217 protein-coding genes, 2 tRNA genes, 1 other RNA gene and 25 pseudogenes (1 of these 245 cut by a window edge) are annotated in these 225139 nt (G+C 65.9%); 141 read left to right on the top strand and 104 right to left on the bottom strand.

Annotated elements, in window-relative coordinates; genetic code table 11:
• The 4 genes in view from LRS08_RS01230 to LRS08_RS01215 are tightly spaced (at most 30 nt apart) and all read left to right on the top strand, a layout consistent with a single transcriptional unit that may run on beyond the window.
• Positions 1 to 799: the 3' portion of a DUF1080 domain-containing protein gene (locus LRS08_RS01230; RefSeq protein WP_257845251.1), read on the top strand. Its footprint begins 26 nt before the window's first position; 799 of the gene's 825 nt are visible here — the last part of the coding sequence; its start codon lies off the left edge, out of view; it ends in the stop codon at positions 797 to 799.
• Positions 796 to 1356: a gluconate 2-dehydrogenase subunit 3 family protein gene (locus LRS08_RS01225; protein WP_257845252.1), complete on the top strand. Its 561-nt coding sequence runs from the start codon at positions 796 to 798 to the stop codon at positions 1354 to 1356. Before LRS08_RS01230 ends, LRS08_RS01225 begins: the two co-directional genes overlap by 4 nt.
• A gap of 30 nt (positions 1357 to 1386) precedes the next feature.
• Positions 1387 to 2196 carry a sugar phosphate isomerase/epimerase gene (locus LRS08_RS01220; protein ID WP_260481233.1) on the top strand — a complete coding sequence of 270 codons (810 nt, stop codon included), beginning with the start codon at positions 1387 to 1389 and terminating at the stop codon, positions 2194 to 2196.
• A 22-nt stretch (positions 2197 to 2218) separates the two neighbouring features.
• Positions 2219 to 3895, top strand: coding sequence for a GMC family oxidoreductase (locus LRS08_RS01215; protein ID WP_409456270.1), 1677 nt, complete (start codon positions 2219 to 2221; stop codon positions 3893 to 3895).
• Positions 3896 to 4004: 109 nt separating this feature from the next.
• Here the strand turns inward: LRS08_RS01215 and LRS08_RS01210 are convergent.
• Positions 4005 to 4079: transfer RNA gene (locus LRS08_RS01210), tRNA-Glu, on the bottom strand.
• 111 nt (positions 4080 to 4190) lie between these two features.
• Here LRS08_RS01210 and LRS08_RS01205 point away from each other — a divergent pair.
• The 5 genes and pseudogenes from LRS08_RS01205 (at position 4191) to LRS08_RS01185 (ending at position 7004) form a co-directional block, all read left to right on the top strand.
• Positions 4191 to 4728, top strand: a pseudogene (locus LRS08_RS01205) (J domain-containing protein).
• Positions 4725 to 5024, top strand: a complete 300-nt coding sequence (locus LRS08_RS01200; RefSeq protein ID WP_257845256.1) for a (2Fe-2S) ferredoxin domain-containing protein — start codon at positions 4725 to 4727, stop codon at positions 5022 to 5024. The pseudogene LRS08_RS01205 and the gene LRS08_RS01200 overlap by 4 nt, the downstream one beginning before the upstream one ends.
• Positions 5025 to 5069: 45 nt before the next feature.
• Positions 5070 to 5642, top strand: coding sequence for a sigma-70 family RNA polymerase sigma factor (locus tag LRS08_RS01195; protein ID WP_257845257.1), 573 nt, complete (start codon positions 5070 to 5072; stop codon positions 5640 to 5642).
• Complete coding sequence (locus LRS08_RS01190; RefSeq protein ID WP_257845258.1) at positions 5635 to 6363, top strand: anti-sigma factor domain-containing protein; 729 nt, start codon at positions 5635 to 5637, stop codon at positions 6361 to 6363. Before LRS08_RS01195 ends, LRS08_RS01190 begins: the two co-directional genes overlap by 8 nt.
• A gap of 83 nt (positions 6364 to 6446) precedes the next feature.
• On the top strand, positions 6447 to 7004 hold the full coding sequence (locus LRS08_RS01185) for a fasciclin domain-containing protein (RefSeq protein ID WP_374581144.1): 558 nt from the start codon (positions 6447 to 6449) through the stop codon (positions 7002 to 7004).
• A gap of 108 nt (positions 7005 to 7112) precedes the next feature.
• Here the strand turns inward: LRS08_RS01185 and LRS08_RS20165 are convergent.
• Positions 7113 to 8385 (bottom strand): annotated as a pseudogene (locus LRS08_RS20165) (PepSY-associated TM helix domain-containing protein).
• Positions 8386 to 8450: 65 nt separating this feature from the next.
• On the bottom strand, positions 8451 to 8858 hold the full coding sequence (locus tag LRS08_RS01170) for a SufE family protein (protein ID WP_257845261.1): 408 nt from the start codon (positions 8856 to 8858) through the stop codon (positions 8451 to 8453).
• A 79-nt stretch (positions 8859 to 8937) separates the two neighbouring features.
• Here LRS08_RS01170 and LRS08_RS01165 point away from each other — a divergent pair, with 79 nt between their 5' ends.
• Entirely contained in the window at positions 8938 to 9801 is an 864-nt protein-coding gene (locus LRS08_RS01165) for an alpha/beta hydrolase (RefSeq protein ID WP_257845262.1), read from the top strand.
• A 92-nt stretch (positions 9802 to 9893) separates the two neighbouring features.
• Here the strand turns inward: LRS08_RS01165 and LRS08_RS01160 are convergent, their stop codons facing one another.
• The 10 genes from LRS08_RS01160 to LRS08_RS01115 form a co-directional block, all read right to left on the bottom strand.
• A complete protein-coding gene (locus tag LRS08_RS01160; RefSeq protein ID WP_257845263.1) occupies positions 9894 to 10139 on the bottom strand; it encodes a hypothetical protein in 246 nt (81 codons plus the stop codon).
• Between the two features lie 28 nt (positions 10140 to 10167).
• Positions 10168 to 10434, bottom strand: a complete 267-nt coding sequence (locus LRS08_RS01155) for a hypothetical protein (protein WP_257845264.1) — start codon at positions 10432 to 10434, stop codon at positions 10168 to 10170.
• A 42-nt stretch (positions 10435 to 10476) separates the two neighbouring features.
• Positions 10477 to 10608, bottom strand: a complete 132-nt coding sequence (locus LRS08_RS01150; protein ID WP_257845265.1) for a hypothetical protein — start codon at positions 10606 to 10608, stop codon at positions 10477 to 10479.
• A 30-nt stretch (positions 10609 to 10638) separates the two neighbouring features.
• The gene (locus LRS08_RS01145; protein ID WP_257845528.1) at positions 10639 to 10839 is read right to left on the bottom strand and encodes a hypothetical protein; all 201 of its coding nucleotides are present in this window, start codon (positions 10837 to 10839) and stop codon (positions 10639 to 10641) included.
• Between the two features lie 88 nt (positions 10840 to 10927).
• Entirely contained in the window at positions 10928 to 11239 is a 312-nt protein-coding gene (locus LRS08_RS01140) for a hypothetical protein (RefSeq protein ID WP_257845529.1), read from the bottom strand.
• A 23-nt stretch (positions 11240 to 11262) separates the two neighbouring features.
• Positions 11263 to 11553 (bottom strand): hypothetical protein, encoded by a 291-nt coding sequence (locus LRS08_RS01135; RefSeq protein WP_257845266.1) that lies wholly within the window; start codon positions 11551 to 11553, stop codon positions 11263 to 11265.
• 27 nt (positions 11554 to 11580) lie between these two features.
• Positions 11581 to 11958: an envelope stress response membrane protein PspC gene (pspC, locus tag LRS08_RS01130; RefSeq protein WP_257845267.1), complete on the bottom strand. Its 378-nt coding sequence runs from the start codon at positions 11956 to 11958 to the stop codon at positions 11581 to 11583.
• 1 nt (position 11959) lies between these two features.
• Entirely contained in the window at positions 11960 to 12241 is a 282-nt protein-coding gene (gene pspB / locus LRS08_RS01125) for an envelope stress response membrane protein PspB (RefSeq protein WP_257845268.1), read from the bottom strand.
• A 3-nt stretch (positions 12242 to 12244) separates the two neighbouring features.
• Positions 12245 to 12913 (bottom strand): phage shock protein PspA, encoded by a 669-nt coding sequence (gene pspA, locus LRS08_RS01120; protein ID WP_257845270.1) that lies wholly within the window; start codon positions 12911 to 12913, stop codon positions 12245 to 12247.
• A 68-nt stretch (positions 12914 to 12981) separates the two neighbouring features.
• On the bottom strand, positions 12982 to 13128 hold the full coding sequence (locus tag LRS08_RS01115; RefSeq protein ID WP_257845271.1) for a hypothetical protein: 147 nt from the start codon (positions 13126 to 13128) through the stop codon (positions 12982 to 12984).
• Between the two features lie 176 nt (positions 13129 to 13304).
• On the opposite strand from LRS08_RS01115, the gene pspF reads away from it, so the two are divergent.
• Positions 13305 to 14339, top strand: a complete 1035-nt coding sequence (pspF, locus tag LRS08_RS01110) for a phage shock protein operon transcriptional activator (protein ID WP_257845272.1) — start codon at positions 13305 to 13307, stop codon at positions 14337 to 14339.
• 21 nt (positions 14340 to 14360) lie between these two features.
• Here the strand turns inward: pspF and LRS08_RS01105 are convergent, their stop codons facing one another.
• Positions 14361 to 14921, bottom strand: coding sequence for a urate hydroxylase PuuD (locus LRS08_RS01105; protein WP_257845273.1), 561 nt, complete (start codon positions 14919 to 14921; stop codon positions 14361 to 14363).
• 200 nt (positions 14922 to 15121) lie between these two features.
• Between LRS08_RS01105 and LRS08_RS01100 the strand changes: the two genes are divergently transcribed.
• On the top strand, positions 15122 to 15739 hold the full coding sequence (locus LRS08_RS01100) for a superoxide dismutase (protein ID WP_257845274.1): 618 nt from the start codon (positions 15122 to 15124) through the stop codon (positions 15737 to 15739).
• 57 nt (positions 15740 to 15796) lie between these two features.
• Here the strand turns inward: LRS08_RS01100 and LRS08_RS01095 are convergent, their stop codons facing one another.
• From LRS08_RS01095 to mtaB, 3 genes are all read right to left on the bottom strand, one after another.
• A complete protein-coding gene (locus tag LRS08_RS01095) occupies positions 15797 to 16378 on the bottom strand; it encodes a septation protein A (RefSeq protein ID WP_257845275.1) in 582 nt (193 codons plus the stop codon).
• Between the two features lie 104 nt (positions 16379 to 16482).
• A complete protein-coding gene (gene ftsY / locus LRS08_RS01090; protein WP_257845276.1) occupies positions 16483 to 17415 on the bottom strand; it encodes a signal recognition particle-docking protein FtsY in 933 nt (310 codons plus the stop codon).
• Positions 17412 to 18650 (bottom strand): tRNA (N(6)-L-threonylcarbamoyladenosine(37)-C(2))-methylthiotransferase MtaB, encoded by a 1239-nt coding sequence (gene mtaB, locus LRS08_RS01085; protein ID WP_257845277.1) that lies wholly within the window; start codon positions 18648 to 18650, stop codon positions 17412 to 17414. Before mtaB ends, ftsY begins: the two co-directional genes overlap by 4 nt.
• On the opposite strand from mtaB, the gene LRS08_RS01080 reads away from it, so the two are divergent.
• The gene (locus tag LRS08_RS01080) at positions 18649 to 19227 is read left to right on the top strand and encodes a DUF924 family protein (protein WP_260481232.1); all 579 of its coding nucleotides are present in this window, start codon (positions 18649 to 18651) and stop codon (positions 19225 to 19227) included. The two genes, mtaB and LRS08_RS01080, sit on opposite strands and share 2 nt — an antisense overlap.
• Positions 19228 to 19229: 2 nt before the next feature.
• Here the strand turns inward: LRS08_RS01080 and LRS08_RS01075 are convergent, their stop codons facing one another.
• On the bottom strand, positions 19230 to 20867 hold the full coding sequence (locus LRS08_RS01075; RefSeq protein ID WP_257845278.1) for a putative bifunctional diguanylate cyclase/phosphodiesterase: 1638 nt from the start codon (positions 20865 to 20867) through the stop codon (positions 19230 to 19232).
• A gap of 242 nt (positions 20868 to 21109) precedes the next feature.
• Here LRS08_RS01075 and ffh point away from each other — a divergent pair, with 242 nt between their 5' ends.
• The 6 genes and pseudogenes from ffh (at position 21110) to LRS08_RS01045 (ending at position 26602) form a co-directional block, all read left to right on the top strand.
• Entirely contained in the window at positions 21110 to 22594 is a 1485-nt protein-coding gene (gene ffh / locus LRS08_RS01070) for a signal recognition particle protein (RefSeq protein ID WP_257845279.1), read from the top strand.
• A 39-nt stretch (positions 22595 to 22633) separates the two neighbouring features.
• The gene (gene rpsP, locus LRS08_RS01065) at positions 22634 to 23155 is read left to right on the top strand and encodes a 30S ribosomal protein S16 (RefSeq protein WP_257845280.1); all 522 of its coding nucleotides are present in this window, start codon (positions 22634 to 22636) and stop codon (positions 23153 to 23155) included.
• Positions 23156 to 23220: 65 nt separating this feature from the next.
• A pseudogene (rimM, locus tag LRS08_RS01060) lies at positions 23221 to 23733 on the top strand (ribosome maturation factor RimM).
• Positions 23734 to 23743: 10 nt separating this feature from the next.
• Entirely contained in the window at positions 23744 to 24466 is a 723-nt protein-coding gene (locus tag LRS08_RS01055; protein WP_257845281.1) for a metallophosphoesterase, read from the top strand.
• Positions 24467 to 24504: 38 nt separating this feature from the next.
• A complete protein-coding gene (locus tag LRS08_RS01050; RefSeq protein ID WP_257845282.1) occupies positions 24505 to 26001 on the top strand; it encodes a serine hydrolase in 1497 nt (498 codons plus the stop codon).
• Between the two features lie 73 nt (positions 26002 to 26074).
• On the top strand, positions 26075 to 26602 hold the full coding sequence (locus LRS08_RS01045) for a DUF2059 domain-containing protein (RefSeq protein WP_257845283.1): 528 nt from the start codon (positions 26075 to 26077) through the stop codon (positions 26600 to 26602).
• Between the two features lie 210 nt (positions 26603 to 26812).
• Here the strand turns inward: LRS08_RS01045 and LRS08_RS01040 are convergent, their stop codons facing one another.
• Positions 26813 to 27721 carry an NAD(P)/FAD-dependent oxidoreductase gene (locus LRS08_RS01040; RefSeq protein ID WP_257845284.1) on the bottom strand — a complete coding sequence of 303 codons (909 nt, stop codon included), beginning with the start codon at positions 27719 to 27721 and terminating at the stop codon, positions 26813 to 26815.
• 44 nt (positions 27722 to 27765) lie between these two features.
• Here LRS08_RS01040 and trmD point away from each other — a divergent pair, with 44 nt between their 5' ends.
• The 4 genes from trmD to ybaL all read left to right on the top strand — a co-directional run bounded on the left by trmD (position 27766) and on the right by ybaL (position 31224).
• Positions 27766 to 28494, top strand: coding sequence for a tRNA (guanosine(37)-N1)-methyltransferase TrmD (trmD, locus tag LRS08_RS01035; RefSeq protein ID WP_257845285.1), 729 nt, complete (start codon positions 27766 to 27768; stop codon positions 28492 to 28494).
• A 2-nt stretch (positions 28495 to 28496) separates the two neighbouring features.
• The gene (rplS, locus tag LRS08_RS01030) at positions 28497 to 28889 is read left to right on the top strand and encodes a 50S ribosomal protein L19 (protein WP_257845286.1); all 393 of its coding nucleotides are present in this window, start codon (positions 28497 to 28499) and stop codon (positions 28887 to 28889) included.
• Positions 28890 to 29034: 145 nt separating this feature from the next.
• Complete coding sequence (locus LRS08_RS01025; protein ID WP_257845287.1) at positions 29035 to 29370, top strand: hypothetical protein; 336 nt, start codon at positions 29035 to 29037, stop codon at positions 29368 to 29370.
• 213 nt (positions 29371 to 29583) lie between these two features.
• Positions 29584 to 31224, top strand: a complete 1641-nt coding sequence (ybaL, locus tag LRS08_RS01020) for a YbaL family putative K(+) efflux transporter (RefSeq protein WP_257845288.1) — start codon at positions 29584 to 29586, stop codon at positions 31222 to 31224.
• Between the two features lie 36 nt (positions 31225 to 31260).
• Here ybaL and LRS08_RS01015 read toward each other — a convergent pair whose 3' ends face one another.
• Positions 31261 to 31635: a VOC family protein gene (locus tag LRS08_RS01015; RefSeq protein WP_257845289.1), complete on the bottom strand. Its 375-nt coding sequence runs from the start codon at positions 31633 to 31635 to the stop codon at positions 31261 to 31263.
• A 73-nt stretch (positions 31636 to 31708) separates the two neighbouring features.
• Between LRS08_RS01015 and soxR the strand changes: the two genes are divergently transcribed.
• The 3 genes and pseudogenes from soxR (at position 31709) to LRS08_RS01000 (ending at position 35167) form a co-directional block, all read left to right on the top strand.
• Positions 31709 to 32164 (top strand): redox-sensitive transcriptional activator SoxR, encoded by a 456-nt coding sequence (soxR, locus tag LRS08_RS01010; protein ID WP_260481231.1) that lies wholly within the window; start codon positions 31709 to 31711, stop codon positions 32162 to 32164.
• Complete coding sequence (locus tag LRS08_RS01005) at positions 32161 to 32892, top strand: polysaccharide deacetylase family protein (RefSeq protein WP_260481230.1); 732 nt, start codon at positions 32161 to 32163, stop codon at positions 32890 to 32892. Before soxR ends, LRS08_RS01005 begins: the two co-directional genes overlap by 4 nt.
• Before the next feature lie 36 nt (positions 32893 to 32928).
• Positions 32929 to 35167 (top strand): annotated as a pseudogene (locus tag LRS08_RS01000) (DPP IV N-terminal domain-containing protein).
• Between the two features lie 23 nt (positions 35168 to 35190).
• Here the strand turns inward: LRS08_RS01000 and LRS08_RS00995 are convergent.
• The gene (locus LRS08_RS00995) at positions 35191 to 35817 is read right to left on the bottom strand and encodes a hypothetical protein (RefSeq protein WP_260481229.1); all 627 of its coding nucleotides are present in this window, start codon (positions 35815 to 35817) and stop codon (positions 35191 to 35193) included.
• 232 nt (positions 35818 to 36049) lie between these two features.
• Here LRS08_RS00995 and LRS08_RS00990 point away from each other — a divergent pair, with 232 nt between their 5' ends.
• The 6 genes from LRS08_RS00990 (at position 36050) to rplQ (ending at position 39909) form a co-directional block, all read left to right on the top strand.
• Entirely contained in the window at positions 36050 to 36559 is a 510-nt protein-coding gene (locus LRS08_RS00990; RefSeq protein WP_260481228.1) for a DUF418 domain-containing protein, read from the top strand.
• Positions 36556 to 37068: an SRPBCC domain-containing protein gene (locus LRS08_RS00985; RefSeq protein WP_257845292.1), complete on the top strand. Its 513-nt coding sequence runs from the start codon at positions 36556 to 36558 to the stop codon at positions 37066 to 37068. The genes LRS08_RS00990 and LRS08_RS00985 overlap by 4 nt, the downstream gene beginning before the upstream one ends.
• 255 nt (positions 37069 to 37323) lie before the next feature.
• Entirely contained in the window at positions 37324 to 37692 is a 369-nt protein-coding gene (gene rpsM, locus LRS08_RS00980) for a 30S ribosomal protein S13 (protein ID WP_224920749.1), read from the top strand.
• Between the two features lie 58 nt (positions 37693 to 37750).
• A complete protein-coding gene (rpsK, locus tag LRS08_RS00975; RefSeq protein ID WP_257845293.1) occupies positions 37751 to 38140 on the top strand; it encodes a 30S ribosomal protein S11 in 390 nt (129 codons plus the stop codon).
• Between the two features lie 107 nt (positions 38141 to 38247).
• The gene (locus LRS08_RS00970; protein WP_257845294.1) at positions 38248 to 39309 is read left to right on the top strand and encodes a DNA-directed RNA polymerase subunit alpha; all 1062 of its coding nucleotides are present in this window, start codon (positions 38248 to 38250) and stop codon (positions 39307 to 39309) included.
• Between the two features lie 177 nt (positions 39310 to 39486).
• Positions 39487 to 39909 carry a 50S ribosomal protein L17 gene (rplQ, locus tag LRS08_RS00965; protein WP_257845295.1) on the top strand — a complete coding sequence of 141 codons (423 nt, stop codon included), beginning with the start codon at positions 39487 to 39489 and terminating at the stop codon, positions 39907 to 39909.
• Positions 39910 to 40061: 152 nt separating this feature from the next.
• Here rplQ and LRS08_RS00960 read toward each other — a convergent pair whose 3' ends face one another.
• Complete coding sequence (locus LRS08_RS00960; RefSeq protein WP_257845296.1) at positions 40062 to 40421, bottom strand: hypothetical protein; 360 nt, start codon at positions 40419 to 40421, stop codon at positions 40062 to 40064.
• 582 nt (positions 40422 to 41003) lie between these two features.
• Here LRS08_RS00960 and LRS08_RS00955 point away from each other — a divergent pair.
• Positions 41004 to 43154: a prolyl oligopeptidase family protein gene (locus LRS08_RS00955; RefSeq protein ID WP_257845297.1), complete on the top strand. Its 2151-nt coding sequence runs from the start codon at positions 41004 to 41006 to the stop codon at positions 43152 to 43154.
• 136 nt (positions 43155 to 43290) lie between these two features.
• Entirely contained in the window at positions 43291 to 43449 is a 159-nt protein-coding gene (locus tag LRS08_RS00950) for a hypothetical protein (protein ID WP_257845298.1), read from the top strand.
• Here LRS08_RS00950 and LRS08_RS00945 read toward each other — a convergent pair.
• A complete protein-coding gene (locus tag LRS08_RS00945; protein WP_257845299.1) occupies positions 43446 to 44081 on the bottom strand; it encodes a peptidylprolyl isomerase in 636 nt (211 codons plus the stop codon). The genes LRS08_RS00950 and LRS08_RS00945 overlap by 4 nt on opposite strands.
• A 164-nt stretch (positions 44082 to 44245) precedes the next feature.
• Between LRS08_RS00945 and trxB the strand changes: the two genes are divergently transcribed.
• Positions 44246 to 45217: a thioredoxin-disulfide reductase gene (gene trxB / locus LRS08_RS00940; protein WP_257845300.1), complete on the top strand. Its 972-nt coding sequence runs from the start codon at positions 44246 to 44248 to the stop codon at positions 45215 to 45217.
• A gap of 304 nt (positions 45218 to 45521) precedes the next feature.
• Here trxB and LRS08_RS00935 read toward each other — a convergent pair whose 3' ends face one another.
• Positions 45522 to 46556, bottom strand: coding sequence for a sensor histidine kinase (locus LRS08_RS00935; protein WP_260481227.1), 1035 nt, complete (start codon positions 46554 to 46556; stop codon positions 45522 to 45524).
• A 123-nt stretch (positions 46557 to 46679) separates the two neighbouring features.
• Entirely contained in the window at positions 46680 to 46958 is a 279-nt protein-coding gene (locus LRS08_RS19970; RefSeq protein ID WP_312026640.1) for a hypothetical protein, read from the bottom strand.
• 83 nt (positions 46959 to 47041) lie between these two features.
• On the opposite strand from LRS08_RS19970, the gene LRS08_RS19965 reads away from it, so the two are divergent.
• The gene (locus tag LRS08_RS19965) at positions 47042 to 47284 is read left to right on the top strand and encodes a hypothetical protein (protein ID WP_312026639.1); all 243 of its coding nucleotides are present in this window, start codon (positions 47042 to 47044) and stop codon (positions 47282 to 47284) included.
• Positions 47285 to 47475: 191 nt separating this feature from the next.
• On the opposite strand, the gene LRS08_RS00925 is transcribed toward LRS08_RS19965, so the two are convergent.
• On the bottom strand, positions 47476 to 48132 hold the full coding sequence (locus tag LRS08_RS00925) for a hypothetical protein (RefSeq protein ID WP_257845302.1): 657 nt from the start codon (positions 48130 to 48132) through the stop codon (positions 47476 to 47478).
• 41 nt (positions 48133 to 48173) lie between these two features.
• The gene (locus LRS08_RS00920) at positions 48174 to 48446 is read right to left on the bottom strand and encodes an acyl carrier protein (protein WP_260481226.1); all 273 of its coding nucleotides are present in this window, start codon (positions 48444 to 48446) and stop codon (positions 48174 to 48176) included.
• 110 nt (positions 48447 to 48556) lie between these two features.
• Here LRS08_RS00920 and LRS08_RS00915 point away from each other — a divergent pair.
• The 12 genes and pseudogenes from LRS08_RS00915 (at position 48557) to LRS08_RS00860 (ending at position 63981) form a co-directional block, all read left to right on the top strand.
• Positions 48557 to 50067, top strand: a pseudogene (locus tag LRS08_RS00915) (acyl-CoA ligase (AMP-forming), exosortase A system-associated).
• Entirely contained in the window at positions 50064 to 51266 is a 1203-nt protein-coding gene (locus LRS08_RS00910; RefSeq protein ID WP_257845305.1) for a pyridoxal-dependent decarboxylase, exosortase A system-associated, read from the top strand. Before LRS08_RS00915 ends, LRS08_RS00910 begins: the two are co-directional and overlap by 4 nt.
• A gap of 131 nt (positions 51267 to 51397) precedes the next feature.
• Complete coding sequence (locus tag LRS08_RS00905; protein ID WP_257845306.1) at positions 51398 to 52042, top strand: XrtA/PEP-CTERM system exopolysaccharide export protein; 645 nt, start codon at positions 51398 to 51400, stop codon at positions 52040 to 52042.
• Between the two features lie 18 nt (positions 52043 to 52060).
• Positions 52061 to 53581 (top strand): XrtA system polysaccharide chain length determinant, encoded by a 1521-nt coding sequence (locus tag LRS08_RS00900; protein ID WP_260481225.1) that lies wholly within the window; start codon positions 52061 to 52063, stop codon positions 53579 to 53581.
• Between the two features lie 10 nt (positions 53582 to 53591).
• Positions 53592 to 54575: an AAA family ATPase gene (locus LRS08_RS00895; RefSeq protein WP_257845307.1), complete on the top strand. Its 984-nt coding sequence runs from the start codon at positions 53592 to 53594 to the stop codon at positions 54573 to 54575.
• Positions 54576 to 54610: 35 nt separating this feature from the next.
• On the top strand, positions 54611 to 56167 hold the full coding sequence (locus LRS08_RS00890) for a hypothetical protein (protein ID WP_257845308.1): 1557 nt from the start codon (positions 54611 to 54613) through the stop codon (positions 56165 to 56167).
• Positions 56168 to 56192: 25 nt separating this feature from the next.
• Positions 56193 to 57311 carry an AAA family ATPase gene (locus LRS08_RS00885; protein ID WP_260481630.1) on the top strand — a complete coding sequence of 373 codons (1119 nt, stop codon included), beginning with the start codon at positions 56193 to 56195 and terminating at the stop codon, positions 57309 to 57311.
• A 2-nt stretch (positions 57312 to 57313) separates the two neighbouring features.
• A complete protein-coding gene (locus LRS08_RS00880; protein ID WP_260481224.1) occupies positions 57314 to 58183 on the top strand; it encodes an XrtA system polysaccharide deacetylase in 870 nt (289 codons plus the stop codon).
• A pseudogene (locus LRS08_RS00875) lies at positions 58180 to 59244 on the top strand (FemAB family XrtA/PEP-CTERM system-associated protein); the annotation flags it as partial. The gene LRS08_RS00880 and the pseudogene LRS08_RS00875, both read left to right, overlap by 4 nt.
• 9 nt (positions 59245 to 59253) lie before the next feature.
• Positions 59254 to 60474 (top strand): TIGR03087 family PEP-CTERM/XrtA system glycosyltransferase, encoded by a 1221-nt coding sequence (locus LRS08_RS00870; protein WP_257845310.1) that lies wholly within the window; start codon positions 59254 to 59256, stop codon positions 60472 to 60474.
• Positions 60475 to 60491: 17 nt separating this feature from the next.
• The gene (xrtA, locus tag LRS08_RS00865) at positions 60492 to 62006 is read left to right on the top strand and encodes an exosortase A (protein WP_257845531.1); all 1515 of its coding nucleotides are present in this window, start codon (positions 60492 to 60494) and stop codon (positions 62004 to 62006) included.
• A gap of 85 nt (positions 62007 to 62091) precedes the next feature.
• Positions 62092 to 63981 carry an XrtA/PEP-CTERM system amidotransferase gene (locus LRS08_RS00860; protein WP_260481223.1) on the top strand — a complete coding sequence of 630 codons (1890 nt, stop codon included), beginning with the start codon at positions 62092 to 62094 and terminating at the stop codon, positions 63979 to 63981.
• A gap of 93 nt (positions 63982 to 64074) precedes the next feature.
• Here the strand turns inward: LRS08_RS00860 and LRS08_RS00855 are convergent, their stop codons facing one another.
• The 3 genes from LRS08_RS00855 to LRS08_RS00845 form a co-directional block, all read right to left on the bottom strand.
• On the bottom strand, positions 64075 to 64515 hold the full coding sequence (locus LRS08_RS00855; protein ID WP_257845311.1) for an MAPEG family protein: 441 nt from the start codon (positions 64513 to 64515) through the stop codon (positions 64075 to 64077).
• A gap of 83 nt (positions 64516 to 64598) precedes the next feature.
• Positions 64599 to 65336: an alpha/beta hydrolase gene (locus LRS08_RS00850; protein ID WP_260481222.1), complete on the bottom strand. Its 738-nt coding sequence runs from the start codon at positions 65334 to 65336 to the stop codon at positions 64599 to 64601.
• Positions 65314 to 65592 carry a hypothetical protein gene (locus LRS08_RS00845; RefSeq protein ID WP_260481221.1) on the bottom strand — a complete coding sequence of 93 codons (279 nt, stop codon included), beginning with the start codon at positions 65590 to 65592 and terminating at the stop codon, positions 65314 to 65316. The genes LRS08_RS00850 and LRS08_RS00845 overlap by 23 nt, the downstream gene beginning before the upstream one ends.
• A 120-nt stretch (positions 65593 to 65712) precedes the next feature.
• Here LRS08_RS00845 and LRS08_RS00840 point away from each other — a divergent pair, with 120 nt between their 5' ends.
• The 12 genes and pseudogenes from LRS08_RS00840 (at position 65713) to LRS08_RS00785 (ending at position 79377) form a co-directional block, all read left to right on the top strand.
• Positions 65713 to 66918 (top strand): saccharopine dehydrogenase family protein, encoded by a 1206-nt coding sequence (locus tag LRS08_RS00840; protein ID WP_257845313.1) that lies wholly within the window; start codon positions 65713 to 65715, stop codon positions 66916 to 66918.
• Positions 66919 to 67111: 193 nt separating this feature from the next.
• Positions 67112 to 68281 carry a carboxynorspermidine decarboxylase gene (locus LRS08_RS00835; RefSeq protein WP_257845532.1) on the top strand — a complete coding sequence of 390 codons (1170 nt, stop codon included), beginning with the start codon at positions 67112 to 67114 and terminating at the stop codon, positions 68279 to 68281.
• Between the two features lie 28 nt (positions 68282 to 68309).
• Positions 68310 to 70179 (top strand): annotated as a pseudogene (locus tag LRS08_RS00830) (ABC-F family ATP-binding cassette domain-containing protein).
• Complete coding sequence (locus LRS08_RS00825; RefSeq protein ID WP_257845315.1) at positions 70176 to 71093, top strand: histone deacetylase; 918 nt, start codon at positions 70176 to 70178, stop codon at positions 71091 to 71093. The pseudogene LRS08_RS00830 and the gene LRS08_RS00825 overlap by 4 nt, the downstream one beginning before the upstream one ends.
• 92 nt (positions 71094 to 71185) lie before the next feature.
• Positions 71186 to 73063 (top strand): 2-oxoacid:acceptor oxidoreductase subunit alpha, encoded by a 1878-nt coding sequence (locus LRS08_RS00820; protein WP_257845316.1) that lies wholly within the window; start codon positions 71186 to 71188, stop codon positions 73061 to 73063.
• An 82-nt stretch (positions 73064 to 73145) separates the two neighbouring features.
• The gene (locus LRS08_RS00815) at positions 73146 to 73520 is read left to right on the top strand and encodes a hypothetical protein (protein ID WP_257845317.1); all 375 of its coding nucleotides are present in this window, start codon (positions 73146 to 73148) and stop codon (positions 73518 to 73520) included.
• Positions 73517 to 74542: a 2-oxoacid:ferredoxin oxidoreductase subunit beta gene (locus tag LRS08_RS00810; RefSeq protein WP_257845318.1), complete on the top strand. Its 1026-nt coding sequence runs from the start codon at positions 73517 to 73519 to the stop codon at positions 74540 to 74542. Before LRS08_RS00815 ends, LRS08_RS00810 begins: the two co-directional genes overlap by 4 nt.
• An 18-nt stretch (positions 74543 to 74560) precedes the next feature.
• The gene (locus LRS08_RS00805; RefSeq protein ID WP_260481220.1) at positions 74561 to 75526 is read left to right on the top strand and encodes a metal-dependent hydrolase; all 966 of its coding nucleotides are present in this window, start codon (positions 74561 to 74563) and stop codon (positions 75524 to 75526) included.
• Positions 75523 to 76890 (top strand): cryptochrome/photolyase family protein, encoded by a 1368-nt coding sequence (locus tag LRS08_RS00800; protein WP_257845321.1) that lies wholly within the window; start codon positions 75523 to 75525, stop codon positions 76888 to 76890. Before LRS08_RS00805 ends, LRS08_RS00800 begins: the two co-directional genes overlap by 4 nt.
• Before the next feature lie 51 nt (positions 76891 to 76941).
• Entirely contained in the window at positions 76942 to 78198 is a 1257-nt protein-coding gene (locus LRS08_RS00795) for a class I SAM-dependent methyltransferase (protein WP_374581177.1), read from the top strand.
• A gap of 11 nt (positions 78199 to 78209) precedes the next feature.
• The gene (locus LRS08_RS00790; protein WP_260481219.1) at positions 78210 to 78713 is read left to right on the top strand and encodes a hypothetical protein; all 504 of its coding nucleotides are present in this window, start codon (positions 78210 to 78212) and stop codon (positions 78711 to 78713) included.
• Positions 78622 to 79377, top strand: coding sequence for a serine hydrolase domain-containing protein (locus LRS08_RS00785; protein ID WP_260481629.1), 756 nt, complete (start codon positions 78622 to 78624; stop codon positions 79375 to 79377). Before LRS08_RS00790 ends, LRS08_RS00785 begins: the two co-directional genes overlap by 92 nt.
• 4 nt (positions 79378 to 79381) lie before the next feature.
• Here LRS08_RS00785 and LRS08_RS00780 read toward each other — a convergent pair whose 3' ends face one another.
• Both LRS08_RS00780 and LRS08_RS00775 read right to left on the bottom strand, forming a co-directional pair.
• Entirely contained in the window at positions 79382 to 81490 is a 2109-nt protein-coding gene (locus LRS08_RS00780; RefSeq protein ID WP_257845323.1) for a hypothetical protein, read from the bottom strand.
• Positions 81415 to 81681 (bottom strand): hypothetical protein, encoded by a 267-nt coding sequence (locus LRS08_RS00775; protein ID WP_257845324.1) that lies wholly within the window; start codon positions 81679 to 81681, stop codon positions 81415 to 81417. The genes LRS08_RS00780 and LRS08_RS00775 overlap by 76 nt, the downstream gene beginning before the upstream one ends.
• Positions 81682 to 81763: 82 nt before the next feature.
• Between LRS08_RS00775 and LRS08_RS00770 the strand changes: the two genes are divergently transcribed.
• Positions 81764 to 82057, top strand: coding sequence for an Hpt domain-containing protein (locus LRS08_RS00770; protein ID WP_257845325.1), 294 nt, complete (start codon positions 81764 to 81766; stop codon positions 82055 to 82057).
• Positions 82058 to 82288: 231 nt separating this feature from the next.
• Here the strand turns inward: LRS08_RS00770 and LRS08_RS00765 are convergent, their stop codons facing one another.
• Positions 82289 to 82531 carry a hypothetical protein gene (locus tag LRS08_RS00765; RefSeq protein ID WP_260481218.1) on the bottom strand — a complete coding sequence of 81 codons (243 nt, stop codon included), beginning with the start codon at positions 82529 to 82531 and terminating at the stop codon, positions 82289 to 82291.
• Between the two features lie 110 nt (positions 82532 to 82641).
• On the opposite strand from LRS08_RS00765, the gene LRS08_RS00760 reads away from it, so the two are divergent.
• The 3 genes from LRS08_RS00760 to LRS08_RS00750 all read left to right on the top strand — a co-directional run bounded on the left by LRS08_RS00760 (position 82642) and on the right by LRS08_RS00750 (position 86169).
• Positions 82642 to 83895, top strand: coding sequence for a dipeptidase (locus LRS08_RS00760; RefSeq protein WP_260481217.1), 1254 nt, complete (start codon positions 82642 to 82644; stop codon positions 83893 to 83895).
• A gap of 485 nt (positions 83896 to 84380) precedes the next feature.
• On the top strand, positions 84381 to 85436 hold the full coding sequence (locus tag LRS08_RS00755; protein ID WP_260481216.1) for a sensor histidine kinase: 1056 nt from the start codon (positions 84381 to 84383) through the stop codon (positions 85434 to 85436).
• The gene (locus tag LRS08_RS00750) at positions 85426 to 86169 is read left to right on the top strand and encodes a LytR/AlgR family response regulator transcription factor (protein ID WP_257845329.1); all 744 of its coding nucleotides are present in this window, start codon (positions 85426 to 85428) and stop codon (positions 86167 to 86169) included. Before LRS08_RS00755 ends, LRS08_RS00750 begins: the two co-directional genes overlap by 11 nt.
• 56 nt (positions 86170 to 86225) lie before the next feature.
• Here LRS08_RS00750 and LRS08_RS00745 read toward each other — a convergent pair whose 3' ends face one another.
• The 3 genes from LRS08_RS00745 to LRS08_RS00735 form a co-directional block, all read right to left on the bottom strand.
• On the bottom strand, positions 86226 to 86561 hold the full coding sequence (locus LRS08_RS00745) for a UrcA family protein (protein ID WP_257845330.1): 336 nt from the start codon (positions 86559 to 86561) through the stop codon (positions 86226 to 86228).
• Between the two features lie 243 nt (positions 86562 to 86804).
• On the bottom strand, positions 86805 to 87029 hold the full coding sequence (locus LRS08_RS00740) for a hypothetical protein (protein WP_257845331.1): 225 nt from the start codon (positions 87027 to 87029) through the stop codon (positions 86805 to 86807).
• A gap of 142 nt (positions 87030 to 87171) precedes the next feature.
• A complete protein-coding gene (locus tag LRS08_RS00735) occupies positions 87172 to 88542 on the bottom strand; it encodes a M28 family peptidase (protein ID WP_260481215.1) in 1371 nt (456 codons plus the stop codon).
• A 143-nt stretch (positions 88543 to 88685) separates the two neighbouring features.
• On the opposite strand from LRS08_RS00735, the pseudogene ettA reads away from it, so the two are divergent.
• Positions 88686 to 90366, top strand: a pseudogene (gene ettA / locus LRS08_RS00730) (energy-dependent translational throttle protein EttA).
• A 45-nt stretch (positions 90367 to 90411) separates the two neighbouring features.
• On the opposite strand, the gene LRS08_RS00725 reads toward ettA, so the two are convergent.
• The 12 genes from LRS08_RS00725 to LRS08_RS00670 form a co-directional block, all read right to left on the bottom strand.
• Positions 90412 to 90792 carry a DoxX family protein gene (locus tag LRS08_RS00725; RefSeq protein WP_257845334.1) on the bottom strand — a complete coding sequence of 127 codons (381 nt, stop codon included), beginning with the start codon at positions 90790 to 90792 and terminating at the stop codon, positions 90412 to 90414.
• A 69-nt stretch (positions 90793 to 90861) separates the two neighbouring features.
• Positions 90862 to 91860: a quinolinate synthase NadA gene (gene nadA / locus LRS08_RS00720; RefSeq protein WP_257845335.1), complete on the bottom strand. Its 999-nt coding sequence runs from the start codon at positions 91858 to 91860 to the stop codon at positions 90862 to 90864.
• A 49-nt stretch (positions 91861 to 91909) separates the two neighbouring features.
• Positions 91910 to 92683: a hypothetical protein gene (locus LRS08_RS00715; RefSeq protein WP_257845336.1), complete on the bottom strand. Its 774-nt coding sequence runs from the start codon at positions 92681 to 92683 to the stop codon at positions 91910 to 91912.
• A 60-nt stretch (positions 92684 to 92743) separates the two neighbouring features.
• Positions 92744 to 93493, bottom strand: a complete 750-nt coding sequence (locus LRS08_RS00710) for a DUF4230 domain-containing protein (protein WP_312026638.1) — start codon at positions 93491 to 93493, stop codon at positions 92744 to 92746.
• Positions 93475 to 94332, bottom strand: a complete 858-nt coding sequence (locus tag LRS08_RS00705) for an MBL fold metallo-hydrolase (protein ID WP_257845337.1) — start codon at positions 94330 to 94332, stop codon at positions 93475 to 93477. Before LRS08_RS00705 ends, LRS08_RS00710 begins: the two co-directional genes overlap by 19 nt.
• Positions 94333 to 94335: 3 nt before the next feature.
• Positions 94336 to 96069 (bottom strand): M56 family metallopeptidase, encoded by a 1734-nt coding sequence (locus tag LRS08_RS00700; RefSeq protein WP_257845338.1) that lies wholly within the window; start codon positions 96067 to 96069, stop codon positions 94336 to 94338.
• Entirely contained in the window at positions 96066 to 96434 is a 369-nt protein-coding gene (locus tag LRS08_RS00695) for a BlaI/MecI/CopY family transcriptional regulator (protein WP_257845339.1), read from the bottom strand. Before LRS08_RS00695 ends, LRS08_RS00700 begins: the two co-directional genes overlap by 4 nt.
• 262 nt (positions 96435 to 96696) lie before the next feature.
• Positions 96697 to 96948 (bottom strand): hypothetical protein, encoded by a 252-nt coding sequence (locus tag LRS08_RS00690; RefSeq protein WP_257845340.1) that lies wholly within the window; start codon positions 96946 to 96948, stop codon positions 96697 to 96699.
• Positions 96948 to 98018 (bottom strand): glycosyltransferase, encoded by a 1071-nt coding sequence (locus LRS08_RS00685; RefSeq protein ID WP_257845341.1) that lies wholly within the window; start codon positions 98016 to 98018, stop codon positions 96948 to 96950. The genes LRS08_RS00690 and LRS08_RS00685 overlap by 1 nt, the downstream gene beginning before the upstream one ends.
• A 29-nt stretch (positions 98019 to 98047) precedes the next feature.
• The gene (grxD, locus tag LRS08_RS00680; RefSeq protein WP_260481214.1) at positions 98048 to 98377 is read right to left on the bottom strand and encodes a Grx4 family monothiol glutaredoxin; all 330 of its coding nucleotides are present in this window, start codon (positions 98375 to 98377) and stop codon (positions 98048 to 98050) included.
• A 2-nt stretch (positions 98378 to 98379) separates the two neighbouring features.
• Entirely contained in the window at positions 98380 to 98622 is a 243-nt protein-coding gene (locus LRS08_RS00675) for a BolA family transcriptional regulator (RefSeq protein WP_260481213.1), read from the bottom strand.
• Positions 98623 to 98624: 2 nt separating this feature from the next.
• Positions 98625 to 98948, bottom strand: a complete 324-nt coding sequence (locus tag LRS08_RS00670; protein ID WP_257845342.1) for a DUF1476 domain-containing protein — start codon at positions 98946 to 98948, stop codon at positions 98625 to 98627.
• 139 nt (positions 98949 to 99087) lie between these two features.
• Here LRS08_RS00670 and nadC point away from each other — a divergent pair.
• Together nadC and LRS08_RS00660 are read left to right on the top strand one after the other, a co-directional pair.
• Positions 99088 to 99934 (top strand): annotated as a pseudogene (gene nadC / locus LRS08_RS00665) (carboxylating nicotinate-nucleotide diphosphorylase).
• A 37-nt stretch (positions 99935 to 99971) separates the two neighbouring features.
• Entirely contained in the window at positions 99972 to 100445 is a 474-nt protein-coding gene (locus LRS08_RS00660) for a hypothetical protein (protein WP_260481212.1), read from the top strand.
• A 4-nt stretch (positions 100446 to 100449) separates the two neighbouring features.
• On the opposite strand, the gene LRS08_RS00655 is transcribed toward LRS08_RS00660, so the two are convergent.
• The 6 genes from LRS08_RS00655 to miaA all read right to left on the bottom strand — a co-directional run bounded on the left by LRS08_RS00655 (position 100450) and on the right by miaA (position 106857).
• Positions 100450 to 100848, bottom strand: a complete 399-nt coding sequence (locus tag LRS08_RS00655; protein WP_257845534.1) for a DUF4112 domain-containing protein — start codon at positions 100846 to 100848, stop codon at positions 100450 to 100452.
• A gap of 28 nt (positions 100849 to 100876) precedes the next feature.
• Positions 100877 to 102337 carry an ABC transporter substrate-binding protein gene (locus LRS08_RS00650; RefSeq protein ID WP_260481211.1) on the bottom strand — a complete coding sequence of 487 codons (1461 nt, stop codon included), beginning with the start codon at positions 102335 to 102337 and terminating at the stop codon, positions 100877 to 100879.
• A 55-nt stretch (positions 102338 to 102392) separates the two neighbouring features.
• On the bottom strand, positions 102393 to 103412 hold the full coding sequence (ilvC, locus tag LRS08_RS00645; RefSeq protein WP_257845347.1) for a ketol-acid reductoisomerase: 1020 nt from the start codon (positions 103410 to 103412) through the stop codon (positions 102393 to 102395).
• Positions 103413 to 103567: 155 nt separating this feature from the next.
• Positions 103568 to 104083: an acetolactate synthase small subunit gene (gene ilvN / locus LRS08_RS00640; RefSeq protein ID WP_257845348.1), complete on the bottom strand. Its 516-nt coding sequence runs from the start codon at positions 104081 to 104083 to the stop codon at positions 103568 to 103570.
• A 4-nt stretch (positions 104084 to 104087) separates the two neighbouring features.
• Positions 104088 to 105848, bottom strand: coding sequence for an acetolactate synthase 3 large subunit (locus tag LRS08_RS00635; RefSeq protein ID WP_257845349.1), 1761 nt, complete (start codon positions 105846 to 105848; stop codon positions 104088 to 104090).
• An 85-nt stretch (positions 105849 to 105933) separates the two neighbouring features.
• Positions 105934 to 106857, bottom strand: a complete 924-nt coding sequence (gene miaA, locus LRS08_RS00630; protein ID WP_260481210.1) for a tRNA (adenosine(37)-N6)-dimethylallyltransferase MiaA — start codon at positions 106855 to 106857, stop codon at positions 105934 to 105936.
• Here miaA and serB point away from each other — a divergent pair.
• Positions 106856 to 107797, top strand: coding sequence for a phosphoserine phosphatase SerB (gene serB / locus LRS08_RS00625; protein ID WP_257845351.1), 942 nt, complete (start codon positions 106856 to 106858; stop codon positions 107795 to 107797). The genes miaA and serB overlap by 2 nt on opposite strands.
• A gap of 103 nt (positions 107798 to 107900) precedes the next feature.
• Here serB and LRS08_RS00620 read toward each other — a convergent pair whose 3' ends face one another.
• The gene (locus LRS08_RS00620; RefSeq protein ID WP_257845352.1) at positions 107901 to 108917 is read right to left on the bottom strand and encodes an SPOR domain-containing protein; all 1017 of its coding nucleotides are present in this window, start codon (positions 108915 to 108917) and stop codon (positions 107901 to 107903) included.
• Between the two features lie 197 nt (positions 108918 to 109114).
• On the opposite strand from LRS08_RS00620, the gene LRS08_RS00615 reads away from it, so the two are divergent.
• Genes LRS08_RS00615 through LRS08_RS00605 form a run of 3 tightly spaced genes read left to right on the top strand, consistent with a single transcriptional unit; the run spans position 109115 to position 111742 of the window.
• Positions 109115 to 109837: a ParA family protein gene (locus LRS08_RS00615; protein WP_257845353.1), complete on the top strand. Its 723-nt coding sequence runs from the start codon at positions 109115 to 109117 to the stop codon at positions 109835 to 109837.
• Positions 109837 to 110388, top strand: coding sequence for a hypothetical protein (locus tag LRS08_RS00610; protein ID WP_257845354.1), 552 nt, complete (start codon positions 109837 to 109839; stop codon positions 110386 to 110388). Before LRS08_RS00615 ends, LRS08_RS00610 begins: the two co-directional genes overlap by 1 nt.
• A 19-nt stretch (positions 110389 to 110407) precedes the next feature.
• Complete coding sequence (locus tag LRS08_RS00605; protein WP_257845355.1) at positions 110408 to 111742, top strand: SPOR domain-containing protein; 1335 nt, start codon at positions 110408 to 110410, stop codon at positions 111740 to 111742.
• A 56-nt stretch (positions 111743 to 111798) separates the two neighbouring features.
• Here LRS08_RS00605 and LRS08_RS00600 read toward each other — a convergent pair whose 3' ends face one another.
• The 5 genes and pseudogenes from LRS08_RS00600 to LRS08_RS00580 form a co-directional block, all read right to left on the bottom strand.
• Positions 111799 to 113013, bottom strand: coding sequence for a dihydroorotase family protein (locus LRS08_RS00600; protein ID WP_257845356.1), 1215 nt, complete (start codon positions 113011 to 113013; stop codon positions 111799 to 111801).
• Positions 113010 to 114002 (bottom strand): aspartate carbamoyltransferase catalytic subunit, encoded by a 993-nt coding sequence (locus tag LRS08_RS00595; protein ID WP_260481209.1) that lies wholly within the window; start codon positions 114000 to 114002, stop codon positions 113010 to 113012. Before LRS08_RS00595 ends, LRS08_RS00600 begins: the two co-directional genes overlap by 4 nt.
• A 56-nt stretch (positions 114003 to 114058) precedes the next feature.
• Positions 114059 to 115616, bottom strand: a pseudogene (locus LRS08_RS00590) (S10 family peptidase).
• A gap of 59 nt (positions 115617 to 115675) precedes the next feature.
• On the bottom strand, positions 115676 to 116137 hold the full coding sequence (gene ruvX / locus LRS08_RS00585) for a Holliday junction resolvase RuvX (RefSeq protein WP_260481208.1): 462 nt from the start codon (positions 116135 to 116137) through the stop codon (positions 115676 to 115678).
• Positions 116134 to 117285, bottom strand: a complete 1152-nt coding sequence (locus tag LRS08_RS00580; protein ID WP_260481207.1) for a DUF3089 domain-containing protein — start codon at positions 117283 to 117285, stop codon at positions 116134 to 116136. The genes ruvX and LRS08_RS00580 overlap by 4 nt, the downstream gene beginning before the upstream one ends.
• A 112-nt stretch (positions 117286 to 117397) precedes the next feature.
• Here LRS08_RS00580 and LRS08_RS00575 point away from each other — a divergent pair, with 112 nt between their 5' ends.
• From LRS08_RS00575 to gatB, 6 genes are read left to right on the top strand one after another with little or no spacing between them, the layout of a single operon-like run.
• Positions 117398 to 118948: a DUF4153 domain-containing protein gene (locus LRS08_RS00575; protein ID WP_257845359.1), complete on the top strand. Its 1551-nt coding sequence runs from the start codon at positions 117398 to 117400 to the stop codon at positions 118946 to 118948.
• On the top strand, positions 118882 to 119130 hold the full coding sequence (locus LRS08_RS00570; protein ID WP_260481206.1) for a hypothetical protein: 249 nt from the start codon (positions 118882 to 118884) through the stop codon (positions 119128 to 119130). The genes LRS08_RS00575 and LRS08_RS00570 overlap by 67 nt, the downstream gene beginning before the upstream one ends.
• Positions 119131 to 119172: 42 nt before the next feature.
• Positions 119173 to 119460 (top strand): Asp-tRNA(Asn)/Glu-tRNA(Gln) amidotransferase subunit GatC, encoded by a 288-nt coding sequence (gatC, locus tag LRS08_RS00565; RefSeq protein ID WP_145845652.1) that lies wholly within the window; start codon positions 119173 to 119175, stop codon positions 119458 to 119460.
• On the top strand, positions 119460 to 120944 hold the full coding sequence (gatA, locus tag LRS08_RS00560; protein ID WP_260481205.1) for an Asp-tRNA(Asn)/Glu-tRNA(Gln) amidotransferase subunit GatA: 1485 nt from the start codon (positions 119460 to 119462) through the stop codon (positions 120942 to 120944). The genes gatC and gatA overlap by 1 nt, the downstream gene beginning before the upstream one ends.
• Positions 120941 to 121093, top strand: a complete 153-nt coding sequence (locus LRS08_RS00555) for a hypothetical protein (RefSeq protein ID WP_257845360.1) — start codon at positions 120941 to 120943, stop codon at positions 121091 to 121093. The genes gatA and LRS08_RS00555 overlap by 4 nt, the downstream gene beginning before the upstream one ends.
• Positions 121090 to 122550, top strand: coding sequence for an Asp-tRNA(Asn)/Glu-tRNA(Gln) amidotransferase subunit GatB (gene gatB / locus LRS08_RS00550; RefSeq protein WP_257845362.1), 1461 nt, complete (start codon positions 121090 to 121092; stop codon positions 122548 to 122550). Before LRS08_RS00555 ends, gatB begins: the two co-directional genes overlap by 4 nt.
• A gap of 121 nt (positions 122551 to 122671) precedes the next feature.
• Here the strand turns inward: gatB and LRS08_RS00545 are convergent, their stop codons facing one another.
• Positions 122672 to 122866 (bottom strand): hypothetical protein, encoded by a 195-nt coding sequence (locus tag LRS08_RS00545; RefSeq protein WP_257845363.1) that lies wholly within the window; start codon positions 122864 to 122866, stop codon positions 122672 to 122674.
• Between the two features lie 150 nt (positions 122867 to 123016).
• Between LRS08_RS00545 and LRS08_RS00540 the strand changes: the two genes are divergently transcribed.
• Together LRS08_RS00540 and LRS08_RS00535 are read left to right on the top strand one after the other, a co-directional pair.
• The gene (locus LRS08_RS00540; RefSeq protein ID WP_260481204.1) at positions 123017 to 123646 is read left to right on the top strand and encodes a hypothetical protein; all 630 of its coding nucleotides are present in this window, start codon (positions 123017 to 123019) and stop codon (positions 123644 to 123646) included.
• Complete coding sequence (locus tag LRS08_RS00535) at positions 123643 to 124515, top strand: hypothetical protein (RefSeq protein ID WP_260481203.1); 873 nt, start codon at positions 123643 to 123645, stop codon at positions 124513 to 124515. The genes LRS08_RS00540 and LRS08_RS00535 overlap by 4 nt, the downstream gene beginning before the upstream one ends.
• Positions 124516 to 124533: 18 nt before the next feature.
• Here the strand turns inward: LRS08_RS00535 and LRS08_RS00530 are convergent, their stop codons facing one another.
• Positions 124534 to 124719, bottom strand: a complete 186-nt coding sequence (locus LRS08_RS00530) for a hypothetical protein (protein WP_260481202.1) — start codon at positions 124717 to 124719, stop codon at positions 124534 to 124536.
• A gap of 114 nt (positions 124720 to 124833) precedes the next feature.
• Here LRS08_RS00530 and LRS08_RS00525 point away from each other — a divergent pair, with 114 nt between their 5' ends.
• From LRS08_RS00525 to LRS08_RS00480, 10 genes and pseudogenes are all read left to right on the top strand, one after another.
• Complete coding sequence (locus LRS08_RS00525) at positions 124834 to 125415, top strand: ANTAR domain-containing response regulator (protein WP_260481201.1); 582 nt, start codon at positions 124834 to 124836, stop codon at positions 125413 to 125415.
• A gap of 11 nt (positions 125416 to 125426) precedes the next feature.
• Positions 125427 to 126609 (top strand): annotated as a pseudogene (locus tag LRS08_RS00520) (CmpA/NrtA family ABC transporter substrate-binding protein).
• Positions 126610 to 126861: 252 nt separating this feature from the next.
• Positions 126862 to 128101, top strand: a pseudogene (locus LRS08_RS00515) (nitrate/nitrite transporter).
• A gap of 4 nt (positions 128102 to 128105) precedes the next feature.
• Positions 128106 to 129305: an alginate export family protein gene (locus LRS08_RS00510; protein ID WP_257845368.1), complete on the top strand. Its 1200-nt coding sequence runs from the start codon at positions 128106 to 128108 to the stop codon at positions 129303 to 129305.
• Positions 129305 to 131786 (top strand): annotated as a pseudogene (nirB, locus tag LRS08_RS00505) (nitrite reductase large subunit NirB). The gene LRS08_RS00510 and the pseudogene nirB overlap by 1 nt, the downstream one beginning before the upstream one ends.
• A complete protein-coding gene (nirD, locus tag LRS08_RS00500; protein ID WP_257845370.1) occupies positions 131783 to 132124 on the top strand; it encodes a nitrite reductase small subunit NirD in 342 nt (113 codons plus the stop codon). The pseudogene nirB and the gene nirD overlap by 4 nt, the downstream one beginning before the upstream one ends.
• Positions 132124 to 134718 carry a nitrate reductase gene (locus tag LRS08_RS00495; RefSeq protein WP_260481200.1) on the top strand — a complete coding sequence of 865 codons (2595 nt, stop codon included), beginning with the start codon at positions 132124 to 132126 and terminating at the stop codon, positions 134716 to 134718. Before nirD ends, LRS08_RS00495 begins: the two co-directional genes overlap by 1 nt.
• Entirely contained in the window at positions 134708 to 135490 is a 783-nt protein-coding gene (gene cobA, locus LRS08_RS00490) for a uroporphyrinogen-III C-methyltransferase (RefSeq protein WP_260481199.1), read from the top strand. The genes LRS08_RS00495 and cobA overlap by 11 nt, the downstream gene beginning before the upstream one ends.
• The gene (locus tag LRS08_RS00485) at positions 135474 to 136694 is read left to right on the top strand and encodes a molybdopterin molybdotransferase MoeA (RefSeq protein ID WP_260481198.1); all 1221 of its coding nucleotides are present in this window, start codon (positions 135474 to 135476) and stop codon (positions 136692 to 136694) included. Before cobA ends, LRS08_RS00485 begins: the two co-directional genes overlap by 17 nt.
• A 1-nt stretch (position 136695) precedes the next feature.
• Positions 136696 to 137223, top strand: coding sequence for a molybdenum cofactor guanylyltransferase (locus LRS08_RS00480; RefSeq protein WP_260481197.1), 528 nt, complete (start codon positions 136696 to 136698; stop codon positions 137221 to 137223).
• A 288-nt stretch (positions 137224 to 137511) separates the two neighbouring features.
• On the opposite strand, the gene LRS08_RS00475 is transcribed toward LRS08_RS00480, so the two are convergent.
• The 3 genes from LRS08_RS00475 to LRS08_RS00465 form a co-directional block, all read right to left on the bottom strand.
• On the bottom strand, positions 137512 to 138417 hold the full coding sequence (locus tag LRS08_RS00475) for an ankyrin repeat domain-containing protein (RefSeq protein WP_257845373.1): 906 nt from the start codon (positions 138415 to 138417) through the stop codon (positions 137512 to 137514).
• An 88-nt stretch (positions 138418 to 138505) separates the two neighbouring features.
• Positions 138506 to 138991, bottom strand: a complete 486-nt coding sequence (locus LRS08_RS00470; protein ID WP_257845374.1) for a DUF3592 domain-containing protein — start codon at positions 138989 to 138991, stop codon at positions 138506 to 138508.
• A 14-nt stretch (positions 138992 to 139005) separates the two neighbouring features.
• Positions 139006 to 139914, bottom strand: coding sequence for a hypothetical protein (locus tag LRS08_RS00465; RefSeq protein WP_260481196.1), 909 nt, complete (start codon positions 139912 to 139914; stop codon positions 139006 to 139008).
• Positions 139915 to 140129: 215 nt separating this feature from the next.
• On the opposite strand from LRS08_RS00465, the gene LRS08_RS00460 reads away from it, so the two are divergent.
• The 3 genes from LRS08_RS00460 to LRS08_RS00450 are packed head-to-tail and all read left to right on the top strand — an operon-like array spanning position 140130 to position 142893.
• Positions 140130 to 141197 (top strand): sensor histidine kinase, encoded by a 1068-nt coding sequence (locus tag LRS08_RS00460; RefSeq protein WP_260481195.1) that lies wholly within the window; start codon positions 140130 to 140132, stop codon positions 141195 to 141197.
• On the top strand, positions 141194 to 141937 hold the full coding sequence (locus tag LRS08_RS00455; protein ID WP_257845377.1) for a LytTR family DNA-binding domain-containing protein: 744 nt from the start codon (positions 141194 to 141196) through the stop codon (positions 141935 to 141937). The genes LRS08_RS00460 and LRS08_RS00455 overlap by 4 nt, the downstream gene beginning before the upstream one ends.
• Positions 141934 to 142893: an alpha/beta fold hydrolase gene (locus LRS08_RS00450; RefSeq protein WP_257845378.1), complete on the top strand. Its 960-nt coding sequence runs from the start codon at positions 141934 to 141936 to the stop codon at positions 142891 to 142893. The genes LRS08_RS00455 and LRS08_RS00450 overlap by 4 nt, the downstream gene beginning before the upstream one ends.
• Before the next feature lie 16 nt (positions 142894 to 142909).
• On the opposite strand, the gene LRS08_RS00445 is transcribed toward LRS08_RS00450, so the two are convergent.
• The 8 genes and pseudogenes from LRS08_RS00445 to LRS08_RS00410 all read right to left on the bottom strand — a co-directional run bounded on the left by LRS08_RS00445 (position 142910) and on the right by LRS08_RS00410 (position 150177).
• The gene (locus tag LRS08_RS00445) at positions 142910 to 143263 is read right to left on the bottom strand and encodes a hypothetical protein (RefSeq protein WP_260481194.1); all 354 of its coding nucleotides are present in this window, start codon (positions 143261 to 143263) and stop codon (positions 142910 to 142912) included.
• An 85-nt stretch (positions 143264 to 143348) separates the two neighbouring features.
• Entirely contained in the window at positions 143349 to 143654 is a 306-nt protein-coding gene (locus LRS08_RS00440; RefSeq protein WP_260481193.1) for a hypothetical protein, read from the bottom strand.
• Between the two features lie 705 nt (positions 143655 to 144359).
• Positions 144360 to 144435, bottom strand: a tRNA-Lys gene (locus LRS08_RS00435).
• Positions 144436 to 144543: 108 nt separating this feature from the next.
• Entirely contained in the window at positions 144544 to 145671 is a 1128-nt protein-coding gene (gene rodA, locus LRS08_RS00430; protein ID WP_257845381.1) for a rod shape-determining protein RodA, read from the bottom strand.
• Positions 145668 to 147733 (bottom strand): annotated as a pseudogene (gene mrdA, locus LRS08_RS00425) (penicillin-binding protein 2). The gene rodA and the pseudogene mrdA overlap by 4 nt, the downstream one beginning before the upstream one ends.
• Positions 147730 to 148242, bottom strand: a complete 513-nt coding sequence (gene mreD, locus LRS08_RS00420; RefSeq protein WP_257845382.1) for a rod shape-determining protein MreD — start codon at positions 148240 to 148242, stop codon at positions 147730 to 147732. The pseudogene mrdA and the gene mreD overlap by 4 nt, the downstream one beginning before the upstream one ends.
• Positions 148239 to 149120 carry a rod shape-determining protein MreC gene (gene mreC, locus LRS08_RS00415; RefSeq protein WP_257845383.1) on the bottom strand — a complete coding sequence of 294 codons (882 nt, stop codon included), beginning with the start codon at positions 149118 to 149120 and terminating at the stop codon, positions 148239 to 148241. Before mreC ends, mreD begins: the two co-directional genes overlap by 4 nt.
• A gap of 13 nt (positions 149121 to 149133) precedes the next feature.
• Entirely contained in the window at positions 149134 to 150177 is a 1044-nt protein-coding gene (locus tag LRS08_RS00410) for a rod shape-determining protein (RefSeq protein ID WP_260481192.1), read from the bottom strand.
• A 300-nt stretch (positions 150178 to 150477) separates the two neighbouring features.
• On the opposite strand from LRS08_RS00410, the gene mutL reads away from it, so the two are divergent.
• Complete coding sequence (mutL, locus tag LRS08_RS00405) at positions 150478 to 152136, top strand: DNA mismatch repair endonuclease MutL (protein ID WP_409456269.1); 1659 nt, start codon at positions 150478 to 150480, stop codon at positions 152134 to 152136.
• Positions 152137 to 152396: 260 nt separating this feature from the next.
• On the opposite strand, the pseudogene rplI reads toward mutL, so the two are convergent.
• The 4 genes and pseudogenes from rplI to LRS08_RS00385 form a co-directional block, all read right to left on the bottom strand.
• Positions 152397 to 152995, bottom strand: a pseudogene (gene rplI, locus LRS08_RS00400) (50S ribosomal protein L9).
• An 11-nt stretch (positions 152996 to 153006) separates the two neighbouring features.
• Complete coding sequence (gene rpsR, locus LRS08_RS00395) at positions 153007 to 153231, bottom strand: 30S ribosomal protein S18 (RefSeq protein WP_066575653.1); 225 nt, start codon at positions 153229 to 153231, stop codon at positions 153007 to 153009.
• Positions 153232 to 153234: 3 nt separating this feature from the next.
• Complete coding sequence (gene rpsF, locus LRS08_RS00390) at positions 153235 to 153612, bottom strand: 30S ribosomal protein S6 (RefSeq protein ID WP_257845385.1); 378 nt, start codon at positions 153610 to 153612, stop codon at positions 153235 to 153237.
• Positions 153613 to 153794: 182 nt separating this feature from the next.
• Positions 153795 to 154175, bottom strand: coding sequence for an RcnB family protein (locus tag LRS08_RS00385; protein ID WP_257845386.1), 381 nt, complete (start codon positions 154173 to 154175; stop codon positions 153795 to 153797).
• A 189-nt stretch (positions 154176 to 154364) separates the two neighbouring features.
• On the opposite strand from LRS08_RS00385, the gene fabD reads away from it, so the two are divergent.
• The 5 genes from fabD to mltG all read left to right on the top strand — a co-directional run bounded on the left by fabD (position 154365) and on the right by mltG (position 158804).
• On the top strand, positions 154365 to 155300 hold the full coding sequence (gene fabD / locus LRS08_RS00380) for an ACP S-malonyltransferase (RefSeq protein WP_257845387.1): 936 nt from the start codon (positions 154365 to 154367) through the stop codon (positions 155298 to 155300).
• Between the two features lie 11 nt (positions 155301 to 155311).
• Complete coding sequence (gene fabG, locus LRS08_RS00375) at positions 155312 to 156049, top strand: 3-oxoacyl-[acyl-carrier-protein] reductase (protein ID WP_257845388.1); 738 nt, start codon at positions 155312 to 155314, stop codon at positions 156047 to 156049.
• A 98-nt stretch (positions 156050 to 156147) separates the two neighbouring features.
• Positions 156148 to 156384 carry an acyl carrier protein gene (locus tag LRS08_RS00370; RefSeq protein WP_066575645.1) on the top strand — a complete coding sequence of 79 codons (237 nt, stop codon included), beginning with the start codon at positions 156148 to 156150 and terminating at the stop codon, positions 156382 to 156384.
• A gap of 169 nt (positions 156385 to 156553) precedes the next feature.
• A complete protein-coding gene (gene fabF, locus LRS08_RS00365; protein ID WP_257845389.1) occupies positions 156554 to 157813 on the top strand; it encodes a beta-ketoacyl-ACP synthase II in 1260 nt (419 codons plus the stop codon).
• Between the two features lie 22 nt (positions 157814 to 157835).
• Positions 157836 to 158804 carry an endolytic transglycosylase MltG gene (gene mltG / locus LRS08_RS00360; protein ID WP_260481191.1) on the top strand — a complete coding sequence of 323 codons (969 nt, stop codon included), beginning with the start codon at positions 157836 to 157838 and terminating at the stop codon, positions 158802 to 158804.
• 3 nt (positions 158805 to 158807) lie between these two features.
• On the opposite strand, the gene LRS08_RS00355 is transcribed toward mltG, so the two are convergent.
• From LRS08_RS00355 to LRS08_RS00310, 10 genes and pseudogenes are all read right to left on the bottom strand, one after another.
• Positions 158808 to 160088: an MFS transporter gene (locus tag LRS08_RS00355; RefSeq protein ID WP_260481190.1), complete on the bottom strand. Its 1281-nt coding sequence runs from the start codon at positions 160086 to 160088 to the stop codon at positions 158808 to 158810.
• 74 nt (positions 160089 to 160162) lie between these two features.
• Positions 160163 to 160675, bottom strand: coding sequence for a CbrC family protein (locus LRS08_RS00350; protein ID WP_260481189.1), 513 nt, complete (start codon positions 160673 to 160675; stop codon positions 160163 to 160165).
• Positions 160675 to 161286 carry a bifunctional 4-hydroxy-2-oxoglutarate aldolase/2-dehydro-3-deoxy-phosphogluconate aldolase gene (eda, locus tag LRS08_RS00345; protein ID WP_260481188.1) on the bottom strand — a complete coding sequence of 204 codons (612 nt, stop codon included), beginning with the start codon at positions 161284 to 161286 and terminating at the stop codon, positions 160675 to 160677. Before eda ends, LRS08_RS00350 begins: the two co-directional genes overlap by 1 nt.
• Positions 161283 to 162253: pseudogene (gene glk / locus LRS08_RS00340) on the bottom strand (glucokinase). Before glk ends, eda begins: the two are co-directional and overlap by 4 nt.
• A gap of 20 nt (positions 162254 to 162273) precedes the next feature.
• Positions 162274 to 164098, bottom strand: a pseudogene (gene edd / locus LRS08_RS00335) (phosphogluconate dehydratase).
• A gap of 5 nt (positions 164099 to 164103) precedes the next feature.
• The gene (gene pgl, locus LRS08_RS00330) at positions 164104 to 164811 is read right to left on the bottom strand and encodes a 6-phosphogluconolactonase (protein ID WP_260481187.1); all 708 of its coding nucleotides are present in this window, start codon (positions 164809 to 164811) and stop codon (positions 164104 to 164106) included.
• 40 nt (positions 164812 to 164851) lie between these two features.
• Entirely contained in the window at positions 164852 to 166309 is a 1458-nt protein-coding gene (gene zwf, locus LRS08_RS00325) for a glucose-6-phosphate dehydrogenase (RefSeq protein WP_260481186.1), read from the bottom strand.
• A gap of 78 nt (positions 166310 to 166387) precedes the next feature.
• Positions 166388 to 167320, bottom strand: a complete 933-nt coding sequence (gene argC / locus LRS08_RS00320) for an N-acetyl-gamma-glutamyl-phosphate reductase (protein WP_260481185.1) — start codon at positions 167318 to 167320, stop codon at positions 166388 to 166390.
• Positions 167317 to 167697 (bottom strand): SH3 domain-containing protein, encoded by a 381-nt coding sequence (locus LRS08_RS00315; RefSeq protein WP_312026637.1) that lies wholly within the window; start codon positions 167695 to 167697, stop codon positions 167317 to 167319. The genes argC and LRS08_RS00315 overlap by 4 nt, the downstream gene beginning before the upstream one ends.
• The gene (locus tag LRS08_RS00310; RefSeq protein ID WP_260481184.1) at positions 167627 to 167989 is read right to left on the bottom strand and encodes a MarR family transcriptional regulator; all 363 of its coding nucleotides are present in this window, start codon (positions 167987 to 167989) and stop codon (positions 167627 to 167629) included. The genes LRS08_RS00315 and LRS08_RS00310 overlap by 71 nt, the downstream gene beginning before the upstream one ends.
• Before the next feature lie 202 nt (positions 167990 to 168191).
• On the opposite strand from LRS08_RS00310, the gene secG reads away from it, so the two are divergent.
• The 3 genes from secG (at position 168192) to LRS08_RS00295 (ending at position 170880) form a co-directional block, all read left to right on the top strand.
• Positions 168192 to 168530 carry a preprotein translocase subunit SecG gene (gene secG / locus LRS08_RS00305; protein WP_260481183.1) on the top strand — a complete coding sequence of 113 codons (339 nt, stop codon included), beginning with the start codon at positions 168192 to 168194 and terminating at the stop codon, positions 168528 to 168530.
• A gap of 83 nt (positions 168531 to 168613) precedes the next feature.
• Positions 168614 to 170251, top strand: a complete 1638-nt coding sequence (locus tag LRS08_RS00300; protein ID WP_260481182.1) for a CTP synthase — start codon at positions 168614 to 168616, stop codon at positions 170249 to 170251.
• 62 nt (positions 170252 to 170313) lie between these two features.
• Positions 170314 to 170880, top strand: a complete 567-nt coding sequence (locus LRS08_RS00295) for a DUF1579 domain-containing protein (RefSeq protein ID WP_260481181.1) — start codon at positions 170314 to 170316, stop codon at positions 170878 to 170880.
• Positions 170881 to 170968: 88 nt separating this feature from the next.
• On the opposite strand, the pseudogene LRS08_RS00290 reads toward LRS08_RS00295, so the two are convergent.
• Positions 170969 to 171435: pseudogene (locus LRS08_RS00290) on the bottom strand (Hsp20 family protein).
• A 250-nt stretch (positions 171436 to 171685) separates the two neighbouring features.
• On the opposite strand from LRS08_RS00290, the gene LRS08_RS00285 reads away from it, so the two are divergent.
• The 8 genes and pseudogenes from LRS08_RS00285 to LRS08_RS00250 all read left to right on the top strand — a co-directional run bounded on the left by LRS08_RS00285 (position 171686) and on the right by LRS08_RS00250 (position 184917).
• Complete coding sequence (locus LRS08_RS00285; protein WP_260481180.1) at positions 171686 to 174211, top strand: TonB-dependent receptor; 2526 nt, start codon at positions 171686 to 171688, stop codon at positions 174209 to 174211.
• 485 nt (positions 174212 to 174696) lie between these two features.
• A complete protein-coding gene (locus tag LRS08_RS00280; protein ID WP_257845547.1) occupies positions 174697 to 175947 on the top strand; it encodes a lipoprotein-releasing ABC transporter permease subunit in 1251 nt (416 codons plus the stop codon).
• Positions 175940 to 176614, top strand: coding sequence for an ABC transporter ATP-binding protein (locus LRS08_RS00275; protein ID WP_257845548.1), 675 nt, complete (start codon positions 175940 to 175942; stop codon positions 176612 to 176614). The genes LRS08_RS00280 and LRS08_RS00275 overlap by 8 nt, the downstream gene beginning before the upstream one ends.
• Positions 176611 to 177213 carry a signal peptidase I gene (gene lepB, locus LRS08_RS00270; RefSeq protein WP_257845549.1) on the top strand — a complete coding sequence of 201 codons (603 nt, stop codon included), beginning with the start codon at positions 176611 to 176613 and terminating at the stop codon, positions 177211 to 177213. The genes LRS08_RS00275 and lepB overlap by 4 nt, the downstream gene beginning before the upstream one ends.
• A gap of 9 nt (positions 177214 to 177222) precedes the next feature.
• Positions 177223 to 177703 (top strand): annotated as a pseudogene (locus LRS08_RS00265) (glutathione peroxidase).
• Between the two features lie 199 nt (positions 177704 to 177902).
• Positions 177903 to 181385 (top strand): DNA polymerase III subunit alpha, encoded by a 3483-nt coding sequence (dnaE, locus tag LRS08_RS00260; protein WP_257845550.1) that lies wholly within the window; start codon positions 177903 to 177905, stop codon positions 181383 to 181385.
• Between the two features lie 131 nt (positions 181386 to 181516).
• Positions 181517 to 183112, top strand: coding sequence for a long-chain fatty acid--CoA ligase (locus LRS08_RS00255; protein ID WP_257845551.1), 1596 nt, complete (start codon positions 181517 to 181519; stop codon positions 183110 to 183112).
• Between the two features lie 59 nt (positions 183113 to 183171).
• The gene (locus LRS08_RS00250; protein ID WP_257845552.1) at positions 183172 to 184917 is read left to right on the top strand and encodes a caspase family protein; all 1746 of its coding nucleotides are present in this window, start codon (positions 183172 to 183174) and stop codon (positions 184915 to 184917) included.
• A gap of 6 nt (positions 184918 to 184923) precedes the next feature.
• On the opposite strand, the gene LRS08_RS00245 is transcribed toward LRS08_RS00250, so the two are convergent.
• Entirely contained in the window at positions 184924 to 185994 is a 1071-nt protein-coding gene (locus tag LRS08_RS00245) for a PA0069 family radical SAM protein (protein WP_260481179.1), read from the bottom strand.
• Between the two features lie 129 nt (positions 185995 to 186123).
• Here LRS08_RS00245 and LRS08_RS00240 point away from each other — a divergent pair, with 129 nt between their 5' ends.
• Positions 186124 to 186651, top strand: coding sequence for a YbjN domain-containing protein (locus LRS08_RS00240; protein WP_257845554.1), 528 nt, complete (start codon positions 186124 to 186126; stop codon positions 186649 to 186651).
• 87 nt (positions 186652 to 186738) lie between these two features.
• Positions 186739 to 187941, top strand: coding sequence for an MFS transporter (locus LRS08_RS00235; RefSeq protein ID WP_257845555.1), 1203 nt, complete (start codon positions 186739 to 186741; stop codon positions 187939 to 187941).
• 113 nt (positions 187942 to 188054) lie between these two features.
• Here the strand turns inward: LRS08_RS00235 and moaB are convergent, their stop codons facing one another.
• The 3 genes from moaB to LRS08_RS00220 are packed head-to-tail and all read right to left on the bottom strand — an operon-like array spanning position 188055 to position 191078.
• Positions 188055 to 188582 carry a molybdenum cofactor biosynthesis protein B gene (gene moaB, locus LRS08_RS00230; RefSeq protein WP_257845556.1) on the bottom strand — a complete coding sequence of 176 codons (528 nt, stop codon included), beginning with the start codon at positions 188580 to 188582 and terminating at the stop codon, positions 188055 to 188057.
• Positions 188572 to 190302 (bottom strand): lytic transglycosylase domain-containing protein, encoded by a 1731-nt coding sequence (locus tag LRS08_RS00225; protein ID WP_257845557.1) that lies wholly within the window; start codon positions 190300 to 190302, stop codon positions 188572 to 188574. The genes moaB and LRS08_RS00225 overlap by 11 nt, the downstream gene beginning before the upstream one ends.
• 41 nt (positions 190303 to 190343) lie before the next feature.
• Positions 190344 to 191078, bottom strand: a complete 735-nt coding sequence (locus tag LRS08_RS00220; RefSeq protein ID WP_260481178.1) for a uracil-DNA glycosylase family protein — start codon at positions 191076 to 191078, stop codon at positions 190344 to 190346.
• A gap of 116 nt (positions 191079 to 191194) precedes the next feature.
• On the opposite strand from LRS08_RS00220, the gene LRS08_RS00215 reads away from it, so the two are divergent.
• The 15 genes from LRS08_RS00215 (at position 191195) to LRS08_RS00145 (ending at position 204697) form a co-directional block, all read left to right on the top strand.
• Positions 191195 to 192856 (top strand): electron transfer flavoprotein-ubiquinone oxidoreductase, encoded by a 1662-nt coding sequence (locus LRS08_RS00215; RefSeq protein WP_257845559.1) that lies wholly within the window; start codon positions 191195 to 191197, stop codon positions 192854 to 192856.
• A gap of 37 nt (positions 192857 to 192893) precedes the next feature.
• A complete protein-coding gene (locus LRS08_RS00210) occupies positions 192894 to 193871 on the top strand; it encodes a hypothetical protein (RefSeq protein WP_260481177.1) in 978 nt (325 codons plus the stop codon).
• Positions 193872 to 193950: 79 nt separating this feature from the next.
• Positions 193951 to 194451 carry a tetratricopeptide repeat protein gene (locus LRS08_RS00205; protein WP_260481626.1) on the top strand — a complete coding sequence of 167 codons (501 nt, stop codon included), beginning with the start codon at positions 193951 to 193953 and terminating at the stop codon, positions 194449 to 194451.
• Positions 194451 to 195281 carry a 4-(cytidine 5'-diphospho)-2-C-methyl-D-erythritol kinase gene (locus tag LRS08_RS00200; protein WP_257846165.1) on the top strand — a complete coding sequence of 277 codons (831 nt, stop codon included), beginning with the start codon at positions 194451 to 194453 and terminating at the stop codon, positions 195279 to 195281. Before LRS08_RS00205 ends, LRS08_RS00200 begins: the two co-directional genes overlap by 1 nt.
• 175 nt (positions 195282 to 195456) lie before the next feature.
• Positions 195457 to 196185: an enoyl-CoA hydratase/isomerase family protein gene (locus tag LRS08_RS00195; protein WP_260481164.1), complete on the top strand. Its 729-nt coding sequence runs from the start codon at positions 195457 to 195459 to the stop codon at positions 196183 to 196185.
• Complete coding sequence (locus tag LRS08_RS00190; protein WP_257846166.1) at positions 196182 to 196913, top strand: N-formylglutamate amidohydrolase; 732 nt, start codon at positions 196182 to 196184, stop codon at positions 196911 to 196913. The genes LRS08_RS00195 and LRS08_RS00190 overlap by 4 nt, the downstream gene beginning before the upstream one ends.
• A 7-nt stretch (positions 196914 to 196920) precedes the next feature.
• Positions 196921 to 198642: a dihydroxy-acid dehydratase gene (ilvD, locus tag LRS08_RS00185; protein ID WP_257845561.1), complete on the top strand. Its 1722-nt coding sequence runs from the start codon at positions 196921 to 196923 to the stop codon at positions 198640 to 198642.
• A 19-nt stretch (positions 198643 to 198661) separates the two neighbouring features.
• Entirely contained in the window at positions 198662 to 199033 is a 372-nt protein-coding gene (locus tag LRS08_RS00180) for a hypothetical protein (protein WP_257845562.1), read from the top strand.
• Positions 199030 to 199665, top strand: a complete 636-nt coding sequence (locus LRS08_RS00175; protein WP_260481163.1) for a DUF2306 domain-containing protein — start codon at positions 199030 to 199032, stop codon at positions 199663 to 199665. The genes LRS08_RS00180 and LRS08_RS00175 overlap by 4 nt, the downstream gene beginning before the upstream one ends.
• A gap of 17 nt (positions 199666 to 199682) precedes the next feature.
• Positions 199683 to 200079, top strand: an RNA gene (gene rnpB / locus LRS08_RS00170) — RNase P RNA component class A.
• A gap of 70 nt (positions 200080 to 200149) precedes the next feature.
• Positions 200150 to 200677, top strand: coding sequence for a tetratricopeptide repeat protein (locus tag LRS08_RS00165; RefSeq protein WP_260481162.1), 528 nt, complete (start codon positions 200150 to 200152; stop codon positions 200675 to 200677).
• Complete coding sequence (locus LRS08_RS00160; RefSeq protein ID WP_260481176.1) at positions 200586 to 201851, top strand: tetratricopeptide repeat protein; 1266 nt, start codon at positions 200586 to 200588, stop codon at positions 201849 to 201851. Before LRS08_RS00165 ends, LRS08_RS00160 begins: the two co-directional genes overlap by 92 nt.
• A complete protein-coding gene (locus LRS08_RS00155) occupies positions 201802 to 202047 on the top strand; it encodes a hypothetical protein (RefSeq protein WP_260481175.1) in 246 nt (81 codons plus the stop codon). Before LRS08_RS00160 ends, LRS08_RS00155 begins: the two co-directional genes overlap by 50 nt.
• Complete coding sequence (locus tag LRS08_RS00150) at positions 202044 to 202202, top strand: hypothetical protein (protein WP_260481174.1); 159 nt, start codon at positions 202044 to 202046, stop codon at positions 202200 to 202202. The genes LRS08_RS00155 and LRS08_RS00150 overlap by 4 nt, the downstream gene beginning before the upstream one ends.
• Entirely contained in the window at positions 202160 to 204697 is a 2538-nt protein-coding gene (locus LRS08_RS00145; protein WP_260481160.1) for a CHAT domain-containing protein, read from the top strand. Before LRS08_RS00150 ends, LRS08_RS00145 begins: the two co-directional genes overlap by 43 nt.
• Before the next feature lie 9 nt (positions 204698 to 204706).
• Here the strand turns inward: LRS08_RS00145 and LRS08_RS00140 are convergent, their stop codons facing one another.
• Positions 204707 to 206290: a class II 3-deoxy-7-phosphoheptulonate synthase gene (locus tag LRS08_RS00140; protein ID WP_257845566.1), complete on the bottom strand. Its 1584-nt coding sequence runs from the start codon at positions 206288 to 206290 to the stop codon at positions 204707 to 204709.
• A 145-nt stretch (positions 206291 to 206435) separates the two neighbouring features.
• Here LRS08_RS00140 and LRS08_RS00135 point away from each other — a divergent pair, with 145 nt between their 5' ends.
• On the top strand, positions 206436 to 206852 hold the full coding sequence (locus tag LRS08_RS00135; RefSeq protein ID WP_257845567.1) for a hypothetical protein: 417 nt from the start codon (positions 206436 to 206438) through the stop codon (positions 206850 to 206852).
• 3 nt (positions 206853 to 206855) lie between these two features.
• Here LRS08_RS00135 and LRS08_RS00130 read toward each other — a convergent pair whose 3' ends face one another.
• From LRS08_RS00130 to LRS08_RS00115, 4 genes and pseudogenes are all read right to left on the bottom strand, one after another.
• Entirely contained in the window at positions 206856 to 208364 is a 1509-nt protein-coding gene (locus tag LRS08_RS00130; protein WP_257845568.1) for an anthranilate synthase component I family protein, read from the bottom strand.
• Positions 208365 to 208368: 4 nt separating this feature from the next.
• The gene (locus LRS08_RS00125; protein ID WP_260481159.1) at positions 208369 to 208635 is read right to left on the bottom strand and encodes a hypothetical protein; all 267 of its coding nucleotides are present in this window, start codon (positions 208633 to 208635) and stop codon (positions 208369 to 208371) included.
• Between the two features lie 8 nt (positions 208636 to 208643).
• Positions 208644 to 209747: a peptidyl-prolyl cis-trans isomerase gene (locus tag LRS08_RS00120; protein ID WP_260481707.1), complete on the bottom strand. Its 1104-nt coding sequence runs from the start codon at positions 209745 to 209747 to the stop codon at positions 208644 to 208646.
• 78 nt (positions 209748 to 209825) lie between these two features.
• Positions 209826 to 210188 (bottom strand): annotated as a pseudogene (locus LRS08_RS00115) (SurA N-terminal domain-containing protein); the annotation flags it as partial.
• A 281-nt stretch (positions 210189 to 210469) separates the two neighbouring features.
• On the opposite strand from LRS08_RS00115, the gene tpiA reads away from it, so the two are divergent.
• Positions 210470 to 211216, top strand: coding sequence for a triose-phosphate isomerase (gene tpiA / locus LRS08_RS00110; RefSeq protein ID WP_257845571.1), 747 nt, complete (start codon positions 210470 to 210472; stop codon positions 211214 to 211216).
• Positions 211217 to 211219: 3 nt separating this feature from the next.
• The gene (locus LRS08_RS00105) at positions 211220 to 211654 is read left to right on the top strand and encodes a hypothetical protein (protein ID WP_257845572.1); all 435 of its coding nucleotides are present in this window, start codon (positions 211220 to 211222) and stop codon (positions 211652 to 211654) included.
• Positions 211655 to 211683: 29 nt separating this feature from the next.
• Here the strand turns inward: LRS08_RS00105 and LRS08_RS00100 are convergent, their stop codons facing one another.
• Positions 211684 to 212109, bottom strand: coding sequence for a hypothetical protein (locus LRS08_RS00100; protein WP_257845573.1), 426 nt, complete (start codon positions 212107 to 212109; stop codon positions 211684 to 211686).
• 88 nt (positions 212110 to 212197) lie between these two features.
• Here LRS08_RS00100 and LRS08_RS00095 point away from each other — a divergent pair, with 88 nt between their 5' ends.
• On the top strand, positions 212198 to 213085 hold the full coding sequence (locus tag LRS08_RS00095; protein WP_257845574.1) for an IS1595 family transposase: 888 nt from the start codon (positions 212198 to 212200) through the stop codon (positions 213083 to 213085).
• A 59-nt stretch (positions 213086 to 213144) separates the two neighbouring features.
• On the opposite strand, the gene LRS08_RS00090 is transcribed toward LRS08_RS00095, so the two are convergent.
• Positions 213145 to 213846, bottom strand: coding sequence for a hypothetical protein (locus LRS08_RS00090; protein WP_257845575.1), 702 nt, complete (start codon positions 213844 to 213846; stop codon positions 213145 to 213147).
• Between the two features lie 215 nt (positions 213847 to 214061).
• Between LRS08_RS00090 and LRS08_RS00085 the strand changes: the two genes are divergently transcribed.
• The 5 genes from LRS08_RS00085 (at position 214062) to LRS08_RS00065 (ending at position 217911) form a co-directional block, all read left to right on the top strand.
• Positions 214062 to 214472: a hypothetical protein gene (locus LRS08_RS00085; protein WP_257845576.1), complete on the top strand. Its 411-nt coding sequence runs from the start codon at positions 214062 to 214064 to the stop codon at positions 214470 to 214472.
• Between the two features lie 3 nt (positions 214473 to 214475).
• A protein-coding gene (locus LRS08_RS00080; protein WP_374579991.1) for an IS5 family transposase occupies positions 214476 to 215253 on the top strand; the annotation gives its coding sequence in 2 pieces (ribosomal slippage) (positions 214476 to 214837 and positions 214836 to 215253; 780 coding nt in all).
• 266 nt (positions 215254 to 215519) lie between these two features.
• The gene (locus tag LRS08_RS00075) at positions 215520 to 216296 is read left to right on the top strand and encodes an IS5 family transposase (protein ID WP_409456268.1); all 777 of its coding nucleotides are present in this window, start codon (positions 215520 to 215522) and stop codon (positions 216294 to 216296) included.
• A 60-nt stretch (positions 216297 to 216356) separates the two neighbouring features.
• Positions 216357 to 217134, top strand: a protein-coding gene (locus tag LRS08_RS00070) for an IS5 family transposase (protein ID WP_374579991.1) whose coding sequence is annotated in 2 segments (ribosomal slippage) — positions 216357 to 216718 and positions 216717 to 217134 — 780 coding nt in all. Because the reading frame shifts where the segments join, the coding sequence is not laid out codon by codon here.
• Between the two features lie 21 nt (positions 217135 to 217155).
• On the top strand, positions 217156 to 217911 hold the full coding sequence (locus LRS08_RS00065) for a transglycosylase domain-containing protein (protein WP_260481172.1): 756 nt from the start codon (positions 217156 to 217158) through the stop codon (positions 217909 to 217911).
• A gap of 42 nt (positions 217912 to 217953) precedes the next feature.
• Here LRS08_RS00065 and LRS08_RS00055 read toward each other — a convergent pair.
• From LRS08_RS00055 to LRS08_RS00045, 3 genes and pseudogenes are all read right to left on the bottom strand, one after another.
• Positions 217954 to 219280: pseudogene (locus LRS08_RS00055) on the bottom strand (3'-5' exonuclease); the annotation flags it as partial.
• Between the two features lie 63 nt (positions 219281 to 219343).
• Positions 219344 to 219812, bottom strand: a pseudogene (locus LRS08_RS00050) (UvrD-helicase domain-containing protein).
• Positions 219812 to 220198: a UvrD-helicase domain-containing protein gene (locus LRS08_RS00045; RefSeq protein ID WP_260481170.1), complete on the bottom strand. Its 387-nt coding sequence runs from the start codon at positions 220196 to 220198 to the stop codon at positions 219812 to 219814. The pseudogene LRS08_RS00050 and the gene LRS08_RS00045 overlap by 1 nt, the downstream one beginning before the upstream one ends.
• 160 nt (positions 220199 to 220358) lie before the next feature.
• Here LRS08_RS00045 and LRS08_RS00040 point away from each other — a divergent pair, with 160 nt between their 5' ends.
• Entirely contained in the window at positions 220359 to 220595 is a 237-nt protein-coding gene (locus LRS08_RS00040; RefSeq protein ID WP_260481169.1) for a hypothetical protein, read from the top strand.
• A 16-nt stretch (positions 220596 to 220611) separates the two neighbouring features.
• Positions 220612 to 221871, top strand: a pseudogene (locus LRS08_RS00035) (MFS transporter).
• Here the strand turns inward: LRS08_RS00035 and LRS08_RS00030 are convergent.
• Both LRS08_RS00030 and LRS08_RS19960 read right to left on the bottom strand, forming a co-directional pair.
• Positions 221868 to 222404, bottom strand: a pseudogene (locus tag LRS08_RS00030) (RsmD family RNA methyltransferase). The pseudogenes LRS08_RS00035 and LRS08_RS00030 sit on opposite strands and share 4 nt — an antisense overlap.
• A 1179-nt stretch (positions 222405 to 223583) precedes the next feature.
• Complete coding sequence (locus LRS08_RS19960) at positions 223584 to 223772, bottom strand: S4 domain-containing protein (RefSeq protein ID WP_312026635.1); 189 nt, start codon at positions 223770 to 223772, stop codon at positions 223584 to 223586.
• A 108-nt stretch (positions 223773 to 223880) separates the two neighbouring features.
• On the opposite strand from LRS08_RS19960, the gene LRS08_RS00020 reads away from it, so the two are divergent.
• The 4 genes and pseudogenes from LRS08_RS00020 to LRS08_RS00005 all read left to right on the top strand — a co-directional run.
• Positions 223881 to 224009: a hypothetical protein gene (locus tag LRS08_RS00020; protein WP_260481168.1), complete on the top strand. Its 129-nt coding sequence runs from the start codon at positions 223881 to 223883 to the stop codon at positions 224007 to 224009.
• A gap of 44 nt (positions 224010 to 224053) precedes the next feature.
• Entirely contained in the window at positions 224054 to 224527 is a 474-nt protein-coding gene (locus tag LRS08_RS00015) for a hypothetical protein (RefSeq protein ID WP_260481167.1), read from the top strand.
• Positions 224506 to 224628 (top strand): hypothetical protein, encoded by a 123-nt coding sequence (locus LRS08_RS00010; protein WP_260481166.1) that lies wholly within the window; start codon positions 224506 to 224508, stop codon positions 224626 to 224628. Before LRS08_RS00015 ends, LRS08_RS00010 begins: the two co-directional genes overlap by 22 nt.
• A 230-nt stretch (positions 224629 to 224858) precedes the next feature.
• A pseudogene (locus tag LRS08_RS00005) lies at positions 224859 to 225139 on the top strand (hypothetical protein); the annotation flags it as partial.

Here is a 225139-nt window from a genome sequence, read left to right as displayed (position 1 = left end):
ATTGGTACTGGCTGCTGCGAGCGGCTCCGCCCCGGCGCAGGACAAGCCGGGCTTTCGCGATACGCCAACCATCCCAGGGACCAGCTGGAAGGTACACGACGCCGACAGGCCCCATCCGATCGTGGTGACGCCGTCCGCACTGCCCGGCGGTGCCCCGTCGGACGCGGTCGTCCTGTTCGACGGCACCTCGCTCGACGCCTGGCAGGCGCAGCATACACCCTGGACGATCGCCGATGGCGCAGTCACCTCGCGCCCGCGCGCAGGCGGCGGGGGCGAGAATGCGCTGATCAGCAAGGCGAGCTTCGGCGACGTCCAGCTCCATCTCGAATTCCGCTCACCCAATCCGCCGGAGAGAAGCTCGCAGGATCGCGGCAACAGCGGCATCTGGTTCATGCAGCGCTACGAGATCCAGATCCTCGACGGCTACAACAACCCGACCTATGCCGACGGCACGGTCGGCGCGATCTATGGCAACACGCCGCCGCTGGTAAACCCGTCGCGCCCGCCCGGCGAATGGCAGAGCTACGACATTATCTTCGAGCGCCCGCGCTTTGCCGCCGACGGCAAGCTGCTGCGCCCCGCCTATATCACCGCCTTCCTCAACGGCGTGCTGGTGCAGAACCGTCAGCCCTGGCGCGGCACCACCGTGTGGCGACAGGTCGCCAAATATCAGGCGCATGGCGACGCCGCGCCGATTCAGCTTCAGGATCACAATTCGCCGGTGTCGTTCCGCAACATCTGGGTGCGTCCGCTCCCCGAGGCGGCGGCGAGCCACGACCATCAGGGTGAGGGAAAATGAGATTAGACCGACGCGACGCGCTGGCCGGAATGGCGGCGATGTTCGGCACCGCGCTGTTCGCCCCGATCGCCCGCGCGGCATCGGCGCAGATGACGGTGATCAGCGATGGCCCGCCCAGCGCCCCGGTGTTCAGCGCGGACCAGCGCGCGCTGATGACCGCGCTCAGCGAGCGCATCATGCCGACCACCGATACGCCGGGCGCGATTGCCGCAGGGGTTCCGGAGTTCATCGAAAAGATGCTGGCGGACTGGGCGGTTCCCGAAGAGCGCAAGCCGATCCTCGCCGGGCTCGACGCGATCGAGGCGCGCAGCCAGGCCGACTTCCAGATCGCTGCGGTCAAGGCGACGCCCGAGCAGCAGGATGCGCTGATCACGCTGGCGATGGAGGACAAGATCCCCGATGGCCTGAGCTTCTTCACCAAGTTCCGACAGCTCGTCATTACCGGCTATTTCACCTCCGAAATCGGCATCACGCAGGAGCGCGACTATTTGCCCGTGCCGGGACGCTATGACGGCGCGCACCCCTATTCCCCCGGCACGAAGGTGTTCTCCTCATGATGATCGACCGACGCCAATGGCTGGCCGGCGGTGCTGCGCTCGCAAGCGCCCTCGCCGCCGCACCGCTCATGGCGCGCGGGAAGAAGGCGCGCGCGATCGGTCTCCAGCTCTATACCGTGCGCGAGTTGTTCGCCCCCCGACCCGATCGGCACGCTCGAGAAGGTCGCGGCGATCGGCTATCGCGAAGTCGAATATGGCGGTGGCGGCTATGACAAGATGGACCACGCCGCGCTGCGCAAGGCGATGGACCGGCTGGGCCTCAAATGTCCGTCGATCCATGTCGGCTATGAGGCGTTGGCCGCCGATTTGGGTGCCGTGGTCAGAATGGCGAAGACGCTGGGTGCCGACACGATCGTGCTCCCCTGGCTCACTCCCGCGATGCGCGACCCAGAGGGCTTCAAGCGCTTAATCGGTGATTTCAACCGCTGGGCGGGGCAGCTCAAACAGGCGGGGCTTGGCTTCGCCTATCACAACCACGATTTCGAATTCACCGTGAAGGCCCCCGACGGCCGCAGCCTGTTCGACATGCTGGTCGCGGACGGCGATCCCGCTTTGGTCAAGATCGAGCTCGACCTGTTCTGGACCATCGCTGCTGGCGAGGACGCCAAGGCGGTGATCAAGCGCCTGCCCGGCCGCATCTACGCCTATCACGTCAAGGATCGCACGGCCGATGGGAAGATGGTCAGCGTCGGGGCGGGCGTGGTCGATTTCGCCGACATCTTCGCGCTCAACAAACAGGCGGGCGTCAAACATCTCTATGTCGAGAATGATCAGGCGCCCGCGCCCTATCTGCCCGACATCAAGGCCAGTTTCGACCATTTGCGCCGGATCGGCGCGTAACCGGATTTAGTGGGGGATCGGCATGGCCGACAAGTTCGACGCGATCGTCATCGGCTCAGGAGTGAGCGGCGGATGGGCGGCAAAGGAACTGACCGAAAAGGGACTGCGCGTCCTCATGCTCGACCGCGGCGTGATGGTCGAGCATGGCGAGAATTACGATTACGATGGCAAGGCGCCGTTCGAAATCCCCGCGCGCGACATCATGCCCAAACCGTTGATCGACAGCGATTATTTCATCGCAAAGTATGGCTATATCGCTCCCGCATCGCAGAAATTCTACAATAACGACCGGCTCAACCCCTATGCCTATGGCGAGGGCGACAAATTCTACTGGATCCGTCCCGGCGCGGTCGGCGGCAAGTCGCTGATCTGGGGCCGCTGGAGTTTTCGCTGGTCGCCGGAGGATTTCGAGGCGAACAAGCGCGAAGGCATCGATGGCGAATGGCCGATCGGCTATGACGACATCGCGCCCTGGTATGACTATGTCGAAAAGGTGGTCGGCGTCTCGGGATCGCGCGAAAACCTGCCGCAGCTCCCCGACAGCCTGTTCCAGCCGCCGATGCAGATGAACGTCGCGGAGAAATGGCTGAAGGAAAAGCTCGAAGCGAGTTCGCCCGGGCGGAAGTTGATCCCGTCGCGTCTGTCCAACATGACCGAGGACAAGCCCGAACAGGGGCGCAGCAAATGCCAGTTTCGCAACCAGTGCGGGCGCGGTTGTTCGTTCGGCTCCTATTTCTCGACCCAGGCGGTGACCTTGCCCGCCGCGCGCGCCACCGGGCGGCTGACGCTGCGCCCGGATTCGGTAGTCACCAGCCTAGAGTATGATGCGCCGCACCGCCGCGTGACCGGCGTGCGCGTGGTCGATGCCAAGACCAAGAAGGTCGAGATCATTCCAGCGCGGATGGTGTTCCTCTGCGCCTCGGCCATGGCATCGACCCAGATCCTGATGAACTCGCGCGCGCCCGGCAGCGGGAAGAGCCATTTCGACAGCAGCGGCACGCTCGGCCGTTATGTCATGGACCATATCTTCCGCGTCGGCGTCGGCGGGGATATCCCTGGCTTCAGCGAGTTCATCGAATATGGTCGTCGACCCGGCGGCGTCTACATCCCGCGCTTCCGCAATGTCGGCGGCGACGAAGGCATCGGCTTCCGTCGCGGCTATGGCTATCAGGGAAGCGCGCGGCGCGAGCCAGTTCCGCCCAAGGGCTTTGGCGCGTCGATGAAGCAGGGCATGCGTGACTATGGCCCGTGGAAGTTCGCGATGGGCGCGTTCGGCGAATGCCTGCCCTATGAGGATAATCGCGTCAGCCTGCATGCCGACAAGGTCGACCGGTTCGGCGTGCCGCTGATGCGGTTCGATGTCCGCTTCCGCGACAATGAGATCCGCATGATGGACGATGCGCGGACCGAGGGCGAGAAGATGCTCAAGGCGGCGGGTATGCTCAACGTGCACAGCTGGCGCGGCGAGCATGTGCCGGGCGATGCGATTCACGAAATGGGCGGCGCGCGCATGGGCCATGACCCGCGTCATGCGGTGCTCAACAAATGGAGCCAGGCGCACGATGCCGCCAACCTGTTCGTCACCGACGGCGCGCAGATGGCCTCCGTCTCCTGCGTCAATCCGTCATTGACCTTCATGGCGCTGACGGCTCGCGCCGCAGATCATGCGGTCAAGCAACTCAAGGCCGGGGTAATCTAGCCGCCGGGGGGAGCCGGAAAGGGCCGCGCAATCACCCTTGATCGGGCAGAAAATGGCGAGCGCCCCTGCGACGCTCAGTCCGTCTCGTAATCGCCTCGGGAAGCCGGCTTGGTGACCCCTACGAGAATCGAACTCGTGTTTTCGCCGTGAGAGGGCGACGTCCTGACCGCTAGACGAAGGGGCCGTGCGAGCGGAAGCGGGGCGTTTATCGGGGGGCAGCCTGTGCGTCAACCCGCGCGTGTGAAAACAAATGCCGGGGTGGCTTTCGTCGCATTCGCGCCCTATCTGGCGTCACATGGCGCGTTCTTCACGATCGATGGACTGGGGCTTCCCCCGCTGGCGAGCCTATGGCGCCGAGCGTGAGGCGGTAAAGGTGCGTCTGTGCGACCGGCATGGCTGCGAATTGCCGGGGGGATCGCCCTGCGCCCAAGTCGCCCAACAGCCCTGAGCGCTGGTATTTCTGCGAGACTCACGCCGGTGAGTACAACCGCAACTGGAATTACTTCGAGGGGCTGACTGCGGAGGAAGCGGCAGAGCGCGAGGCGCAGGAGCGGCGCGATGCGGGCGACTTCTCGGAAAGCCGCCACAATGCATGGGCCGGGCCGGGCGACGGCAGCCGATCGCGCGACGAGATGCGCGCGCTTGAGGTGTTGGACCTCGCACCCGATGCGTCGTTCGAAGCGGTGCGCGGGGCGTGGCGTAAGCTCGCCAAGGAAAATCACCCGGATGTTCGCCCGGGCGACGCTGACGCCGCCAAGCGCTTTCAGGCGATTCAGACCGCCTATGAAGTGCTGCGCGCTGCGGAAGAACGGCGGCAATGGCGGCCTGATTGAAGACCCGCGTTCGTTCCAACTGGGCGAATGCGGTGCTGGTGTGCGCCAAATGCGCGAAGCGGATCGATGGCGGGTTCGGGCCAAAGGGCAAGCAGCCGCTGGGCAAGGCGCTGCGCAAGCATCTCCATTTGAAGAAAGGGCGTAAGGCTGCGGCGGGGATCGTCGACGTCAAATGCCTGGGCGTCTGCCCGCGCGGCGCGGTGACCGTGGTCAACGGCGCGGCCAGCCGCGAGTGGCTGATCGTGCCCCAGGGCGCCGATCTGGACGCGGTCGCCGCTGAATTGGGCCTCGCCTGATCGCAACCGCTTGCGCGTCGCCGCAAGCCCGCTACGTTCCGCTCCGTGACACCGTCTCCACCCTCCGCCACCCTAGCGCGCAAGCGGCTGGCGGAGGCGTTGATCGCGGTGGGGCGGGGGGATCGTTCCGCATTGTCTGAAGTCTATGGCCTTACGTGCGCGAAGCTTTTTGGGATTTGCCTGCGTATCTGCGGGAACCGGGAGGAAGCGGAGGAGGTCGTGCAGGAAGTCTATGTGAAGGTGTGGCAGCGGGCGGGGCGGTTCGACCCTGAACGCGCCAGCCCGATCACCTGGCTTGCGGCGATCGCGCGGAACAGTGCGATCGACCGGCTGCGCGCACGTCCAGCGGCCCCAACTGCGCCGATCGAAGCGGCGGCGGCGATTGCCGACGACACGCCCGGTGCGGATGCCGCGATCGAGGATGCCGAACAGCAGCTGCGGATGCGCGCCTGCCTCGATGCGCTAGAGGGGCGCACGGCCTCGGCGATCCGCGCCGCCTTTTTCGGCGGGCTGACCTATGCGCAGCTGGCAGAGCGCGACGCCGTCCCGCTGGGCACGATGAAGACCTGGATCCGCCGTGGCCTGCTTCAGTTGAGGAGCTGTCTCGGCGATGGCTGACCCGATCGACATGCCCGACGATCCCGCGCTGCTCGCCGCCGAACTCGCGCTCGGCGTGCTGGAAGGCGAGGCGCTGGTCGCGGCCAAGCGGCGCATGCTGACCGATCCCGCCTTTGCCGCAGGGGTCGAGGACTGGCGTGCTCGGCTCGCCGCGATCGGGCTCGACGCGCCGGACGCGATCCCGTCTGAGGATCTGTGGGCGCGGATCGAGCGGTCGATCGATTCCGGCACCGGCGCGTCGGTCGCCGACCTCGTCCCGCGCCGCGCGCTGCGCCGTTGGCAATGGGGGACTGCGGCCGCAGGGTCGGTCGCGGCGGCGCTGGCTGTGCTGCTGGCGATCCCACGGTCGGAGCCCATCGCCCCCGCGCCGCAACAGGTCGTGACCCAGCCCGCGATCGTCGCGCAGTTGCGCGGTGAGGGGGAAGGGCCATTGGTCGCCGCGCGCTACGATCCCGCCACCGCGCAGCTGCGGCTGGTCGCGCAGGACATGGGCCCCGACGCGCGCGTGCCCGAACTGTGGATCATCCCCGCCGACGGCATTCCGCGCTCGCTCGGCGTCATTCAACCGGCGGGCGACACCCAGCTGGTCGTGGCGGAGGGGCATCGGTCGATGCTGCACGACGGCGCGACACTGGCGATCACGATGGAGCCGCGCGATACGGCTCCGCACCCCGCGCCGACCGGCCCGCGCGTCGCGGCAGGAAAAATTTTCGGCATCTGACATCCGGCGCGCATCCGCGTCCGTATCTCCTGTGCAACCCGGCCTCGAAACAGCCGGGCACTGCCACGAAAGCAGGAGGATGTATGAAGTTTCGTACCCCGCATTTCGCACTTGCGCTCGCCGGTGCCGCGCTGGCCACCGGTTCGGTCGCGCTCGCCGGACAGACCAAGATGGTTGGCGGCGCGGCAATGTATCCGACCAAGGATATCGTCGATAACGCCGTCAATTCAAAGGATCACACGACCCTGGTCGCCGCGGTGAAGGCCGCGGGGCTTGTCGACACGCTCAAGTCGCCCGGGCCATTCACGGTCTTCGCCCCGACCAACGCCGCCTTCTCCAAGCTGCCCGCCGGCACCGTCGACACGCTGTTGAAACCGGAGAACAAGGGCACGCTCACCGCCGTGCTCACCTATCACGTCGTTCCGGGTCGGATGATGGCCGCCGACATCGCGGCCAAGGCCAAGGCGAATGGCGGCAAGCTCGATCTGACCACGGTTCAGGGCGCCAAGATCACCCTGTCGAAGCGCGGCAACGGCTGGATCGTCACCGATGCAAAGGGTGGCACGTCGAACATCACCATTGCTGATGTCGGGCAGAAGAACGGCGTGATCCACGTCGTCGACGCGGTGCTGTTGCCCTGACCGGCCCCCCGTCGCGCGGGTTTTCTTACCCGGTCCCGCGCGGCACCCGCCGGTGTGATTTCCCTCTTTGACCATCGGCGGGACTACCGCCCGCCCGGCCACTGTCTCTCAGGCCGGGCGGGTACGGTCGAGCCAGCGTGCCGCCGCCGGCCACAGCGGCAGGAATAGCCGGTCGATCGCGAACAGCAGCACCAGCGACAGCGCGAGCATCGGCAACAGCGCGGCAGCGACCAGCGTGATCGCCGCCACCACCCGCAGCTTTGCATCGCTCGGACGCGGCGGAGCGCCGAGCGAACCGCCCGGTCGTCGCCGCCACCACATCACCGCGCCGCTCACCGCCAGCAGCATGAGCCCAAACGCGGTCAGCACCCCGACCAACTCGTTGACCCAGCCGAACAACTGTCCCTCATGCCAGGCGATGCCGTATCCGATCGCGCGGTCGATCGGATGCTTGTCGGCAAAGCCGCTGCGCGCGACGACATGGCCGGTCATCGGTTCGTAGCTGACGCTGCGCGCGATCGGGCGATTCTGGGTCTGGCTGGTCAGCTTCCACAGGTTGCCATTGGGCGGGCCGAACTGCGCGGGGGCACCGGGCGGGGAGAGGATCGCGGGGGGCGGGGACGCCCTCCGCCTGCGCGCGCGCGACCATCTGGGTCAGCGTCATGCCCGCCGGAGCTGTCTTCGCGGCGGCGGCAGCGCGCAGCATCGCTTCATGGTCATGCTCCGCATGCAGGTCGATGCCGCCCTTCCATTGCTGCGGCCCCTGCACCAGCCCCAGCTCGGCGCGCACGGTGCGGAATGCAGTCGCCCAGCCATCGGTCCAGGGAAGGCCGGAGACGAGCAGGACGAGCGCGAGCCCCGAAACCCAGAATCCGGTCACCGCATGCAGGTCGCGCCACACGACCCGCCCACGCGCGCCCAGTCGCGGCCACAACACGCCGCCCAGCCCACGCCCGCGCGGCCACCACAGATACAGGCCCGACAGGATCAGCAGGATCGCCCAGCACGCGGCAGTCTCGACCAGCAGCCCGCCCCATTGGCCGAGCAGCAGCGATCCGTGGATGCGCGACACTGTCGCGGCGATCCGCGTATCGGGATCGTCAATCGCGATCACCTTGCCCTGCGGCGACACCGCGATGTCGCGCATGGCACCATCGGGCAGGCCGACATGGATCACGGCCGCGTCGCCGGGGGAGACCGGCAGGCGGTAGCTGTGGAAGCTCGCCTCCGGGACTTTGGTCAGTGCCGCCGCCAGCTGCGCATCGGGCGTCACTGCTCCGGCCACCGGCAGGCTGCGCCAGTCGCGCTCCTCCCACGCATCCAGCTGCGGCTTGAACAGATAGATCGCGCCGGTCAGCGACAGCAGCAGGATGAACGGCACGACGAACAATCCGGCATAGAAATGCCAACGCCAGATCGCGCGATAGAGCCGACCGGATTCGGGGTTCACGCGGCGTAGCGTTCTGCCGTCGCGCGGATCAGCGCGATCATGTTGGGGATGCCCTGCGTCCGGTTGGAACTCAGCTGATTGCGCAGATCGAACGGAGCAAGCGCGCCTTCGATATCCGTCGCCAGAATGTCCGCCGGGCTGCGGTCCTGCACCGTCAGCAGGACGAGCGCGATGATCCCCTTGGTAATCGCGGCGTTGCTGTCGGCCAGGAAATGCAGCGTTCCATCGTCGAGCACGGTCGGATAGACCCACACCGCCGCCGAACATCCGCGCACCAGGGTCGCATCGGTCTTGAGCGCATCGGGCATCGGCTCCAGCGCCTTGCCGAGGTCGATCAGCAACCTGTAACGGTCGTCGGCGTCGAGGAACTCATACTCGTCGGTGAGGTCGGACAGGCTGGTCATGGCCGCGCCCTTAGCGGGGCCGGGCTTCCGCGTCACCCATGCTTGTCCTAGGCTGGCGAGAACAGAGCGAGGGCTGAAGATGCGAGCGATCGGATTTGGTTTGGCGATGGCGGTGTTGACGATCCCGGCTTCCGCGCAGGAAGCCGCGCCCGCTGTTCAGAGCAAGCGCGACATCGTCTATCGCACCACCACAACCGGCCCGCTCCATCTCGATCTCCACCGCCCGCAAAGCGCCAAGGGCAAGCGCGCGCCTGTGCTGGTCGTCATCCATGGCGGCGCATGGGCGCGCGGCGAGCGGCCCAAGGGCTGGACCGGACATCGTCGCTTCGTCGAAGCCGGGTTCGCGATAATCAGCATGCAATATCGCCTGTCGGGTCAGGCACAGGCGCCGGCAGCGGTCGAGGATGTCCGGTGTGTCATGGGCTGGATCGCGGAACGGGCTGCCCTAGAGGGGCTGGACCCGAAGCGCATCGTCCTGATGGGGACATCGGCGGGCGCGCATCTGGCGCTGATGGGGGCCTATATTGATGCGAGCGAGGGTCTCGATCCCAAGGAATGCGGAGCTGTGCCGCGCGCTGCGGCGGTGATCGATTTCTACGGCCCGACCGATCTGCGCCCGGAGTCGCTCGGCGCGTGGTCCAGTCCGTCGATCGGCAAATGGGTCGGAGAGGGGGCGGCGGGCGCCGCGATGGCCGCCCGCATGTCGCCGATTGCCCGCGTCCGGGCGGGGCGACCCCCGGTATTCATCGTCCATGGCGACGCGGACCCGGTGGTCCCACTCGCCGCATCGACCGCGCTCAAGGCCGCGCTCGATCGGGCGAAGGTGCCGGCCGAGCTGCATATCGTGCCCGGCGGGGTGCATGGAAAATTCGATCCCGTGCTTCAGGATCGCCTGCTCGCCGATGCCGTGACCTTTCTGAAGCGTCACCGCGTGATCGACTGAGCGGGCAGGTGTGGGAGCGGCGTCTGCAGCTGCCGCTCCCGTGGTGCAGTGGCGGGGGCCTCCCAACCCGTCCGCCGCTGCTCCGGGGGGGGTTAGAGGTCCACGCCCGCGGCGATCGCTTCGAGTTTGCGGATCCGTTCCTTGAGGTCCGCGATCTCGATGCGGGCACCGGCGTTGGTCGGGGCCGCCTGGGCGGTGTCGACCTGATGCGTCAGCGCCAGTTCCTGCCGCTTGAACGCCAGCCAGCCGCGCCATCCGGCCAGGCCCGCTCCGGTCACCATGCCCAGCCCCGCAAGGGTCGCCAGCGCCATGGCCATGTAGAAATTGGGGTCGGTCATCACATCCTCCTCCGGTTCGCGCCGGACTTCAGTTGCGGTCTTCGCGCAGCTTCTCGATCTCGCGGTCGAGGCTCACGCTCGAATGATTGTCGGTGATCACCCGCTCCAGCACCGCGATGCGGTCCTTCAGCGTGCGCACCTCCTGCTCAAGGCGGCGGGCTTCGGCGCTCGCCGCGGGGTCATGGGCGACATAGTCGTTGCCGCGGCCATCCTTCTGGATGCCCATCTTGGCGCGGACGATGTTGCCGACGGTCACGATCGCCACGATCATCACCACCATGAACGCCCAATCCATACCCTGCCTCCTGTTCGTCTGATCTCGTGCGCCCGTCGGGGCTTACTCGGCCGGTTGGGCCGCCGCTTCGCGTGCCAGCCGCTCTGCGCGGCGGATTGGACGGTCGCGCATCTCGGCCATCGTGACGCCGATTGCGCCGATGACGCCCAGCACCGCGAAAAATCCGATCAACATGGTAGATACTCCCTCACAAAATTCGTTCGTTCAGTTTACCGGCCGGTCGTCGCGCAGCCGTTCGATCTCGTCAGCCAGATCGACACCCTTGTCGGTGACGATCCGTTCCAGCACCCGCACCCGCTGCTCCAGCCGCTCGGTATGCGCCGCATATTGCGCGGCGCGTTCGGCGGTCTGGGCGGTGAGCACTTCGGCCATCTTTTCCTTGTGCTTCAGCCAGCGTTTGAACATCTCGCTGCCGACGCCCAGGATCACCGGGATGCCCACGACGATGAAGAAGAAGGCGATTACGAAAGGCGCTTTTTCCACCGTCTGACCCTCAATTCTTGCCCAGCCGCAACGCTTCGATCTCGCGATCCAGCGTGTGGCTGCTGTCGGTGACGATCCGCTCGACATTGGCCAGCCGGTCCTTGACCGAACCCAGTTCCGCACGGAGCTGGGCATTTTCCTGGCTGATCAGCTTGATCCGCTCGATCATCTCTTCGTTCTTCTGCGGATAGACCGCCTGGCCCCAGGCCCCGTCGAGCGGGTAGCCATTCTTGATGCGGAGCCAGGTGGTGAACATCCACCCGATCATGCCTGCCACACCGACGATCGCGATTACGGGGGCGAGGTTGGCGAAAAATTCCATCTTTTCCATGTCTCTCGTCCTATTCAGCGCAGGCCGTCGATTTCGCGGGCGGTTCGCTCGGCGGGGTCGGTGGCGATGCGCTCAAGCACCGCGATCCGCTCCTCCAGCCGGCTGATCTGGCCGGTCAGCCGCTCATTCTCGCTGGTCAACAGCTCGATCTTGCGGGTCGCACCGGCATCGCCCTTGTCGGTCATGCCCATCCATTCATTCTCGATCGGATATCCGTGCTTGGCGCGGATCCAGGTCGAAGCGAGCCATCCGAAGGTCGAGATCGCGATGATCGCGATGACGAAACCCGGTCCACCCCAGCTCATAACTATTCCCTCCTGTTGAGCGCCCGCTTAGCGGAGGCGCTCGATCTCGTCGGCGAGCTGCGTGTTGCGGCTCGTGTAGAAGGTCTCGATGTCGGCCATGCGGCGATCGATGTCGCGCAGCTTGGAGCGGACTTCCTGGGTCGAGCGGCGCGGATTGGCGCGCACCCCCTGCCAGAATTTCGCGTCCTCGGCGTTCTCGTAGAGACCGACCGGCTTCTGGGAGGTGACCATGGCGAGGCCGATGTAGACGAAGAACATCAGCGGGAAGGTGGCGACCAGCAGGGCCAGAAAGCCCAGGCGGATCCACAGCGGGTCGACCCCGGTATAGTCGCCCAGTCCTTCACAGACGCCGAGCCATTTTCCGTTGACCTTGTCGCGATACAGCTGAGTGCGGCTAGCGGACATTTCAGTTCCTCCGTGCGCGTTCGAAGTCGGGGAGTTCGCGGACTGGCGGCGTGTCATTGCCGCGCAGGCGGAACTCGGGATTATCGGCGGCGATGATCCGCTCGATGGTGTGGAGGCGATCCTCCAGGCGGCGAGCCGTGTAGTGCAGCTCGTCGAGCAGGCTTTCATCCTCGCCGGTCAGCGTCTTGGCCTGCTTCCACTTGGTCACATAGTGGAGGATGACCCACGGCATGCCGATGAACAGCATCCCGACGATAATGATGGGAAGAAACACGTCTTCCATGGCTTATTCCCCCTTGTTCAGGCGCGCCTTGAGCGCGGCCAGCTCGGCATCGACCTTCTCGGCCGACTGAAGCTCGGAGATTTCCTCCTCCAGCGTCTTCTTCGGCGCGCCCAGGCTCAGCGCATCGGCGCGGCCCTCGGCAAAGTCGACGCGGCGCTCGAGCAGGTCGAAGCGGCTGAATGCATCGCTGACCTTCGACCCATGGGTCATCTCGCGCAGCTTGACGCGGTTGTTGGCGCTTTCCAGACGGGTCATGATCGCATTCTGCCGGGCACGCGCGTCGCGCAGCTTCGTCTGAAGCTTGGCGATGTCCTCTTCCGACGCGCGCAGCGCATCGTCGAGCACCGCGATCTCCGCGTTCAGCTGGTCGCACATGTCATACGCTTTCTGGCGCTCGACCAGTGCCGCCTTGGCCAGGTCCTCGCGGTCCTTGCTCAGCGCCAGCTCGGCCTTTTCGGTCCAGCTCATCTGGAGATTCTCCAGCTTGGCGATGTGGCGGCGCATTTCCTTCTGGTCGGCGATCGTGCGGGCCGCGCTGGCGCGCACTTCGACCAGCGTCTCCTCCATTTCGAGGATGATCATGCGGATCATCTTCGCCGGATCTTCCGCCTTGTCGAGCAAGTCGGTGAAGTTCGCGGCGATGATGTCGCGGGTGCGAGAGAAAATGCCCATCTGAAACTTGCTCCTTGAAACTCGTGCCGCCGGGCGGGTGATAGGGGGCACCCGCCCGGCGGGATCGCTTACGCGATGGCTCGGGCGGAAACCGTGGTGCCGTCCGTTGCCGTGACGGCCGGGCCGACCACGGTTGCCAGACTGGTCGTGCTCACGATCAGGGTGCAGACCAGCGCCGCCAGCGTCGTGCGAAAGCTGTTGTTGCCCTTGTACATTGTTTCCGTCCCTCGATTTCTTCGTTTGATTGCCGCCCTTCGCGGCATGCCAGCAACATTGCAGGGGGCGTGCCAATTCGATTTTGCGGCGGTTTTCCGCCATTTTTCGCACGAATTGCCCAAATCGGCAAACTTACCACTTGCCAAAACTTGGGAAAATATCCCAAGAATTCGGCATGGAGCGGACCACCCATGTCGTCGGCCAGTCGGGAGCCTTTCTCGACGCGCTCGAGCTTGCCTCGCGGGCGGCTGCGCTCGACCGTCCGGTGCTGGTGATCGGCGAGCGCGGGACCGGCAAGGAACTGGTCGCCGAGCGCCTCCACCGCCTGTCGCCCCGCTGGGACCAGCCGCTCGTGGTGATGAACTGCGCCGCCTTGCCCGAGACGCTGATCGAGGCGGAGCTGTTTGGTCATGAGGCCGGATCGTTCACCGGCGCGACCAAGGGGCGTGCGGGGCGGTTTGAAGAGGCCGATGGCGGTACGCTGTTCCTCGACGAACTCGGCACGCTCAGCATGGCGGCGCAGGACCGGCTGCTGCGCGCGGTGGAATATGGCGAGATCACCCGGATCGGTGCATCGCGTCCAATTCGTGTCGATGTGCGCATCGTCGCGGCGACCAACGAACATCTGCCCGACCGGGTGGAACGGGGAACGTTCCGCGCCGATCTGCTCGACCGGCTCAGCTTTGAGGTGGTGACGCTGCCCCCGCTGCGCTCGCGTGCGGGCGACGTGCTGGTGCTCGCCGAATTTTTCGGACGACGCATGGCCGCCGAACTTGGGCGCGACTGGGAGGGATTCGGACCGACCGCGCTGGACGGGCTCACCAATCACGACTGGCCCGGTAATGTCCGGGAACTGCGCAACGTGGTCGAGCGCGCGGTCTATCGCTGGGATCGATCCGGGCCGGTGGACGAAATCCAGATCGATCCCTTCGCCTCGCCCCACCGTCCGCGCCCGATGCCGCACGGTATTCCCGGCAACGCCGCGCCGGTGCAGCTGACGACCGAAGAGCCGGGCCCGCTGCCTCGCCGCGACGACGATCTGTCGGGTGATTTCAAGAGCCGCGTCAACCGCTTCGAGCGCGAGCTATTGAGCCGCGCGCTGTCGGAAAACCGCTTCAACCAGCGTGCCACCGCAGAAGCGCTCGGCCTCAGCTACGACCAGCTCCGCCACGCGCTCAAGCGGCATGATCTGCTGAACGCGGGAGGATAACCCTCCCGCGTTCAGCAGCGATCAGCGCGCCGCGACCATGCACAGCAGCATGGGCAGCGACAGCATCGTGTTGATCCGCGACGTAATCATCGCGGTCTTGGCCGCCTTGGCCTTGGTGGCGTCGTCCGCCGGGACCATGCCCAGCGCCTTTTGCTGGTTCGGCCAGATGATGAACCACACGTTGAACGCCATGATGATCGCCAGATACATGCCGATGCCGATCAGGCGGAACGGCTCCTGGAAGGTGAAGGCTGCGTGCAATGCGCCGTAGAGGTGCGCGAGGATCAGGCCGGTGAGCACCGTGAACGCCGCCGCCCAGCGGAAATAGAACAGCGCGGCCGGCGCGATATGCTTCGACACCGCCGGCTTCAGCTCGGCCGGGATTGTCGGCATGGTCGGGATCTGGACGAAATTGAAATAATAAAGCAGCCCGATCCACACGATGCCAAAGAACACGTGCGCCCATTGCGCCAGCCCCAGCGCCACGGTCGGCGGCGCATAATAGGGCGCGAACATCAGCCCGACCGCGAGCAGCACGCCGACCGCCAGCACCGCATTCAGATTGCCGAAAAACTTGTCCATTGCACCATCCCCTGCTGTAGGCGGCACGCCCCCGCGCCGTCTCCTCGCATCAGCTTAGGACGGCAATTTTCGTTTGTCACACGCAACGATTTTTTGGCGGAATTGCGTTGAGTTTCGTTGGCTTGCACCCCAGATGGCCGGGACCGTTACGCGCGCCCGCGCGTTTCGCCAGCAACACATCATCACCGGAGGGACTCCCCATGGCCTTTGAACTGCCGACGCTGCCCTATGCCAAGGACGCGCTCGCCCCGACCATCTCGGCCGAGACGCTCGATTTCCACTATGGCAAGCACCACAAGGCCTATGTCGACAAGACCAACGGCTTCGTCGCGGACAAGGGGCTTGAGGGCAAGTCGCTGGTCGAGGTGATCCGCCACGCCAAGGAAACCGGCGACAAGGGCCTGTTCAACAACGCTGCCCAGATCTGGAACCACAGCTTCTACTGGTTCGGCCTGACGCCGGAGCACAAGGAGCCGACCGGCAAGCTCGCCGAGCTGATCGAGGCAAAGTTCGGGTCGAAGGAAGAGCTGGTCAAGCAGCTGATCGCCGAGTCCACCGCGCATTTCTCCAACGGCTGGGGCTGGCTGGTGCTCGACGGCGACGAGATCAAGGTGACCTCGCTCCACGATGCCGACACGCCGGTGGTCTATGACTACAAGCCGCTGCTGACGATCGACGTGTGGGAGCACGCCTATTACATCGATTATCGCAACGCGCGCCCGGGTTATCTGGAGGCGATCACCAAGATCATCGACTGGGACTTCGTCGCTGCCAATCTCGACGGCGAAGGCGTCAGCCGCGCCGACCAGGCCGGCTGATCGGGCTGATCATCGATGGAAGAAGCGGGCCGGGGGAAACTCCGGCCCGTTTTGGTTTCAACCCTCCGGCGGCAGCGCCTTGTCGACGATCTCGCCGTCGGTCTTGAGGCCATGGCGGAGCAGCAGCGGCACATTGCCGATCGCGAACAACAGGGTGAGCGGCACCACGCCCCACAGCTTGAACGCGACCCAGAAATCCCAGCTCTGGGTGCGCCACACGATCTCGTTCAGCACCGCCATCGCGACGAAGAACACCGCCCAGTTGATCGTCAGCAGCCGCCACCCGCGCGCGGTCAGCCCCGGATAGGCGCTTTCGAGCAGCATCTGGAGCAAGGGCTTGTTGGTCAGCAAGCCATAGCTCAGCACGATCGCAAACATCGAATAGACCAAGGTCGGCTTGACCTTGATGAACGTCTCGTCGTGGAACCACAGGGTCAGCCCGCCGAATACCAGCACCAGCACGCCGGAGATCCACAGCATCGGCGAGATGTGCTTCGTCTTCCACAGCGACAGCCCCATGGCGAGGAAGATCGCGACCATGAACGCCGCGGTCGCCGCGAGCATCCGCGTCAGCTGCGGCCCGCCCATGAAGCTGTTGACGGCAAAGAACACCGCCAGCGGACCGAAATCGATCAGCATGCGCAGGCCGGGGGGAGGGGGTGGCTTTGGTCGGAGCAGATTCGGTCATGGGGTCACTCTACAAAAGGCGTCGGTCTTGTCGAAGAAAAGCGGCGAAGAGAGGTTCACCCCTTGGTCAACGCCTCCACCCCGGCGATGATCCGCGACACTTCACGCGGATCGAAGCCGCGCAGATCGTCGACCTTCTCGCCGACACCGATCGCGTGGATCGGCAGGCCGTATTTCTCCGCCGCCGCGACCAGCACGCCGCCGCGGGCGGTGCCGTCGAGCTTGGTCATCACCATGCCGGTGACGCCGGCGACTTCCTGAAAAACGGCGATCTGGTTGAGCGCATTCTGCCCGGTGGTCGCGTCGAGCACCAGCAACACGTCGTGCGGTGCCTCTGGATCGAGCTTGCCAAGCACGCGGCGGATCTTCGCCAGCTCGTCCATCAGCTCGCGCTTGTTCTGCAACCGACCGGCGGTATCGACGATCAGCAGGTCGATCCCCTCGGCGGTCGCGCGGCGCAGCGCCTCATGCGCCAGCCCCGCCGCGTCGCCGCCCTCGGCCCCTGCGACGATCGGCACGCCGATCCGCTCGGCCCAGGTGCGCAGCTGGCCGATCGCCGCCGCGCGGAACGTATCGCCCGCCGCGACCATCACCTTCAGCCCCTGATCCTTCAGGATGGCGGCCAGCTTGGCGATGGTGGTGGTCTTGCCCGACCCGTTGACGCCGATCACCAGCATCACCTGCGGTCGCGCCTTGTCGGTGATCAGCGGCTTGGCGACCTTGGTCAGCACCTTCTCGATCTCGTCGGCGACGACGAGGCGGATGCCCAGCTCCTCCATCCCGCGCTCGACCTGTTCGTCGGCCAGCCGGTCGCGAATCCGCGCCGCCGTCGCCGGACCCAGGTCGGACGCGATCAGCGCCTCCTCGATCTCGTCGAGCGTCGCATCGTCGAGCCGCCCGGTGCCCAGGCCCGCCAGATTGCCGACCAGCCGGTCCGACGTCTTCTTGAACCCGCCGAGCAACCGCTCGCGCCAGCTGGGGCCGCTCATGCGCGCGCTCCGATCAATTTGCCGTCCTGCACGTTCGTGATCTTCACCTGTTGCACCGATCCAATGTCACTTTGCGGAAGCATGACTTCCGCGAAATTCTCCGCATGGCCGCGGTCGCCCGGTCGCTCGACCAGGACGCGCTGCACGGTCCCGACCATCGCGCGCTGCCAGCTCGCCCGTCGCATCGCCGCCCGCTCGCGCAGTGCCGCCGCGCGCGCCTTGGCAACGCCCGGCGCGACCTGCGGCATCCGTGCTGCGGGCGTGCCCTCGCGCGGGCTATAGGGAAAGATATGCGCGTGGACGATGTCGCAATCGTCGATCAGCGCCAGCGTATTGGCGGCCATGCCTTCATCCTCGGTCGGAAACCCCGCGATCAGGTCCGCGCCGATCGCGATCTCCGGCCGCGCCGCCTTGAGCCGCGCGACCAGCTCCACCGATTGCGCACGGGAATGCCGCCGCTTCATCCGCTTGAGGATCATGTCGTCGCCGGCCTGAAGCGACAGGTGGACATGCGGCAACACCCGACGTTCCTGCGTCAATAGCGCGAACAGCCGCTCATCGATCTCGATTCCGTCGAGCGAGGACAGCCGCAGCCGCTCGACCGAGCTATGTGCCAGCACCCGTTCGACCAATTGCCCCAGCGTCGGCGCACCCGGCAGATCGGGGCCATAGCTCGTCAAATCCACGCCGGTCAGCACGATCTCGCGATGCCCGGCATCGACCAAAGCCTGCACCCGATCGATCACCGCGCCCGCCGGCACCGACCGGCTGTTACCGCGCCCATAGGGAATCGCGCAGAAGGTGCAGCGATGGTCGCACCCATTCTGCACTTCCACGAACGCACGGACATGCGCGGAAAAGCTCGCCGCAAGGTGCGGCGCGGTCTGGCGCACGGCCATAATGTCCTGCACCAGTGCCGCGTCATCACTGGCCCAGGATGCCGGGACCAGCTTTTCGGCATTGCCGATCACCCGGTCTACCTCCGGCATCGCGCCGAACGCCGCCGGATCGATCTGCGCCGCGCATCCGGTCACCACCAGTTGCGCAGAGGGGCGCGCGCGTCGGGCGCGGCGGATCGCCTGTCGCGTCTGGCGCACCGCTTCGTTGGTCACCGCACAGCTGTTGACCACCACAACGTCGTTGGACCCCAACAACGCGCGGATCGTTTCGCTTTCGGCAAGGTTGAGCCGACAGCCGAGGCTGATTACCTCTGGAGCGGCGACGGAGGACGACATGGCAGGCGATCTAGAGACGCACGGGGTCGAAGTCCATGCATGCGCGAAGGCGGTGCTGGACTATTGGTTCGACGAACTGAAGCCCGAACAGCAATTCGCGAAGGACGATGCGGTCGATGCCGAGATCAAACGGCGGTTCGGCCATGCGCATGACGTGGTGCTGGCGAGCGGCGCGGCGGGATGGCGCGACCATCCCGATGCGTTGCTCGCGGCGGTGATCCTGCTCGATCAGTTCAGTCGCAATATTCATCGCGGCAGTCCGCAGGCCTATGCCGCCGACCCGCTCGCGCTCGCGCTGACGCTGGAGGCGATCGGCAAGGGCTGGGATCACGACATGCCTCCGGAGCGCGCTGCGTTTCTCTACATGCCGCTGATGCACGCCGAGAATGTCGAGGCGCAGCGGATGAGTCTCGAGAAATTCACCGCGCTGGGGCGCGACGAGAATCTCCGCTTCGCGATGGAGCATGCGGTGGTGATCGAACAGTTCGGTCGCTACCCGTCGCGCAACGCCGCGCTCGGGCGCGAATCGACGGCGGAGGAACGCGAATATCTGAAGCGCCCCGACGCGGGATGGTAGGGTTAGCCCGCCATCCGTCCCGGACGTTCGACCGGCAGTTCGGTCTCGACCGTCTGCTCGACTGGTGGCTGGACCAGCAACCGGCGCTCGGCGAGCAAACGGCGGGCGCCGCTGATCGACAGCGGCTTGCCATAATGCCAGCCCTGCGCCTTGGCACAGCCCAGCGCCTTGAGCCGCGCGGCAATCGCCTCATCCTCGACCCCCTCGGCAGTGATCGGCAGGTTGAGGCTCTCGCCCAGCGAAACGATCGCGTTGACGATTGCGGCGGAATCCGCGCTCTCGTTCAATGAGATGACAAAGCTCTTGTCGATCTTGATCCGGTCGAACGGCAGCGCGCGAAGGTGCGCCAGCGACGAATAGCCGGTGCCGAAATCGTCGAGCGCCAGCCGCACGCCCTGATTCTTCAGGCTGCCGACGATCGATTGGGCGAGCGAGAGATTGTCGAACAACGAACTTTCGGTGATCTCGATCTCCAGCCGGCTCGCGGGAAAGCGCGTCTCGGTCAGCACCTTGATGATCTTCTGCGCCAGCCATGCGTCGCGCAGCTGGACCGGCGAGATGTTGACCGACAGGGTGATCGAGGCGTCCCAGTCGCGCGCGGCGGTGAACGCCTGGCTCATCAGCGCCAGCGACATGTCTGCGATCAGTCCGGTTTCCTCGGCGATCGGGATGAACAGCTCGGGGCTGATCAGGCCGCGCGTTGGATGGTCCCAGCGTGCCAGCACCTCGAACCCGATCAGATTGCCGGTCTGCAGGTCGATCTGCTGTTCGAAATAGGGGACGATCTCACCGCGCGGAATCGCGGTGCGCAGGCCGTTTTCCAGTTCGTTGCGCGTCTGAAGCTCGCGCTCCATCGAATGGTCGAACCAGGCATAGCGGTTGCGACCCGACTTCTTCGCGACATACATCGCGATGTCCGCCGATCGCATCAGCGCGTCGATCGACTGGCAGTCGAAGTCCGATCGCGCGATGCCGACCGAACAGCTGACATGGAGCCGCAGCCCCTCCGCCTCGAATGGCTGCGCCATCTGCGCGAGCAGCTTCTCGGCGATCCGTTCGATCATGTCGGGCTGGGCCGGGTCGAACAGGAAGGCGCAGGCGAATTCGTCGCCGCCCAGGCGCGCGGTCAGGGCGATCGGCGGCATCGCGCCGGCAATCTCGCCCGCCGCCGCGCGCAGCAGTGCATCGCCCACCGCATGGCCGTGCATGTCGTTGATTGTCTTGAAATGGTCGAGGTCGATGATGAGCATCGCCATCGCCTTGCGGCGCTTCTGGCCCCGCACGAACATCGCCGCGCCTTCCTCGGCCAGGCTGCGGCGGTTGAGAAATCCCGTCAGCGGATCGCGACTCGCGAGCATCTGCGCCCGCTCCTCCGCCGCGGTGCGGATGCGGACTTCGTTGCTAAGCCCCTGATGGCGGCGCCAGCCGAACAGGATCAATGCGACGTTCAGCAGCAGCGCGATCACCAGCGTGCGATCGGCCGGGGCCGCGCCCTCCAGATAATGGCGCAGCGTCTTGGACAGCACCGAGCTGCCGGTGCCCACGAACATCAGGATCGCGGCGACGCTGATCGCGCCGGTGATCAGGTCGGACCCGTTGCTGCTGCGCGCAGGCTGATCGTCTTCAAGATCCAGCGACATGCCGGAGTGGCTCCCCATAATGCTTGGGGCAAATATCCCATGCGGACTGTGTAGAAGGGGTTAAAGCCGCGGCACGCCGGGATGAAACCCGGGACAGTTGCACTTATCTGCGAATGCAGCTAAGCGCCCGTCCGACCGTTCCCAGGAACGCGACGACATATGCCTCCGGGCAACGCTGGCTGACGAGGTTTCGTCCGCCGGCGTTTTATGCGTTTCGGACCTGAGAACTAGAGGAGAATGGCGTGTTTGACAGTCTGAGCGAACGGCTTGGCGGCGTATTCGACCGTCTCAAGGGCCGTGGCGCGCTGACCGAAGCGGATGTGCGGACCGCGATGCGCGAAGTGCGGATCGCGCTGCTCGAGGCCGACGTCGCGCTGCCCGTCGCGCGCCAGTTCGTCGAGTCGGTCACCGAACAGGCGGTCGGCCATCAGGTGCTGCGCTCGGTCACCCCGGGGCAGCAGGTCGTCAAGATCGTCAACGACGCGCTCGTCGCGATGCTCGGCCCGGACACCGCTGAACTCCATCTCGACGTTACCCCGCCCGCCGTGGTGATGATGGTCGGCCTTCAGGGCTCGGGTAAGACCACCACCACTGCCAAGCTGTCCAAGCTGCTGAAAAAGCAGGGCAAGAAGGTGATGATGGCGTCGCTCGACGTCAATCGCCCGGCCGCGCAGGAACAGCTTGCGGTGCTCGGCACCCAGATCGAGGTCGCGACCCTGCCGATCGTGGCGGGGCAGCAGCCGGTCGACATCGCCCGGCGCGCGATGCAGGCCGCGAAGCTGCAGGGCTTCGACGTGCTGATGCTCGACACGGCGGGCCGCCTGCACGTCGACCAGCAGCTGATGGACGAGATGAAGGCGGTTGCCGACATCTCGAAGCCTCAGGAAATTCTGCTCGTCGTCGACTCGCTGACCGGTCAGGACGCGGTCAACGTCGCGCAGAATTTCAGCGACCAGGTGCCGCTCACCGGTGTCGTGCTGACCCGCATGGACGGCGATGCGCGCGGCGGCGCGGCGCTGTCGATGCGCGCGGTCACCGGCAAGCCGATCAAGTTCGCGGGCGTCGGTGAAAAGCTCGACGCGATCGAGCCGTTCCACCCGTCGCGCGTCGCGGGCCGCATCCTCGGCATGGGCGACGTCGTCTCGCTGGTCGAAAAGGCCGCGCAGGCGATCGAGCAGGAAGACGCCGAGAAGATGGCGGCGCGGCTCGCCAAGGGTCAGTTCGACATGAACGACCTGCGCGGCCAGCTCGCCCAGATGCGCCGCATGGGCGGTCTCGGCGCGCTCGCCGGCATGATCCCGGGCATGAAGAAGGCGCAGGGCGCGGTCGAACAGGCCGGCGGCGACAAGATCCTGCTGCGCATGGACGCGATCATCACCTCGATGACGCCGAAGGAGCGCGCCAAGCCCGAGCTGATCAACGCCAAGCGCAAGATCCGCATCGCCAAGGGTAGCGGCACGACCGTTCAGGACGTGAACAAGCTGCTCAAGATGCACCAGGAAATGTCCACCGCGATGAAGCGGCTCAAGAAGATGGGCGGCCTCAAGGGGATGCTGGGCATGCTCGGCAAGGGCGGCATGGGCGGCCTCGGCAACGCGCTGGGCGGCCCGGCGATGGGCGACATGATGGGCAAGCTCGGCGGTCCCGGTGGCGGGCTTCCCGGCCTGCCCGGCGGGGGCGGCGACATCCCGCCCGAGCTCGCGAAGTTTTTGAACAAGAAGAAGTAATCGTTTCAACCGTTTGAATTTTAAGAAGGAAGTACGAAAATGGCACTCAGCATGCGTCTGTCGCGTGGCGGTTCGAAGAAGCGCCCTTATTACCGCATCGTCGTTGCCGATGCGCGCAGCCCGCGTGACGGCAAGTTCATCGAGAAGATCGGCACCTACAACCCGCTGCTCGCCAAGGACGACGAGAAGCGCATCGTGCTCGACACCGATCGCGCGAAGCACTGGCTGAGCGTCGGCGCGCAGCCGACCGACCGCGTCGCCCGTTTCCTCGACGTCACCGGCGTCAAGGAGCGCACCGCGAAGAACAACCCGAACAAGGGCAAGCCGGGCGAAAAGGCCGTCGAGCGCGCCGAGGAGAAGGCCGAGAAGCTGAAGGCCGCCGAGGAAGCCGCCGCCGAAGCCAAGGCCGCTGCCGAAGCCGCCGCCGCTGCCCCGGCCGAAGAGCCCGCCGCTGAAGAAGCTGCTGCCGAGGAAGCCCCGGCCGCCGAGGAAGCTGCTGCCGAAGCACCCGCCGAGGAAGCTCCGGCTGCCGACGCTGGCGAAGAAAAGGCCGAGGGCTGATCCATCAAGTCCCCCTCCCGCTTGCGGGAGGGGCTAGGGGAGGGCATGTCCACTAGCGATGCCGCCTGAGACAAGCCCTTCGCCGACCCCTCCCGCAAGCGGGAGGGGGAGACCTGCCCGTCACGCTCGCCGTCATTATCGGCGCGCACGGCGTGACGGGGGGAGGTCCGCCTCAAGGTCTTTGCCGAAGACCTGTCGGTACACCGCCGCTTCAATGGCGGCGCGCTGACGCTCAAATCGGTACGCCCCGGCAATAACGGCGCGATCGCCCGCTTTGCCGAGGTGACCGACCGCAACGCCGCCGAAGCGCTGCGCGGCACCGAACTCACCGTCGCGCGCGACGAACTCCCCCGCTGGGCGAGGGCGAATATTACCACGCCGACCTGCTCGGGCTGTCCGCCGTGTCCGAGAGCGGCGCACCGATCGGCACCGTTGCGACAGTCGAGAATTTCGGCGCGGGCGATCTCATCGAAATCGAAAAGCCCGACGGCAAGCGCTTCATGGTCCCGATGCGCGCGCAAGCCGTGCCCGCCTGGGACGCGACCACGCTGACCATCGCCGACGGCTGGGCGGAGTGAGCGCGGCGACATGATCGCCGTCCTGTCCGACATCCATGGCAATCTCCCCGCGCTCGAAGCGGTCATCGCCGATGCGCAGGCCGCCGGCGCGACCCGCTTCGTCAATCTCGGCGACAGCTTGTCCGGCCCGCTCTGGCCCGCCGAGACCGCTGCGCTGCTGATGCGGCTCGACTGGCCGACGATCGCGGGCAATCATGAGCGCCAACTGCTGGCCGATCCGCCAGAGCGGATGAACGGGTCCGACCGCTTCGCCCGCGCCGCGCTCGACGATGCGCAACTGGCGTGGCTCGCCGCCCAGCCCGCGACGCTGAGCATCGACGGCATTCATCTGGTCCACGGCACCGCGCGCAGCGATGTCGAGCAACTGCTCGAAACCGTCGAGCCAGCCGGCCTGCGTCCTGCCACCGATGCCGAGATCGCGGAGCGGCTGGGCAACCACCCGGCGTCGCTCACGCTGTGCGGCCACTCGCATCTCCCGGGTATCCGGACCCTGGCCGACGGCCGCACCGCCGCCAATCCGGGCAGCGTGGGGCTCCAGGCCTATCGCGATGACCTACCCTTTCCCCATGCCGCGCAAACCGGCGATCCGCACGCGCGCTACGCCCTGGTCAGCGGCGCTACGGTTGACCTCCGCTCGGTCGCCTATGATCACGCAAGTGCCGCGGCCAAGGCCGAGCGGGAAGGGCGGGGCGATTGGGCGCTGGCACTGCGCACCGGGCTTGCGCCAGATTAGGCTTTCCATTGCCGCGCATCTCTGATTGCTTGGCGCGCATGAAACTCAGCCTTGCCGCCGCCCTCGCGCTCGCCCCGCTGCCCGCACTCGCCCAGACCCCTGCCGGGCAGATCCCGCCCGCTCAGGTGACGGAGATCGGTGACCATTTCGCCAAGTATCGCGACCAGAATCCGACCCCCGGCATGGTCTATATGGTCATCAAGGACGGCAAGCCTGCGCTCTCCTCCATGGTCGGCACCCAGACTCCCGGCGGCGCGCCGGTCACGCTGGACACCCGCTTCCGCATCGCGTCGATGAGCAAGGCGTTCACCGCGCTCGCCATCCTGAAATTGCGCGATGAGGGCAGGCTGGTCCTCGACGACCTCGCCGAAAAGCACATCCCCGAAATGCGCGGCTGGAAATACCCCACGACCGACAGCCCGCGCATCCGCATCCGCGACCTGCTCGCCCATGTCGGCGGCATGGTCACCGACGATCCCTGGGGCGACCGGCAGCAGGTGCTGAGCGAGGCGCAGTTCAGCGCGATGATCGCGCAGGGCGTGCCGTGGAGCCGCACCGGCGGCATGGCGCACGAATATTCCAACTATGGCTATGCGCTGCTCGGCCGCATCATCACCAACGCCTCGGGCGAGCCCTATCAGGCCTATATCGGCCGCACGATCCTCAAGCCGCTCGGCATGACCGCGACCACCTACGACATCGCACAGGTACCGCGCGACAAGTTCGCGCTCGGCTATCGCTGGGAGGACGAAAAGTGGGTCGCCGAGCCGGAAATGCGCGACGGTGCGTTCGGGGCGATGGGCGGAATGATCACCACCGCCAACGACTATGCGAAGTGGGTCGGCTTCCTCCTCGCCGCCTGGCCCCCGCGCGACGGTGCCGAGGCCGGCCCGGTCAAGCGCGCGACGGTGCGGGAAATGGTGCAGGGCCTCAACTTCGTCCGCGTCGGCCCGCGTCGCGGCGCTCCCGAGGGCGACAGCTGCCGCCACGCCACCGCCTACGGCATGGGGCTGCGCATCACCAGCGACTGCGATCTCGGTGTCGCGCTGGAGCATGGCGGCGGCTATCCCGGCTATGGCAGTTATGTCGTGCTGGCGCCTGAGCGCGGCATCGCCGCCTTCGCCTTCACCAACCGCACCTATACCGCGCCCGCCGTGGCCGTGTGGCAGTCGCTATGGTCGCTGGCACGGGCAGGGGCCGCCAGCCCGCGCGCGACTGCCCTCAATCCATTGCTCGCCCAGATGCAGGACGCCGCCCGCGCGGCCTATGCGGCGGGCGATCTCAAGCCGCTCGACGGCAAGCTGGCGATGAACTTCCTGCTAGACCGCGACGCCGCGCACTGGCGGACCGAATTCGCGCGGATCAAGGGCGTGGTCGGCGACTGCCCCACCGCCGAACCGCTGGCCCCGACCGGAAACCTCTCCACCGCCTTCCGCTGGAACTGCACCAAGGGCAAACTCGACGGCCAGATCCTGCTCGCCCCGACCAACCCGCCGACCATTCAGGCGCTACGGTTCGCGCCGCGACCGGATTGAGTGCCGGCGACAAGAGGACTGTCGGCTAACGACCCCATTGCGGACGTTTCCGGTTCCAGTCCACAGTCCCGGAATGAGCGCACTTCTTTTCGGCTTGGCATCCCTATTGAGCATAGCAGCGACTGACGAACCGGGGCGGCAGTCGGCTCCTTCGCAAACGGCTCCTGCCGTACAAATCGAAACTCCCCCAAGCGCGACCAAGCTCGCCCTGATCAAGCGGTTTCTGAAGGCCATAGGTCGCCAACACCAACTCGATAGCGGGAGCTTTCTTGAGCGTTACGCCATACCGGGCGGAGTGATGTGGCCCGTGAAGGCAGGTGCCCTGCCAGCAGAAGACTTACTGGGTGGCTTTGAGCGCCGAATGTCAGCGCTCAAGAAAGCCTATGAAAGGCATCGTTCGACCTATCAAAAGGCCTACGAGGACCATGTGAACTGGGAGTTTACAGAGGACGAGTTAGTCAAGATCGTTGACTTCTTGGAAAGCCCGGTCGGGCAACATTACCTTGACGGTCGTTGGCGGATGGAAGCGTATACGGACACAAATACCGAGGACCTTGAGCAAGAGATTGTAGCAGAAGCCCAAGCCAGCTTGGCAAATTAGCGATGGCAGCTTCCCACCCATTTCTCGCCCTAACACCGGCTCGGTCGGTTTCCACAATAGCGCTTTCCTACAAGTCCCGATCCGGCATATCTAAACGGTCCGATGCCGAATCTGGACACTTCTCCCAGCTTTCAGTCCCGCCGCGCCACCCCGCCCAAAGCTGACAGAATCGCGCGCGTTGCCCGTAACTTTGTCAGCTTTCGCCGCGCGCTACCGCCAAATCGCCCGCTGTTCACTCAGCATATTCCGGATCGTCGTCGACGCGACCCCGGCCTGACCCATCGCGTTGCTGATCTGGTCCAGCCCCTTCACCACATCGCCCGCCGCGAACAGGCCGGGGATGCTGGTGCGCTGGTGGTCGTCCACCTCGAGGCATCCGTCCTCGGTCGCTGCCGCGCCCGCCGCGACGGCAAGGTCGGAGCGGATGCGCGATCCCAGCGCAGGGTAAATGCTGTCGAACGTCATACGCCCCGCCGCCGTATCGAGTGCGATCCGCTCACCCTCGATCGCATAGCCGCCGCACGGACCGTCGATCCGGCCGATCCCTGCCTCCTCCAGCGCCGCGACACACGGATCGTCCAGCCGATGCTCCACATCCGGCGCGATCAGCGTGACGTCGCGGGTAAAGCCGCGCAGGAACAGCGCCTCGCGCATCCCATGGTCCCCGGTACCGATCACGCCCACGCGCTTGTCGGTCACCTCGTAACCGTCGCACACCGGGCAATAGCGCAGCAGCCCGCGCGCCAGCGCCGGATCATGCACCGCATCCGCCATCCCCTCTGGCCGGTGATTGACCACCCCGGTCGCCAGCAGCACCGACCGCGCCTCGAACCGCCGTTGGCCCGCATGAACGACAAAGCCGTCCGCGACGGGCTCGACCCGCGTCACCTTGGCCGGCTCGCGCACCGCGCCGAACCGCTCGGCCTGCGCCAGCATCGCCCGCAACAGCTCGACCCCCTCGATCCCCTCGGGGTAGCCGGCATGGTTGTGCGTGCGCGGGATCAGCGCTGCGCGGCTCGACCCGCAATCGAACAGCCGGATCGACAGGTGATAGCGCGCCAGATAGATCGCGGCCGTCAGTCCGGCCGGCCCCGCGCCGACGATGATGCAATCTTCCATGCCCGCTCCCTTGCCAATTGGCGTTCAAGCGGCGAACAGGCGCGATGACCTTTGCCGCTACCGTCCTAACGCTTTACCCGGATATGTTTCCCGGCCCGCTCGGTGCGTCGATCGCCGGACGCGCGCTGAACGAGGGGAAGTGGAGCCTCGACACTGTCCAGATCCGCGACTTCGCGACCGACAAGCACCGCACGGTGGACGATACGCCGGCCGGGGGCGGGGCGGGGATGGTGCTCAAGCCCGATATCCTCGCCGCAGCATGTGACAGCGTCGGTTACGACCGCCCGATGCTGGCGATGACCCCGCGCGGCGCGCCGCTGACGCAGGACCGCGTGCGCGCGCTCGCTGCTGGTCCCGGCGTGTCGATCCTGTGCGGACGGTTCGAGGGGTTCGACGAGCGGCTGTTCGACGCGCGCCCGATCGAGCAGGTGTCGATCGGCGACTATGTGCTGTCGGGCGGAGAGATGGGCGCGCTGGTCCTTCTCGATGCTTGCATTCGGCTGCTTCCCGGCGTAATGGGCGCGCCTTCCAGCGGAGTCGAGGAAAGCTTCGAAAGCGGCCTCCTCGAATATCCGCAATTTACCCGACCCGTCGAATGGGAAGGGCGCACGATCCCGCAAGTGCTGCGATCGGGGGATCATGCGCGGATCAACGCCTGGCGAAAGCAACAGGCCGAGACCGATACACGGCTAAGGAGGCCGGATCTTTGGGAGCGCCATGAGGGCGCTCGGGTCCATCCTCCCTCTGGCGCGCGGCAACAGAAGGACGAATGAGCATGAACCTCATCCAGCAGATCGAGGCCGAGAACGTCGCGAAGTTCCTGGCCGACAAGAAGATCCCCGAATTCCGTCCCGGCGACACGCTGAAGGTCGGCGTGAAGGTCGTCGAAGGCGAGCGCACCCGCGTTCAGAACTATGAAGGCGTCTGCATCGCCCGCGCCAACAAGGGCATGGGCAGCAACTTCACCGTTCGCAAGATTTCGTTCGGTGAGGGCGTCGAGCGCGTTTTCCCGCTCTATTCGCCGAATATCGACAGCATCGAAGTCGTCCGTCGCGGCGTGGTGCGTCGTGCGAAGCTCTATTATCTGCGCGGCCGCACCGGCAAGTCGGCGCGTATCGCCGAGCGCCGCGACCCGCGTCCGTCGAAGGACGTTGCCGCCGCCGAGTAATCGGCTTCCGGCAGGAACAAGCGCGGGGCGCGGAGGCAAAAGCTTCCGCGCCCCGTTTGATTCTGCGGCACGCCACACTAAGTTGAAGCTGTGACAGCCCGCATGATCCCCCCTCGGCTCCCATGACGCCCGACCGGTTCGGGCCATGGCGCTGTGGATCGCGCTGCTCGTCGCGCTGGCCTCCTCGCTGCTCAGCAGCGGTCTGCCCCGCACCATTGCTTACGGCTCGGCCTTCAACCCCGCGACGACCTCGGTCGCGCTCAAACCGATCCGCCCCGCGTCGCGTATCATGGCGGAGACGCCGCGCCGCGACGATGGACCCGCCGCCGGGGCGAGCGATCTTGCAACCCCCGCGCTGGCGACCGCACCGATCCCGCCGATCAAGACCGATCGCGCGCCGATCGTCACCGTGCTTGCCACGCTTTCGCTTCACCCGCACCCCGTCCTCGACGGTAGCCCGCGCGGCCCCCCACAGGTCTGACACGCCACCCTTTCGCCGGCCACGGCGTCATCGGGAGTTTTGTCATGGACCAGAAGAAGAAGCGGCCACCCTGGTGGTTCGCGCCGGTCGTCTGGGGTGGAGTCGCGGCGAGTGCCGCCGCCGCCGCCCTGGTGATCGGCGGGACACAGGGATAGCCGCACCGCCCGGACCGCTCGCTGCGGTCCGGGTAATAACAGGGACGACCGCCAGCCTATGCACCACACCCCCCTCATCGCCACGATCGTCGCGGGCCTCGTCATTGCCTTCATCATGGGGTCGATCGCCCACAAGCTGAAGGTTTCGCCGATCGCGGGCTATCTGCTCGCCGGGATCATGGTCGGGCCTTTTACGCCCGGCTTCGTCGCCGATGGAAACCTCGCCGCCGAACTCGCCGAGATCGGCGTCATCCTGCTGATGTTCGGCGTCGGGTTGCACTTCTCGCTGCGTGACTTGCTCGCTGTGCGCAAGATCGCGGTTCCGGGAGCGATCGTGCAGATCGCTTCGGCGGTGCTGATGGGGATGGGCCTTGCCTGGGCATTGGGCTGGGACCCGCTGGCGGGTTTCGTGTTCGGCCTGGCGCTGTCCGTCGCCAGCACCGTGGTGCTGCTGCGCGGGCTTCAGGGGTTCGGCATCGTCGACACCGAACGCGGGCGGATCGCCGTCGGCTGGCTGATCGTGGAGGATCTGGTGATGGTCCTCGCGCTCGTCCTGCTCCCTGTGCTGGCGGAGATCATGAAGAGCGACGGTCCGATGACGTGGAGTTCGGTGCTCGTCCCGCTCGCGCAGATCTCGTTCAAGGTGACCGGCTTCCTCGTCGTCATGCTGCTCGTCGCGCGCCGCCTCATCCCGATGGCGCTGCACTGGGTGGTGCATACCGGGTCGCGGGAGCTGTTCCGCCTTGCCGTGCTGGCGATCGCGCTGGGTGTCGCGTTCGGCGCGGCGGTAGTGTTCGACGTGTCGTTTGCGCTGGGCGCCTTTTTCGCGGGCATGATCCTGGGCGAAACTCCGCTCAGCCGACAGGCGACCGAAGAGACGCTGCCGCTGCGCGATGCGTTCGCGGTGCTGTTCTTCGTCTCTGTCGGCATGTTGTTCAACCCGGCGGTGATCGTCGAGCAGCCGCTGCCGCTGATCGCCACCGTGCTGATCATCGTGATCGGCAAGTCGCTCGCCGCATATGGCATCGTCCGTATGCTCGGCCGATCGCACCGCATCGCGATCACTGCGGCGGCCAGCCTGGCGCAGATCGGCGAATTCTCGTTCATCCTCGCCAGTCTCGGCACCAATCTTGAAATCCTGCCGCCCGCTGGCCGCGACCTGATCCTGGCCGGGGCGCTGCTCTCGATCCTCGCCAATCCGTTCATCTTCAACTGGTTCGTGCCGCGTCGGCAGGAAAAGACCGACCCGATCGAGCCGCCCGCAGACACCGGCGACCGCACCGACCATGTCGTGCTGGTCGGCTATGGCCGGGTGGGCAAGCTGATCGCGCGCGACCTGCTGGCGAAGCGGCGCCCGTTCATCCTGATCGAGGATCAGGCCGACATGGCCAATGCGGCGAAGGAGGCTGGACTGGACGTGGTGCGCGGCAACGCGGTCGATCCGGAAGCGCTGAAGGCCGCAGGCGTCGATCGCGCGAACGCGCTGCTGATCGCGATTCCCGAGGGGTTCGAGGGGGGCGCCGTGGTCGAAGCGGTGCTCGCCCTCAATCCGACCATCGCCATCGTCGCCCGCGCCCATTCGGATGCGGAACTCGCGCATCTCGAAGCCAAGGGCGCGGGTGACGTGGTGGTCGGCGAGCGCGAGATCGCCACCCGCATGCTGAGCCTGTGCGCGCGGCCGCTGAAGCGCCCGGCATAGGCAACCGATCCTCCTCCTTCCGGGTGGGAGAATCGGTCAGCCATAGGAGACGATCTCGAACTCGATTCCGTCGAAATCGAGGAAGTAGAAGCGCCGCCCCGGATCATAGTCGTCGTGCCCGAACGGCTTGAGTCCGGCGGCGGCGACCTTGGTCTCTACCGCGTCCAGGTCGTCGACTACGAAGCCGACATGGTTGAGCGGTTGGCCCTTGGGGTAGCGGCGCTCGGCATCGACCGGCGGTGCGTAGAGCGCAAGGTAGAAGCGGTCGTCGCCGACATGGATCGACGTGCCGCCGTCGCGTGCGGCGCCCTGCCAGCGGATGTGCCAGCCGAACAGATGCTGGATCAGCTTCGCAGTGCGCTGCGGGCTGGTGACGGTGAGGTTGGCGTGTTCGATAAAGGTCGTGGGCATCGCGATTCCTTTGCGGTTTGCGTGAGTGCCCGACCCCGCTACAACCTCAACTTAAGTTGAGGTCAAACGGAAAATGCGCGGCAACGAACTGCTCACCATCGGCGAACTGGCAACCCGCACCGGGCTCAGTGTCTCCGCCATCCGCTTCTATGAGGCAAAGGGGCTGGTCGCGCCGATCCGCACCAGCGGCAATCAGCGCCGCTTCCTCCGCTCCGACATCCGCCGCCTGTCCTTCGCGTTGATCGCCCAGAGACTGGGGCTGACGATTGAGGAGATCGGCGCGGAACTCAGCCGCCTTCCGCATGGCCGCACCCCGACGCTCGCCGACTGGAACCGCATCAGCCGTCATTTCCGCGCCGAGATCGACCGCCGCATCGCGCTGCTCGAACGGACGCGCGACAAGCTCGATACGTGCATCGGCTGCGGCTGCCTGTCGCTGCGCAAATGCGGGCTGTACAACCCCGCCGACAAGGCGGGGGCGGAGGGGGCGGGGCCGCGCTATGTACTGAGCGGGGAGGCCGTGGAATGAAGCGTCGAAGGCTGATCATCGCAGGCGCGACCGTCGCGCTGCTGCTCGTCGCCGCCTGGGGGCTCAGGGCGGCGATGCAGGCGCGGTGCTGGGCGTTCGGCGCACCGGTCACCTGTCGCGTCGCCACGCAGGACAAGATCGTCGCGCTCAGCTTTGACGACGGGCCGACCCGCGCTGGGCTCGATGCGGTCCTCCCGGTGCTCGCCGCGCACGGCGCACGCGCGACCTTCTTCGTCATCGGTGCGGAAGCGGAAGCCTATCCCGAGGGGCTGCGGCGGATCGCGGCGGCGGGGCATGAGATCGGCAACCACAGCCTGCATCACCGCCGCATGATCTCGCCTTTTTCCGCCACCTATCGCGACGAGATCGCCCGCACCGACCGCGTGGTGGAGTCCGCCGGGGCGCCGCGCCCGAAGCTGTTCCGCCCGCCCTATGGCGTCAAGTTCACCGGTCTGGCCGGAGCGCTCGACGGCAAGACGATCGCGATGTGGGATTTCGAGGAGCCGGTCGCGCGTCCCGGTGGCGCGCGCGCCTATGCCGATGCGGTGATCGCGGCGGCGCGGCCGGGGTCGATCATCCTGATCCACCCGATGTATGCCAGCCGCAGCGTCGAGCGCGAAGCGCTCCCGCTGGTGCTGGCCGGGCTCAAGGCACGCGGCTTCCGCATCGTCGGCGTGAGCGAACTGGTTGCGCGCGACACTTTACCTGCCCGCACGGAAGCCCGATAGGCGTGCGGACAATCGAAACAATGGACGGGTTGCAGGATGTGGAAAGCGGCGTTGGGTGCGATGGCATTGTTGTCGGCGGGGGTGGCTATGCCCGTTGAGGCGCAGCACGTGGCGAGCGGCGACCTGACGCTCGAACGGGTCTTCGCCAGCCCCGATCTCGCCGGTACGACGCCGCGCGCGCTGCGCCTCTCGCCCGACGGCACGCTGGTGACCGTGCTGCGCAACCGCCCCGACGACAATCAGCGCTTCGACCTGTGGGCGATGGACACCGCGACCGGCGAATGGCGGATGCTGGTCGACAGCCTCAAGCTCGGCACCGGCGCGGAACTGTCCGAAGCCGAAAAGATGCAGCGCGAACGCGCGCGGATCGGCGGGAGCAAGGGCATCGTCGCCTATGACTGGGCGCCCGATGGCAAGGCGATCCTCGTGCCCCTCGACGGCGACCTCTATCTCGCCACGCTCGACGGCAATGTTCGCCGCCTGACCGCGACCGAGGGCGGCGAACTGAACCCGGTGATCAGCCCGCGCGGTGGCTTTGCGAGCTTCGTCCGCGACCAGAACCTCGTCGTCCTCGACCTCGCGACCGGCAAGGAGGCCAAGGCGACCACCGAGGGGAAGGGGACCGTCTATTTCGGCGAGGCCGAGTTCGTCGCGCAGGAGGAAATGGGCCGCCGCACCGGTTACTGGTGGTCGCCAGACGACAGGCGCATCGCGGTCCAGCGCTTCGACGAAAGCCCGGTCGGCATCGTCAGCCGCGCCGCGATCGGTGCGGAGGGCACCAAGATCTACGACCAGCGCTACCCCAAGGCGGGCACCGCGAATGTGCTGGTCGACCTCTATGTCATGAACCCTAACGGCTCCGGCCGGGTCAAGGTCGATCTCGGCACCGAAACCGACATCTACCTCGCCCGCGTCGACTGGACGCCCGATGGCAAGACGTTGCTGGTCCAGCGCCAGAACCGCGCCCAGACCGTGCTCGACATGCTCGCGGTCGATCCCGCCACCGGCGCGTCGCGCGTGCTGTTCAGCGAGAAGTCGGGCGAACGCAGCTGGGTCAACCTTTCCGACGCCTATCACCCGATGAAGGACGGCAGCCTGATCTGGTGGTCCGAACGCGACGGCCACGGCCATCTCTACCGCTTCAAATCAGGCAAGTGGACGCAGCTGACCAAAGGCGATTGGGAAGTCGCCGATATCGTCGGGATCGACGAGAAGAGCGGGCGCATCACCTTCACCGGCAACAAGGACGGCGTGCTCGAACGCCACCTTTACACGGTGAACCTGAACAAGCCTGGCACGGTCACCCGCATCACCGAACCCGGCTGGTGGCATGGTGCCAGCGCCGATGGCAGCGCCAGCCGGATCATCCTCACCCGTTCCAAGAGCGACCAGCCCGCGCAGGTGATGCTGACCGACGCTGCGGGCAAGCGCCTCGCCTGGGTCAACGAGAACAAGGTCGCCGGGGATCACCCCCTACGCCCCCTATCTCGCCAGCCATCAGCAAAAGCAGTTCGGCACGATCAAGGCGGCGGACGGCACCGTCCTGCACTGGGAAATGATCACGCCGAAGCTGGAGCCGGGCAAGAAATACCCCGTCTTCTTCCATCACTATGGCGGCCCGCATTCGCAACAGGTGAGCCGCGCCTGGGGCGGCGCGCTCCAGCAGTATCTCGTCGATCGCGGCTATATCTGGTTCGTCCTCGACAATCGCGGCGCGGCCAATCGCGGCAAGGCGTTCGAGGATCACCTGTTCCAGGCGATGGGCGGGGTCGAGGTCGAGGACCAGCTTGCCGGCGCGGCCTATCTCAGGGGCCTCGATTTCGTCGATGCCAACCGCATAGCCACCTATGGCTGGTCCTATGGCGGATACATGACGCTCAAGATGCTCCAGGCCGCGCCCGGCACCTTCGCCGCAGGCATCTCCGGCGCCCCGGTCAGCAAATGGGAGCTGTACGACACCCATTATACCGAGCGCTACATGGGCGATCCGCGTCAGGTTCAGGCCGCCTATGACAAGGCCAACACCGTCGCCGACGCCACGAAGATCACCGATCCCCTGCTGCTGATTCACGGCATGGCCGACGACAATGTCGTGCTGGAGCATTCGACGGTGATGATGGCGAAGATGCAGGGCGCGGCGGTGCCGTTCGAAACGATGCTCTATCCCGGCCAGACCCACCGCGTCGCCGGTCCCGGCATCAGCGTGCATCTGTGGACCACCATCCTCAACTTCCTCGACCGCCACATGGGCAAGGATGCGCCGCCCGCGAAATGATTTGACCGGCCATCGCCCCCGCATCACCCTCGCGCCTCGACGGGGAGCGGGGGCGAGTCGTGTCGGATAATGCAACGGTAGCACCGGTCGCGGGCCGCGCGCGGATCGAGATTCTCGACGTGCTGCGCGGGCTCGCGATCCTGCTGATCTTCTACATGAACATCAGTTTTCAGGCGTCGTCGGTCAGCGCGCTGTTCGGGGACTTCCGCACGATTGGCTGGACCCCCGCCGATCGCACCACCTGGATCGGCCTCCAGACCTTTCTGGAGGGAACGCAGCGCGGCGTGCTCGAACTGTTGTTCGGCGCGGGGTTCATGGTGCTGACGGCCAAGGCGATGACCCCGGACGGACCGGTCGCGGTCGCCGACCTGTTCATGCGCCGCACCCTGTGGCTGCTGGTGTTCGGCCTGCTCAACATCTTCGTCGTGCTGTGGGTGGGGGACATACTCCTGACCTATGCGCTCGCCTCGCTGTTCCTCTTCCCCTTCCGCCTGCTCGGCCCCCGGCTGCTGCTCGCGCTCGGCTGCCTGTTCGCGCTGTTCACTGCAGTGACGGGCGCAATCGAGTATAGCGGGCGCACCTCGCTGGTCGCACGGGTCGAGGCGGCACAGGCGCAACAGGCAACCGGTGCGCAGCTGTCCGCCGACCACAAGGCCGCGCTTGGCGAGTGGCAGAAGAAGCTCGACCGCTTCAAGCCGACGGCCGAGACGAAGAAGGAGCTGGAGAAGGAGCGGACCGCCTATTCGGGCGGCTGGCTGCCCTATGCTCAATATATGTGGAACAGCTGGACCAGCTTCTTCATCGGCAAGGGGCTGCTCTACGTCATGGTGGTCGAGGCGTTCTGCGTGATGCTGATCGGCATCGCGCTGTGGAAATGGGGGGGTGATCCAGGGGCAGCGGAGCACCCGCTTCTACGCGGTCCTGCTCGCGCTCACTTACAGCTTCGGCCTCACCGCGCGCTATGTCGGCGCGCTCGAAATCAGCAGCTTCGCGCCCTATCCCAAGACGATCTGGATCACGACGGAGTTCGCCCGGATCGCGACCAGCATCGGCCATGTCGCGTTGATCAACCTGCTGTTCAAAACAGGCATCGGCCAGCGCATCCTGTCGCCGTTCAAGGCGTGCGGACGCACGGCCTTTTCGCTCTACTTCCTGCAACAGATCATCGGGCTGCACATCCTGTTCGCGCCCTATGGCCTTGGCCTATGGGGCAAGTACGGCTGGGCGACGCAATTCTGGATCGCGACCGGGGTGATCGCCTTGTGCGTAGTGGTCGCCAATCTATGGGTGCTGCGCTTCGCCAACGGCCCGCTCGAATGGGCGTGGCGCAGCCTGGCTTATGTGAAACGGCAGCCGTTCCTGCGGCGGCCGGATGAAGGAGTGGTGGCATGAAACCGATCATTGCGGCAGCGCTGATGCTGGGTGCGGCCCCGGCCGTGGCAGAGGTGACCAAGACCGACCCCGCCGGCTTCGTCTCGACCCACAAGCTCGTCATCGCCGCCCCGCCAGAAAAAGTGTGGGACACGATCGCCAAACCGTCGCTGTGGTGGAGCAAGGACCACAGCTACACCGGCGACGCCGCCAATTTGTCGATCGACCCCCGGCCCGGCGGCTGTTGGTGCGAAAGGATGCCGGGCGGCGCGGTCGAGCATGCCCGCACCCTCTATGCCGATCGCGGCAAGGTGTTCCGTTTCTCCGGCGCGTTCGGCCCGTTGCAATCGGGCGCGGTCAACGCGACGATGACCTTTGCGCTCAAGGCGGAGGGGCAGGGGACGGCGCTGACCGTCACCTATGTCGCGGGCGGCTATCACCCCAATGGGATCGAGAGTTTCGCGAAGGTGGTCGATCAGGTGATCGGCGCGCAGATGCCGGGGCTGAAGGCTGCGGCCGAGCGCAACTGACCGGTCCGACAATGAGACGGTCGGGGGATGCGCGCGCTTGGCCGGGTCGCGAAATTGGTGTATGCCATTCCAACCAGAAATTCCCCGGACCCGGCGCTTGACAGTGCGGGCTGCGGTGAATATGTCGCGCATCTTCCGAAACACCGGTGAACGGCAGCGTGCTTGCATGTCTGTCGCGCGCTTGCGTTCCGGGTCAACGCTACGAGATGGGGCATGCTGCCATGCACGCCCTGTGGAGCTGGGAGAACCTATTTCATGGCACGTATTGCGGGCGTTAACTTGCCCACCAACAAGCGCGTTCTGATCGCGCTTCAGTATATCCACGGCATCGGCCCGGCAAAGGCGAAGCAGATCACCGAAAAGCTCGGCATCACGCTTGAGCGCCGCGTGCAGGACCTGACCGATCAGGAAGTGCTGCAGATCCGCGAAACCATCGACGCCGACCACACGGTCGAGGGTGACCTGCGTCGCGAAACCGCGATGAACATCAAGCGCCTGATGGACCTTGCCTGCTATCGCGGCCTGCGTCATCGCAAGGGGCTGCCGGTTCGCGGCCAGCGCACGCACACCAACGCCCGCACCCGCAAGGGCAAGGCGAAGCCGATCGCTGGCAAGAAGAAGTAAGCCGCTGGGCCGCCTCACCGCGGCCCGCCTGCTTCGATTTTCGAAGGATTACTGAATAATGGCACAAGCACCGCAGCGTCTTCGCCGTCGCGAACGCAAGAACATCACCGCCGGCGTCGCCCATGTGAACGCCAGCTTCAACAACACCATGATCACGATCACGGACGCCCAGGGCAACGCGATCAGCTGGTCGTCGGCCGGCATGATGGGCTTCAAGGGCTCGCGCAAGTCGACGCCTTACGCCGCGCAGGTCGCTGCCGAGGACGCGGGCCGCAAGGCCGCCGAGCACGGCGTCCGCACGCTCGAGGTCGAGGTGAAGGGTCCGGGTTCGGGCCGCGAGAGCGCCCTTCGCGCCCTTCAGTCGGTTGGTTTCCAGATCACGTCGATCCGCGACGTGACCTCGATCCCGCATAACGGCGTTCGCCCCAGCAAGCGCCGCCGCGTCTGATTTACCTTTCCGCTTCGCCTGCGGGTCCGGGGTGCCGGATCCGGGGCGGGGCGGCTCTCTCTACTGGCAGGATGCACCCCCCATCCTGCCCAACCTTGGGGAAGCCTGTGTCTGTCAATGCAAAGAACTGGCAGGAACTTAAGAAGCCGAACGGCCTTGAGAAAAAGGGCGGTGACGGCAAGCGGAAGGCGACCTTCGTCGCCGAACCGCTGGAGCGCGGCTTCGGCCTGACGCTCGGCAACGCGCTGCGCCGCGTGCTGCTCTCGTCGCTCCAGGGCGCTGCGGTGACCTCGATCAAGATCGAGAATGTTCTGCACGAGTTCAGCTCGCTCGCCGGCGTGCGTGAGGACGTGACCGATCTCGTTCTCAACGTGAAGCAGATCGCGCTGCGCATGCAGGGCGAAGGTGCCAAGCGCCTTCAGCTGAGCGCCACCGGCCCGGCCGAAGTCAAGGCTGGCGACATCGCCGTGTCGGGCGACATCGAAGTGATGAACCCCGAACTGGTGCTGTGCCATCTCGACGACGGCGCGACGCTGAACATGGAACTGATCGCCGACACCGGTAAGGGCTATGTTCCCGCCAGTGCCAACCGCCCGGCGGATGCGCCGATCGGTCTGATCCCGGTCGACGCGCTCTACTCGCCCGTCCGTCAGGTCAGCTACAAGGTCGAGAACACCCGCGTCGGCCAGGAACTCGACTATGACAAGCTGAGCCTGTCGATCGAGACCGACGGCACCGTGACCCCGGAAGACGCGCTCGCCTATGCCGCGCGCATCCTTCAGGACCAGCTGGCGCTGTTCGTCCACTTCGACGATTCGGCCATCACCCGCAGCGCACCGGTCGGCGTCGCCGCACAGTCGTCTGCGTCGGAAAGCGGCAGCGACACCGCGACGATCAACCGCTACCTGCTCAAGAAGGTGGACGAGCTCGAGCTGTCGGTCCGTTCGGCCAACTGCCTCAAGAACGACAACATCATCTATATCGGCGATCTGGTCCAGAAGACCGAAGCCGAGATGCTGCGCACCCCGAATTTCGGCCGCAAGTCGCTGAACGAAATCAAGGAAGTGCTGTCGTCCATGGGCCTGCGCCTCGGCATGGAAATCCCGGGCTGGCCGCCTGAGAATATCGAAGAGATGGCCAAGAAGCTCGAGCAGGAGATCATGGGGTAAGGAGCTTCGGCTCCTCACCCAGCCGTCACCCCGGCGAAAGCCGGGGTCTCGTGCGGCAGGGGACAACCTCATGGAGATCCCGGCTTTCGCCGGGATGACGGATTGATTGGTGGCTCACCGTCCCACCGGGTCCGGGGTACCTGATACGGCCCCCGAACGAACCGAAAGGAAATACCCATGCGCCATAAGTACGGCGGTCGTAAGCTTCAGCGTACCTCGGCTCATCGTCTTGCGCTGTTCCGCAACATGTCGGCTGCGCTGATCAAGCACGAGCAGATCACCACCACCGTCGCCAAGGCGAAGGAACTGCGTCCCTACGTCGAAAAGCTGGTCACGCTGGCGAAGAAGGGTGGTCTTTCGAACCGCCGTCTCGCCCATGCCCGTCTGCTCGACGATGCGCAGCTGGTGAAGCTGTTCGACGTGCTCGCGTCGCGCTACGCCGACCGCAACGGCGGCTACACCCGCATCATCAAGACCGGCCCGCGCGCTTCGGACGCGGCGCCGATGGCGATCATCGAATTCGTCGACCGCGACGTCTCGGCCAAGGGCCAGGACTCGGGTCCGGTGATGACCGACGAGGATTACGAAGACGCCGCCTGATCGGCGTTTTTCGTCAAGAGCTGGGGCGGTCGCACGACGGTGCGGCCGCCCCTTCTCTTTGTTAGCGCCTGCCTTCTTCTTAGCCCCTCCCGCTTGCGGGAGGGGTTGGGGAGGGTCTTCTTCTTCTTCTTCTTCTTGCACGTTGCCGAGGGCTACCGACACGTCCCCCGCAGCCCCCGCCCGTGAAAATACCGCACATCGCGCGGCAGAAACTGCGGAAACCGGCACGCGAACATGTGCAACCGCCGCGCCCCGGCAAAGATCGCGGGCGCGCTGCCCAGGGCCTTCACATCATAGCTGCCGACCTGTCCCTTGGCGCAGTCGAAATAGGTCGCGCGCTCCCGCGATGGCGGCCCGGTCACGCACATGAACACCACCAGCCGGTCGGTGCAGCGATTTTCGAGCGTTCCGATCGTCCCGCTGGCGGGCGGGACCGCGTGGATACACGCGCTGGCATCGGCGGCAGGATCGGCTTGCGGCGTCGTCGCGAGGATCAGGGCAGATAGGATCATCCCCGCCATCCTGCCATGCTCCGCCGCCCCAAGCTAATGTTGCGCCACCGTAAGAATCACTGAACTTTGGCGTGGCGTCCGACTTCCCATCTACCGCTTAACGGCAGAACCGACGGAAATCCGCCGATCGCCGGATTGGCACGCGCCCTGCAAACAATGTGGCGCAGGAGGTTCAGATGAAACGGACGAGCGGACATGGAGCAAGCAGCGCGGTGGCGATCGCCTTCGCGACCATCCCGCTGATGGTGATGAGCTGGGTCAGCTATGAAAGCGCGCTGATCGCCTTTGCCTGACGCGCGGGCTTCAAATGTTGGATTTCTTCTGATCTACGCTGGTCGATGATCCGATTCCCCACCTGGTCCGCTCTGTAAGGTTGTCGCGTAACTGTCGCGTCTTCGTCGCGCGACTGTCGCCCCAGTGTCGCGTCCGCGTTGTCAGTCTGGCGCGTCACGGTCGCAAACCCGTCGCGTCGCGGTGCAGTTGGTCGAAAACCCCCTCTTTTATGTCAGCATCGTCGGAACGCCCGCTTGACCCGGCACGGTGTAGCAATAGGGTAAGGCGCTTCCGTTTCAGGAGATACCAATGCGCCGCGCGTCGATTCTCGCCCTGCCGCTGTTGTTCGTTACCCCCATCGCCGCCGCCAGCCCGGAGTCCGCGCCGACCATGACCGCCCCGATCGCCTATCCCGACACCCGCCGCGTCGATGTCGTCGACGAGAGCTTCGGGGAGAAGGTCGCCGACCCATATCGCTGGCTCGAAAACGACGTCCGCAACGACAAGGAAGTGGCGGATTGGGTCGCGGCACAGAATAAGGTGACCGACGCCTATCTCGACACCTTGCCCGGCCGCGATGTGTTCAAGGCGCGGATCAAGCAGCTGTTCGATTACGAACGCTTCGGCGTCCCGACCCGCAAGGGCAATCGCTATTTCTACAGCCACAATAGCGGGCTTCAGAACCAGTCGGTGCTGTGGGTCCGCGATAGCCTCGACGCTCCGGGCCGCGTGCTGATCGACCCCAATGGCTGGGCCAAGGACGGCGCGACGGCGCTGTCCGAATGGGTGCCGTCGGAGGATGGCAAGCTGCTGGTCTATGGCATTCAGGACGGTGGGTCGGACTGGCGCACCGTCAAGGTGCTCGACGTCGCCACCGGCAAGACGCTGGACGACGAGGTCAAGTGGATCAAGTTCAGCAACCTTGCCTGGGCAAAGGACAATAGCGGCTTCTATTATTCGCGCTTCCCGGCGGTGAAGGAGGGCGAGACCTTCCAGGCGCTGAACGAGAATCAGGCGGTCTATTTCCACAAGCTCGGTACGTCGCAGGACGCCGACAAGCTGATCTACGCGACCCCCGAAACGCCCAAGCGCGGCCATTTCGCGCAGGTTACCGATGACGGCGGCTGGCTGGTCATCACCACGACCGAGGGGACCGACAACCGCTACGAGATCACGATCCTGAACCTCAAGGACCCTGCCGCCAGGCCGCGGACGATCGTCAAGGGGCTGGAGAATGAGTGGAGCCTCGCCGGCAATATCGGCAGCAAGTTCTTCTGGACCACCGACAAGGGCGCGTCGCGCAAGAAGGTGGTGACGATGGACGTCGCCGCGGCCAATCCGGTCGCGACCGACCTGATCCCCGAGGATGCGGCGACGATGGAGGGAGCCGGGATCGTCGGCGGCCAGCTGTTCGTCAGCTATCTGGTCGATGCCAAGGACGAGATGCGCCGCTATTCGCTCGACGGGAAATTGCTGGGCAAGGTCGCGACGCCCGGCATCGGCAGCGTCGCGGGCTTCACCGGCGATCCGGACGAGAACGAAGCCTTCTACGCCTTCACCAGCTTCAACATGCCGACCACCGTCTATCGCTACGACGTCAAGACCGGCAAGGCGACCGAATGGGCCAAGCCCAAGGTCGCGTTCGACCCGAGCAAATATGGCGTCGAGCAGCGCTTCTTCACCTCGAAGGACGGGACCAAGGTCCCGATGTTCGTGGTCAAGCGCAAGGACGTGACCGGTCCCGCACCGACGCTGCTCTGGGCCTATGGCGGGTTCAACATCAGTTATGGCCCGGCGTTCAGCGCCGCGCGGCTGGCGTGGATGGAGCAGGGCGGGGTGTTCGTCCTCGCCAACATCCGTGGCGGCGGCGAATATGGTAAGGCGTGGCACGACGGCGGGCGCCTCAAGAACAAGCAGAATGTGTTCGACGACTTCATCGCGGCGGGCGAGTATCTGATCGCTCAGGGGATCACCAAGAAGGACGGCCTTGCAATTCAGGGCGGATCGAACGGCGGCCTTCTGGTCGGCGCGGTGGTCAATCAGCGCCCGGATCTGTTCGCGGCGGCGATGCCGGCGGTCGGCGTGATGGACATGCTCCGCTTCGACCGCTGGACTGCCGGGCGGTACTGGGTCGACGACTATGGCTATCCGTCGAAGGAAGCCGACTGGAAGATCCTGCGCAGCTATTCTCCCTATCACAACATCGCGTCGGGCAAGACCTATCCCGCGATCCTCGCCACCACCGCCGATACCGACGACCGCGTGGTGCCGGGGCACACCTTCAAATACACCGCCGCGCTGCAGGCGGCGGATATCGGCCCCAAGCCGCACCTCGTCCGCATCGAGACCCGCGCCGGCCACGGTTCGGGCAAGCCGACCGACAAGGTGATCGAGGAAACCTCCGACCTCTGGGCCTTTGCGGCCAAGTGGACTGGGCTTGAGGTCAAGCCGGCCCAGTGATCGGGCACCCCGAAGCGCGGCCCAGGTCGCGCTTCGGGGTTAATGCCGACCCCCGTAGAGATCCCCATCGCACTTTCCCGATATGGCCGCTGCGGTCCCAACAAGGCAGTGTGGCAACATCCAGTGGAGAGTTGCCATGCCCTCTTATCGCGAGATCGCCGCCGCGGATGACCGCGAACTGATCGGGGTCGATCAAGTGGACGACGCCATGCCCGCCGGCGCGGGCTTCCTGATGGTCGTGTGCGGTTCACTCCTCTTCTGGCTGTTCGTCCTGATCCTGTTCAGCGCGTTCTAAGGCACGCGCGACACCTTCAAAATCTTGATCCTGGGGCTGAGCATCTGCCCCTTCATCACGCCTTCGCCCGCAGTGGGTGAGGTCGGGGCGTCGAGAATCTTCCACACCACATCCATCCCCTCGACCACCTTGCCGAACGCGGCATAGCCGAGATTGTCGCCGGGTTTCGACGGATCGGCATCGAGCGAGGGCTGATCCCCGACGCTGATCGTGAACTCGCCCCGCGCGGTGCCGGGAGCGAGGCGGGCGGTGCTGATCGCGCCATTTACGTGCTTCACCCCGGTCACCGTGGTCGGCTCATGCTTGATCGGCGGCAGTATGCGCTTGGGATCGTTGTCGATCCCGAACTGAATGAACCCGAATTTGTCGGCGACCTTGACCGTCCGATAAAAGGCGATGCCGTCGAGCCGCTTCTGATCGGCATAGCGCAGGAAATTGCGGGCGGTGATCGGCGCACGCTCGGTCTCCAGTTCCAGCACGATGCGCCCGAAGCTGGTGTCCAGCGCCACTTTCTGCGTTGCCGGTTTCGGCGCGGGCGTCGGTGTGGGAGTCGGTGCAGGCGCGGCGGTCTGCGCCAGTGCGGGGAACGGGAGCAGCAGGGCTGCGGCGAGCAGGGTGCGGCGGAGTGTCATGCCGCCAGTCTGCCCAGCCCGACGCGCGGCTTCAACCGGCTTTCGTCCACAACAGAATCGCTTTGCTGGCGGCGCGGCGTACACCACCCATGTTGCCATCGGCGGTGCCGACCCCCTAGATGCGGCACCGCCACCCCGTTCAGGGGCTGCAACAGGATTTGAGAATGACCGCCACCCACTCGACCCGCATGCTGATCCTCGGTTCCGGCCCCGCCGGCCTGTCCGCCGCCATCTATGGCGCGCGCGCCGGCCTTGCGCCGATCGTGGTGCAGGGCATCCAGCCCGGCGGACAGCTGATGACCACCACCGATGTCGAGAATTATCCCGGCTTTCGCGAGGTGATCCAGGGGCCGTGGCTGATGCAGGAGATGCAGGCCCAGGCCGAGCATGTCGGCGCGCAGATGATGTACGACACGATCGTCGAGGTCGATCTGACCAGCCGTCCGTTCCGCCTGATCGGCGACGGCGGCACCGTCTATTCGGGCGATACGTTGGTGATCGCGACGGGCGCGCAGGCCAAGTGGCTGGGCCTCGACAGCGAAGAGGCGATGAAGGGCAAGGGCGCGTCGGCCTGTGCGACCTGCGACGGATTTTTCTATCGCGGCAAGAAGGTCGCGGTGATCGGCGGCGGCAATACTGCGGTCGAAGAGGCGCTGTACCTGACCAACCACAGCCATGACGTCACGCTGATCCACCGCCGCGACACGCTGCGCGCCGAGAAGATCCTGCAGGAGCGGTTGTTCGCCAACCCCAAGGTCAAGACACTGTGGAACAAGGAAGTGGTGGAGTTCGTCGGCGGCGGCGACCCCGAGGGGCTGGTGGCGCTGAAGCTGCGCGACACCGTCACCGGCGAAGAGTCGAGCATAGATGTCGAGGGCGGCTTTGTCGCGATCGGCCATCACCCGGCGACCGAGCTGTTCCGTGGGCATCTGGAGCTGGACGCCGACAGCTATATCACCGTCGAAACGGGGACGACGCGCACCAGCGTGCCCGGCGTGTTCGCGTGCGGCGACGTGATGGACAAGGTCTATCGCCAGGCGATCACCGCGGCGGGCACCGGTTGTATGGCGGCGCTGGATGCTGAGCGCTTTCTGGCCGAGGCGGACTTCGAGGCGGTTGCGCACGTCGCGGCGTGACCCGGGGAAACTGACGAAGTTCAGGGCAACGCGGGCGATTCTGTCAGCATTGGGTGACGAAGCTGACAGAATAGGCGGGTTGTCACGCGCGAGCGCGCGCCTTCCTCGGCGATCCATGCAGGCTAGGGCGAGTCGGTGGCGCATCGATCAGTCTATGCGCGTTTCGACATGTTGTAGGAAAGCCCCACCATTCACCTCGTCGCCCCGGGCCTGACCTGGGGCCGGGCTGTCTCGTGCGGTTCACTGGGAAGCCCAGCTCCGGCTCAAGGCCGGGGCGACGATCGAGTTGGGGCAGCCTGCGCGGCTAGACCTTCCCCAGATGCGTGATCGCCACCCGCGTGCCGGGGGCGGTGTCCGTCACGATGACGGTGGCGTCGAGCTGGTTTGACAGCGCGTCGACGATGCCGGTGCCAAGGCCCGATTTCTTTGCTTCGCTGCCGGTGGGCATGCCGATGCCGTCGTCGGACACGGTGAGTTTCCACCCCGTCGGGCGACTCCAATATTCGACGGTGATGCAGCCGGGTGTGGTGCGGTCTGGGAAGGCGTGTTTGAGCGCGTTGATGACCAGTTCGGTGACGATCAGGCCGAGGCTGACCGATATGTCGGCGCTGGTGCTGCTGTCATCGACGATGACGTCGATTCGCGTCAGATTGTGGTCGAAGATCATCGATGCGCCGATGCTCTCGCACAGATCGTTGAGATAGGATCGCAGCTTGACGTCGCCCGGTGTGCCCACCGCCAACTGGCGCTGGAGTGTGGCGATCGACATGACGCGGTGGTGGGCGTCGTGGAGGTGCAGCCGCGCCTCGTCAGACTGGACGCGCCGGGCGCTCTGCATCAGCACGCTGGCGATGATCTGGAGGCTGTTCGCGACGCGGTGCTGTAACTCGCGGAGCAAGATGTCCTTTTCGCGCTCGGCATCCGCCTTTGCCTTCTTCGCCTGACGGATCGCGGTGACATCGAGCACCGCCAGCGCCATCTGGCGTTTGTCAGCACCATCATGTTCGAGCAGGTGTGCGTTCAGGATCAGGCATAAGGTCGGTCGGCCGATGCGGACCAGATCCATCTCATAGGCGTCGATCGCGGCACTGCCGGTCATCGTCGCACAGAGCAGCGAGCGAAGCTGTGGCGCGGCCCATTCACCATGGCCGAGCGCGGACAATTCCAGGCCCACGACCTGTGCCGGGTCGAGTTCGAAGGCGCTGCAGAAGGATCGGCTCGCGGCCTCGACGACCAAATCCTTGCCCAGCAAGAGCAGCGGCGTGGCGGACGAGATGACCAGCGCGATCCCCAGGCTGTTGGGGGTCGATGACGGTGACGGCGCGGAATCCATTGGCATGGCCCAAAAAGGCCGGAGGTTCGCGGTGAGCGATCCATCCCCGGGTAGCGACGTCCAGGCAATTGAAGAATGGGTAAAAGCTGCCCGCTGGCAGCATAGCACCCTTGGGAGAGGCACCCTAACTTATTCGGGCCGGAGTGCGGCGCGTACCTGATCGGTCAGCCATGCCTTGTCCTGCGGTCGCGCGAAGCTGTGGCTGTCGGTGGGGCAGGTGGTGAGGGTGTGGCGGGCGCGGGCGGGGGTGAAGGCTGCGCTCTTCCAGTGATCGGCGAAGGCGAGGGCGGTGTTGTCGCGTTCGGCGAGGAGGATCGTGACCGGGGCTTTTGCGACCGCCAGCGATGCCGCGAGGCGCGCGGGGAGGCTGGTCGGCGGCTGAGACTGTTTGGCGGATGCCTTGGCCAAGCCACTGAAAAGTTTACGGATATTGACGCCTCCGGTGAGCAGGCGAAGCAGTTCGCGGGGGTTTTTGAGCTTTTCGATATAGCGTGATCGGATTGCGGCGGCGGGGGGAGGTCGTTGCCGTCCGCGCCGGGTTCGATCGTCCAGGGGTTGGTGAGGATCAGCGCGTCGATGGGTGCACCGGCGTGGAAGAGGATCAGCGCGCTGGCGGCGTCGCAATTGCCGAAGGCGACGATGCGGGTGAGCTGGGGCACTTCACGTCGGAAGGCGGCGGCGGCTTCACAAATATCCTGCGCGGTGGATTCGAAGCTGTTGTTTTCGCCGGATGAATCGCCGATCCCGCGACGGTCGTAGCGGAATACCGGATGCCCCGATGCGGCGATGATGGCACCGAGTTCGGCCATGCCGCGATGTGCGCCGATGCGGATTTCATTGCCGCCCGAGACGATCAGCAGGCCGGTGGTGCCCGCGGCTTCGTCGAGCGTGGCGGCGAGGGTTTCGCCGGCGCATTGGAAGTGTGTCAGGCGACGCATGTGGCGATCCACTCTGCGATGTCGTCGGCGACGGCTTTCGCGAAGGCGGGGTCGTTATCGGGCTCGGCGCGGCGCCAGAGCGGGCTGCCGGGGAGCTTGGCGTCGGCGGGCTTGGCTTCGGTGGCGAGGCGGACCGTGCGGGTTTGCTCGAGTGACGGCGTGGCGTTGGTGAGCTGGGCGAGCAGCGCGGGATTGATGAGGTTGCCCGCGAGTTCGACCGGGTCGGTTGCGGTGTCGAGGCTGGTCGGGTCGAAGTTCTCGCCGGATTCGCGGGCCGAGGCCTGGCGGGCGCGGACGAGTTCGCGGCGCAGGTCTGCGCCGGTCATCGGGGAGAGGTGGTAGCGGGAGGTAACCTGCGCGTCGGCGTCGAGCAGGGCGCCGCTGCGGATGGCGAGGGTGAAGATGGGCGTGGCGAGGCTGGCGACTGCGGCGGCGAAGCCTGCGCCCAATTTGGCGAGATCGGTTTGGTGCGTTGGCGTCAGGCTCTCGCCTTGCCCTGGCAAGTCGGGCAGCGCCCCGGCAATGCCGCGCTCCGCCAGCGCGCGCAGGATGCTCACCGCAAAGGCGCGGGTGCGGTTGGCTTCTTCGAACAGGGGGAGCGCGACGACGACGACCGGGCCGGTGTCGGGGCCGAAGCGGAGCATCGCTTCGCGGCCCCCGGCCCAATCGTAGCTGGTCGCGCGGATCAGGTCAGCGCCTTGGACGCGGCGAACTGGACCAGCGCGCCGAAGGTTTCGAGCATGTCGCCATCGACTTCGTCGTCGTCGATGATGATGCCGAGGCGGTCTTCGATCTCGGTCAGCACGCCGGCGACCGCCATCGGATCGAGTTCGGGGAGCGCGCCGAACAAGGGCGTCGCCTCCGTAAAGGTCGCGGCGCGGGCGGCGTCGATGCCCAGCACGTCGCGCAATACGCCGCGCACAGCTTCTTCGACCTCATGATATCCGTCAGGCTGCACGGCCCCAAATCCCCGGTTGTTTTCGCGCCCGTTACCGGCTGGACGCCGCTATGCCAAGTAGGGTGGGAATAGACACTGTATCGTTAACCGATGCGGGATATGCAGACGCGATGGTTGAACTGGACCCGACGCCCTATCCGATCGACGCGCTGACGACGCGCGGTGCTCCCGACGCGGTTGCGCTGGAGGATCGCGCGGGGACGTTGAGCTATGCAGAGCTCGAGGCTGCTGTGGCGGCGCTGGCGCTGTGGTTACGGGCGCGGGGGCTGAACGCCGGGGATCGCGTCGCGACCTGGCTGCCCAAGACGCGCCATGCGTGCGTGATGCCGCTGGCGGCGGCGCGGGCGGGACTGGTGCATGTGCCGGTCAATCCGGTGCTCAAGCGCGCGCAGGTGGCGCATATCCTGGCCGATAGCGGGGCGCGGCTGTTGCTGACGCAAAGCGCGCGGGCGGGGACGCTGGAGGACGGCGATGTGCCCGAGGGGTGCCGCGTCGTGTTCGACGCCGATGCGCCGCTGGCGGGCGCGGGGCTGGACTACTCGAAGCGTGATCCGAATGCCTTGGCGGCGATCCTGTATACGTCGGGATCGACGGGGCGGCCCAAGGGGGTGATGCTGAGCCATGCGAACATGTGGCTCGGTGCGATCACCGTGGCGCATTATCTGAAGGTGACGCCTGAGGATCGCGTGCTGGGCGTGCTGCCGCTGAGCTTCGATTATGGGCAGAACCAGCTGCTGTCGACCTGGGCCGCGGGGGGCGGGTGATCCCGCTCGATTATCTGACCGCGCGCGACGTGATCAAGGCGGTGGACCGGCATGACGCCACCACGATTGCAGGGGTGCCGCCGCTGTGGACGCAGTTGCTGGAGGCGGAGTGGCCGGAGGCGGTGGCGGCGAAGCTGAAGCGGCTGACCAATTCGGGCGGGGCGCTGACCATTGGCATGGTGCGCGGGTTGCGGGCGCGGTTTCCTGGGGCAGCGCTGTTCCCGATGTATGGGCTGACCGAGGCGTTTCGGTCGACTTATCTCGACCCTTCGTTGGTCGATGCGCACCCGGAGTCGATGGGGCGGGCAATTCCGTTCGCGGAGATTCTGGTGGTGCGCCCCGATGGGACGCGCGCGGCACCGGGCGAGGCGGGGGAGCTAGTCCATGCCGGACCGCTGGTCGCTCAAGGCTATTGGCAGGATGCGGAGCGGACTGCGTTGCGGTTCAAGCCTGCGCCGGCGGGGTCCAGTTATGGCGGGATGGCGGTCTTTTCGGGGGATACGGTGGTCGAGGGCGCAGACGGGCTGCTGCGCTTTGTCGGGCGCGATGACGAGATGATCAAATCCTCGGGTAACCGGATCAGCCCGACCGAGGTCGAAGAGGCGGTGCTGGCCGGGGGCGAGGCGCGGGAGGCGGTAGCTTTGGGCGTTCCTGACGCGCGGCTGGGGCAGGCGGTGGTGGTGATCGCGGTGGCGCGGGGCGAGGCGGACGCGGCGGAGGCGGCGTTGCGCGAGCGGTTGCGGCGTGAATTGCCCGCCTTCATGCAGCCCACGCGCTATGTGTGGCGCGACGAACTGCCGCGCAATGCGAATGGGAAGCTCGACCGGAGCGGGTTGAAGGCGGAGATGCTGGCATGAAGCCGATGGGACCGATCCCGCCCTATTTTGCGGGGCAGAGCGGGGAGTTGCGGATCGCTGGGCGGTCGGCGGGCGACTGGGTGGCGCAGGCGGGGACGCCGCTGTTCGTCTATGACGCGTCAATCGTGCGCGAGCGGGTCGGGCAGCTGCGGGCGGCGTTGCCGGGTGCGGTCGAAATTCATTTTGCGATCAAGGCCAATCCGTTACCAGCGTTTCTGCAAGCAGTTTCTCCGCTGGTCGGCGGGCTGGATGTAGCGTCGGGAGGCGAGCTGGCCAAGGCGCTGGCGGTCAAGGATGCGAGTCACATCAGCTTCGCCGGACCGGGCAAGCGCGATGCGGAGCTGGAGGCTGCGATCGTTGCTGGGGCGACGCTGAACCTTGAGTCCGAGGGCGAGGCGGATCGCGCGCTGGCGATAGGTGACCGGTTGGGTGTGACGCCCAAGCTGGCGGTGCGGGTCAATCCGTCGTTCGAGCTCAAGGGTTCGGGCATGAAGATGGGCGGGCGACCGTCGCCGTTCGGGATCGACGCAGACCGCGTGCCGACGCTGGTGAAGCGATTGATCGCGGCGGGCGCGGACTGGCGCGGGTTCCATATCTTTGCCGGGTCGCAGGCGCTGGACAGCGACGCGATCTGCGAGACGCAGGCGGCGACGGCGGGGCTGGCGCGGGAACTGGCGGAGGCGGCGGGAGCGAAAGCACCGTTGGTCAATCTCGGCGGCGGGTTCGGCATCCCATATTTTTCGGGCGATACTGCCGTCGATATCGCGCTGGTCGGCGAACGGCTGGCGGATGTGCTGGAGCCGGATCAAGCCTATGCGATCGAGCTGGGGCGGTGGATCGCGGGCGAGTGCGGCGTGTATCTGACCCGGATAGTCGACCGAAAGGTCAGCGGGGACGAGATTTTCCTGATCTGTGACGGCGGACTCAATCACCAGCTCGCGGCGTCGGGGAATTTCGGCACAGTAGTGCGGCGCAATTACCCGATTGCGATTGCAGGGCGGATGGGCGCGGAGACAACCGAAACGGTTTCGGTGGTTGGCCCGCTCTGCACCCCGCTCGATCGACTTGGGGACAAGGTGGCGCTGCCGCCGGCGCAAGTGGGGGATGTGGTCGCGCTGTTCCTGGCCGGGGCCTATGGCGCGAGCGCCAGTCCCTCAGGGTTCCTGGGGCACGGCCCGGCGGCGGAAATCGTCGCCTGACGGTGACGCCACGCCGCCAGCGGCGTCGTTCCTAACAATATCTTTACCTCCCGCCGCCATAGCAAAGCGGTTGTTCGTGCACGTTGTCCCGGGACGCCGGGGCTGCACGGGCGTCAGGAGGTTCGAGAGTGATGCGTTTGGGGAACTCCGGAAAGAGCGTGGCGCTTCCGCTGATGATGGCGGCGGCGCTTTCGGGCTGTATGGGCGGTGGGAACCGTCCGGAGCTGCCCACGACAACCTTCGTCGCCAGCCGTGAGGGTCCGGGCGAGGAATATGTCATTGGCCCGCTCGATACGCTGCAGATCTTCGTGTGGCGCAACCAGGAATTGTCGGCTGAGGTGCAGGTCCGCCCGGATGGCCGCATCACCACGCCACTGGTGAGCGACATGCCGGCGGTCGGCAAGACCCCGGCGATGCTGGCCGACGACCTCAAATATGCGCTGGGCGAATATATCAAGGATCCGATCGTGTCGGTCGTGGTCAAGAGTTTCTCGGGCACGTTCAGCCAGCAGATCCGAATCGTGGGTGCGACCGAAAAGCCCGCGTCGCTGCCCTACCGCGCCAACATGACCCTGCTCGACGCGATGATCGCGGTCGGAGGGCTCAGCGAATTCGCCGCAGGCAATCGTGCGCGGCTGGTCCGTTACGACAAGGCAAGCGGGCGTCAGCGCGAATACAAGGTGCGCCTGTCCGACCTTCTCAAGAATGGCGACACCAGCGCGAATGTCCGGCTGGAGCCGGGCGACGTGATCATCATTCCCGAGAGCATGTTCTAACCAGACGGAGACCGCCCGGTGGGGGGATTGTGGGACGAGATCAGGACGGCACTTCACGGCGTGTGGCAACGCCGCTGGATTGCCATGGCCGTCGCCTGGGCAGTCTGCCTGGCGGGCTGGCTCGTCGTGTCGCAGATCCCGAACCAGTATGAGAGCCGCGCGCGCGTCTTCGTTCAGCTGCGTTCGATCCTGCCCGGTGAGGGCATCGCAACCCAGCAGGAACAGCAGAAGGATATCGACCGCGTCCGCACCACGCTGGCGAGTGCGACCAATCTGGAAAAGGTCGTGCGCGGCACCGACCTCGCCAACACCGTCGCAACCGACCGCGATGTCGCGGACCGGGTCGCGGGTTTGCAGAAGAAGATCAAGATTACTGCGCAGCAGGATAATCTGTTCGAGATCACCGCGACGGCGGACAGCGGCAAGTTGTCGCGCACGATCGTCCAGAAGCTGATCGACATCTTTGTCGAGGACAATCTGGGCACGATCCGCGACGAGGCGAGCCAGTCGCTCCAGTTTCTCGACCAACAGCTCGCCCAGCGTCAGAAGGCATTGCAGGAGGCGGAGGCCAAGAAGGCGGATTTCCAGACCCGCTATCTTGGCTCGCTGCCCGGGACCGGCACGCTTGCCGAGCGGCTGGCGGCGGCGCGTGCGCAACTGGCGCAGGTCAATCAGGAACTGGCGGCGGCGCAGAGCGGTCTAGCAGCAGTCAACGGTCAGATGGCGGGCACGTCAGCGACGGTCGCGGGCGTTGGCGGCGGCGGTGCCGTGGCCGGGCCGGCGCGGGCGCGGCTGTCTGCGATCCAGGGGCAGCTCGCCGAAGCGCGCGCGCGGCTTTACCGACAATCACCCCGACGTCATCGCGCTCAAGAGCCAGTTGTCGGCGGCGCAGAGCGCGGCGCGACGCGAGCCGGTCTATTCGGGCGGCGGCGGGGGGCGAGCGCCAACCCGCTCTACCTGAGCCTGCGCGCGATGCAGGCCGACAAGTCGGCGCAGGTTGCCGCGCTGACCAATCGCAAGGCGCAGATCGAGGCGGACATGGCCGCGATCGACCAAAAGATCGCTGGCGACCCCGCCGCAGCGCAAGAACAGGCCGAGATCGACCGCAACTATCAGGTGATGAAGGCCGCCTATGACAAGCTGCTCGCCGATCGCGAGCAGGTGAAATTGCGCAGCCAGGCTGCAGGCCAGGCCGATGCGGTCAAGTTCAACGTGATCGATCCGCCGACTGCGCCGCGTTCGCCGACCGCGCCCAACCGGCCGCTGTTGCTGACCGGCGTGCTGATCGTCGGACTAGGCGCCGGCGTTGCCGTCGCGTTCGGCCTCAGCCAGTTGGCGGGCACGTTCCCGACCACCGCGCGGCTCGAGAAGATGAGCGGGATGCCGGTGATCGGTTCGATCGGCGAAGTCGTGACCGGGGCGCAGACCGCATTGCGCCGGAAGCGATTCCAGATGTTTGCAGCGGCGTCCGCAGGATTGGTCGTCGCATGGGTAGCGCTGCTGGGGCTTGAAATGCTCCAGCGCGGCATGAGCGCGTGAGGGGCAGGCCATGAACGACCAGACCCCAAAACGCCTTGGCGGATCGCTGGTGGAACGGGCCGCGGCGCACCAGGCGCACGTCCAGCGCCAGGCGGCGCAGCAGGTCGCTCCTGTGCATGCGCCCGCGACGAAGCCGCGCCACGACATTCCCGTATTCGGTGCGGTCGAGGCGCCGCGTGCGCCGCTGGTGCGTCCTGCGGTGGCACCCGTCGCTCAGCCCGATCAGCAGGCTGGCGCGCGGCGTCGCGTCGCGATCGACCGGCGGAAGTTGGCCGACCACGGGATGCTGGTGCCGGGTGCGACGGTGACCGCGCTGGCCGAGGAATTCCGGCTGGCGAAGCGCCAGTTGCTGACCACCGCGCGCCAGATCCGTGCGACGGGCGGCGAGGGTGCCGACGACCGGTCGCGGATGATCCTGGTCTGCTCGGCCAAGCCGAACGACGGCAAGACGTTTTGCGCGATCAACCTGGCGCTTTCGATGGCCGCAGAGAAGGATGTCGAAATCCTGCTGGTCGATGCGGATTTCGCCAAGCCCGACGTGCTCCAGCGACTCGGCGCACCCGACGGCCCCGGCCTGCTCGACGCGCTGTCAGGTGCGGTGTCGAACGTCGAGGACTGCATCATCGACACCGATGTGCCGCAGCTGTCGGTGCTACCGGCCGGTACGCGCAGCGTCGCCGATACCGAATTGCTCGCCAGTGCGCGGGCGCATGCAATCCTCGACGGGCTGGCGGCGGCCAATCCGCGCCGGATCGTGATCTTCGATTCGCCCCCGATTCTTGCCGCATCGCCGGCCAGCGCGCTCGCCAGCCATGTCGGGCAGGTGATGCTGGTGGTCCGCGCCGACCGCACGCGCGAGAGCGAGCTGCGCGACGCGGTCGGGCTGCTCGACGGGTGCGACCATATCCAGTTGTTGCTCAACAGTGTTTCCATCCAGCCCAATGGCCGCCGCTTCGGGAGTTACGGCGCCTATTACGGGGAAGCCGACCAATGAGGTTGTTCGCTGCGGCCATTGCCGTCACCGCCCTGATGTCCGCGCCCGCAATGGCGAAGGACAAGCGCAAGCAGATCACCCCCTATGTCGATGCGGGGCAGGTGCTGGTCGCTGACCTGTCGGGCGGGGGCGAGGTGCTGACCTATTCCACCATCGGCGCGGGGGTCGATGCGTCGATCCAGACTCGCCGGGTCGAGGTGCAGCTTTCGTACAAATATGAGCGCCGCTTAGATTACCAGAAGAATCTTGCGGATCAGGACACCCATAGCGGCCTTGCGCGCGCCGCGGTGAAGGTCGCGCCGGGCTTTACCGTTGAGGGCGGTGCGCTGGCGACGCGCGCGCGCAGCGACATGCGCGGCGATGCGCCGACCAATCTGGCGGGCAATGTCCGCAACACGGCCCAGGTCTATTCGGTCTATGGGGGGCCGACGTTCCACACCGGCAACGGCCCGGCGAGCCTCAGCGCTGCCTATCGTTTCGGCTATACCAAGGTCGAGGCGCCCTCGATCTCGTCGATCGATCCCGCCGCGCCGCCGGTCGACGTGTTCGACAGCGCCACCAACCATCTGGCGCAGGTGCGCGCCGGGGTGAAGGCGGGGACGATCCTGCCCGTGGGCCTGAGCGTTGCCGGCGCGTGGCAGCGCGAGGGGATGAGCCAACTCGACCAGAAGTTCGACGGCAAATATGGCCGCGCCGACGCGGTGCTGCCGATCGGTCGGGGACTCGCGGTCGTCGGTGGCGTCGGTTACGAGAAAATCGAGATCACCCAGAAGGACGCGCTGCGCGACGGGACCGGCGCGATCGTGCGCGACGGCGCAGGGCGATTCGTCACCGATCCGGCATCGCCGCCGCGCATCGCTTATGAGATCGAAGGGATCTTCTGGGACGCGGGCGTGATCTACAAGCCCAACGCCCGGCTGATGCTGGAGGCGCGGGCGGGCCGTCGGTACGATTCGATGAGCTATACCGGATCGCTCCAGTGGCAAATTTCGCGGCGCTCCGGGTTGCAGGTCGGCGTGTATGATTCGGTCCAGAGCTTTGGCCGCCAGCTGGCGAGCGACCTTGCGGCGCTGCCGACCAGCTTCAACATTCCGACCGACGCGTTCGGCGACCAGTTTGACGGCTGCATCTTTGGCGACAGCGGCACCGCGGCGGGCGGATGCCTGACCAACACGCTCGGCTCGGTCGCCAGCGCCAACTATCGCGCACGCGGCGTGACGGGCGTGCTGGCGATGAACGCCGGTCGCACGACGCTGGGCTTCGGCGCGGGCTATGCCAACCGGACCTATCTGGTCCCTGCGGGTAGTTCGGTGCTGGCCGGCAGCAGCGACGACACCTATTATGCCCAGCTGTTCGCCGCACGCGCGTTGAGCGCCAGGTCCGGGGTCAACGGCAACATGTTCATCAACTATTACAAGAGCGGCATCGCCGGCGCGCCGGGCGTGATGGGCGGAGGCGCGGCCGGCTCCTACTATCATAATTTCGGCCCGCTGAGCGCGGTCGCCTCGCTCGGGATCTCCACCTTCGAAGTCGAAGGGGAGGGAAGCAACACCCAGGCGCAGGCGCAGCTCGGCCTTCGCTACGGTTTCTGAAGGTTTTTGGTCCAGGGATGGCATGATGTACGACGACCATTATGGACTGAGCGGGAGGCCGTTCCAGCTGACGCCGGATCCGGCCTTCTGGTTCGATACCGTCACGCATAAAAAGGCGATGGCCTATCTCGGCTATGGCCTGAGCCAGGGCGAAGGATTCATCGTCATCACCGGTGCGCCCGGTGCAGGCAAGACGACGTTGGTCGGTCACCTGATGGAGACGATCGACCCCGAGCGGCTGCACGTCATCAAGATCGTCACGACCCAGATCGAGGCCGAAGACCTGTTGCAGATGGTTGCGGCAGGGCTGAACATCGATGCGACCCACCTGACCAAGGCGCAGATGCTCGCGGGAATCGAGAAGCAGCTTCACGCCGTGGCGCGGCAGGGGCGGCGGACGCTGCTGATCGTCGACGAGGCACAGGCGCTGCCGCTGGAGAGCCTGGAAGAGCTGCGCATGCTCTCCAATTTCCAGGCGGGCGGCTATCCGCTGCTGCAGATCTTCCTGCTCGGCCAGCCCGAGTTTCGCGGGCGACTGTCGGATCCGCGGCTCGACCAGCTGCGCCAGCGCGTGATCGCGATGCACCAGCTCGACCCGATGGGCGCGGACGAGCTCGAGCCCTATCTGATCCACCGCCTGTCCTGCGTCGGGTGGCGGGGCAAGCCGCGCTTCACCAACGATGCGGTCGCGGCGATGTATCGCTGGTCGGGCGGGATTCCGCGCAAGGTCAATCTGCTCGCAGGCCGGGTGCTGCTGCTCGGCGCGATCGAGGAAATTACCAGCTTTACCGGCGCCGATGTCGAGGCGGTGATCGCCGATCTGGAGGGCGATCTGTCCGGGGCGCTGCCACCTTCGGCTCCGGCGCGCCCGGCACCGCCACCGGCACCCGCTCCGGTTCCGGCACCGCCCGAAGCCGCACAGGCCGCGCGGGAGGCGTTGCGGCGCGAGGTTTCCGCTCCGGCGGCTCCTGCGGCTGCACCGGCGTCAGCTCCTGTGGTCGACCCCGAGATGGCGGCGCAGCTCGCGCGGCTCGAGGCACGGCTTGAGGAACAGGATGCGGCGCTGCGTCGCGTGCTGACGCTGATGGTCGATTTCATCGAGGTCGAGGATGCTCGACCGACGCGGCGGGGAGCCGCTGCCTGACGATGGTCGCCAACGCCCTTTCGGTCGATGTCGAGGACTGGTTCCAGGTCGGCGCGTTCGAGACGGTGATCGCGCGCGACGACTGGGCGTCGCTGGAGCATCGTGTCGAGGCGAATACCGACAAGGTGTTGGCGCTGTTCGGCGAGGGCGGGGTCAAGGCGACATTCTTTACGCTCGGCTGGGTGGCCGAGCGCTATCCCGCGCTGATGCGGCGGATCGCCGATGCGGGGCATGAGGTCGCCAGCCATGGCTGGGACCATCAACGCGTCTTCACCATGGGGCCGGAACAGTTTCGCGCCGATATCAACCGCGCGCGCGCGGTGCTGGAGGATGCGACCGGACAGAAGGTGAGCGGATATCGCGCGCCGAGCTTCTCTATCGATGTCCGCACCCCCTGGGCGCATCAGGTGCTGGCAGAGGAAGGCTATGCCTATTCGTCGAGCGTCGCGCCGATCGGCCATGACCATTATGGCTGGGCCGATGCGCCGCGCCGGGCATATCGTCCGGTGGCGGGGAGCGAGCTGGTCGAGCTGCCGGTGACCACCGCGCGGTTCTTGGGGCGGGAGGTGACGACCGGGGGCGGGTTTTTCCGACTGTTGCCCAGCAGCGTCGTGCAGGGCGCGATCCGCGCGATGAATGCGCAGGGGCAGCCGGCGATCTTCTACTTCCATCCCTGGGAGGTCGATCCGGGCCAGCCGCGTGTGGAGAACGCGCCGCTCAAGTCGAAGCTGCGGCACTACAGCCGGCTGGGGGCGATGGCGGGGAAATTGCAGGCGCTGTTCGCGGCGCATCGCTGGGACCGCACCGATCGGGTGGCGGCGGCGGAGGCGGCATTGCTGGATAGCGTGCCGGTGCTGGAGGCGGCGGCGTGAACGCGCCGATCCAGCTGCGCCCGCTGACGCTGCGCGTTGCCGACCTGAGCGACACGATCGATCGTGCGCGGATCGGTGCCTATGTCCATGAGCATCCCGATGCGACGCCCTTTCACCTGCCCGCATGGAGCGCGGCGGTGGCCAAGGGGTGCGGGCAGCGCAACCATTATCTGATTGCCGAGCGCGGCGAGTTCGGGATCGTCGGGGTAATGCCGCTGACCGAGCTCCATTCACCCTTGTTCGGGCGAGTGCTGGCGTCGGCGGGATTCGGCGTGGGCGGGGGTATCCTTGCCGACAAGCCTGCAGTTGCGGAGGCGCTGGCGGGCGAATGCTGGGCGTTGGCGCAGCAGTTGAGCTGCCCGAGCGTCGAGGTCCGCGGCGGGCCGCGGCCTGGGCCGGAATGGACCGTCGACGACAGCCACTATCTGGGGTTCGTCCGCCCGCTCGCCGAGGATGACGATGCCGAACTGCTCGCCATCCCGCGCAAGCAGCGCGCCGAGGTGCGCAAGGCACTCGACACCGAGCTCGACGTCACGATCGGCAGCAATCCCGTCGATGTAGCCGCGCACTATGCAGTCTATGCCGAAAGCGTGCGCAATCTGGGTACCCCCGTTTTTCCGCGTGCGCTGTTCACGGAAGTGTTGCAGGAATTTGGTAGCGCCGCCGACGTGCTGGTGGTGCGGCGTGGGGGTAAGGCAGTGTCCGCTGTGTTGAGTCTATACTGGCGGCGGACGGTGTTTCCCTATTGGGGCGGCGGCACGGCGGAGGCGCGTCGGTTGCGCGCCAATGATCGCATGTATTTCGAGCTGATGCGCCATGCGCGTGAGCGCGGTTGTACCCGGTTCGATTTCGGCCGGTCGAAGGTCGGCACGGGCGCGGCGGCGTTCAAGAAGAATTGGGGATTCGAGCCGCAGCCGCTGACCTATTATGACCGCGTGGCGGAGGGTGCGGTGATCCGCGACGCCAATCCGCTGAATCCCAAATACCGGCTGCAGGTCGCAGTCTGGAGCAAGCTGCCGCTCGCCATCGCCAACCGCGTCGGGCCGTGGATTTCGCGGGGGGCTCGGCTGATGGGCGATATTCTGTTCCTGGCGCATCGCGTGCCGTTCCCGCCCGACCGCGGCGACAAGATTCGCGCGTTCAACATCATCCGCTATCTGAGCGAGCGCAAGCGCGTGCATCTGGTGGCGTTCGCCGATGACCCTGCGGACCTCAAGCGCAAGTCGGGCCTCGCCAAGCTTACGGGCAACCGCCAGATCGTGTGGCGCAGCAAGCCGCAGGCGCTGGCGGGGATGCAGTCGCTGCTCTCGCACCGCCCGGTATCGCTGACCGCGTTCGACAATGCGGAGGTGCATCGCGCGGTGGAGTCGATGCTCGCGCGGCACGCGATCGACACGATCTACGTCTTCTCCAGCCAGATGGCGCAATATGTCCCGCTGCGTCCGCGCCAGAAGGTCATCATGGATTTCGTCGACATGGATTCGGCGAAGTTCGCAAGTTACGGCGAGACCAGCCGCGGCTTTACCGGATGGATGATGCGGCGCGAGGCGCGGCTGCTCGGCGCGCATGAACGGGCAATTGCCGCGCGCGCCGACGCCAGTCTGTTCGTCAGCGCCGAAGAAGCACAATTGTTCGAGCAACGCACGGGTGCCGACCGTGTCCATGCGGTGGGCAACGGCATCGACACCGGCATTTTCGACCCCGGCGCGCAGTTCAAGCGCATCGACACGATGGGCGAGCTGATCGTGTTTACCGGCCAGATGGATTACCGCCCGAATATCGAAGGCGTGACCTGGTTCGTCGAGACGATCCTGCCGCATATCCGTCTGCGCCACCCCAATGCGCGTTTTGCCATTGTCGGGCGCAAGCCGACCGATGCGGTCAAGGCGCTGACCAAGCACAAGGGCGTGATGGTGACCGGCGAGGTCGCCGATGTCCGCCCCTGGCTACACGCGGCATCGGTGGTGGTCGCGCCGCTCAAGCTGGCGCGCGGCATCCAGAACAAGGTGCTGGAGGCGATGGCGATGGCGCGGCCGGTGGTCGCTTCGGGTGCCGCCGCGACCGGCATCGACCATGGCGGCACGATCGAGGTCGGTGAGACGGTGGGCGAGATCGCCGACGCGGTGACCCGCATCCTGTCCGATCCGGCGACGGGCACGGCATTCGGCGCGCTCGCGCGGCAGCGGGTGATCGACCATTATAGCTGGGACGCGCGGCTGGCGGTGCTCGACGAGATCATGGGGCTGCGCGGCCGCAATGACAGGCGGCTGGAACGCCCGGCGGCGGCGTGACCGTGGCGAGCGCGGCGATGTCAGTGGCGGCGACGCACCTGTTGGATGCCCGTTGGCAGCGTCATGGCGCGATGCTGGCGGGCGTCTGGGCGGTGCTGCTGCTGCTGTTCCGGGGCGATGTCAGTGACCTGACTGCGATCTACTGGACCAACACGACGTTCGGTCATTGCCTGTTCGTCGCGCCAGTCGTGGCGTGGCTGGTGTGGCAGCGGCGGGTCGATCTGACCAAGGTGCCGCCTGTAGCCTGGTGGCCGGGGCTGGTTGTCGTCGCTGGTGGCGCGGGCGCGTGGCTGCTGGGCGATGCGGCGGGAGTCGCGCTGTTCCGGCATCTCGGGCTGGTGGCGATGATGCAGGGCGCGGTGGTCGCGTTGCTTGGCCCGAATGTGGTGCGCGCGCTGGCGTTTCCGCTGGCATATATGATTTTTCTGGTGCCGTTCGGCGAGGGGCTGGAAAAGCCGCTCCAGGATCTGACCGTTGCGATCCTGGTGCCGCTGCTCGACCTGTTCGGTGTGCCGGCGCATGTCGATGGTGTGCTGATTACCACCCCCAATGGCTATTTCGAGGTGGCCGAGGCGTGTTCGGGCGCGAAGTTCGTGATCGCGATGATCGCGTACGGGGCGCTGGTGGCGAATGTTTGCTACACGCGCTGGACCCGGCGCGTGGCGTTCATGGCCGTGGCCCTGATCGTGCCGATCATCGCCAACGGATTTCGCGCGTTCGGAACGGTCTATGCCGCCTATCTGACGTCGGTCGAGGCGGCGACGGGGTTCGACCACATCCTCTATGGCTGGGTGTTCTTCGGCGCGGTGATGGCCGGCGTGCTGGCGATCGGGTGGAAATGGTTCGACCGCGACCCCGATGCGCCGTGGTTCGATCCCGCCAAGTTGCAGGCGCGCTGGCCGGGGACGGCGCAGATGCCGGCGGTGGTGGCGCTGGTGGCGCTCACAGTGGTGAGCCTGTTCATGGCGTGGGCGGCGGTGATCGCGGCGCGGGCCGATACGCTGCCTGCCAAGGTTGCCGCCCCACAGGTCGCAGGGTGGACGCAAGTACCGCTGAGCAGCCGCGCGGTGTGGAAGCCCAATTTCCCCGGCGCCGATCATTTCGTGATGACGCGCTATTCGGACGGGATGGGCGCGCAGGTCGATCTGGTGCTGGCGGTCTATGCCAGCCAGCGCGAGGGGAAGGAACTGGTCGGATTTGGCCAGGGCGCAATCCGCGAGAATGACAGCTGGGTGCGGATCGAGGATCTGCCGACGCTGGAGGGTGGGAGCGCGCTGCGGATGACCGCACCCGGGCCGGTCGAGCGTGAGGTCGTGACCTGGTATCGCGTCGGCGATGCTGTGACAGGCAGCCCGTCGCGGGTGAAGGCCGAGACGCTGAAGGCCAAGCTGCTCGGCGGGCGGCACCGTGCGGTCGCGGTGATGGTGTCGGCGGAGAAGGGCGAACTGCCGACACGCGCGGCGATCAAGCGGTTTCTGGGCGCGATGCCGCCGGTGGACGTGCTGGCGGATCGGGCGGCGGGAGTCGATTGAGCGGCGAATTGCGCGCGTGAGGCTTGCGCCCCATCGTCATCCCCGCGAAAGCCGTGCAACAAATCGGGCGGGGAACGACTGACTGATGTGCGGCATAGCTGGCCTTTATTATCCGGGAACCCCGAAGCCGGTGGAGCCCGCGCGGGTGCGGGCAATGACCGATGCGCTGGTGCATCGCGGGCCGGACGGCGCAGGGGTGTGGACGGCGCCGGGCGTCGGGCTGGGACATCGGCGACTGTCGATCATCGACCTGTCGGGTGGCGGACAGCCGATGGCGACGCCCGAGGGTGACGTGATCGTCAGCTTCAACGGCGAAATCTACAATTTTCAGGAAGTCCGGGCCGATCTGGAGGCGAAGGGAGCGGCGTTCGTCAGCCAGAGCGATACCGAAGTGCTGCTGCACGGCTGGCGCGCATGGGGCGTGGGGCTGCTGGACAAGCTCAACGGCATGTTCGCCTTTGCGCTCTATGACGCGCGCAAGCAATCGCTGCTGCTCGCCCGCGATCGGATGGGGGTGAAGCCGCTCCACTATGCCGAATTGTCGGACGGGGCGGTGGCGTTTGCGTCGGAGATCAAGGGTCTGCTCGCCCATCCGCTGTTCCGCCGCGCGCCCGACTTTACGGCGGTCGAGGATTTTCTGGGGCTGGGCTACGTCCCCGACGATGCGAGCGTGCTGGCGGGGGTGAAGAAGCTGCCCGCCGGCCATTATCTGCTGCTCGAACGCGGCAAGCCCGTGCCTGCGCCGGTCAAATGGTGGGACATCGACTTTTCGCAGCGGGCCAAGGGATCGGCGCGCGATCTGGAGGCGGAGCTGATCCACCATCTGCGCAGCGCGGTGCGGTCGCGGATGATCGCCGATGTGCCGCTGGGCGCGTTCCTGTCGGGCGGGGTGGATTCGAGCGCGGTGGTCGCGCTGATGGCCGAGGCGAGCCGTGCGGCGGTCAAGACCTGCACCATCGGCTTCGACGAGGCAGGCTATGACGAGACAGCGCACGCCGCGCTGATCGCCGAGCGCTTCGCGACGCAGCACCGGGTGAAGACTGTCGCGGCGGATGATTTCAGCCTGATCGACACGCTGGTACATCATTTCGACGAGCCGTTCGCGGATGCCTCAGCGCTGGCGACGTACCGGGTGTGCGAGCTGGCGCGCGAGAGCGTGACGGTGGCGCTGTCGGGGGACGGGGCGGATGAGGCGCTCGCGGGCTATCGGCGGTACAAGTTCCACGCGGCGGAGGAGCGGGTGCGCTCGGTGCTGCCGTCTTCCGTGCGCGGCGTGTTCGGGGCGCTGGGGCGGGTCTACCCCAAGGCGGACTGGGCCCCGCGACCGCTGCGCGCGAAGACGACGCTGCTGGCGTTGGCCGACGAGGGCGGGGCGGCCTATGCCACGGCGGTGGGGGTGACGACGCCGGGGGTGCGGTTCGGACTCTATACCGACGCGGCGCGCGCGACGCTGGGGGAGCATCGCGCCGAACAGCGTTACGTCGACACGATGCGCGCGGCCCCTGCGCGCGACGGGCTGGACCGCGCGCAATATGCCGATTTCAAGCACTGGTTGCCCGGCGACATCCTGACCAAGATGGACCGGACCAGCATGGCGGTGAGCCTGGAGGCGCGCGAGCCGTTGCTGGACTATCGCTTCGTCGAGTTCGCCGCGACCTTGCCGGCGTCGATGCGGATCCGGGGCGGGCAGGGCAAATGGCTGATGAAGAAGGCGCTGGAGCCGTATCTGCCGAAGGACATATTGTACCGCCCGAAAATGGGGTTCGTGACCCCGGTGTCGGCGTGGTTCCGCAAGGCGCTGGCGGATGATGCAGCGGGGCTGGCGCGCTCGCGGGTGCTGGCCGGGAGCGGGTGGTTCGAGCCCAAGGCGATCGCGCGGCTGGCGGAGGAGCATCGGTCAGGGCGCGCCGAGCATGGGCGGACCTTGTGGCAGCTGATGATGCTGGAGCGGAGTCTCGCCCGCCTGTTTCCCTAACCCGTCGCCCCGGCCTTGAGCGGGGGCTGGGCTGCCATTGTCCGCGATGAAAGAGAAGCCCTGTCCCGGGTCAAGCCCGGGACGACCATAGGGTTAGTGGAAACTCACGCCCCAAAACGCCATCGCCGCGTGGACCGTCAGCATCAGCAGCGCGATCGTGGCCAGCGAGAATAGCGAGAAGCGCACAATGACGCGGTTCGTCGTCACCTGAACGAGACTATGGGCGATGCGCAGGGCGACATAGGCCCAGGCGATCGTCGCGTTGAGGTTGTCGCCCTGATCCATCAACGCGAGGACGATCGCGACCGCGTAGAACAGCACCGGCTGTTCGAGCAGATGGTTGTAATTGTCGGCGGGCCATTGCGCCTTGGTTTCGATCTTTGCGCGCAGGTCCGCGCCGGTGCCGCCGGTGAGGTTCGCGACGTCGATCCTGGCACGCTTCATCGCCGGGATGCGGGTCGCGTACATCCAGAGCCACATGATGAGGGTCCAGCCGATCAGTGCGATGACCGGGCCGAAAATGGCGCTGTGCATGGTGTGTCCTCCCCCTGGTTGGGTGGGAGGGTGGCGGATTTGTTGCGGGGGTGCAACCGATCCTCCCCCGTGCCGGGGAGGATTTACTTGGTGTGCATTGCCGTCCACACCGCGAACCAGTCGAGCCATTTGTGGCCGGGGTTGGTCGGCGGCAGCGACAACGCGCCGAAGCCGTGGCCACCGCGTTCCAGCAGATGCGCCTCGACCGGCACCTTGTGGCGGCGGGCGGCTTCGAGCAGCGCGATGCTCTGGCCGACCGCGACGGTGCCGTCGTCGACCGCGTGGCACAGGAACAGTGGCGGCATCGCGGGACTGGCGCGGGTGAGGACGTCGAAGCGGGCGGAGGCGGCACCGGCGGGCGGCGGGCCGCCGAACAGGTTCGGGCCGGAGCGGCTGTTGGGGCCGGCGCTGGCAAACTGGGTGACGGGGTAGATCAGGCCGGAAAAGGCCGGGCGCGCGGACAGGCTGTCGGCGGTGTCGCGCGGCTTGTACACCGGGTCGGCATGGCCGACGGTCACCGTGCCGCCGAGATGACCGCCCGCGGAAAAGCCGAGAATTCCGAGCTTTGCCGGATCGATGCGGTAATGGGCGGCATTGGCGCGGATCAGGCGCATCGCGCGCTGAGCATCCTGCAGCGGTACGTCGGTACGGTTGAACCAGCCTTCTCCAGGCAGGCGATAGGCCAGCACGAAGACGGTGATGCCGAGCGGATTCAGCACGCGCGCGACGTTCACGCCTTCGTTGATCAGGCTGACGAATACATACCCACCTCCAGGCATCACCAGCACCGCGCGCCCGTCAGGCCGCTGCGGGCGGAACACGCCGAGATAGGGGTGGCGAATGCCCTTTTCCCAGCGTTGTGGCGTGCCGAGCGGCAGGGGGGACCGGCTCCTTCGACGGCGCGATGCCGGGGGGCGTTCCGGGGGGCAGGCTGGGCCACAGCATCATCGTCTCGCGCGGGGGCCAGGGCGGGGCGGGGGTGAAGACCTTCTGCGTCGATTGCGCGGCGGCCTGTCCCGCGAACCCCAGCGCCGCCGCGCCGCCGATGAATGTCCTGCGTCCGATCGTCATGCTCATGTCGCAGTCATAGGGGAATTCAGAGGCTTGGGGCCAGCCCGCGCTTCGCCCTTTGCATCCGGGGCGTTGGTCCCATATGGGGGCCGCATTCCCCCGGGACATATGAGGAAGGACAAAGGCGTGAAGGACGTTCTCGTAATCGGCGCAGGCGGCGTTTCGTCGGTCGCGGTGCACAAGATGGCGAAGAATCCCGAGCTGTTCGGCAAGATCACGCTCGCCAGCCGCCGTCAGTTCAAGTGCGACGCGATCGCCGAATCGGTCAAGGAGCGTTTCGGCGTGACGATCGACACCGCGCAGGTCGATGCCGATGACGTCGCCGCGACCAGCGCGCTGATCGAGAAGGTGAAGCCGAACCTGCTGGTCAACCTGGCGCTGCCCTATCAGGACCTGAACCTGATGGACGCGTGCCTCAACACCGGCACCGACTATCTCGACACCGCGAACTATGAGCCGCGCGACGAGGCGCGGTTCCACTATGGCTGGCAGTGGGATTATCAGGATCGCTTCAAGAATGCGGGGCTGATGGCGCTGCTCGGTTCGGGCTTCGATCCGGGCGTGACTAGCGTGTTCGCGATGTACATAAAGAAGCACCTGCTCGACACGATCCGCACGCTCGACATTCTCGACTGCAATGGCGGCGATCACGGCCAGCATTTCGCGACCAACTTCAATCCCGAGATCAACATCCGCGAGATCACCGCGCCCGCGCGGCACTGGGAGAATGGCCAGTGGGTCGAGACCCCGGCGCTTTCGACCCGGCAGGTGTTCGAGTTCGATCAGGTCGGCGCGAAGAACATGTACCTCATGTACCATGAGGAGCTGGAGAGCCTGGCCAAGTTCATCCCGGAGATGGAGCGTGCGCGCTTCTGGATGACGTTCGGCGAACAGTATCTGACGCATCTGCGCGTGCTGCAGAATGTCGGCCTGACCTCGATCGAGCCGATCATGTACGAAGGCCGCGAGATCGTGCCGCTGCAGTTCCTGAAGGCGGTGCTGCCCGAGCCCTCGACGCTGGGCACCACGACCAAGGGCAAGACCAATATCGGCGACATCGCGACGGGCATGAAGGACGGGGTGGAAAAGACCTTCTACGTCTATAATGTCTGCGATCACGAGGATGCGTTCGAGGAGACGGGCAACCAGGCGGTGAGCTATACCACCGGCGTTCCGGCCATGATCGGCGCGGCGTTGATGCTGAACGGCGTTTGGCGCGGCGAGGGCGTGTTCAACATGGAGCAGTTCGATCCCGATCCCTTCATGGACATGCTGAACAAGCATGGCCTGCCGTGGCAGGTGAAGGAACTGGCCGAGCCGCTCAAATTCTGACGTAACGCGCGCGGCGCGTCCCAAATCCTCCCCGGAACGGGGAGGGGGACCGCCGCCGAAGGCGGGGGTGGAGGGGGCCCGAGGCACCCGATCCGCTTGCCTCGGGCCCCCTCCACCAGCTTCGCTGGTCCCCTCCCCGTGCCGGGGAGGAATTTTGGAGTCGTTTATGGAAACCCGCGCCGCGTCGCCCGTGATGTCCACCAAGGCCGGTGATCCGGGCGCATTTGCCGGATTCGACCTGTCGCGCGTGCCGTCGCCCTGCTTCGTCGTCGATGCGGCGGCGGTGGAGCGCAACCTCCAGACCATCGCCGATGTGCGGGATCGCGCAGGGGTGAAGATCCTGCTGGCGCTCAAGGCGTTTTCGATGTGGTCGCTGGGCGATCTGGTCGGGAAATATCTCGACGGCGTCGCGACGTCGGGCCTGTGGGAGGCGAAGCTCGCCAAGGACCATTATCACGGCGAGATCGCGACCTATTGCTCGGGCTACAAGCAGTCCGACATGGCCGAGATCTGCGCGATTTCCGATCATGTGATCTTCAACACGCCGTTCCAGCATGCCGCGATGAAGAGCGAGCTGGCGGCGGCGCGGGCGCGCGGCGAGCATTTCGAGGTCGGGCTGCGCCTGAACCCGATGCACAGCGAGGGCGAGGTCCAGAAATACGACCCCGCGCAACCGCACTCGCGCCTGGGCTTCCCCGCCGACCAGCTCCATGCCGAGCATCTCGACGGCGTCGACGGCATCCATGTCCATTCGCTGTGCGAGCAGGACTTCCCGCCGCTGCGCCGGACCTGGGAAGCATTGAAACCGCGCCTCGCGCCCTATTTCGGGCAGCTGAAATGGCTCAATTTCGGCGGTGGGCATCACATCACGCGCGCCGATTATCAGCGCGACGATCTGGTCGAGTTTCTGCGTCAGGTGCGCGAGGAGGCGGGACTCGAGGTGATCCTTGAGCCGGGCGAGGCGATCGCGCTCGATACCGGTATCCTAGTCGGCGAGTTCGTCGATGTGTTCACCAACGGCATGCCGATCGGCGTGGTCGACATCTCCGCCACCTGCCACATGCCCGATGTGATCGAGGCGCCCTACCGGCCCGCGATGCTGGGCGAGGAGGGGGATGTGCTGGTGCGGCTGGGCGGGCCTTCATGTCTGGCAGGCGATATCCTCGGCGATTTCCGTTTTCCGGAATGGCCGGTGCCGGGGCAGCGCTTCGCGTTCCTTGATCAGGCGCATTATTCGATGGTCAAGACGACGACGTTCAACGGCGTCCCGCTGCCCAGCATCGCGCTGTGGGACAGCCGGACCGACGATCTGCGGATCGTGAAGTCGTTCGGCTATTCGGATTTCGAGGGGCGGCTTTCCTGAACCGGGCGGGGGTGCTAGGCGCGCCGCCATGCTGAACATTTCCGCCATCACCGTCCGCCTTGGCGGGCGCACGATCATCGACCGCGCCAGTGCCGCATTGCCGCCGCGTGGACGGATCGGGCTGGTCGGGCGCAACGGCGCGGGCAAGTCCACGCTGGTCAAGGTGATCGCGGGGCAGATCGACCCCGATGAGGGCAGCGCCGACATGCCGCGCGGCGCGCGGATCGGCTATGTCGCGCAGGAGGCTCCCGCCGGGAAGACCACCCCGTTCGAGACGGTGCTGGCCGCCGATACCGAGCGCGCGGCGCTCATGGCCGAGGCCGAGGGGCTGGAGGATCCGCACCGGCTGGGCGAGATTCACGAGCGGCTGGGGGCGATCGACGCCTATTCGGCGCCGTCGCGGGCGGCGCGGATTCTGGTGGGGCTGGGGTTCGACGAGGAGGCGCAGCACCGCCCGCTCGACAGTTTTTCCGGCGGATGGCGGATGCGCGTTGCGCTCGCGGCGTTGCTGTTCAGCCAGCCGGACCTGCTGCTGCTCGACGAGCCGTCGAACCACCTCGATCTGGAAGCGGTGCTGTGGCTGGAGGATTTCCTGATCTCCTACCCGGCGACGATCGTGATCGTCAGTCACGAGCGCGATTTCCTCAACAATGTCGTCGACCACATCCTGCACCTCGATAAGGGCAAGCTGACGCTCTATCCGGGCGGGTACGACCAGTTCGAGCGGCAAAAGGCCGAGCGGCAGGCGCAGCAGGCGGCGGCGCGCGAGAAGCAGCTGGCCGAGCGCGAGAAGCTGCAGGACTATGTCGCGCGCAACTCGGCGCGTGCATCGACCGCGAAGCAGGCCCAGTCGCGCGCGAAGGCGCTGGCGCGGATGCAGCCGATCGCGGCGGTAGTAGACGATCCGACTTTGGCGTTCGGCTTTCCCGATCCCGAGCAGCTGCGCCCGCCGCTGATCACGCTCGACCATGCCAGTGTCGGCTATGACGGGACGCCGATCCTATCGCGGCTCAACCTGCGGATCGACCCGGACGACCGCATCGCGCTGCTGGGTCGCAACGGCAATGGCAAGACGACGCTGGCGCGGCTGCTGGCGGCGCAGCTGACCCCGATCGACGGCGAAAAGGCCGCGTCGGCGAAGATGCGGGTGGGATATTTCACCCAGTATCAGGTCGAGGAACTGCACAGCGACGAGACGCCGTTCGACCATATGCAGCGGTTGATGGATGGCGAGAAGCCGAGCTTCGTTCGCGCGCAGCTCGGGCGGTTCGGCTTTGCCGGCGAAAAGGCGATGACCAAGGTCGGCAAGCTGTCGGGCGGCGAGCGCGCGCGGCTGGCGCTGGCGCTGATCACCCGCGACGCGCCGCACATGCTGATCCTCGACGAACCGACCAACCACCTCGACGTCGATTCTGCGTGAGGCGCTGATCCAGGCGCTGACCGCCTATCAGGGCTGCGTCGTGATCGTCAGCCATGACCGGCACATGATCGAGATGACCGCCGACCGGCTGGTGCTGGTCGATGGCGGCACTGCGAAGCCGTTCGACGGGAGCATCGAGGATTACATCGCCTTCGTCCTCGCCAAGGAGCCCAAGGCGGAGGGCGCGAAGGGCGGCGTCAACCGCAAGGATGCGCGGCGCGAGGCGGCCGAGGCGCGCGAAAGGGGCAATGCGATGCGCAAGGCCGCCAAGGCGGCGGAGGCGGAGCTGGCGAAGCTTCAGGAAAAGCTGAGCGCGATCGACCGCGCGATGTTCGATCCGTCGAGCGCTGCGCCCGAGTTCACCAAGCTGACGATGACCGAGCTGATGAAGCAGCGCGGCGCGGTGGTGAAGTCGATCGAGGCGGCGGAAGTGACGTGGATAGAGGCGCAGGAGGCGCTGGAGACGCTGGCGGCGTGAGTGGCCGGGCGACCATCCCCGTCGTCCACCATCCGCTTTACGTCGCGCCAGCCCCGGCGCGCAGCCAGTATCAGTGGAACAAGAACGGCCTCGTCCGCGATCTGTTGCGCGATCTGGGGGATGCGCTGGATTGGCATGAGCCCGAGCCGATGCCGCGCGGCTGGATCGAGGCGGTGCATGATCCCGACTATGTCGCCGAGGTGATTGAGAGCCGCGTGCCGCGCGAAAAGGAGCGGCGGATCGGCTTTCCGGTGACGCCGGAGGTCGCGGCGCGGGCGTTCGCGGTGCCGGGCGGCACCTATACGGCGGCGAAGATCGCGCAGGAGCGGGGCTTTGCCGCGAATACCGCCGGGGGCAGCCACCATGCGCTGCACGCGACGGGGGCGGGGTTCTGCGTGTTCAATGACCTCGCCATAGCCGCGCACCGGCTGGCGGAGGAGGGGGAGCGGGTGCTGATCGTCGATTGCGACGTGCACCAGGGCGACGGCACCGCGGCGCTGACGGTGGGGCGAACCGATATCGCGACCTATTCGATCCATGCCGAAAAGAATTTCCCGGTGCGCAAGGCGCGATCTACGCTGGATGTCGGCCTGCCCGATGGGGTGGACGATGCGGGCTATATGGAAGCGCTGACCGCAAGCCTGCCGGGGATGGTCGACGCATTTGATCCGACGATCCTGCTCTATCAGGCCGGGGTCGATCCGTGGGAGGGCGACCGGTTGGGTCGGTTAAAGCTCAGCCATGACGGGTTGGCCCAGCGCGACGCGTGGATTGCGACCCTGGCCGCGCGGCACGGTCTCCCGCTCGCGAGTGCATTAGGCGGTGGCTATGGATTGGACGCGATGGAGGTATCGGCGCGGCATGTCGCGTCGATCCTGACGCTCGGCGGGACGTACCAACGCCACGGCGCATGAAAGAACCGGTTGCAACCGCCCGGCATCGTTCTACCTTCTGTCCAACCACCCCGCGCTGTAGAGGGTGGAACGACATTGCAGGAAGAGACTGAATGGCCACTGCCGCCCATCAGGTCACGCCCGAAGAGGCTTCCGCCAATCCGCCGCCCGAAGCGGTCGTCGTCCGATTTGCCGGGGACTCCGGCGACGGGATGCAGCTGACCGGGGGGCAATTCACCCTGTCGACCGCGCTGGCGGGTAATGATCTCGCCACCTTCCCCGACTTCCCCGCCGAAATCCGCGCGCCGCAGGGGACGTTGTTCGGGGTCTCCGCCTTCCAGATCAATTTCGGGTCGGCGGCGATCGAGACGGCGGGCGATGCGCCCGATGTGCTGGTCGCGATGAACCCGGCGGCGCTCAAGACCAATGTCGGCGATTTGAAGCCCGGCGGGCTGATCATCGCGGACGAGGGCGAGTTCAACAAGCGCAACCTGGACAAGGCGAAATACACAGCGAACCCGCTGGAGGACGACACCCTCGCCAAATGGCAGCTGCTCAAGCTCAATATCTCGCAGCTGACGCTGGATGCCGTGAAGCCGTTTGGCCTCGGCAACAAGGAAGCGCTGCGCTGCAAGAATATGTGGACGCTCGGCCTGGCGCTGTGGATGTTCGACCGTGAGCGCGGGCCGCTGATCGACTGGCTGAAGACCAAATTCGCCAAGGCGCCGGAGCTGGCCGAGGCGAATATCGCCGCGCTCAATGCTGGGCATGCCTATGGCGAGACGGCGGAGCTGGGTGCGCTGGGCATTGCGCAGGTCCATGTTCCCGCAGCGCCGGTCGAGCCGGGGCTGTACCGCACGGTGACGGGGGCCGAGGCGATTTCGATGGGGCTGGTCGCGGGCGCGCAGCTCGCTGGGCTGCCGATGTTTTTCGGCGGCTATCCGATCACGCCGGCGTCGGCGATCCTGCACTATCTCAGCCGATTGAAGGAGTTCGGGGTCACCACCTTCCAGGCGGAGGACGAGATTGCGGCGATCGCATCGGCGCTGGGCGCGTCCTATGCCGGGCAGCTTGGGGTCACGTCATCGTCGGGGCCGGGCATCGCGCTGAAGGGCGAGGCGATGGGCCTCGCGATCATGACCGAGCTGCCGCTGATCATCGTCAATTCGCAACGCGGTGGGCCTTCGACGGGCTTGCCGACCAAGACCGAGCAGTCGGACCTGTATCAGGCGGTCTATGGCCGCAATGGCGATGCGCCGATGCCGGTGATCGCGACGCGCTCCGCCGCCGATTGCTTCGACGTGGCGATCGAGGCGGTGCGGATCGCGACGCAATATATGACCCCGGTAATGATCCTGACCGACGGCTATATCGCCAACGCCGCCGAGCCTTGGAAAGTGCCGGACATGGGCGGCTACACGCCGTTCCCGGTGACGTTCAAGACCGATGCGCCGGGCGAGGGCGAGAAGTTCATGCCCTATGCTCGCGACGAAAAGCTGGCGCGGCCATGGGTCAAGCCGGGGACGCCGGGCCTGCTCCACCGCATTGGCGGGATTGAGAAGCAGGTCGGCACCGGCAACCTCGATTATTCGGCCGACAATCATCAGGCGATGACCAATATCCGCCGCGACAAGGTGGCGGGGATTTCGGTGCCGGACCAGATCGTCGAGCAGGGCGCGCCGGGCGGGAAGCTGGTCGTGGTCGGCTGGGGCTCGACCTATGGCCCGATCACTCAGGCGGTGCGGCGGGCGCGGCGCAAGGGGCTGGACGTCAGCCACATCCATATCCGCCATATCTGGCCGATGCCGGGGAATTTGGGTGATTTGCTCAAGGGTTACGAAAAGGTGCTCGTGCCCGAGATGAACACCGGGCAGCTCAAGACGGTGCTGCGCGATCAGTTTCTGGTGGATGCGCGACCTTTGAACAAGGTCTCAGGGCAGCCTTTTCGGATCCACGAGATTGAGGCGGCGATCGAAGGGACTTTGGGATGAGCGTTAGAGCTGTTCGCTCCGAGGCTCGATGATGTCGGGGCCTGATAATTCAGCAGAGGGAACGCCTCTTCTGTGGCCATTTGTGGCAGTTATCGTCGGTGGCGTGTTCAGCTATCTGGTGCTGGAACGGGACGACGTCTCCACTCTTTTGGGGTTCGCTATCGGTGCCGTTGCGGTCCGCGCGAACATTCCGAATTTTCAGGCGAAGTGGACGCTTTCGTCACGCCACAAAGCGCCTTTCATGCTCGTCATCAAGGCACTGGTCGCTGTGGCAGGTTGCGCGCTGGTGGCCATGGCGCAACTCGCGCCCGATCTGATCGCTGCGCGTTGGTCGCCTATCAGCGGCTGGCGCACTTTGAGCGGCGGCGCAAATTCGCATATTCTAGTGACCTATTTGGGAGGCGTCGCGCTGGGCATTGCGCTGGCGCTTCCGATCCGCGTGAAGGCAAAAGCATGAACGAGATCACCACCATCCGCCCGTCGACGCCCAAGGATTGGGAGACCGATCAGGAGGTCCGCTGGTGCCCTGGCTGTGGCGACTATGCGATCCTGAAGGCGGTCCAGCGGACGATGCCGGAGATCGGGGCGACACCCGAAAACACCGTGTTCGTCAGCGGCATCGGCTGCTCGTCGCGCTTCCCCTATTATATGGAAACCTATGGCTTCCACACCATCCATGGCCGCGCGCCGGCGGTGGCGACGGGGGTGAAGCTGGCCAATCCTGACCTCGACGTCTGGATTATTACCGGGGATGGCGACGGCCTGAGCATCGGCGGCAACCACACGATGCACTTGCTGCGCCGTAACCTCGATTGCCAGATCCTGTTGTTCAACAACGAGATTTACGGCCTGACCAAGGGCCAGTACTCGCCGACGAGCCGGGAGGGGACGCGGTCGCCCTCGACCCCGTTCGGGTCGGTCGATCATCCGGCCAAGCCGTGTGCGTTCGCGCTGGGCAGCGGCGCGCGGTTCATCGCGCGCGGGATCGACGTCCACAAGAATTTGCCGAGCGTGCTCAAGGCGGCGCACGCGCACAAGGGCGCGGCATTCGTCGAGATTTTCCAGAACTGCATCGTCTACAACGCCGATGTCTTCGCGCCCTTCACCGAAAAGGCGAATGCCGGGCACCAGCTGTGGCTGGAGGATGGCAAGCCGATGGTCTTCGCGGGCGGGACCAAGGGGATCGCGCTGGATGTCGAGCGGCTGGCGCTGAAGGTCGTGGACGTGGTGGATGGCGACACCTCGGGCGTGATCGTCCACAACGTCGCCAACCGCGCGATTGCGCACATGCTGGTCGAGATGGAGTTCGGACCCTTCCCGATGGCGCTGGGCGTGCTGTACGACGATCCCGCCCCGACCTTCGAGAGCGCGGTCGTCGCGCAGAATGCGGCGGTCAGCGAGGGCAAGGTCGCTGACTTGCAAAAGCTGGTCAGCAAGGGCCAGACCTGGCAGGTCGAAAAGGAGCCGCGCGAGGCTTAACCGTAGGGCGGCTCTTCCATGGATAATCTGACGCACAGCCTGATCGGGGCTGCGCTGGGCCAGACGGGGCTGAAAAAGCTGTCGGGCCTGGGTATGCCGACGCTGATCATCGCGGCCAACATCCCCGATATCGACGCGGCGTGCAGCGTCTATGGCATTCAGTCGCTCGAGATGCGGCGCGGGCTGACGCATGGGCCGATCGCGATGCTCGTTCTGCCGGTGCTGTTGACCGGCCTGATGATCGCGTTCGACCGGTGGCAGGCGCGACGGGGCAAGCGGCCCGAGGCGCGCGCGCCGGTGCGGCCGTGGCAGCTCTTGCTGCTCGCGGTGATCGGCACGCTCAGTCACCCGGCGTTCGATTGGCTCAACAGCTATGGCATCCGGCTGCTCGAACCCTTTTCGTCGCACTGGTTCTATGGCGACAGCATCTTTATCATCGATGTCTGGATGTGGGCGATGCTGATCGGTGGCATTTTCTGGTCACGGAGGGCGGAGCGGCGCGGGGGTGATTGGCGACGGCGCGGCGGGATCGTGGTGGTGGCCGTCAGCGCCTATATCCTCGGCAATGGCGTGCTCACGGGACTGGCCGAGGCGCGGACGGCAGAACGGGTGTGGACGGAACATGGCATCGCGCCAGAACTGGTCGTCGCCAACCCGGTGCCGATCGCATTCTGGCAACGTGAGACGATGTGGCGCGGCGAGGGGCAGCGTGGTCGGCGCGTGATCAATCTGGCCGAGGGCATGTTGCCATCGATCTTTGCGCTGGAGGTCGAAGCCCCCGCGCCGATCGGGATGGACGATCCGCGCATCGCTGTGGCGGCGGAGCGCGATCCTGACGTCCGGGCATTCCTGTTCTGGTCGCGCATGCCCTTTGCCGAGCGTCAGCCTGATGGCAGCATCATGGTCTGGGACCAGAGATTCGGCCATGACGTGGCGCGCGGCCAGTTCAGTGTGCGGATCCCGCCGGACGGTGCCGTCGAGTGACCAGCATCCTGTGGTTTCGCCGCGACCTGCGCCTGTCGGATCAGGCGGCTCTGATCGCCGCGGCGGGAGAGGGGCCGATCGTACCGGTCTATATCCTCGACGACGAGACGCCGAAGCATCGCGCGATGGGCGGGGCATCGCGCTGGTGGCTGCACCACAGCCTTGCCAGCCTCGACGCGGCGCTGCGTGAGAAGGGATCGCGGCTGATCCTGCGTCGGGGCCAGTGCGACGAGGTGCTGGCGGAAATTGCAGAGGCGATGGGGACCAGGCGGGTCCATTGCCTGCGCCACTACGAACCCTGGTGGCGCAATGCCGAGCGGGCGGTGGCGAAGCGGCTCGAGCTGGTATGCCATGACGGCAATTATCTCGCGCCGCCCGGGTCGGTGACGACCGGGGCGGGCGAGCCGTACAAGATCTACACGCCGTTCTGGCGCGCGTTACAGCTTCGCATGCCCCCGCCTGCGCCAGCCAATCGACCGCGCGACATCCCGGCGCCGTCGCACTGGCCCAAGTCCGACCGGCTGAAGGATTGGGGATTGTTGCCGACCAAGCCCGACTGGGCGACGGGCTTTGCCGATTGGGAGCCGGGCGAGGCGGGTGCGCGCAAGCGGGTCAATGCCTTTGTCGACAAGGCGCGGGATTACGACCGCACGCGCAACCTGCCGTCGATCGAGGGGAGTTCGCGGCTCAGCCCGCATCTGCATTTCGGGGAGGTGTCGCCTGCCTATGTCTGGCACCGCGTCGCCGATGCGGGCGGATCGGTCGATGTGTTCCTGAGCGAGATCGGGTGGCGCGATTATGCGCAGAATGTGATTCTGCAATTCCCCGATTATGGTTCGCGTAATGCGCGGGAGAAGTTCGACGCAATCCCGTGGCGCGATGTCCGGTCGGCTGCGGTGCGTGCCGAGTTCGATGCCTGGACGAAGGGGCGGACGGGCTATCCGATCGTCGATGCCGGGATGCGCCAGCTCTGGGCGACCGGGTGGATGCACAATCGCGTGCGGATGATCGCGGCGAGTTTCCTGATCAAGCATCTGCTGATCGACTGGCGCGAGGGCGAGCGCTGGTTCTGGGATACGCTGGTCGATGCCGATTACGCGAGCAACGCGGTCAACTGGCAATGGGTGTCGGGGACCGGCATCGATTCGAACATGTTCGTGCGGATCATGGCGCCGCTGTCGCAGTCGGAGAAGTTCGACGCGAGCGCCTATATCCGTGAATGGGTGCCGGAGCTGGCGCGGCTGAATGACGCTGTGATCCACGATCCCGAGGAGCATGGACGGCCACCCTCAGACTATCCGCGCAAGATCATCGGCCACCGCGAAGCGCGCGAACGCGCGCTGGCGGCGGTGCGGGGGATTTGAGCCGGATTTTTGCACCTTGCCCGACTCGCGTTCGCCATGGTTGTTGCGCGCGTGAACCAGACCAGCACTCGTAATCGCGGCCGTCGTGACGGATCGAACCTGCGTGGCGCGGCAGGCGCGTTGATTGCGCGCGCCGCTGAGCCGTGGCTGCATCGCCTGCTCGACCGGATCGATGCGGGGCTTGCGCAGGGTGCGATCCAGGCGACCTTGCCGGGCGGTGTGCGGCGTCGGCTGGGCGGGCGGTCACCGGGCCCGGATGCAGTGGTGGTGATACGCCACTGGCGCGCGCTGTGGCGGCTCGCGACCGGCGGATCGGCGGGATGGTATGAGGCGTGGGCGGCGGGCGAGTGGACCAGCCCCGATCCGGTGCCGCTGTTCGACCTGTTCATGCGCAACCGCGCGACACTGGGCGAGGCGGGGCGGGCGAGCGGATTCGTCCGCATGGCGAAGCGCGTGTGGCACTGGTTCCAGCGCAACTCACGTACCGGATCGCGGCGCAATATCTCCTATCACTACGACCTTGGAAACGACTTCTACGCGCCCTGGCTCGACGCCAGCATGACCTACTCGAGCGCGCTGTTCGCGCCCGGTGAAACGTCGCTGCTCGCGGGACAGGGGGCAAAGCTGGCGGCGGTGCTGGAGCGGACAGGAACGGCCCCGGGCGACCGCATCCTCGAGATCGGGTGCGGCTGGGGTTCGTTCGCCGAGCTTGCCGCGCGCGAGGGGCGTCGCGTGCATGGCATCACCCTGTCGGCGGAGCAAAAGGCCTATGTCGAGGTGCGGATGGCACGGGCGGGGCTGGATGGCGTCAGCGTGGGGCTGACCGATTATCGCGATGTCGAAGGCGTGTATGACGCGGTCGCGAGCATCGAGATGGTCGAGGCAGTCGGGCAGGATTACTGGCCCGCCTATCTCGAGACGATCGCGCGGGTGCTGAAGCCCGGCGGACGCGCGGCGATCCAGTATATCGCGATCGATGACGCGATCTTCGATGCCTATGCGCGCAATGTCGATTTCATCCAGACCTATGTCTTCCCGGGCGGGCTGCTGCTGTCCGAAAGCCGGTTTAGGGCAATCGCCGAGGCGCGGGGGCTGCGCTGGGCCGATCAGCATGATTTCGGGGCCGATTATGCCGAGACGCTGCGCCTGTGGCGCGCGGCATTCGATGCCGCGGTGGCGCAGCGGCGGCTTCCGCGTGAATTCGATGCTCAATTCATCGACTTGTGGCGCTATTATCTGATGTATTGCGAAGGCGGGTTTCGCGGCGGGGGCATCCATGTCGCGCAGGTCACGCTGATAAAGGAATAGGGAGAGCGGTGATGCGGGCAATCGGGGTGGCGCTGGGCGCGCTGGCATTGGCGAGCTGTGCCACGGGGGCGCGGACGCCGCCGCCCGCCGCTCAGGTTGCGCCGCAGGAGGCCGCGAAGCTGCGTCAGGTGGGCGCGGCAGTGCTGTTCTGGTCGCAGGAGGAGCGGTTCCGCAACTTCCCGGCGATGGAGAAGATCTTCCCCGGCACCACCGCCAAGGCCGGGCGCAAGGTCCGTGCGCTGCCCAAGGGCGCACCGCTGCCGATCGCCGAAGCCGATATATCCGGGTTCATGGCCGCACAGAATGTCGCGGGGCTGCTGGTCCTGCAGGACGGTAAGGTCAGGCTCGAGCGCTATGCCCATGGCTATGGCGCGGAGGGGGCGCTGGACCAGTTTCTCGGTCGCCAAGTCGGTTACCTCAACCCTGGTCGGTGCCGCGATCAAGGACGGCTATATCAAGTCGATCGACGATCCGGTGACGCGCTACATCCCCGATCTGGCGGGCGCGGGCTATGACGGGGTGACGATCCGCCAGCTGCTGACGATGACGTCGGGGGTGAAGTGGAACGAGGATTATACCGATCCGAAGAGCGACGTTGCGCGCATGTTTGCGGAGGCTGTGCCGGCGGGCACGGACCCGACCGTTTTCTACATGCGCAAGCTGCCGCGCGAGAGCGATCCGGGCGTCAAGTTCGTCTACAAGACCGGCGAGACCAACCTGATCGGCGTGCTCGTCCGTCGCGCGACGGGCAAGTCGCTGTCGGCTTTTCTCGAAGAGAAGATCTGGAAGCCGTTCGGGATGGAGCGCGATGCATTCTGGATGACTGACCAGACCGGTACGGAAGTATCGGGATGCTGCCTGTCGATCTCGCTGCGCGATTATGGGCGGATCGGGCAGATGGCGCTGGAGGGTGGAAAGGGGATCGTCCCCGACGGCTGGTTCGCCGACGCGACCAAGGCGCAGGTGAGCTTCCCCGGTGGCGGCTATGGCTATCAATGGTGGGTGCCGGCGGGCGGAATCTTCGCGGCGCAGGGGATTTTCGGGCAGGTGATTCTGGTCGATCCGGCGAACAAGCTGGTCATGGTCACCAGCGCGACCTGGCCCAGGGCGACCGACCGTGACCTGTCGGCAGCGCGGATGGCGTTCGCGATGAAGGTTCAGGCGGCGGCGAAGCGCTAGCGGCTCAGCCTCGCAGCCGCTCGATCGCCTGTGCCAGCGCGACGTAAAGCTTGCCCATGTCGGACGAGAGCAGGGTGACGCCGAGCGGCGCGCCGTCGCGCAGGGCGAGCACCTGACGCAGCATCGCCTCGAAATCATGGATGTAGCGGTTGACCTGCTCGCGGAAGTCGGGGTCGCCTTCGTAGAGCGACGACACTTCGCGCGCCTGACCGGTGTCGAGCAGCCGCACGGCGCGGCGGGTGAAGACGCCGCGATCGCCTTTCAGATAGGCCGCCCAGGCGCTGTCCGACACTTCGTGCGCAAATGCCTTGGAGATGTCGATCGACGCCGAGTTGAGCGCCTCGACCAGCAGCGACACGCGGCGCGCGAAATTGTCGCGGTCGGCGGTTTCGCGTTCGGCGCGGGCTTCGTCGATGCGGGCTTCGACCTCGGCGGAGGCTTCGTTGATCGACAGCATCTGGTGCGCGAGGCGTTCGGAGGCGCGGGCGGCGGCGTTGACCGCCCCTTGGGTCACCTCGCCCAGTTCGATCAGCTGGGTGCGGATGCTGGCGTCGAGCGCGCGGCGGAGCGCGGCGGAGCCGGCGTCCTCGAGCTGACGGGTCGCTTCGGGAACGATGCTCGCCAGCGCGACGCGCGCCTGATCGGTCGCAGCGTTGGCGGTCTCCCGGATACGGAGCAGGGCGTCGACCAGTTCCGGCGCGGCCTCTTCGGCGAAGCGGCGGGCATTGGCGATGGCGCGATCGACGACATCTTCAAGCTGCGCCGTCCTGGCCTGGCCATCCTCCAGCGAGTCGAGCAAGGCCGCCTGGGTCTTGGCGAGCATGTCGCGCTGGGTGCGGACCACATCGGCGATCGCCTCGATCGCGTCGTGCGTGCTCTCTGCTGCGGTGACGAGTGCGAGCAGTTCGGGCTTGGACGCGGCGATGACGCCACGGGTCGCGCCGATCCGCTCCTCCAGCCGCGCGAGCGCCTCGGGCATCGTCTCGTCCATTTCGCGCGCTGAGGAATCGAGCGCGGTGAGCAGCTCCTCGGCGGTTGCGATCACGCGGCGGGCGATATCGTCGCCTTCACGCAGCGTATCGTTCATCGTCGTCGCCGAGATGTCGAGCGCGCTGATCGAGGCGGCGAGCGCCTGGGTGCGCTCCATGCCGCTGCTGTGCAGCGACGCCAGCTGGCCGTCGGCCTGGGCAATGCCGCCGGTGACCGAGGCGAGCAGGATGTCGATCCGCGTCTGCTCCTCACCCAGCCGCTCGGCGATCCGGCCGATCGTCTCCTCGACCTCGCCGATCCGCGTGCCGACGGTGTCGATACTGTCGCGCCCGGCCTTGTCGAGCGAAGCCTGATTGGCGGCGAGCATCGCGAGCATCGCTTCGCCCTGTGCGGCGATACCCTTGCGTGCCTCGTCCACCGCAGCGGCGGCGCGGTCGAGCATCGCGTCGACCGTCTCGGACATGGTGGCGGCGACGCCTTCCAGCCGTGTGCCGGCGCTTTCGCTGGTCGCCTCCATCCGGGCGATATGCGCGGCGAGGCGCTGGGCCGCGCCACCGGCGACGTTGTCCGCCTCACGCCCGCGTTCGCCGAGCGCGACGAGCTGGGCGTCGAGCGCGGAGGCATGTTCGCTAGCTTTCATCCCCGCCGCGTCGAGCGTTGCGGCCATGTCGGACATTTCGTCATGCGCCTTGGGCAGCGAGGCGAGGACGATGCCGACGCTGCGTTCGGCGGTCGCGCTGCTATCGACCAGCTTCTGTGCGCTGTCGGACACGGCGCGCGCTTCGGCGGCCATGCCGTTGGAGATCGCCTGAAGCCGTTCGGCGGCGCGGTCGCCCATCGCCATCAGCGCCGTGGTCTGTTCCGCGAGTTCGGCGCGGTTCGCCTCGATCTTGCGCGACAGCGTTGCGACGACGCGCTCGAGGCTCGCGGCCTCGGCACGCATCGCGCGCGCGGTCGCGCCGAAGCGGCGTGCCTCGGCGGCGCTGCTGCGACGGGCGAGCAGCCAAAGGATGCCGATCAGTGCGGGAGGAACGCAGAGCGCGGCGATCAGCTGGATGAGTTCGGCAGGGGGGGAGGGGCGGCCAGGACCGGCTGGAGCAGCCAGCCCGCGACCCCGATCCATGCAACGACCAGCCCGAAGGCGACCGTGGCCGCCAACCAAGGAGTGCGCAGCCGCTTTGGCTCTTCGTCGTCCAGATCGAGTTCGACCTCGGCCTCCTCGGCCAAGGGCTCAATCGTTTCCTCGACGAGCAGCAGCTCGTCGTCCTCGGCGTCGAGCGGACGCGGTCCGATCTTGTTCGTTCCCCCGTTCATTGTCCCGGTTTAGCACAACCGCACCATCGCCGCCTAGCATTGTGAAACCACTCATTAAGCACGTGGAATCTAGGCTCGTGACATGGCGTATGATCCCGGTGCAATCGATGCGACTCTGGCGGCGGCAGTGGGCGATGAGCCCGGGCTGATCGCGGAGCTTCGTGGAGCATTCCTCGAAAGCGCGAAGCGTGCGCTGGAGGCGCTCGGCAAGGCGCCGGATCCCGAAGCCTGGCGCGGAGCCGCGCTGCGGCTCAAGGGGCTGGCGGCAAGCTTTGGCGCGGTGCGGCTGATGGCGCTGGCGCAGGACGCGGCGGATGCACCGGCAGGCGATCGCGCGGTGCTGCGCAAGATCGAGCGTGCGGTCGAGCGGCTCTAACGCTTTTTCGACCCATTGAAGGCGACGGCTTCCGCGATTGGCGCGCGAAAGGCTGCCGATTTCACTTCGCTCACAATCTTTCTCCCGGCAGCTTGCTCGCCTGTACGACCCAGTCGACAAGCTGAGCCTCGAAATCCTCGCCTTCATGGATATGAAAGTAGCGGGTGTCGCCGCTTTTCGACGGCTCGGGCGGGATCGGGTCGAGCGACTGGCCGCGGAAGAAGGTGAGCTTCAGGTAGCGGTCGAAACAGTGGAAGCTGAGGAACCAGAGATCTTTTCGAGCCCGTAAAAGGGTGAGTTCCACTTGATCGCGCGTTGAACGCCCGGGACGAGGCGGCCGACCAGCGCATCGACGCGCGCCGCGGCGTCGCGTTTCCAGCCGGGGATCGCAGCGATGTACGCGCGGACGGGCGCATCGCCATAGCCCTTGGCGATCTGGGGATTGCCGCCGGACAACAGTCTGGGTGTCGTCATCGCCTGGTTCCGTCGTGATCGTCGCTGCACGAGACTGGCCGGGATCGGAAATCGCCGCAACCTGTCGTGCGACCCCTTCCATCGTCCGCGCGCCACGCTAGGTTTGGCCCATGTCGATGTTGACCCTCGCTCCGTTGCTGCTGCTCGCCGGTCAGGCGCAGTTGCCCCCCGCACCCGATGCCGCGACGCTGAAGCGCGTCGATAAGGTGCTGACCCGCGCGCCGGTGATCGACGGGCATAACGACCTGCCCTGGGAATTGCGGTCCTCGCATGAGTCGCGGGTGGAGGGGGTCGCGCTGGAGGCCGATACCGCGTCGCTCGACGACCCGTTGCAGACCGATATTCCCCGGCTGCGCAAGGGCAAGGTCGGCGGGCAATTCTGGTCGGTCTATATCCCGGCGAGCATGACCGGGCCGAAGGCGGTGGAGGCGACGATTGAGCAAATCGACATCGTCCGCCGGATCGTCAACCGCTATCCGCAGGATTTCGCGATGGCGCGCACCGCCGCCGATGTCCGCCGCATCAGCCGGCAGGGCAAGGTCGCGTCGTTGATCGGTGTGGAGGGCGGCCACCAGATCGACGGGCGATTGTCGGTGCTGCGCCAATTTCATGAACTGGGCGTCGGTTACATGACGCTGACGCATGGCAGGAGCCTGAGCTGGGCGGATTCGTCGACCGATGCGCCGCGCGCCAATGGTCTGTCGCCGTTCGGGCGACAGGTGGTGGCGGAGATGAACCGGCTGGGGATGCTGGTCGATGTCAGCCATGTCTCCGACGCGACGATGGCGGCGGTGTTCGAGGTGACGAAGGCTCCGGTGATCGCGTCCCATTCTTCGGCGCGCGCTGTGACCGACCGCCCGCGCAACGTGCCCGACGCGCTGCTGCGCGGGATTGCGAAGAATGGCGGGGTGGTGATGATCGCCTTCTACCCCGGGTTCCTGTCGCAGGAGTGGAGCGCATGGGACGGAAGGCGCACCGCCTATGCCAAGGAACGGGGCGTCCCGGGGAATCGCTATGGCGCGCAGAGCCCGGCGGAACTGGTCGATTGGGAGAAGGCCAATCCCGAGCCGGTGGTGAGCGTTGCGCACGTCGCGGACCATGTCGAGCATGTCGCCAAGGTCGCGGGGCGCGATCATGTCGGCCTGGGCGGCGATTATGACGGGATCAGCGGCACGGGGCCGGTGCAGATGAAGGGCGTGGACAGCTATCCCCTGTTGTTCGCCGAGTTGGCCCGCCGGGGATGGAGCGATGCAGATCTCGCCAAGCTGGCGCAGGGCAATGTGTTGCGCGTCATGGAACGCGCCGAGGCGGTGGCAAAGAGCATGAAGGGACAGCCGCCGATCGACGCGACCGCGCCTGACTAGGTTCGGTACACGATCGGAGCGGGGATCGAGATTGGCTCGGCCAAGGCAGCCGGGCGGCGTCGCTTGCGTGCGCGTAGCTCTGCTACGCGACTGCGCTACGCTCGTTGCCGACGGCCGGCAATCGCGCAGCAGCGGCGGGCGTCGTTTGGCGCATGGTTTCGTCGCTCGTCGGTCACGATGCATCAACGTCGATCTCACTCCTCGCCCTGCGCCAAAATCCGCTCCGTCTCGATCCCGATCTGATCGAGTACAGACCCTAGAGTCGGGTTCAGCGGCGCTGAACCGGCGTCGGCCCGCCGAAGATCGATCGCGCCTGGCGGAAGGCTTTCGACCAAAGGTCGACGGGCTTCGACGAGCGGGACTGGCGTGAATGGTTTCTTGGCCGCTGATCGGCTTAGGTTCAGAAATGTCAGACACCCCCCACCAACGCCTCCCGCTTCAAGGTTCCACCGCGGATCGCCCTGCTGTCGATCGTCGGCTTCTGGGTGTTCTACTATGTCAGCGTCACGCTGCGCGCCTGGATCATGGACTATCCGGGACATTTGCAGATGCTTGACAACCGCGCATGGGTGTCGCTGTTCGGGATCGGGTTCACGACGTTGATGTATCTTGCGCTCCGCTCGCTGGAGCAGCGCAGCCTGAGGGTGCGGGTTGCGGCGGCGTTTCTGTTCGCCGCAGCTACGTCCACGGCCTATTCGACGGTCAACTATCTGTCATTCTATGTCGTCGACCCCAGACCCGAGATGGAGAAGTTGGACGCCGAGAAGTCCGAAACGCACAAGGCGCAAGAAAAGCGGGAGATGAAGAAGGGACCCGCCTCTGTGATCGCCGACAACGCGATCCATTGGTATTTCTTCAACCTCGCCTGGGCGATCTTCTATCTGGCGCTGTCCTATGCCGGTGCGGTGCGAGCGTCGGAGCGTGAGACCGCGCGGTTGCGGACCGCGGCCCAGACCGCGGAGCTTCGCGCACTGCGATACCAGGTGAACCCGCATTTCCTGTTCAACACGCTCAATTCGATCTCGTCGCTGGTGATGACGGGGCGGCGTGAGGACGCCGAGACGATGATCCTCAACCTGTCGACATTCTTCCGGACCAGTCTTGCCGCCGAGCCGACCGAGGATGTGCCGTTGGCGGACGAGATCGCATTGCAGCGGCTGTATCTGGAGATTGAAGCGATCCGCTTCCCCCAGCGCTTGCGCAGCACGTTCGACATCGCGCCGGACGCGGAGAGGGCCTGTGTTCCGGGCCTGCTGCTCCAGCCATTGATCGAAAATGCGATCAAGCACGGCGTCGCCCCGGCTAGGCGACCGGTAGAGGTGCTGGTCCGCGCGTGGATTGACGGCGCCTGGTTGGTGGTCGAGGTTATCGACGATGGCGAGGCGGTTCAGGGTCAACAGGGTACCTGTGTCGGCCTGCGCAATGTTCGTGACCGGCTGACCGTCCGGTTCGGCGACGCAGCGTCGATTGATGCCGGGCCACGGCCCGAGGGCGGGTTCGCCGTCACCATTCGCATCCCGGTGACGACTCATGGCTGCTGAACGGTTGCGTACCCTGATCGTCGACGACGAGCCGCTGGCGGTCGAGCGGATGCAGATCTTGTGCGCGGGGCTGGCGGAGATCGACCTGATCGGCACCGCAGTGGACGGTGAGGCGGCACTACGCATGATCGATGCGCTGCGGCCCGACCTGGTGCTGCTCGACATCGCGATGCCCCATTTCGATGGCATGTCGGTGGCGGCATCGCTTGCCACCGCGCCGCACCGGCCGGCGGTGATTTTTTGCACCGCGTTCGACCAGCATGCTGTGGCGGCGTTCGACGTTTCGGCGGTGGATTATGTGCTGAAGCCTGTAAGCGCCGAGCGGCTGGCGCGCGCGGTGACGCGGGCGGTCGAGGCGATTGGCAGGCGCAGTGTCGAGCCGCTATCGCCGCCGTCCCGCTGGACCGAGGAATTCTGGGTGCCGTACCGTTCCGAGATGGTGCGGATCGGGGCGTCGGAGATCGAGCGGATCGACGCCGAGCGCGACTATATGCGGCTGAGCGTGAATGGGCGCAGCTATCTGATTCACCAGACGATCACCGAACTGGAGCGGCGGCTCGACCCCGAATGCTTCATCCGGCTGCACCGATCGACAATCGTGCGGCGCGACCGGATCGTGAAGCTGCGCCATGACGGGCTGGGCGCGTGGTACGCGGAGCTGAGCGACGGGGAGAGTGTGCGGATCGGGCGCACCTATCAGGCGGCGGCCAAGGCGATCCTCGCAGGGAAGTAGACACCAAAAAGATCCCGCCCGCCAAGCAATGCTGGGCGGGCGGGAGACAGGGTCGATTAGGGGGCGACCCTGATGCTCTGATCGCGTGCGGCGAGTTGCCGCGTGGCGGAATTTCGGAATGCGAGCTCGACGGCGGGGCGCGACGATTCGAGCGCGGTCGCGACGCAGCGCTTGTGGCGGACGACACCGGCCAGGTCGCGTCCGTCGGTGGGGCCGCACACGGCATCGGCAGCGCGAGCGATGCGGCGTTCGAATGTCTTCTTGCCTGCATCGGCGGTCAGGTCGAGATCGGCATAGGATACGCGAACATGTTTTCCCTGACCGGCGACGGTCGGAAGCGAGACGAGCAGGGCAGCGCCAAGGGCAGCTGCGCGGGCGAAGTTGGTAATCATCACGGACCTCTTTGGGTTCAATGCGTTCGGGGGCTGAACGCAGGTCCGGAGCTAGGCGGGGTGGGGCGGGGGCGCCATTTCACATCGACCGGCGACGACGTTGGATCGACCAGACCCGTTCGCGGCGACCAAATGTCGTTCATCGACGACGAACGTACCTGCGCCGGAACGAAAAAGGGCGCCCCCGCAGGGACGCCCTTTCGATTCGACCGGACCGGGTGGGTCCAGGAAGAACGATCCGGATTAGCCGGCGACGTTGTCGGCCGCTGCTTCCAGGTTGTCGGCAGCGTTCTCAGCCGCGTCCTCAACAACTTCGTTGGTCGCGTTGTCGGCAACCATTTCCATGTTGTCGGCAGCCTCTTCGAGGTTGGCGGCGACGTCAGCGGTGTTGTTCGCGGTCGGCGCGGTCTCGCAAGCTGCGAGCGACATCAGGCCGGTCGCGGCAGCGACGATGAGGATCTTCTTCATTCGTTTGCTCCCAAGCAAAGCTATTTCGGTTCGCCCCGGCCCGATTGCCGTGCGAGTTAGTCGGAATAGCGCCCGTTACGCGCCCGTCAATGGAAATTCATCTGGCAGCAAGGTTTGCGGCGAGCCGAAATGGTGCGCTGCATCACTTTACCGAGCCGATTTCCTCGGGCGCGTTGGCCACCACGGCCAGCATCGCGGTCCATGCCGCGACATTCTGGCGCAATTGTGCCGGATCGACCTTGTCGAGGGTATCGTCGGGCGTGTGGTGCAGGTCGAAATAGCGGCTGCCATCCTGTTGCAGGTCGATTCCCGCCACTCCGGACGCCACCAGCGCCGCGATATCTGCACCCCCGCCCGCAGGGGTGCGTCCGCGACTGATGCCCAGCGGCGCGAGCGCCGTGGCGACGCGATCGCCCACTGCTTTCGCACTCTCGGGGAGCTTGAAATCGACACGCCAGACGCGATCGGCGCCGAAATCCGATTCGGCGGCAAGCGCGTGGCGCTCGCCCTTGTGGGCGTCGAAATAGGCTCGGCCACCGAACACGCCGACCTCCTCCGCGCCCGCCCACAGGATGCGAATCGTGCGTCGCGGGGTGCCGGCGTCCATGATCCGCTTCGCCGCAGCGGCGACGATGCCGCACCCGGTGGCGTCGTCGAACGCGCCGGTGCCAAGATCCCAGCTGTCGAGGTGACAGGCGACGACGACCATGCCGGCGGCAGGGTCGCTGCCGGGAACCTCGGCGATGACATTGCCCGATTCGGTGGTGCCGATCTGACGCGGGGTCAGGGTAAGCTTCACCTTCACCGGCTGGCCGCGCTTGAGGATCTGCTCGAGCTGCTCGGCATCGGGCAGCGAGAGGGCGGCGGCCGGGATCGGCGCCACGCCCTCCGCGAAGTTGGTCACGCCCGTATGGGGATTGCGGTGGTAATCGGTGCCGATCGAGCGGATCAGGATCGCCGCCGCGCCCTTGCGCGCCGCGACGGTCGGCCCGCTGCGCCGGGCGGCACCGAAAGCGCCATACTGCGATCCGTCCTGCGTGCGGGTCATGCTGTGGCTAACAAAGGCGATCTTGCCCTTGAGGCTGCCATCGGGCGCAGCGTTCAGCGCGGCGAGGTCGGCGAAATAGACGATTTCCGCCTCAAGCCCCTTTGGGCCGGTCGCGCCCGAATTGCCGAGCGCGGTAAGGTGGAGTGGCTGGGGAAAGGGGGCGAGCACCTCCAGCGCTTCGACGCCGCGGACCCAGGTCTTCATGTCGAACGGCTCGTTACGAACATTGCTGAAGCCGAGAGCCGTCAGTTTTCGAAGCGACCAGGCGCGTGCCCGTGCCTCAGCCTCGGTGCCCGCCAGGCGCGGGCCGACTTCGGTCGTCAGCCCCTCGGTAATCTCCCACGCCAGATCGTCCTTGAGCGCGGCATCGCGCAGCGCGGCAGGGTCCATGCCCTGCGCAAGGGTGGTGGCGGGGAGCGCGAGCAGGGCGGTCGCGGCGGCGAAGCGAGTGAGGCGATGCATCATGCCGCACCTCCTAGCCAGCCGATGTACGTTCGTCACCTGGCCGACGTCCGCGATCGCGCGCGTGGCGTTTGCCTTGACGCCGTACCGTCGCTACATCGCGCGTCAAATCCAGACCAACCTGTTCGATCGATCGGAGACCACAAGTGGCCGCCCAATACGCATTCGTCATGAAGGACATGACCAAGTCCTTCCCCGGCGCGCAAAAGCCGGTGCTGAGCAACATCAACCTGCAATTCTATCAGGGCGCGAAGATCGGCATCGTCGGCCCGAACGGCGCGGGCAAGTCGACCCTGATCAAGATCATGGCCGGCATCGACAAGGATTTCACCGGCGAGGCATGGCCGGGCGAGAACATCACCGTCGGCTATCTGGAGCAGGAGCCGCAGCTCGATCCCACCAAGTCGGTGCTGGAGAACGTCAAGGACGGCGCGCGCGAGACCGCCGATCTGGTCGAGCGGTTCAACGCGATCAGCGCGGAAATGGGCGATCCCAAGGACGACACCGATTTCGACGCACTGATGGAGGAAATGGGCGACCTTCAGGCCAAGATCGACGCGGTCGACGGCTGGAGCCTCGACAACCAGCTCGAGATCGCGATGGAAGCGCTGCGTTGTCCGCCGGGCGACTGGAGCGTCGAGAACCTCTCGGGCGGTGAAAAGCGTCGCGTCGCGTTGACCCGCTTGCTGATCCAGAAGCCGTCGATCCTGCTGCTCGACGAACCGACCAACCATCTCGACGCCGAAAGCGTCCAGTGGTTGGAAAACCACCTCAAGGAATATGCCGGCGCGGTGCTGATGATCACCCACGACCGCTATTTCCTCGACAATGTCGTCGACTGGATCCTCGAGCTCGATCGCGGGAAGTACTTCCCGTACGAGGGGAACTATTCGACCTATCTGGAAAAAGAAGGCCAAGCGCCTGGAGCAGGAGGACCGCGAGGCCACCGGCCGCCAGAAGGCGATCAAGGACGAGCTGGAGTGGATCCGCGCTGGCACCAAGGGGCGCCAGACCAAGTCCAAGGCGCGCATCGCCAAGTTCGACCAGCTCGTCGAGGCGCAGTCGCAGCGCGCGCCGGGCAAGGCACAGATCGTCATCCAGGTGCCCGAGCGTCTCGGCGGCAAGGTGATCGAGCTCGACAATGTCAGCAAGGCCTATGGCGACAAGCTGCTGTTCGAGAATCTGTCCTTCACGCTGCCGGCGGGCGGCATCGTCGGCGTGATCGGGCCGAACGGCGCGGGTAAATCGACGCTGTTCAAGCTGATTACGGGTCAGGAGACGCCGGACAGCGGCACCATCGAGATGGGGTCGACCGTGCGACTCGGCTATGTCGACCAGAGCCGCGATCACCTCGACCCGACCAAGAATGTCTGGGAGGAAATCTCCGACGGGCTCGATTACATGAAGGTCAATGGCCACGACGCGTCGACCCGCGCCTATGTCGGCGCGTTCAACTTCAAGGGCCAGGACCAGCAGAAGAATGTCGGCAAGCTGTCGGGTGGTGAGCGCAATCGAGTCAACATCGCCAAGATGCTGAAAAAGGGCGGCAACGTGCTGCTGCTCGACGAACCAACCAACGACCTCGACGTCGAAACGCTGGGCGCGCTGGAAGAGGCGATCGAGAATTTCGCGGGCTGCGCCGTGGTCATCAGCCACGATCGCTTCTTCCTCGACCGTCTCGCGACTCACATCCTCGCGTTCGAGGGCAATTCGCACGTCGAATGGTTCGAGGGGAATTTCGAGGCGTATGAAGAGGACAAGCGCCGCCGTCTGGGCGACGCGGCGGATCGTCCGACGCGGTTGGCGTACAAGAAGTTGACGCGGTAACCGACGATTGACGGCCCGGCGACTGCGCCGGGCCGGTTTCGGCGCTTAGCCCTTGCCGGTCGCGCGGTCGACGCTCCACGCGCCGCCGCCCGCTGCGGCGAGATAGAGAAAGATGAAGCAGAAGAGCAGGATCGCCTCGCCGCCATTGGCTGCGGGGAAAAGGCTCTTGGTGCCGTGTGCCAGCCAGTAGCCGACCGCGCACATGCCGGACGACAGGAACGCCACCGGCCGGGTGAACAGACCGATCACCAGCAGCGCGCCACCGACCAGCTCGATCGCCCCGGCCGCATAGAGCATCGGGTTCAGCTCCATTGGAAAGGGCGGGACGCCGAAGAATTTCGCCGTGCCGTGCTGTAGGAAGGCGAGCCCGGCGACGATGCGGAGCAGGGCGAGAAGCTTGTCAGACCAGCTTGCGGGAATTGGCATGGATTGTCTCCCAGCGGCGGGCAGGGTGCCCGTTGCGCAGGTGAAACATTCCATGCCGTTCCCGGCGGATCAATCCCCGGTGACGCGGAGCGGGCCGAGGTCGCCCAGGCCGACGGTGCCGCTCGCCATGGCCAGCATCCGATCGAGGCTCTTCTTCGCCTTCAACCGGATATCCTCGGCGATCTCGATCCGGGGTTCGAGGTCGCGGAGCGCGATGTAGAGCTTTTCCAGCGTGTTGAGCGCCATGTACGGGCAGATGTTGCAGTTGCAGTTGCCGTCCGCGCCGGGCGCGCCGATGAAGGTCTTGTCCGGGACCGCCTTTTCCATCTGATGGATGATGTGCGGTTCGGTGGCGACGATCATCGTGTCGCCTTCGAAATCCTTGGCATAGGCAAGGATGCCGCTGGTCGATCCGACATAGTCGGCATGGTCGAGTACGTGTGGCGGACATTCGGGGTGCGCGGCCACCGGGGCGTGGGGGTGCTGTGCCTTGAGTTTCAGCAGTTCGGTTTCGCTGAACGCCTCATGCACGATGCACACGCCCGGCCAGAGCAGCATGTCACGGCCTATCTTGCGGTTGATGTATCCGCCGAGATGCTTGTCGGGGCCGAAGATGATCTTCTGCTCGTGCGGGATCTGGCTGAGGATCTTTTCGGCGGAGGAGCTGGTGACGATGATGTCGCTGAGCGCCTTCACCTCGACCGAGCAGTTGATGTAGGTCAGCGCAATGTGATCGGGGTGCTGCGCGCGGAACGCGGCGAACTGTTCGGGCGGACAGCTGTCCTCGAGACTGCACCCCGCGTTCATGTCGGGCAGGATCACGGTCTTGTCGGGCGACAGGATCTTCGCGGTTTCGGCCATGAAGCGCACGCCGCAAAAGGCGATCACCTCGGCATCGGTTTCGGCGGCCTTGCGCGACAGTTCGAGGCTGTCGCCGACGAAATCGGCAAGGTCCTGGATCTCCGGCTTCTGGTAATAATGTGCCAGGATCACCGCGTTGCGCTCCTTGCGCAGGCGGTCGATCTCGGCGCGGACGTCGATGCCGTTGAGGCTGCTGGGAGCGTTCATTCTGGGACCCTCTGATTCGGGTCTCACATGGCCTTGTCGGCTCCGCGGTTCAACCCATTGGCGGCATCGGTGGGAAGGCATAGGGCGCGAGCGCGCCGCCGGGCTGGCCGGTCGTCACCGCTTCGAACAGCGCCAGGCCGACCGGGCTGTAGGCGATCAGATTGCATAGCGCGCGCATCGCGATGATCGCGCCCACCGCCCAGATCCAGGCGGGGTGGATGCGGCCATGTTTGCGCAGGTCCCACGCCATGCCGGCAAGCGGCCAGAGCATCACCAGTCCGAATTCGATGATCGCGGAGTGCGGCATGACCAACGGCATCGGGAACAGACGCCCGATGCCCGGACCGGTCAGCACCGCCATCCCGGCGAAATGCAGCCTTTTGTGCCAGTCGGTCCGCCGCCGCATCAGGATGGCCGCGGTCGACAGGCCGACAAAGGTCCAGACGGTGAGCGGCGCCATGACGAGGAAGAAAGCCGGCTCATAGAATGGAGCGGCGCGGCCAAGGCGGATCGCCTCGACCGCGACCAGCGGGCCGACGACCGCCATCATCGCGAGCCAGCCCGCACCGACCCAGCCGAGGCGGCGATGCAAGACCAGGCTGCCGCGCGTGGCGAGCAGGGTCTGGAGGACATAGATTCCTACCCAGCCGAAGAAAATTATTGCGTGCACGTGCACAACCCACGGCGCGCTGAAGCTGGAAATCCCCATGACGACGAAGAAGGTGAAGCCGGCAGCGATGATCGCGGCCATTGCGAACCCGCCCCACAGGAAAAACCCGTCGTCCCGCGCCGAAATCAGACCCGATCGTGCATGTGTTGCCATTGTCCCTGCCCCCAAGAACCCTGTGGGCGCAGGAATATCATGCTTCGCGCCGGTTCCCAGCTATTTCGTCCTGTCGCCTTCACGCTCGGCGCGTTCGCGCAGCACCTGTTCGATCGACTTGGACACGTCCCAGCGTTCGCGGTCGGTGGAGCTGCGCTCGTCAGGGAACAGCGCCTCGACCGTCACCTCCATGCCGGTGGCGCGCAGCGGCATCGCGAAGCTTCGCTCGACGGCCCGGCGGGTGGCGTCGCGGGCGAGGCGCATCGGCGCGGGTTCGCGCGCCTGGCGGACCAGTTCCTTCTGTCCCGCCGCGCGATTGGCGGCGTCTAGTCGCTCCTCGCTGTCGGTGAGGGCCATCAGCACGCCGCCCTCGCCATATTCGCGGATATTGTTGAGGTCGACCTCAGGGCCGACGACTTCGAGCGGGGGGAGGGCGATGCTGAGCTTCTTCGCAGCAGGGTCCCAGATCACGTCGCGCTGGCTGAGCTTGCCGAGATCGACCTCGTACCGGACCGATCCGGGCATGATCATGGTTTTTTGCGCGGTAAATCCCATCCGCGTCTGGCTGGTGGTGACCACGGCGACATAGCGCGCGGCAAAGGCGGACAGGCGGTTCTGTTCGCGCAGCCCTTGCAGGCTCGCCTGGGCGACGGTGACCGGGTCCGGACCGCCCGTCAGCCGGTCGAACGCGCTGCGCCCGACGAAGTACAGCGTGGCACCCACAGCGAGCGCCATCGCCAGCACCATGCCAAGTGCAACGACACAACCCTGTGCCAGTCCGCTGCGCTGCCTTACGCCGCTTTCGTCCATATCTCTCCTTCCGCACGGACGATGCCGCGGTTGTTCAGGTCGATCAGATGCGCGAGCACCGATCGCCCCGCTGCGCCGGTCAGCCGCGGGTCGAGCCCGACATACATGCGGGCGACCATGTCTGGGATCGCGCCGACCTGTTGATCGAGCAGGCGCAAGATCTGCCCCTCGCGCTGCTTGCGATGGCCCATCATGCCGCGAACGAGGCGGTGCGGCGTTGCCACTTCTGGCCCGTGCGCGGGATAATAGACCCGGTCGTCGCGGGCGAGCAGCCGGTCGAGGCTGGCCATGTACGCGCCCATGTCGCCATCGGGCGGGGCGACGACGCTGGTCGACCAGCCCATGATGTGATCGCCGGTGAACAGCGCGCCGCTCTCACCCAGCGCGAAGCAGAGATGGTTCGATGTGTGACCGGGGGTCGCGACCGCCTCCAGCGTCCAGTCGTCGCCTGAAACGCTCTCGCCATCTGCGAGCACGCGGTCGGGCGCATAATCGCGGTCGAACGCGGCGTCGGAGCGGGGGCCGTCATCGTCGAGCGCGAGGGGCGCACAGCCGATGATCGGCGCACCGGTCGCAGCGGCGAGCGGGCGGCTCGCCGGGCTGTGATCGCGATGGGTATGGGTACACATGATGGCGCGAACCGGACGGTCGGCAATCGCGGCAGTGAGCGCGGCGAGATGCGCGGGGAGGTCGGGGCCGGGATCGATCACCGCAAGGTCGCTGGTGCCGACGAGATAGGTCTGCGTGCCGGTATAGGTGAACGGGGAAGGGTTCGCCGCCAGCAGCCGTGCCACTAGCGGTTCGAGCTGCATCGCCACGCCGGTTGCCGCGTCATCCATGCGTCAGAAATGGCGGTTCCTTGTGGTTGGCACAACCCCGAACACTGCGCACGCGAACGGGCCGGCCGCGTGAAGGGGGACGCGGCCGGCCCTGGTGGAGACATCGCGCAGTGATGGGCTCGCCGCGCGATGGTCCGCTTCGCGATCAGTCCTTGTCGGCCCCTTCCAGCTCGCGCATCGCGTCGTCGATGCCCTTTTGAGCGCATTGGCCTTTTGCTCGGCACTGAGTTCGGTCTGCGCCTCGATCGAGCGGCGGGCCATCTTGAGCCCCATCAGCGCGTGACGCTTGCCCATGTCAGCGCTGGCGATCGCCATGACCTTGGCGCGGGCAGCGATGGCCTCGGCACCCTTGGCCTTGTCGGCAGCGGCGGCGGCGCGCATTTCGATACGATCGGTGCAGATCACGATCTTGCGCTTGTCGCCGTCGCGCGTCTCTACCTTGACCTCGTCATCCTTCGATCCGCCGCACTTCATCGACTTGACGTCGATATCCATGTCACCGGTCCAGACGAAGTCCTTGCCATCGCCCTTCAGGCGGATGACGCGGGTTTCGGCCTTTGTGCCCTTGCCGTCCTTGTCCTTGCCGTCCTTGCGCTCGACCATCACGATGCGATGGACGCGCTTTTCCTTGGTGGCTTCGGGCGCTTCCGGCGCGGCGGGCGCATCGGGCGCCTGGATTGCAGCAACAGCGGCGGGTGCAGCAGGAGCCACAGGTGCTGCGGGCGGCGTCGGCGCATCGGCCTGGGTCACGGCAGCACCCGCGCCCGAGGCGGTGAGCGCGAGCCCCGTGAGGGTCAGCGCGATGGCGCCGGTGACGCCTGCGGTGATCCGGGCGCGCGACTTGGGATTATGTTTCGAGAGCATTTTGAGCCTCCCCTTGAGTTCGTTGACAGTGTGTAAGTGGCATGCCGCCGAGACCGCACCCCCATGCGCGGACTTGACGATGGCGCGGCCATAGGCATGGCGCAGCGCCGGTGCGCGGCCTGAGAGCACAAGGGCGTCACAGGCCAGTTCCTGATCGGCGCGAAAGGCGCGGAACGCCCGCCATGCGACCGGGTTGAACCAATGGATCGCGAGCACGACCAGCGCGACCCAGTTGGCGATCAGGTCACCCCGAAGGTGGTGCCCGAGTTCATGGGCGAGCGCGAGGTTGCGCTCGACCGGATCGTAGCGCTCGGCGAAATCGCGCGGGAAGGCTACGTATTTGCGCCAGATGCCGAAGGCGAGCGGGCCGGTCGCGGCATCCGTTTCAATGACATGGACGCGGCCTTCCGCGACGGTGCGGCGGATCTCGGCCTTGCGCATCAGATTGGCGCAAAAGCGGGTATGCGAGACGATGTGCCAGAGCAAAAAGGCGAGCGCCCCTGCTGCCCAGATCGCGCCGATAATGAGCAGCAGGCTCGGGGCGCTCGACGTCACGACTGTCGTTTCGGTAACGGTGGCGGTCGTTCCGCCGGCAAGTTCCAACTGTGCCTGGACGAGCGCCTGATCGATGATCGCCTGGGTCGTAGCGGGATCCGCGGAGGCGGATTGCACGCTGCCGGTCAGGCCACGGAGCAGATCGGTGAAGCTCCACGCACCGGGCAGCGGCGGGATCAGCAGCCGCAGCACCGGCAACAGCCACAGCGCATAGGCGATATTCGGCCCGAACTGTTCGCGTACCGGTTTGCGGATCGCGAGGACCAGCAGCATCAGCAGCGTGGTGGCGATGCAGGTCTCAACCATCCAGGCGATCATTGCTTGATCTCCTTCAGCAGGGCTTCGATCTCGGCGATGTCCTGATCGGTCAGTGCATCGCGTTCGGCGAGATGGGCGACCAGCGGGGTCAGCTTGCCGCCGAACAGCCGGTCGATCAGACGGCGCGATTCACCTTCGACATAGTCGCCACGCTCGACCAGCGGGCGATACTGGTAGCGACGGCCATCCTCGTCGGCGGCGATGACGTTCTTGGCGAGCAACCGACCGAGCAATGTCTTGACCGTGTTGGCGCTCCAGCCACGCGACGGATCGACCCGCTCCACCACGTCCTGCGCGGCCAGTGGCGATTCGTCCCACAGGACTTCCATCACGGCGTGCTCGGCATCGCTGATTCGCTCGGTCATCGCTTCCCTCTCTGACTACGGGTGTAATCGTTACGATCACATCTGTAGTCAAGGGGCTGAACGGATGATGAATGGCGTTCAGGAAGCGGACGGGCGCGGTGGGCGGTGTCGGGAAATCTGACAGCCTGACAAAGGGCTAAATCATATTAACTATCGTGTCGCGCGGGATTGCGCGCTTCATCCGAATTGGCACGGGCGATGCAACTATTCGGGCATATGTGTTCACCCTTGTGTGACGCTTCAGGGGCGGGTGGCTTTCGGGTCACCCGCCCTTTCCCGTTCTGGCGACGGCATAGTCCACCGGGCTGCCGTCCCTGCGCCGACGGCGGCGAAATATTCGGGTCCCGTCCTCTTCAAGCCGCTCGGCGGCACGGGACAGCGCCATGGGGTAAATCTCGTTGAACAGCCGGTCGAAGGTTCGGTCCCAGCCATAAAGGTCAACCACCATCGCGCGGGCGCGCGCGCCGATCAGTTGCGCTCCGTCTTCCCACAGTTTTACGACATTGACCGCCATCACCGCCGTATCATCGACCGGGCCGAGCAGGCCGAGACCGGGGGGACGCGGTCCGGCATCGCCCCGCTCGCAACGCCAACGACAGGAAGCCCGCAGGACTGTGCCTCCAGCACCGATATGCCGAACGTCTCGTCCGCCATCGCCGAGACATAGATGTCGGACGAGGCAAGCGCACGGGCGAGTTCTTCGCGGTCCTTCTCGAAGCCGATGAACGCGATCGGCAGATCGCTCGCCTCGCGCGCGAGGCGATGCCGCAGCTTGCCGTCGCCGATCATCACCATCGCTGCGCCGAGGTCGGCGGGGAGGCGGCGGAACATATCGACCAGGCGATCGGCGCGCTTTTCATTGTCGATGCGGCCCGCATAGGCGAGCAGCGGTCCGTCGCCCGGCAGGCCGAGCTCAGCGCGAAATGCGGGGTCGCGGCGCACGGGGCTGAACAGGCTTGTATCGACACCCAGCGGCATCACATCGGTTCGCGTGATCGTCTTGCGGGCGAGGGTCGTCCGGGCGTCCTCGCTCAGGGTATAGACGCGATCGAATTCGCGATAGGTAACCTCCGCATAGCCATAGGCGAGCACGCGCATGAAGTCTGCCGCCAGCCGTCCCGCCTTCGCCTCGACGACGCGGTGGACATGGGCATTGGGGAAATCTGTGCGATATCCCGCGACCAGTGCGGTCTCCGGGAAGTCGCGGCGGTGGTTGATCGCGGTCCAGGGGAGCACCCAGGGGCAGAGCGATTCGATGATGTCGGGCCGGTACTGCGCCAGCAGATCCCGTACCGCGCCGGTCCGGAGGATGAAGCGATAGTTCGGACTTCCGCGGACCGGAGCGGCCCCGACTTCCGCGAAGATGTGGCGTCCATTGACCGTGACCCGATCCTCCGGTCCCGGCACGATCTGCAACAGTTGGTGCGGCGTGTGGTTGAGCACATAGTCGCGCTTTTCACGCAGATAAGTGCTGATGCCACCACCGCCAGCCGGCGAATAGCTTTGAGTAAGGTCGCAGATCAACAGGGACGCATGATCCCCAGCCACCGCGTCGGGCGCGGCAGCAAAAGACTGTACGAACATAGGTTCTTTACTCGATCTTCAACCCCCCGTTACGAGGCCGAAACGCCCTTCTCCTGGAGAAGTTGCGAGAGCTCCCCGCTCTCATACATTTCCATCATGATATCCGAACCGCCGATGAACTCCCCCTTTATGTAAAGCTGGGGGATGGTCGGCCAGTCGGAGAATGCCTTGATGCCCTGCCGCACCTCCTGATCCTGGAGCACATCGACGCTTTCGAATTCGACGCCAAGATGGGTGAGGATCGACACCGCGCGATTCGAAAAGCCGCACTGCGGGAACAGGGGCGTACCCTTCATGAACAGCAGAACTGCGTTCGAATCGACGAGGGACTGGATGCGGGCGTTGGAATCGTCGGTCATGGTCATTCGCTCCCTGCCGGAACTGCGGTGGTCAACTGAAGCGCGTGGAGAACGCCCCCCATCCGACCGCCGAGCGCGGCGTACACAGCCTGGTGCTGCCGGATGCGCGGCAGCCCCCGGAAACTCTCACTGGTGACGCGGGCGGCATAATGATCGCCGTCCCCGGCAAGGTCGGTGATTTCCACCGCCGCATCGGGGATGCCGGCGCGGATCAGCGCCTCGATCTCTTCGGCCGCCATCGGCATTGTTACTGCGCCTCGATCAACTGGCGGCGCGCCTCGACGGTCATCTCCTCGACCGCCTTTCGCACCACGGCGTCGTCGACTTCGATGCCTGCAGCAGTGAGATCGCCCATCAGCTTGCGTATCACGTCCTCGTCTCCCGATTCCTCGAAATCGGCCTGGACGACCGCCTTGGCATAGGCGTCGGTCTCTTCGGGGGTCAGCGCCATCTGCGCCGCCGCCCACTGCCCAAGCAGGCGGTTGCGGCGCGCTGTCACGCGGAACGCCATTTCCTCGTCCCGGGCAAATTTAGCCTCGAACGCGCGCTCGCGATCATCGAAGGTCGTCATCCTGCGTCACCCCTAATCTGTTTCGCCCGGGAGATAGGGGGCAGCGTCGCGCATGACAACGGGTTCGCCTGAAAGCGTCCGAGATTGAACCGGACAGGGAGGGGCGGTAGGCGGCGGGGAAATGGGTTCAGGAGTTGCAATGTCCGCCTTTCAACTTGCCGGGTTCGATCTGGACGGCTTTGTCGCCGCCACGCTGGCCGAGGATGTCGGCACGGGCGATGTGACTGCAAACGCAGTGATCCCGGCGGATGCGGTGTTCGACGGCGTGATGGACAGCCGTGACGCGGTGATTGTCGCGGGGCTGCCGATCGCTGCCGCCTTTTTCCGCGCGCTCGACCCGGCGGCTGAGATCAAACTGCTGGCGGGGGGAGGGAGAGGCGGTGGCCGCCGGGAGCGATCTGATGCGGCTGCGCGGCAGTGCGCGGGCGTTGCTGACCGCCGAACGCTCGGCGCTCAACACCGTCCAGCACCTTTCCGGTATCGCGACGATGACGCGCGCCTATGTCGATGCGATGGCCGGCAGTGGGGCCACGTTACTCGACACGCGCAAGACGATCCCGGGCCTGCGCCGGCTAGAGAAATATGCGACGCGGATGGGTGGGGCGAAGAACCACCGGATGGGCCTGTGGGACGCCGCGATGATCAAGGATAACCACATCGCGGTGGCCGGATCGGTGGACGAGGCAGTCGCGCGCGCGGTGCGTGCGGGGATCGCAGAGATCATCGTCGAGGTGGACCGGATCGACCAGATCGAACCCGCGCTGGGAGCCGGAGCCACCCACCTTTTGCTCGACAATATGGGGCCGGAGACATTGCGCGAAGCGGTGGCGCTGGTCGCCGGGCGGGTTCCGACCGAGGCGTCGGGCGGGGTACGGCTCGACACGATCGGGGCGATCGCTGCGAGCGGGGTTACCTATGTCAGCGTCGGACGGCTGACCCAATCGGCACCTGCCGCCGATATCGGACTGGACTTCGTCCCCGCCTGACGCCTAGCAAGGCGTCCTGTCAGGGGGAGTGATAACCATGCGTCCCAATTCGATTATTCGTTTCGAACAAGCCTATCTCGCGTCGATCGCGGTGTGGGGGCTGAACGCCGCGCTTGGCTGGAGCAAACAGGTCGCTGCGATTGAGGCGGGATTCGCCGAGATGCCGCAGATGGTACCGATGGGCCATGCGATGCTGATCGGTTTCACCCTGTTCGCGCTCTTCCTCTCGCTCCTGCTCTGGTATTTCACCGCGCGTAGGGCGAGTGAAGTGGCGAAGTGGATCATTGTCGCATTCTTCGGCCTCTCGGCGGTTAGTCTGCCGTTCACGCTCGCGGGCTTTGAGGCCGTCGGGATCGTTCCGGTCGCGCTCAACGTCGTGACCTTCGCGCTGACTGCGGTTGCCGTGTGGATGCTGTTCCGTCCCGACTCCGCGGCGTGGTTCCGCGACAGTGGCGGCGATAGTGACAGCGACAGCGACAGCAGCACGCCTCCGGTGCCGCCGATCGCCTGAGGGCCTATCGGTCGATCGTCGCGGTCGCCGGGTGATGCTTGTCCAGGTGCCGCCGGATGATCCGCAGATTGCGCGAGTTGGAGCGGTAGAAAAAGTCGGCGACGTCGCCTACCCCGGGGATCAGGCCGATCAGCCAGTCGAACCCGACATTGCCGGCCATCCGCAGCATCGCGCCGCGCGACATGCCGATATTGCGCGCTTCCCACATCATGTAGAGGCCCATCGCGGCCGCGATCACGTCTCCGCCGACCGGAATCAGGCCGATCAGAGCGTCGAGGCCGACGGTCTGGCGCGTCCCGGGGATGGTGAAGCTGCGTTCGAGCAGTTTCTCCATCGCGGTGACCCGCTGGCGCACCGAATGGGGATCTCGGCCGATCGGGAAGGCGTCGGGGGTGCGTTGCATGCGGGTCGCCTTGGCCACGTCAGTCCTCCTAGGGCTCGCGCAGATGGGTCAGCGGATGCCAGGCGCGCGGGTTCGTCTGGAACGCGCTGAGCCTGAGCGCCGCAACCGACCAGCGCAGCGGTTGTGCGATCGGGATATAGCGATGCGCGGCGGTGAGCGCGAGGTCGGCCTCCGCGATGCGGCGGGCGCGCTCCCCAAGCGTCGGAGCGTCGCGTGCTGCTTCGATCACGGAAGCCAGATCGTCGGGGCAGTTTCGGCAGGCGGTGACCAGATACCAGCGCCCGCTGTCATAGGGGGCAACGCTGTCGATAACGCGCAGGTCGGCGTCCTCGCGTTCGTTCACCCATGCGGGCGTTAGCCCGATTGTGCGTAGATCGCGGGCGACGCGGTTCCACAGCAATTTGGTGCCAGGACTCCGGGTCATTGCAATGCGGATCGTCAGGGGCGCGTCCGGATTAGCTGAACGCCACGCTGCAACGCGGTTGCGGGCAGCGTTCACCCGTTCTTCCAGTGGCTGGTTCACCCAGGCCGGTGCCGCTGGAGGGGCGGCGGAGTCGAACTGGGCGGGAAGCACCGTCTCCACCGGCTGCCATTCGGGTCGAAACACGGCGGTCAGCGCGACACGGTCGATCGCCATCGCCAGCGCCTCGCGATTTATCGCATCGGCGGTAAAGCCCTTGTCTGACACGATCGCGATGCCGAACAGCCCGACCGCAGGGTCGACCCGCAAGTTCGCCGGGGCAATATCGGCATGGGAGAGCAATGGCCAGTCGCGGAAGCTGCCACCGAGAATCAGGTCGGATTCGCGCCGCGCGAAGCGGATAAGCGCGAGTGCGGCACGCTCGCCGCGCAGCCGGACATTGTCGGCGGGATCTGGCTCATCCTCCCCAGCCTCGGGATCGAGGCTGGGGCCGCGATTGGGACGCAGCAAAAGGGAAGTGTCACCGCTCTCGGCGATGTGAAACGGTCCCGTTCCGGCAAGGCGCGGGCGACGCAGGATCGCGAATTCAGGCTGGGCGAACAGCTTGAGCAGGTCGGTGCGGGCGCTTTTCAGCCGGACCTCTACCACCTGCGGTGTCATCTCGACCACCTCGTCGATCACGGCGACAAAAGGGGCGATCGAGGAGCGCGCGCGGGGGCCGATCGTGGCGCGCATACTGGCGACGACATCGGCCGCAGTGATCGGTTCTCCGTCATCCCATTCGGCGTCGCGCAGGCGAAAGATGTAGCTGCGCCCGCCATCGGTGACGATCCAGCGTTCGGCGATGCCCGGCTCGATCCCGCCATTGGCGTCGAAGCGCACCAGCCCCTGTGCGGTCGCGCTCAGCACGACGCGCTGAGAGAAATCGAGTTCGCCCTTTGCAGGGTCCGACAGTTCCGCCGCGCCGCCGATCGTGCTGACCACCACGGCGACATCGTCGGGTCGGCGCTCGCAGCCGCCTGCGATCAGCGCGAGCGCAACGGCGAAGGGCAGGGCGGGGGAGCGCATGGCTCCAGCTTTATGGAGGCGGGGCGGGGAATCCAACCCCGCCCCGATGGTTGGGTCAGTTCTTTTCCTTGTCGACCAGCTTGTTCGCGCCGATCCACGGCATCATCGCGCGCAATTCGCTGCCGACCTGCTCGATCGGATGTGCGGCGGCGGCCTTGCGGCTCGCCTTCAGCTCGGGCTGGCCAGCGCGGTTGTCGAGCACGAAATCCTTGACGAAGCGGCCCGACTGGATGTCGGCGAGCACACGCTTCATCTCGGCCTTGGTCTCGTCGGTGATAATGCGCGGCCCGGTCTTGATGTCACCATATTCGGCGGTGTTCGAGATCGAATAGCGCATATTGGCGATGCCGCCCTCATAGAGCAGGTCGACGATCAGCTTGGTCTCGTGCAGGCATTCGAAATAGGCCATTTCGGGGGCGTAGCCGGCCTCGACCAGCGTTTCGAACCCGGCCTGAATCAGGTGGGTGATGCCGCCGCACAGCACCGCCTGCTCGCCGAACAGGTCGGTCTCGCACTCTTCCTTGAAATTGGTCTCGATGATGCCCGAACGACCACCGCCGACGCCGCTGGCATAGGCAAGCGCGACGTCATGCGCGTTGCCGGTCGCGTCCTGATGGATCGCGATCAAGCAGGGGACGCCGCCGCCGCGGACATATTCGCTGCGCACGGTGTGGCCGGGGCCCTTGGGCGCGATCATGATGACGTCGATGTCCGCCGGCGGCTCGATCAGCCCGAAATGGACGTTGAGGCCATGCGCGAAGGCGAGCGCGGCGCCCGGCTTCATGTTGCCGGCGATGTCATCGGCCCAGATCGCGGCCTGATGCTCGTCGGGGGCGAGGATCATCAGGATGTCGGCCCAGCCGGCAGCTTCCTTGGTCGACATGACCTTGAAGCCTGCGCCTTCGGCCTTCTTCGCGGTCGCCGAGCCGGCGCGGAGTGCGACGGCGACTTCCTTGACGCCGCTGTCGCGCAGATTCTGCGCATGGGCATGGCCCTGGCTGCCATAGCCGACGATGGCGATCTTCTTGCCGGTGATCAGGTTCAGGTCGGCGTCACGATCGTAATAGACACGCATTTCTCAGTTTCCCTTTTCCTCCTCTCCCTATGGGAGAGGATACGAAGACTTGCCAGCTTGCTGGCTAGTCGGAGTTGGTGAGGGTGACTGGCCTCTCGCCCTCACCCTTCCGCGCCTTCGGCGCTCCCTCCCTCTCCCGCTGGGAGAGGGAAATTTCAGGCCGCCTCACGCCCACGCGAGATGGCGACAATGCCGGTGCGAGCGACCTCGATCAGGCCGACTTCGCTCATCAGTTCGATGAACTTGTCGATCTTTTCGGTGGTCCCGGTGACTTCGAACACGAAGCTCGAGATGGTCGCATCTACCACGCGGGCGCGATAGACTTCGGACAAGCGCAGCGCCTCGATCCGGTGGTCGCCGGTGCCCGCGACCTTGACCAGTGCCAGCTCGCGCTCGACATGGTCGCCCTCGGCGGTGAGGTCGTGGACCTTGTGGACCGGCACGAGGCGATCCAGCTGCGCCACGATCTGCTCCAGCACGTGCGGGCTGGCGCTGGTGACGATGGTGATCCGGCTGACCGACTTGTCGTCGGTGATCTCGCTCACCGTCAGGCTTTCGATATTATAGCCGCGCGCGGTGAACAGGCCGGCGATCCGGGCGAGGATGCCCGGTTCGTTGTCGACGATGATGGCGAGCGTGTGCCGCTCGGCCTTTTCTTCCTTGATGTGCATAAGCTTAGACCAGCGCCTTGGCTTCGTCGTCCATTTCACCGGAGACTTCGGCGGCCTGGAGGAGCATGTCGGTATGGGCGGCGCCCGACGGGATCATCGGGAAGCAGTTGGCGAGCTTGGCCACGCGGCAGTCGACGATCACCGGCCCGTCATACGCCAGCATGTCCTGAATACCGCTTTCCAGATCGCTGCGGTGCTCGATCAGAATGCCCTTCCAGCCATAGGCTACGGCGAGCTTCACGAAATCGGGCAGCGAGTCGCTGTAGCTTTCCGAATAGCGGCTGGAATAGGTCAGTTCCTGCCACTGGCGGACCATTCCCATATATTCGTTGTTGAGGATGAAGATCTTGACCGGCAGGCGATACTGGGTCGCCGTCGCCAGCTCCTGGATGTTCATCTGGATCGACGCCTCGCCGGCGATGTCGATCACCAGCGCGTTGGGGTTGCCCAATTGCGCGCCGATTGCGGCGGGCAGGCCATAGCCCATCGTGCCGAGGCCGCCGCTGGTCAGCCACTTATTGGGCGCTTCGAAATGGAAGTGCTGCGCCGCCCACATCTGGTGCTGGCCGACCTCGGTCGTGATGATCGGGGCCTGATCGCGCGTCGCCTCCCACAGCGCGCGGATCGCGCGTTGCGGCATGATCGTGTTCGCATCGATGCCCGGACCTTCCTCGGGGAAGTCGAGGCACTTGACCGCGCGCCACCCCTCGATCCGCCGCCACCATTCGGACAAATCGGGCTTGGGATGCTGGCGCGCCTTCCAGATGCGCAGCATGTCCTCGAGCGCGTGGCCGACATCGGCGACGATCGGCAGGTCGACCCGGACGGTCTTGTTCATCGACGAGCGGTCGATATCGATATGGATCTTCTTCGCGTGCGGCGCGAAGGCGTCAAGCCGCCCGGTGACGCGATCGTCGAACCGCGCGCCGACCGCGACGATCAGGTCGGCCTGATTCATCGCGTAATTGGCTTCATAGGTGCCGTGCATGCCGAGCATGCCGAGCCACTGGTCGGACGAGGCGGGAAAGGCACCCAGGCCCATCAGCGTCGAGGTGACCGGCGCACCGGTGATCTTCGCCAGTTCGCGCAGCAGCTGCGACGCGCCGGGACCCGAGTTGATGACGCCGCCGCCGGTGTAGAAGATCGGCCGCTCCGCCGCCGCCAGCATCTCGACCGCCGCGTCGATCAGCGCCTTGTCGGCCTTGACCTGCGGACGATAGGTCTTGTGCTGGATCGGGCCGGGCTTGCTGTAGCGCGCGGTCGCGATCTGGACGTCCTTGGGGATGTCGATAACGACCGGACCGGGGCGGCCCGAGGTCGCGATATGGAATGCCTCATGGACGACCGCGCCAAGATGCGCGGGGTCCTTCACCAGATAATTATGCTTGGTACAGTGGCGAGTGATGCCGACCGTGTCCGCCTCCTGAAAAGCGTCGCTGCCGATCAGGTGCGTCGGGACCTGGCCGGTGATGACGACCATCGGGATCGAATCCATCAACGCGTCGGTGATGCCGGTGACCGCATTGGTCGCGCCGGGGCCGGAGGTGACGAGGACAACGCCGGGCTTGCCGGTCGATCGGGCATAGCCCTCCGCCGCATGGGTCGCCGCCTGTTCGTGGCGGACGAGGATGTGGCGGATCTTCTTCTGCTTGAAGATCGCGTCATAGATCGGGAGCACCGCGCCGCCGGGATAGCCGAACACGACCTCCACACCGAGGTCGACCAGCGCCTCGATCAGAATGTCTGCTCCGCTTTTCTCGGCCACGATAAGTCTCCTTGGATGCCGCAGTGCAATGCGTTGGGGGAAGCGCGCTGCTATGCGTATGAAAGATGCGTGTCAAGCATTGTGTTTATACGATTCGTGCGAAATTAGCCATTCGATTGATAATATCTGTCGCGTGAATGCGCGGCCAGGCGACCGGCGGCTGGTGCCGCAACCAGGTATATTGCCGCTTGGCATATTGCCGCGTTGCCGCCTGCGCACGCTCAAGTGCCTCTGCGCGCCCGATTTCCCCGGCGAGCATCGCGGCGATCTCCGGCACGCCGATTGCCTTTCGCACCGGAGCCTCGGGCGGAATGTCGTCACGAGCGAGCAGCGCGGCGACCTCGTCGATCGCGCCCTCGTCGAACATCGCGGCGAGGCGGAGGTCGCAGCGCTCGGTCAGCCATGCGCGGTCGGGAAGAAGGATCAGCGGGGCGAGGTCGATCTGGTCAGCGATCCCACCCACTTTCGCGCGCTGCCAGTCGGCCAGCGTGCGGCCAGTGGCGGTGACCACCTCCAGCGCGCGGGCGACGCGGGTGGTGTCGGCGGCGGCGAGGCGCGCGGCAGCTTCGGGGTCGCGTTCGGTCAGCAGGGCGTGAGCCTGCGCGACGGGCAAAGCGCGGACCTCGGCGCGGATCGCCGGGTCGATGCCGGGCACCGGGGCGATGCCGTCGAGCAGGGTGCGGAGATACATGCCGGTCCCGCCGACGAGAATGGGGAGGCTGCCGCGTTCCTGCGCCGCCGCGATCTCCGCCTTGGCCTCAGCCGCCCAGCGCGCGGCGGAATAATCGTCGGTGCCTGTGACATGGCCGAACAGGCGATGCGGGGCCTGTGCCTCTTCTTCGGGCGAGGGCCGGGCGCTCAGCACGCGCAATTCGGCATAAACCTGAGCCGAATCCGCGTTGATCACGGTGCCGCCGGTCGCCTGGGCGAGTGCGATCGCCAAAGCGGACTTGCCGCTGGCGGTCGGTCCTGCAATGAGCGCGACCTTCGGCCGGTCGGGAGGGTTCATGTTCGTCGCCACTTTGATTGCTGATGGTGGGCTGGATGACGCGCTTCTAGCGGACATGGCGCATCAGTTCGACATGGACTGTGTTGCCGGCAAAGTCCTGAGCGCCGATTTGACGGACCCCGGCCGTGCCGCCGATTTGGTTTTTCAACCATCCTCCGATTTCAGTATCTCGGATTGCGCTCTCCTTGCCGACAGCATTCGCGAGATGGCGGGATCAATCGCGAAATCCGGCTTTGGCTGCGACCTGTCTCTCGATGTCATTGTTCAGCCCAATTCTACGCGCGAGAAAAGGCTGATCGTCGCCGATATGGATTCGACGATGATCACCGTCGAATGCATCGACGAGCTGGCCGATTATGCCGGGATCAAGGCGCAGATCGCCGAGGTCACGGAGGCGGCGATGCGCGGCGAGCTGGACTTTGCCGAGGCGCTGGATGCGCGGGTGGCGCTGCTCAAGGGGCTGGGCGCCGACGCGATCGACCGCTGTCTGGCGGAGCGGGTGCGGTTGATGCCCGGCGCGCGGACTCTGGTGCAGACGATGAGGGCTCGCGGGGCGACCGCGATCCTGGTGTCGGGTGGCTTTACGCGCTTTGCGCAGCCGGTGGGAGCGCAGATCGGGTTCGATCGCGTGATCGCCAATGAATTGCTGATTGAAGACGACGCGCTGACCGGCGCGGTGACCAAGCCGATTGTCGATTCATCGACCAAGGAAGTGACGCTGCTGGGCGCGATGGCGGAGCTGGGGCTGGACGCTTCCGCGACGATGGCGGTCGGAGATGGCGCGAATGACCTTGCGATGATCCGTCAGGCGGGGCTGGGGGTCGCCTATCATGCCAAGCCGGTCGTTGCCGCGGCTGCGGGCGCGCGGATCGACCATGGGGATTTGACGGCGTTGCTGTACGCGCAGGGTATTGCGCGGAGCGAGTGGGTCGAGGGCTGAGCTTTTCGTCACCCTGGGCTTGACCCGGGGCCAGCTGCCTTGGCCGGTCGAAGAAGCGGGGCCCGGGTCAAGCCCGGGGTGACGGTTAGTTTATCGCTTCAACCTACTCCCGCACCGGCACGCAGGGGCTTAGTCCGCGACACGCCGCGCTGGCTTCGGCACTGGAGGCGAAGGGGCCGACCAGCACCTTGGTCAGGCGGCCCGACTTCACGTAGGAAACCTTGCGGCCCGGGAAGCGGCCGCCGACCTGCGACCACAGCTTCTGGGCATTCCCCGGCTCGCCAAACGCACCGAGTTGGAGTTTCCAGCCGCCATCGCGGATCGCCGCGGTGGCGACAGGGGCGGGTGGTGTCGGCTTCGGCGTCGGCTTTGGGGCGGGCCGGACGATCGGTGGTGCAGGGCGTGTCTCTGTGCTCTGCGTCGGGGTCGGTGCCGGGATCGCCTCACGCGGCTGATAGGCCGCCGAGGGCGGCAACTGGGTGCGGCCGACGGTTGCGGGCGGCTGGTTGCCGCGCGGCGGCTGGATCACGGCGACGCTGGGACGTCCAGCGTCGCGCTCATAGGCGCGCGCGAGTTCCAGCCCCTTTTGCCGGTCCTGCAGCGAGATATAGCCGTCCATCTGTGCCTGAGCCGCAGATGCCTGAGGCAGACCCTGTGCGGCCGCCCGGACGGTGAGGGCGTAGGCGCGCACCCAGTCCTTGGTCACGGCGTCGCCGTTGAAGAACATCGTCCCCAATACATATTGCGCGCGCGGTTCACCGCGCGCCGACGCCTTTTCGAGCCATTCGACTGCCTGAAGCCGCTTGCCGTTTTCGAACAGCGCGAGGCCGTAATTCTCCTCGGCCTGGGGATGTCCCTGGAGTGCTGCCTTGCGATACCATTCCTCGGCCTGAGCGAGGTCGGCGGGGACGCCGCGGCCGAGCTTGTACGCCTGGCCCATGTTGAACTGCGCATCGGCGTCGCCCGCGACGGCTGGGCCGCGCCATTGCGCCACCGCAGCGCGATAATCGCCGCGCTGCCACGCCTCGACCCCCGCTTTCACATCGGCCTGACCAAGCGCCAGCGCCGGAGCAGCCAGAAGCGCGCCGACCAGCGTCGCCGTCCAGATGAAGTGCCTCATTCGGTCAGTTCCCGATCCCGCCCACGCATGGATAATGACAGTTAACCATAGCATGGCCAAGCAATGCTTGCGCTTTGGTTAAGCCCGGCATGGGACAACTCCCGGTGCCGCACCTGATTTCGCAGCGCCATTAACGCCTTCTTAGCTTCCCGATGGCATCCCCAATGTTGGGTAATCGGGTTATTTTCGAGGGGTAGATGCGCGTACTCGCGATGGCATCACAAAAGGGTGGTTCGGGCAAGACCACGCTGAGCGGGCACCTGGCGGTGCAGGCGCAGCGGGCCGGCCATGGCCCCGTCGTTCTGATCGACATCGATCCGCAAGGGTCGCTGTCCGACTGGTGGAACGAGCGTGAGACGGATTTCCCCGCCTTCGCCCAGACCACGGTCGCCCGGCTCGCCGCCGATCTCGAGGTGTTGCGACAGCAGGGCTTTCGCCTTGCCGTGATCGACACGCCGCCTGCCATCACGATGGCAATCCAGAGTGTGATCCAGGTCGCCGAACTGATCGTCATCCCAACCCGACCCTCGCCGCATGACCTGCGCGCAGTGGGCGCAACGGTCGATCTGTGCGACCGCGCGGGCAAGCCGCTGATCTTCGTGGTCAACGCAGCGACGCCCAAGGCCAAGATCACCAGCGAGGCCGCCGTCGCGCTGTCGCAGCACGGGACGGTTGCCCCGGTCACGCTGCATCACCGCACCGATTTCGCCGCGTCGATGATCGACGGGCGCACCGTCATGGAAGTGGACCCCAACGGCAAGTCGGCCGGTGAGGTGACCGCGCTCTGGGCCTATATCAGCGATCGCCTGGAGAAGAATTTCCGCCGCACCGTGTTCAGCGCGCCCGCCGCCGCTGCGACGCCGCACGCTGCCTTTGCCGGGCGTCCCCAGGGTGGCTTTGGCCGCCGGGTGGTGAGCTGATGTTCGGCTCCGCCAAGCCCGCCGCGTCGCTGTCCTCGGGCCTGCTCGCCCGCAAGGGACAGGCACGCCCCGCGATGCGCCCCCAGGGATTTGTCGGCCTCGATCCGGGGACGTCGCTCGACGATCTGGGGTGGAACGACATGGGCGGCGAGGTGCCCGTGCCCGCGTTCGAGCCGGTGCCGCCGGTGCTGGCCCAGCGCCAGACTCTGGTCGAAGAATTCGCGCCCCAGCCCGAGCCTGTGGCCGCGCCCCAGCCGGTCACCCATGTGCCCGAGCCGGAACCCGCGACCCAGGTAGAGTCGGATGTGCCCGCGCGACCGGTTTCCAACGCTACCGCCGCGCGGATCGGGCGCGAGGTTGCGTCGCGCAAGGGCAAGGCCGCCTTCACGCTGCGGCTCGACCATGAACGTCATTTGAAGCTGCGTCTCGCCTCGGCGCTCACCGGCCGTTCGGCCCAGTTGATCGTGACCGAGGCACTCGACGCATTTCTTGAATCTTTGCCCGAACTGGGGGCGCTGGTTGACCGGCTTCCTGCGGGCAAGGCGCGCTGATCCAGGGGGACACAGAGCCATGAACCTTCGCCGCATTTTGACCGTATCGGTCTCCGCATTGGTGCTGGGCGCACCGATCGTCGGTGGCCCGACGCTGATCGGCGGGCTTGCCGTCGCCAGCGGCGGGGTCGAGACCGCCGACCTTCGCCGCGCCGCCAAGGAAGCCGCCGCCGCCACCAAGGCTCTGAAAAAGGGCGAAGGACAGAAGGCGGTGACGCATGCCGAAGCGGCAGTCACGCTCGACCCGCGCAACGGCGAGTATCGCAAGCTGCTGGGTGAAGCCTATTTGTTCGCGGGCCGCTTCATCTCGGCGGCGCAGGCGCTGAACGAGGCGCTGTCGCTCGATCCGGCCAATGGCCGCACCGCGCTCAACCTTGCGCTGGCACAGATTGCGACGGGCGAGTGGGACGTGGCGCGCCAGACGCTGGCAATGCACAGCGCGACGATCCCGGCGAGCGATCGCGGACTTGCGATGGCGCTGGCGGGCGATCCTGCGGGTGCGGTCGGTCTGCTGATGGAAATCGCGCGTCAGCCCGGTGCCGACGCCAAGACGCGCCAGAATCTCGCGCTCAGCCTCGCGCTGGCGGGACAGTGGCAGCAGGCGCGCGCGATTGCGGCGCTCGACCTGTCGCCCGATCAGGTCGACGGGCGGATCATGCAATGGGCGAGCTTTGCGCGTCCGCAGAATGCGTACGATCAGGTGGCGGCGCTGCTTGGCGTCACCCCGATTGCCGATAATGGCCAGCCCGAGCGGCTGGCGCTCGCCCAGTCGATGACCAGCGCTGTTGCGGCGGCGCGCGTCGCCGATCCGGTCGATACCTATATGCCCGGCCCTGCGCCGGTCGAGGCCGTGGCCGCGGTCGCTGCCACCGCGGTTGACGTGGCCGCAACCGATGTCGCTCAGGGCCCGTCGATCACCGCGCCGAGCGGCCAGCAGGTCGTCTTTGGCCCGCGTCAGGAGATTGTTCAGGCAATCCCGACCCGCGCAGTGCGTGCCGAGACCTCGGTCGCCAGCGTCGGCGCGATCAAGCCGGTTCGGGCCGACGTGCCATCGGTCCAGCGCTTCGCCAAGGGGAGCTGGTATGTCCAGCTCGGTGCCTATGACAGCGTCGGCGTGGCGCGGGATGCGTGGGGCCGCCTGGTCAAGCGCACGCCGCAACTCAAGGGTCTGACCCCCGCGAGCGCCAGCGTTTCGACCAGGGCGGGTGCGTTCCAGCGTCTGTCGGTGGGCGGGCTCGCTCGCGCCGATGCCGATGCGCTGTGCCGTGACGTGCGCAGCGATGGCGGGAACTGCTTCGTGCGCAGTGCAGCCGGGGACAAGCCGGCGAGCTGGGTGCGCAGCGCTTCGCGCTGATCGCTTTTGAAAGATTATAAACGGGGCCGGGGAGGAAATTCCCGGCCCTTTTCGATTCACCGGACTTCGCTACCGCCCTTGAACAGCCGCAACGCCTTGCCCTGGACGGGCAGACCGTCGAACGGGGTGTTGCCCGCCTTGCCCGGCATCGTGTCGGCGACAATCTGCCAGGGGGCATCGGGATCGACTAGAACCAGGTCGGCGGGCATGCCCGTCGCGAGCGTGCCGGTTTCGATGCCGAGGATCCGCGCGGGATTGCGCGCGACCAGCGCGAACAGGCGATCAAGGGTGAGATGGCCGTCCCGGACAAGGCCTAGGCCAAGCGTCAGCAGTGTCGCCGCGCCCGCCATGCCCGGCGTCGCATCGGCGAAGGGCAGGCGCTTTTCTTCGGGCCCGCGCGGGTCATGGCCCGAGCAGAGCACATCGATCGTCCCGTCGGCGAGCGCGGCGAGCGCGGCACGGCGGTCGCTGTCGTCGCGCAGTGGTGGCGAAAGGCGCGCGAAGGTGCGGAAATCGGACAGGTTGATGTCGGACAGCAGCAGGTGCGCGGGCGTGATGCCGCAGGTAACGCGCACGCCGCGCGCCTTGGCCGCGCGGATCAGGTCGAACGACGCGGCGGTGGTCAGCTGGCGGAAATGGATCGCCGCACCGGTCGCTTCGGCAAGCGTGAGGTCGCGCTGAACCGCCAATGCCTCGGCAATGGCAGGTGCGGCCGGGAGGCCGAGCCGGGTGGCGGTCTCACCCTCGGTCGCGACCGCGTTGCGGGTCAGCCCGGCATCCTCGGGGTGCGAAATCACGACGAGGCCGCAGTCGCGGGCATAGGCCAGCACGCGGCGCATCACGCCGCTGTCGGCGACCCAGCCGCGCCCGGTGCCGACTGCGCGCGCGCCTGCATCGGCGTTGGTGGCATATTCGGCGAGGTCCACACCCTCCAGCCCGCGCGTGGCGGCGGCGATCGGGTGGACCCACAATTCCGGCTTGCCCATGTCGGCGGCGCGCTGGACGAGGCCGGGGCCGTCGAGCACGGGCGACTGATCGGGCATCAGGCCGACGCGTGCGATCCCGCCAGCTCGGCACGCCGCCTTGTCCATCGCGAACACGCCGAGATCGGTGAGAGCGGGGGCGAGCAGCTTGCCGCCGCACTCGATCACCTCTGCCCCTTCGGGAGCGGTGTCGACGATGCGCTCGTCGGCGACGAACAGGTCGCCGGTTCGCTCGCCACCCTCGGGACAGACCAGCCGAGCATTGCGGAACATGCGCTTCACGTTCATGCCCAGCCCTCCACGCCGCGCGCGCGGCGGGTCAGCACGTCGAGGCACGCCATGCGCACCGCGACGCCCATCTCAACCTGTTCGGTGATCGCCGAGCGGCCGGGCAAATCGGCGACGACCGAGTCGATCTCGACCCCGCGGTTCATCGGGCCAGGGTGCATGATCAGCGCATCGGGCTTGGCGCGCTTCAGGCGTTCGAGCGTCAGCCCGTAATTGAGGTGATATTCGCGGGTCGAGGGGATGTAGGCCCCCGACATGCGCTCATTCTGGAGCCGCAGCATCATCACCACATCCGCGCCCTCCAGCGCTGCATCGAAATCGGTGAAGGGCGTGACGTGCATCTTATCGATCGCGGCGGGCATCAGCGTCGAGGGGGCGACGACGCGCACCTCGGCGGCCAATGCCGTTAGCGCAAGGATGTTCGAGCGCGCGACGCGGCTGTGCAGGATGTCGCCACAGATCACCACGCGCTGATGCGCGACGCTGCCCCGGCGCCGTCGGATGGTGAGCGCGTCGAGCAATGCCTGGGTCGGATGCTCATGGCTGCCGTCGCCGGCGTTTAGAACGGGGCAATCGACCTTGTCGGCGATCAGCTGGACCGCGCCCGACGACATGTGCCGGATCACGATGACGTCGGCGCGCATGGCGTTGAGCGTCATCGCGGTGTCGATCAGAGTTTCGCCCTTCTTCACGCTCGATTGCGCCGCGTGCATGTTGACGACATCGGCACCGAGCCGCTTGCCCGCAATCTCGAAGCTCAACAGCGTGCGGGTCGAGTTTTCGAAGAAGGCGTTGATCTGGGTCAGCCCGTCGAGGCGATGGTCGCTGGGCGCGCGGTTGCGGTTCGCCTCGATCCACTGCTCCGCTTCGTCGAGCAGGAACAGGATTTCGTGCGGCTGAAGCCCGGAAATGCCCGTCAGGTGCGCGTGCGGAAACACGGCGCGCCCCTGAATCTGGGCGCCGGGGCGATGATCGATCGGCGGTTGCATTAAAGCTGCCGGTTAGCGGGGCGGGGCGGGGGTGGCAAGCGCCGTCGCCCCGCCGGTCACTGGCCGGGTTGCATCGCCGGGCGCGGCGCGGCTTGTCCCGGGGCGGCCAGCACGGTGTCGTACCAGCGGGCGAGGTCGCCGTGCATCTTCGCCAGCTCGTCGGGGTTGAGATAGACCATGTGCCCCGCCTCGTAATAAGTGAAGGCGATATTCCGCTGGAGCGTCTCATCCAGCAGCATGTGCGAGGCGTCGAACTCCGCACCGAAGAATGCGGTGGCGAAGTCGTAATAGCCGTTGACGAACATCACCTTCAAATAGGGGTTGGTGCGCATCGTCCAGGCGAGGTCGAGGCCGGAATTGGGCGTGGTCTGCGCGTTGCTGCTGCCCGGCGGGCGGTGGCTCCAGTCCCAGGCGAAGCCTGGGCCGCGCGCGGTCATGCGGTAGTTGAGGTCGGTCTTGTAGCCGAGCACGCGGGTCGCATAATCCTGAAACGTCGCGACGAACGCGCCCGAAATCGCGGTCGAGGACGGGTCGTCGCCCGGGCTGTCAGCATTCGCATCGGTCATGTTGAGCGTGTAGCGCGAGTCGAGCCGGCCCACCGCGAGGCGGCGGTCGCGCAGCAACTCGGTCTGGAAATGCTGGAGGTCGATGCGCAGGTCTGCGCGCAGGATGAAGGCTTCGCTGAGGCCGATATAGGCGGCCATCTGGCGCGCGACCGTCTGCTTCTCCGCTGCCGTGATGTTCGACCCCTTGGCCAGAGCCGCGGCATAGGCGCCGGTGGTGAAGCCGCGCACCTCGTCGAGGAACGCCCGGAGGTTCGCCGGGCGGTTGGGCACCCGGTTATGATACCAGGCGGTGGCCGCCATCGTCGGGAACAGGGTCAGGTAATTCTGGTCATAGCCCGACTGGCGCACGCCATAGTTCATGATCGTCGAGAACTGGACCATGCCGTTGATGCTGACCCCCCGCTTCCTCCAGCTTTGCCGCGACCACCGGGTTGCGCAGCGTCCCATAGCTTTCGCCGAACAGGATCTTGGGGCTCTGCCAGCGGTTGTTCTTGACGATGTAGCGGGTGATCGCGCGGGCGAAGCCCTCCGCATCCTGATCGACGCCCCAGAAATCCCTGCCGCTCTTTTCGCCCAGCGGCCGCGACCAGCCCGCGCCGATCATGTCGATGAAGACGAGGTCGCTCTTGTCGATCAGCGAATAGGGATTGGGGCCGAAGCCATAGGGGGCGGGGCGGATATATTCGGGGTTGGCGGTGGTGACGCGGACCGGAGCGAAGCTGCCCATGTGGAGCCAGATGGTCGGCGAACCGGGGCCGCCATTGTAGAAGAAGGTGACCGGGCGGTTCCCGCCACCATCCTTGGTGTAGGCGGTGTAGAAATAGCTGGCGCTCGGCTTGCCCTCATCATCGCGGATGGTGAGCGTGCCGGCGGTGGCGGTGTAGGGGATGCGCTGGCCGCTGACGGTGACCGCGCCCTTGCTGACGAACGCCTGTTCTTCGACCAGCGCGCGGGCCTGCGCAGCTTCGGCCTCGGCCTTGAGAGACGGCTTGTCCTGCGCCAGCGCGGGCGCGGCGAGCAGGGTGGCGGCGAGAAGCAACTGGCGCATGATAATCCCCCGAATCCGGAGGCGCGACGCTGCCCGTTCGCGCGCGGCTTCGCAACCGGTTACCCGGTCGCCAGCGCGTCGATCGCTCCTTGCAGGATGTAGCTCGCCGCCAGCTTGTCGACCCGTTCGGCGCGCTTGGCGCGGGAGAGGTCTTCGGCGATCATCTGGCGTTCGACCGCGGCGGTCGACCAGCGTTCGTCCCACAGGAAGATGGGGAGGCCGAGGTCGTCCATGTTGCGGGCAAAGGCGCGGGTCGATTGCGTCCGCGGGGAATCGCTGCCGTCGAGGTTCAGGGGGAGGCCGATCACCAGCCCCCTGACCTGCTGCTGCGCGATCAGCGCCACCAGTTCCGCCTTGTCGGCGGTGAACTTGGTGCGCTTGATCAGATGCGCGGGGCTGGCGAAGGACCAGCCCGCGTCGCACAGCGCCGTCCCGATAGTCTTGGTCCCGACATCGAGGCCGAGCAGACGCCCACCATCGGGCAAGGCGGCGCGATAGGCGGCCGGGTCGGTGGTGATCATCCCACCGCTCGCCGCGCGAAGACATCCACCCATGCGCTGCGCCGCGCCCGGTGCACCGCCAGCCGCCGCTCCGCATCGGCGCGGACATTGGCCCAGAACAGCGCATAATCGAACACATGATAGTTGTTGCCGGGCAGGACATATTGACCGCCCACGCCCTCCGGCACCGTCCCGAGCAACAGGATCCCCCGCCCGTCGCAGCGCAGCGTCGTCGCACTCTTCGCCAGCGTCGCGCTGGAGAAATCGGCGGCGGGGACGAGATTGCCGATCTCCGTCGCCGTCGCCGCAGTCGGCGCAGGGGTCCCGGTGACCGGGTTGGTGCAGACCATTTCGGTCCCCTTGCGCGGGGTGCCGGTGAAGCCATTCGAGGCGTCGAAGGTGTCGAGGATCAGCGAGGGATCGGCGGGCTCGGCAAAGCTCTGCCACGACAGGATACAGCCGCTCTGGTCGGCAGCGGTGCATTCGGGCAGGCCCAGCGCGGGCAGATCGGCGGTTTTCGACACCGGCCAGCCGACGACGTATGCCGCAACGATCCGCTTTGCGAGCGGCTTGCCCGCCACGCGGTCGCGGAGCAGCCGGGTGAGGTGGAGCGCGCCCTGGCTGTGTCCGGCAAGGATGATCGGGCGGTCGCCCGCTTCCTTGAGGAACTGGTCGAAGGCGGCGGTGACATCGCGATAAGCGAGGTCGAGCGCCTGTGCAGCGTCCGCCTTGCTGGTCACGAACGCGCCGAACGTTGCCTGACGGTAACGCGGCGCCCAGATCGCGCCTGCGCCGTTGAACGCGCTTGCTTGTCCGCGCAGGAACAGGTTGGCGCGATCATTCGCCTCCTTGTCGTCCAGCGGCGCGTTCCACTTCGCACGGTTGAGGTAGGAGGTCGGGTGGATGAAGAAGACCGCCGCCTCGGGCTTGGCCGCCGGCTTGATCCCCTGCGGCGTCCACAGCGCGGGATTGCCGGGCCGGTCGGGCCGGGCGAGCCACATGTCGGGGCGGGCATAGCTGTCGGCGGGGAGCGCGGCCTGCGATTTGAAGCGGCCGCCCGGGACCATTGCCTGCCGCAGCAGCTCGGCACCCCAGATCCGGTACGCAAAGGTCGCTGCAAGCGCGAGCACGATCAACACCGCCACGATATAGAGGAACTTACGCGCCACTTCGGGCTCTCCATTGTGCAATGCAGCATGACGCGCTGCCGGGCAATCGCTTTCCGTTGCGCGATGGTTGCGAAGGATGCAACCTTGGCGAATGCAATCGAGGGGGCAGGGGATGAACGCAGCGATCGAACCACGGGACGAACGCTGGCCGCTGCTGCCGCCGATCCTGGCCGCGCTCGGGCTGGCGGCGGGGCTGATCGCGCATTGGATCATCGGCACGGGCTATCAGGCAGAGGTGAGCGCGGTGCGACTCGCGCTGCTCAGCTTCGTCAGCGTGTCGGCGATCCTGTTCGGGTTCGTGGTGATCCGCAGCGACCTGATCCGCTCGGCAATCTTCGCACTCGGATGCGGCGCGGTTGCGGCGCTGATCCTCTATTTCAACGGCGCGACATCGGGGTGGAGCGCGACCGAGGGGTGGCGGCTGGTCTGCCTCGCGCTCGCCATCGGCATCGCCGCGCCGCTGTTTCAAGCGGGCCGTGAGGGTGGGTTTCGGCCGCTGTCCTATCCTTTGGCGCACGATCACGCCTGGACCAATGCGGTGCTGTGGTGCCTCAGCTGGGCGTTCGTAGGTGTCGTGCTGTTGCTGGCGTTCCTGCTCGCTGCCCTGTTCGACCTGATCGGGATCGACCTGCTCTCGGATCTGTTGCGAAAGGAGTGGTTCTGGCGACCGCTGGTCGGGCTGGCATTCGGGCTTGGCCTGGCATTGTTGCGTGAACAGCGGCGGATCGTCGGGCTGCTTCAGAATGTCGCGATGCTGGTGCTGGGCGTGCTCGCGCCGGTGCTGGCGGTCGGGCTGGGGCTGTTCCTGCTGGCACTTCCGTTCACCGGATTGCAGCCCTTGTGGGAGGCGACCAAGGCGACCACGCCGATCCTGCTCGCCTGCGCGGTCGGGGCGCTGCTGCTGGTCAATGCGGTGATCGGCAATGGCGACGACGATGCCCCGCGCAACCGCGTGCTCCGCTGGGCGGCGCTGGTGCTGGCGGTGGCGATCCTGCCGCTGGTGGTGATCGCGCAGTTCTCGACCGCGCTGCGCATTGGACAATATGGCTTCACGCCGGAGCGGCTATGGGGCCTGACCTTCGTCATCATCGCGAGCGTGGTGGCGGTCGCCTATCTCGTCAGCGTGATCCGAGGGCGAGGGGCGTGGGCGGAGCGGGTGCGGCCCGCGAACCTGTATCTGGCGATGATCGTGTGCGGCGTCGCGCTGCTCCTGGCGACCCCGCTGGTCAGTTTCAACGCGATCTCGACCCGCGATCAGGTCGCGCGGCTGGAGTCGGGCAAGGTCTCGCCGGAGAAGTTCGACTGGCGGGCGCTGGCGTTCGATTTCGGGGAGCCGGGGCGCCGAGCGCTGGAGCGGTTCAGAACATCGAGCAACGCGGTGATCCGGAAGGGAGCAGCCGAAGCGGCAACGGCCAAGCATCGCTGGGATGCGCCGGACGGTACGCAGGCAACGCGCGAAGAGGCACTCGACAAGACACTTCGCATCCTGCCGGCGGGAGCCCCCTGCCGCCGGAATTGCGCAATGCGATTGCTGAAAGCTGGGAGTGTCGCGAACAACGCTGCACTCTCACATTTCTGTCGGGAGGCAAGGAGGCGGTGCTGCTCACCTATTCGCAACTCAAGCGTGGCGATGGCACGATCGGGCTCTCCACAGGGCGCGTAGAGCGCTACGCGCTCGTAAAAGGTAAATGGACCGATCCGGTCGAAACTGGAAATGCTTCAACTGATGCCGCGGCGAATGCGCGCATCGCTGCCGGGCTGGAGTCGGGCCAGATCGAAGTCCGTCCGGTCCAACGCCGTCAGGTCTTCGTCGGCGGTGTGCCGGTGGGCGATCCCTTCGAATAACCCCGCTTGCTGAAACGGGGGCGTCGCTGCTAGGCGCTCCGCATGTCCGTAGATACCGCCACCGTGAAGAAGGTCGCGAGCCTTGCGCGCATCGCGATCAGCGATGCCGACGCCGAGCGGCTCGCGCCTGAGCTCAACAACATCCTCGGCTGGATCGAGCAGCTGGGCGAGGTCGATACCTCGTCCGTCGAGCCGATGACCGCCGTGATCCCCAACACGCTGCGCCTGCGCGATGACGTCGTCAACGACGGCGACATGCGCGACGCGGTGCTGGCCAATGCGCCGCTCGCCGAGCATGGCTTTTTCACCGTGCCCAAGGTGATCGAATAATGACCGACCTCACCAATTTCGGCGTCGCCGCGCTGCGCGACGGCATCCGCACGGGCGAATTTTCCGCGCGCGAAGTCGCCGACGCATTCATTGTCAAGGTGAGCGCGGCCAAGGCGCTCAACGCCTTCATCGTCGAAACCCCCGAGCACGCGCTGGCCGCAGCGCGTGAGGCCGACGCCGCGCGTGCCGCTGGCGAGACGCTCAAGCCGCTGGCCGGCGTGCCGATCGGCATGAAGGACCTGTTCTGCACCAAGGGCGTGCAGACCACCGCCGCCAGCCATATGCTGGAGGGGTTCAAGCCGGTCTATGAATCGACCGTCTCGCAGAAATTGTGGGACGCGGGCGCGGGCATGCTGGGCAAGCTGAACCTCGACCAGTTCGCGATGGGATCGTCGAACGAGACCAGCTATTTTGGCAATGTGATCAGCCCGTGGCGGCGCAAGGATGGCGGCAATGCCCCGCTCGCGCCCGGCGGTTCGTCGGGCGGCAGCTCGGCGGCGATCAGTGCGCGGCTCGTGCCCGCGGCGACCGGCACCGATACCGGCGGCTCGATCCGCCAGCCTGCGGCCTTCACCGGCATTTCGGGCATCAAGCCGACCTATGGCCGCTGCTCGCGCTGGGGCGTGGTGGCGTTCGCCTCCTCGCTCGATCAGGCCGGACCGATGGCGCGCGACGTGCGCGACTGCGCGATCATGCTGGAGGCGATGGCGGGCTTCGACGCGAAGGACGCGACATCGCTCAAGCTCGACGTGCCGAAGTGGGAGCAGGGGCTGAACCCCGATCTGCGCGGCAAGAAGGTCGGCATTCCCAAGGAATATCGCGTCGACGGCATGCCCGAGGAGATCGAGGCGCTGTGGCAGCAGGGCATCGACTGGCTGAAGGATGCGGGGGCGGAGATCGTCGAGGTCTCGCTGCCGCATACCAAATACGCGCTGCCGGCCTATTACATCATCGCCCCGGCCGAGGCGTCGTCCAACCTCGCCCGCTATGACGGCGTGCGTTATGGCTTGCGCGACCTGCCCGATGGGGCGGGGTTGCAGGACATGTATGCCGCGACCCGCGCTGCGGGCTTCGGCCCGGAGGTGCAGCGCCGCATCCTGATCGGCACCTATGTGCTTTCGGCGGGCTTCTACGACGCTTATTACACCCAGGCGCAGAAGGTCCGCACGCTGATCGCGCGCGATTTCGAGCGGGCGTGGTTGCAGTGCGACCTGCTGCTGACTCCGACCGCGCCGAGCGCGGCGTTCGCGCTGGGCGAGAAGTCGGCCGATCCGCTGGCGATGTATTTGAACGACGTCTTTACCGTGCCGTCCTCGCTGGCGGGCATCCCGGCGATGTCGGTGCCGGGCGGGCTGGACAAGGACGGGCTGCCGCTGGGGCTGCAGATCATCGGCAAGCCGCTGGACGAGCAGGGCGTGCTGAACGCGAGCCTCGCGCTCGAGCAGCGCGCCGGGTTCACCGCGCGGCCGGATCAGTGGTGGTGAGTGCGTTTGACGGGCTTGTAAAAGGGCTCAGCTATCTATTTGAATTTCTCGCCGAGCCGCGCAGAGGATCGAAGCCAGCATTGTCCGAGCGAGATTGGCAACGTCAGCACGATGCGCTGCGTCGAGAAACCGAAGAGCTGAAGAAATGACTGAAGCAGCATACCGCATCAAAGGCGAAACCGGTGAGTGGGAGGTCGTGATCGGCCTTGAGGTCCACGCGCAGGTCACGTCCAACGCCAAGTTGTTTTCGGGCGCCGCGACCGCGTTCGGGGCGGAGCCGAATACGCAGGTCAGCCTGGTCGATGCAGCAATGCCGGGCATGCTGCCGGTGCCCAATGTCGAGTGCATCCGTCAGGCGGTGCGCACCGGCATGGCGATCGACGCGCAGATCAACAAATGGTCGCGCTTCGACCGCAAGAACTACTTCTACGCCGATCTGCCACAGGGCTATCAGATCAGCCAGCTCTACCACCCGTTGGTGGGCGAGGGCGCGATCGAGATCGACGTCGACGGCGAGACCAAGGTCATCGGCGTCGAGCGCATCCACGTCGAGCAGGACGCCGGCAAGCTGATGCACGACCAGCATCCGCGCCTGTCCTATGTCGACCTCAACCGCAGCGGCGTCGCGCTGATGGAAATCGTGTCGAAGCCCGACATGCGCTCGCCCGCCGAGGCTGGGGCGTATCTCGCCAAGTTGCGTTCGATCCTGCGCTATGTCGGCTCGTGCGACGGCAATATGGACCAGGGCTCGATGCGCGCCGACGTCAACGTCTCTGTGCGCAAGCCCGGCGCCGAATTCGGCACGCGGACCGAGACCAAGAACGTCAATTCGGTCCGCTTCGTCATGCAGACGGTGGAGATCGAGGCGAAGCGCCAGATCGAAGTGCTGGAGAGCGGCGGCAAGATCGTGCAGGAAACCCGCCTGTTCGACCCCGATCGCGGCGAGACCCGGTCGATGCGGTCGAAGGAAGACGCGCATGACTATCGCTACTTCCCCGATCCCGACCTGCTCCCGCTGGAGCTGGACGATGCGTTTCTGGAGGAATGTCGCGCCTCGCTGCCCGAACTGCCCGACGCCAAGCGCGCGCGCTACATCGCGGCGGGGGTGACGCCCTATAATGCCGGCGTGCTGACCGCAGAGGTCGAAACCGCGCGTTACTTCGACGCGCTGCTCGATGCCGGCGCAAAGGGCGCGGCGGCGTCGAACTGGGTGACGTCGGAGCTGTTCGGCGCGCTCAACAAGCTGGGCAAGAGCATCGAGGAATCGCCGGTTTCGGCGGCACAGGCCGCCGAGCTGCTCGGCCTGGTCGCTGACGGCACCATCTCGGGCAGCCTTGCCAAGCAGGTGTTCGAGATCATGCTCGAAACCGGCGACAGCCCGGGCAAGATCGTCGAGGAACGCGGCCTCAAGCAGACCAGCGACACTGGCGCGATCGAGGCGGTTATCGCTGAAGTGCTGGCCAAGAACCCCGGCCAGCTAGAGCAGTATCGCGGCGGCAAGGAGGCGCTGTTCGGCTTCTTCGTCGGCCAGACGATGAAGGCGATGGGCGGCAAGGCCAATCCGGGCGTGGTCAATGACCTGCTGAAAAAGGCGCTGGCGGGCTAAGGATCAGTCCGGGGGGTGGGGGTACCCCGGTTTCCCGTCTGATCCTTGAGGATGATCATCGGGCGTGACGCCGCCCTGCTTGTTCGGCTGGGTGCGGTTTTCGTCGGGCATCGGACGTCTCCTATTGAGCGGTGTCGTCCTGGTTCTTGATGACGCCGCCAGTGCCGCCGACGGCTCCGTCCACACCGTCCGGGGGTGTGTCGTCCTGCACATTCTCGATATCGCGGTTGGTATCATCGACTGCGCGCTCAAGATCACTGCGGCGGTCGTGATCGGCTTCGGGCGGGCTGTCAGGATGCGGGTCGCGGTCGGTCATCTTCATTCTCCTTGCCCACCCCAACGATCGGAAACGCCGCGCGGCTCCATCAAAGCGGCTTGTCTGCCGCATCGCGCGCGATAGGCTGCGCAGCGGGGGCGGTCTGCGCGCGATTCGTGTCGGCAAACCGCTGAAAATAGGGGTGTTTGAATGATGGAAGCAGGTTGGGCTCGGCGCGCATGCGCCGCGCTGACGGCGGTTGCGCTGACCTTGCCGGGGGGCGTGGTGGCGCAGGAAACGGCGGGAACGGTCTATCTCGACGATAGCGGATCGCCATTCGGGAAGGCGCCGGAGGAAGCGGGCGACGCGGCGAAGGTGACGATGCCGAAGCTGGACTTTACGCCGTCGCCCACCGATCCTTCGAACTACGACAAATATTATTACTTTGTTCGCGCCGACACGGATTTTGAGACGGCTTATGCCGATATCGTCGAGTGCGATGGCTATGCGCGCGGTCTGGCGAGCGGGATCAGCTACACTCAAGTCCCTTACCCCTATGCCGGAACGATGGCCGGAGCCGTGGGCGGGGCGATCGGCAGCGCGATGGCGATGGCGATCTTCGGTTCGGCGGAAAAGCGCCGCCTGCGCCGCGTGAACATGCGCCAGTGCATGAATTTCAAGGGCTATCAGCGCCATGGCCTGTCGAAGGACCTGTGGCAGGAGTTCCATTTCGAAGAAGGGCTTTCGGACATGCCCGAGACGAGGCGTTTCGCTTATCTCAAGCAACAGGCGCTGGTCGCCGCGACAGCAAAGCCCGAGAGCAAGGAATTGGGGCTGTGAAGGCGCTGTTCATGTCCGCTGCGCTTGCCGCGGTGCTGGCTGCTCCCTCTGCGCTCGCTGCGAAGAAAGAGAAGGTGGTGTTCGTCGAGGCGAGTGCGGTCGCCGACAAACCCGTCGTGACGCTCGACACGACCAAAGCCTATGTCATGCTGCGCTCGGACATTGCCGTTCCGCTCCATCTGATGCGGGTTCCGGACGCAGAGGACCAGGCCAAGTACGACCAGCTGCGCGCCGATTCCTTGACCGAGGCAAAGGAGAAATATGTCCGCAAGGCACGCAACTACGAGCGCGACATGGCTTCTTGGGAGAAATACCCCAAAGGGTCGGCACGCCCGCCCAAACCGGAAAAGCCGGTGGAGCCGACTGATGGGAATTTCGAGTTTGTCCCGTTTGGGCTGATGACCGGGGTGTCGATCGGCCCGCTGTTCCGCTTTTCGAAAGGATCGGGCGGGGACAAGGTCTCGACCTACGTTCATCAGCTCACGCCCGGCACGTACCGCATCTATGGGATGATGAGTGTGGTGCCTGGCGGCGGTGCCTTTGGCAGCTGCTTTTGCATGGGTAGTGTCAAATTCGAGGTGAAGGCGGGTGAGATCACCGATCTCGGCCGCTTCGTTGCGCGCGAATTGCCGAAGCGCGACAGCTCCGACAATGCGATGCCGATGCCGCTAGGGGTCGAATATCGCTTGCCGGTGGCGGGGGAGGCTGCCGACTCTCGACTAGCGGCGCTGCCAGTGCGCCCCGCCAAGCTGAAGCCCGTGGGCAAGCTGCCCAATTACTTCGGTATGACCATAGACCGGTTTCCGGCCACCGCTGGCGTCATCCGTTACGACCGCGACAAGATTGTAGACCTGACCGCAGGAAACTGATCTGCCGGTCAGGCGCGCTCACGCCACCGGCTGAACCGGTGTCGTCGGCGGGTCGCCGCCTGGCTGGGGGGCGGGGATGTCGATGTCGGGGGCGGGGGGCTGGATCTCCGGCGTGACCGGGCCGGGCTGGCCCGGTTGTGGCATCGGGGGTGCCTCGGGCGGGGGGATTGAGGGCTGGGCGGGGATCGGCGGTTCGACGGGCATTTTGGCTCTCCTGTTTCCGGTCGAACGTTTCGCCCATGCTTTGGTTCAGCGGGCTAAAGGAATTGTGCGCCGCAGCATCTGGCGCAGCGGCACGCGATTGCATAGAACTGAACCATGCGGATCGCGATCATCGACACGAGTTCAACGCGCGCCGCGATCATTTCCGACGGGTTGCGGGAGGCGGGACTTGTCGATCTCGTCCTCATCGATCCTGCCGGGCCGCTTGCGGCGCAGATCGAGGCGGCGCGGCCCGAAGTCGTTCTGATCAATCTCGAAAACCCCAGCCGCGACCAGCTAGAGGACTGTTTCGCGATGTCGCGCGCGCTCGACCGGCCGATCGCGATGTTCGTCGATCAGAGCGATGCCGAGGCGACCGGCGCGGCGATCGATGCGGGGGTCAGCGCCTATGTCGTCGACGGGCTGTCGAAACAGCGGATCAAGCCGGTAATCGACCTGGCGGTGCGGAGGTTTCAGGCGTTTTCGCGGCTCCAGCGCGAACTCGACGCGGCGAAGAACGCGCTCGCCGAACGCGCGACGATCGACCGTGCCAAGGCAATCTTGATGAAGAAGCGCGGGATCGACGAGCCCGCCGCCTATGCGCTGCTGCGCGGACAGGCGATGCGGACGAGCCGCCGGATCGTGGAGATCGCGGAGGCGATCGTCACTGCCGAGGCGCTGATGGGGGATTTGCCGTGAGCGACGAGACGATGCGGATCGGCTTTTTGCCGTTGGTCGATGCGGCGCTCCCGATCCTGGCGCACGAACTGGGCTTTGCCGAGGAACAGGGGCTGCGGCTGGAACTGGTCCGCGACATGACCTGGGCGACGGTACGTGACCGGCTGCTCTATGGCCATACCGATGCCGCGCACATGGTCGCGCCGCTCGCCATTGCCACTGCGCTGGGGCGCGGGCGGCCGGCGGTGCCGATGGCGGTGCCGTTCGTGCTGGGGCTCAACGGCAATGCGGTGACTTTCTCGACTGCGCTGGCGGATGCGGTCGGGCTGGGCGAGTCGCTGGGCGATCCGGTCACGATCGGGCGCGCGCTCAAGCAGGTGGCGGGTAAGCGCCGGCTGCGCTTTGGCGTCGTCCACCGCTATTCGAGCCATAACTATATGCTCCGCTATTGGCTGGCCGGGGTGGGCATTCGCCCCGATGTCGATGTCGATATCGTCGTGACCAGCCCGCCCTTTGCCGCCGATGCGCTGGCGGCGGGAGAGGTCGACGGCATCTGCGTCGGCGAGCCGTGGAATTCGATCGCGGTCGATCGCGGGGTAGGGCGGATCGCGCTTGCGACGGCGCAGATCTGGCGGCGCGGGGTAGAGAAGGTGCTGGCGATGCGCAGCGCGGTGGCGGAGGAGCGGCACGATGCGGTGCAGCGGCTGATCCGTGCGCTGCATGCCGCAGCGGCGCATTTCGTCGATCCGGCCAATGCCGAGGCGAATGCCGCGATCCTCGCGCGCAGCGACTACCTCGATGCGTCGCCCGACGCGGTGCTGCGCGCGATCACCGATCGGTTGCGGCTGACCCCGGGGGGCGAGCCGGTCCATTATCCCGATTTCATGTTCCAGTATCGCGAGGCGGCGAACTTTCCGTGGCGCAGCCAGGCGGCGTGGCTCTACGCGCAGATGACGCGGTGGGACGGGGTGGCGTATTCGGATGCCGACGCGGTAACCGCGACCGATGTGTTCCGCCCGGACCTGTACCGTGAGGCGCTGGCTGGATCGGGTGCGCCGCTGCCTGGAGCGAGTTCGAAGCTGGAAGGCGGGCTCGATTCTGCCGATCGGCGTTGGCTCGGTGCAGGGGCGGCTGACCCTGGGTGCCGACCGATTTTTCGACGGAAGGTCGTTCGATCCCGAGGACATCGCAGGATATCTCGCCAGCCTGCCGTGACGCGCTGCACCTAAAAATATTGCACCTGCGAAGATTAGGCTTGCGTGAGCCAAGCGAATCAGGCAGCTTTCTGTCTGTCCGGCGACGACGCTGGAAAGATTGATGCGTGTCGCTGCCAACGGGGGAGCGGATCGCAACAGGCCGGGGCACAAGCTCCTTCAACCTCAACAGGCAACGAAGCCGCCAGGACGCGCCCTTATGGCCGCCGTTCTGGCGGCTTTTTCGTGCCGGTCGCATTCGGGGACTGAGACGATGGCAACCGCATATCTGGACGCACAGCCGTCCGCGACGAAATCCAATTTCTGGTCGAGCGGGCATACGCCGACACTGATTGCGGCGTTTCTCTATTTCGACCTCGCCTTCATGGTCTGGGTAATCCTTGGGCCGCTCGCGCCCGAAATTTCCAAGACGCTGGCGCTGACCCCGGCTGAGAAGGGGCTGATGGTCGCGGTGCCGACGCTGGCCGGGGCGCTGTTGCGCGTGGTCAACGGGCTGCTGGTCGACCGCATCGGGCCGAAAAAATTCGGGGACGATCAGCCAGATCATCGTCATCGTCGGCCTCTTCACCGCCTGGGCGATGGGCGTAACCAGCTTTGCCGGCACGCTCGCACTCGGCGTCATCCTCGGCTTTGCGGGAGCGAGCTTCGCAATCGCGTTGCCGCTCGCCAGCCGCTGGTATCCGCCCGAGCATCAGGGCAAGGCGATGGGCCTTGCCGGCATGGGCAATTCGGGCACCGTGCTCGCCGCCTTGTTCGCGCCGGGCCTCGCCAAGATCTTTGGCTGGAACGACGTGCTGGGCCTTGCCTGCATCCCGCTGACGCTGGTGCTGATCGCCTATGTCTTCATGGCGAAGGACGCGCCGGGTCGCCCTGCCGCGAAGTCGCTCAAGGATTATTTCCAACCGCTCAAGACCGCCGACAGCTGGTGGCTGATGGGCTTCTACTCGGTGACGTTCGGCGGGTTCGTCGGGCTTGCCGCCAGCCTGCCGATCTACTTCACCGACCAGTTCGGGCTGACCACGATCCAGGCGGGCTATGCCACGGCGGCGTGCGTGTTCGCGGGCTCGCTGGTGCGGCCGATGGGCGGCGCGCTGGCCGATGCGATCGGCGGGGTGAAGGCGCTTACGGGCGTGTTCATCCTCGCCGCCTTTGCGCTTGCCGGGGTGGCGATCGCGGACAATTTCGTCACCGCGCTGATGCTGTTCGTGATCGGGATGCTCGCGCTCGGCACCGGCAACGGGTCGGTTTTCCAGCTGGTGCCGCAGCGTTTCTCGGCAGAGATCGGCGTGATGACCGGGCTGGTCGGCATGGCGGGCGGCGTCGGCGGCTTCTACCTCGCTTCCTCGCTGGGCCTCGCCAAGCAGTGGACCGGGAGCTTCTCGCCCGGCTTCCTGATCTTTGCGGGGCTGGCGATCGTCGCACTGGGTGGGCTGATGCTGGTCAAGGCCAAGTGGCGCGCCACCTGGGGTACCGCTGCCGGCGTGCGGATCTGATCCGATGCAGCGGCTCCTTCCCCTCATCGGGCTGGTGGCGGCAACGCCCGCCACCGCCCAGACCCTGACCCTCAAGCCCCTGATCGACGCGCGGCTGCGCTATGAACAGGTCGAACAGGACGGCCTGACCCTGGATGCCGAAGCGGTAACGCTGCGGGTCCGCGCGGGGGTTCAGGCAGGCCATGGCCCGCTGACCGCAATCATCGAGGCGCAGGGCAATCTCGCCATCGTCGATGATCGCTTCGACGGGCTCTCCGGATCGGCGGCGCGACCCCTGATCGCCGATCCGGAGAATGTGGCGATCCACCGGGCGCAGCTCGCGCTCAAGCTGCCGGTGGTCACGCTGACCGCCGGGCGCCAGCGGATTACGCTCGATGACGAGCGGTTCGTCGGCGCGGTCGGGTTTCGCCAGAATGGCCAGAGCTTCGACGCGGTGCGCGCCGAGGTGACCCCGGTGAAGGGCCTCAAGGCCGACCTTGCCTATGCGTGGAGCGTGCGGACGATCTGGGGCATCGACGGGACCGGGGCGCGGCAGCGCGCGGTGGGCGGCGACAATGTTTTCGCCAACCTGTCCTGGACGAGCCCCGTCGGGACGGTCACCGGCTTTGGATACTGGGTCGATCAGGATGAGGCGGCGGTTCAGGGCTTTCGCCTGTCGAGCCGGACGCTCGGCGCGCGGCTGGCGGGGACTCGGAAACTGGGCAAGGCGAAGCTCGCCTATCAGTTCAGCCATGCACGCCAGTCGGACATGGGCCGCAATCCCAACAGCTACGAGGCTGGTTACTGGCTCGCCGATGTGTCGGTGGACCTCAACGGGCCGAAGCTGGGGGCGGGCTATGAGGTGCTCGGTGCCGATAATGGCGTCGCGCTGACCAGCTTCCAGTTCCCGCTCGGCACCAATTTCAAGTTCCAGGGCTGGGCGGACAAGTTCCTGACCACCCCGGCCGATGGTTTGCGCGACCTGTATGTGAATGCGGGCTGGAGCTGGAAGGCGGTCGGCCCGGCCAGGGCGGTGACGCTACAGGCGGTGTGGCACCGCTACGAAAGCGACCGGCTCAACCGGTCCTATGGGGACGAACTCAACCTGCTTGCCTCGGCCAAGCTCGGCAAGACCACCGCGTCGGTGCGCTACGCCGATTACCGCGCCGACGGCTTTGCCACCGACACGCGCAAATTCTGGCTGCAACTGGACTGGACGATCTGATGGAATTGCAACGTATCGAGCGTGCGGAGGGCGATATGCGCGAGCATCTCGTCGTGATCGGCAACGGCATGGCCGGATGCCGCGCGGTCGAGGAAATCCTGGCGCGCGACCCGACCCGCTATCGCGTCACCATCTTCGGCGCAGAGCCGCGGGTGAACTACAACCGCATCATGCTCTCCCCGGTTCTGGCAGGGGAGAAAGCGTTCGACGACATCGTGATCAACGGTGCCGACTGGTATGCCGAGCATGGCATCGACCTGATCGCCGGTGACCCGGTGATCGCGATCGACCGCGCAGAGAAAACGGTGACGTCGCGTCGGGGCGTCACGACCGGCTATGACAAGCTGTTGATCGCGACCGGGAGTGACCCCTTCATCATCCCGGTGCCGGGGCACCAGCTACCCGGCGTGATCGCGTTTCGCGACATGGACGATGTCGGCGCGATGCTCGCCGCCGCCGAGAAAGGCGGGAGCGCGGTGGTGATCGGCGGCGGGCTGTTGGGGCTGGAGGCGGCGCATGGCCTGAGTCTGCGCGGCATGAAGGTGACGGTGCTGCACCTGATGCCGACGCTGATGGAGCGCCAGCTCGACGAGGCGGCGGGGTGGCTGCTCAAACAGGCGCTGGAGGCGCGCGGCCAGGTGATCCTGACTGGCGCGGATACTGCCGAGATTGTTGGCGACGGCAAGGTCGAGGGCGTGGTCCTGAAGGACGGGACGCGGATCGCCGCCGATCTGGTGGTGATGGCGGTCGGCATCCGCCCCTCCACCGGCCTAGCCCGCGCGGCGGGGCTGGAGGTCGGACGCGGGATCAAGGTCGACGATCACATGGTGACCTCCGACCCCGATGTCCTCGCGGTCGGCGAGTGCGTCGAGCATGACGGCAATGTCTATGGCCTGGTCGCGCCGCTGTGGGACATGTGCCGCAGCCTGGCCGATCACATGACGGGCAGCCCTAACGGCTATCGCGGGTCGGTCACCTCGACCAAGCTCAAGGTGTCGGGGATCGACGTGTTCTCGGCGGGGGATTTCTCGGGCGGGGACGGGTGCGAGGATATCGTGATGCGCGACGCGGCGCGCGGCATCTACAAGCGCGTGGTGGTCAAGGACGACCGCATCGTCGGCGCGGTGCTGTATGGCGATACCGCCGACGGCAATTGGTATTTCGACCTGTTGAAGAAGCAGGAGAGCGTCGCGGACGTCCGCGACCTGCTGATCTTCGGTCAGGCCTTCGCCCAGGGAGGGGGCGCGGCGGACCCTAAGGCGGCCGTTGCGGCGCTTTCCGACGATGCGGAAATCTGCGGCTGCAACGGCGTGACCATGGGACAGGTTGTGTCATGCATCGCCAAGGGGTCGCACAGCCTCGATGCGGTGCGCGCCACCTGCAAGGCGTCGGCGAGCTGCGGTTCGTGCACCGGACTGGTCGAGAGCATCCTTGCGTTGACGCTTGGCGATGAGGTTCAGGTCGGTGCGAAGACGATGTGCAATTGCACAAGCTTTGGCCATGACGATGTCCGCCGCGAGATCGTCGCACAGGACATGCGCTCGATCCCGGAGGTGATGCAGAAGCTGCACTGGAGCACGCCGGATGGCTGCTCATCGTGCCGCCCAGCGCTCAACTATTATCTGCTCTGCGCGCTACCGGGCGTCTATGTCGACGATCAGCAGAGCCGCTTCGTCAACGAGCGGATGCACGCCAATATCCAGAAGGACGGCACCTATTCGGTCGTCCCGCGCATGTGGGGTGGCCTGACCAATCCGACCGAGCTGCGCGCGATTGCGGACGTGGTCGAAAAGTACAACGCCCCGATGGTCAAGGTGACCGGTGGCCAGCGGCTCGATATCTTCGGGATCAGGAAAGAGGACCTGCCCGCAGTCTGGGCCGACCTCAACGCCGCGGGCATGGTCAGCGGCCATGCCTATGGCAAGTCGCTGCGCACGGTGAAGACGTGCGTCGGCTCCGAATGGTGCCGCTTCGGCACGCAGGATTCTGACTGGCCTTGGCGTCAAGATCGAGCGGGCAACCTGGGGGTCGTGGATGCCGCACAAGTTCAAGATCGCGGTCAGCGGCTGCCCGCGCAACTGCGCCGAAGCGACGATCAAGGATTTCGGCGTGGTGTGTGTCGACAGCGGCTACGAGCTTCACGTCGGCGGCAACGGCGGCATCCATGTCCGCGCCACCGACCTGCTGTGCAAGGTCGCAACCGAGGCCGAGGCGATCGAGCATTGCGCCGCCTTCATCCAGCTCTACCGCGAGGAAGCGCGCTATCTCGAGCGCACCGCGCCGTGGATCGAGCGGGTCGGGGTCGAGTATGTCCGGTCCCGGCTGCTCGACGACGAACAGGTTCGCGCGGACCTCGCCGCGCGCTTCTTCCACTCGCAGAGCTTTTCGCAGGACGACCCCTGGGCGCAGCGCGCGCAGGGTGCCGAGCGCGAGCATCACGCGCCGATGGCGCGCTTCACCCCGGTTGGAGAGATGGCATGACCACCGCAGAGTGGCTCGATATCGGCTGGCTGAACGAAATCCCGGTGCGCGGCAGCCGTACGGTGCAGGTCGAGGGCGGCGGCGATATCGCGATCTTCCGCACCGGCGAGAATATGGTGTTCGCGCTGCTCGACCGCTGTCCCCATAAACATGGGCGGCTCAGCCAGGGCATCGTTCATGGCGGCGCGGTGGCGTGCCCGCTGCATAACTGGCGCATCTCGCTGACCACAGGCGAAGCGCTGGGTGAGGACAAGGGTTGCACCCCTACTGTGCCGGTCAAGATCAGTGCCGGGCGGGTACTGATCTGCCGCGCGAGCACGCTGAAGGCGGCCGCCTGATGCCCGAAGCGGTCCGCACCACCTGCGCCTATTGCGGGGTCGGCTGCGGGATCCGCGCGACCGTCACGGGCGAGCGGGCGGTGCAGATCGAGGGCGATCCCGACCATCCCGCCAATCGCGGGCGGCTGTGTTCGAAGGGCACGCATCTGGGCGAGACGGTCGGGCTGGAGGGGCGGCTGCTCCACCCGATGATCGGCCTTAAGCGCGCAAGCTGGGAAAAGGCGCTGAACCTCGTCGCCAAACGCTTCCGCGACACGATCGCGCGGCATGGGCCGGGCAGCGTCGCCTTCTACGTCTCTGGCCAGTTGCTGACCGAGGACTATTACGTCGCCAACAAGCTGATGAAGGGGTTCATCGGCACGGCGAACATCGACACCAATTCGCGGCTGTGCATGTCGAGCGCGGTGGCGGGGCACAACCGCGCGTTCGGCGAGGATGTCGTGCCCGCCAGCTATGACGATCTCGACGCCGCCGATCTGATCGTGCTGGTGGGCAGCAACACCGCATGGTGTCACCCGATCGTCTATCAGCGCATCGCCGCACGGCGCGAGGCTGGGGCGAAGTTGGTGGTGATCGACCCGCGCCGGACCGAGACTGCCGAGGGTGCCGACCTGCACCTCGCGATCCGGCCGGGCAGCGACGTCGCGCTGATGAACGGGCTGCTGCACTGGTGCCGCGAGGCGGGCGCGATCGACGCGGCATATCTCGCTGCGCATGTCGCGACGCCGGAGAATTTCTGGGACGAGGTAGGAGAGGGGAGTGACCTGTGGTCGGTGGCGCGCGTCTGTGACGTGCCGCCATCAGACCTCAGGCGCTTCTTCGAGCTGTTCGCCGCGACGCCGCGCACGGTGACGATGTTCAGCCAGGGGGTGAACCAGTCGCTGAACGGCACCGATCAGGTCAACGCGATCCTCAACGTCCATCTGACGACAGGACGGATCGGCAAGCCGGGTGCCGCGCCGTTCTCGATCACTGGCCAGCCCAATGCGATGGGCGGGCGTGAGGTAGGGGGGCTCGCCTCCACCCTCGCCGCGCACATGGACTTCGCGCCGGAGAACCGCGACCTCGTCCAGCGCTTCTGGGCCTCGCCGGCGATGGCGGAGAAGCCGGGACTGAAGGCGGTGGACCTGTTCCGCGCGATCGAGGAAAGGCGGATCAAGGCGCTGTGGATCATGGCGACCAATCCCGCCGTATCGATGCCCGATGCAGGCCGCGTGCGCGAGGCGATGGCCGCCTGTCCCTTTGTCGTGGTCAGCGACGTGATGGAGCGCACCGACAGCGTCGACTACGCCCATGTCCGCCTGCCCGCCGCCGCATGGGGCGAGAAGGACGGAACCGTCACCAACAGCGACCGCACGATCAGCCGCCAGCGCGCGCTGTTTCCGCTGCCCGGTGAGGCCAAGCCCGACTGGTGGATCGTGAAAGAGGTCGCGCGGCGGATGGGGTGGAAGACCGCCTTTGCCTATGACCGCCCCGCCGAGATCTGGCGCGAGCATTGCCGCCTCTCGACCTATGGCAATGACGGCAAGCGCCTGTTCGCGCTGCCCGATGGCGGGGCCGGGGGCAACGCCGCCTACGACGCGATGACACCGTTCCGTTGGGGCGGCGTGCCGTTCGCCGATGGCCGTTTCTCGACGCCGGACGGGCGCGCACGGCTGGTCAGCGTGACGCAGAGGGCGATCCCCGCGCCGCTGCGCGACTGGCCGATGACGCTCAACACCGGGCGCTATCGCGACCAATGGCACACGATGACCCGTACTGGCCTGTCGCCGAAATTGGCGCGCCACCGCGAGGAGCCGCTGGTCGAGGTACATCATGAGGATGCCGCCGAGTTGGGGCTGACCGATGGCGGCCTGGCGCGGGTCGCGACGCCGCAAGGGGACAGTATCTTCCGCGTTTCGCTGACCGATGCGCAGCGGCGCGGCGAGCTGTTCACGCCGATCCACTGGACCGACCGGACCTCCACCGGTGGGCGGACCGGGCTGCTCCCGCGTCCGCTCACCGATCCGCATTCGGGCCAGCCGGGGTTCAAATCGACGCCGGCGAAGATTGAGCCGGTGGCGACCGAATGGCGTGGCTTCCTGATCCTTTCCGGCGAGTTGGCCGCGCCGCCGCGCTGCCTGTGGGCGACGCGGGTGGCGGTCCCGCAGGGCAGCTTGTGGGAGTTGGCGGGCAATGGCGACACAGCACGGATCGAGGCGCTGCTGCCGCGCGGCGAGCGCGTCGAGGCGTTCGATGCCGCGCGCGGCACGCGGCGGATTGCCGTGCTCGACACGGGCAAGCTCGCGGCGGTGCTGTTCGTCACCCGCACCGGCGAGCTGCCGTCGCGCGACTGGCTGATCGCACAGCTGGCCGAGGAACGTGCCGCGCCGACCCTGCTCGCCGGGCGCGCGCCGGGGGCGCAGCCCGATCGCGGCGCGGTGATCTGCGCCTGTTTCGATGTCGGGCTCAACACCATCGTCGCGGCGATCCGCGACCGGGGGCTGGCCGATGTCGCCGCGATCGGCGGCGCGTTGCAGGCCGGAACCAATTGCGGATCGTGCCGCCCGGCGCTCGCCCGCATCCTTTCGGAGGTAACGTCCGATGCAGCATGACGATTTTCCAGCGGGCAGCGTATGGCTGGTGGGTGCAGGGCCGGGCGATCCCGATCTGCTGACGCGCAAGGCCGTGCGGCTGATCGCGGCGGCGGACATCGTCTATTATGACGCGCTGGTCGGGCCGGGCGTGCTCGACCTGATCCCCGCCGGGGTCGAACGGGTCAGCGTCGGCAAGCGCGCCGGGCTGCATTCGAAGGATCAGGGGAGCATCGACGCGCTGCTGGTCGCCGCCGCGCGTGCGGGGCGGCGGGTGGTGCGCCTCAAAGGCGGCGATCCGTCGATGTTCGGGCGATCAGCGGAGGAAATGGCCGCGCTGCGCGATGCAGGGTGCATCGTGCAAGTTTGCCCCGGCGTCACTGCGGCGAGCGCGGCGGCGGCATCTGCCGGTGTGTCGCTGTCGCTGCGCGGGATGGCGCGCGAGGTGCGATTCGTGACCGCGCACAGCCGCAACGGCACCGCGCTCGATCTGGATTGGGCCTCGCTCGCCAGTCCGGGCGCAACGCTCGCTTTCTATATGGGGCGCGGCGCGGCGGGGGAGATTGCGCGGCGGTTGATAGGCGCAGGGCTCGACCGCACGACCCCGGTGCTGATCGCGTGCAATGTCAGCCTGACGGATGAAAAGCGGCTGGCGACCCGGCTCGATCTGCTCGACATCGCCACCCGTGCCTTTGCGGAGGACGCACCGACGCTGATCCTGATTGGCGAAGCGGTGGGCGGTGCGGGCGTCGCGCGGGTCATCGAGGAAGCGGTGTATGGCGCGGATGGCTGAGATCACTGCCTGCGCCGCGACGCTCGATTTCGACGCGGCACAGGCGATCCTTGCGGCGCACGCGTTGCCGTTGGGGAGCGAGACCGTCGCGCTTGCGGATGCGGCCGGGCGGGTGCTCGCCGATCCGGTGGTCACACGGATTTCCGCGCCGCGCTGGGATTGTGCGGCGATGGACGGCTATGCGGTGCGGAGCGCCGATCTGGCCGACGACACGCCGCTGCGCGTCGCTGGCACGCGCTACGCAGGTGCAGCGGCGGACGGGCGGCTCGCGCCGGGTGAGGCGATGCGGGTGATGACCGGCGCGCCGCTGCCCGATGGGGCGGATCGCGTGGTGATGGTCGAGCGCAGCGCAGCGAGCGGGGCGCTGGTGCGGCTTTCGCCCCGGGCGGGAGAGCGGGCGCATGTGCGCCGGGTGGGAGAGGATTTCGCGGTCGGGACGCCGGTCGTGCCGCGCGGCACCCTGCTCGAGCCGGGCGCTTTGGTGGCGGTCGCTGCGGCGGATGTCGGCGCGGTCAGCGCCTGGCGGCGTCCGCGCGTGCGGCTGCTGGCGGCCGGGGACGAGATCGTCGCGCCGGGAAATGCTGTGGCAACGCGCCATGCCATCCCCGACAGCCTGTCGATCGCGCTCGCCGCCTTTGCGCGCGGCTGGGGGGCGGAGATGGTCGCGAGCGCGCGCGTCGCCGACGATCCGGCAGCAATCCGCGCTGCCGCGCGCGCTGCGCTGGTCGATGTCGATGTGCTGGTCATCGCGGGCGGAGCCTCACGCGGCGACCGCGACCATTGCCGCGCGGCGCTGGCCGCGCTGGGGCTGGAGATCGCCTTCGCCGATATCGCGATCAAGCCGGGCAAGCCGGTGTGGTTCGGCCGGCTCGGCAGCCTTGCGGTGCTGGGCATCCCGGGCAATCCGACCGCCGCGCTCACCGTCGCGCGCCTGTTCCTCGCACCGCTGCTCGCCGGACTGGGCGGACGGCCGCCCGACGCGGCGCTCGACTGGGAACAGCGCCCGCTGGTCGCGCCGATCCCATCACAGAGGGATCGCGAGGGCTTTTTGTGCGCGGCCCGGGTGGATGGCGGCGTCCGGCTGCTCGATCGTCAGGCGGCTTCGGGACAGGGAATGCTCGCACAGGCTCGTTATCTACTGCGCCGCCCGCCTCATGCGCCGGCTGCAGTTGCGGGGGACCCGGTCCCCGTGCTGGCGCTCTAGCATGCGGCTGCTCGGCGCGATCATCGCGGGCGGCACATCACGCCGGTTCGGCAGCGACAAGGCGATGGCGCAAATCGCGGGGCGCAGCCTGCTCGACCACGCCCGCGCGGCGCTCGTTCAGGAGGTCGACGATCTGGTGCTGTGCGGTCGCACCGTGGGGGGACTGCGCTGCATTTCCGATCGGCCCGAACCGGGTCTGGGGCCGCTGGGCGGGATTGCCGCCGCGCTGGCGGATGCGCAGGCGCGCGGCTTCGACGCGGTGGTGACGGTGCCAATTGACGTGTTTCCCCTGCCGACCGATCTGGTCACACGGCTAGGCGGGGCAGGGCCAGCCGTGTTCGAGGTGCAGTATCTGATCGGCCTGTGGCCCGCCGCACTGGCTGGGCAACTCGATGCCCATCTCGCCGACAGGCATCGCTCGCTGCGTTCGTGGATGGAGGCGACCGGTGCGCGCCGTGTGAATGACGCCGCGCTGGGGCTGTTCAACATCAACCGACGCGCAGAACTCGATCGCGCCATGGCCGCATGACACTATCGTGGCGGGAACAGGGATTTCGGCGTTACAACAGGGCATCGGGCGACCGAATTGGATCGGACCGAGCTGCGCGTCGGTCCGATCGCACGTGAGCACGCGGATGAGCGGATGAAGTGCTGTGCTTGCGCCCGCGAGAGGCACCGGGCCTTGCTCGTGGAACACAAGCTGCATCGAGGTGCTGGGGCTTCCGGGCGTCATCGTCGATTGTCGGGGGCGCGAGACGTCCCCGGCTGATAGACTGGACCGGTCTCCACTGGTCGCTGAGCCGGGGATCGCCGACCGTTACCAGTAATTGCCGGTCTTGAGACATTGCTGCCATTTGCGCATCGAACGCATCCGGCAGGTGGAATCGGAGCAAAGTGCTACATCGGCCCGATATTTTTGCTGGCATTCAATATCGCGCGATGTTGCTGGTTTCGTCGTCGCGACGGATCCGCCGAGCAGCGCCTTCATCTCAGGCGAGGTGGCGAGTTGCCCTGGGGTCTGGCCATCCTTGTTGCGAAGGGCCTTGTTGGCGCCTTTCTTCAGCAGGATCTTGGCCAGCTCGACGCGGTCACGCTGCGCTGCCTGATGGAGGAGAGTCCAGCCATATTCGTCTTGCTCGTCCACCCGTACGCAATCTTCGAGCAGACCGGTCAATTCGTCAGGCTTGTTGTACCAGACCGCATCCTTCGCGGCGAGGAATGGCCGCAACGCCGGCGATCGGCTGCTGCTCGCAGGATCGTTGCGCGCCATCTCGCACATGCCATTCGACTTGGCGGGGGCGGCCTTCGCCGCGCCCTTGGGCGATGCTGCGCCGCCGGCTTCGCGGGTCGGGACCTGCGCGGCGCTCATCGCCTTGCGGAGCTCGGCCTTGACCGCCGTTGAATAGGCCATCTGATAGGGTGTGTACCCCACCGAATTGTTCCTGGCGTTCGGGTCGGCACCGCGGGCAAGCATGGCCTTGACCAACTCCAGATCGCCCGCCTCTGCCGCAAAATGAAGGAGCGTGTAGCCCTCCTCATTCTCCAGATTGATGTCGAACTGACCGCTGTCGATGATCCTGAGAGCTTCAGCGCTCGATTTCACGCCGATGAGGTAGCGAGCGTTGTCCCATGGATCCACCTGAAGGGCGCGAATGCTACCCGTCCAGGCGGCGCTCGCGCCTGCCGCCAGCCCAAGCGCGATCAGTGTCGCGACGGAAATCATTGTGAAGCTCTTTCGCATAAACTGCTCCCACACTTGGCGTCGACAGGACAGGATCGCTTGGACCTGTCGCAACGACTTCACGACGCGGTCAGGCGAGGCCTGCAAGCAGCGCTGCACCCAATCCCGCAAAGCCAACGCCGACGATCACCATTGCCGCCGCAACGAAAAGGCTTGGCTTGTCGAGAAGCGGCGCACTGTCTTGAGGCTGGGCGGGGTCGTACCAGAGGTCGATCACCTTGCCCGGCGGATGCGCCAGCAGCCACTGCTGGGCCGGCGGAAACAGCGAGAATCGCAGCGCCGTGCAAAGGGCGGTTCGATCCCCCTCGAACACCTGCCCGGCTACCGCGTAGCGATAACGAAGTTTTGGCTCATACCAAGTCGTCGAATCGCCGTCGCTGTCGGTGCTTTCGCGATCGATCAGATTCGCATCGATCACTTCCGCGTCCGTCCGCTTCCAGTGCGCTTTTGCGCTGGCGAAACGCCGTCCCTGCTTGCGATAGCGGTGGATACCGAACCAGGCGAATGGAACGCCGAACAGGATCAGGCCCAACGAAACTGCGGTAAAGACGTCCATTTCCTACCCCCAACTCAATTGCCGAACCGTGCGATGCACTGGTCGCCGATCTGGTCGAGCCGTCCGGACTCCGCGACCGCCTTGATCGCGGCCTCTATCGCCTCGGAAGCAGGTGCGGGTCTCGCCGAGAACCGCGCGTGCACGGTGCGATAGGCCGCGGCGTAGCGCGTCGCGGGCGCGCTCCCCTTCGCGCCCTTCGCCAGCCCGCCTTCTTCCGCGAAGCTCAAGACATCGTCGCAGATCGTGAGCGCAGCCGCGTCGTCGGTAGGCAACGCGCCCGTCGCCTTGTCGATCTTCGGATCGTTCTTGCGGCACTCCGCCGCCCATGCCCGCGCCGTTCCGGCGGTCATCACCTGCCCGAGCCGCGTGGTAGCGTCGTCATTGGCGGTGGTCAGCTTGTCGGCGCCACCTGCAAGGATCGCCGCTTTGTGCAGCAGATATCCGGCCTGCGGATCATAGATGATGCGAGACTCGGCATCCATCTCCCGGCCGCCGAGATTGTCGTAAGCGATCGCCGCCGCGCAAACGACCGTGCGTTCATAGGATTCGCGTGGCAGCTCAGGGACGGGTTCCTCCTCGATGCCATAGGCCTTGAAGCAGGTGTTGATCGTCGTCGCCCAGTGCGATCCTACCGCCGACTGGATCGCCGCTTCGGTTCCCAGCGCCTTGCCTGGATCCTCGTTGCTCCCCGGAAAGAGCGAGTAGAAGCCGTTCGCATTCGCCAGTTCGCGACCTTTCGCCGACACCCGATCGAAGCGCTCTTTGTCGTTCGACGGCGTCGCGCCGATGAGCATTACCCCTGCGCGGGTGCACAGCAGGGCGCGTTCCTTGGGATCCTCGGGCAGGTCGCCAAAGTCCCGCGCTCCGCAGCCGGACGCCAGCAATGAAGCGGAAACGAGCAGAATGATCGGAATACGGGTCATATGCCTCTCGTGCGACGATATCGCTGATCCTGCTTGCAGTCCGGCGGTCCGGGCACGAGCGGCACGCGACCAGCGGGGCACTGGCACCGCCCGGCGGGCCTCAATGCGACAAAAGCGCTTGGCAGCACGACCGAATTGCCGCATTCCCGACAAGGGGTGGGGCGAATTTCCTATGGCGTACAGGGGTTTGCGTGCAGCGTATCTTGCGTAGCATCATGCGTGGAACCGCCATCCGGCTTTGCGCAGTCCTGTGGCTGTTCGGATATGCTCTGGTGATCGGCGGCGCGATTGCTCAAGGGCGTTTTGCGGGCGGCATGATGGTAGTTGCCAATGTCCCGCTGCTGCTGCTCGGCATCGCGCAGGCTGTGGCGCTGAGCCTGTTGCTCGACCATCTGGCGGAACGGGCCGGACACGTAAAGTGGCTGCTCATGGCAATTGCCGGACTGGTAGCGGCGATGATCCAGACTTCAGCCGACCAGGCGCTGCTTCAGCTGCTTGCCCTCACGATAGTGCCGAGCTGGCAAGACTGGGCGGTCGGTATGCAGCCCCAGCGTCTGGTGCTGATGCTGATCCTCTATTGCTGGACCATGTATCTGTCGATCGCGCTCGTCTGGGCAGCGCGCGCGACCGATTTGGCCCGGCTGAACGAAGCGCGTGCGATTAGCTTTGCCGCCGCCGCGAGCCGTGCGGAGGCGGCGGCGCTGCGGCTTCAGCTCAACCCGCATTTTCTGTTCAACACGCTCAACGGCATCTCCAGTCTGGTGGTGCGGGGGCGCGATGAAGAGGCGGAAGACATGCTGGGCCGCCTTGCCGACTTTTTGCGCGCAGCGTTGGTCTCGCGACCTGATGCGATGGTGCCGATCGCGCAGGAACTGGCGACGATCCGCGCCTATCTGGAAATCGAGCGCGCCCGCTTCGGCGACCGGCTGAACCTGACGACCGAGCTCGACCCCGGGCTGCAGGAACTGCCGGTTCCGAATTTTCTGCTCCAGCCTCTGGTCGAGAACGCGGTGCGCCATGGCGTGGCCGAGATCCAGGGACCGGGAAGCATTCGCATCAGCGTGACCGGCGATGGCCGGGTGGCTCGCATTGAGCTCTTCAATACCAGCGATGGCTCCGGTGGCGCAGGACGGGGTCACGGTATCGGTATCGACAACAGCCGGCGCCGGCTCCAGCTGCATTATGGGGACCGCGCAGCGATTGAGCATGGCCCTGTCGCTAACGGCTATCGGGTCGCGATCGACCTTCCGGTTGCGTCACTCGAACGAGAGAAGATGGCATGAGGATCGCGATCGTCGATGACGAACCGCTCTCGCGCGAGCTGACGCGCGCATTGCTCGGCGAAGACGGCGGCATCGAGATTGTCGGGGAGGCCGACAACGGCCTTGCCGCCCTCGCGCTGATCGCCGACGCGGCCCCCGATGCGGTCATCCTCGACATCAGCATGCCCGGCAAGAGCGGCATTCAAACCGCGATCGAGTTGGTGCCGCAGGACATCGACATCGTGTTCCTGACCGCGCACGAGGAATATGCGGTCGACGCCTTCGAACTGGGTGCTGCAGACTATGTGCTGAAGCCGCTCCGCCGGCTACGCCTCGCCAAGATGTTGACGCGGCTACGCGAGCGCCAGGCCGCCCGACGCGCCGGAGCGCCGGCGCCGACCACCACGCCCGTCGAAAGCCAGGAGGAGGATGTGTTCTGGGTGCCGGTGCGCACCGGGCTCGCTCGCGTCAGCGTCGAGAGCATCCAGCGTGTGGAAGCGGCACGCGACCATGTCTATTTTCATACCGCAGACCGGGCCTATCTCTACCGGATCACGATGGCGGAACTCGAATCGCGAATGATCGCCGGCGGACTGATCCGCGCGCATCGCTCTGCCTTTGTCCGGCCATCCGCGGTCCGGGGAATCAACCGGAGAGGAAAAGTCCTCAAGCTGACCCTGGCAGACAACAGCGTGGTCCCCGTCGGGCCGCTGTACAGGTCCCAGGTGCTGGCCGCTGTCACCGGGGCGATCGAGGAGTGAGCGGAGCGCAGATCGGGGCGCTGCTGCGGCGGCGGGTGCATGACGATGCGTCGATCGGATGGTACGAAACCGACGATGCCTACCCGCTGCGCACATTCCAGTGGCGAGCGGACGCGCCGCGCGGATCAATCTTGTTCCTGGGCGGTCGCGGCGACTTTTTCGAGAAGTATCTCGAAGCGTTCGGACATTGGCGCGCCCGCGGCTGGAATGTCGATGCGTTTGACTGGCGCGGGCATGGAGGGTCGCCCCGGCTGACCGCGGACCCGCTGATCGGGCACAGCGGAAGTTTCGCGCGCCTTGTCGCCGACCTCTCCGACGTCGCCGCAGCGTGGCGGGATCGCACAGCCGGGCCACATGTCGTGATGGGCCATTCGATGGGGGGACATCTCCTGCTGCGCGCGCTGGTCGAACGCATGGTCGTGCCCGATGCGGCCGTGTTGCTGTCGCCCATGATCCGTATCCGAACGCCGCTCGGCGTCCGCCTGAGCGAGGCGATCGCTTCCTGGCAGGTTCGTCGCGGCAATGGAGCGCGCGGGCCGTGGAAGGAAAGCGCAAGCGCGGCGAACCAGATCGACAGCATGTCGATGATGACCGGAGACCTCGAGCGGTATCTCGACGAGCAATTCTGGCTGGACGAAAACCCGGCATTTCGCCTGGGGCCGCCGAGCTGGGGCTGGTTGGCCGAAGCATTTTCCTCAAGCAGGAAATTGCGCGCAAACCGGGCGGTCTTGGGACTGAACATCCCCTTGCTGCTGATGGTCGCCGATCGCGATCGCCTCACGCACAGCGGGGCCGCGCTTCGCCTGATCGGGCAGCTTCCGCATGTCACCGTGCGTCGGTTCGGCAAGGGCGTGGCGCACGAATTGTTGCGCGAGCGAGAGCCAGTGCGGAGCGCGGCAATGGCGGCGATCGACGACTTTCTCGCCGCGATCGCCGCCCCTACGGGTCAGTTCTGAGTCCAGACCCGCAGGTTCAGCCCCCCGCTGAAATGACGTTGCCACCGCCTGCCGACACGACATTGCCTCCGCCCGCCGCAATGACGCCGCTGGCACCGTTCACTACCGGATAGTCGCGACCGTTCACGTTCACGACTGCATGTCCGTCCTTGATCGTGATCCGGCTGCCCCGCGGTGCCTGGATCGTGACCTGCTTCTTCTTGTAATAGGGGTATTGCGGCCCATTGTTGTTGTCCCAGGGGGCACAGCCCCACACCAGAATGTTGACCACGCCGTTGCACCCGGTGCCTGCATGAGCGGGGGAGGCAAGGCCGATGGCGGCAGCCGTGGCCAATCCGGCCAGGGCAAGCTTGACAGGCGTTGAAGTCATGATGGTCTCCTCTCAGAAGTGATGGGTGCCTTGTCGGTTGCTTGCCGCTGTCTTGGCCAGCAGGGCGCGACGGCGATGCCCGCGCCTACGACGAAGATCCGTCTGGACGTGATCCGGCTATGCGGGCGAAGAGACGCAGCAGGCCTTCCAGCGCGAACGCGATCCCGCCGCCGACTGCTGCGCCGAGCAGCAGCATGACCGGGGCAAACAGTGCGAGCGCGAGCCACTCGCCCGGCGATTGAGGACCAGCCGGACTGTCGGCGCCGCAACAACGGACTGAAGCCACAAGGCTGACGAGCGCGACAACCAGCAGTTCGAACGACGCGAAGCCGATCCAGCCGGCCAGCTTTGCGGACCGGCGCAATACAAATGCTTTGGATGAGATCGTCATCGTCGTTCGATGCCACGCGCTGCAGGCGGTGCCAGTCGTTCGCTACGACGGCGGATGGATCGCGCACAAAGCGACGAAATCGCCCTGACTCGCGACCAAAGTGTCCCGGGAATTCTGACGCTCGCTGGCAGCTAGCCGTAGCCAAACTCGGACGGCTATTTCCTGCAATCGCATACCAAGAAAATGCGGACAGTCAGCAAAGCCGTCATGCAACCGCCAAGCGATCGACTCCGAAAGCAGCCGATCGGCCGTCGCTTCCGCGTCGGTATGAGGTTCGAATACTGACCGTTTGCCAAAGTCCCGTCCGGACCCGGGTTGCCGGGCGAGGCCGAACGCGTATTTTGCCTCGCTCCCTGGTCCAAGAGGGGTCGGGATCGGGCATTTCGCCTGTCCTACGATAGGGTCGCCAAGCAAAGCCGCCAGGCCATATGGTGGACCGGCGCTGCCTTTGGTTTCAATGTCGCGTGGCACGTCAGTCCGGCGCCAACTCGCCAGTTGCGGATTGGCCCCGGAATGGTGCGTCGTTCACGCACCTGTCGGCCAAGCAGTTGGCGTCCCATGCCGGCCAGCTGATTTTTGAGGCCAGGTCGGGACGCAATGGCCCCCTCGGGAATCGGACGGCGGTCGGTCACAAAAAGGTCACAGTGGAGGCCGAAATGGCCTCCATCTGGTCACAAATAACCGAGTTAAGCGACTGAAAGGAGATGGTGGACGCACTAGGGCTCGAACCTAGGACCCGCTGATTAAGAGTCAGCTGCTCTACCAACTGAGCTATGCGTCCATTCCGGGCGAAGGGAAGGGGCTCTGGAGCCGCTTGCCGCGTTCGGGAGTGGCGCGGATAGCGGGCGAGTTTCGGGAATGCAACAGGCTTTTTGCCAAAAACGGCCCGTTACCAGCGGGCGGTGGTGGCATTATGCCGATTTTGACGGTCGATTGCGAACAGGATGCCGATCGCAAACATCACGGTCATCATCGAAGACCCGCCATGGCTGACCAGCGGGAGGGGGATTCCGGTCACCGGGGCCAGGCCCATCACCATCAGCAGGTTGATCGCCACGTAGAAGAAGATCGTGGCGGAGATCGCGGCTGCGGTCAGGCGTTCGAACTTGCTGGTCGCACGTGCGGCAACTCCGATCGCCCAAAGGCACAGCGCGACGAATGCGGCAATCAGCCCGACGCCGCCGACCAGCCCCAGTTCCTCGGCGATCAGAGCGAAGACGAAGTCGGTATGCCCCTCGGGCAGGTAATTGAGGTGGACCTGAGTGCCGTTCCCAAAGCCCTTGCCGAACAACCCGCCAGATCCGATCGCGATCTTCGACTGCGTGATGTGATAGCCGGCACCCAGGGGATCCTGTTCCGGATTGAGGAAGATCAGAACGCGCTTCTGCTGATACTCCTGCATGCCGTAGTTGATCATCAGCAGGCCCGCGACCGCCCCCGCCATGCCGCCGGCGATAAACAGGCGTAGCGGCAATCCGGCGAGGAACATCATTGCGCCGCCCCCGGCGATAATCATGACCGCGGTTCCCAAGTCGGGCTGGACCAGCACCAAACCCGCCGGGATCATGGTCAACACCAACGCGGGCCAGATCGCGCCGAATTTCCGCGTCTCGCCAGTGGGCAGCATCTCGTAGAATCGCGCCAGTGCGAGCACGAGGGCGAGCTTGGTCAGCTCTGACGGCTGGAGCCGCATGAAGCCGAGGTCGAGCCAGCTCTGCGCGCCGCCCGCGACATGACCGATCAGCTCGGTCAGGACGATCAGCACGATGCAGATGCCATAGATCGGGAAGGCGAGCTGGCGATACCAGTCGACCGGCACGCGCGACATGGCGAGCGCGATCGCGAGGAAGATCGAGAAGCGCATGCCGTGGCTGAGCGCCCAGGGGGTCAGGCTGCCGCCCGCCGCCGAATAGAGCATCGCCGTGCCGAACAGGCCGATGCCGACGACCAACGTCAGTGCGCCCCAGGGCAGACGCAGCACGGGGGCGGGGACGAAGCCCGAACCGATCGTGGTCATCGGGGAGCCTCCGGCGTAGCACTGGTTGAGGGCGGAGCGACTGCCGTCGGCGACGGTGTGGGCACCGGAGTAGGGGCGGGTGCGGCCGGCGCGGTTGCCGTCGCCGCGGGAGATGACGTCGGAGAGGGGGTTGGGGTGGCCACAGCTGCTGGCGCGGCGTCAGCCGGGCGTGGGGGCAAACCCTGCGCGGAGCGGAACGCCGCCTCCTTCGCCGCCATGCGCGTGCGGATGTCGCCGCCCCACCCGGCCTCAAGTACCGCGAGCGCGTTGATCGCCTTTTGCCGGTCGAACAGCCAGGTCAGCACGTCCTTTGCGACCGGTGCCGCGGCGCGCGACCCGCCCATCCCATGTTCGATCACCACCGACGCGGCATAGCGTGGATTTTCGACCGGGGCGAAACAGATGAACAGGCCATGGTCGCGATATTTCCACTCGCCGCCCTGGCCGCGGTTGCGGTCCATGATGCGGCGGACCTGCGCGGTGCCGGTCTTGCCCGCCATGCGGATATTTTCAAAGGGAAGGCGCGACGCGCCCGCCGTGCCGTGGCCATTGACCACCTCGTCCATCCCGGCGCGGACGATCGCGAGATGCTCCTCAGGGAAATCGAGGCGCAGTGGCGGCTTGGGCTGGTCGATGATGAGCGAGGGAAGGAGGGCCCGGCTCGACGCGATCCTGGCCGTGGCGACCGCGAGCTGAAAGGGGCTGACCAGCACATATCCCTGGCCAATCGAGGCGTTGAGCGTATCGGCCTGGGTCCAGTCCTGCTTGTAGCGGCGCTGCTTCCACGCGGTGTCGGGGACGGTGCCGTAACGCTGTGAGGGGGAGGGGCAGGTCGAACTCCGCGCCGAACCCCAGCTTGCGTGCTGCCGCTGCGATCGGTTCGATCCCGATCTCGCGTCCGATCGTGTAGAAATAGGTATTGCAGCTGCGCGCGATCGCGGTGTGCATCGTCATCGGCCCGTGGCGACCGAGGCAACCAAAGCGGCGATTGCCAAGCTGATAGCCGCCGTTGCAATACACGACGCGCTTGGGATCGACGCCCGCTCCGAGAATGGCGAGGGCGGTCGCTGGCTTGAAGGTCGAGCCGGGCGGGTACAGCCCCTGCATCGTCTTGTTCATCAGGGGCAGATGGTCGTCCTGCGACAGCAACTTCCATTCGGTGCGGCTGATGCCATCGGAAAATGCGTTCGGATCGTAACAGGGCATCGAAACCATCGCGAGGATGTCGCCATTGGTGATGTCGAATACCGTGACCGATCCCGACTCGTTGCCGAGGCGCCGGGCGGTATATTCCTGTAGCCCGGCGTCGATGGTCAGCCGTACCGTCTTTCCCGGCACATCGGCACGGGTTTCGAGTTCCCGGACCAGTTTTCCGCGCGCGGTGACCTCGGATCGCTTCGCGCCGGGGGTGCCGCGCAGCGTACCCTCCAGCATCTTTTCCAGACCGTCCTTGCCGAGCTTGAAGCCGGGGGGTGAGCAGCAGCGGATCCTTGGTTTCCTTGAACTGCTCGGCCGAGGCGGTGCCGACATAGCCGATCAGATGCCCGACCGCCGCTCCGGCGGGGTAGTTGCGGGCAAAGCCGCGGGTCGGGGCCACGCCCGGCAGTTCGGGCAGGTGCACGCTGACCGAGGCATAGCGTTCCCAGTCGAGATTTTCGGCGACCTGGACCGGCTGGAACCCCGCCGCGCCCTTCAGATCATCCTCGATCCTGCTGATATCCTCTGCCGTCAGGCGCAGGATTCGTTGCAGCGTAGTCAGTACCTGAGCCTTGTTCTCAAGCCGGTCGGGAATGATGTCGACCCGGAAATCAGTGCGGTTGTTGGCAATCGGTACGCCGCGTCGGTCGACGATCCAACCCCGGCGTGGGGGCGTCAGCGTCAGGTTGACGCGGTTGCTCTCCGCCAGCAGCTTGTACTTGTCGTTCTCGTAGACGGCGAGCCAGGTCATTCGCCCCGCCAGGACCAGTCCCAACGTTGCCTGAACCCCGCCAACCAGCATCGCGCGGCGCGAGAAGCTGTAGCTTTGCTGCGCCTCGGTGATCATACGCACCGGGCCGCTCATTGCCATTTCTTCCGGCGATCGAGGCGGGCGACGAGGCGTGACAGGACCGGGAACAGCGCGATCGAGATCAGGATCTGAATCAGCAGGACGGTGTCGACATGCGCGTCGAGCGGCGCAGCAACGAGCCGCCCGCCGATCAGGCAAAATCCGATCGCGCCGGCGGCCAGCAGCCAGTCCTGAAGAAAGTCACGCCACACGATCCGCGTATCTAGCACATCGATCGCAATGAACGACACCGTCCAGAAGAACATCGCGTTGCCCAGCGGCTGGCCACTGACCATGTCGTCGACAAAGCCAAGCAGCAATGGCGCCCACGGCTTGAGCAAATCGGGCCGATGGAGCCGCCACGCGAGCAGCATCATCAGCCCGAAAGGCGGAAGCAGCGGGACGGTCGCCTTGAACGGGATGAGCGTGATGAGCGAGGCGAGGACGATCGTCAGCGGAGCGAGCCAGCGCGCACGTTTCGAGACGTTCGGCTGGCCAAGGCCCGCAAAAGGTGTACCCGTCACCGCGGTGCTGCGTCCGGCGCGCGCACATCGGCGGCTTCAGGGAAGAAGGCGCGCTGGACCAATGCATAATCGAGCATGTCGGGACTTGCGGTCGGTTTGGCCTTCGCCGTGTCGCGGGCGCGTTCTAGAGCGATTGCAACCGCAATATTGGGTGGAAACAATCCGCCGGTGCCCGATGTGACGAACGTATCGCCCGGCTCGAACAGCACCTGCGCTTCACCTGCGGAGCGGATTTCGAGCAACCCATCGCCGCGCCCGGCGGCGATCGCGGGCAGGCCGTCACGGATGCGGCGGACGGGAACGACGCTTTCGGGGTCCAATACGAGCAGGATGCGCGCGGTGTTCGGGCTGACCTCGACCACCCGACCGATCAGCCCGTCGGGGCCGCGCACCGGCTGGCCCGGACGAACGCCCTGCCAGCTGCCGGCGTTGAGCGTCGCGAAGCGCCGTGTGCTGGAGCCGCTGGCATAGACGATGCGCGCGGCGACCACCGGATCGGCGACGCGGTCGCGCAGCTTGACCAGCGCGCGCAGCCGACGGTTGTCGCGGGTGACGACCCGGGCATGTTCGACCAGCGTCTTGTTGGCCTCGAGTTCGGCCTTCAGTCGTGCGTTCTCGCTGCGCACGGCAAAGAAGCTGCCAATCCAGCCGGGCACGCCGGAAATGCCGCGCCGCGTCCAGTCCGCACCCGACGCGACGGGAGTGACTAGTTCGGAAAAGGCGCCGCGCACTACCGCATAGGCGGGAGGGTTCAGCGTCGAGAGCAGCAGCAGCGCGACCGCGACCAGCGCACCGCCGACCGCGACCACATATCCGATGAAGAGCCCATATTGCGCTCGCCGTGAAAAGCCGGAGCGCCGGTTATGTGGCGGCGCCATAGCCCCCGCTTCCTCAGACCTGAATCAGAACACCACGAAACACCGGGTCTTCTAGCGCACGACCGGTGCCCAGCGCCACACAGGTCAACGGGTCTTCGGCAACCGTAACGGGAAGACCCGTTTCATCGCGGAGCACTTCGTCGATCCCCTCGAGCAGCGCGCCGCCCCCGGTCAGGACAATGCCCTGGTCGACGATATCCGCCGCCAGTTCCGGCGCAGTATTCTCAAGCGCGATGCGAACGCCCTCGACGATCGTGCCGACCGGCTCGCTCAACGCCTCGGCGATCTGGCCCTGGTTGATCTGGATTTCCTTGGGGACGCCGTTGACCAGGTCACGCCCCTTGATGTGGATGGTCAGGCCGATGCCGTCCGTAGGCGGCTTGGCGACACCGACTTCCTGCTTGATCCGCTCGGCCGTCGCTTCGCCGATCAGCAGGTTATGGTTGCGGCGAACATAGGAAACGATCGCCTCGTCCATCTTGTCACCGCCGACGCGAACGCTGTTCGAATAGGCCAGGCCGCGCAGCGAGAGCACAGCGACTTCGGTCGTGCCGCCGCCGATATCGACGACCATCGATCCAATCGGCTCGGTTACCGGCATGTCGGCACCGATCGCGGCGGCCATCGGTTCCTCGATCAGGAACACCTGGCTGGCACCCGCATTCGACGCGGCGTCGCGGATCGCTCGGCGCTCGACACTGGTCGAACCCGAAGGGACGCAGATCACGATCTGGGGCCAGCGCATGAACTTGCGCTGCCCGGTCACCTTGCGGATGAAGTGCGAAATCATCTGCTCGGCCACGTCGATATCCGCGATGACGCCGTCGCGCAGGGGGCGAATCGCCTCGATCGAGCCGGGCGTCTTGCCCATCATCAGCTTCGCGTCGTCGCCGACAGCCTTGACCCGCTTGACGCCGTTGATCGTCTCGACCGCGACGACCGACGGCTCGTTCAGGACGACCCCGCGTCCGCGCAGGTAAACAACCGTGTTCGCGGTCCCCAGATCGATTGCGAGATCGTGAGACATGAATTTGAAAAAGCGGGAGAAAAACGCCATCTATTGTTCCGTCCTTCGCGCGTGAGGGGCGGCGCGATTCTGCATTTGAGTTAGCATTGACCAATCCGGAGCAGGTCAGCTCCGGAACAGGAAATCTGGCGGATACAGCTCGCAGGATGGCGTCGCTTGGGCTACACCATCCTGCATGTCAATACGCCGCTTGCCGGAGCATCTTGTCAACCGGATTGCAGCGGGTGAGGTGGTGGAACGCCCTGCCAGCGCGCTCAAGGAACTTGTGGAAAACGCTGTCGATCTGGGGCGACCCGGATCACCGTCCGGCTGGGCGGTGGCGGGATCGACTTGATCGAGGTTACCGACGACGGATGCGGGATGACGCCCGCCGAAATGGCGCTGGCGCTGGAGCGGCACGCAACGTCGAAATTGCCCGATGACGCCATCGATGCGGTCACGACACTGGGTTTTCGCGGCGAGGCACTGCCGTCGATCGCCAGCGTGTCGCGCTTCACGGTCGAGAGCCGCCCGCGCGGGGCCGATGGCTGGTCGCGCACGGTGGACAATGGCGCACTGGCGGCCGAGGGGCCGGCGGCCTTGCCCCCCGGGACGCGGGTGCGGGTGGAGGGATTGTTCGAAAAGGTGCCGGCGCGGCGCAAGTTCCTGCGCTCGACCCGCTCGGAATATGCCGCCTGCCTCGACGTGGTGAAGCGGCTCGCGATGGCGCGGCCCGAAATCGGCTTTTCGGTCGAGCATGACGGGCGGCGCGTGCTCAGCGTTCAGGAGGGGATGGACCGGATCGCGCGCGTCGCGGCGCTGACCGACCGCGATCTGGCGGCGAACAGCGTCGGGATCGATTTCGAGCGCGAGGGGATCGTGCTGGGCGGGGTCGCGGGATTGCCGACCTTCAACCGCGGCGTCGCGGACCACCAATATCTGTTCGTCAATGGGCGCCCGGTGAAGGACCGACTGCTCACCGGCGCGGTGCGCGGCGCCTATGCCGAGATGCTGGCGCGCGACCGTCATCCGGTGGTGGCGCTGTTCCTCGACGTGCCGCCCGACCAGGTCGATGTGAACGTCCATCCGGCGAAGACCGAGGTGCGCTTCCGCGATCCGCAGCTCGCGCGCGGGTTGATCGTCAGCGGGCTGAGGCGGGCCCTGGACGGGGCAGGGCATCGCAGCGTGCAGCGTCCCGATGCGGCGGTGATGGGGTTGTGGACGAGCGAGGCGCTAGCGCCCGATCAGAACCCCTCACGTCACCCCAGCGAAAGCTGGGGTCTCCCGTGGGGAAGCGATGCCGGTAATCTCGGGGAGACCCCAGCTTTCGCTGGGGTGACGAGCTTGAGTGACCGCCGCCCGACTTTCTTCACGCCACCCCCACAGGCGCGCGCTGAACCCGCCGCCGAGCCGGTCCCGGCGGCGATCAGCTACCCGCTCGGCGTCGCGCGGGGGCAAGTCGCGCGGACCTATATCGTCGCCGAGGCGGAGGACGGCCTGGTGCTGGTCGACCAGCACGCTGCCCACGAACGCCTCGTCCTCGAACGGATGCGGCGTGCGGTGAGCAGTGGCGGCGTCGCAAGCCAGGCACTGTTGCTGCCGGAGGTGGTCGAGCTGGACGAGCCGGCGTGCGACCGGCTGGAGGCGCGGGCGGGCGAACTGGCGGAGTTCGGGCTGGAGCTGGAGCGCTTTGGCCCGCGCGCGATGCTGGTCCGCGCGACCCCGGCGATGCTGGGCAAGGGCGATGTGATCGCACTCGTCACCGACATCGCGGATGAGCTGGCGGCGTTCGACCAGGCGCTGAGCCTCAAGGAAAAACTCGACCATGTGGCCGCGACGATGGCGTGCCACGGATCGGTCCGCGCGGGTCGGGTGCTGTCGGTCGCAGAGATGAACGCGCTGCTCCGCGAGATGGAGGTCACGCCGCATTCGGGCCAGTGCAACCATGGCCGACCGACCTGGGTGAAGCTGGCGCATGGCGATATCGAGAAGCTGTTCGGGCGGAAGTAGGCGAAGGGGGGTCGTCAGTCCCGGACCGATGCAACCTTCCCATCGCCTACGCATTGTTAACCCTGAACGACGCTTCAGGTAGAATACAGATGGGCAAGTTGATGTCGGTGGCCTTGGCCGCCATTCCGCTGGTTGCGGTGCTGGGTGCGATGGTCGCCGCACCGTAACCCAAGAGTTTCGCTCCCAAGCGAAAAAAGAGGCCGCCCAGACTTCGCGTCTGGGCGGCCTTCTCTTTGTTCGGACCGGAAACGGCGAGGGGTTTAGCCTTCGGCCTGCTCCTCGGTCTCGGTCGCTTCGACAGCGATCTCGCCGGGTTCGGCGTTGGGATCATAATCCTCGGTGAAGCCGGCTTCGTCCTTTTCGAACATCGCCTCCATCACGTTGACGCCCTGTGCCTGCATCTCGGCCTCTTCCGGCGAGCGGGCGACGTTGACCTTGACGGTCACCGCAACCTCGGCGTGCAGCGCGACGCGGACTTCGTACAGGCCGATCGCCTTGATCGGCTTGTCGAGGACGACCTGCGCCTTGTTGACCTTGTGGCCATCGGCGTTGAGCGATTCTGACGATGTCGCGCACCGCGACCGAGCCGTAGAGCTGGCCGGTGTTCGACGCCTGGCGGATCAGGGTGACCGAAACGCCCTCAAGGCTCTTCGATTCCTTCTCTGCCTCGGTGCGCTTGGCGGCGTTCTCGGCGACGATGCGCTCGCGATTCTGCCTCGAACACCTTGCGGTTGGCTTCGTTGGCGCGCAGCGCCTTCTTGTTGGGAAGCAGGAAGTTGCGGGCGAACCCGTCCTTCACCGTCACCACGTCGCCGATATGGCCGAGCTTCTCGACCCGCTCGAGCAGAATGATTTGCATGGGTCCGCTCCTTACTTAACGATGAAGGGCAGCAGGCCCAGATGGCGTGCGCGCTTGATGGCGATCGCCAGCTCGCGCTGCTTCTTCGCGCTCACCGAGGTGATGCGCGAGGGGACGATCTTGCCACGCTCGGAGACGAAGCCCTGCAGCAGGCGAACGTCCTTATAGTCGATCCGGGGCGCATCCTTCGCGGAGAAGGGGCAGCTCTTGCGGCGGCGGAAAAAGGGTCGTGCCATGTCTTATTCTCCCCGGCCTTCGTCACCGTCGCGGTCGCGACGACCGCGGCGCTCGCGGTCACCCTTGCGCATCATCACGGTCGGACCCTGCTCCAGCTCGTCCACGCGGACGGTCATGTAGCGGATCACGTCTTCGTTGATCTGCGTCTGGCGCTCGAGCTCGGCGACGACACCTGCGGGGGCGTCGATTTCGAGCATCACGTAATGCGCCTTGCGGTTCTTCGCGATCTTGTAGGCGAGGCTGCGAAGACCCCAGGTCTCGGTCTTGACGACCTTGCCCTGATTATCCTCGACGATCTTGGTGGCGGTTTCCGCCAGTGCGTCCACCTGCGCCTGTGCCAGATCCTGGCGCGCAAGGAACACATGCTCGTACAGAGCCATGCGTCTGTTCTCACTGTTGGCCGATCGCTGACGCCCGCACCATGCGAGACGCCCCTCCGGCTGTCGTTCCAAATACGAAAAGCGGCCAGCCGAGGCTGCCGCTCAACGACGCGCCCTTACGCGCGCTTTCGGGAAAAGGCAAGCGGCGAGGTGATGGACACCCCGCCGCCCGGAGGAAGCCTTTAGCGGATCATGTTGCCGAAGATGGCGCCGATGATGCCGCTCGCGATGCTGACCAGCACGATGTCATTGCCCGACTGGACGTAGCGATAGCCGCGCGGCGGGGCGTTCAGGTGACCGCGATACTGGCGGTTGTACTGGCGATAGTCGATCTGGCGGTAATTCTGGGCATAGCGGTGGTCGAACCGCTGGCCGCGCTGCCACTTGCGATAGCGCTGCGGGGTCGCCTTGCCGACAGTCTGCTGGCGGACCACGACCTTGCCGTTCGGCTTGTGCTTCACGACCGTCGTATGGCGCTGCGGAGCTGCTGCGGCGGGCGCGGCGGCGAGTATCGGGCTGACCGCGACCGATGCGGCGACGGCGGCGAGAACAAACTTCTTCATCTTCAGTCTCCTGCGTTCGAGCCCGTCATCGGGCGACGAGATCAATCTGGGGGCCGCGTGTCGCAGGGGTTTCGCGGAAGTTGTGCAAAATGGTCGCCGTGTGTCGCAACCCGTTCAGCTTCGTTCATCTTGCGGTTGTGGGGGGAGCGGGCTTAGGGCGACCGCCTGATTTCGAGAGGAGCCTTGAACATGCGTGCCTTCATCTTTCCGGGGCAGGGGAGCCAGTCGGTCGGCATGGGGCTGGCGCTCGCCCAAGCGAGCGCCGCCGCGCGCGAGGTGTTTCAGGAGGTCGACGATGCGCTGGGGCAGAAGCTGTTCAAGCTGATGACCGAAGGGCCGGAGAGCGACCTGACGCTGACCGAAAACGCCCAGCCGGCGATCATGGCGCATGCCATCGCGGTGCTGCGCGTGCTGGAAAAGGAAGGCGGGGTGCGGCTGTCCGACAAGGCCGATTTCGTCGCGGGGCATTCGCTGGGCGAATATAGCGCATTGTGCGCGGCAGGGGCGTTCAGCCTGCCGCAGACCGCAGCGCTGCTGAAGGCGCGCGGCCAGGCAATGCAGGCGGCGGTGCCGGTGGGTGAGGGGGCGATGGCCGCGCTGCTCGGGGCCGACATCGCCAAGGCGGAAGCGCTGAGCGCGGCGGCGGCCGAGGGCGAAGTGTGCGAGGTCGCCAACGACAATGACCCGACCCAGGTGGTGATTTCCGGCCATCGCGGCGCGATCGAGCGCGCGGTAGCGCTGGTGAAGGACTATGAGATCAAGCGCGGCGTACTGCTGCCGGTGTCTGCCCCCTTTCATTGTTCGCTGATGCAGCCAGCGGCGGATGCAATGGACGCGATCCTGGCCGAGGCGACGACCGACGGCCTGCTGGTGCCGCTCTACGCCAATGTCACCGCAGCCCCGGTCACGTCGGGTGCCGAGGCGAAGACGCTGCTGGTCGATCAGATCACCGGCCGCGTGCGCTGGCGCGAGTCGATTCTTGCGATGCAGGAGGCCGGCGTGACGCAGTTCGTCGAGCTTGGCGGCAAGGTGCTGGGCGCGATGGTCAAGCGGATTGCGCCGGACGCGACCGTGACGAGCGTGGTGACGATGGATGATATCGAGGCGCTCGAAAAGGCGCTCTGAGGAGAATGAATATGTTCGACCTGACAGGCATGACCGCGCTGGTGACCGGCGCATCGGGTGGGATCGGTTCCGCGATCGCCAAGGCAGTCGCCGCTCAAGGCGCGCGACTGGCGGTATCCGGGTCCAATGCCGAGAAGCTGGAGGCGTTTCGCGCTGAGCTGGGCGGGGATCATGTCGCACTCGCCTGCAACCTGTCCGATGCGGCAGCGGTGGATGCGCTGGTGCCGTCGGCGGTCGAAGCGCTCGGCAAGCTCGACATCCTCGTCAACAATGCCGGCGTCACCCGCGACAACCTCGCCATGCGGATGAAGGATGAGGAATGGGACACCGTGATCCGCGTCAACCTTGAGGCCGCGTTCCGCCTGATGCGCGCTGCTGCCAAGCCGATGATGAAGGCGCGCTATGGCCGGATGATCTCGATCACCTCCGTCGTCGGCGCGACCGGAAATCCGGGACAGGCCAACTATGCCGCGTCCAAGGCCGGGTTGGTCGGAATGTCCAAGGCGCTGGCGCAGGAACTGGCGAGCCGCAACATCACCGTGAACTGCGTCGCGCCGGGCTTTATTCGCTCGGCGATGACCGACGTATTGCCCGAGGCGCAGAAGACCGCGCTGCTGACAAAAATTCCGGCCGGCGATCTTGGCAGCGGCGAGGATATCGCTGCGGCGGTGGTCTATCTTGCGTCGAAGGAAGCGGGCTATGTCACCGGCCAGACACTGCACGTGAATGGCGGCATGGCGATGCTGTGATCCACCGGTGACGCTGCGTCCCCCTCTTGCGCAGGGGCTGGCGGCGTTCTAGGTGCGTTCAGGATTAGAGATTCAACCCATAAGAAGGAACAGGGTACATGAGCGAGACCGCCGATCGCGTGAAGAAGATCGTCGTCGAGCACCTCGGCGTCGAAGCCGAAAAGGTGACCGAGGATGCAAGCTTCATCGACGACCTGGGCGCGGACAGCCTCGACATCGTCGAGCTGGTGATGGCGTTCGAGGAAGAATTCGGTGTCGAGATCCCCGACGATGCGGCGGAAAAGATCACGACCGTGAAGGACGCGATCACCTATATCGACGAAAATCAGGGCTAAGCGGGTCACCGCGATGCCGGCCCGCATGGGCAGGATTTGACGAACGGCTCCCGGTCCCGGAAAGGGGTGGGGAGCCGTTTCCTTTGTGAAGCATTTTACTGTCGCATCGTTGGTCGCTGAACATCGGTTCCATTTGGTTCAGCACGATGCCTGATACCGGAGAGTTGCTATGCGGCGCGTCGTCGTAACCGGCCTCGGCCTTGTCACCCCGCTGGGCGGGGATGTCGAAACCACGTGGACGAACATCATCGCGGCCAAATCGGGCGCGGGGACGATCACACGCTTTGACGCGACCGATTTCCAGAGCAACTATGCCTGTGAGGTGAAGCCCGCCGACCATGAATATGGCTTCGACCCTGGCAAGCGCGTCGATCACAAGATCCAGCGCCAGGTCGATCCGTTCATCGTCTATGGCATCGACGCTGCGGGGCAGGCGATCGAGGACGCCGGCCTGCTCGACATGAGCGAGGAAGAGCGGCTGCGCGCCGGTTGCTCGATCGGGTCGGGAATCGGCGGCCTTCCGGGCATCGAGAGCGAATCGCTAGTTCTGCACGAGAAGGGGCCGAAGCGCGTTTCGCCGCATTTCGTGCATGGTCGGCTGATCAACCTGATCTCGGGTCAGGTTTCGATCAAATACGGGTTGATGGGGCCGAATCACGCGGTGGTTACCGCCTGTTCGACCGGGGCGCATTCGATCGGCGACGCTGCGCGGATGATCGCAATGGATGACGCCGACGTCATGCTGGCGGGCGGCGCGGAAAGCACCATTTGCCCGATTGGCATCGCCGGTTTCGGTCAGGCGCGCGCGCTGTCGACCGGCTTCCGCGACGAACCGTGGCGCGCCAGCCGCCCATGGGATCAGGGTCGCGACGGGTTCGTCATGGGCGAGGGCGCGGGCATCGTCGTGCTCGAGGAATATGAGCGGGCCAAGGCGCGTGGTGCCAAGATTTATGCCGAAGTGATCGGCTATGGCCTGTCGGGTGACGCCTATCACGTCACGGCACCGCACCCCGAGGGTTCGGGCGCATTCCGGTCGATGCAGATGGCGATGAAGCGCTCGGGCCTCGCGCTGTCGGACATCGACTATATCAACGCGCACGGCACCTCGACCCCGTTGGGCGACGAACTGGAGCTGGGCGGTGTTCGCCGCCTGTTCGGCGACGCGATCGGCGATCTGTCGATGAGCTCGACCAAGTCGGCAATCGGCCATCTGCTGGGCGGTGCGGGCGCGGTGGAGAGCATCTTCTGCATCCTCGCCATGCGCGACCAGATCGTGCCGCCGACGCTGAACCTCGACAATCCGAGCGAGAATTGCGTCGGCGTCGATCTGGTGCCGCACAAGGCCAAGGAGCGGAAGGTGAAGGCGGTGCTGAACAACTCGTTCGGCTTTGGCGGGACCAATGCGTCGCTGGTGATGAAGGCGGTTTGATCCGCAGGTTCGGGAGACGTTGGTGCGCAAGTTCGGCTGCTTCGGCGTCCTCCTGATCCTCGCGCTCGTCGGCGCGGCCTTTTGGGCGGCGCAGCTTTGGGGTGGCCCCGGTCCGGGCGCGCGCAACTCGACGCTGATGGTGGCTCAGGGATCGACCCTGACCACTGCCGCGCGCGAGCTTGAGAAGCAGGGCGCGATCCGCGATGCCGACCTGTTCCTGTGGATGGCGCGGGTGTTTGGCGACGACACGCCGATCCAGGCGGGCGAATATCGCGTGCCGGCGAAGATCAGTCAGTCGGACCTGCTCAAGATGCTGCAGGGCGGGCGCACGCTCCAGCGCTTCGTGATGATTCCCGAGGGGATGCCGTCGATCATGGTGCATGAGCGGCTGATGGCCGCCGAGCAGCTCGAGGGTGAGGTCGAGGTGCCGGTCGAGGGCACGGTGCTGCCGGACAGCTATGCCTATAATCGCGGCGATACGCGGCAGGCGGTGCTCGATCGCATGCAGAATGCGATGCTGGACTATCTCAGCAAGGCATGGGCGAAGCGCAAGCCGGGCATTGCGGTGGCGAATGAGCGTGAGGCGCTGATCCTCGCGTCGATCGTCGAAAAGGAAACGGGGAAGCCCGAGGAGCGGCGGATGGTCGCCGGGGTCTATTCCAACCGGCTGAAGCGCGGGATGCCATTGCAGGCCGATCCGACCGTCATCTATCCGGTGACCAAGGGCAAGCCGCTCGGCCGCCGTATCCTGCGCTCCGAACTGCAGGACAAGAATGGGTACAATACCTATGCCAGCGCGGGCCTGCCGATCGGGCCGATCGCCAATCCGGGCCGCGCGAGCATCGACGCTGTGCTGAACCCGGAACAGACCAGCGCGCTCTACTTCGTCGCGGATGGCACCGGCGGGCATATCTTCGCCGACACGCTGGAGCAGCACAACGCCAACGTCCAGAAATGGTATGCCCTGCGCCGCGCGCGGGGGGAGATGTAGGGCCTAGTCGGCGCTGCGCCCAACTCCGAGGCGTGGCAGCACGATCAGAAACGCGAGCCCTCCGACTGCCAGCACGCCGGCCAGCATCGCCATCGGCGCAAGCGTGCTGCCGGTATAGTCGCGGACCATCGGCACCGCGTTCTGCGCGGCAAATCCGCCGAGATTGCCGACCGAGTTGATCACCGCGAGCCCGGCGGCGGCGTGGGCCCCGCAGAGCAGCCCTTGCGGTACGCTCCAGAACACCGGCTGGGCGGAGAAGATCGCGGCGGCGGCGATGCACAAACAGGCGAATTTGAGCGCTGCGCCGGGCACAACGACGCTGGCGAGGAAGAAGGCAGCGGCGACCAGCATCGGGCCGGCGACGTGCCAGCGGCTCGTCCCGTGGCGCGCTGCGTGACGCGGGACCGCCCAGAGCGCGGCCGCGACGAGGATCCACGGGATCACGTTGATGATGCCGTTCTGGATATTCGACGCGCCGAAGCTCTTGACGATGGTCGGGAGCCAGTAGCTAAGGCCATAGGCACCGAGCGGCATCGCGAAATAGAGCAGCGAGAGCAGCAGCACGCGCGGGTCGGCGACAGCGCGCCAGGCCGAGCCATGGTCGCCTGACGGGCTTTCGGCGGCGAGGGTAGTGGCGAGCCAGTGTTTTTCGCCGTCGCTCAGCCATTTCGCCTCGCCGGGGGTGCTGGGCAGTTTCCACAATACGACAGGCGCGAGCAGCACCGGGGGCAGTCCGGTGGCGACGAACACCCATTGCCATCCGGCGAGGCCCGCCACGCCGTCCAGTTCCAACAGCGCGCCGCCGATCAGCGATCCGACCGCATTGGCAAAGGCGCTGGCGATCATGAACAGCCCGACCATCCGCGCGCGGTGCGCCTGCGGATACCAGAGGGTGAGGAGGTAGAGCACCCCGGGGAAGAACCCCGCCTCCGCCGCGCCGAGCAGGAAGCGCAGGACGTAGAACATCGTCGGGCTTTGCGTGTAGCCGAGCGCGACGGTGATGAGACCCCAGGTGAGCATGATCCGGGTGAACCACACCCGCGCGCCAATGCGGGCGAGCACCATGTTGGCGGGTGCCTCGAACAGGAAATAGCCGAGGAAGAACAGGCTGGCGCCAAGGCCATAGGCGGCTTCGGACATGCCGAGCGCGTCGACCATCTCCAGCTTGGCATATGAGACGTTCTGCCGGTCGATATAGGCGAGGAGGTACATGGTGCAGAGCAGCGGCATCAGCCGCGCGCTGATCCTCGCAAGCGTCGCCTGCGGCGAAACCGCATCGTCCATAGAAACCTCCCCCTGTCGCCGGCGAGATTTGCCGAATGCGGGAGCGAGCACAATCGAATTATGGGAGCGCTACCTCAATCAAGGTCGATCACCGCGCGCCAGCGGTCGCTATCCACTTCGCGGAACAGCAGCGCATAGGGGGATTGCTCCTCCGGATCCCAGCCGATTTCGTCAAACGCAGCGGCAATGGCCGCGCGTACCTCCGGCAACGCGAGCAGGGCGGGGTCATCCCCGGGGCCGATATAAGCAAGCGGCATGCCATCCAGCACGGGCCACACGAACGGATTGAAACAGGCGACGCCCGGCGTGCGCTGCATTAATTCGCGTGCCGGCTCGGGCGCTGCGCCAATCAGGCGGATATCGTGAAAACCAAAATCTGCGCCGTTGAGGGCCGCGCCGGTTCGGCCATCGGCAAGGCAACGGGCACAGAGATTTTTCAGCTCTGCAACTGAATAGACTGAGCCAGTGTAGCGCCAGCCACAGGGTAACCGACACACGTCGCAAAGCGCATCGGATCGCTCCATCGGTCCGCCATCGGCATAGGCACCCGGATAGAAGCGGAACTGTGGCTGACGGCTCGCGTCCATCAGCGTTGCGCGAGCGTCGCCGCCTCCCGCGCCAGTGCTTCGACTTCGGCCATGCTCGCGCCCTTGGGCGTTACCCAGCTGCCTCCGACGCACAGGACGGGGTCGAAGCCGAGCCAGTCGGGTGCGGTCGCCGCGGAAATGCCGCCAGTGGGGCAGAACTTCGCTTCGTAGAACGGGGCGGCGAGGGCTTTCAGCGCCTTGAGTCCGCCGCTGGTTTCCGCCGGGAAGAATTTGAAGTGGCGCAGGCCGAGGTCGTAGCCACGCATGATATCGCCGGCATTGGCGACACCGGGCAGGAACGGCACGCCGCTTTCGACGATCACCTTGCCGAGCCGTTCGGTCAGGCCGGGGGAGACGATGAATTCGGCGCCCGCATCCATCACCTGCGCGAACTGGTCGGGGTTGACGACGGTGCCGGCACCGACGATCGCGCCTTCGACCTTCTTCATCTCGCGGATCGCGTCGAGCGCGGCGGGGGTGCGCATCGTGACTTCGAGCACCTTGAGACCACCTGCGACCAGCGCTTCGGCGAGGGGCTTGGCGGTCGCCGCGTCGTCGATGACGAGGACGGGGATGACCGCGCTGGTCCGCATGATGGTTTCGATGCTCATTGCGTATGCTCCTGCGCATAGGCCGCCGCCGCGCCGTAAAGGCCGGGCTGGGGGTGGGTGATCAGCTTGACGGGGATCGAGGACATCAACCCCTGGAAGCGCCCCTTTGCGACGAAACGCTGGGCAAATCCAGAGCCGAGCAGGTGATCCTTGAGCCGGAAGCCGAGCCCGCCCGCGATGACGACGCCGGTTGGGCCGTGCGCGAGCGCGAGATCGCCCGCGACCGCGCCGAGGCTGAGGCAGAAGCGGTCGAGCGCGGCGACGGCGAGGCTGTCCTTGCCCTCCAGCGCGAGGGTCCAGATTTCCTTGTCGGACAGGCTATGCACCGCCTTGCCCTCAATCTGCGCCAGCGTTTCGTAGATCGGGACGATGCCGGGGCCGGACACGATCCGCTCGGCCGACACGCGGGTGTAGGTCGAGCGGAGGCGGCGGACATAGGCGTCCTCGATGCTGTCGAGCGGGGCGAAGTCCATATGCCCCCCCTCGGTCGCGATGACGTGATAGCCGCCGCTGGGGGGACGGAAGACCTGCGCGACGCCCAGGCCAGTGCCGGGGCCGCAGACGGTGATCGATCCCTTTTCCGGCAACGCTGTCATCGGGCCGCACAGATGGACGAAATCGCTGTCGGGAAGCTGGGCGACGGCATGGCCGATCGCGCCGAAATCGTTGATCAGCGTGTAGGAATCCACCTCCAGCCGTTCCTTGATCAGGGGCGGGCGGATGATCCACGGATTGTTGGTCAGCTTGATCAACTCATCGTTGATCGGCGAGGCAATGGCGATCGCGGCGGCGCGCGGCATGGTGCGGCCAAATTCCTTGGCCGATGCCTGCCAGGCGAGCTGGAAGCTGCCATGATCGGCGGTCTTCTGCGTCACCGGCTCGCCGAGCGAGACGACGCGGCCCTTTCCACTTCCGCAATGGCGAAGCGGGCATGGGTCCCGCCGATATCGACCGCTACGACTTCCATCACTCTCCCTTTTCTCGTTCTTAGAGGCCGGCTGCGGCGAGCATCGCCGAACCGCCGGCTTCCGCCTCGCTCGCGCCGAGGCGCATCATTGCGAACAACTCGCGGCCCGTACCGGATTCCGGCGGAGGCGCGGCGCAGATTTCGCGCGCGTCCCATTCGGCGGGATCGACCAGCGCCTGGAGGACGCCTTCCTCTGCGCACAGGCGCACGACGTCGCCATCGCGCAGCTTGCCGATCGGGCCGCCGCCCAGCGCCTCGGGCGACAGATGGATCGCGGCGGGCACCTTGCCGCTCGCGCCCGACATGCGGCCGTCGGTGACCAATGCCACGCGGAAACCGCGATTCTGGAGGACGCCGAGCGGGGGGGTGAGCTTGTGCAGTTCGGGCATGCCGTTGGCGCGCGGCCCTTGAAAGCGGACGACGACGACGACGTCGCGGTCGAGTTCGCCCGCTTTAAAGGCATCCTGCACTGCCTGCTGCGTCTGGAACACACGGCACGGGGCCTCGATCGTCCAGCGGTCGCGCTCGACCGCGCTGACCTTGATGCAGGCGCGGCCGAGATTGCCGGAGAGGATACGGAAGCCGCCCTCGTCGGAGAATGGGGCGTCGATCGTGCGCAGGATCGTGTCGTCGCGGCTGACCGCGCCATGATCGTTCCAGACCAGCGCGTCACCGTCGAGGCCGGGCTTCTTCGCATAGGCGTCGAGCCCGTCGCCGAAGGTGGTCAGCGTGTCGCCATGCAGGATGCCGCCCTTCAGCAACTCGCGGATGACGAAGGTCGGGCCGCCGGCATCCTCGAACCCGTTCACGTCGGCCGAACCATTGGGATAGACCCGCGCGAGCAGCGGCACGGTACGCGACAGCCGGTCGAAATCCTCCCAGTCGATCAGTACCCCCCGCAGCACGGGCGATGGCTGGCAGGTGGATCAAATGGTTGGTCGACCCGCCGGTGGCGAGCAGCACGATTGCCGCGTTGATGATTGCGCGCTCGTCGACGACCTCGCCGATCGGGCGATAGTCGTTGCCGTCCCAGCCGATCTCGGGGAGCCGCTGAACCGCCGCCCTGGTCAGTTGCTGGCGCAGCTTGGTGCCGGGATGGATGAACGACGCGCCGGGAACGTGCAGGCCCATCGCCTCGACCATCATCTGGTTCGAATTGGCGGTGCCGTAAAAGGTGCAGGTACCCTTGCCATGATAGGCGGCGATTTCGGAATCGAGCAGCTCTTCGCGGCTCGCCTTGCCCTCTGCGTAGAGTTCGCGAACCTTTGCCTTTTCCTTATTGGCGATGCCGGTGGGCATTGCGCCGCCGGGGACGAGGATCATCGGCAGGTGGCCGAAGCGCAGCGCGCCCATCAGCAGCCCGGGCACGATCTTGTCGCAGATGCCGAGCAGCGCGGCGCCTTCGAACGTGTTGTGGCTCAGCGACACTGCGGTCGACATGGCGATGGTGTCGCGGCTGAACAGCGACAGCTCCATCCCGGCATAGCCCTGCGTCACGCCATCGCACATCGCCGGAACGCCGCCCGCGACCTGCGCCGTCGCGCCCGCTTCGAGCGCCCAGATCTTCATTTGTTCGGGGTAGCGGTAATAGGGCGCGTGGGCGGACAGCATGTCGTTGTACGCGGTGATGATGCCGATGTTCATCCGGTTGCCCGGCTTCATCGCGTCGCGCTGTTCGTCGGTGCCGGCATAGGCATGGGCGAGGTTGGCGCAGCCCAGGCCACGACGGCTGACCCCGCCTTCGCGCTGCTGCGTCATCAGCGCGCGATAGGCGGCGCGGCGGTCTTTCGAGCGGGTGATGACGCGATCGGTGACGGCGGCGATTTCGGGGTGGAGGGTCGCCACGCTGATTACTCCAGCCAGTGGACGTCGACTGGAAGTTCGGTCTCGGCGAGCACGCGGCCGATCGGGTAGCTGCTCGACGCGCCCTGCTTGATCGCCGCTTCCAGCACCTTGCGCTTCTCAGGCCCGGTGATCGCGATCATCAGCGACTTGGCGTTGGCGATGGCGGCGGCGGACAGGGTGACGCGCGCAACCGGTGCCTCGGGCGGCAGCGGATCGGGCATGACGCCCAGTGCGCGGCGTTCCTTCGGACCGTTCAACGCCTCGTCAAAATCGGGGCCGGGGAAGATCGACGCGGTATGGCCGTCCGCGCCCATGCCGAGCAGGACGAGGTCGAGCGGGAAGTGATGATCGGCGAGGCGCGCATCGGCGGCGCGGCCGGCGGCCTTGTAGTCGTCGGCCTTCTCGCTCACCAGCGGCACGACGCGCGCACCCTTCGGGATGAACACCTTGCCGAGGCCGGTGACGTTGGACAGCGCGTCGCCGAGCGGGACGATGCGGTCGTCGGTCGGAACGATCGTCACGCGCTTCCAGTCGAGCTTCGCCGCGGCTAGCTTTTCATAGACCGGGGCGGGGGTCTTGCCGCCCGCCAGCGCGATCACCGCGCCGCCGCGCGCATCGATTGCGCTTTCGATGATGAAGGCGATGTCGCCGGCGAGCGCGTCGCTCCACTCGCCCGCTTCCTCATACTCCCACCATTCGATTTCTTCGGCCATTTCAACAACTCCAGTGGGAACTTTCAGTTCGGTTCGAGGGTCATTCGTTCCAGGTCACGCCGTCGCGTTCGGTGAGTGCGATGGCGGCGGACGGGCCCCAAGTGCCCGACGCATAGGGCTTTGGCTTGACGTCTGCCATGTCCCAGCCGGCACGGATCGCATCGATCCAGGTCCATTGGGCCTCAACCTCGTCGCGGCGCACGAACAAGGTGGGGTCGCCCTCGATCAGGTCAAGCAACAGCCGCTCATAGGCGATGCGGCGGCGCGTTCCGGCAAATTCTGTGTCGAGGCTGAGGTTGAGCGGCACTTCGCGGAGCCGCACGCCTTCGCGATCTAGGCCCGGCTCCTTCGCCATCACCAGCAGACGGACATATTCTTCCGGCTGAATGCGGATGATGAGGGTGTTCGACTGGAGCACCCCGCCGCGCTCGGCGAAGATCGAATGCGGGACCGGCTTGAACTGGACGACGATCTCGCTGCGCCGTTCGGTCATGCGCTTGCCGGTGCGCAGGTAGAAGGGGACGCCCTGCCAGCGCCAATTGTCGACATGCGCCTTGATCGCGACGAAGGTCTCGGTTTTCGAGGGTTTTTCCAGCTCCTCGGCGTATCCCGCGACGATCTTTCCGGTCGATGCGCCACCGGTATATTGGCCGGTGACGGTCAGATCGGCCGCGTCGCGCCCGGCGATCGGGCGGAGCGAGCGCAGCACCTTGACCTTTTCGTCGCGGATCGCGGTGCCGTCGAAGCGGGCAGGGGGCTCCATCGCGATCAGCGCGAGCAGCTGGAGGATATGGTTCTGGACCATGTCGCGCAGCGCGCCGACATCGTCATAATAGCCTGCGCGGCCCTCAAGCCCGACCGTCTCGCTGACGGTGATCTGGACATGGTCGATGCCCGCCGCGTTCCAGATCGGCTCGAACAACGAATTGCCGAACCGGAGCGCGAGGATGTTCTGGACGGTTTCCTTGCCCAGATAGTGGTCGATGCGGAAGGTGCGGTCTTCGGGGAAGACCGACGCCACTGCGTCATTGATCTCGCGGCTTGACGGCAGATCGGTGCCGAGCGGCTTTTCGAGGCCGATGCGCACATTGTCACCCGCCAGACCTGCCGAGGCGAGACCCTTGATCGTCGGCTCGAACAGTTTGGGCGCGGTCGACAGGAAGATGGCGAGGCCGCCTGAAATGTCGCCCAGCTTCTTCGCGAGGTCGTCATACCCCTCAAGCGTTGAAGCATCGAGCGCCTGATACTGGACCCGATCCAGGAAACTGGCGATCGCGGCGGCGTCCTTGCGGTCTTCCGGCAGGAAGGTTTCGAGCGCCTTGGCACAGAAGTCGCGATATTCGGCATCTGACAGCGTTGACCGCGCGGTCCCCGTGATCGTCAGTTCTTCGGGGAGAAGATGATCTGCATGGAGGCCGTAGAGCGAGGGAATCAGCATCCGCTGGGCCAGGTCTCCCGTGGCTCCGAACAGCAGCAGCTTGCCGAATGGCTGTCGCATCGATCCTCCCAATCGTATCTTCGCGGTCGCCCTAGCAGCGCCAGCGCGGCTTGCGAAGTCGCGCATACCTATTCTGCGCTAAAGCACCAGTCCGGCGGTCGGGTCGAGGCCGGCCATGATGTTGAGGTTCTGCACCGCAGCCCCGCCCGCGCCCTTGCCAAGATTGTCGAGTGTCGCGATCAGCCGCGCCTGGCCGCGATCGGCATTGCCGAACACGCGGATGGTCAGCCTGTCGGTGCCTGCATCGTCCTCAAGCCGGACGAGCGACGCATCATTCTCCTCGATCACCCGGACGATCGGCGAATCGCGATAGGCGTCGGCGAGGGTCTGGAGAATCTGTGTCGGCGACGGCTTGCGGGGCAAGGCAGCGAGCGCGAGCGGCACTTCGATCAGCATGCCGCGATAGGCATGAGCCACGGCTGGCATGAAGATTGGCGGATGCTCCATGCGGGCGTGCTTCTGCATTTCGGGCAGATGCTTGTGGTCGAGGTCCAGGCCATAGGCGCGGAAGCCGGTCGGTTCGGACCCATCCTCGAACTCGGCGATCATCGCCTTGCCGCCGCCCGAATAGCCCGATGCGCCGCCGGCGCTGAGCTGCCAGTCGGCGGGGATCAGGCCGGCGCGGACCAGCGGGCGGACCAGCGCGAGATAGCCGGTCGGCCAGCAACCGGGATTCGACACTCGCGGAGCTTCGGCGATCGCCTGTGCCTGGGCTGGCTCAAGTTCTGCAAAGCCATAGGTCCAGCCATCGGCGACACGATGCGCGGTCGATGCGTCGATCACACGCGTGCGCGGGTTGTCGATCAACGCCACCGCTTCGCGTGCGGCATCGTCGGGCAAGCACAGAATAACGAAATCCGCGCTGTTGAGCGCCTTGGCGCGCTTCGCTGCGTCCTTGCGGTCGGCATCTGCGAGCGCGATCAGCTCGATTTCGCTACGTCCGGCGAGCCGATCGCGGATTTCGAGTCCGGTGGTTCCGGCCGCTCCGTCGATAAAGACCGAGATCGTCATGCGACACGTCCGAGATCGGACGCTGCAACATAGCCGACTAGACCATGAGCCGGGGCGCTGCCCCAGGCGAGGCCGGCAGAGAGCTCAAGCGCTTCAAACAGATCGCCGGCGTTCAGCGTTGCCAGTAATTCGGTACCGGCATCCCTGCCCGCGCGCAGCGCGGTTGCGCGGGTGGCGACGTGCGTGAGGTGCGCGGCATAATGGGGCGCGAAGACGCGATCGGCCAGACGGACGTCCGCAAGGTCGCGGCGTACCGGCTCATGGCGCGGGTCAAGCTGGGCCGACCGCCCGGTCAGCGCGAATCGGTTACGCGGATGCGGATTGTCTGCCGGTGCTGCCGACGCTGTCGCCGGTGACGAATTGTCCGAATTCTGCAAGAAACTCCGCCCCTTCAGGTGTGCGCGCGACGAAGATGTTCCGCTTGTCGGTCTCGTCGCGCTGTCGGCGCAGATAGCTTAGTGCGCCCAGCCTGTTCAAGGCACGTGTAACTACGGGCTTCGACACGTTGAGAGCACGGGCCAACCCACGCACCGTATGCGGCCCGGGTTCGAGATAGACGAGCAGCATCAGCGCCATCTGGCGATTGGTCAGATCGGGTTCACCGGACCGGACATAATCGATCAAGGTCGATTTCCACTGGTCCAGTGAATGGTCGCTTATGGCATTCATAGCGCTACTCATCATTCCGTTACAGCTCCGGAAGAAACCGGACATTCGGGTTCATTAACGCCCCGATTGCGAAAGCGTTTCAGTCCAATGACGAAATGTTCCGTTTCGGTGACGATCCCCGAAGCGGCGTTGCGGGCGATACGCGGTTGATCCGCGCCGCGCGCTTCCCTATGTGGCCGGTTTCCCGAGAAAGACCGCCAAGATGTTTACCTTCCTCCTCGTCGTACATGCCGCCATCGCATTCCTGCTGGTGACGGTGATTCTGATGCAGAAGTCCGAAGGTGGCGGCCTGACGACGGGTGGCAGCCCGTCGGGCCTGATGTCGGCGCGCGGGGCGGCCAATTTCCTGACCCGCGCGACAGCGATCCTGGCCGGCGCGTTTGTGGTGATGAGCATCACGCTGGCGGTGCTGGCGGCGACGCGCGGCGATACCGCGATCGACACCAGCCGTGCGGCGTCGCCGACAAGCCAGACCGCCCCGGCGGCGCAGCCGGCCCCGGTCGTGCCTGCGGACAACAGTGCGGTCCCGCTCGCCAACTAACCCATCCGATCGAAACTTTTTCGGCGGCGCCCGGAGTCGGGCGCTTGCCCAAACTTGTGCATAAAGGCTAAGCGGTGACTCCCATGACGCGGTATATTTTCATCACCGGCGGCGTGGTCTCCTCGCTTGGCAAGGGCCTGATGGCCGCCAGCCTTGCGGCGCTGCTTCAGGCGCGCGGATACAAGGTCCGCATTCGCAAGTTCGATCCCTATCTGAACGTCGATCCGGGCACGATGTCGCCATACCAGCATGGCGAAGTCTATGTGACCGACGACGGGGCCGAGACCGACCTCGATCTTGGTCATTACGAGCGGTTTACCGGCGTTGCGAGCCGTCAGTCGGACAACGTCACGTCGGGCCGAATCTACAAGACGATCATCGAGCGCGAGCGGCGCGGTGACTATCTGGGCGCGACCGTCCAGGTGATTCCGCACGTCACCGACGCGATCAAGGACTTTGCACAGGCGGAGACCGAGGATCTGGATTTCGTGCTGTGCGAGATTGGCGGCACCGTCGGCGACATTGAATCGCTGCCGTTCATCGAGGCGATCCGTCAGCTGAAGAATGAACTCGGTCGCGGTCGTTCGATCAGCGTCCATGTGACCTTGGTGCCCTATATCGCCGCTGCGGGCGAGCTGAAGACCAAGCCGACCCAGCATAGCGTGCGCGAACTGGCATCGCTCGGCGTCCAGCCCGACGTGCTGGTGTGCCGGTGCGAACAGCCGCTGCCCGCCGGAGAACGCGCCAAGATCGCGCAATTCTGTAACGTGCCCGCAAGCGCGGTGATCCCGGCGCTCGATGCGCCGAGCATCTATGCCGTTCCGCTGCAGTATCATGCCGAGGGGCTGGACGGGGAAGTGCTGCGCGCGTTCGGGATCGAGCCGGGCGCCGCACCGGACTTGTCGCGCTGGAGCGACATCACCGACCGGCTGTTCAACCCGGAAGGCGAGGTGACCGTCGGCGTGGTCGGCAAATATGTCGGTCTGCCGGATGCCTACAAGTCGCTCAACGAAGCGCTGGTGCATGGCGGCATCGCCAACAAGGTGAAAGTGAATATCCGCTGGATCGACGCCGAGCTGTTCGAGAAGGGCGACGATGCCGAGGTCGCGGCCAATCTGGAGCCATGCCACGCAATCCTCGTCCCCGGCGCATTCGGATCGCGCGGGGCGGAGGGCAAGATTGCCAGCGTCCGCTTCGCGCGCGAACGCAAGGTGCCCTATTTCGGCATCTGCTTCGGGATGCAGATGGCGTGCGTCGAGGGCGCGCGGAACATGGCGGGCATCGTGGACGCATCATCGACCGAGTTCGGCCCGACGCGGGAGCCGGTGGTCGGCATCATCAGCGAGTGGATGAGCAAGGACGGCATCGAGAAGCGCGAGGAAGGCGGCGACCTAGGCGGCACGATGCGGCTTGGCGCGTACCCGGCGAAGCTCGACGGCAATTCCGTGGTCGCTTCGATCTATGGCGGTGAAGAGATCAGCGAGCGTCACCGCCACCGCTACGAGGTGAATACCGGCTATCGCGAGCGGCTGGAGTCCGGCGGGCTGGTCTTCTCCGGCATGTCGCCTGACGGGATGCTGCCCGAGATTGTCGAGCGGCCCGATCATCCGTGGTTCGTCGGCGTCCAGTTCCACCCCGAGCTGAAATCCAAGCCGTTCGACCCGCATCCGCTGTTTGCCAGCTTCATCGAAGCTGCGGTGCGCCAGTCGCGATTGGTGTGATCGGCTGAACTCCGCTATCCTGCCGCCCTGGACAGGAAGGGGGAGTTCCGATGATCCGACAAATGACTCTGGCGACGGCCCTGTGTGCGTCCGCCCTGTGCATCGCCGCGCCCGGTTCGGCGCAACAGGCCGATCCGGCGGTTCTGGCGGCCCAGAAGGCGGCGCTCGACAAGCTCGCCATGCTCGACGGCGAATGGCGCGGCACCGCGTCGGTTTTCATGCCGAACGGCCAGAAATTCTCGATCACGCACACCGAGCGCGTTGGCCCGATGCTGAACGGGACGATCCGGGTGGTCGAGGGGCGCAGCTATACGCCCAATGGCATGTCGCCGTTTCACGCCTTTGCGGTCATCTCCTTTGACGCGGCCAACAAGCGCTACACGATGCGGTCCTATGCGCAGGGGCATCAGGGTGATTTCGCGCTGACGCTGACCGATGACGGGTTTTCCTGGGGGATGACAGGTGCCGACGGGGTGGCGATCCGGTATCGAGCGGTCATCAAGGAGGGCCGCTGGGTCGAAACCGGCGAGCGGATCGTCGACGGCAAGCCGGTCAAATATATGGAGCTGGACGTGACGCGGATCGGCGAGTCGACCTGGCCCGGGGCGGGCGCGGTCCCGGCGAAGTAAGGCTCATACAAAAGGGCGTCCGAACCGAGGGTCCGGACGCCCCATTTTGGCGGCGCGCAAGGGGTGAGCGCACCGCCGGGGGTGCCATTCAGGCGACGTCGCGATGTTCGATCGCGGTCGCCTCGCTGCTGCCGCCGCCGATCGCGATCTTCTTCGGCTTCATCGCTTCGGGAACCTCACGCACCAGCTCGATGATGAGCAGGCCGTCGGTGAGATCCGCGCTCTCGACACGGACGAAATCCGCCAGCTCGAAGCGGCGCTCGAACCCGCGATTGGCGATGCCGAGATGCAGCATCTGGGCAGGATTGTTGTCCTGCGCCTCACCCTTCTTGCCGGAGACCTGAAGCAGATTCTGCTGCGCGACGATCTCGATCTCGTCGGCCTTGAAACCGGCGACGGCGATCGTGATGCGATAGCGGTCATCAGAAATCCGCTCGAGGTTGAAGGGGGGTAATTCTCGCTGCTCGACTGGCGCGCGGTCGTTTCGAGCATGTCGAAGAGCCGGTCGAAGCCGATCGTCGAGCGGCGGAAGGGGGTCAAGTCGATCTGACGCATAGCGTAATCCTCCAATGAGCAATTTCAACGTCTTGCGGCACCCGGATCATCCGCGATGCCAATTTAGCGCGGCCCCGAAGGCGCCGTGCACCGCTGATTTGGGAACTGACCGGCCGCTTTCAAGAGCGCCGGAGCGACAGAAATTCACGGCATAAAGCATACCGATGCAGTAGGAATAGAATTGCTTTGTCGCTAAACCCTACTTGTTTGATGGAGTTTAACGCGGACTTCATCAAGGGGATTTTGACACGTGAGCCTTTCATCCTTCTCGATCCTGCTCCTGGCCAGCGCATCGCCCGCCGCGCTTGCCGAAGAATCCAGGCCCGCAGCAGTCGAAGCCACACGGCCCTCCGGCGAAACCGAGACACCGTCCGCCGACGCGGAGGATGCGCAGGATTCGAACACGATCGTCGTCACCGCGCGCCGCCGATCCGAAAATGTGCAGGACGTGCCGGTCGCGATCTCGGCCGTCGATTCGCTGACACTCGATTCGCAGGGCACCTACAACATCAGCGCGCTGACCAAGCTGCAGCCGACGCTGCAATTCTATTCGCAGAATCCGCGCAACACCTTCATCAACATCCGCGGCATCGGAGCGCCGTTCGGGTTGACCAATGACGGGTTCGAACAGGGCGTCGGAATCTATATCGACGACGTCTATTACAACCGCATCGCGTCGGCGACGCTGGACTTTGTCGATGTCGATCAGATCGTAACGCTGCGCGGACCGCAGGGTACGTTGTACGGCAAGAACACCACCGCCGGCGCGATCAACATTACCACACGCGCGCCCTCGTCCGACTTTGAGGGCAAGGCGGAGGTTTCGCTCGGCAACCTGAGTTTCAAGCAGGGCAAGGCATCGATCTCCGGCCCGATCAGCGACACGCTGGCGGCACGCATCAGCGTGACGGCGACCGATCGTCGCGGCACGATCTACAACACGCGCACCAACAGCTACATTCAGTCGCAGGACAGCGTCGGGTTGCGCAGTTCGCTGCTGTGGAAGCCGAGCAATGGGCTCGCTCTGACCCTCTCGGGCGACTGGAACGTTCAGGATCCGATCTGCTGCGCCTTCCAATATGGCGGTTACGGCCCGACCCAGCGCGCGGCGAACCGGCAATATCCCGCGCTCGTCGCTGCGCAGCAGGCGCAATATCCAGGCCTTCTGCCGACCAATGCGAATCCCTTTGACCGGACCACCGATGTCGATGCGCAGCTTCGTGCCCGGAACGAGCATGGCGGCTTGTCGCTCCGCGCAGTGTGGGACATCGATAACAATAACACGCTGACGTCGATCACAGCGTGGCGCTACTGGGACTGGAAGCCCGCGAACGACCGCGATTACACGATCTATCCGGTCTATACGAAGGTCGAGAACCCGACCCGGCAGAACCAGTATACGCAGGAGTTCCGCTTCAACCACGATGGCCAAGGCTATGACCTGACCGTCGGTCTGTTCGGCTTCCACCAAAAGATTCGCACCAGCGGCGTACAATCGACGGGGTTGGCGGCCAGCAAGTGGCTGCTGAATCCGACCAGTGCCTTGTCGAACAACCCGGCCGTGCTCAACAATGTGGTCGCGATCAACGATATCCGGCTCGATAACACCAGCGTCGCCGCTTATGCCAAGCTGAATTGGGAAATTGTCGACCGCTTCACCGTCTCCCCGGGCATCCGGATCAACTATGACAAGAAGGACGGCCTGTATAACTCGGTGGTGACCGGCACCGCCTCCAACGGCACGCGACAGGTCGTGTCGGCAGATCCGGCCTCGCCATCCTATAGCGATCCGTGGACGGCAGCGCAGCGCGGGGTGCAGGCGTCGCAATATTATGCGCCCCAGCTCAGCGCGTGGAACCTCTCCTACGACCTCAACCTGCGGTACGAGGTGACGGATGACGTCAACGTCTATGCGACCTATGCGCGCTCGTTCAAAACCGCCGGTCTCAACCTGAACGGGGTGCCAGCGGACAGCACCGGTGCCGCGATCCCGCTCTACTTCACGATCAAACCAGAGAAGGTCGACCATTTCGAAGCGGGGGTGAAGACCCAGTTCTGGGATCGTCGCGCCACGCTGAACGTCACCGGATTCTATACCAAGATCAAGGATTTCCAGGCCAGCGTCAGCAACGGTCAGGGCACGACGGTCCGTGGCTACCTCGCGAATGCAGACCGGGTCAGCAGCAAGGGCGTTGAAGCAGACTTTGCGATCCGACCGAGCGATCGTTTCAGCGCCTATGTCAGTGGCGCGTACACCGATGCCAAGTTCGACAGCTTCTGCGACGCGCCGCCACCGCCGGAGCTGGCGGGCGGTACGACGTTGCCGGGCGTGGCGGGCAACAAGTGCGCCTATGTCGGCACGCCCAGCGCGCCGGGTACGCCGGGTGGCAGCAGCCCGCCGGTCTATGACGCTTCGGGCGCGCCGTTGCCGGGCGTTTCCAAATGGGCGTTCTCGTGGGGCGGGGAGGCGAATGCGCCGAGCGAGTTGTTTGGCGAAGAGGGGCAATTCTACTTCGGCTATGACGCAAGCTCGCGCTCGCGTTGGTCGTCCAACCCGTCACCCTCGATCTACACCTGGGTCAGGGGCTACGCGCTGCACAACTTCCGGATTGGCTTCCGCACGGACAAGTTCGATGCATTCCTGTGGGCGCGCAATGCCTTCGACAAGGATTATATCGACCTCTACCTCGCGGGCACGGGCGGCAACACCGGCCTGATCGCGGCGCAGGTCGGCGACCCGCAGACCTTTGGCGGGACGATCAAGTTCAACTTCTGATGGAATGTCGGCGACGCTGCGGGTTCTGAACGCGGGGCCGAACGTCGTCGAACAGGGGAGGGGGCCGGGATGGCTCCCAGGGCTTCCTCCCCGACTCAATTTGGCGGCTTTACCGCGACGGCAGCTCCGGGCGTGCGATCGTGCCCACCAACACCGGTATCTTGTAAGTGTTCGGTCAGCGGAGCGGGCCGCTGCCTTGCCCCAAAATGTCAAACGCCCGGGCCGTTTCCGACCCGGGCGCCTGCGTGACGATGCCTCGTCAGCCCCCTTAAGTGGCCACTTCTGCCCGCGCATCCTTTGCAGGACGGGGCTGAAGAGCCTCCCCGAACCACGGCCATTGCCATTGCTTCGTGGCGCTTTGCTAGGATGGCGACGGAGTGTTGTCACGGGGCGATAACCCTGTTGGGACTCTTTGCGTTCACCCTGTGTTGATTTGGCAACAGCGCGATTGCTTGTGCCCCCCGCCACCCCCTAACACCGCGCCCATGCTGCTTTCCCGATATGAACGCATGATCGCGCGCCGGTATCTGCTGCCGGGCCGGGGCGAGGCCTTTATCGCTCTGGTCGCGTCGATCAGCCTGGTCGCGGTGATGCTGGGCGTTGCCGCTCTGGTGATCGTGATGAGTGTGATGAACGGCTTTCGCGCCGAACTGTTCGACAAGATCACGGGACTTAACGGCCATGCAGTGGTGCAGGGCTATGGCGGCCAGTTGCGCGACTGGCGCGAGGTGGCGACGGAGGCGCGCAGGACGCCGGGCGTGACCAGCGCCACGCCACTGATCGAGCAGCCGTTGATGGCAAGCTTTCAGGGGCGGGTCGAAGGCGTGCTGATCCGCGGCATGACCGTCGCCGACCTGCGCGCCAACCCGACGCTCAACCGCAATGTGGTGATGGGCCGGATGGCCGAGCTGACCCCCGACTGCGAATGCGTAGCGATCGGGTCGCGCCTCGCCATGACGCTGGGCGCGTCTTTGGGAAGCAATGTCCAGCTGATCAGCCCGCAGGGGCCGTCAACGCCGTTCGGCACCGTGCCGCGAATCGTATCCTATCGCGTCGCCGCGATTTTCGAGGTCGGGGTCTATGACTACGACAAGGCGTTCGTGGTCATGCCGATGGAGACCGCGCAGACATTGCTGCTGATGGGCGATTCGGTCAGCATGGTCGAGATCGATACCGAAGACCCCGACCGTGTCGGCGAAATCCTCGCCCCGCTGGCGCAAAAGGTGGTGCAGAGCGCGCAGCTGTCAGACTGGCGCACGCTGAACGCGACGCTGTTCGAGGCATTGGCGGTGGACCGGCTGGTCACCTTCACCGTCCTGTCGATCCTGATTCTGGTCGCGGTGTTCAACATCCTGTCGTCGCTGATCATGCTGGTCCGCGCCAAGACCCGCGACATCGCGATCCTGCGCACAATGGGGGCGACGCGCAGCGGGTTGATCAAGATCTTCGTGACGGTCGGCACCGCGATCGGCGGGCTGGGGATCGTCGCCGGGCTGATCCTCGGCTTCATCCTGCTCTATTTCCGCCAGGGGGTGTTGAGCTTCCTCGGCTTCATCACAGGGCAGGAGATCTGGGATCCGCAAATGCGTTATCTGACCGAATTGCCCGCCAAGACCGACCCGGTGGAGGTCGCCAGCATTGCGCTGATGGCGCTGGGGTTCAGCTTCCTCGCGACGCTCTACCCCGCGTTCAAGGCGGCGAGCACTGATCCGGTACAGGTGTTGCGTTATGAGTGAGCCAGTCCTCCAGACAATGGGCCTGCGCCGCGCCTTTACACAGGGCGATACCACGATCGAGGTGCTGCGCGGCATCGACCTGTCGGTGGAGCCGGGCGAGATCGTCGCGCTGCTCGGTCCATCGGGGTCGGGCAAGTCGACGCTGTTGCAAGCGGTCGGCTTGCTGGAAGGCGGGTTCGAAGGATCGATCCGGATCGCGGGGATCGAAGTGGCGAAACTAGAGAGCCATGAGCGAACCGTGACTCGGCGCGACAAGCTCGGCTTCGTCTATCAGTTCCACCATCTGCTGCCTGACTTCGACGCGCTCGAGAATGTCGTGCTGCCGCAACTCATTCAGAACGCGACCGTCGCCGATGCGCGAGCACGGTCGGAGGCGCTGCTGACCGCGCTCGGCCTTGGCGCGCGGCTAACCCATCGGCCGAGCCAGTTGTCGGGCGGCGAGCAGCAGCGCGTCGCGGTCGCCCGGGCGCTCGCCAACCGGCCGGCCCTGGTGCTGGCGGATGAGCCGACCGGCAATCTGGACGAGAAGACCGCCGACGTGGTGCTCGCCGAATTCCTCCGGCTGGTACGCGGCGAGGGCGCGGCAGCGCTGATCGCGACGCATAACGAGCGGCTGGCGGCGAAGATGGACCGCGTGGTGCGGTTGCATGAGGGGCTGTTGGAATGAAGCTTGCCCATCTGGCTCTGGCCGGGGCGGGCATCGTGCTGCTTGGCGCTGCTGGCTATGGTGCGGCGACACTCATCGAGCATGGTGGCTTGCCGTTCCGCACGTTGGGCGTCGTGTCCGAGAGCATGGCACCGACGCTGAGACCCGAGATGCGGGTCACCGCGCGCAAGACGCCCCCTGAGACGCTGCGACGCGGGAGCATTGCGGTATTTTCGGTTGGTGATTCCTTTTGGGTGATGCGAGTCATTGGCGTGCCGGGCGATCGTGTGGCGATGCGCGAGGGACGCGTCGTGCTCAACGGCACCCTGGTCCCGCAATCCGATGCGGGAACGCTGTCGATTGAAGGCGAGCAGGCCCGCATCCTGGCGGAAACACTACCGGGTGAGCGCAGCTCGTATCGCGTGCTGGATCTCGGATACACGGCCGGCGACAACATGCCCGAAATCAACGTGCCGGCGGGACGGCTGTTCGTGCTTGGCGACAACCGCGATAACGCCGCTGACAGTCGGTTCCCGGCGGAACCGACCGGCGGCAGCGGCATGATTGCGTTTGCGGATGTCTACGGGATCGTGCGCGCAGAAGATCTGGGCGTTGAATAGGAGAGCGATGTGACCACGATCACCGAAATCCCGGTCACCACGGCCAGCGGCGAGCTGGCGGATCTGTCCGAGTTCGCGGGCAAGGTGCTGCTCATCGTCAACGTCGCGTCGAAATGCGGGTTTACGCCGCAATATACGGGGCTCGAGGAACTGCACCGCCGCTATGGCAAGCGCGGGTTCGAGGTGCTGGGCTTCCCGTGCAACCAGTTTGGCGCGCAGGAGCCGGGGGATGCGGCGGAGATCGCGAATTTCTGTTCGCTGACCTATGACGTGACCTTCCCGGTCTTCGGCAAGATCGACGTCAATGGCACGGACGCAGCGCCGCTGTATCGGTGGCTCAAGAAACAGGCTCCGGGGCTGTTCGGGACCGAGGGGGATCAAGTGGAACTTCACCAAGTTCCTGATCGACCGCGAAGGGAATGTGGTCGAGCGCTATGCGCCGCAGACCAAGCCCGAGGATATCGCGGCGGATATCGAAAAATTGCTTTAGGCGATCCAGAAGTTAGCCACCCCGGCCTTGTACCGGGGTCCACTCATCCGCCAACGCCACGATTCAGCCTCCGCCACCGCGCTTGCCCTCTGGTGGACCCCGGCACAGGGCCGGGGTGACGATGAGTCGTGTGGATAAGCTGTGGAGAACCTTCGCGAGCGGGTTCCGCCACCGCTGAAGGATACATATAACCACCTCTATGCCCCATTCCGGCTTTGTCCCCCTCCGCGTCTTCTCCGCCTACACGATGCTCGAAGGCGCGATCGAGCCAAAGGCGATTGCGACGCGGGCGCGCGAGCTGGGGTTTCCGGCGGCGGGCCTCTGCGACCGCAACGGGCTTTACGCGGCCATGCCCTACTCGGATGCGGCGAAGAAGGCGGGGGTGCAGCCGATCATCGGGTCGTTGCTCTGCGTCGAGCGCCCCGACATGCCCGACGGCGTCACGCCACCGCTCGACTGGCTGGCTCTGTTTGCGCAGGACGCGACGGGATATGAAAATCTTTGCCACCTTGTCTCGATGGCGCATCTCGACCGACCGATCGAGAAGGACGCACATGTGCCCTTTTCCGCGCTGGAAGGACGCACCGACGGGCTGATCGCGCTGACTGCGGGGCGTGAAGGTGGGCTGACCCGTCTGTTCGCGGAAGAACAGGACGACGCCGCCATCGCCTATGCCGATCGGCTTCAGGGGCTGTTCGGCGACCGACTGTACATCGAGATCATCCGGCGGCTGGACGAGGTCGAGGCGCGGGCCGAGCCCAAGCTGCTCGACCTGGCCTATGACCGCGGCATTCCGATCGTCGCGACCAATCCGGTCAGCTATGCGGTGCCCGATTTCCATCAGGCGCATGACGCGATGCTTTGCATCGCTGGCTCCGCCTATGTCGCGAGCGACGAGCGCCAGCGGTCATCGCCCGACGCTTGGATGAAGCCCGCGACCGAGATGAAGCGGCTGTTCGACGATCTGCCTGAGGCGATCGACAACACGCTGGTGGTCGCGCAGCGCTGTGCCTTTGCCGCGCCAAAGCGCAAGCCGATCCTGCCAAGCCTGGCCGGCGATATCGAGGGCGAGGCACGGCAGCTGCGCGACGACGCGCGCGCGGGGCTTGAGGCGCGGCTGGAGTATGCCGGGATCACCGATCCGGCCAAGCGGCAGGAATATTTCGACCGGCTGGCGTTCGAGACCGACATCATCGTCCAGATGGGATTTCCCGGCTATTTCCTGATCGTTGCGGACTTCATCAAATGGGCCAAGGCGAACGGGATTCCGGTGGGGCCGGGGCGCGGTTCGGGCGCGGGCAGCGTTGTCGCCTGGGCGCTGACCATCACCGACCTCGACCCGCTGGCGCTGGGGTTGCTGTTCGAGCGGTTCCTGAACCCGGAACGCGTGTCGATGCCCGACTTCGACATCGACTTCTGCGAAACGCGACGCGGCGAAGTGATCCGTTACGTCCAGCAGAAATATGGGCGCAATCAGGTCGCGCAGATCATCACCTTCGGAACGATGAAGGCGCGCGCGGTGCTCAAGGACACCGGGCGCGTGCTTCAGATGAGCTATGGCCAGGTCGACCGGCTGGCCAAGCTGGTGCCGAACCATCCGACCGATCCGTGGACGCTGTCGCGCTCGCTCAACGGCGTTTCCGAGTTCAAGGCGGAGTATGACGGCGGCGCCGATGTCCGCCACCTGATCGATCTTGCGATGCGGCTCGAGGGGCTGCCGCGCCACTCATCGACCCATGCCGCGGGCGTGGTGATCGGCGACCGGCCGCTGGCGGAGCTGGTGCCGCTGTATCGCGACCCGCGTTCGGACATGCCGGTGACGCAGTTCGACATGAAATATGTCGAGGGCGCGGGGCTGGTGAAGTTCGACTTCCTTGGACTCAAGACGCTGTCGGTGCTGCAAAAGGCGGTCGATCTGCTCGCCGCGCGCAACATCACGATCGACCTTGCCGCGCTCGGCTGGGACGATCCGGCGGTGTACGAACTGCTCCAGCGCGGTGAGACGGTGGGCGTATTCCAGCTCGAATCCGAAGGGATGCGGCGCACGCTGACGGCGGTGCGGCCGACCAATTTCGGCGACATCATCGCGCTCGTCTCGCTCTATCGCCCCGGCCCGATGGACAACATCCCGATGTTCGGCGCGCGCAAGGCCGGGCGCGAGCCGATCGAATATCCGCACCCGCTGCTGGAGGGGATCCTCGAGGAAACCTACGGCATCTTCGTCTATCAGGAACAGGTGATGCAGGCCGCGCAGATTCTGGCCGGCTATTCGCTCGGCGGCGCGGATCTGCTGCGCCGCGCGATGGGCAAGAAGATCAAGGCCGAGATGGACGCGCAGCGCGCGCTGTTCGTCGAGGGCTGCGCCAAGGTGAACAATATCCCCGAGGCCAAGGCCAACGAGCTGTTCGACTTGATCGACAAGTTCGCTGGCTACGGCTTCAACAAGTCGCACGCGGCGGCCTATGCGCTGCTCGCCTATCACACCGCGTGGCTGAAGGCGCATTATCCGCACGAATTCTACGCCGCGTCGATGTGCTTCGAACTCGGTCAGACCGAGAAGCTGGCGATCTTTGTCGAGGATATGAAGCGGCTCGGTACGCCGTGTTTGCCCCCCGACATCAATGCGAGCGAGGCCGAGTTTTCGGTGGCCGAGCATGGTGACGGGTTCGCTGTCCGCTATGCGCTTGCGGGTCTAAAGGGCGTGGGCGAACGCGCGATGGAGCTGCTGGTCGAGGAGCGCCAGGCCAAGGGCCGGTTCCAGAGCCTCGACGATTTCGCGCGACGGGTGGACCCGCGGCTGCTCAACAAACGCCAGGTCGAGGCACTGGCCGGGGCGGGGGCGTTCGACAGCGTCGCGCCCGACCGCGCCAAGGTCCATGCCGCCGCCGAGACGATCATGGCGGTGGCGCAGCGCACGCACGAGAATCGCACAAGCGGGCAGGGCGGTCTGTTCGGTGAGGCCGAGCCGGTCGGGTCGGCGATCCAGCTGCCCAAGAGCGCGAACTGGACTTTGGGTCAGCGGATCGAGGCGGAGAAGGAGGCGTTTGGTTTCTTCTTCTCGGCGCACCCGCTCGACCGCTATCAGCATCTGGCGAAGCTGCATTCAGCGCGGAGCATTGCCAGCCTCAACGACATCGAAATCGCCGAGGGCGGGCGTGCGGGCGCAACGATTGCCGCGCTGATCGAAGATGCGCGGTGGCGCACCTCCGCGCGGGGCAAGCGCTACATGATGGCGACGCTGTCGGATGCGAGCGGGACAGTGCCGTGCACCTGTTTCGAGGAACATAGCGCCAAGGAGATGGAGGATGCGGCGCGTGTCGGCGGCTGCGGCATCCTGACCGTCGAGCTCGACCGGCGGCCGGGCGAGGACAGCGCGCGGGTGACAGTGCGCAAGGTCCAGCCGTTCGAGGGGATGGCGAAGGATGTGCGGCTGACGCTGCGCATGGCGGTGCGCGAGGCCGGGACGATGGCGGCGGTCGCCAAGCTGCTGGAGGATGCGCGCGGCGGGCGATGCGAGGTGGTGGTCGATGCGCCCTTGCCCGACGGCGGCGAGGCGGAATTGGTGCTGGGGCGCAATTTCCGGCTCGACGGCGAGCTGGCAACGCGGATCGTGGGGCTGCCGGGAATCGAGCGCGCAGAGCTCAAGCCCACCGCGCAGCCGCGACTGGCGCTGGCAAGCTGAGCGTGACTGGCACCAAAAGATAAAAAGCTGGCGCAGAAAGCGAACAAATCCGCTTTCCTCTTTCCTAAACCGCGTCCTGATCGCACTATGGGTGACGGACGCGGAAACCCGCGCAGATTTGGGAGAGAGCGATGCTGGGCGCGATGCAGGACTTCGAACTTCGGGTACCCCGGGTCATCGAGCATGCCGAGCGTGAATATGGATCGCGCGAGATCATCAGCCGCTGGGCCGATGGCAGCGAGACGCGCACCGACTGGGCAGGGATCGGGCGTGACAGCCGCAAGCTGGCGCAGGCGCTGGAGCGGCGCGGTATCCGCAAGGGCGACCGCGTTGCGACGCTGGCGATGAACCACAGCCGTCACCTGGTCGCCTGGCACGGCACGATCGGGATGGGCGGCATCGTCCATACGATCAACCCGCGGCTGTTCGAGGATCAACTCGCCTATATCGGCAACCACGCCGAGGACCGGGTGCTGATCTATGACAAGGCGTTCCAGCCGATCGTCGACAAGCTCAAGCCGCAATGGAAGACGATCGAGCATTACATCGTGTTCGACGGCGACGGGCCGGACAGCTTTGAGGCTGTGATCGGGGCCGAGGACGGCGACTATGCCTGGGTCGAAGGCGACGAACGTGAGCCGTGCATGCTGTGCTATACCAGCGGCACGACCGGCAATCCGAAAGGTGTTCTCTACACCCACCGTTCATCGATGATCCACGCTATGGCGGAGTTGCAGCCGGCTGTGTTCGACCTGTCGACCCAGTCGGTGGTGCTCCCGGTCGTGCCGATGTTCCACGCGGTGGGCTGGGGCCTGCCCTTTGCCGCGCCGATGGCCGGAGTGAAGCTGGTCATGTCGGCGGTCAATGACGGCAAGACGTTATGCGACCTGATGAACCGCGAGAAGGTGACGCACAGCGCGGGCGTGCCGACCGTGTGGCTGGCGATGTTCCAATATATCGATGAAACCGGCGCGACGCCCGAGCATCTCAAGGTCGTAACAATCGGCGGATCGGCGGCACCCCGCGCGATGATCGAGCGGATCATGAAGATGGGCGCGCGGGTCAACCATGCCTGGGGCATGACCGAAACCTCGCCGATCGGGACGATGGGTGCGCCCACGCATGATTGGGACGAACTGAGCTTCGACCAGAAGGTCGATCAGACCGTATTTCAAGGGCGCGCACCGTTCGGGGTACAGCTGCGCACGGTGGATGACGACGGCAAGCTGCTCCCGCGCGACGGTACCAGTTCGGGGCGGCTCCAGATCAAGGGGCCATGGATCATCAAGCAGTATTTCCAGGACACCAACGGACCGTGCCTGACCGATGACGGCTGGTTCGACACCGGTGACGTGGCGGTACTGCACGCAGACGGGACGATGCAGATCACCGACCGCGCGAAGGATGTGATCAAGTCGGGTGGCGAGTGGATCAGCTCGGTCGATCTGGAGAATGCGGCGGTCGGCTGTCCCGGCGTCGCCGAGGCGGCGGCGATCGGCGTCTACCACCCCAAATGGGATGAGCGGCCGCTGTTGCTGGTCGTGCGCAAGCCGGGCAGCGATGTCGACGAGGCGACGATCCGCACGCATCTGGCGACACAGGTCGCCAAATGGTGGCTGCCCGACGAGATCCATTTCGTCGAAGACCTGCCGCACACCGCGACCGGCAAATTGCTGAAGACCGCGTTGCGCGAGAAGTATCGCGACTTCCAGTTCGCGGGAGTGTGAGTCCGTTCGTCAGAATGCGTCCCTTTCCGTGTTAAGGCGTCGTCTGTAAAACCGGAGGCATGGCGGACGGGGTGCAAGGATTAGGGAGACGGTCCTTTATCGGTGCTGCGGCGGGCTTACCGTTGGGGCTGGTCGATTTCGGGGCGTCTGCTCAGGCGCGTTCCAGCCTGAGAGCATTGGTCGTCGGCGCCGATCATTATGTCCGACTGCGTCCCCTGTCGCGAGCGCGAGCCGACGCCGATGCTGTGCGCAACAAGCTGGTCTCTTTCGGCTATGATGTGCAGCACGCCGACAACCCTGATGCGGCGTCGCTTTCCAAAGCCCTCGATGCGTTTATCCGCTCGCTTGATCCGCGCAGTGCCGCGTTTCTCTTCTTCGCGGGGCATGGCGTTCAGATTGCCGGAGAGAACTATTTGTTGCCGGTGGACGCCGACGCCGATGGAATCGTCGAGCGCGGCGTACCGCTGTCGCGAATGATGCGCGACATCGCGGCGAGGGCGCCGAAGCAAACGATTGCGGTGTTCGACGCGTGCCGCGACGGGCCACCGATCGTCACCGACCGGAACGCGGCAATTGGCTTCTCTTCGGTCCAGGCCCCGAACAACTTCTACGTCGCCTACTCGGCCGGATCGGGCCAGACCGCGCTCGACGGGTTGGCCGGATATGATCCCGACCCGAACGGCGTGTTTACCCGGCATTTTGTGCGAAATCTGTCGCCGCTGATCCCGTTCGACGCGGTGATCAAGCGAACCCGGGTTCAGGTCGCGCTGACTGCCCGTCGCGCGAGGCACGAGCAGAACCCGGCGATTTACGACCAGACGGCCGGAGAGATATGGCTCGATGGAGTGCCTCGCGCGGTGGCGCGTGCGGCACCGGCCGGCACCGAATGGGGCCTGATCCCCGATGCCCAAGCGCTGATTGTGTCGGACAATGGCGGTTGCGGATGGATGGCTCAGCTGGATAATCCGTTACGGGACGCGAAGCGTATGACCGCGACGCTGTCGGCGCTGGGTGTAGCAGTAAGGTGGATTCATCAGCCGAGTCGCGAACAGGTTTTAGAAGAGGCCCGCCTTTTGGGTACGGCGAGTGCCGGTACCAAGATCGTTTACCTGACTGGGCACGGGGTCATGGCCGATGAGGACGGCGCGATGCTGCTGTCGGGTGACCCGGTCAAGAACCAGGGCCGCGCGGCGGGCATGGGCGTGTTCCCGATCGGATTGGGGGAAATCAACGCGGCGATCGAAGCCGCGCACGTTCCTGTTGCGGAGACTGACGATAAGGCGGCGACGCGGGGCGCGGGGCGTCCACTGCGGGGCGAGAAGCCTGCGCGCATCCTCTATCTTGTCGATGCTTGCCTCAGCAGCGAGGTGGGCATGCTTGAGCGGAAGACCCGGTTTTTGCACAATTTCCTGAGCGGGGAAGCGCGAATGCGCGACAATGACGGCACCCGAAAGGGTAAGCCAGCGAGTCCGCCGCGTCCTGAAATAGGGATCATCTATGCGACTACGCCCTTCGGCTCGGCCTATGAAGGTGACAGCCGTGGCAGCCCCTACAGCATCGCTCTGCTTAACACGCTTGCCCGTCCGGGTTTGACTGTGCTGCAGGCGGCCAATCTGATGCGGGTCGAGGTCGAGGATATGACCGACGGATTCCAATCCCCGATCTTCGTGTGCACGATGGGAATGCGGGATTTCCGCCTGATCGACCCGGTGGAGGACAGGATCGCGCAAGCACCTGCAGCCCCAGCACCGGTGAACACCGGGCAAGTGTGCGTGAGTCAGTATCGCCGTTCGTCGATCCGCTAGTGAGCGTCAGAACAACTCACCCTGATCCCCGGTCGGCGGACGAAACAGGTCGCGGCGGAGCGGGGGAAAGGGCTGATCGAGTCCGTACCGCTTCGCCGCGATCCTGAATCGGGTGCGGAGCAGATCGGCCCAAGGCCCTTGGCCACGCATCCGGCTGTGGAAGTTCGGATCGTTGTCGCGCCCGCTCCGGATCGACTGGATCGTTGCCATGACCTTGGCCGCGCGGTCGGGGAAATGTTCGTCGAGCCAGGCGCGGAACAGCGGTGCGACCTCATGCGGCAGGCGGACAGGCAGGAAGAAGCAGCCGAGCGCACCCGCCTCCGCCGCGCGCTCCATGATGTGTTCGATCTCATGGTCGGTGATCGCCGGTATGACGGGGGAGAGCGAGACGAAGGTGGGGATGCCCGCCGCGCGCAGCTTTGCCACTGCGGCGAGGCGGCGTTCGGGGTGCGGTGCGCGCGGCTCGACGGTCATCGCGACCTTGGGGTCGAGCGAGGTGATCGACAGCATCACCGCTGCCAGCCCCTTGGCCGCCATCGGCCCCAGCAGGTCGATGTCGCGGGTCACCCGATGTGACTTGGTGGTGATAGTAATCGGGTGGTTGCACTGGGCCAGCAGTTCGATGCAGCCGCGCGTGATCTGCCAGGTCGCCTCGATCGGCTGATAAGGGTCGGTATTGGTACCGAACGCGATCGGCTGACAGACATAGCCGCGCTTGGCGAGGGCGGCGCGGAGCAGGGCGGGGGCGTCGGGCTTGGCGAACAGCTTCGTCTCGAAATCCAGGCCCGGCGACAGGTCGTGCCAAGCGTGGGTCGGGCGCGCGAAGCAATAGATGCAGCCATGCTCGCACCCGCGATACGGGTTCACCGAACGGTCAAAGGGAATGTCGGGCGACTGGTTGCGGCTGAGGATCGTGCGCGGATGCTCGACGGTCACAGTGGTGCGCAGCGGCGGTGCCTCGCCGTCGATATCCTCGCGCGCGTCGAGCCAATCGCCATCGGCCTCACGCGTCGGGAGCGCGAAACGGGTGCTTTCGCGATTATGCGTCGCGCCGCGAACGGGGCGGGGGGCGGCCATGGCATGACGGTAGCGCGCATGACGAAACAAAACAAGAACGATCCCAATAGCTGTCGATCAATCCCCGAAATGGGTTGACCGGCCGCTGGGCCTCCCACCACATCATCGCTTGAACAACAGGGGGAATCGATGCGTCGTGTTTATCTGGCTGTAGCCATGCCCTTTTTCGCTGCCAGCGCGACGCCGGCGATGGCGGAGGACAAGGAGCCATGCGCCGCGGAGATGGTGTGTGCGAGCAATCCCAGATCGGTGGTCGAGGCGTTTCGCGAGGCGGGGCTGAAGGCCAAGCTGGTGTTGGACAGCGAGGGCGATCCGCTGATCGAAAGCGCCGCGTCGGGGTATAATTTCGACACGTTCTTCTACGGCTGCGTCGAGACGAATGCGTGCGACTCGCTCCAGTTCCGTGTGACATTCATCAAGGAGCCGGAGAACACGGTTGAACTGGCAAACAAATGGAACGCCAGGAAGCGGTTCTCGCACATGTACGTGACCGACGAGGGGCAACTGATCGTCAATTTCGACGTCACCACCGTCGGGGGCCTGAACAAGAAGAATTTCGGCGATGTGCTCGCCACCTGGGAGTCGGTGCTGGGCGAGCTTGGCAAATTTTTCGACGAGCATATCCCGGCCAAGCCGGCGGCGAAGAAGGAAGGCTGACCCAAGCAATTCTTCGCGGTGCACAACCGCTCTGGTCGATTGGCCGTCGAGCGCCTAGCTGAGGCGCTCGACGCCGTGGAGGGCCGGATGAAGCGTACAGGCTGGGTGATTTTCAGCGCCGCGGCGATCGTGACGATCGCGATGGGGGTGCGTCAGGCGTTCGGGCTGTTCCTGCCCGACATGAGCACCGACCTCAGCATTGGCCGGTCGAGCTTTGGCCTGTCGCTGGCGTTGCAGAATCTGTTGTTCGGGCTGGTCCAGCCCTTCGTCGGCGCGCTGGCCGATCGGCATGGCGCGGGGCGCGTGGTGGCGGGCGGGACCTTGCTCTACGCCATCGGGCTGCTCGCGGCGTCGGTGGCGGGGAGCGCCATCGGGCTGCACATGTCGTTCGGGCTGATGGTCGGGATGGCGCTGTCGGCGACGACCTTCGTCGTCGTGCTGGGTGCGGTCGGGCGCGTGGTCACGCCGGAGCGGCGGAGCATGGCGTTCGGTATCGTGACTGCGGGTGGGTCGCTCGGCCAGTTTCTGGTGGTGCCTGCGGGGCAGCTACTGATTGGCGAGCTCGGCTGGCGGATGGCGCTGGTGGCGCTGGCGGGGCTGATTGCGGTGATGCTGGCATTGGCGGTTGGTGTTTCAGGCAAGCCGGCTGTGGCGGGGTCTCAGGATGGTGGGGACGGGCAGACGCTGCGCCAAGCGTTGAGCGAGGCGGCGGGGCATCGCGGCTTCTGGCTGCTCAATGCCGGGTTTTTCGTGTGCGGTTTCCATGTCGCGTTCATTGCGACGCATTTCCCCGCTTATCTCACCGACAAGGGGCTGGGGCTGGCGATCGGCGCGAATGCGCTGGCGCTGGTCGGCCTGTTCAACATCTTCGGTTCCTATCTGTTCGGCCTGTGGGGCGGGCGGTGGAGCAAGAAGGGGCTGCTCGCCGCGCTCTATGCCGCGCGGGGTGTGGTGATGATCGCCTTTCTCGTTGCGCCGCTGACCCCGGTGAGCGCGCTGCTGTTCGCGGCGGCGATGGGGTTTCTGTGGCTTGGCACGGTGCCGCTGACCAGCGGGCTGGTCGGGCAGATTTTCGGGATGCGCTATTTGTCGACGCTCTACGGCATCGTGTTCCTGGGACATCAGCTGGGCAGTTTCTGCGGCGCGTGGATCGCGGGGCTGATGTTCGACTGGACTGGAAGCTATGACAGCATTTGGATGGCTTCGGTCGCACTGGGTTTCATTGCCGCCCTGCTGCATTTGCCGATTTCCGAGCGGCCAGTCGCGCGATTGCAGGCGGCCGCGGCATGAAGGCGCTGGCGCTGATCGGCGTGGCGGTGGTGCTCGCGGGTGGATGGTGGCTGTGGCAGGTCGTCGGGGTCGATGTGGCGCTGGGGGCCGTCATCGCGTGGTGCGGGTAAGGATTATTCCTCGCGCAATCGCGGCATCAACTCGACGAAATTGCAGGGGCGGTGGCGTATGTCGAGCTGGGTGGCGAGAATCCCGTCCCACCCATCCTTGACCGCGCCGGTCGATCCCGGAAGCGCGAAAATATAGGTGCCCCGCGCGACGCATGCGGTGGCGCGGGACTGGATCGTCGAGGTGCCGATCTTGGCGTAGCTGAGGAATCGGAACAGTTCGCCGAACCCGGGGATCATCTTGTCGGCGACGCGCTCCAGCGCCTCGGGCGTGACGTCACGCCCGGTGACGCCGGTGCCGCCCGTGGCGATGATGCAGTCCACTGTGTCGTCATCGATCCACGCATGGAGCTTGCCGACGATCAGATCGGGATCGTCGCGGACGATCGCACGGTCGGCGAGTTCATGGCCTGCCCCGGTCAGCCGCTCGACCAGCGTGTCGCCGGAACGGTCGTCTGCGTGCGTCCGCGTATCGGAAACAGTGAGGATTGCGATCCGGACGGGCCGAAACGCAACGCTTTCGTCAATTGGCACCGGTGACGCTGTCGTCCTGAGGGATGGAGGCGGTCATTCGCACTGCAGTCGCGCCGGTGCTGCCCGGCACCTTGGGCCACAGCCCCTGGCTCATCGCCGCGCGGCTCGCGCTGTCGCGCCCGGCATGCTTCTCGTACATCCAGTAATTGCGCAGCACGGTCATGACGTATCCGCGTGTCTCCCAATAGGGGATGCTCTCGATGTACAGAAGCGGATCGCCCTTGTCGCGGATCTGGGCATTCCATGCGGTTACCGGGGTGGGGCCGGCATTGTACGCCGCAATCACCTTGGGCAGCAGACCGCCGGTAAAGGGCTGGTCGCGGAGTTGCTCGATATAGGACTGGCCGACCTCGATATTGGTGGATGGGCGGGAGAGGTCAGCGCGGCCGATGCTGACGCCGCGCTTGCGGGCGATGTCGGTCGCGGCGGCGGGCATGATCTGCATCAGCCCAAAGGCACCCGCCGGGCTCTGCACCTTGGCGTCGAAGCGCGATTCCTGAAGCGTGTGGGCGAACACCAGCGCCTTGTCGACGCGCCAGCCGCCATCGGGTGTCCAGTCGGGAGCGGGGTAACGCGCTTCCTCGACCGGGCGTGCGCCGACGGGGCAGTTATGGGTCAGCCACAATTGGGTCGCGGGCAGGCCAAGTCGTCCGGCGAGCCGGGTGAGCGAGGCGTGTTCCCGGGCGTCGCCGATCCGCGACTGGTGCTTGATGACGTCGCTGGCCAGCGCGTCCTCACCGATCTCTGCCAGTGCGGCGGCAACGCGGACATTGGGGCGGCGGTCGAGCGCCTTCCAGTCGGCGGCGACGAACTTTTCGGCGCGAACGGGCGCTTCCTTCATGCCCAGCGCCTGGCGGGCGAGCATGCCGTAAAAGGTCTCGTCATGTTGCGCCGCGCTCTTGAGGCGGGCGCTGACCAGGTCCGGGCGGCCGCACGCCATGTCGGCGCGCGAGGCCCAATAGAGGCCAGCGGTGCGCTTTTCTGTATCCGCTGCGCGCTGGGCGACTGCGGTGAAGGCGGCCTGAGCGCCCGCGCAGTCATTCTGGCGCCAGGCGGCGAGGCCCTGAACCCAATCGGCGAGCGGGGCAAATTCGCCCGCTCCTGCCTGCGCCAGTGCGGCGACACGGCGCGCATCGGCGTCGCGCCCTGTGGTGTAATACATCCACGCGATCCGCTGCCGCCATTCGGTCAGCGTTTCAGGATCGAGATCGACTGTGCGGGTGTCGAGCAGCGCTTCCGCGCCGGGGGCGTCGTCGAGCTTGATCAGCGGGGCCATTGCGGTCGCTACCTGCGCGGCGGCGGCATCCGACTTGGCGGAGCGGTAGCGTTTGCGGATCGGTGCACCGGCGTGCCAGATCATGCGCTGAGCGACGGGGAGCGCGGGAAGCGCGGTCGCGCCGCGCAGCTTGGCGAGCCGGGCGAGCTGGTCGGCCTGGGGGAGTTCGGGCGCTTCGCCGAGCACCGCCATCAACTGGGGCAGCTCGACTCTGGGCGAACCCTTGGCGAGATAGAGTTCGGCGCGCGCCGTGGCGTGAAGCAGGCCGGGGCGCATCGCGTCGAGCTTGATCTGGGCGTCGGCCCAGCGTTGATCACGGATTGCAGCGAAGACTGCGCGATAGGCGTCGCGCTCTTCGCGCGACAGCTGGGTGGGAACGCCGTCACTCGCCTCACGGCGCTCGAAGCTCGACGGGCTGCGGTCGTCCGAGGCATGGGCCGTCATCGGCGCGATCAATGCGCAAACGGCCAGCAGGATACGCGCACTCACAGGCTTTGCCCCCCGATCAGCAATTGCAGGTCTTTCCAGGCGTCTGCCTTTGCCGCCGACTTGTTCAACAGGAAGCGCGGATGGCGGATGGCGACGACGGCTGATTGTCCTCCAGAATAGTTAAATGGCGTTAAACCCTCAGGTTTTTTGTCGGCATCGGTCCCGAGAACGGCACGGCTCGTCGCCTGGCCGAGCAGAACCAGGTGCGTTGGAGCCGCCAGTGCGATGTGGTGCCGCAGGATTTCGCCAAGTTTTTCCTCAAGTTCGCGCGGCACCTGACCCGTAATCGGGCGCGCGGCGCAGAGCGGGACGAGATAGACCGACTCGCGCGACTGGCCGATCGCGGCAAGGATTCGGTCGAACAGTTTTCCCGCCGCACCGTCGAGCAAGGCGGGGGTGCCACCGTCGAATTCCGGCAAGTCGGTGACGATCATCAGCGGCGCGGCGACATCGCCCTCCGCCGCCACCAAGGGTTCCCCCATCGCCGCCTCCGGCGCGCCTGCGCCATATCGCCAGTCGAGAAACGCCTCGATCGTCGCGGGCAACGGCGCTTCGGGCTCCGGCTCTTTGGGGCCGGGGCGCGGTGGCGCGTCGGGCTGTGCCGTAGGGGCAGGGCGCGCGGTCCAGTCGCGCGCATCGTCGTCGACCAGCACATCAACCCCCGCGTCGCGCCACCAGTTGAGTGCGCTTGCGGCTTCGGCCCGCCAGTCCATGACCCCCTCGATACCCATGCAATCACTAGAGTCATGCCTTGACGCCACCGTCAATCTACCTTCATCGGGGCAGGGACAGAGTGCGCCGGACACACGACGAGATGTTACGCCGGTGTTCCGAGAGGAGACGGGAAGTGAGCGAACGCGAGTCGATGCCCTATGACGTGGTGATCGTGGGCGCAGGGCCGGCGGGCCTTGCGGCGGCGATCCGGTTGAAACAGCTGGCCAATGCAGCGGGCAGCGAGATCGCCGTGTGCGTGCTCGAAAAAGGGTCCGAGGTCGGCGCGCACATCCTGTCGGGCGCGGTGATCGATCCCAAGGCACTCGACGAACTGCTGCCCGACTGGCGCGAGACCGGCTGTCCGCTGGCGCAGGTGCCGGTGACCGACAACCAGCACTGGCTGCTGTCGAAGACGGGCAAATGGGCGATCCCGCACTTCATCACCCCCAAGTTCATGCACAATGAGGGGACGTACACCGGGAGCCTCGCTAGCCTGTGCCGCTGGCTCGCGGAGCAGGCCGAGGGGCTGGGGGTCGAGATTTTCCCAGGCTTTGCTGCCGCCGAGATCCTCTACAATGAGGATGGGTCGGTGAAGGGCGTCGCAACCGGCGACATGGGCGTGGCGCGCGACGGCACGCACAAGCATGACTATCAGCCCGGCCTAGAGCTGCACGCGCGCTACACGTTGTTCGGTGAGGGCGTGCGCGGGCATCTGTCGAAGCAGATCCAGCGCCAGTTCAACCTTTGCGAGGGTGTCGAGCCGCAAATCTATGGCCTGGGCGTCAAGGAATTGTGGGACATCGATCCCGAACTGCACGAGCCGGGCCGGGTGATCCATACCCAGGGCTGGCCGCTCAACGAGACCGCCGGGTCGAATGGCGGGGGGTTCCTGTACCATCAGGCCAATGGACAGGTCGCGCTCGGGTTCGTGACCTGGCTCAATTACTCCAACCCCTATCTGTCGCCGTTCCAGGAGATGCAGCGCTGGAAGACCCATCCGGCGATCGCCAAGATCCTCAAGGGCGGCAAGCGCGTCAGCTACGGCGCGCGCGCGATCAGCGATGGCGGATTGCAGTCGATCCCGAAGCTGGTGTTCCCCGGCGGCGCACTGATCGGCGACAGCGCGGGCTTCCTCAATGTGCCGCGGATCAAGGGCACGCATGGCGCGATGAAGAGCGGCATGATGGCGGCCGAAGCTGCGTTCGCGGCGGTTGCGGCGGACCGGTCGGGCGACGAGCTGACCGCTTATCCGGAAGCGTTCGAGGCGAGCTGGCTGTACAAGGAACTCAGCGTCGTCCGGAACGTCGTGCCGCTGGTCAAGAAGTTCGGCGATCTGGTCGGGTCGGGCCTCGCCAACGTCACGATGTTCCTGGAGAGCTGGGGCGTCAAAATGCCCTTCACGATGGGCCACAAGCCCGATCATGAGAGCCTGTGGCGCAAGGATCTGGTCCAGCCGATCGACTATCCCAAGCCCGATGGTGTGCTGACCTTTGACCGCCTGTCGTCGGTGTTTCTGTCGAACACCAACCATGAGGAGGACCAGCCGGTCCACCTGACGCTGAAGGATCCCGATATCCCGGTCGAATATGATCTGCCGATGTACGACGAGCCGGCGCAGCGTTATTGCCCGGCGGGCGTTTACGAGATCGTCGGCGAGGATGTGGGCGATCCGAAGTTCGTGATCAACGCGCAGAATTGCGTCCACTGCAAGACCTGTGACATCAAGGACCCGACGCAGAACATCAACTGGGTCGTCCCCGAGGGCGGCGGAGGTCCGAACTATCCCAATATGTAAGCATCTCGTCCTGCCCGCCGCGGCGTTAGCGGTCCTGTTGCCGGGGGCGGCACGTGCCGATCTGGGTGCCTATGTGAAAGCGCGCGCGGCGGCGGCGGACGGCGCGGTCGATGCTGCGGCGGCGGGCTATGCTGCGGCACTGGCGGCGGCACCGGGCGATGAGGTGGTGGCGATCCGCGCCTATCGCAATGCACTGGCGGCGGGCGATCTGGCGCTGGCGCGGCGCGCCGCGGCGGTGCTTGTCCGGTCGGACGTTGCGCCGCCCGATACCGCGATCCTCGCCTTCGCTGATGCGATTAAGGCAAAGAACAAGCTTGCCGCCGACGATGCGCTGGGGCGGATCGGGGCGGGGCCGCTGGATTTCCTCAGCCCGGTTCTGCGCGCATGGATCGCGTTCGATCGCGGCGGCGATCCGTTCCCGGTCCTCGACAATGCGACCGAAAGCGGGCTGAGCCGCCGCTACATCGCCGAGCATCGCGCGCTGCTGTTGCTGGCCTCGAACCGGCGCGAGGAAGGGCTGGCGGCGCTGCGCGCGGCGATGGGAGCCGACCCGGGAAGCATCGACCTGCGCTGGAATGCGGCGAGCCTGCTCGCGGGGATTGGTGAGCGGCGTGTGGCGTTGGAATTGCTGGCGGGAGACGACCCGACCATGGCGGGATTGCGCAGCGGACTGGTCGCGGTACGGCCGGGCGCGGCGTTCGGCACCAGCCGGTTGCTGACGCGGCTCGCCGCCGATCTTCAGGGGCAGGAGACGCAGGTACTGGCGATCCTGCTTGCACGATCCGCGCTGTCGCTCGAACCGGGCGACGATCGCGCGCGATTGCTTCTGGCTGCGGCGCTGAGCGAGGAAAGTGCGTTCGACCGTGCGCAGCTGGTGCTTGGGACAATCAAGCCCGCCAGCCCGTTCTACGGCGCTGCGGTGGCGGAGCGGATCGAGCTGCGCCGCAAGCAGGGGGATTCTGGCGCAGGCGCTGGCGCTCGCAGGGTCGCTGGCGACGGCACGCGGAGCGAGTGAGCGCGATCTGCGCCGCTATGCCGATATCCTGTCCGATCAGGGGCGCGATGCGGAGGCGGCGAAGCTCTATGCCGACGCGTTGGCGCGCGCCGGGGCGGCGGCGAATTGGGTCCATTATCTCCAGCTTGGCGGCTCGCTCGAGCGGGCCGGCGACTGGGCGGCGGCGCTGCCGCATCTGCGCAAGGCCGTCGAACTGGCACCCGACGAGCCGGTGGCGCTCAACTATCTGGGCTATGCCCAGGTCGAGCGCGGGGAGAATCTGACCGAGGCGGTGGTACTGCTCGAACGCGCCAGCCGGTTGCGGCCCGACGATCCGGCGATCACCGATCCGCTCGGCTGGGGCTATTATCGCAGCGGCGACCTTGCGCGCGCGCTCCCGCTGCTCGAGCGCGCGGCGCAGGGCCAGCCGTCGAGCGTTACGATCAACGAGCATCTGGGTGATGCCTATTGGCGCGCCGGGCGGCGGTTCGAGGCACGCTATGCCTGGCGCGCGGCGTCTCTGTATGCCGAGGGTGAGCAGAAGGCGCGGCTGGCGACCAAGCTCGCGGACGGCGTCGTGGTAAGGACGGCGGCAAACTGATCCTGATCGAGTCCGCTCCGGCCAAGCTCAACCTGGCGCTGCATGTGCGGCGGCGGCGGGACGATGGCTTTCACGAGTTGGAGACACTGTTCGCGTTCGTGCGCGACGGCGATGTCGTTCGGCTCGACCCGGATGGCGAAGGTTTCGAGGTCGAAGGGCCGTTCGGCGCTGCGCTGAGCGGGGAGGGGGACAACCTCGTGACCCGTGCGCGCGATGCGTTCGGCGCGACGTTCGGGGTGGCGACGCCGGGGCGGATCATTCTCGACAAGCGCCTGCCGGTGGCGTCGGGGCTGGGCGGTGGATCGGCTGATGCGGCGGCGACGTTGCGGCTGTTGGCAAGGCGTGCTGGGGTAGCGATCAATGATCTGCGCCTGTTCGCGGTGGCGGATGCGTTGGGATCGGATGTTCCTGCGTGCCTGTACGGGCGCAGCGCGATCGGGACCGGGCGGGGCGAGCAGCTCGAATGGATCGACGGCGCGCCGGGCGTGCCGGTTCTGCTGGTCAACCCGGGGGTGGCGGTGCCGACCGGTGCGGTATTTGCGGCTTGGGATGGTGTGGACCGGGGGCCGGTGCCGGACGCTGAGAGCCTGATCGAGCGGGCGAGGGCTGGGCGCAACGACTTGTATCCGCCCGCGCTGACCGTCGCGCCGCAGATCGCAGACACGGTGAAATGGCTGGAGGCGCAGGCCGGCGCAGAGCTGTGCCGCATGTCCGGTTCGGGGGCGACCTGCTTTGCGACCTTTGCCGATGCAGCGGCGTGCCATGCGGCGGCAGAGCGACTGGTGGCTGAGCAGCCGGGCTGGTGGTGTCTCGAAACGGTGCTGTCGTGACAGGTCGCTGCCCCGTTTCGGGACGCGCCGCCGCCCTCGCGGCACCGCAGCGGAGGGGCGGCCCATTTGGCCCCGAACTTGCTCAAGGGACATTGCGGGTCATGCGCCGGGAGCGAGACGCCCGTGGGTGGCCCCCGTCTTCGGACGGGCGCCATCCCCGCCCCGCGGGGCGCAGATGATCCACCTTCAGTTCCATGAGGCGACCGCGCTGCTGACCCTCGACCGGGGCGGCGCGCGCAACGCGCTGGCGATCGCAGCGTGGGATGCGATCGCGGATGCGACCGCATTGGTCGCCGCCAGCGATGCGCGGGTGCTGATCATCGAGTCGGCGATGCCCGGGATGTTCTCCGCTGGGGCAGATCTTTCCGAGTTTTCGGCGCTGGTCCGCGACCCGGCGATGCGCACCCGCTTCCGCACCGCGATGGCGCGGGGGATCGAGGCAGCCGCGGCATTGCCGGTTCCCGTGATCGCCGCCGTCGATGGCGGGTGTTTCGGTGCGGCGGTCGCGCTGACCCTGGCGTGCGACATTGTGGTAGCGGGGGACGCGGCGCTCTTCGCGACGACCCCGGCCAGGCTCGGCATCGGCTACCCCGCGACCGATGTTGCACGGCTGCGCGAACGAGTCGGGGCCGGACAGGCGGCGCGGATGCTGTTTACCGGCGACCGAATCGACGCGGACGAGGCCGCGCGGATCGGCTTGGCGCATCGCCGGGTGGCGGATGCCGACGGTGAAGCGCGCGCGATGGCCGAAATGATCGCCGCCAATGATCCCGACGCGGTACGGATGCTCAAGGCGGTTCTGCGCGATCCCGGCGATCCGGCGCATGACCGGTCCTTCGAAGACGCCTTCGGATCGTCCGGCTTTGCCGAGCGACTCGAAGCCTTTCTGGGCGGCAAGAGATGAACGTCGTCGAGCGCATCGAAGGCAGCGGCGATATGCTGATCCTGTGCGATCATGCCAGCAACCATGTGCCCGCCGATATCGACCTTGGTATCGACCCCCAATTGCTCGACAAGCATATCGCGATCGACATCGGTGCGGCGGCGGTGAGCCGCGGGCTGGCGAAGCTTCTGGACGCGACCGCGATGCTCGCCACGGTCTCGCGGCTGGTGATCGACCTGAACCGTGAGGCCGATGCGCTGGGCCTCATCCCGCACGCCAGCGATGGCCACGCGATCTCCGGCAATGACGGTGCCGACCGGGTCGCACGAATCGCCCGCTTCCACGCACCCTATCACCGCGCCATCGCTGCGCAGGTCCGGACGCAGCGCCCGGCGCTGATCGTGTCGGTCCACAGCTTTACCCCCGCGCTGGAAAGCGGGTTCGTCGCACCCCGCCCATGGGAAGTCGGCATCCTCTACAATCGCGATGCCCGCGCGGCGCTGCCAGCGGTCGACTGGTTAACCCGCCAGGGGCATGTGACCGGCGATAACGAGCCCTATTCGGGCCGCCTGCTCAACGCGACGATGAACCGCCACGCCGAGGCGACCGGGACGCCCTATCTGGGCATCGAAATCCGCAATGATCTAATCTCCGATGACGCCGGCGTGACGATGTGGTGCGAAATTCTACGAAATTTAGTAACATTTGTGCGCAATCCGCTTGCGCAGGGGTGGCTTGCAGCGACATAGGCGCCGCATGACCGACCGTTTCGACAAGTCCCGCCTGCCCTCGCGCCACGTCTCCGTCGGCCCCGAGCGCGCCCCGCACCGCAGCTATTATTACGCCATGGGGCTCAGCGAAGAGGAAATCGCCCGCCCGTTCGTCGCGCTCGCCAGCGCGGGCAATGACAGCGCGCCGTGCAACACGACGCTCGACGCGCAAGCCGATGCCGCGCGCAAGGGCGTGAATGACAATGGCGGGATGCCGCGCCGTTTCAACACGATCACCGTGACCGACGGCATCGCGATGGGGCATCAGGGGATGAAATCCTCGCTGGTCAGCCGCGAGGTGATCGCCGACTCGGTCGAGCTCAGCGTTCGCGGCCATTGCTATGATGCGCTGGTGGGCTTTGCCGGGTGCGACAAGTCGCTGCCGGGCATGATGATGGCGATGCTGCGCCTCAATATCCCGTCGATCTTCGTCTATGGCGGGTCGATCCTGCCCGGCCGCTATCAGGATCGCGACGTTACCGTGGTCGATGTGTTCGAGGTGGTGGGCAAGTTCGCCGCCGGCACCTGTCCGATCAGCGAAGTCCATGCGCTCGAGAAGGTCGCATGCCCCGGTCACGGCGCATGCGGCGGCCAGTATACCGCCAACACCATGGCGTGCGTCGGCGAGGCGATCGGACTGTCGCTGCCCAACAGCAACATGGTCCCTGCGCCCTATACCAGCCGCGAGCAGATCGCGGTTGCGGCGGGCTATCAGGTGATGGAGCTGCTCGAGCGGAACATCCGCCCGCGCGACATCTGTACGCGCGAAGCGTTCGTCAACGCCGCGCGGATCGTGGCGGCGACCGGCGGTTCGACCAACGCCGCGTTGCACCTCCCCGCCATGGCGAGCGAGGCGGGGATCGAGTTCGACCTGTTCGACGTCGCCGAGGTCTTCAAATCAACGCCTTATGCCGCCGACCTCAAGCCCGGTGGCAAGTATGTCGCAAAGGATATGTACGAAGCTGGCGGCGTCTACATGCTGATGAAGACCATGCTCGCCAATGGCTTGCTCTACGGCGATTGCATGACCGTGACCGGCAAGACGCTGGGCGAGAATATCGATCAGGTCACGTGGAACCCGGACCAGAAGGTCATCTACGACGTCAAGACCCCGATCACGCCCACCGGCGGCGTTGTCGGCCTGCGCGGCAGCCTCGCGCCCGATGGCGCGATCGTGAAGGTCGCCGGCATGAGCCGCCTGGTCTTCGAAGGCCCGGCGCGCTGCTTCGATTGCGAGGAGGATGCGTTCGCGGCGGTCGAGGCGCGGTCGATCCTTGAGGGTGAGGTCGTCGTGATCCGCTATGAAGGGCCGAAGGGCGGCCCCGGCATGCGCGAGATGCTGTCGACCACCGCCGCGCTCTATGGCCTGGGCATGGGCGAGAAGGTCGCGCTGATCACCGATGGGCGCTTCTCGGGCGCGACGCGCGGCTTCTGTATCGGCCATGTCGGACCTGAAGCGGCCGAGGGCGGGCCGATCGCGCTGGTCGAGGATGGCGACACGATCCGCATCGATGCCGAGGCGGGGACGATCGACCTGCTCGTCGCCGAAGACGTGCTGGCCGCGCGCCGCGCCGCCTGGCAGCCGCGCACCAACGACTATCAATCGGGCGCTCTGTGGCGCTATGCGCAGAATGTCGGACCTGCCTATAAGGGCGCGGTAACGCATCCGGGGGCAAAGTCCGAAACGCATGTATTTGCGGATATCTAGAGTTTTGGGGGCGACGGCGTTGATTGCGGTCGCCGCCTGCGATCCCGGCCCGGTCAAGACCAAGGCGGATCACGTCAAGGACGCGCGCGCGCAAGCGGCGCGTGACGAAGCCGAGGGGCGGATCCCCTGCGCGCTGGGCGGTGGCGATGACTTTTCCACGCGCTGCACGATCGACCGCGCGCAGACGCAGGACGGGCTGATACTGACGATCCGCCACCCCGATGGCGGGTTCCACCGGCTGCGCGTCACGCGCGACGGGCGCGGGGTGATCGCCGCTGATGGCGCGCAGGCGGCGGCGGTGACGATCATCGACAAGGACGCAATCGAGGTGGCGATCGACGACGCACGCTATCGGCTGCCCGCGACGGTGAAGGGTGCGCGCAAGAGGTGAACGCCGCGAGACGATGGGGCTGGGCGCTGTTCTGGCTGGTCGTGGCGGCCGCAGCTGCCTGGTTCCTGAGCGACTCGTTCCGATTCATCGCGACGCGCGAGGTGCCGACCGGCGAGACGTTTTGGGGGCGTCGCATCTGGTATTTCGCGCATGTTGCGCTGGCCATTCCCGTGCTTCTGATCGCACCGGTTCAGTTCGCGGCGACGGTGCGCGGGCGCTGGCCATGGCTGCATCGCGCGCTTGGCCGGGCCTATCTCATCGCATCGCTGCTCGCCGGGCTGTTCGCGCTGCATCTTGGCAGCAGCATCGCAGCGCAGGAGACGCAGGTGCCCCTGACGCTGTTCGCAGCCGTGTGGATCGGATTCGTCGTGGTGGCGTGGCAGGCGGCGTGTCGGCGACGGTTCGACCTGCATCGCGGCTTCGTCATACGGGCGACCGCGATTGCGCTGTCGTTCGTGTGGCTGCGGATGATGGCGGCGGGGGAGGGTGCGTTGTTGGGCTTTATCGAGAATTCGGAACTGCGTGCGGCGACGCGGGGGTGGCTGAGCTTCGTCCTGCCGCTGCTGGTAGCGGAAGTGTGGTTGTCGTGGTGGCCGGCTGCAAAGCCGCTATTTGCACCGCGCCGGGATTGAGCCTATCGCAGCCGACGCCAGAGGGCCGGGCGGCCGCGTTGCATGAAGATGCACCGAGGAAAGTCCGGGCTCCACGGAAACACGGTGCCGGGTAACGCCCGGCGGTCCCGGTTCGCCGGGGTCAGGGAAAGTGCCACAGAGAGCAGACCGCCCACTGGTCTTCGGACTGAGGGCAAGGGTGAAAGGGTGCGGCAAGAGCGCACCGCGCGACCGGCAACGGAAGCGGCACGGCAAACCCCACCGGGAGCAAGATCGAATAGGGACCGCATATGGGGAGTTCCGCCCCGCGGTCCGGGTTGATTGCTTGAGCCCCCATGCAAATGTGGGCCTAGAGGAATGGTCGCCTATCGCGCGCACCTCCCTTGCGGGAAAGGGCCGCGTGGACAGAACCCGGCTTACAGGCCCTCTGGCAACTGGTTTCGTCTGAATTGAAAGGCTTGTCACGGCATCTCCCACTGGGGGATAAGAGGGTGGAGGCGGATCCATGGCACGCGGCATCCTCTTTGGCACCGGCGTCTCGATCGCGGCGTTGATCTGCGGTCATGCAGAGGCGCGTGACGGCGATTTGCGCAGGGCGTGCGCGCAGGAAGCGCGGCTGCCCACCCCTGATGACAAGACTGGCGTGCAGTTCGACGACATGGTCGCCGAGCGCGCGATCGAACTGTGTCGCCGCGCGCTGGAGGCGCATCCGCGCGACGCTGCAGTCATGGCCAATCTCGGCCGTGCCTTCAGCAAGGCCGGGGATAGCAAGGCGGCGCTGAGCCTGATCGAACGTGCGGCGGCGGCGGGCAGTCTTCAGGCAGTGAACACGCTCGCGTCGATGTATGAGACCGGCAATGGCGTGCCCAACGACCCGGCTCGCGCCTTCGCGCTGGCCAAGTCGGGGGAGAGGGGGGCGCAACATCTGGCTGCTGGGGCGGTTGGCGGAATATTATCTGAATGGCACCGGCACGCCGAAGAATGTCGAGGCGGCGATCGCCACCTATGTTCGTGCCGCCGACCTTGGCCATGATGGCGCGGCGAAGGCGCTGGCGGATCACTACCGGTTCGGGACCAGCGGAGTGACCAAGGATCTGGCGCTCGCCCGCAAATGGTATCAGCGGGCGATGGAGCTGGGAGAGGCCGACGCCATCGTGGCGCTCGGCTATATGGCGGAGATGGGTCTTGACGGCCCGAAGGATCCGGTTGAGGCGCGGCGGCTCTACAAGCTCGGTGCCGATCGCGGATCGGGTTGGGGCGCGGAGAATTACGCGATCCTGCTTCAGGTCGGCAAGGGCGGCGCCAAGGACGAAAAGGGCGCTGCGGACTATATGCGTCTGGCGGTCGATCGTGGGCAGACCGGCGCGATGCGGCGGCTGGGCACCTATTATCGCGACGGGATCGGCCTGGAGCGCGACACCCAGATGGCGATCGCCTGGTACCGCAAGGCGGCGGATGCCGATGATTCCGACGCGATGGTCGAACTGGGCGACATGACAACCAACGGGCGGGGGATGCCGCGCGACGAGCTTGCAGGGCGCGAATGGTACCGCAAGGCGGCAGAGGCCGGGAACGGGGCCGGCATGCGGAAATTGGCGCTCGGGCTCGCGTCGAGCGAGTTCACCGGCGTCCCGAGCGACAATCCCGCCGCGATCAGATGGTATCACAAGCTCGCCGAGACCGACGATCCCGAGGATGCTGCCTTTGCCGCCGACGCGTTGGCCGAGGGCAAGGCGGTGCCGATGGACCTCAAATCGGCGCGCAAATATTATGAGAAGGCCGTTGCCGCCGATGTCGCCGATACCGCGCGGCCGCTGGTCGAAACGGTGTTGCGCGACAATCCCGGCGAGGCCGAGCGTGCCTACGCACTGAAAATACTGATCGAGCGCGCAGAGAAGGGCGAGGGCTGGGCGCTCGCGGCATTGGCGCACCCTGGACCGATGATCGACGCAGCCCGGCTCGAAATTGATAGTGCCGCCTGGCGCGCGAAGGTCGCTGCGTTGACCGACCCCAAGGTGCTGACCGACGTTGCCAAGGCCCTAGCAGTCGGGCAAGCTGGCGAAGCAGCAATTCGGGTTGGCGGTGCAATATGCCAAGGCGGCGAGCGACCCGTCGGTGGCCAAGGAATATCAGCTCAAGCTGATGATGGATCTTCGGTTGCAGGAGGCAGCGCAGCGCGAACTCGTCCGCTACGCCGAAACCGATGAGTTCAAGGCATTGCCCGAGGAGCGGCGCACAGTCTTTCTCGCGCAGTTCGATACGCCGTACATGTTCAACTTCAACGGCGATGCGTCGCATATTCCGACCTTTGCCGCGCTTGCGAATCTCGGGATGAATGAGGCGGCTGCCAAATATGCGTGGCGGTTGCTCGACGACGGCAAGGGGGATCTGCCGCAGCGATGAAGTGGTTCGTGATCGCCGCCGAGCGCGGATCGGCCGATGCGCAGCGGGCGATCGGCTATCTCCACTCCAAGGGGTTCGGCGTCGACAAGAGCGCGGTCAAGGCGGTGCGGGCGTGGGAGGATGCCTATCGCAGGGGGAGGGCTATGCGGCACTGAGCCTGGCGCTCTATTACAAGGGCGATCTGGAGTTTACCGAAGCGGAACTGGCAGGAGCGCCGCAACGTGACGCTGCGCAGGCGTTCGAATGGATGCAGCGCGCGGCGTCGGCAAGCTTTGCCAATGCCGTGCTGCTCGCGCGGATGTACCTGGCCGGCGACGGTACCAAAGCCAATCCGAAGGAAGCGATCCGCTTGCTGCGCTGGGCGGTGCATTGCGGTGATTACAGCGCGCGAGTGGCGCTCGGAGAGGCGTATCTCCACGGCTCCGGCGTAGCGAAAGACCCGGACATGGCGCTGCGCTGGTTCAAGCACGCGGCAGGCTCGGGCTGGAGCGGCGGCGCGGTGGCGATGGTGCGCGCGTCTGCGCTTGGCTGGGGGATGAAGCCCGACATCAAACAGACCCGCTTGTGGCTCGCCGAAGCGGTACGGCGTGGCAGCGACGACGCGAAAAAATGGCAGGAAGCGTGCGGAATTCAGGCCACGATCAAGTGTCTGGTGAAGATCGAGGGCTTTACCCCGCTGCCGATCGGCCCAGAAACCGAGGGCATTGCGCCTGAACCGACATTCGCGGCGCGTGAGGCGACGCTCAAGAAGGAACTCGACGCCGCGGTCGAGAATGGCTCCGAATTCGCGGTGTTCGAAGGGTTTCGCGGGCTCGAGGAACATTATCTCCTCTTCGGAGAGATGGACCGGTATCTCGCGACCAAGGTCCGTTCGCTGGCGATCAAGGAAGCCGCGCTGACCAACCGGTTCGGCAGCCGCGACAATTATTTCGCGCTGATCGAATCTTCGTGCCACTGGTCGAGCGCGGCCAAGGAGGCGAGTGGCGGCGGACGGCGCGAGGCGGCGCTGTTCTTCGCCAAGGTCGCGGTCAACAAATTGCAGGACGCGCGCAAGCGGATCGCCGACCTCGATCCGTCGATCCGCGAATGCTTCATCCGCGTGCATCAGGACCGCTATCGCTACCTCGCCGGCATCTTCATGGAGATGGGGCGGTTCGGTGAGGCCGAGCATGTGCTGGCGATGCTCAAGGATTTCGAGAGCTACAACTATACTCGCGACCGGCGGCGAGAGGGCGAAGCCTTCGAGCAGATGCCGCTCGATGCCAAGCAGACACAGAGCATCGCAGCGTTCGAAGCCGCGACGACCGCGCTCGCAGAGGCCGGAGCCGCGCGTGACCGGTTGATCGCGCTTCAGCAGAAGGGGGCGCTAAGCCCGGAGCAGCAGCAGAAGCTGGCTGCGGCGACGACGGCTCTGGGGGCGGCGCAGACAGCGTTCCGTGGCGAACTGGGCGAACTGGCCGATGTCGTCGCCGGGCTGGATGCTGCCGTGACGCAGGATCAGGCAGCAAAAGCGGATCGCGTCGCGTCGATCCAGCCCCGCCTCATTTCAACCGTCCGGCGATTGGGGAAGGACGTCGCCGCGCTGCACGCCGTCGTGCTGCCCGACAGGATTCATTGGCTGCTGACCACAGCCAATTTCCAGAAGACGATTGTCGTGCACGTCGACACTACCGCGGTGCGCAAGGATATCGGCCTGTATCGTCAGGCGATCAGCGACAAGGCGGTGTTCATCACCGATCCCGCGTCGAAGCTGTACAGATCGATGTTCGAGCCGGTGGACAGAGCGCTGCGCGCCGCCGGGATCAGCCGGGTCATGCTCTCGCTCGACGATGCGTTGCGCTATCTGCCGATGGCGGCACTGCACGACGGCAAGGACTGGCTGGCGAAACGCTATGCGTTCAGCGCCTTCCGATCGATCGATGAGGTGCAGACCGGCCCCTCCGACGCGAAATCATGGCGTGTCGCCGCGCTGGGGGCGAGCCAGGGTGGGGCGGGGCTCAGTCCATTACCCGCCGTTCCCGCCGAACTGTCCGGTATTGTCCGTGCCGATGGCACGACGACCGGTGTGTTGCCGGGTGTCGTGAAGCTCGACGCGGCATTCGACCGAACCGCGCTCGGCACCGCAATGGCCGGCGGCTATCGCGTGATCCATATCGCGTCGCACTTCGCGCTCGATCCCGCGAGCGCCGACAAGTCGTTCCTGCTGCTCGGCACGGGCAAGGAGTTGCCGCTGACCGAATTCATCAAGGACGGCAGTTTCACCGCGATCGACGTCGACCTGCTCGCGCTGTCGGCGTGCCAGACCGGCGTGCCAGGCAGCAGTCAGAACGGGTCGGAGGTCGATGCGAGCCTAGCCGAACTGGCGCAAAAGGCCGGCGCGTCGGCGGTGCTGGCCTCGCTTTGGTCGGTGGCGGACGAATCCACCGCAGTGTTGATGCAGCGCTTCTACGCGATCCATGCCAAGGGCGGTACGAGCAAGGCGGAGGCGCTGCGCCAGGCGCAGATCGCACTGATGACTGCTCAGGGAGAGGCGGGCGCCGATCGGGGCGCGGGTCGCGCCGGGCCTGACCAGCCGACTGGACCAGCTGTCACCGGCTACGCCCACCCATTCTACTGGGCGCCGTTCGTTCTGTTGGGGAACTGGCAATAGAGCCGCCGCTCACGCCGCCTTGCGCCGCTCCGCCATCTCCTCATTGAGCATTTCGGCGAGGAGGAACGCCAGCTCCAGGCTCTGACCGGCATTGAGTCGCGGGTCGCAATGGGTGTGGTAGCGGTCTGCAAGGTCATGCTCGCCGATGTCGATCATGCCGCCGGTGCATTCGGTGACGTTCTGTCCGGTCATCTCGGCATGGATTCCGCCGGCATAGGTCCCTTCGGCGCGATGCACGGCAAAGAAGCCGCGTACTTCGGCCAGAATGCGCTCGAACGGGCGCGTCTTGTAGCCGTTGGCCGCCTTGATGACGTTGCCGTGCATCGGGTCACAGCTCCACACGACCGGATGCCCCTCACGCTTCACCGCGCGAACCAGCGCGGGCAGGCCGCTCTCGATCTTGTCATGGCCGTATCGGGTGATCAGCGTCATCCGCCCCGGCGTGCGGGTCGGGTTGAGCGTGTCGAGCAGGCGCAGCAGCGCGTCCGGCTCAAGGCTCGGCCCGCACTTCATCCCGATTGGATTGCCGATGCCGCGGAGGAATTCGACATGCGCCGAATTCTCGAAGCGCGTGCGGTCGCCGATCCACAGGAAATGCGCGCTGGTGTCGTACCAGTCGCCGGTGAGGCTGTCCTGCCGGGTCAGCGCCTGCTCATAGGGCAGGAGCAGCGCCTCGTGGCTGGTGTAGAAATCGGTGCGCTTCAGCTGGGGCACGGTATCGGGGTTGATCCCGCACGCCTCCATGAAATCGAGCGCTTCGCCGATGCGGTCGGCGACGTCGGCGAATTTGTCGGCCCAGGGGCTGCGGCCCATGAAGTCGAGCGTCCATTTGTGGACCTGATGGAGGTTCGCATAGCCGCCGCTGGCGAAGGCGCGCAGCAGGTTCAGCGTCGCCGCCGACTGGGTATAGCCGCGGATCAGCCTCTGGGGGTCGGGAATGCGCGCTTCGGGGGTGAAGGCGATGTCGTTGACGATGTCGCCGCGATAGCTGGGCAGTTCCACGCCATCGATCGTCTCGGTATCGGCCGAACGCGGCTTGGCGAACTGCCCCGCCATGCGGCCGAGCTTCACCGTCGGGAGTTTCGACGCAAAGGTGAGAACCACCGCCATCTGGAGAATGACGCGAAACGTATCGCGGATATTGTTCGGGTGGAACTCGGCGAAGCTTTCGGCGCAGTCGCCACCCTGCAACAGGAACGCCTCGCCGCGCGATACGCGGGCAAGCTCCTGGGTCAGTGCGCGCGCCTCGCCCGCGAAGACCAGCGGGGGAAAGCTGGACAGGGTGTCGGTCGCGGCGGTCAGTGCAGCGGCGTCGGGGTAAACCGGAAGCTGACGCGCTTCGGCCCGGGTCCAGCTGTCGGGTGTCCAGTCCATCGCCTGCTCCAGGTTGCGGACATGGACGTACCAGTCCTGATGATGCGCGATGCCGTTCGCCGCGATCTGGTTGAGCACCGCCGGAGACGCGCGCTTGCCGTCCTCTTCCCAGCCCTGAACCGTCGATCCGGGCGTATCGAACCACGCGCCGAACGCGGCGCGGGACATGGAGCGTTCCTCGCGGAAGCGACGGATTTTGGAACCGGCAAGTGTCGTCATGCGCCGCCCTTACCCCCTGTGGGTAAATAATGGCAAGCGCAATTTTCACCCCACAGGGGTAAATGCCGCACTTCACGGCTGATACAGTTCAGCCGTGCTTCATCTGCGTATGTGCGATAGAGGAAGCGGACCTGTGGAGACCTGTATGATCCGTCCCTTCCTGATCGCAATGCTGGCCGCTGCTCCCGTGCTGGCGCAGGAGGGGGAATCCGCCGGGGCCGGTGCGCCGCCGCAGAAGGTGCGCAGCGTCCTGCTATATGGCGATGAGAGCTGTCCCAAGCCGGAGAGTCCCGATGAGGTCGTGATTTGCGCGCGACCGGGCGATTCGCCGTTCCGGATCCCCAAGGCGCTACGTAAGACCGAGCCGGGACCGGAGGGCACGAGTTGGGTGCGCCGCGCCGAGCTGATCGACGAGGTTAACCGTGCGGTGCTGCCGGGAAGCTGCAACCCGATCGGCAGCTATGGCCAGAGCGGGTGCACCATCCGCATGCTCCAGCAATGGAAGGCCGAGCAGCGGGCGAAGAAGGCCGAAGAGGCAGCTATCCCGGGCGGCGAGGACTGAGCCTTATTGGCCGAACCTGGCTTCGCCGGAACGTGCGGTTGCTTCCCGCGCCGCAGCGAACAGCGCACCTGCCTTCGCCTCGCATTCCCGCTGTTCATAGGCCGGATCGCTGTCAGCGACGATACCCGCGCCAGCGGTGACGTGCATGGTCCCGTCCTTCACGATCGCGGTGCGCAGGACGATACAGCTGTCCATTGAGCCGTCGGGCGAGAAATAGCCGACGCCCCCGGCATAGGGTCCGCGCTGGTCGCGCTCCAGTTCGGCGATGATCTCGCACGCGCGAACCTTGGGCGCGCCGCTGACGGTTCCGGCGGGGAAGCCCGCGAACAACGCGTCGAGCGCATCGGCGTCGAGGCGCAATTTACCCACCACGTTCGACACGATGTGCATGACATGGCTGTAGAATTCGACGGTGTAGCTGTCGGTGACCTTGACCGATCCAGCTTCTGCGACGCGGCCGACATCGTTGCGACCCAGGTCGAGCAGCATCAGGTGTTCGGCGCGCTCCTTTGCGTCGGCGAGCAGGCTGGTTCTGTTCGCTTCGTCCTCCGCGGCGTCCTTGCCGCGGGGACGGGTGCCAGCGATCGGGCGGATCGTCACCTCGTCATCGCGGACGCGGACGAGGATTTCGGGGCTCGACCCGGTCAGCGCGAAGCCGGGCAGATCGAGGAAATAGAGGAAGGGCGACGGGTTGATCCGGCGCAGCGCGCGGTACAGCTCGATCGGCGGCAGCGCGAACGGCGCAGTGAAGCGCTGGGCAAGGACGACCTGAAATATGTCGCCGGCGGTGATGTACTCCTTGGCGCGGGTGACCATCGCCGCATAGTCGGCGGCGGGCACCACCGGCTGGGGCACGATATCCATCGGATCGGTCGCGGCGCGCGGCGGAAGCGGGGCGGAGGCGAGCCGCGCGGCGGTCGCCTCGATCCGGTCGGCGGCTTCCTCGATCAGCCGTTCGGGGTCGCGACCGGGCCAGACCGGCGCCACCACAAACAGCGAATCCGCCAGCCGGTCAAAGATCAGGATCACCGTCGGTCGCACGAAGATCATGTCGGGCAGACCCAGTGCGTCGTTCGCGGCGCGGGGTAGGGTTTCGACCAGCCCGATCGTGTCGTAACCGAAATAGCCGACCAGGCAGGCGAGGGCGCGGGGCAGTTCCGGCGGCACGTCCATCCGGCACGACTGGACGAGGGCGCGCAGGGCATCGAGCGTCGGGGCTTCGGCGGCGCTGAATGCGTCGCGGTCGGTCAGCCAGTGCGGATTGACCTCCGCCGCTTCGCCATGTGCGCGAAACACCAGATCGGGAGCGAGTCCAAGCAGGCTGTGGCGACCGCGCACCGCGCCGCCCTCTACCGATTCCAGCAGGAAGTCGCCGCGGCCCGGTTCGATCAGCCTGAGCGCGGCGGCGACCGGGGTATCGGTGTCCGCCAGCTGTTTCCGCCAGACCAGGGCCGGGCGGCCATCGGCCAGCGCCGCGCGGGCGGCGTCGAGGCCCTCAATCCCGCCGCGCATCGGATCAATTGCCGCCGGTTGCCTGGCCGCTCAGCTGCGCCTTGAGTGCGGCGATGGCGGCTTCGTTGCGCTTGACCTTCACCGCCTTGCGCGCCGCAGCGGCGAACTGTTCGACATATTCGTTGCCGATCAGCTGGGCGAGGCCGCCCCGGGTCTGGCCGATCAGCGCGGCGTTGCCCTTGGCATTGCCTTCCTCGATATCGTCGAGCCAGACGATCCAGTAGCCGCCGCCTTGAGGTGCCGGGACGGTCTTGGCCCTCTTTTCGGCCATGCTGAACATCAGGCGGACGGGCGGGGGAGCTGATCGCCCATCTGCGACAGCTGTCCGCGCGAGGCGTCGAGTGCTTCGACCGGAGGCAGCTTCAGCCCGCTTTCCTGCATCGCCTGGGCGAGCGGCATGCCCTTGCTCACCTTGGCAAGGATCGCGTTGGCGGCCTTGCGCGCGCCGTCGAGCTGGCGGCTGCGGACCAGGTCGTCGGCGACGCCTGGGCGGATTTCGGCGAGCGGGCGGGGTGCCGCAGCGACGACCTTGTCGGTCTTGACCAGCGCAAAGCCGCCATCGGTGCCGACCGGGATCAGCTGGGGGTCGTCGCTCGGCTCCATGCTGAAGCCGGCCTGGGCGATCTGCGCGAGCATGGGATCGGGTGCGGCTTCGTCGGCGACGGCCGCGCGCCCATCGGCGAACAGCGGCGCGCTGGTCTGCGCGGTCAGCTTTGAACTGGCGACGAGCTCGTCAAAGGTCGAATTGTCGGCGATCTCGCCATCGATCTTGGCGCGCAGATCGGCCAGCGCGGTCTCCAGCTTCGTCTTGGTGATCGCTTCTGCGAGTTCGCCCCGGACCGAGTCCAGCGACTTGCCCGCGACCTGCTCGATCCCCTCGACCCGGACGATATGCCAGCCGAGCGGCGAGCGGAGCGGGCCGACCACAGTGCCCTGAGCCCCGGCAAAGGCGGCGTCCGCGATCGCGGTGCTGCTGGCGCGGGCAAAGGCTGCCTTCTCGGCATTCGGGATGGTCGATGCCTGCAGGCCAGCAGCCTTGGCGGCATCGACCATCGACGCGCCGCCCTTCACCTTTGCAGCGATGCCCTTCGCGGCGTTTTCGTCGGCAACGATGATCTGGGCAAGGTTGCGGCGGGTGCTGGCGGCATATTGCGCAGCATTCTTCCGGTATTCGGCGGCGATCTCCGCCTCGGTCGCTTTGGCGCTTTCCGCAAACTGGGCGGGATCGACCACGGCGTAGCGCACCACGCGGCGTTCGGGCAGCGTGTAGCGGCCCGAGTTCTTCTGGTAATATGCCTGAAGTTCGGCGTCGGTCGGCGGGTTGCCGGGGGCAATCGCGCCGATTGGGACATAGCCGACCGAACCCTTGCGCCGCTCCAGCATCAGCGAGGCATAGGGCAGCGCGAGTTCGACCGGAACCGGGCCGGGGTTCGCGATCGGGCTGATGAGCCACTGAACCAGCGTTTCGCGACGGATATCGGCCCGCACCTGCTCTGCGGTCAGCCGCTGTTCCGCCAGGAGCTGGTCGAAGCGCTGCTGGCTGAACTTGCCGTCGAAGCCCTGAAAGGCGGGGATCGACGCGATCTGGCCGTCGATTGCGGCGGGGGACACCGCCATGCCCTGCTGCGTCGCATATTCCTCCAGCGCCATACCGTCGATGACCTGGTTCAGCACTTGTTCGAACCCGCCGGTACGGACGAACTGCGCCATGTCGAGCATCGGCTGTTGCTGCCGCACCCGCTCCAATGCGTTGCGGAGGCGGTCCTGAAGCTCCTGCTGCGTCAGCTTCTTGTTGCCAACCTGAACCAGCGGGCCGCTGGACGACGGGCCGCCGACGCCAAGATCTCTGGACGTCCATCATCGCAAAGCCGACGCCGAGCGCCACCAGCAGCAGCAGGGCAACGATCTTGCCGGGGGTCGAGAAAATGACGCGGCGGAAGTTGGTGAGCATGGAAACCCGCTGAAATGGGAAAGATTGGCCTCGCTTTAGGGGGCAGGGGCATTGGCATCAAGCGACAACGGCAGCGGTGGCGGGCAAGATGCTTGTGCGGCGTGGGATCGCCGCCTATCGGGCTTGTCCGATAATGGACAACAGGGGAAGCGGGATGCGGCGCAAGCTGGTGGCGGGCAACTGGAAGATGAACGGCGTCACCGATTCGTTGGGCGAAGTGGCGGCGATTGCCGAAGCGGCGGCTGCCCATTCCGGCGTTGATGTCGCCTTGTGCCCACCGGCGACGCTGATCGCCCGGGCAGTGGCAGTGGCAGGCGGCATGCCGATCGGCGGGCAGGATTGTCATGAGAATGACAGCGGTGCGCATACCGGATGCATCTCTGCCCCGATGCTGAAGGATGCCGGCGCCACGCTGACCATCGTCGGGCATAGCGAGCGGCGGGCGGACCAGAACGAGACCAGCCACGACGCCTGGGCCAAGGCGGCGGCGGCGCATCGCCATGGCCTGAACGTAATCCTCTGCGTTGGGGAGACCGAGGCGGAACGCAATGCCGGTCGCGCCGAGCGGGTGGTGCAGGCGCAGATCGAGAAATCGGTGCCCGAGGATGCCGACGGCAGCTGGTTCACGCTGGCCTATGAACCGCGCTGGGCGATCGGGACCGGGCGGACCCCGACGCTGGAGGAAATCGAGCTGATCCACGCCATCGCCCGCGCCAAGCTGGGCATGATGGTCGGGACGGAGAAGGCCGAGGGTATTCGTATCCTGTATGGCGGGTCGGTTACGGGTTCGAATGCAGGCGAGATCCTGGCGGTGGACAATGTCGACGGCGCGCTGGTCGGCGGGGCGAGCCTGACCGCCGCGAAGTTCGTGCCGATCATCGAAGCCGCCGCCAAGCTGTAGGCGATGGCGGAGCTGCCGGAGACGCGGGGGCGGCGGATCGGGCGGTGGCTGCTCGCGATCTTCTATGCGACGGCAGGGGTGGCGCATTTCCTGTTCACCGATGCGATGGCGCGGATCGTGCCGGCATGGGTGCCGTGGGACGCGCGCGAGTGGGTGCTGACTACCGGCGCGGCAGAACTGATCTGTGCCGCCGCGCTGATCACCCGGCGGTGGCGGCTGGCGGCGGGTTGGGCGCTGGCGCTCTATGCGCTGTGCGTGTGGCCGGCCAATGTGAAGCACGCGATGATCGACCTGGCGTGGCTGGGCGGGAGCGGGACGGGGCTGTCGGCGTGGTATCATGTGCCGCGGTTGCTGGCGCAGCCGTTGATTATCGCGTGGGCGTTGTGGGCGGTCGGCGCGGTGCGCGTGGAGCGGGGCGTCGCGGCGTCGCGAAACTGACGAAGTTCCGCGCAACGCGCTTCATTCTGTCAGTTTGCGATGGCGCTGCGGCGGTTTGGGAGGTTCGGCGAGCGCCGCCATCGCCATGCGGAAATCGGGGCGGGTGATCGTGCCGATCTCACGCCCGCGATAGTAACGCGGCGGGTGACGCCATTGAGCGCGCGGTCCATCGCCATGCTGAACATGCGGTCATAGCCCATCATTAGTGCCGCATCCCACGCGCGGGCGAAGTCGGCCGCCTCGGGCCGCTCGCGCAATTTGTAGGCTGTCTGGCGGCTCATCCCGACCGCTTTGCAGGCGCGGGTGACGGTGCCCATGACGGCGAGGGCGTGGATGAAGTCGGTTTGTCGGCGCGCAGTCCAGCCATCGGCGCGGCCACAATTGGGGGCGGGCGTGAAGGCGAGGATGGCTTCATCCTCGTCAGACGCGGCGGGCGGGGTGGGTGAGTCGTTCATCCACCAGTTTATGTGCTGGGATGGGGCTTGTAGGAAAGGGGGCGCTTATCCCCTTGCGACATGTAAGGCTTTGTGGCATACAATCCCTATGTCGAACAAAGCCCCAACGCTCCGTCAGTTTCAGGACCGCTTCCCGACCGAAGATGCGTGCCTGGATCACCTGTTTCAGGTTCGCTACGGCACCGACTTCGCTTGCCCCGGTTGCGACCGCCCCGCGAAGTTCACCCGCGTAAAGGCTCGCCGTTCGTATCAGTGTCAGTGGTGCGCCTATCAGGTCTATCCGACCGCTGGCACGCCGTTCGACCGCACCCGCACCCCGCTGCGGGACTGGTTCTTCGTCATGTTCCAGTTCTGCGCATCGCGGAACGGTGTCGCGGCGAAGGAAGTCGAGCGTCAGCTGGGAGTGACCTACAAGACGGCATGGCGCATGTGCCACATGATCCGCGAATACATGGGCGCGGTTGACGGCAGCGCCCCGATTGGCGGTCTAGGCCGCACGGTCCAAGTCGATGAAACGTTCATCGGTGGCTATCAGAGCGCCAAGGACAAGCGCGATGCTGGCGCGTCAAACAAGACGGTCGTGTTCGGGATGCTTGAGCATGGCGGCGATCTGGTCACGCACGTTGTTCCCGACCGCAAGAGCGGCACCCTGCTTCCGATCATCCGCGCGACCGTGAAGCGCCCCAGCAAGGTCCATACCGACGATTGGCTGGGCTATGGCGGCGTTGGCACGATGGGCTATCAGCACGCCACCGTGAACCACTCGCTTGACCAGTATGTTTGCCGCAAGACCGGCGCGACCGTGAACGCAATCGAGGGCTTTTGGGCGCAGCTAAAGCGCGGCATCAACGGCACGCATATTCACGTCAGCGGTCGTCACCTTCCGAAGTATCTGGGCGAGTTCGAGTATCGCTGGAACATGCGTCAGACGCCTCACCTGATGCTTGATCGTCTGATGTTTTCTTTCGCCCGGTAACAGGCGCGTGACCGTGGGCCATCGCGTCTAGGAGGCGGTCGAAGCGGGTGTTGGGGTTGTCAGGCACCATTCTCTCCAATCTCAATACGCACGAAACTTTGGGTCGACCATGCTGGATTGCCGGCCCTCAGGTCGACGCCTTCAAGGCCCGATGCGGACAGCGCGTTCGCGATGACTGTGGCAAAATCTATTGATTGCTGGTTCTCTGCGGGGTTCACACGAACGCCAACAAAGGTCTCGCCGCCTCCAAACATACCCTGCGAACCAGCCTCGAACCCTAGCTCCTGAAACGCCGCGTTAATCGACGATTCGAGCACCTTCTTTTCGTGTTCTGTGCCAAATGACCGGGTTCGGACGGGGACGGGCGCGGGAGCAGATGCCAACATTTGAGCGAACGTAGATCCGACACTTCGCTGCGGCGGCGCTTCGTGATAATTTTGCGTGCCAAAGTTATTGCCGGCAAAGTTGCCCTTGCGATTGTCGTCGCCCATGATCCTCGCTCCTTCGCCGATAGCGAGAGTATTATCATTTCCGGTTATGATCGGCGAGTTGGGGCCGGAAGACCCTGGCATCGTCGGCGATGAATTCGGCTTTCGAAGTCCCCAGAGCCACAAAATAACAGCTATAAAAAGCATGGCGGCGGCGGCCCACAATAGAGCATCCGCCACCCAAGGTTGAAGGTTCGGGTATCTCATCGGCAATACCCACCCGCCAATGGCGAAGGCCACCGACGACAGGCCTGTAATGATCGCTGGACGCATACCTCCCCCATCACGCCGACTCGCTTCCGGCATGGTGGTGCGTTACTACATTTGCTCCTACATGTCCAAAGGGGATAGACGCCGGAAAGGGGTTTGTTTGTGGTTTGTCCACATCGGTTGTCGAGGGGGCTATGGCGTGCCGATAAACGGCAAGCGCTTGTTCCGTTCGCTCGTGTCACCTTGCTACGTGAATAGATGCGCGCCACAGTGCATCCATGGGTCCGTCGCACTTGCAAGCCGCGCAACAATACTTCCCAACCTATAAGCTCGACAATGATCGTGCTGAGGTTGGGATCAAAGAATATGAACTCGCCGCCACGGCACTACAAGCCGACCAGAGAAGCCTCACCGCTGCGGCAGGGCTTGCGCTGTTTTTCAGCGGAACCTTGATCACTATTGTGGGATCTACGGGAAATTTGGCCAGCCTACAAAACATGGCGACTAAGTTAGGCACCAACGCCGAGATTGTGATCTCACTGATGCTTCTGACCGTTTCAAGTATCACGGTGCGATATTTCGCGCTTTTGCAGCGGTCGGCAGTCTATGCCGCACGGAAGATAATCGTGCTCAGGCGCCTGTTAGGGTCGGGACCCATAAACGGGATTCCCTTGGCGGCTGGGATGTGATTCATGCGCTGCGCCAGCAGGAGCGTGGATTTGAGCGAGTTTTGGTTGAGTGAAGCCCAGTTCGAGCGGCTGCGTCCGCTGCTGCCGGACAAGGTGCGCGGTGTGGCGCGGGTCGATGATCGGCGGGTGATCAGCGGCATCATTCATGTGGTGAAGTCGGGCGGGCGCTGGGTCGACGCGCCGGCCTGCTACGGGCCGAGGAAGACGCTCTACAACCGGTTCGTGCGCTGGGCGGCAAAGGGTGTGTGGCAGGAGCTGTTCGTCACGCTCGCGGCAGCAGGCGGGCCGCCCGCCGAGGTCCTGATCGACAGCACGCATATGAAGGCGCACCGCTCCGCGGGCGGTGGAAAAGGGGGCGCTCGTCCAGGCGATCGGGATCAGCCGGGGCGGCCGCAACAGCAAGCTCCACGCGCTCACCGACGGCGAAGGTCGGCCGCTCCGCTTCCTGCTGACCGGTGGCCAGGTCGCCGACTGCCGCGCAGCCGATGTGTTGCTCGATGATCTCGCGCCGCGCACCATCGTGCTCGCGGACAAGGCTTACGACAGCAATGCGATCCGCGACCTGATCGAGCGGCAGGGTGCCGTTCCGAACATCCCCTCCAAGACGAACCGCCGCTGGAAAAGCTGCTTCTCCAAGACGCTCTACAAGGGCCGCAACGCCGTCGAGCGCATGTTCTGCCGCCTCAAGGATTATCGCCGCATCGCCACCCGCTACGACAAGCTCGCCACCAACTTCCTCAGCGCCATCTACCTCGCCGCAGCCGTCACATGGTGGTTATGAGTCCCGACCCTAGGATTGGATTATGGGAGCATTGAAACAGTGCTCCCAGCCGATCGACTTGAGGGAGCGAACGAGCCCTTTGCCATCCATATGTTCCCTGGCTGGACGTCCCTACAAGCAATTCCAACCCTATCGGTGGCGTTGTTGGCAGCGGCAGGGCGGGGGTGGTATTCACCGCATTTCGCGTAGCGTTTCCTGGTAGTCCAACTTGGTTTCTAGGGTCGGGACCCATAAACGGGATTCCCTTGGCGGCTGGGATGTGATTCATGCGCTGCGCCAGCAGGAGCGTGGATTTGAGCGAGTTTTGGTTGAGTGAAGCCCAGTTCGAGCGGCTGCGTCCGCTGCTGCCGGACAAGGTGCGCGGTGTGGCGCGGGTCGATGATCGGCGGGTGATCAGCGGCATCATTCATGTGGTGAAGTCGGGCGGGCGCTGGGTCGACGCGCCGGCCTGCTACGGGCCGAGGAAGACGCTCTACAACCGGTTCGTGCGCTGGGCGGCAAAGGGTGTGTGGCAGGAGCTGTTCGTCACGCTCGCGGCAGCAGGCGGGCCGCCCGCCGAGGTCCTGATCGACAGCACGCATATGAAGGCGCACCGCTCCGCGGGCGGTGGAAAGGGGGCGCTCGTCCAGGCGATCGGGATCAGCCGGGGCGGCCGCAACAGCAAGCTCCACGCGCTCACCGACGGCGAAGGTCGGCCGCTCCGCTTCCTGCTGACCGGTGGCCAGGTCGCCGACTGCCGCGCAGCCGATGTGTTGCTCGATGATCTCGCGCCGCGCACCATCGTGCTCGCGGACAAGGCTTACGACAGCAATGCGATCCGCGACCTGATCGAGCGGCAGGGTGCCGTTCGAACATCCCCTCCAAGACGAACCGCCGCTGGAAAAGCTGCTTCCTCCAAGACGCTCTACAAGGGCCGCAACGCCGTCGAGCGCATGTTCTGCCGCCTCAAGGATTATCGCCGCATCGCCACCCGCTACGACAAGCTCGCCACCAACTTCCTCAGCGCCATCTACCTCGCCGCAGCCGTCACATGGTGGTTATGAGTCCCGACCCTAGGGTCGGGACCCATAAACGGGATTCCCTTGGCGGCTGGGATGTGATTCATGCGCTGCGCCAGCAGGAGCGTGGATTTGAGCGAGTTTTGGTTGAGTGAAGCCCAGTTCGAGCGGCTGCGTCCGCTGCTGCCGGACAAGGTGCGCGGTGTGGCGCGGGTCGATGATCGGCGGGTGATCAGCGGCATCATTCATGTGGTGAAGTCGGGCGGGCGCTGGGTCGACGCGCCGGCCTGCTACGGGCCGAGGAAGACGCTCTACAACCGGTTCGTGCGCTGGGCGGCAAAGGGTGTGTGGCAGGAGCTGTTCGTCACGCTCGCGGCAGCAGGCGGGCCGCCCGCCGAGGTCCTGATCGACAGCACGCATATGAAGGCGCACCGCTCCGCGGGCGGTGGAAAAGGGGGCGCTCGTCCAGGCGATCGGGATCAGCCGGGGCGGCCGCAACAGCAAGCTCCACGCGCTCACCGACGGCGAAGGTCGGCCGCTCCGCTTCCTGCTGACCGGTGGCCAGGTCGCCGACTGCCGCGCAGCCGATGTGTTGCTCGATGATCTCGCGCCGCGCACCATCGTGCTCGCGGACAAGGCTTACGACAGCAATGCGATCCGCGACCTGATCGAGCGGCAGGGTGCCGTTCCGAACATCCCCTCCAAGACGAACCGCCGCTGGAAAAGCTGCTTCTCCAAGACGCTCTACAAGGGCCGCAACGCCGTCGAGCGCATGTTCTGCCGCCTCAAGGATTATCGCCGCATCGCCACCCGCTACGACAAGCTCGCCACCAACTTCCTCAGCGCCATCTACCTCGCCGCAGCCGTCACATGGTGGTTATGAGTCCCGACCCTAGGGGGGCAGGTGCTTGTTTCAGAAACGAAGGTCGCGGCGGCGTTGGCTAGCTTCACATTAGTGCTGTTGCTCACATTGTATCGATGGTCGCTCCGCGAAGATTACGAGAATACTCGGCTTTATCTTGGTAGAAAGGTAGCGTGGCTGGTTGGCTCTCGTCTGAAGGAGCGAATTGGCCATGTGCTGTATCGCATGAGATTGTCCGTTTTCGAAGCGGGTCGGTTGGGAATCGATTTAACAAAATACCATGCGATGCTAGTTTTCATCGAGGATAAGAGGCACTTTGAGCATAATGGAAACAGTATCAAAGCTGCTGCTGCTGCTCTATATCGCAGAGTGCGTTATGGGACTCGGAGTGGTGCATCGACAATTCATCATCAACTTGTACGATCTAATTTTCTCAAGTCGATAGAGCGGCCTATATCGCGTAAAATAGTTGAAATGGATAATTGCGCCTTGGGTCAACAGGATGTTCTCAAAGTCCGCAATTCTAGATTTGTATCTCTGTTCTGGAGATATGAGCGAGGTGTTATTGGCCTTCCGGCTGCGATCAGGCATTTTTTTCCTCAACATGAACTGAGCAAGCCGCTGGATATTGCACAGCGCTTCTTTCTGCTTGAACGGCTATCCAATGTGACTGGCACATTTCCTAAAAAAGAGTTGAAGCCTTATTGCGCAGTCTTCGAGAGAAGGGGCTTATCAAATCTACGGATGTCGCCAAAATTGGTAGAATTTATCGGGATCAGGGTAAGGCAGGGCGGATAAATCTGGTCGGACAAGATACTGTTCTTCGGGCATAGTTCACCCTAAACTCACAAAACTATCCATCACCCGCTTCCGCCCGGCGGCCTCGAACTCGATCTCCAGCTTGTTGCCTTCGATCTCGACGATTTCGCCATAGCCGAATTTCTGATGGAAAACGCGCATGCCGAGCGAGAGGTCGTCGCGGCCCTTGTTGCCGAGGCTCACCGCGCTACCGCGGTTTTCGACGACGCGTTTGGGGGCGGTGGTGAAGCTGGAGCTGGGGCGGCGGCGCGTTGCCAGCCGGGGCCGCGGCCCGGTGCCTCGGCCTACGTCAGCGAAGGGTCGGCGTGTTCGCTCCAGTTGGCGCGCCACAGGCTCGCGCCGCCGGATAGGGTCGATTCCTCGTCGACATGCGCCTTGGGTAGCTCGCCGACGAAGCGGCTGGGGATGGAGCTGGTCCATTGGCCGTAGATGCGGCGGTTGGCGGCGTGGAGGATCGTCGCCTGGCGGCGGGCGCGGGTGATCGCGACATAGGCGAGGCGGCGTTCCTCCTCGAGGCTGGCGAGGCCGCCTTCGTCGAGCGCGCGCTGGCTGGGAAACAGGCCTTCCTCCACCCGGCGAGGAAGACGGTGTCGAATTCCAGCCCCTTGGCCGCGTGGATGGTCATGATCGTGACCTTGGGCTCGTCGGCGTTATTCTCGTTATCCATGACGAGGCTGACATGTTCGAGGAACGCGCCGAGCGTTTCATACTCCTCCATCGCGCGGACGAGTTCTGAGAGGTTTTCGAGGCGGCCCGGCGGCTTCGGCGGTGCGGTCCGCCTGCCACATCGCGGTGTAGCCGCTTTCGTCGAGGATGATCTGGGCGAGTTCGGTGTGGGACAGCTGGCCGATGCGGGTTTCGGGCAGCGCCTCACCTCCGTGGGCACGGGCGCGCGGAGCATCTGGCTCCAGCGGGCGACGTCGCCGACGAAGCTGCCGAGCGCGCGGCGGGCCTGCGGCGTCAGCTCGTCGGTGTCGAGGATGCGCGCGGCGGCGGTCAGGAGCGGGATGCCCTCGGCGCGGGCGAGCATGTGGATCTTCGCGATCGCCTTGTCGCCCAGGCCGCGCTTGGGGACGTTGACGATGCGTTCGAAGGCGAGGTCGTCGGCGGGCTGGTGGACGAGGCGGAGATAGGCGAGCGCGTCGCGGATTTCGGCGCGTTCGTAGAAGCGGAAGCCGCCGACGATGCGATAGGGCAGGCCGATGGCAATGAAGCGGTCTTCGAACTCGCGCGTCTGGTGCTGGGCCCGGACGAGGATAGCGAAATCGTCGAGGCTCTTGCCGGTGCGGATGCGGGCGCTTTCGATGTCCTCACCGACGCGGCGCGCTTCTTCCGGGCCGTCCCACACGCCGATGACGCGGACCTTTCGCCCGCATCGATCTCGGTCCACAATTCCCTGCCGAGGCGGCCGCTATTGTTGGCGATCACCGCGCCGGCGGCGGCGAGGATATGGGGGGTGGAGCGGTAATTCTGTTCGAGGCGGATGACCTTGGCGCCGGGAAGTCCTTTCGAACTTCAGGATGTTTTCGACCTGCGCGCCGCGCCAGCTGTAGATCGACTGGTCGTCGTCGCCGACGCAGCAGATATTCTTGCGCTCCTGCGCGAGCAGGCGGAGCCAGAGATACTGGACGCTGTTGGTGTCCTGATACTCGTCCACCGTGATGCAGCGGAAGCGCTGTTGGTATTGCTGCAACGTCGCGGTGGGTGCGCAGGATGGTGAGCATGTGGAGCAGCAGGTCGCCGAAATCGCAGGCGTTGAGCGCGCGCAGGCGGTCCTGGTACTGCTGGTAGAGCGACTGGCCCTTCGCCGTTGGCGAAATGCTCGGACTCGCCCGCGTCGAGCATGTCGGGGTCAGGCCCTTGTTCTTCCACCCGTCGATCAGGCCGCCGAGCTGGCGCCGCGGGCCAGCGCTTTTCGTCGAGGTCGTTGGCGACGATGAGCTGCTTGAGCAGGCGCAGCTGGTCGTCGGTGTCGAGGATGGTGAGGTTGCTCTGCAAGCCCGACCAGCTCGGCGTGGCGGCGCAGCATCTTCGCGCCGATCGCGTGAAAGGTGCCTGAGCCAGGGCATCCCCTCGACCGCGTCGCCGACATGGTGGCGGACGCGCTCCCGCATCCGCGCGCGGCCTTGTTCGTGAAGGTGACCGACAGGATCTCCGACGGATAGGCGCGGCGGGTCCAGAGCAGGTGGGCGAGGCGCGCGGTGAGCGCGGCGGTACCCGTGCCGGCGCCGGCGAGGACGAGGACGGGGCCGTCGACGGTGAGCACCGCTTCACGCTGCGGCGCGTTGAGGCCACGCAGATAGGGGGATCGTCGGCGGAAGGCTGGGGTACGGACATTGCGAACAGGTAGGGAACGGAGCGAATCGGGGCAAGCGCGATTGCGTGGGGAGTTGCCGGGCGGCGCGGAGGTGAGGCAGGGATGCGCGATGTTCGAGAAATATCGCAAGCGGTTCGACAGACGCAGGCTGGTGCTGATCGCGGCATTGGCGCTGGTGGGGCTGTATGTCGGGTGGCGCACGGGCGGGTTTCAGGAGCAGCAGCCTGAGCAAAAGCCGTGCGTCGAGGGGCGGAACGAGATCAAGGACAAGGACGGCAAGGTGGTGCAGGTGACGCGCACCACATGCTTTGAGGACGCGAAGAATAAGCGGCGCCGGGGGCGCTGAATTTGGGAGGGGACGGATGGACGCTGACCGGACGCGGCGACGGCGCGCGCTGTGGGCGAGTTTCGTGGGGACGGGGATCGAGTTCTACGATTTCTATATCTACGCGACCGCCGCGGCGCTGGTGTTCGGGCAGATCTTCTTTCCCAAGAGCGATGCCGGGGTTCAGCAGATGCTGAGCTTCGCGACATTGGGCGTGGCGTTTTCGCGCGGCCATTGGGTGCAGCGGTGTTTGGCCATTATGGCGACCGGATCGGGCGCAAGGCGACCCTGGTCGCGTCACTGCTGACGATGGGGCTTTCCACGACATTGGTGGCGTTCCTGCCGACCTATGCGACCGCAGGGGTCGTCGCGCCGCCGGCCTTGTGCGTGCTGCGCTTCGGGCAGGGGTTCAGCCTGGGTGGCGAATGGGGCGGGGCGGCGTTGCTGGCGGTGGAGAATGCGCCGCCGGGCTGGCGCGCACGCTATGGCTGTGCGCACGCAGATGGGCACGCCGGCTGGGTTCATCGCCGCGAATGGGCTGTTTCTGCTGCTGTTGAGCTGGATGACTCCGGCGCAGTTCGCCGAATGGGGCTGGCGCATTCCGTTTGCGCTGTCGGCGGCACTGGTGCTGGTCGGGCTGTGGGTGCGCCTCAAGCTGGGCGAGACGCCCGAGTTCAAGGCGTGCCTCGCCGAAGCGCCGCCGCCGCGGGTGCCGCTGGGCGAGTTGATCGAAAAGCATGGCGCGACGTTGCTGGCGGGCACGGTGGAGGCGATCGCGTGCTTTGCGGCCTATTACGTTGCGACGGCGTTCCTGCTCGGCTGGGGGACCAAGACGCTGGGCTATTCAATGCAGACGTTCCTGGGGTGCCAGCTGGTCGCGATCCTGTTCATGGCGCTGGGCATCTATCTCGCCGCGTGGCTGGCCGACGCGAAGCTCGACCCGCGCCGCGTGCTTGCGGGCGGGTGCGTCGCGGTGGTCGGCGCGGGGTTCGTGATGGCGCCGCTGATGGCGGGCGGAATTGCCGGGGTGCTGGTGTTCCTGTCGGGGATCCTGTTCCTGATGGGGTTTGTCTATGGGCCGCTCAGCGCATGGCTGACCGACCTGTTTCCCGCGCGGGTGCGCTATACCGGCGTGTCAATGGCGTTCAACGTGGCGGGAGTGATCGGCGGCGGGCTGACCCCGGTGATCGCGCAGAAGCTGGCGATGAGCTACGGGCTCGCCCCGGTGGGCTGGTATCTGAGCAGGGCTGCGGCGGTGAGCCTTGTGGCACTGGTGGCGATGCGCTCGAAAGCCTAGGCGGGCCGCAAGATCGTCAGCTTGGCCTTGCCGTGAACCCGCTCCGTATCGGTGATGAAACCGGCGACGTCGACACTTTCGGCCTTGGCGGTTTCGATGCTGATCCAGGTGGCGGGACCGGTCCAGCCGAGGCGGGCGAGCTTGTCGAGCGCGACAGATCCCGCGCCGGTGCCATAGGGCGGGTCCATCATGATCAGGTCGAGCGGCTTGGGTGCGGGGCCGAGCCCCATTACCGAGCTGGCGCGGATAACGGGACGGATGCCGAGCTTTCGGCATTGGTGCGCAGCGCGTCGAGCGCGGCGCAGTCCCGTTCGACGAACAGGCACGACGCGGCACCGCGTGACAGGGCCTCGAGGCCAAGTGCACCGAACCGGCGAACAGGTCGGATACGGCCAGCCCCTGGAAACTGCCGACGCGGCTGGTGAGCATCGATAAACAGCTTCCCACGCGTGCGGCCTTATGGTGGGGCGGGTGGTGTCGCCCTTGGGCGCGACCAGCGGGCGGCCGCGCCAGGTGCCGGCGATGATCCTCATTTGCGCGGGCCTTGCTTGCCGGGCGCGGGCGTACCGCGCGGGGCTTCTGGGCGGTCCGCCCCTGCCGGCGCGGGCGGGCGGTTGCCGGGAGCCGCACCGGGGCGGCGGTCATTGGGGCGGTAGGCGCGCTTGGGCCGGTCGAGCAACGGGCCGGCGTCGTCGTCATGTTGGGCGTGACGCGCGGCGGGCGTTTTGTTGAACGGCTTCCCTCGGGGGAGCGGCCCTGACCGGAGGAGTCCGGGCGCGGGGGCCGTGGAGCACCTTGCAGCTGCATCGGGCCGTTGTCGGCGCTGCCCTTCCCTTGGCCGTCGCCGAACGGGGCGGGGCTGATTGACGTTGGGTCCTGGCCTGATGACGGCGGCGCTGGGCCACGCCGAACTCTCGGGACCTTTCTTTTCCGCTGCGGAGCGCTGTGGACGCGCGGGTTTATAAGCCTCGGGCTCCCGAGCGTTGGCGGGGGCCTGCGCGACGATCTTGCGGCGTTCGGCGGGTTGGTCGGGAGCGCGGCAGTGGGTGCAGCGGGCGTTTCCTCTGGGTCGGCGTCCACCGCCTTGGGCTTGCCCGACAATTGCAGGTCTGGACGCCGCCTTGCCGCCGTCGGGTCCGGTCAGCGTGTTGCGGAACACCACCAGATCATGCTGGCGAATCTCGTCCACTCTCCGATGGGCATGTTGCCGAGGTGGAAGGGGCCGTAGCGGGTGCGGATCAGGCTACTGACCTTGAGCTCCGAGATGTTCGAGGACGCGGCGGACTTCGCGGTTCTTGCCCTAGGTCAGGGTCAACCGATCCACACATTCGCGCCGGTGCGGCGTTCGAGATTGGCGTTGATCGAGCCACAGCGGACGCCGTCGATCTCGACACCCAACATCAGCTCTTCCAGCTGCTCCTGGCTGACCTGGCTATAGGCGCGAGCGCGATAGCTGCGCTCGACCCCGGTTGCGGGAGTTCGAGCTAGCGCTTGAGCTCGCCATCGGTGGTCAATAGCAACAGAGCCCCTCGGTCGCGAGAATCGAGGCGGGGCCGACCGGCATCAGCCGGGGAACCCCTGGGCAGCTTGCTGTAGATGGTCGGGCGACCGGCGGGGTCGCGTTCGGTGGTGAGCAGCCCGGCGGGCTTGTGGAAGCGGGAACAGGCGTGGGGGGGTGGGGGCGGCAAACCGGGCTGCCATCGACGGTGACGCTATGGGAGCGAGGTCAGCATGGTTGCGCGGGTGGTCAGGACCCGACCGTCGAGCGCGATGCGGCCATCAGCGATCATGCGTTCGATTTCGCGGCGTGACGCGATTCCGGCACGGGCGAGCAGCTTGGCGATACGCTCACCGGATTTGGCTGGTTGCCGTTCAGGTTCATTGGTGGATGAGGGGGACATTGGCACGCGATACAGCGGGTTGGGCCGGGGTGCAAAATTCTAGTGTGCGCGGACGAACCCGAAAGCGTTCAATGCGTTTGGCAACCGTAACATTCGGGTGGGTGCAGCGTGTTCGGGAAGAAGAAGCGGCGGATCGTTCGGGTGTTGATCGTCGAGGACGAGCCGCTGGTGGCGTTCGACACCGAACATTTCCTGTCGGAAGAAGGCTTTACCGTCGTTGCCAAGAACGATCGGTAGGCGAGGCGATTGGGTACATCATTGCGCCGGACAAGCCGGATATCGTGCCGGTCGATCTGGGCCTGAGCGATGGGAGCGGCGCGGATGTCGCCCATGCCGCCTGCGCCGAGAATATCCCCGTTCTGATCGTCACGGGCCGCAATCCCGACGAGATCGAGGCGGTCGGTCTTGGCTGCCTGACGAAGCCGTACAAGCAGCGTGACCTGATCGCCGCGATCGACATTTGCGAGGCGCTGACCGAAGGAAAAGCCCTAAGCGCATTCATCCGCCCTGCGCCTGTTCCAGCCCGCCGCGCACAATCCTTCGCCGGGCTTTGCAGCGTCGAATTTGTCGCTAGGGTCGCCCGACCTAGGGAGGATTTGGATGAGCGACGCGGGGGATTGGAAGCAGGGGTGGAGGCGCGCAAGCGCAGCATTGGCGAGGTCATGCTGCCCTATGTGAAGCCGCGCCAGCTCGCCGCGCTGCTGCTGGGGATTTCGAGCGGATTTCCGCTTCGGTGCTGCTGCTCGGCACGATGACGTTCTGGCTGGCGAAGGTCGGGATCGACAAGAAGGCGATCGGCTTCGCAGGGGCCGGGCTGACGACCCCTATACGCTCAAATTCCTGTGGGCGCCGCTGATCGATCGGATCCGCTTGCCCCTGCTCGGGGATCTTTTCGGGCAGCGGCGGGCCTGGCTGTTCCTGATCATGGCGCTGTTGTTTGGTGCGGTCTGGATGCTGGGCGCGTGAGCGATCCGCGCGACGGCAATATGGGGCCGTTCGCCTTCTGGGCGATCGTCGTGGCGTTCCTGGGGCGACGCAGGATATCGTGATCGACGCCTATCGCATCGAATCCTGCCTGACGAGCAATTGTCGCACGGCACCGCGAACAACCAGTTCGGATACAGGCTGGGCGCGTTCGCGGCGGGCGTGGGAACGATCGCGCTTGCATCGTCGGAGGGATCTAACCTTGGCTGGGCGGCCGCTTATGGTCTGACCGGACTGTGCATCGTGCCGGGGATCATCGCCGCGTTCTGGGCCGGGGCCGGGGCTGCACGAGGCGGTGATGTGACAAGGCGCGCCAGAGCATCGGCGGGTGGCTCCAGGAGACGTTGCTGGTCGGCCCGTTTCGCGAGTTTTTCGGACGCAAG

Source organism: Sphingomonas sp. J315 (assembly GCF_024666595.1).
GTDB lineage: Bacteria > Pseudomonadota > Alphaproteobacteria > Sphingomonadales > Sphingomonadaceae > Sphingomonas.
The sequence above is the reverse complement of the archived record's forward strand: the minus strand, read 5'-3'. Positions and strand labels throughout refer to the sequence as shown.

Bases quoted from the DNA above. Each gene is read 5' to 3' on its own strand.
- LRS08_RS00190 (WP_257846166.1), top strand. From the start codon at position 196,182: ATGAACGTCGTCGAGCGCATCGAAGGCAGCGGCGATATGCTGATCCTG.
- LRS08_RS00880 (WP_260481224.1), top strand. From the start codon at position 57,314: ATGGTCGCCAACGCCCTTTCGGTCGATGTCGAGGACTGGTTCCAGGTC.
- LRS08_RS00575 (WP_257845359.1), top strand. From the start codon at position 117,398: ATGAACGCAGCGATCGAACCACGGGACGAACGCTGGCCGCTGCTGCCG.
- LRS08_RS00530 (WP_260481202.1), bottom strand. From the start codon at position 124,719: ATGCCCGTCGAACCGCCGATCCCCGCCCAGCCCTCAATCCCCCCGCCC.
- LRS08_RS00885 (WP_260481630.1), top strand. From the start codon at position 56,193: ATGTACGACGACCATTATGGACTGAGCGGGAGGCCGTTCCAGCTGACG.
- LRS08_RS00140 (WP_257845566.1), bottom strand. From the start codon at position 206,290: ATGACGACACTTGCCGGTTCCAAAATCCGTCGCTTCCGCGAGGAACGC.
- LRS08_RS00040 (WP_260481169.1), top strand. From the start codon at position 220,359: ATGTTCGAGAAATATCGCAAGCGGTTCGACAGACGCAGGCTGGTGCTG.
- ilvN (WP_257845348.1), bottom strand. From the start codon at position 104,083: ATGCACATCAAGGAAGAAAAGGCCGAGCGGCACACGCTCGCCATCATC.
- LRS08_RS00870 (WP_257845310.1), top strand. From the start codon at position 59,254: ATGGGCGATATTCTGTTCCTGGCGCATCGCGTGCCGTTCCCGCCCGAC.
- LRS08_RS00790 (WP_260481219.1), top strand. From the start codon at position 78,210: ATGCGGGCAATCGGGGTGGCGCTGGGCGCGCTGGCATTGGCGAGCTGT.
- LRS08_RS00120 (WP_260481707.1), bottom strand. From the start codon at position 209,747: ATGCTGGAGCGGCGCAAGGGTTCGGTCGGCTATGTCCCAATCGGCGCG.
- LRS08_RS00960 (WP_257845296.1), bottom strand. From the start codon at position 40,421: ATGATCCTATCTGCCCTGATCCTCGCGACGACGCCGCAAGCCGATCCT.
- gatA (WP_260481205.1), top strand. From the start codon at position 119,460: ATGACCGACCTCACCAATTTCGGCGTCGCCGCGCTGCGCGACGGCATC.
- LRS08_RS00075 (WP_409456268.1), top strand. From the start codon at position 215,520: ATGCGCTGCGCCAGCAGGAGCGTGGATTTGAGCGAGTTTTGGTTGAGT.
- LRS08_RS00760 (WP_260481217.1), top strand. From the start codon at position 82,642: ATGTCGATGTTGACCCTCGCTCCGTTGCTGCTGCTCGCCGGTCAGGCG.
- LRS08_RS01075 (WP_257845278.1), bottom strand. From the start codon at position 20,867: ATGTCGCTGGATCTTGAAGACGATCAGCCTGCGCGCAGCAGCAACGGG.
- LRS08_RS00465 (WP_260481196.1), bottom strand. From the start codon at position 139,914: ATGACCCGTATTCCGATCATTCTGCTCGTTTCCGCTTCATTGCTGGCG.
- serB (WP_257845351.1), top strand. From the start codon at position 106,856: ATGTTCGTCGCCACTTTGATTGCTGATGGTGGGCTGGATGACGCGCTT.
- rodA (WP_257845381.1), bottom strand. From the start codon at position 145,671: ATGACCACGATCGGTTCGGGCTTCGTCCCCGCCCCCGTGCTGCGTCTG.
- LRS08_RS01155 (WP_257845264.1), bottom strand. From the start codon at position 10,434: ATGGATTGGGCGTTCATGGTGGTGATGATCGTGGCGATCGTGACCGTC.
- LRS08_RS01145 (WP_257845528.1), bottom strand. From the start codon at position 10,839: ATGTTCAAACGCTGGCTGAAGCACAAGGAAAAGATGGCCGAAGTGCTC.
- LRS08_RS01115 (WP_257845271.1), bottom strand. From the start codon at position 13,128: ATGTACAAGGGCAACAACAGCTTTCGCACGACGCTGGCGGCGCTGGTC.
- grxD (WP_260481214.1), bottom strand. From the start codon at position 98,377: ATGACCGACGATTCCAACGCCCGCATCCAGTCCCTCGTCGATTCGAAC.
- LRS08_RS00280 (WP_257845547.1), top strand. From the start codon at position 174,697: ATGCTGCTTTCCCGATATGAACGCATGATCGCGCGCCGGTATCTGCTG.
- LRS08_RS00770 (WP_257845325.1), top strand. From the start codon at position 81,764: ATGGCGTATGATCCCGGTGCAATCGATGCGACTCTGGCGGCGGCAGTG.
- pspA (WP_257845270.1), bottom strand. From the start codon at position 12,913: ATGGGCATTTTCTCTCGCACCCGCGACATCATCGCCGCGAACTTCACC.
- LRS08_RS00300 (WP_260481182.1), top strand. From the start codon at position 168,614: ATGACGCGGTATATTTTCATCACCGGCGGCGTGGTCTCCTCGCTTGGC.
- LRS08_RS00745 (WP_257845330.1), bottom strand. From the start codon at position 86,561: ATGATTACCAACTTCGCCCGCGCAGCTGCCCTTGGCGCTGCCCTGCTC.
- LRS08_RS00295 (WP_260481181.1), top strand. From the start codon at position 170,314: ATGACTCTGGCGACGGCCCTGTGTGCGTCCGCCCTGTGCATCGCCGCG.
- LRS08_RS00525 (WP_260481201.1), top strand. From the start codon at position 124,834: ATGCGGATCGCGATCATCGACACGAGTTCAACGCGCGCCGCGATCATT.
- pspF (WP_257845272.1), top strand. From the start codon at position 13,305: ATGGAGCGGACCACCCATGTCGTCGGCCAGTCGGGAGCCTTTCTCGAC.
- secG (WP_260481183.1), top strand. From the start codon at position 168,192: ATGTTTACCTTCCTCCTCGTCGTACATGCCGCCATCGCATTCCTGCTG.
- pgl (WP_260481187.1), bottom strand. From the start codon at position 164,811: ATGGCCGAAGAAATCGAATGGTGGGAGTATGAGGAAGCGGGCGAGTGG.
- LRS08_RS00950 (WP_257845298.1), top strand. From the start codon at position 43,291: ATGCCCTCTTATCGCGAGATCGCCGCCGCGGATGACCGCGAACTGATC.
- fabF (WP_257845389.1), top strand. From the start codon at position 156,554: ATGCGGCGCGTCGTCGTAACCGGCCTCGGCCTTGTCACCCCGCTGGGC.
- LRS08_RS01190 (WP_257845258.1), top strand. From the start codon at position 5,635: ATGGCTGACCCGATCGACATGCCCGACGATCCCGCGCTGCTCGCCGCC.
- LRS08_RS19960 (WP_312026635.1), bottom strand. From the start codon at position 223,772: ATGTCCCCCTCATCCACCAATGAACCTGAACGGCAACCAGCCAAATCC.
- LRS08_RS00275 (WP_257845548.1), top strand. From the start codon at position 175,940: ATGAGTGAGCCAGTCCTCCAGACAATGGGCCTGCGCCGCGCCTTTACA.
- LRS08_RS00225 (WP_257845557.1), bottom strand. From the start codon at position 190,302: ATGACGGCCCATGCCTCGGACGACCGCAGCCCGTCGAGCTTCGAGCGC.
- LRS08_RS00725 (WP_257845334.1), bottom strand. From the start codon at position 90,792: ATGCCAATTCCCGCAAGCTGGTCTGACAAGCTTCTCGCCCTGCTCCGC.
- LRS08_RS00455 (WP_257845377.1), top strand. From the start codon at position 141,194: ATGAGGATCGCGATCGTCGATGACGAACCGCTCTCGCGCGAGCTGACG.
- LRS08_RS01045 (WP_257845283.1), top strand. From the start codon at position 26,075: ATGAGCGCACTTCTTTTCGGCTTGGCATCCCTATTGAGCATAGCAGCG.
- LRS08_RS00090 (WP_257845575.1), bottom strand. From the start codon at position 213,846: ATGCGTCCAGCGATCATTACAGGCCTGTCGTCGGTGGCCTTCGCCATT.
- LRS08_RS00245 (WP_260481179.1), bottom strand. From the start codon at position 185,994: ATGGCCGCCCCCCGCCCCGTTCGCGGCGCGACGCATAATCGCGAAAGC.
- LRS08_RS00085 (WP_257845576.1), top strand. From the start codon at position 214,062: ATGGGTCCGTCGCACTTGCAAGCCGCGCAACAATACTTCCCAACCTAT.
- LRS08_RS01150 (WP_257845265.1), bottom strand. From the start codon at position 10,608: ATGTTGATCGGATTTTTCGCGGTGCTGGGCGTCATCGGCGCAATCGGC.
- LRS08_RS00810 (WP_257845318.1), top strand. From the start codon at position 73,517: ATGAACGAGATCACCACCATCCGCCCGTCGACGCCCAAGGATTGGGAG.
- LRS08_RS00845 (WP_260481221.1), bottom strand. From the start codon at position 65,592: ATGAGCATGACGATCGGACGCAGGACATTCATCGGCGGCGCGGCGGCG.
- LRS08_RS01050 (WP_257845282.1), top strand. From the start codon at position 24,505: ATGAAACTCAGCCTTGCCGCCGCCCTCGCGCTCGCCCCGCTGCCCGCA.
- LRS08_RS00855 (WP_257845311.1), bottom strand. From the start codon at position 64,515: ATGCACAGCGCCATTTTCGGCCCGGTCATCGCACTGATCGGCTGGACC.
- LRS08_RS00255 (WP_257845551.1), top strand. From the start codon at position 181,517: ATGCTGGGCGCGATGCAGGACTTCGAACTTCGGGTACCCCGGGTCATC.
- LRS08_RS00545 (WP_257845363.1), bottom strand. From the start codon at position 122,866: ATGACCGACCGCGACCCGCATCCTGACAGCCCGCCCGAAGCCGATCAC.
- xrtA (WP_257845531.1), top strand. From the start codon at position 60,492: ATGTCAGTGGCGGCGACGCACCTGTTGGATGCCCGTTGGCAGCGTCAT.
- LRS08_RS00620 (WP_257845352.1), bottom strand. From the start codon at position 108,917: ATGAGGCACTTCATCTGGACGGCGACGCTGGTCGGCGCGCTTCTGGCT.
- LRS08_RS00935 (WP_260481227.1), bottom strand. From the start codon at position 46,556: ATGCCAATGGATTCCGCGCCGTCACCGTCATCGACCCCCAACAGCCTG.
- LRS08_RS00615 (WP_257845353.1), top strand. From the start codon at position 109,115: ATGCGCGTACTCGCGATGGCATCACAAAAGGGTGGTTCGGGCAAGACC.
- LRS08_RS00890 (WP_257845308.1), top strand. From the start codon at position 54,611: ATGTCCGCGCCCGCAATGGCGAAGGACAAGCGCAAGCAGATCACCCCC.
- rpsR (WP_066575653.1), bottom strand. From the start codon at position 153,231: ATGGCACGACCCTTTTTCCGCCGCCGCAAGAGCTGCCCCTTCTCCGCG.
- LRS08_RS01135 (WP_257845266.1), bottom strand. From the start codon at position 11,553: ATGAGCTGGGGTGGACCGGGTTTCGTCATCGCGATCATCGCGATCTCG.
- LRS08_RS00650 (WP_260481211.1), bottom strand. From the start codon at position 102,337: ATGCGCTCCCCCGCCCTGCCCTTCGCCGTTGCGCTCGCGCTGATCGCA.
- LRS08_RS00485 (WP_260481198.1), top strand. From the start codon at position 135,474: ATGGCGCGGATGGCTGAGATCACTGCCTGCGCCGCGACGCTCGATTTC.
- trxB (WP_257845300.1), top strand. From the start codon at position 44,246: ATGACCGCCACCCACTCGACCCGCATGCTGATCCTCGGTTCCGGCCCC.
- nadA (WP_257845335.1), bottom strand. From the start codon at position 91,860: ATGAACGCTCCCAGCAGCCTCAACGGCATCGACGTCCGCGCCGAGATC.
- LRS08_RS01100 (WP_257845274.1), top strand. From the start codon at position 15,122: ATGGCCTTTGAACTGCCGACGCTGCCCTATGCCAAGGACGCGCTCGCC.
- LRS08_RS01215 (WP_409456270.1), top strand. From the start codon at position 2,219: ATGGCCGACAAGTTCGACGCGATCGTCATCGGCTCAGGAGTGAGCGGC.
- ilvD (WP_257845561.1), top strand. From the start codon at position 196,921: ATGACCGACCGTTTCGACAAGTCCCGCCTGCCCTCGCGCCACGTCTCC.
- pspC (WP_257845267.1), bottom strand. From the start codon at position 11,958: ATGTCCGCTAGCCGCACTCAGCTGTATCGCGACAAGGTCAACGGAAAA.
- LRS08_RS00595 (WP_260481209.1), bottom strand. From the start codon at position 114,002: ATGCAACCGCCGATCGATCATCGCCCCGGCGCCCAGATTCAGGGGCGC.
- LRS08_RS00150 (WP_260481174.1), top strand. From the start codon at position 202,044: ATGAAGTGGTTCGTGATCGCCGCCGAGCGCGGATCGGCCGATGCGCAG.
- LRS08_RS00710 (WP_312026638.1), bottom strand. From the start codon at position 93,493: ATGGACGAAAGCGGCGTAAGGCAGCGCAGCGGACTGGCACAGGGTTGT.
- nirD (WP_257845370.1), top strand. From the start codon at position 131,783: ATGACCACCGCAGAGTGGCTCGATATCGGCTGGCTGAACGAAATCCCG.
- eda (WP_260481188.1), bottom strand. From the start codon at position 161,286: ATGAGCATCGAAACCATCATGCGGACCAGCGCGGTCATCCCCGTCCTC.
- LRS08_RS00860 (WP_260481223.1), top strand. From the start codon at position 62,092: ATGTGCGGCATAGCTGGCCTTTATTATCCGGGAACCCCGAAGCCGGTG.
- LRS08_RS00510 (WP_257845368.1), top strand. From the start codon at position 128,106: ATGCAGCGGCTCCTTCCCCTCATCGGGCTGGTGGCGGCAACGCCCGCC.
- LRS08_RS00925 (WP_257845302.1), bottom strand. From the start codon at position 48,132: ATGCTCCGCTTCGGCCCCGACACCGGCCCGGTCGTCGTCGTCGCGCTC.
- LRS08_RS01225 (WP_257845252.1), top strand. From the start codon at position 796: ATGAGATTAGACCGACGCGACGCGCTGGCCGGAATGGCGGCGATGTTC.
- LRS08_RS00605 (WP_257845355.1), top strand. From the start codon at position 110,408: ATGAACCTTCGCCGCATTTTGACCGTATCGGTCTCCGCATTGGTGCTG.
- LRS08_RS00945 (WP_257845299.1), bottom strand. From the start codon at position 44,081: ATGACACTCCGCCGCACCCTGCTCGCCGCAGCCCTGCTGCTCCCGTTC.
- LRS08_RS00835 (WP_257845532.1), top strand. From the start codon at position 67,112: ATGTCCACCAAGGCCGGTGATCCGGGCGCATTTGCCGGATTCGACCTG.
- rplQ (WP_257845295.1), top strand. From the start codon at position 39,487: ATGCGCCATAAGTACGGCGGTCGTAAGCTTCAGCGTACCTCGGCTCAT.
- LRS08_RS00985 (WP_257845292.1), top strand. From the start codon at position 36,556: ATGAAACCGATCATTGCGGCAGCGCTGATGCTGGGTGCGGCCCCGGCC.
- LRS08_RS00475 (WP_257845373.1), bottom strand. From the start codon at position 138,417: ATGATTTCCGTCGCGACACTGATCGCGCTTGGGCTGGCGGCAGGCGCG.
- LRS08_RS00660 (WP_260481212.1), top strand. From the start codon at position 99,972: ATGCGTCCCAATTCGATTATTCGTTTCGAACAAGCCTATCTCGCGTCG.
- fabD (WP_257845387.1), top strand. From the start codon at position 154,365: ATGCGTGCCTTCATCTTTCCGGGGCAGGGGAGCCAGTCGGTCGGCATG.
- LRS08_RS00705 (WP_257845337.1), bottom strand. From the start codon at position 94,332: ATGGATGACGCGGCAACCGGCGTGGCGATGCAGCTCGAACCGCTAGTG.
- miaA (WP_260481210.1), bottom strand. From the start codon at position 106,857: ATGAACCCTCCCGACCGGCCGAAGGTCGCGCTCATTGCAGGACCGACC.
- gatB (WP_257845362.1), top strand. From the start codon at position 121,090: ATGACTGAAGCAGCATACCGCATCAAAGGCGAAACCGGTGAGTGGGAG.
- LRS08_RS00460 (WP_260481195.1), top strand. From the start codon at position 140,130: ATGCGTGGAACCGCCATCCGGCTTTGCGCAGTCCTGTGGCTGTTCGGA.
- LRS08_RS00675 (WP_260481213.1), bottom strand. From the start codon at position 98,622: ATGCCGATGGCGGCCGAAGAGATCGAGGCGCTGATCCGCGCCGGCATC.
- fabG (WP_257845388.1), top strand. From the start codon at position 155,312: ATGTTCGACCTGACAGGCATGACCGCGCTGGTGACCGGCGCATCGGGT.
- LRS08_RS00495 (WP_260481200.1), top strand. From the start codon at position 132,124: ATGCCCGAAGCGGTCCGCACCACCTGCGCCTATTGCGGGGTCGGCTGC.
- gatC (WP_145845652.1), top strand. From the start codon at position 119,173: ATGTCCGTAGATACCGCCACCGTGAAGAAGGTCGCGAGCCTTGCGCGC.
- LRS08_RS00735 (WP_260481215.1), bottom strand. From the start codon at position 88,542: ATGATGCATCGCCTCACTCGCTTCGCCGCCGCGACCGCCCTGCTCGCG.
- LRS08_RS00350 (WP_260481189.1), bottom strand. From the start codon at position 160,675: ATGGACGCGAGCCGTCAGCCACAGTTCCGCTTCTATCCGGGTGCCTAT.
- LRS08_RS00195 (WP_260481164.1), top strand. From the start codon at position 195,457: ATGATCCACCTTCAGTTCCATGAGGCGACCGCGCTGCTGACCCTCGAC.
- LRS08_RS01140 (WP_257845529.1), bottom strand. From the start codon at position 11,239: ATGGAATTTTTCGCCAACCTCGCCCCCGTAATCGCGATCGTCGGTGTG.
- tpiA (WP_257845571.1), top strand. From the start codon at position 210,470: ATGCGGCGCAAGCTGGTGGCGGGCAACTGGAAGATGAACGGCGTCACC.
- LRS08_RS00130 (WP_257845568.1), bottom strand. From the start codon at position 208,364: ATGCGCGGCGGGATTGAGGGCCTCGACGCCGCCCGCGCGGCGCTGGCC.
- rpsK (WP_257845293.1), top strand. From the start codon at position 37,751: ATGGCACAAGCACCGCAGCGTCTTCGCCGTCGCGAACGCAAGAACATC.
- LRS08_RS01170 (WP_257845261.1), bottom strand. From the start codon at position 8,858: ATGACCAGCCTGTCCGACCTCACCGACGAGTATGAGTTCCTCGACGCC.
- LRS08_RS01080 (WP_260481232.1), top strand. From the start codon at position 18,649: ATGGCAGGCGATCTAGAGACGCACGGGGTCGAAGTCCATGCATGCGCG.
- LRS08_RS00695 (WP_257845339.1), bottom strand. From the start codon at position 96,434: ATGACCGAGCGAATCAGCGATGCCGAGCACGCCGTGATGGAAGTCCTG.
- lepB (WP_257845549.1), top strand. From the start codon at position 176,611: ATGAAGCTTGCCCATCTGGCTCTGGCCGGGGCGGGCATCGTGCTGCTT.
- LRS08_RS00135 (WP_257845567.1), top strand. From the start codon at position 206,436: ATGATCCGTCCCTTCCTGATCGCAATGCTGGCCGCTGCTCCCGTGCTG.
- LRS08_RS00955 (WP_257845297.1), top strand. From the start codon at position 41,004: ATGCGCCGCGCGTCGATTCTCGCCCTGCCGCTGTTGTTCGTTACCCCC.
- LRS08_RS00105 (WP_257845572.1), top strand. From the start codon at position 211,220: ATGGCGGAGCTGCCGGAGACGCGGGGGCGGCGGATCGGGCGGTGGCTG.
- rpsP (WP_257845280.1), top strand. From the start codon at position 22,634: ATGGCACTCAGCATGCGTCTGTCGCGTGGCGGTTCGAAGAAGCGCCCT.
- LRS08_RS00540 (WP_260481204.1), top strand. From the start codon at position 123,017: ATGATGGAAGCAGGTTGGGCTCGGCGCGCATGCGCCGCGCTGACGGCG.
- LRS08_RS01160 (WP_257845263.1), bottom strand. From the start codon at position 10,139: ATGACCGACCCCAATTTCTACATGGCCATGGCGCTGGCGACCCTTGCG.
- cobA (WP_260481199.1), top strand. From the start codon at position 134,708: ATGCAGCATGACGATTTTCCAGCGGGCAGCGTATGGCTGGTGGGTGCA.
- LRS08_RS00240 (WP_257845554.1), top strand. From the start codon at position 186,124: ATGCGTCGTGTTTATCTGGCTGTAGCCATGCCCTTTTTCGCTGCCAGC.
- LRS08_RS00600 (WP_257845356.1), bottom strand. From the start codon at position 113,013: ATGAACGTGAAGCGCATGTTCCGCAATGCTCGGCTGGTCTGTCCCGAG.
- LRS08_RS01005 (WP_260481230.1), top strand. From the start codon at position 32,161: ATGAAGCGTCGAAGGCTGATCATCGCAGGCGCGACCGTCGCGCTGCTG.
- LRS08_RS01055 (WP_257845281.1), top strand. From the start codon at position 23,744: ATGATCGCCGTCCTGTCCGACATCCATGGCAATCTCCCCGCGCTCGAA.
- rpsF (WP_257845385.1), bottom strand. From the start codon at position 153,612: ATGGCTCTGTACGAGCATGTGTTCCTTGCGCGCCAGGATCTGGCACAG.
- rplS (WP_257845286.1), top strand. From the start codon at position 28,497: ATGAACCTCATCCAGCAGATCGAGGCCGAGAACGTCGCGAAGTTCCTG.
- mtaB (WP_257845277.1), bottom strand. From the start codon at position 18,650: ATGTCGTCCTCCGTCGCCGCTCCAGAGGTAATCAGCCTCGGCTGTCGG.
- pspB (WP_257845268.1), bottom strand. From the start codon at position 12,241: ATGGAAGACGTGTTTCTTCCCATCATTATCGTCGGGATGCTGTTCATC.
- LRS08_RS00410 (WP_260481192.1), bottom strand. From the start codon at position 150,177: ATGGCGTTTTTCTCCCGCTTTTTCAAATTCATGTCTCACGATCTCGCA.
- LRS08_RS00095 (WP_257845574.1), top strand. From the start codon at position 212,198: ATGTCGAACAAAGCCCCAACGCTCCGTCAGTTTCAGGACCGCTTCCCG.
- LRS08_RS00310 (WP_260481184.1), bottom strand. From the start codon at position 167,989: ATGAATGCCATAAGCGACCATTCACTGGACCAGTGGAAATCGACCTTG.
- LRS08_RS01040 (WP_257845284.1), bottom strand. From the start codon at position 27,721: ATGGAAGATTGCATCATCGTCGGCGCGGGGCCGGCCGGACTGACGGCC.
- LRS08_RS00805 (WP_260481220.1), top strand. From the start codon at position 74,561: ATGGATAATCTGACGCACAGCCTGATCGGGGCTGCGCTGGGCCAGACG.
- LRS08_RS00370 (WP_066575645.1), top strand. From the start codon at position 156,148: ATGAGCGAGACCGCCGATCGCGTGAAGAAGATCGTCGTCGAGCACCTC.
- LRS08_RS00690 (WP_257845340.1), bottom strand. From the start codon at position 96,948: ATGGCGGTCAATGTCGTAAAACTGTGGGAAGACGGAGCGCAACTGATC.
- LRS08_RS00910 (WP_257845305.1), top strand. From the start codon at position 50,064: ATGAAGCCGATGGGACCGATCCCGCCCTATTTTGCGGGGCAGAGCGGG.
- ilvC (WP_257845347.1), bottom strand. From the start codon at position 103,412: ATGCGTGTCTATTACGATCGTGACGCCGACCTGAACCTGATCACCGGC.
- LRS08_RS00905 (WP_257845306.1), top strand. From the start codon at position 51,398: ATGCGTTTGGGGAACTCCGGAAAGAGCGTGGCGCTTCCGCTGATGATG.
- LRS08_RS00220 (WP_260481178.1), bottom strand. From the start codon at position 191,078: ATGGGTATCGAGGGGGTCATGGACTGGCGGGCCGAAGCCGCAAGCGCA.
- trmD (WP_257845285.1), top strand. From the start codon at position 27,766: ATGACCTTTGCCGCTACCGTCCTAACGCTTTACCCGGATATGTTTCCC.
- LRS08_RS01015 (WP_257845289.1), bottom strand. From the start codon at position 31,635: ATGCCCACGACCTTTATCGAACACGCCAACCTCACCGTCACCAGCCCG.
- LRS08_RS00100 (WP_257845573.1), bottom strand. From the start codon at position 212,109: ATGAACGACTCACCCACCCCGCCCGCCGCGTCTGACGAGGATGAAGCC.
- LRS08_RS00165 (WP_260481162.1), top strand. From the start codon at position 200,150: ATGGCACGCGGCATCCTCTTTGGCACCGGCGTCTCGATCGCGGCGTTG.
- ftsY (WP_257845276.1), bottom strand. From the start codon at position 17,415: ATGAGCGGCCCCAGCTGGCGCGAGCGGTTGCTCGGCGGGTTCAAGAAG.
- rpsM (WP_224920749.1), top strand. From the start codon at position 37,324: ATGGCACGTATTGCGGGCGTTAACTTGCCCACCAACAAGCGCGTTCTG.
- ruvX (WP_260481208.1), bottom strand. From the start codon at position 116,137: ATGATCACCACCGACCCGGCCGCCTATCGCGCCGCCTTGCCCGATGGT.
- argC (WP_260481185.1), bottom strand. From the start codon at position 167,320: ATGACGATCTCGGTCTTTATCGACGGAGCGGCCGGAACCACCGGACTC.
- LRS08_RS00700 (WP_257845338.1), bottom strand. From the start codon at position 96,069: ATGATCGCCTGGATGGTTGAGACCTGCATCGCCACCACGCTGCTGATG.
- LRS08_RS00385 (WP_257845386.1), bottom strand. From the start codon at position 154,175: ATGAAGAAGTTTGTTCTCGCCGCCGTCGCCGCATCGGTCGCGGTCAGC.
- LRS08_RS00750 (WP_257845329.1), top strand. From the start codon at position 85,426: ATGGCTGCTGAACGGTTGCGTACCCTGATCGTCGACGACGAGCCGCTG.
- LRS08_RS00440 (WP_260481193.1), bottom strand. From the start codon at position 143,654: ATGACGATCTCATCCAAAGCATTTGTATTGCGCCGGTCCGCAAAGCTG.
- LRS08_RS00125 (WP_260481159.1), bottom strand. From the start codon at position 208,635: ATGGCCGAAAAGAGGGCCAAGACCGTCCCGGCACCTCAAGGCGGCGGC.
- zwf (WP_260481186.1), bottom strand. From the start codon at position 166,309: ATGCGACAGCCATTCGGCAAGCTGCTGCTGTTCGGAGCCACGGGAGAC.
- soxR (WP_260481231.1), top strand. From the start codon at position 31,709: ATGCGCGGCAACGAACTGCTCACCATCGGCGAACTGGCAACCCGCACC.
- LRS08_RS00610 (WP_257845354.1), top strand. From the start codon at position 109,837: ATGTTCGGCTCCGCCAAGCCCGCCGCGTCGCTGTCCTCGGGCCTGCTC.
- LRS08_RS00670 (WP_257845342.1), bottom strand. From the start codon at position 98,948: ATGACGACCTTCGATGATCGCGAGCGCGCGTTCGAGGCTAAATTTGCC.
- LRS08_RS01105 (WP_257845273.1), bottom strand. From the start codon at position 14,921: ATGGACAAGTTTTTCGGCAATCTGAATGCGGTGCTGGCGGTCGGCGTG.
- LRS08_RS00470 (WP_257845374.1), bottom strand. From the start codon at position 138,991: ATGGACGTCTTTACCGCAGTTTCGTTGGGCCTGATCCTGTTCGGCGTT.
- LRS08_RS00355 (WP_260481190.1), bottom strand. From the start codon at position 160,088: ATGGACGATGCGGTTTCGCCGCAGGCGACGCTTGCGAGGATCAGCGCG.
- LRS08_RS01165 (WP_257845262.1), top strand. From the start codon at position 8,938: ATGCGAGCGATCGGATTTGGTTTGGCGATGGCGGTGTTGACGATCCCG.
- LRS08_RS00250 (WP_257845552.1), top strand. From the start codon at position 183,172: ATGGCGGACGGGGTGCAAGGATTAGGGAGACGGTCCTTTATCGGTGCT.
- LRS08_RS00820 (WP_257845316.1), top strand. From the start codon at position 71,186: ATGGCCACTGCCGCCCATCAGGTCACGCCCGAAGAGGCTTCCGCCAAT.
- LRS08_RS00655 (WP_257845534.1), bottom strand. From the start codon at position 100,848: ATGCAACGCACCCCCGACGCCTTCCCGATCGGCCGAGATCCCCATTCG.
- LRS08_RS00685 (WP_257845341.1), bottom strand. From the start codon at position 98,018: ATGTTCGTACAGTCTTTTGCTGCCGCGCCCGACGCGGTGGCTGGGGAT.
- LRS08_RS01095 (WP_257845275.1), bottom strand. From the start codon at position 16,378: ATGCTGATCGATTTCGGTCCGCTGGCGGTGTTCTTTGCCGTCAACAGC.
- LRS08_RS00895 (WP_257845307.1), top strand. From the start codon at position 53,592: ATGAACGACCAGACCCCAAAACGCCTTGGCGGATCGCTGGTGGAACGG.
- LRS08_RS00235 (WP_257845555.1), top strand. From the start codon at position 186,739: ATGAAGCGTACAGGCTGGGTGATTTTCAGCGCCGCGGCGATCGTGACG.
- LRS08_RS00775 (WP_257845324.1), bottom strand. From the start codon at position 81,681: ATGAACGGGGGAACGAACAAGATCGGACCGCGTCCGCTCGACGCCGAG.
- mreC (WP_257845383.1), bottom strand. From the start codon at position 149,120: ATGGCGCCGCCACATAACCGGCGCTCCGGCTTTTCACGGCGAGCGCAA.
- LRS08_RS01185 (WP_374581144.1), top strand. From the start codon at position 6,447: ATGAAGTTTCGTACCCCGCATTTCGCACTTGCGCTCGCCGGTGCCGCG.
- LRS08_RS00715 (WP_257845336.1), bottom strand. From the start codon at position 92,683: ATGGCAACACATGCACGATCGGGTCTGATTTCGGCGCGGGACGACGGG.
- LRS08_RS00445 (WP_260481194.1), bottom strand. From the start codon at position 143,263: ATGACTTCAACGCCTGTCAAGCTTGCCCTGGCCGGATTGGCCACGGCT.
- LRS08_RS00765 (WP_260481218.1), bottom strand. From the start codon at position 82,531: ATGACGACACCCAGACTGTTGTCCGGCGGCAATCCCCAGATCGCCAAG.
- LRS08_RS01025 (WP_257845287.1), top strand. From the start codon at position 29,035: ATGGCGCTGTGGATCGCGCTGCTCGTCGCGCTGGCCTCCTCGCTGCTC.
- dnaE (WP_257845550.1), top strand. From the start codon at position 177,903: ATGCCCCATTCCGGCTTTGTCCCCCTCCGCGTCTTCTCCGCCTACACG.
- LRS08_RS00480 (WP_260481197.1), top strand. From the start codon at position 136,696: ATGCGGCTGCTCGGCGCGATCATCGCGGGCGGCACATCACGCCGGTTC.
- LRS08_RS00780 (WP_257845323.1), bottom strand. From the start codon at position 81,490: ATGGATCGGGGTCGCGGGCTGGCTGCTCCAGCCGGTCCTGGCCGCCCC.
- ybaL (WP_257845288.1), top strand. From the start codon at position 29,584: ATGCACCACACCCCCCTCATCGCCACGATCGTCGCGGGCCTCGTCATT.
- LRS08_RS00740 (WP_257845331.1), bottom strand. From the start codon at position 87,029: ATGAAGAAGATCCTCATCGTCGCTGCCGCGACCGGCCTGATGTCGCTC.